The 225803-nt window shown below is 70.5% G+C and carries 203 protein-coding genes, 14 tRNA genes, 1 rRNA gene, 1 other RNA gene, 2 pseudogenes and 1 riboswitch (2 of these 222 only partly in view); of the genes and pseudogenes, 114 read left to right on the forward strand and 107 right to left on the reverse strand.

From position 1 onward, the window contains the following. Both ACQCO7_RS20180 and ACQCO7_RS20185 read right to left on the reverse strand, forming a co-directional pair. Window positions 1-248: ribosomal RNA gene (locus ACQCO7_RS20180) — 16S ribosomal RNA — on the reverse strand; it reaches 1279 nt to the left of the window's first position. A 642-nt stretch (window positions 249-890) separates the two neighbouring features. Continuing rightward, entirely contained in the window at window positions 891-1442 is a 552-nt protein-coding gene (locus ACQCO7_RS20185; RefSeq protein ID WP_010352027.1) for a MarR family winged helix-turn-helix transcriptional regulator, read from the reverse strand. Window positions 1443-1593: 151 nt separating this feature from the next. Between ACQCO7_RS20185 and ACQCO7_RS20190 the strand changes: the two genes are divergently transcribed. Further along, a complete protein-coding gene (locus ACQCO7_RS20190) occupies window positions 1594-2847 on the forward strand; it encodes an MFS transporter (RefSeq protein WP_464077246.1) in 1254 nt (417 codons plus the stop codon). A 54-nt stretch (window positions 2848-2901) separates the two neighbouring features. Here ACQCO7_RS20190 and ACQCO7_RS20195 read toward each other — a convergent pair whose 3' ends face one another. Together ACQCO7_RS20195 and ACQCO7_RS20200 are read right to left on the reverse strand one after the other, a co-directional pair. Then, the gene (locus ACQCO7_RS20195; RefSeq protein ID WP_464073180.1) at window positions 2902-4554 is read right to left on the reverse strand and encodes an ATP-binding SpoIIE family protein phosphatase; all 1653 of its coding nucleotides are present in this window, start codon (window positions 4552-4554) and stop codon (window positions 2902-2904) included. Window positions 4555-4760: 206 nt separating this feature from the next. Beyond that, window positions 4761-6167, reverse strand: coding sequence for an NAD(P)/FAD-dependent oxidoreductase (locus ACQCO7_RS20200; protein WP_464073181.1), 1407 nt, complete (start codon window positions 6165-6167; stop codon window positions 4761-4763). Between the two features lie 443 nt (window positions 6168-6610). On the opposite strand from ACQCO7_RS20200, the gene ACQCO7_RS20205 reads away from it, so the two are divergent. The 3 genes from ACQCO7_RS20205 to ACQCO7_RS20215 all read left to right on the forward strand — a co-directional run bounded on the left by ACQCO7_RS20205 (window position 6611) and on the right by ACQCO7_RS20215 (window position 10344). Then, window positions 6611-7342, forward strand: coding sequence for a TetR/AcrR family transcriptional regulator (locus ACQCO7_RS20205; protein ID WP_464073182.1), 732 nt, complete (start codon window positions 6611-6613; stop codon window positions 7340-7342). Window positions 7343-7624: 282 nt separating this feature from the next. Then, window positions 7625-9460, forward strand: a complete 1836-nt coding sequence (locus tag ACQCO7_RS20210) for a sigma-70 family RNA polymerase sigma factor (RefSeq protein ID WP_464073183.1) — start codon at window positions 7625-7627, stop codon at window positions 9458-9460. A 272-nt stretch (window positions 9461-9732) separates the two neighbouring features. Beyond that, window positions 9733-10344, forward strand: coding sequence for a hypothetical protein (locus tag ACQCO7_RS20215; protein ID WP_464073184.1), 612 nt, complete (start codon window positions 9733-9735; stop codon window positions 10342-10344). A 172-nt stretch (window positions 10345-10516) separates the two neighbouring features. On the opposite strand, the gene ACQCO7_RS20220 is transcribed toward ACQCO7_RS20215, so the two are convergent. Continuing rightward, a complete protein-coding gene (locus tag ACQCO7_RS20220; RefSeq protein WP_464073185.1) occupies window positions 10517-10954 on the reverse strand; it encodes a helix-turn-helix domain-containing protein in 438 nt (145 codons plus the stop codon). A gap of 41 nt (window positions 10955-10995) precedes the next feature. Here ACQCO7_RS20220 and ACQCO7_RS20225 point away from each other — a divergent pair, with 41 nt between their 5' ends. Beyond that, a complete protein-coding gene (locus ACQCO7_RS20225) occupies window positions 10996-11166 on the forward strand; it encodes a hypothetical protein (protein WP_464073186.1) in 171 nt (56 codons plus the stop codon). Window positions 11167-11397: 231 nt separating this feature from the next. After that, complete coding sequence (locus ACQCO7_RS20230) at window positions 11398-11616, forward strand: hypothetical protein (protein ID WP_464073187.1); 219 nt, start codon at window positions 11398-11400, stop codon at window positions 11614-11616. 59 nt (window positions 11617-11675) lie between these two features. Here ACQCO7_RS20230 and ACQCO7_RS20235 read toward each other — a convergent pair whose 3' ends face one another. Beyond that, on the reverse strand, window positions 11676-12119 hold the full coding sequence (locus ACQCO7_RS20235; protein WP_464073188.1) for a protein kilB: 444 nt from the start codon (window positions 12117-12119) through the stop codon (window positions 11676-11678). Window positions 12120-12238: 119 nt separating this feature from the next. Next, complete coding sequence (locus ACQCO7_RS20240; protein ID WP_464073189.1) at window positions 12239-14344, reverse strand: asparagine synthase-related protein; 2106 nt, start codon at window positions 14342-14344, stop codon at window positions 12239-12241. A 720-nt stretch (window positions 14345-15064) separates the two neighbouring features. On the opposite strand from ACQCO7_RS20240, the gene ACQCO7_RS20245 reads away from it, so the two are divergent. Together ACQCO7_RS20245 and lhgO are read left to right on the forward strand one after the other, a co-directional pair. Beyond that, window positions 15065-16483 (forward strand): hypothetical protein, encoded by a 1419-nt coding sequence (locus ACQCO7_RS20245; RefSeq protein WP_010352040.1) that lies wholly within the window; start codon window positions 15065-15067, stop codon window positions 16481-16483. A gap of 62 nt (window positions 16484-16545) precedes the next feature. Beyond that, window positions 16546-17766 (forward strand): L-2-hydroxyglutarate oxidase, encoded by a 1221-nt coding sequence (lhgO, locus tag ACQCO7_RS20250; protein WP_464077247.1) that lies wholly within the window; start codon window positions 16546-16548, stop codon window positions 17764-17766. A gap of 65 nt (window positions 17767-17831) precedes the next feature. Here lhgO and ACQCO7_RS20255 read toward each other — a convergent pair whose 3' ends face one another. Together ACQCO7_RS20255 and ACQCO7_RS20260 are read right to left on the reverse strand one after the other, a co-directional pair. Further along, window positions 17832-18041 carry a DUF397 domain-containing protein gene (locus ACQCO7_RS20255; protein WP_464073190.1) on the reverse strand — a complete coding sequence of 70 codons (210 nt, stop codon included), beginning with the start codon at window positions 18039-18041 and terminating at the stop codon, window positions 17832-17834. Continuing rightward, a complete protein-coding gene (locus tag ACQCO7_RS20260) occupies window positions 18038-18856 on the reverse strand; it encodes a helix-turn-helix domain-containing protein (protein ID WP_464073191.1) in 819 nt (272 codons plus the stop codon). The genes ACQCO7_RS20255 and ACQCO7_RS20260 overlap by 4 nt, the downstream gene beginning before the upstream one ends. 125 nt (window positions 18857-18981) lie before the next feature. On the opposite strand from ACQCO7_RS20260, the gene tgmA (ACQCO7_RS20265) reads away from it, so the two are divergent. From tgmA (ACQCO7_RS20265) to ACQCO7_RS20285, 5 genes are read left to right on the forward strand one after another with little or no spacing between them, the layout of a single operon-like run. Continuing rightward, window positions 18982-19248, forward strand: a complete 267-nt coding sequence (gene tgmA / locus ACQCO7_RS20265; protein WP_464073192.1) for a putative ATP-grasp-modified RiPP — start codon at window positions 18982-18984, stop codon at window positions 19246-19248. A 1-nt stretch (window position 19249) separates the two neighbouring features. Further along, entirely contained in the window at window positions 19250-20209 is a 960-nt protein-coding gene (gene tgmB, locus ACQCO7_RS20270; RefSeq protein WP_464073193.1) for an ATP-grasp ribosomal peptide maturase, read from the forward strand. After that, window positions 20206-21357: an ATP-grasp peptide maturase system methyltransferase gene (gene tgmC / locus ACQCO7_RS20275; RefSeq protein WP_464073194.1), complete on the forward strand. Its 1152-nt coding sequence runs from the start codon at window positions 20206-20208 to the stop codon at window positions 21355-21357. The genes tgmB (ACQCO7_RS20270) and tgmC (ACQCO7_RS20275) overlap by 4 nt, the downstream gene beginning before the upstream one ends. A 41-nt stretch (window positions 21358-21398) precedes the next feature. Next, entirely contained in the window at window positions 21399-22205 is an 807-nt protein-coding gene (gene trmB, locus ACQCO7_RS20280) for a tRNA (guanosine(46)-N7)-methyltransferase TrmB (protein ID WP_464073195.1), read from the forward strand. Window positions 22206-22253: 48 nt separating this feature from the next. After that, entirely contained in the window at window positions 22254-23576 is a 1323-nt protein-coding gene (locus ACQCO7_RS20285) for a PrsW family intramembrane metalloprotease (protein ID WP_464073196.1), read from the forward strand. Window positions 23577-23744: 168 nt separating this feature from the next. Here the strand turns inward: ACQCO7_RS20285 and ACQCO7_RS20290 are convergent, their stop codons facing one another. The 5 genes from ACQCO7_RS20290 to ACQCO7_RS20310 form a co-directional block, all read right to left on the reverse strand. Then, window positions 23745-24692, reverse strand: coding sequence for an aldo/keto reductase (locus tag ACQCO7_RS20290; RefSeq protein ID WP_464073197.1), 948 nt, complete (start codon window positions 24690-24692; stop codon window positions 23745-23747). Between the two features lie 111 nt (window positions 24693-24803). After that, entirely contained in the window at window positions 24804-25799 is a 996-nt protein-coding gene (locus ACQCO7_RS20295) for a M23 family metallopeptidase (protein ID WP_464073198.1), read from the reverse strand. Between the two features lie 9 nt (window positions 25800-25808). After that, a riboswitch (cyclic di-AMP (ydaO/yuaA leader) is annotated at window positions 25809-25966 on the reverse strand. Window positions 25967-26208: 242 nt separating this feature from the next. Beyond that, a tRNA-Met gene (locus ACQCO7_RS20300) sits at window positions 26209-26282 on the reverse strand. Between the two features lie 50 nt (window positions 26283-26332). Beyond that, window positions 26333-27547: an alginate lyase family protein gene (locus tag ACQCO7_RS20305; protein WP_464073199.1), complete on the reverse strand. Its 1215-nt coding sequence runs from the start codon at window positions 27545-27547 to the stop codon at window positions 26333-26335. A gap of 41 nt (window positions 27548-27588) precedes the next feature. Next, window positions 27589-28695 carry a dihydrofolate reductase family protein gene (locus tag ACQCO7_RS20310; RefSeq protein WP_464073200.1) on the reverse strand — a complete coding sequence of 369 codons (1107 nt, stop codon included), beginning with the start codon at window positions 28693-28695 and terminating at the stop codon, window positions 27589-27591. 106 nt (window positions 28696-28801) lie between these two features. Between ACQCO7_RS20310 and ACQCO7_RS20315 the strand changes: the two genes are divergently transcribed. Both ACQCO7_RS20315 and ACQCO7_RS20320 read left to right on the forward strand, forming a co-directional pair. Beyond that, entirely contained in the window at window positions 28802-29302 is a 501-nt protein-coding gene (locus tag ACQCO7_RS20315; RefSeq protein ID WP_464073201.1) for a MarR family winged helix-turn-helix transcriptional regulator, read from the forward strand. A gap of 130 nt (window positions 29303-29432) precedes the next feature. After that, window positions 29433-30062, forward strand: a complete 630-nt coding sequence (locus ACQCO7_RS20320; RefSeq protein WP_464073202.1) for a GTP cyclohydrolase II — start codon at window positions 29433-29435, stop codon at window positions 30060-30062. Between the two features lie 198 nt (window positions 30063-30260). On the opposite strand, the gene ACQCO7_RS20325 is transcribed toward ACQCO7_RS20320, so the two are convergent. The 3 genes from ACQCO7_RS20325 to ACQCO7_RS20335 all read right to left on the reverse strand — a co-directional run bounded on the left by ACQCO7_RS20325 (window position 30261) and on the right by ACQCO7_RS20335 (window position 32300). Continuing rightward, complete coding sequence (locus ACQCO7_RS20325) at window positions 30261-30413, reverse strand: hypothetical protein (RefSeq protein WP_464073203.1); 153 nt, start codon at window positions 30411-30413, stop codon at window positions 30261-30263. A 307-nt stretch (window positions 30414-30720) separates the two neighbouring features. After that, window positions 30721-30793, reverse strand: a tRNA-Lys gene (locus ACQCO7_RS20330). Between the two features lie 88 nt (window positions 30794-30881). Next, entirely contained in the window at window positions 30882-32300 is a 1419-nt protein-coding gene (locus ACQCO7_RS20335) for an amino acid permease (protein ID WP_464077248.1), read from the reverse strand. A 395-nt stretch (window positions 32301-32695) separates the two neighbouring features. On the opposite strand from ACQCO7_RS20335, the gene ACQCO7_RS20340 reads away from it, so the two are divergent. Then, entirely contained in the window at window positions 32696-35446 is a 2751-nt protein-coding gene (locus tag ACQCO7_RS20340; RefSeq protein ID WP_464073204.1) for a winged helix-turn-helix domain-containing protein, read from the forward strand. A gap of 6 nt (window positions 35447-35452) precedes the next feature. On the opposite strand, the gene ACQCO7_RS20345 is transcribed toward ACQCO7_RS20340, so the two are convergent. The 5 genes from ACQCO7_RS20345 to ACQCO7_RS20365 all read right to left on the reverse strand — a co-directional run bounded on the left by ACQCO7_RS20345 (window position 35453) and on the right by ACQCO7_RS20365 (window position 40035). Next, window positions 35453-35848, reverse strand: a complete 396-nt coding sequence (locus ACQCO7_RS20345) for a barstar family protein (RefSeq protein ID WP_464073205.1) — start codon at window positions 35846-35848, stop codon at window positions 35453-35455. Between the two features lie 77 nt (window positions 35849-35925). Then, the gene (locus ACQCO7_RS20350) at window positions 35926-36570 is read right to left on the reverse strand and encodes a hypothetical protein (RefSeq protein ID WP_464073206.1); all 645 of its coding nucleotides are present in this window, start codon (window positions 36568-36570) and stop codon (window positions 35926-35928) included. Between the two features lie 214 nt (window positions 36571-36784). After that, entirely contained in the window at window positions 36785-38929 is a 2145-nt protein-coding gene (locus ACQCO7_RS20355; protein WP_464073207.1) for a DEAD/DEAH box helicase, read from the reverse strand. 200 nt (window positions 38930-39129) lie between these two features. After that, window positions 39130-39612 carry a hypothetical protein gene (locus ACQCO7_RS20360; protein WP_464073208.1) on the reverse strand — a complete coding sequence of 161 codons (483 nt, stop codon included), beginning with the start codon at window positions 39610-39612 and terminating at the stop codon, window positions 39130-39132. 72 nt (window positions 39613-39684) lie between these two features. Continuing rightward, on the reverse strand, window positions 39685-40035 hold the full coding sequence (locus ACQCO7_RS20365) for a metallopeptidase family protein (protein WP_368039438.1): 351 nt from the start codon (window positions 40033-40035) through the stop codon (window positions 39685-39687). Between the two features lie 56 nt (window positions 40036-40091). On the opposite strand from ACQCO7_RS20365, the gene ACQCO7_RS20370 reads away from it, so the two are divergent. The 6 genes from ACQCO7_RS20370 (at window position 40092) to ACQCO7_RS20395 (ending at window position 46171) form a co-directional block, all read left to right on the forward strand. Next, on the forward strand, window positions 40092-41525 hold the full coding sequence (locus ACQCO7_RS20370) for a metallophosphoesterase family protein (protein WP_464073209.1): 1434 nt from the start codon (window positions 40092-40094) through the stop codon (window positions 41523-41525). An 80-nt stretch (window positions 41526-41605) separates the two neighbouring features. Then, window positions 41606-41678, forward strand: a tRNA-Glu gene (locus ACQCO7_RS20375). A gap of 35 nt (window positions 41679-41713) precedes the next feature. Further along, a tRNA-Asp gene (locus tag ACQCO7_RS20380) sits at window positions 41714-41788 on the forward strand. 27 nt (window positions 41789-41815) lie between these two features. Further along, window positions 41816-41889, forward strand: a tRNA-Phe gene (locus ACQCO7_RS20385). 110 nt (window positions 41890-41999) lie between these two features. Beyond that, on the forward strand, window positions 42000-45998 hold the full coding sequence (gene hrpA, locus ACQCO7_RS20390) for an ATP-dependent RNA helicase HrpA (RefSeq protein WP_464073210.1): 3999 nt from the start codon (window positions 42000-42002) through the stop codon (window positions 45996-45998). A 98-nt stretch (window positions 45999-46096) separates the two neighbouring features. Next, window positions 46097-46171: transfer RNA gene (locus ACQCO7_RS20395), tRNA-Asp, on the forward strand. A 749-nt stretch (window positions 46172-46920) separates the two neighbouring features. Here the strand turns inward: ACQCO7_RS20395 and bldC are convergent. Together bldC and ACQCO7_RS20405 are read right to left on the reverse strand one after the other, a co-directional pair. Continuing rightward, window positions 46921-47127: a developmental transcriptional regulator BldC gene (gene bldC, locus ACQCO7_RS20400; RefSeq protein ID WP_003949541.1), complete on the reverse strand. Its 207-nt coding sequence runs from the start codon at window positions 47125-47127 to the stop codon at window positions 46921-46923. A gap of 547 nt (window positions 47128-47674) precedes the next feature. After that, window positions 47675-48517, reverse strand: a complete 843-nt coding sequence (locus ACQCO7_RS20405) for a DUF8083 family protein (RefSeq protein WP_464073211.1) — start codon at window positions 48515-48517, stop codon at window positions 47675-47677. Between the two features lie 220 nt (window positions 48518-48737). Here ACQCO7_RS20405 and ACQCO7_RS20410 point away from each other — a divergent pair, with 220 nt between their 5' ends. Both ACQCO7_RS20410 and ACQCO7_RS20415 read left to right on the forward strand, forming a co-directional pair. Next, window positions 48738-49838: a Leu/Phe/Val dehydrogenase gene (locus ACQCO7_RS20410; RefSeq protein WP_464073212.1), complete on the forward strand. Its 1101-nt coding sequence runs from the start codon at window positions 48738-48740 to the stop codon at window positions 49836-49838. A gap of 293 nt (window positions 49839-50131) precedes the next feature. Continuing rightward, complete coding sequence (locus ACQCO7_RS20415; protein WP_050372848.1) at window positions 50132-50395, forward strand: DUF3073 domain-containing protein; 264 nt, start codon at window positions 50132-50134, stop codon at window positions 50393-50395. Window positions 50396-50555: 160 nt separating this feature from the next. Here ACQCO7_RS20415 and purM read toward each other — a convergent pair whose 3' ends face one another. From purM to ACQCO7_RS20440, 5 genes are all read right to left on the reverse strand, one after another. After that, a complete protein-coding gene (purM, locus tag ACQCO7_RS20420) occupies window positions 50556-51623 on the reverse strand; it encodes a phosphoribosylformylglycinamidine cyclo-ligase (RefSeq protein WP_464073213.1) in 1068 nt (355 codons plus the stop codon). 30 nt (window positions 51624-51653) lie between these two features. Then, complete coding sequence (gene purF, locus ACQCO7_RS20425) at window positions 51654-53183, reverse strand: amidophosphoribosyltransferase (RefSeq protein ID WP_464073214.1); 1530 nt, start codon at window positions 53181-53183, stop codon at window positions 51654-51656. A gap of 165 nt (window positions 53184-53348) precedes the next feature. Further along, on the reverse strand, window positions 53349-54134 hold the full coding sequence (locus ACQCO7_RS20430; protein ID WP_464073215.1) for a maleylpyruvate isomerase family mycothiol-dependent enzyme: 786 nt from the start codon (window positions 54132-54134) through the stop codon (window positions 53349-53351). Between the two features lie 179 nt (window positions 54135-54313). Continuing rightward, window positions 54314-54958: a hypothetical protein gene (locus tag ACQCO7_RS20435; protein WP_464073216.1), complete on the reverse strand. Its 645-nt coding sequence runs from the start codon at window positions 54956-54958 to the stop codon at window positions 54314-54316. Between the two features lie 3 nt (window positions 54959-54961). After that, a complete protein-coding gene (locus ACQCO7_RS20440) occupies window positions 54962-55864 on the reverse strand; it encodes a hypothetical protein (RefSeq protein ID WP_464073217.1) in 903 nt (300 codons plus the stop codon). Between the two features lie 492 nt (window positions 55865-56356). On the opposite strand from ACQCO7_RS20440, the gene ACQCO7_RS20445 reads away from it, so the two are divergent. Next, the gene (locus tag ACQCO7_RS20445; protein ID WP_464073218.1) at window positions 56357-56860 is read left to right on the forward strand and encodes a hypothetical protein; all 504 of its coding nucleotides are present in this window, start codon (window positions 56357-56359) and stop codon (window positions 56858-56860) included. A gap of 90 nt (window positions 56861-56950) precedes the next feature. On the opposite strand, the gene purL is transcribed toward ACQCO7_RS20445, so the two are convergent. From purL to purS, 3 genes are read right to left on the reverse strand one after another with little or no spacing between them, the layout of a single operon-like run. Further along, window positions 56951-59209, reverse strand: a complete 2259-nt coding sequence (gene purL, locus ACQCO7_RS20450; protein ID WP_464073219.1) for a phosphoribosylformylglycinamidine synthase subunit PurL — start codon at window positions 59207-59209, stop codon at window positions 56951-56953. After that, window positions 59206-59886 carry a phosphoribosylformylglycinamidine synthase subunit PurQ gene (gene purQ, locus ACQCO7_RS20455; RefSeq protein WP_464073220.1) on the reverse strand — a complete coding sequence of 227 codons (681 nt, stop codon included), beginning with the start codon at window positions 59884-59886 and terminating at the stop codon, window positions 59206-59208. The genes purL and purQ overlap by 4 nt, the downstream gene beginning before the upstream one ends. Then, complete coding sequence (purS, locus tag ACQCO7_RS20460; protein ID WP_010352102.1) at window positions 59883-60146, reverse strand: phosphoribosylformylglycinamidine synthase subunit PurS; 264 nt, start codon at window positions 60144-60146, stop codon at window positions 59883-59885. Before purS ends, purQ begins: the two co-directional genes overlap by 4 nt. 292 nt (window positions 60147-60438) lie before the next feature. On the opposite strand from purS, the gene ACQCO7_RS20465 reads away from it, so the two are divergent. The 8 genes from ACQCO7_RS20465 to ACQCO7_RS20500 all read left to right on the forward strand — a co-directional run bounded on the left by ACQCO7_RS20465 (window position 60439) and on the right by ACQCO7_RS20500 (window position 64903). After that, a complete protein-coding gene (locus ACQCO7_RS20465) occupies window positions 60439-60756 on the forward strand; it encodes a histone-like nucleoid-structuring protein Lsr2 (RefSeq protein ID WP_409118664.1) in 318 nt (105 codons plus the stop codon). A gap of 134 nt (window positions 60757-60890) precedes the next feature. Then, window positions 60891-60962: transfer RNA gene (locus ACQCO7_RS20470), tRNA-Gly, on the forward strand. Between the two features lie 80 nt (window positions 60963-61042). Next, window positions 61043-61115, forward strand: a tRNA-Gly gene (locus ACQCO7_RS20475). A 145-nt stretch (window positions 61116-61260) separates the two neighbouring features. Beyond that, complete coding sequence (locus tag ACQCO7_RS20480) at window positions 61261-62208, forward strand: ABC transporter ATP-binding protein (RefSeq protein ID WP_464073221.1); 948 nt, start codon at window positions 61261-61263, stop codon at window positions 62206-62208. Window positions 62209-62240: 32 nt separating this feature from the next. Next, window positions 62241-62984, forward strand: a complete 744-nt coding sequence (locus ACQCO7_RS20485) for an ABC transporter permease (RefSeq protein WP_464077249.1) — start codon at window positions 62241-62243, stop codon at window positions 62982-62984. Between the two features lie 13 nt (window positions 62985-62997). After that, window positions 62998-64200, forward strand: coding sequence for a sensor histidine kinase (locus ACQCO7_RS20490; protein ID WP_464073222.1), 1203 nt, complete (start codon window positions 62998-63000; stop codon window positions 64198-64200). Continuing rightward, window positions 64197-64805: a response regulator transcription factor gene (locus ACQCO7_RS20495; RefSeq protein WP_010352683.1), complete on the forward strand. Its 609-nt coding sequence runs from the start codon at window positions 64197-64199 to the stop codon at window positions 64803-64805. The genes ACQCO7_RS20490 and ACQCO7_RS20495 overlap by 4 nt, the downstream gene beginning before the upstream one ends. 25 nt (window positions 64806-64830) lie before the next feature. Next, window positions 64831-64903: transfer RNA gene (locus ACQCO7_RS20500), tRNA-Gly, on the forward strand. A gap of 192 nt (window positions 64904-65095) precedes the next feature. Here the strand turns inward: ACQCO7_RS20500 and ACQCO7_RS20505 are convergent. From ACQCO7_RS20505 to ffs, 6 genes are all read right to left on the reverse strand, one after another. Beyond that, window positions 65096-65998, reverse strand: a complete 903-nt coding sequence (locus ACQCO7_RS20505) for a phosphoribosylaminoimidazolesuccinocarboxamide synthase (protein ID WP_464073223.1) — start codon at window positions 65996-65998, stop codon at window positions 65096-65098. Between the two features lie 69 nt (window positions 65999-66067). Then, on the reverse strand, window positions 66068-67699 hold the full coding sequence (locus ACQCO7_RS20510) for a N,N-dimethylformamidase beta subunit family domain-containing protein (RefSeq protein WP_464073224.1): 1632 nt from the start codon (window positions 67697-67699) through the stop codon (window positions 66068-66070). 176 nt (window positions 67700-67875) lie between these two features. Then, entirely contained in the window at window positions 67876-69774 is a 1899-nt protein-coding gene (locus tag ACQCO7_RS20515) for a M48 family metalloprotease (RefSeq protein WP_464073225.1), read from the reverse strand. A 320-nt stretch (window positions 69775-70094) separates the two neighbouring features. Further along, window positions 70095-71348, reverse strand: coding sequence for a phosphoribosylamine--glycine ligase (purD, locus tag ACQCO7_RS20520; RefSeq protein ID WP_464073226.1), 1254 nt, complete (start codon window positions 71346-71348; stop codon window positions 70095-70097). 349 nt (window positions 71349-71697) lie between these two features. Beyond that, window positions 71698-73932: a DNA polymerase III subunit gamma and tau gene (locus tag ACQCO7_RS20525; protein WP_464073227.1), complete on the reverse strand. Its 2235-nt coding sequence runs from the start codon at window positions 73930-73932 to the stop codon at window positions 71698-71700. Window positions 73933-74033: 101 nt separating this feature from the next. Then, an RNA gene (gene ffs / locus ACQCO7_RS20530) (signal recognition particle sRNA small type) lies at window positions 74034-74130 on the reverse strand. A gap of 96 nt (window positions 74131-74226) precedes the next feature. Here ffs and ACQCO7_RS20535 point away from each other — a divergent pair. From ACQCO7_RS20535 to ACQCO7_RS20550, 4 genes are all read left to right on the forward strand, one after another. After that, window positions 74227-74314: transfer RNA gene (locus tag ACQCO7_RS20535), tRNA-Ser, on the forward strand. A gap of 123 nt (window positions 74315-74437) precedes the next feature. After that, a complete protein-coding gene (locus ACQCO7_RS20540) occupies window positions 74438-76864 on the forward strand; it encodes a helicase-associated domain-containing protein (protein WP_464073228.1) in 2427 nt (808 codons plus the stop codon). 51 nt (window positions 76865-76915) lie between these two features. After that, window positions 76916-77131: a type II toxin-antitoxin system VapB family antitoxin gene (locus tag ACQCO7_RS20545; RefSeq protein WP_464073229.1), complete on the forward strand. Its 216-nt coding sequence runs from the start codon at window positions 76916-76918 to the stop codon at window positions 77129-77131. Continuing rightward, a complete protein-coding gene (locus ACQCO7_RS20550; protein WP_464073230.1) occupies window positions 77128-77550 on the forward strand; it encodes a PIN domain-containing protein in 423 nt (140 codons plus the stop codon). The genes ACQCO7_RS20545 and ACQCO7_RS20550 overlap by 4 nt, the downstream gene beginning before the upstream one ends. Before the next feature lie 36 nt (window positions 77551-77586). Here ACQCO7_RS20550 and ACQCO7_RS20555 read toward each other — a convergent pair whose 3' ends face one another. After that, window positions 77587-78756, reverse strand: a complete 1170-nt coding sequence (locus tag ACQCO7_RS20555; protein WP_464073231.1) for a hypothetical protein — start codon at window positions 78754-78756, stop codon at window positions 77587-77589. A gap of 484 nt (window positions 78757-79240) precedes the next feature. Between ACQCO7_RS20555 and ACQCO7_RS20560 the strand changes: the two genes are divergently transcribed. The 3 genes from ACQCO7_RS20560 to ACQCO7_RS20570 all read left to right on the forward strand — a co-directional run bounded on the left by ACQCO7_RS20560 (window position 79241) and on the right by ACQCO7_RS20570 (window position 82322). Continuing rightward, window positions 79241-80719 (forward strand): MFS transporter, encoded by a 1479-nt coding sequence (locus ACQCO7_RS20560; protein ID WP_464073232.1) that lies wholly within the window; start codon window positions 79241-79243, stop codon window positions 80717-80719. Between the two features lie 110 nt (window positions 80720-80829). Further along, window positions 80830-81609: a GtrA domain-containing protein gene (locus ACQCO7_RS20565; RefSeq protein ID WP_464073233.1), complete on the forward strand. Its 780-nt coding sequence runs from the start codon at window positions 80830-80832 to the stop codon at window positions 81607-81609. Then, on the forward strand, window positions 81507-82322 hold the full coding sequence (locus ACQCO7_RS20570) for a phosphorothioated DNA-binding restriction endonuclease (RefSeq protein ID WP_464077250.1): 816 nt from the start codon (window positions 81507-81509) through the stop codon (window positions 82320-82322). The genes ACQCO7_RS20565 and ACQCO7_RS20570 overlap by 103 nt, the downstream gene beginning before the upstream one ends. A gap of 195 nt (window positions 82323-82517) precedes the next feature. Here the strand turns inward: ACQCO7_RS20570 and ACQCO7_RS20575 are convergent, their stop codons facing one another. From ACQCO7_RS20575 to ACQCO7_RS20590, 4 genes are all read right to left on the reverse strand, one after another. Beyond that, window positions 82518-84620 (reverse strand): copper resistance CopC/CopD family protein, encoded by a 2103-nt coding sequence (locus ACQCO7_RS20575; RefSeq protein ID WP_464073234.1) that lies wholly within the window; start codon window positions 84618-84620, stop codon window positions 82518-82520. A 98-nt stretch (window positions 84621-84718) separates the two neighbouring features. Then, a complete protein-coding gene (locus tag ACQCO7_RS20580) occupies window positions 84719-85186 on the reverse strand; it encodes a cupin domain-containing protein (protein WP_464073235.1) in 468 nt (155 codons plus the stop codon). Further along, window positions 85183-85758, reverse strand: a complete 576-nt coding sequence (locus ACQCO7_RS20585) for a GNAT family N-acetyltransferase (protein ID WP_464073236.1) — start codon at window positions 85756-85758, stop codon at window positions 85183-85185. Before ACQCO7_RS20585 ends, ACQCO7_RS20580 begins: the two co-directional genes overlap by 4 nt. After that, on the reverse strand, window positions 85745-87808 hold the full coding sequence (locus ACQCO7_RS20590; RefSeq protein WP_464073237.1) for a penicillin acylase family protein: 2064 nt from the start codon (window positions 87806-87808) through the stop codon (window positions 85745-85747). Before ACQCO7_RS20590 ends, ACQCO7_RS20585 begins: the two co-directional genes overlap by 14 nt. Window positions 87809-87878: 70 nt before the next feature. On the opposite strand from ACQCO7_RS20590, the gene ACQCO7_RS20595 reads away from it, so the two are divergent. The 3 genes from ACQCO7_RS20595 (at window position 87879) to ACQCO7_RS20605 (ending at window position 89616) form a co-directional block, all read left to right on the forward strand. Next, window positions 87879-88574, forward strand: a complete 696-nt coding sequence (locus tag ACQCO7_RS20595) for a siderophore-interacting protein (RefSeq protein ID WP_464073238.1) — start codon at window positions 87879-87881, stop codon at window positions 88572-88574. Window positions 88575-88598: 24 nt separating this feature from the next. Then, entirely contained in the window at window positions 88599-89177 is a 579-nt protein-coding gene (locus ACQCO7_RS20600) for an HhH-GPD-type base excision DNA repair protein (RefSeq protein WP_464073239.1), read from the forward strand. 235 nt (window positions 89178-89412) lie between these two features. Beyond that, window positions 89413-89616: a hypothetical protein gene (locus tag ACQCO7_RS20605; protein ID WP_464073240.1), complete on the forward strand. Its 204-nt coding sequence runs from the start codon at window positions 89413-89415 to the stop codon at window positions 89614-89616. Between the two features lie 221 nt (window positions 89617-89837). Here the strand turns inward: ACQCO7_RS20605 and ACQCO7_RS20610 are convergent, their stop codons facing one another. Beyond that, window positions 89838-91379 (reverse strand): helicase HerA-like domain-containing protein, encoded by a 1542-nt coding sequence (locus tag ACQCO7_RS20610; protein WP_464073241.1) that lies wholly within the window; start codon window positions 91377-91379, stop codon window positions 89838-89840. A 106-nt stretch (window positions 91380-91485) separates the two neighbouring features. Between ACQCO7_RS20610 and ACQCO7_RS20615 the strand changes: the two genes are divergently transcribed. Together ACQCO7_RS20615 and ACQCO7_RS20620 are read left to right on the forward strand one after the other, a co-directional pair. Beyond that, window positions 91486-91782 (forward strand): type II toxin-antitoxin system VapB family antitoxin, encoded by a 297-nt coding sequence (locus ACQCO7_RS20615; RefSeq protein WP_010352268.1) that lies wholly within the window; start codon window positions 91486-91488, stop codon window positions 91780-91782. 135 nt (window positions 91783-91917) lie between these two features. Further along, entirely contained in the window at window positions 91918-92535 is a 618-nt protein-coding gene (locus ACQCO7_RS20620) for a LytR C-terminal domain-containing protein (RefSeq protein ID WP_464077251.1), read from the forward strand. Window positions 92536-92619: 84 nt separating this feature from the next. Here ACQCO7_RS20620 and upp read toward each other — a convergent pair whose 3' ends face one another. Beyond that, the gene (gene upp / locus ACQCO7_RS20625; RefSeq protein ID WP_409118696.1) at window positions 92620-93255 is read right to left on the reverse strand and encodes a uracil phosphoribosyltransferase; all 636 of its coding nucleotides are present in this window, start codon (window positions 93253-93255) and stop codon (window positions 92620-92622) included. 360 nt (window positions 93256-93615) lie between these two features. Between upp and ACQCO7_RS20630 the strand changes: the two genes are divergently transcribed. The 7 genes from ACQCO7_RS20630 to ACQCO7_RS20660 all read left to right on the forward strand — a co-directional run bounded on the left by ACQCO7_RS20630 (window position 93616) and on the right by ACQCO7_RS20660 (window position 97548). After that, window positions 93616-94128, forward strand: a complete 513-nt coding sequence (locus tag ACQCO7_RS20630) for a tRNA adenosine deaminase-associated protein (protein ID WP_464073242.1) — start codon at window positions 93616-93618, stop codon at window positions 94126-94128. A gap of 35 nt (window positions 94129-94163) precedes the next feature. Then, complete coding sequence (gene tadA / locus ACQCO7_RS20635; RefSeq protein WP_464073243.1) at window positions 94164-94589, forward strand: tRNA adenosine(34) deaminase TadA; 426 nt, start codon at window positions 94164-94166, stop codon at window positions 94587-94589. Window positions 94590-94633: 44 nt separating this feature from the next. Continuing rightward, window positions 94634-94718 (forward strand) — tRNA-Ser (locus ACQCO7_RS20640). 160 nt (window positions 94719-94878) lie between these two features. Then, a complete protein-coding gene (locus tag ACQCO7_RS20645; protein ID WP_010352277.1) occupies window positions 94879-95055 on the forward strand; it encodes a hypothetical protein in 177 nt (58 codons plus the stop codon). A gap of 26 nt (window positions 95056-95081) precedes the next feature. After that, window positions 95082-95375, forward strand: a complete 294-nt coding sequence (locus ACQCO7_RS20650) for a Dabb family protein (protein ID WP_464073244.1) — start codon at window positions 95082-95084, stop codon at window positions 95373-95375. 127 nt (window positions 95376-95502) lie between these two features. Then, the gene (locus ACQCO7_RS20655; protein ID WP_464073245.1) at window positions 95503-96345 is read left to right on the forward strand and encodes an RNA polymerase sigma factor SigF; all 843 of its coding nucleotides are present in this window, start codon (window positions 95503-95505) and stop codon (window positions 96343-96345) included. Window positions 96346-96630: 285 nt separating this feature from the next. Continuing rightward, window positions 96631-97548 (forward strand): RNA polymerase sigma factor SigF, encoded by a 918-nt coding sequence (locus ACQCO7_RS20660; RefSeq protein WP_010352280.1) that lies wholly within the window; start codon window positions 96631-96633, stop codon window positions 97546-97548. 57 nt (window positions 97549-97605) lie between these two features. On the opposite strand, the gene ACQCO7_RS20665 is transcribed toward ACQCO7_RS20660, so the two are convergent. Both ACQCO7_RS20665 and ACQCO7_RS20670 read right to left on the reverse strand, forming a co-directional pair. Next, entirely contained in the window at window positions 97606-97857 is a 252-nt protein-coding gene (locus ACQCO7_RS20665; protein ID WP_464073246.1) for a hypothetical protein, read from the reverse strand. Further along, complete coding sequence (locus tag ACQCO7_RS20670; protein ID WP_464073247.1) at window positions 97854-98255, reverse strand: hypothetical protein; 402 nt, start codon at window positions 98253-98255, stop codon at window positions 97854-97856. Before ACQCO7_RS20670 ends, ACQCO7_RS20665 begins: the two co-directional genes overlap by 4 nt. Window positions 98256-98422: 167 nt before the next feature. Between ACQCO7_RS20670 and ACQCO7_RS20675 the strand changes: the two genes are divergently transcribed. The 3 genes from ACQCO7_RS20675 to ACQCO7_RS20685 are packed head-to-tail and all read left to right on the forward strand — an operon-like array spanning window position 98423 to window position 99902. Further along, the gene (locus ACQCO7_RS20675; RefSeq protein WP_464073248.1) at window positions 98423-99268 is read left to right on the forward strand and encodes a helix-turn-helix domain-containing protein; all 846 of its coding nucleotides are present in this window, start codon (window positions 98423-98425) and stop codon (window positions 99266-99268) included. Next, a complete protein-coding gene (locus ACQCO7_RS20680) occupies window positions 99250-99519 on the forward strand; it encodes a DUF397 domain-containing protein (protein WP_464073249.1) in 270 nt (89 codons plus the stop codon). The genes ACQCO7_RS20675 and ACQCO7_RS20680 overlap by 19 nt, the downstream gene beginning before the upstream one ends. Continuing rightward, window positions 99516-99902 (forward strand): barstar family protein, encoded by a 387-nt coding sequence (locus ACQCO7_RS20685; protein WP_464073250.1) that lies wholly within the window; start codon window positions 99516-99518, stop codon window positions 99900-99902. Before ACQCO7_RS20680 ends, ACQCO7_RS20685 begins: the two co-directional genes overlap by 4 nt. Window positions 99903-99904: 2 nt before the next feature. Here the strand turns inward: ACQCO7_RS20685 and ACQCO7_RS20690 are convergent, their stop codons facing one another. From ACQCO7_RS20690 to tgmA (ACQCO7_RS20705), 4 genes are all read right to left on the reverse strand, one after another. Further along, window positions 99905-100567, reverse strand: coding sequence for a class I SAM-dependent methyltransferase (locus ACQCO7_RS20690; RefSeq protein ID WP_464073251.1), 663 nt, complete (start codon window positions 100565-100567; stop codon window positions 99905-99907). Between the two features lie 81 nt (window positions 100568-100648). Beyond that, window positions 100649-101845, reverse strand: a complete 1197-nt coding sequence (gene tgmC / locus ACQCO7_RS20695) for an ATP-grasp peptide maturase system methyltransferase (protein WP_464073252.1) — start codon at window positions 101843-101845, stop codon at window positions 100649-100651. Continuing rightward, window positions 101845-102816 carry an ATP-grasp ribosomal peptide maturase gene (tgmB, locus tag ACQCO7_RS20700; RefSeq protein ID WP_464073253.1) on the reverse strand — a complete coding sequence of 324 codons (972 nt, stop codon included), beginning with the start codon at window positions 102814-102816 and terminating at the stop codon, window positions 101845-101847. Before tgmB (ACQCO7_RS20700) ends, tgmC (ACQCO7_RS20695) begins: the two co-directional genes overlap by 1 nt. 3 nt (window positions 102817-102819) lie before the next feature. After that, window positions 102820-103092, reverse strand: a complete 273-nt coding sequence (gene tgmA / locus ACQCO7_RS20705; RefSeq protein WP_464073254.1) for a putative ATP-grasp-modified RiPP — start codon at window positions 103090-103092, stop codon at window positions 102820-102822. Between the two features lie 437 nt (window positions 103093-103529). Here tgmA (ACQCO7_RS20705) and ACQCO7_RS20710 point away from each other — a divergent pair, with 437 nt between their 5' ends. Both ACQCO7_RS20710 and ACQCO7_RS20715 read left to right on the forward strand, forming a co-directional pair. Continuing rightward, complete coding sequence (locus ACQCO7_RS20710) at window positions 103530-104636, forward strand: Tat pathway signal protein (protein ID WP_464073255.1); 1107 nt, start codon at window positions 103530-103532, stop codon at window positions 104634-104636. Between the two features lie 121 nt (window positions 104637-104757). Next, window positions 104758-104943 (forward strand): DUF6087 family protein, encoded by a 186-nt coding sequence (locus tag ACQCO7_RS20715; RefSeq protein WP_464077252.1) that lies wholly within the window; start codon window positions 104758-104760, stop codon window positions 104941-104943. 307 nt (window positions 104944-105250) lie between these two features. On the opposite strand, the gene ACQCO7_RS20720 is transcribed toward ACQCO7_RS20715, so the two are convergent. Beyond that, window positions 105251-106036, reverse strand: coding sequence for an alpha/beta fold hydrolase (locus ACQCO7_RS20720; RefSeq protein ID WP_464073256.1), 786 nt, complete (start codon window positions 106034-106036; stop codon window positions 105251-105253). A 178-nt stretch (window positions 106037-106214) separates the two neighbouring features. Then, window positions 106215-106421 (reverse strand): hypothetical protein, encoded by a 207-nt coding sequence (locus tag ACQCO7_RS20725; RefSeq protein ID WP_409118718.1) that lies wholly within the window; start codon window positions 106419-106421, stop codon window positions 106215-106217. Between the two features lie 233 nt (window positions 106422-106654). On the opposite strand from ACQCO7_RS20725, the gene ACQCO7_RS20730 reads away from it, so the two are divergent. The 4 genes from ACQCO7_RS20730 to ACQCO7_RS20745 all read left to right on the forward strand — a co-directional run bounded on the left by ACQCO7_RS20730 (window position 106655) and on the right by ACQCO7_RS20745 (window position 111190). Beyond that, window positions 106655-107227, forward strand: a complete 573-nt coding sequence (locus tag ACQCO7_RS20730) for a MarR family winged helix-turn-helix transcriptional regulator (protein WP_464073257.1) — start codon at window positions 106655-106657, stop codon at window positions 107225-107227. A gap of 94 nt (window positions 107228-107321) precedes the next feature. Next, complete coding sequence (locus ACQCO7_RS20735; RefSeq protein WP_464077253.1) at window positions 107322-109793, forward strand: MFS transporter; 2472 nt, start codon at window positions 107322-107324, stop codon at window positions 109791-109793. Between the two features lie 83 nt (window positions 109794-109876). Next, complete coding sequence (locus ACQCO7_RS20740; RefSeq protein WP_464073258.1) at window positions 109877-110698, forward strand: YceI family protein; 822 nt, start codon at window positions 109877-109879, stop codon at window positions 110696-110698. 24 nt (window positions 110699-110722) lie between these two features. After that, window positions 110723-111190: a PPOX class F420-dependent oxidoreductase gene (locus tag ACQCO7_RS20745; protein ID WP_464073259.1), complete on the forward strand. Its 468-nt coding sequence runs from the start codon at window positions 110723-110725 to the stop codon at window positions 111188-111190. 631 nt (window positions 111191-111821) lie between these two features. Here ACQCO7_RS20745 and ACQCO7_RS20750 read toward each other — a convergent pair. From ACQCO7_RS20750 to ACQCO7_RS20760, 3 genes are all read right to left on the reverse strand, one after another. Further along, window positions 111822-113120 carry a UDP-glucose dehydrogenase family protein gene (locus ACQCO7_RS20750; RefSeq protein WP_464077254.1) on the reverse strand — a complete coding sequence of 433 codons (1299 nt, stop codon included), beginning with the start codon at window positions 113118-113120 and terminating at the stop codon, window positions 111822-111824. Window positions 113121-113183: 63 nt separating this feature from the next. Next, window positions 113184-113600: an NUDIX domain-containing protein gene (locus ACQCO7_RS20755; protein ID WP_464073260.1), complete on the reverse strand. Its 417-nt coding sequence runs from the start codon at window positions 113598-113600 to the stop codon at window positions 113184-113186. A gap of 28 nt (window positions 113601-113628) precedes the next feature. Further along, the gene (locus ACQCO7_RS20760) at window positions 113629-115395 is read right to left on the reverse strand and encodes an asparagine synthetase B family protein (RefSeq protein ID WP_464073261.1); all 1767 of its coding nucleotides are present in this window, start codon (window positions 115393-115395) and stop codon (window positions 113629-113631) included. Between the two features lie 163 nt (window positions 115396-115558). Between ACQCO7_RS20760 and ACQCO7_RS20765 the strand changes: the two genes are divergently transcribed. After that, window positions 115559-116950: a sporulation protein gene (locus ACQCO7_RS20765; protein ID WP_464073262.1), complete on the forward strand. Its 1392-nt coding sequence runs from the start codon at window positions 115559-115561 to the stop codon at window positions 116948-116950. Window positions 116951-116954: 4 nt separating this feature from the next. Here the strand turns inward: ACQCO7_RS20765 and ACQCO7_RS20770 are convergent, their stop codons facing one another. The 8 genes from ACQCO7_RS20770 to ACQCO7_RS20805 all read right to left on the reverse strand — a co-directional run bounded on the left by ACQCO7_RS20770 (window position 116955) and on the right by ACQCO7_RS20805 (window position 127926). Beyond that, entirely contained in the window at window positions 116955-117680 is a 726-nt protein-coding gene (locus tag ACQCO7_RS20770; protein ID WP_464073263.1) for a TetR/AcrR family transcriptional regulator, read from the reverse strand. A 120-nt stretch (window positions 117681-117800) separates the two neighbouring features. Beyond that, window positions 117801-118826 carry a serine hydrolase gene (locus ACQCO7_RS20775; protein WP_464073264.1) on the reverse strand — a complete coding sequence of 342 codons (1026 nt, stop codon included), beginning with the start codon at window positions 118824-118826 and terminating at the stop codon, window positions 117801-117803. Window positions 118827-119302: 476 nt separating this feature from the next. Further along, window positions 119303-120739, reverse strand: coding sequence for an MFS transporter (locus ACQCO7_RS20780; RefSeq protein WP_464077255.1), 1437 nt, complete (start codon window positions 120737-120739; stop codon window positions 119303-119305). Between the two features lie 99 nt (window positions 120740-120838). Continuing rightward, window positions 120839-123052 carry an ArnT family glycosyltransferase gene (locus ACQCO7_RS20785; RefSeq protein WP_464073265.1) on the reverse strand — a complete coding sequence of 738 codons (2214 nt, stop codon included), beginning with the start codon at window positions 123050-123052 and terminating at the stop codon, window positions 120839-120841. Continuing rightward, the gene (locus ACQCO7_RS20790; protein ID WP_464073266.1) at window positions 123049-124332 is read right to left on the reverse strand and encodes a bifunctional glycosyltransferase family 2/GtrA family protein; all 1284 of its coding nucleotides are present in this window, start codon (window positions 124330-124332) and stop codon (window positions 123049-123051) included. The genes ACQCO7_RS20785 and ACQCO7_RS20790 overlap by 4 nt, the downstream gene beginning before the upstream one ends. A gap of 14 nt (window positions 124333-124346) precedes the next feature. Continuing rightward, complete coding sequence (locus tag ACQCO7_RS20795) at window positions 124347-125921, reverse strand: ATP-binding protein (RefSeq protein WP_464073267.1); 1575 nt, start codon at window positions 125919-125921, stop codon at window positions 124347-124349. Next, entirely contained in the window at window positions 125918-126658 is a 741-nt protein-coding gene (locus ACQCO7_RS20800) for a response regulator transcription factor (RefSeq protein WP_010360248.1), read from the reverse strand. The genes ACQCO7_RS20795 and ACQCO7_RS20800 overlap by 4 nt, the downstream gene beginning before the upstream one ends. 389 nt (window positions 126659-127047) lie before the next feature. Further along, a complete protein-coding gene (locus ACQCO7_RS20805; protein ID WP_464073268.1) occupies window positions 127048-127926 on the reverse strand; it encodes a DUF2797 domain-containing protein in 879 nt (292 codons plus the stop codon). Between the two features lie 131 nt (window positions 127927-128057). On the opposite strand from ACQCO7_RS20805, the gene ACQCO7_RS20810 reads away from it, so the two are divergent. After that, entirely contained in the window at window positions 128058-128525 is a 468-nt protein-coding gene (locus tag ACQCO7_RS20810) for a hypothetical protein (protein WP_464073269.1), read from the forward strand. 151 nt (window positions 128526-128676) lie between these two features. After that, window positions 128677-129126, forward strand: a complete 450-nt coding sequence (locus ACQCO7_RS20815) for a hypothetical protein (RefSeq protein WP_464073270.1) — start codon at window positions 128677-128679, stop codon at window positions 129124-129126. 237 nt (window positions 129127-129363) lie between these two features. On the opposite strand, the pseudogene ACQCO7_RS20820 reads toward ACQCO7_RS20815, so the two are convergent. Beyond that, window positions 129364-129498: pseudogene (locus ACQCO7_RS20820) on the reverse strand (DNA mismatch repair protein MutT); the annotation flags it as partial. Between the two features lie 157 nt (window positions 129499-129655). On the opposite strand from ACQCO7_RS20820, the gene ACQCO7_RS20825 reads away from it, so the two are divergent. Next, on the forward strand, window positions 129656-130240 hold the full coding sequence (locus ACQCO7_RS20825; RefSeq protein WP_464073271.1) for a hypothetical protein: 585 nt from the start codon (window positions 129656-129658) through the stop codon (window positions 130238-130240). Between the two features lie 223 nt (window positions 130241-130463). Next, a complete protein-coding gene (locus tag ACQCO7_RS20830; RefSeq protein ID WP_464077256.1) occupies window positions 130464-131234 on the forward strand; it encodes a protein kinase domain-containing protein in 771 nt (256 codons plus the stop codon). Between the two features lie 41 nt (window positions 131235-131275). Here the strand turns inward: ACQCO7_RS20830 and ACQCO7_RS20835 are convergent. Together ACQCO7_RS20835 and ACQCO7_RS20840 are read right to left on the reverse strand one after the other, a co-directional pair. After that, window positions 131276-131348 (reverse strand) — tRNA-Arg (locus ACQCO7_RS20835). 167 nt (window positions 131349-131515) lie between these two features. After that, a tRNA-Ser gene (locus tag ACQCO7_RS20840) sits at window positions 131516-131606 on the reverse strand. A 377-nt stretch (window positions 131607-131983) separates the two neighbouring features. Between ACQCO7_RS20840 and ACQCO7_RS20845 the strand changes: the two genes are divergently transcribed. Continuing rightward, the gene (locus ACQCO7_RS20845; RefSeq protein ID WP_464073272.1) at window positions 131984-136720 is read left to right on the forward strand and encodes a PAS domain-containing protein; all 4737 of its coding nucleotides are present in this window, start codon (window positions 131984-131986) and stop codon (window positions 136718-136720) included. 40 nt (window positions 136721-136760) lie between these two features. On the opposite strand, the gene ACQCO7_RS20850 is transcribed toward ACQCO7_RS20845, so the two are convergent. Next, on the reverse strand, window positions 136761-137339 hold the full coding sequence (locus ACQCO7_RS20850; protein ID WP_464073273.1) for a TetR/AcrR family transcriptional regulator: 579 nt from the start codon (window positions 137337-137339) through the stop codon (window positions 136761-136763). Window positions 137340-137467: 128 nt separating this feature from the next. Here ACQCO7_RS20850 and ACQCO7_RS20855 point away from each other — a divergent pair, with 128 nt between their 5' ends. Further along, window positions 137468-138688 (forward strand): MFS transporter, encoded by a 1221-nt coding sequence (locus ACQCO7_RS20855; protein WP_464073274.1) that lies wholly within the window; start codon window positions 137468-137470, stop codon window positions 138686-138688. A gap of 166 nt (window positions 138689-138854) precedes the next feature. On the opposite strand, the gene ACQCO7_RS20860 is transcribed toward ACQCO7_RS20855, so the two are convergent. The 3 genes from ACQCO7_RS20860 to ACQCO7_RS20870 all read right to left on the reverse strand — a co-directional run bounded on the left by ACQCO7_RS20860 (window position 138855) and on the right by ACQCO7_RS20870 (window position 141488). Beyond that, window positions 138855-139265 (reverse strand): VOC family protein, encoded by a 411-nt coding sequence (locus tag ACQCO7_RS20860; protein WP_464073275.1) that lies wholly within the window; start codon window positions 139263-139265, stop codon window positions 138855-138857. A 37-nt stretch (window positions 139266-139302) separates the two neighbouring features. Then, the gene (locus ACQCO7_RS20865) at window positions 139303-140958 is read right to left on the reverse strand and encodes a long-chain fatty acid--CoA ligase (protein WP_464073276.1); all 1656 of its coding nucleotides are present in this window, start codon (window positions 140956-140958) and stop codon (window positions 139303-139305) included. Window positions 140959-141104: 146 nt separating this feature from the next. Then, window positions 141105-141488: a hypothetical protein gene (locus ACQCO7_RS20870; protein ID WP_464073277.1), complete on the reverse strand. Its 384-nt coding sequence runs from the start codon at window positions 141486-141488 to the stop codon at window positions 141105-141107. A 231-nt stretch (window positions 141489-141719) separates the two neighbouring features. Between ACQCO7_RS20870 and ACQCO7_RS20875 the strand changes: the two are divergent. Then, window positions 141720-141896 (forward strand): annotated as a pseudogene (locus tag ACQCO7_RS20875) (ASCH domain-containing protein); the annotation flags it as partial. Window positions 141897-141926: 30 nt separating this feature from the next. Here ACQCO7_RS20875 and ACQCO7_RS20880 read toward each other — a convergent pair. The 5 genes from ACQCO7_RS20880 to ACQCO7_RS20900 form a co-directional block, all read right to left on the reverse strand. Further along, window positions 141927-142487, reverse strand: coding sequence for a SigE family RNA polymerase sigma factor (locus tag ACQCO7_RS20880; protein ID WP_464073278.1), 561 nt, complete (start codon window positions 142485-142487; stop codon window positions 141927-141929). 147 nt (window positions 142488-142634) lie between these two features. Continuing rightward, window positions 142635-143786, reverse strand: a complete 1152-nt coding sequence (locus tag ACQCO7_RS20885) for a lipid-transfer protein (protein ID WP_464073279.1) — start codon at window positions 143784-143786, stop codon at window positions 142635-142637. Then, window positions 143783-144172 carry a MaoC family dehydratase gene (locus ACQCO7_RS20890; RefSeq protein ID WP_464073280.1) on the reverse strand — a complete coding sequence of 130 codons (390 nt, stop codon included), beginning with the start codon at window positions 144170-144172 and terminating at the stop codon, window positions 143783-143785. Before ACQCO7_RS20890 ends, ACQCO7_RS20885 begins: the two co-directional genes overlap by 4 nt. After that, window positions 144169-145074, reverse strand: coding sequence for a bifunctional MaoC family dehydratase N-terminal/OB-fold nucleic acid binding domain-containing protein (locus tag ACQCO7_RS20895; protein ID WP_464073281.1), 906 nt, complete (start codon window positions 145072-145074; stop codon window positions 144169-144171). Before ACQCO7_RS20895 ends, ACQCO7_RS20890 begins: the two co-directional genes overlap by 4 nt. A gap of 216 nt (window positions 145075-145290) precedes the next feature. After that, the gene (locus ACQCO7_RS20900; RefSeq protein ID WP_464073282.1) at window positions 145291-145605 is read right to left on the reverse strand and encodes a hypothetical protein; all 315 of its coding nucleotides are present in this window, start codon (window positions 145603-145605) and stop codon (window positions 145291-145293) included. Window positions 145606-145964: 359 nt separating this feature from the next. Between ACQCO7_RS20900 and ACQCO7_RS20905 the strand changes: the two genes are divergently transcribed. Both ACQCO7_RS20905 and ACQCO7_RS20910 read left to right on the forward strand, forming a co-directional pair. Beyond that, window positions 145965-147068, forward strand: coding sequence for a bifunctional DNA primase/polymerase (locus ACQCO7_RS20905; protein WP_464073283.1), 1104 nt, complete (start codon window positions 145965-145967; stop codon window positions 147066-147068). Window positions 147069-147235: 167 nt separating this feature from the next. Then, a complete protein-coding gene (locus ACQCO7_RS20910) occupies window positions 147236-147670 on the forward strand; it encodes a hypothetical protein (RefSeq protein ID WP_464073284.1) in 435 nt (144 codons plus the stop codon). A 50-nt stretch (window positions 147671-147720) separates the two neighbouring features. Here the strand turns inward: ACQCO7_RS20910 and ACQCO7_RS20915 are convergent. Continuing rightward, window positions 147721-147807 (reverse strand) — tRNA-Ser (locus ACQCO7_RS20915). Window positions 147808-148037: 230 nt separating this feature from the next. Between ACQCO7_RS20915 and ACQCO7_RS20920 the strand changes: the two genes are divergently transcribed. After that, the gene (locus ACQCO7_RS20920) at window positions 148038-148826 is read left to right on the forward strand and encodes a hypothetical protein (protein ID WP_464073285.1); all 789 of its coding nucleotides are present in this window, start codon (window positions 148038-148040) and stop codon (window positions 148824-148826) included. A gap of 413 nt (window positions 148827-149239) precedes the next feature. On the opposite strand, the gene ACQCO7_RS20925 is transcribed toward ACQCO7_RS20920, so the two are convergent. After that, the gene (locus ACQCO7_RS20925; RefSeq protein WP_464073286.1) at window positions 149240-150754 is read right to left on the reverse strand and encodes a S1C family serine protease; all 1515 of its coding nucleotides are present in this window, start codon (window positions 150752-150754) and stop codon (window positions 149240-149242) included. Window positions 150755-150990: 236 nt separating this feature from the next. On the opposite strand from ACQCO7_RS20925, the gene ACQCO7_RS20930 reads away from it, so the two are divergent. From ACQCO7_RS20930 to ACQCO7_RS20940, 3 genes are all read left to right on the forward strand, one after another. After that, window positions 150991-151830: a glycerophosphodiester phosphodiesterase gene (locus ACQCO7_RS20930; RefSeq protein WP_464073287.1), complete on the forward strand. Its 840-nt coding sequence runs from the start codon at window positions 150991-150993 to the stop codon at window positions 151828-151830. A gap of 61 nt (window positions 151831-151891) precedes the next feature. Then, entirely contained in the window at window positions 151892-152497 is a 606-nt protein-coding gene (locus ACQCO7_RS20935; RefSeq protein WP_063133262.1) for an ATP-binding protein, read from the forward strand. 41 nt (window positions 152498-152538) lie between these two features. Then, complete coding sequence (locus tag ACQCO7_RS20940; RefSeq protein ID WP_464073288.1) at window positions 152539-153504, forward strand: DUF5926 family protein; 966 nt, start codon at window positions 152539-152541, stop codon at window positions 153502-153504. 259 nt (window positions 153505-153763) lie between these two features. Here the strand turns inward: ACQCO7_RS20940 and ACQCO7_RS20945 are convergent, their stop codons facing one another. Both ACQCO7_RS20945 and ACQCO7_RS20950 read right to left on the reverse strand, forming a co-directional pair. Then, entirely contained in the window at window positions 153764-154303 is a 540-nt protein-coding gene (locus ACQCO7_RS20945; protein WP_464073289.1) for a hypothetical protein, read from the reverse strand. A 55-nt stretch (window positions 154304-154358) separates the two neighbouring features. Next, window positions 154359-155024 (reverse strand): bifunctional DNA primase/polymerase, encoded by a 666-nt coding sequence (locus ACQCO7_RS20950; RefSeq protein WP_464073290.1) that lies wholly within the window; start codon window positions 155022-155024, stop codon window positions 154359-154361. Window positions 155025-155614: 590 nt separating this feature from the next. Here ACQCO7_RS20950 and ACQCO7_RS20955 point away from each other — a divergent pair. Then, entirely contained in the window at window positions 155615-157438 is a 1824-nt protein-coding gene (locus ACQCO7_RS20955; protein ID WP_464073291.1) for a PP2C family protein-serine/threonine phosphatase, read from the forward strand. Between the two features lie 130 nt (window positions 157439-157568). Then, the gene (locus tag ACQCO7_RS20960; protein ID WP_464073292.1) at window positions 157569-159023 is read left to right on the forward strand and encodes an aminopeptidase P family protein; all 1455 of its coding nucleotides are present in this window, start codon (window positions 157569-157571) and stop codon (window positions 159021-159023) included. Between the two features lie 142 nt (window positions 159024-159165). Here ACQCO7_RS20960 and ACQCO7_RS20965 read toward each other — a convergent pair whose 3' ends face one another. After that, window positions 159166-159996: a triphosphoribosyl-dephospho-CoA synthase gene (locus tag ACQCO7_RS20965; RefSeq protein ID WP_464073293.1), complete on the reverse strand. Its 831-nt coding sequence runs from the start codon at window positions 159994-159996 to the stop codon at window positions 159166-159168. Window positions 159997-160122: 126 nt separating this feature from the next. After that, the gene (locus tag ACQCO7_RS20970; protein WP_464073294.1) at window positions 160123-160560 is read right to left on the reverse strand and encodes an ATP-binding protein; all 438 of its coding nucleotides are present in this window, start codon (window positions 160558-160560) and stop codon (window positions 160123-160125) included. 216 nt (window positions 160561-160776) lie between these two features. On the opposite strand from ACQCO7_RS20970, the gene ACQCO7_RS20975 reads away from it, so the two are divergent. The 9 genes from ACQCO7_RS20975 (at window position 160777) to ACQCO7_RS21015 (ending at window position 170568) form a co-directional block, all read left to right on the forward strand. Then, entirely contained in the window at window positions 160777-161550 is a 774-nt protein-coding gene (locus tag ACQCO7_RS20975) for a hypothetical protein (protein ID WP_464073295.1), read from the forward strand. Between the two features lie 94 nt (window positions 161551-161644). After that, window positions 161645-162376, forward strand: coding sequence for a YcnI family copper-binding membrane protein (locus ACQCO7_RS20980; RefSeq protein ID WP_464073296.1), 732 nt, complete (start codon window positions 161645-161647; stop codon window positions 162374-162376). A 77-nt stretch (window positions 162377-162453) separates the two neighbouring features. Continuing rightward, the gene (locus ACQCO7_RS20985) at window positions 162454-163113 is read left to right on the forward strand and encodes an SCO family protein (protein WP_338684383.1); all 660 of its coding nucleotides are present in this window, start codon (window positions 162454-162456) and stop codon (window positions 163111-163113) included. After that, window positions 163110-163547, forward strand: a complete 438-nt coding sequence (locus tag ACQCO7_RS20990) for a copper chaperone PCu(A)C (protein WP_338684385.1) — start codon at window positions 163110-163112, stop codon at window positions 163545-163547. The genes ACQCO7_RS20985 and ACQCO7_RS20990 overlap by 4 nt, the downstream gene beginning before the upstream one ends. Before the next feature lie 13 nt (window positions 163548-163560). Beyond that, window positions 163561-165504 (forward strand): copper resistance CopC/CopD family protein, encoded by a 1944-nt coding sequence (locus ACQCO7_RS20995; RefSeq protein ID WP_464073297.1) that lies wholly within the window; start codon window positions 163561-163563, stop codon window positions 165502-165504. Between the two features lie 3 nt (window positions 165505-165507). Continuing rightward, on the forward strand, window positions 165508-166779 hold the full coding sequence (efeB, locus tag ACQCO7_RS21000; protein WP_464073298.1) for an iron uptake transporter deferrochelatase/peroxidase subunit: 1272 nt from the start codon (window positions 165508-165510) through the stop codon (window positions 166777-166779). A gap of 68 nt (window positions 166780-166847) precedes the next feature. Beyond that, window positions 166848-167783, forward strand: a complete 936-nt coding sequence (gene pheA, locus ACQCO7_RS21005; protein ID WP_464073299.1) for a prephenate dehydratase — start codon at window positions 166848-166850, stop codon at window positions 167781-167783. A gap of 523 nt (window positions 167784-168306) precedes the next feature. Then, the gene (gene serS, locus ACQCO7_RS21010; RefSeq protein WP_464073300.1) at window positions 168307-169584 is read left to right on the forward strand and encodes a serine--tRNA ligase; all 1278 of its coding nucleotides are present in this window, start codon (window positions 168307-168309) and stop codon (window positions 169582-169584) included. 135 nt (window positions 169585-169719) lie between these two features. Beyond that, complete coding sequence (locus tag ACQCO7_RS21015; protein ID WP_464073301.1) at window positions 169720-170568, forward strand: HAD family hydrolase; 849 nt, start codon at window positions 169720-169722, stop codon at window positions 170566-170568. 303 nt (window positions 170569-170871) lie between these two features. Here the strand turns inward: ACQCO7_RS21015 and ACQCO7_RS21020 are convergent, their stop codons facing one another. The 5 genes from ACQCO7_RS21020 to ACQCO7_RS21040 all read right to left on the reverse strand — a co-directional run bounded on the left by ACQCO7_RS21020 (window position 170872) and on the right by ACQCO7_RS21040 (window position 174693). After that, on the reverse strand, window positions 170872-171090 hold the full coding sequence (locus tag ACQCO7_RS21020) for an SGM_3592 family protein (protein WP_464073302.1): 219 nt from the start codon (window positions 171088-171090) through the stop codon (window positions 170872-170874). 105 nt (window positions 171091-171195) lie between these two features. Then, window positions 171196-171915, reverse strand: coding sequence for an ABC transporter permease (locus tag ACQCO7_RS21025; protein WP_464073303.1), 720 nt, complete (start codon window positions 171913-171915; stop codon window positions 171196-171198). 9 nt (window positions 171916-171924) lie between these two features. Then, window positions 171925-172836 (reverse strand): ABC transporter ATP-binding protein, encoded by a 912-nt coding sequence (locus tag ACQCO7_RS21030; protein ID WP_464073304.1) that lies wholly within the window; start codon window positions 172834-172836, stop codon window positions 171925-171927. Beyond that, window positions 172833-173729, reverse strand: a complete 897-nt coding sequence (locus ACQCO7_RS21035) for an ABC transporter permease (RefSeq protein ID WP_464073305.1) — start codon at window positions 173727-173729, stop codon at window positions 172833-172835. The genes ACQCO7_RS21030 and ACQCO7_RS21035 overlap by 4 nt, the downstream gene beginning before the upstream one ends. Then, a complete protein-coding gene (locus ACQCO7_RS21040) occupies window positions 173719-174693 on the reverse strand; it encodes an ABC transporter ATP-binding protein (protein WP_464077257.1) in 975 nt (324 codons plus the stop codon). The genes ACQCO7_RS21035 and ACQCO7_RS21040 overlap by 11 nt, the downstream gene beginning before the upstream one ends. Window positions 174694-174941: 248 nt before the next feature. On the opposite strand from ACQCO7_RS21040, the gene ACQCO7_RS21045 reads away from it, so the two are divergent. The 7 genes from ACQCO7_RS21045 to ACQCO7_RS21075 all read left to right on the forward strand — a co-directional run bounded on the left by ACQCO7_RS21045 (window position 174942) and on the right by ACQCO7_RS21075 (window position 180728). Continuing rightward, window positions 174942-175784, forward strand: a complete 843-nt coding sequence (locus tag ACQCO7_RS21045) for a M24 family metallopeptidase (protein WP_464073306.1) — start codon at window positions 174942-174944, stop codon at window positions 175782-175784. Next, window positions 175781-177541: an SDR family oxidoreductase gene (locus ACQCO7_RS21050; protein ID WP_464073307.1), complete on the forward strand. Its 1761-nt coding sequence runs from the start codon at window positions 175781-175783 to the stop codon at window positions 177539-177541. Before ACQCO7_RS21045 ends, ACQCO7_RS21050 begins: the two co-directional genes overlap by 4 nt. A 173-nt stretch (window positions 177542-177714) precedes the next feature. Next, window positions 177715-178266 carry an RNA 2'-phosphotransferase gene (locus ACQCO7_RS21055; protein ID WP_464073308.1) on the forward strand — a complete coding sequence of 184 codons (552 nt, stop codon included), beginning with the start codon at window positions 177715-177717 and terminating at the stop codon, window positions 178264-178266. Between the two features lie 308 nt (window positions 178267-178574). Then, window positions 178575-179060 carry a DUF5994 family protein gene (locus ACQCO7_RS21060; RefSeq protein WP_464073309.1) on the forward strand — a complete coding sequence of 162 codons (486 nt, stop codon included), beginning with the start codon at window positions 178575-178577 and terminating at the stop codon, window positions 179058-179060. Between the two features lie 170 nt (window positions 179061-179230). After that, window positions 179231-179824: a DUF5994 family protein gene (locus tag ACQCO7_RS21065; protein WP_464073310.1), complete on the forward strand. Its 594-nt coding sequence runs from the start codon at window positions 179231-179233 to the stop codon at window positions 179822-179824. 5 nt (window positions 179825-179829) lie between these two features. Then, a complete protein-coding gene (locus ACQCO7_RS21070) occupies window positions 179830-180066 on the forward strand; it encodes a hypothetical protein (protein WP_464073311.1) in 237 nt (78 codons plus the stop codon). Beyond that, window positions 180063-180728, forward strand: coding sequence for a GNAT family N-acetyltransferase (locus ACQCO7_RS21075; RefSeq protein WP_464073312.1), 666 nt, complete (start codon window positions 180063-180065; stop codon window positions 180726-180728). The genes ACQCO7_RS21070 and ACQCO7_RS21075 overlap by 4 nt, the downstream gene beginning before the upstream one ends. A 22-nt stretch (window positions 180729-180750) precedes the next feature. Here ACQCO7_RS21075 and ACQCO7_RS21080 read toward each other — a convergent pair whose 3' ends face one another. Beyond that, a complete protein-coding gene (locus ACQCO7_RS21080; protein ID WP_464073313.1) occupies window positions 180751-181653 on the reverse strand; it encodes an LLM class flavin-dependent oxidoreductase in 903 nt (300 codons plus the stop codon). 132 nt (window positions 181654-181785) lie between these two features. Between ACQCO7_RS21080 and ACQCO7_RS21085 the strand changes: the two genes are divergently transcribed. Next, on the forward strand, window positions 181786-182655 hold the full coding sequence (locus tag ACQCO7_RS21085; protein WP_464073314.1) for a Cof-type HAD-IIB family hydrolase: 870 nt from the start codon (window positions 181786-181788) through the stop codon (window positions 182653-182655). Window positions 182656-182717: 62 nt separating this feature from the next. Here the strand turns inward: ACQCO7_RS21085 and ACQCO7_RS21090 are convergent, their stop codons facing one another. The 6 genes from ACQCO7_RS21090 to hisC form a co-directional block, all read right to left on the reverse strand. Further along, window positions 182718-183767 (reverse strand): M23 family metallopeptidase, encoded by a 1050-nt coding sequence (locus tag ACQCO7_RS21090; RefSeq protein ID WP_464073315.1) that lies wholly within the window; start codon window positions 183765-183767, stop codon window positions 182718-182720. 125 nt (window positions 183768-183892) lie between these two features. After that, window positions 183893-185308, reverse strand: a complete 1416-nt coding sequence (locus ACQCO7_RS21095; protein ID WP_464073316.1) for a GAF domain-containing sensor histidine kinase — start codon at window positions 185306-185308, stop codon at window positions 183893-183895. A gap of 108 nt (window positions 185309-185416) precedes the next feature. After that, window positions 185417-188986, reverse strand: coding sequence for a thiol reductant ABC exporter subunit CydD (cydD, locus tag ACQCO7_RS21100; protein ID WP_464073317.1), 3570 nt, complete (start codon window positions 188984-188986; stop codon window positions 185417-185419). Between the two features lie 92 nt (window positions 188987-189078). Then, entirely contained in the window at window positions 189079-190080 is a 1002-nt protein-coding gene (gene cydB / locus ACQCO7_RS21105) for a cytochrome d ubiquinol oxidase subunit II (RefSeq protein WP_409115725.1), read from the reverse strand. Between the two features lie 20 nt (window positions 190081-190100). Further along, entirely contained in the window at window positions 190101-191609 is a 1509-nt protein-coding gene (locus ACQCO7_RS21110) for a cytochrome ubiquinol oxidase subunit I (protein ID WP_464073318.1), read from the reverse strand. 206 nt (window positions 191610-191815) lie between these two features. Next, window positions 191816-192922, reverse strand: a complete 1107-nt coding sequence (gene hisC / locus ACQCO7_RS21115; RefSeq protein ID WP_464073319.1) for a histidinol-phosphate transaminase — start codon at window positions 192920-192922, stop codon at window positions 191816-191818. Between the two features lie 400 nt (window positions 192923-193322). Between hisC and ACQCO7_RS21120 the strand changes: the two genes are divergently transcribed. The 3 genes from ACQCO7_RS21120 (at window position 193323) to ACQCO7_RS21130 (ending at window position 196801) form a co-directional block, all read left to right on the forward strand. Next, window positions 193323-194435: a LacI family DNA-binding transcriptional regulator gene (locus ACQCO7_RS21120; RefSeq protein WP_464073320.1), complete on the forward strand. Its 1113-nt coding sequence runs from the start codon at window positions 193323-193325 to the stop codon at window positions 194433-194435. Window positions 194436-194665: 230 nt separating this feature from the next. After that, entirely contained in the window at window positions 194666-195766 is a 1101-nt protein-coding gene (locus ACQCO7_RS21125; protein ID WP_464073321.1) for a metallophosphoesterase, read from the forward strand. Window positions 195767-195922: 156 nt separating this feature from the next. Then, the gene (locus tag ACQCO7_RS21130) at window positions 195923-196801 is read left to right on the forward strand and encodes a hypothetical protein (RefSeq protein WP_464073322.1); all 879 of its coding nucleotides are present in this window, start codon (window positions 195923-195925) and stop codon (window positions 196799-196801) included. A gap of 91 nt (window positions 196802-196892) precedes the next feature. Here the strand turns inward: ACQCO7_RS21130 and thiC are convergent, their stop codons facing one another. Further along, window positions 196893-198698 carry a phosphomethylpyrimidine synthase ThiC gene (thiC, locus tag ACQCO7_RS21135; protein ID WP_464073323.1) on the reverse strand — a complete coding sequence of 602 codons (1806 nt, stop codon included), beginning with the start codon at window positions 198696-198698 and terminating at the stop codon, window positions 196893-196895. 655 nt (window positions 198699-199353) lie between these two features. Between thiC and ACQCO7_RS21140 the strand changes: the two genes are divergently transcribed. Then, a complete protein-coding gene (locus tag ACQCO7_RS21140; protein ID WP_464077258.1) occupies window positions 199354-200868 on the forward strand; it encodes a YibE/F family protein in 1515 nt (504 codons plus the stop codon). A gap of 128 nt (window positions 200869-200996) precedes the next feature. On the opposite strand, the gene ACQCO7_RS21145 is transcribed toward ACQCO7_RS21140, so the two are convergent. From ACQCO7_RS21145 to ACQCO7_RS21160, 4 genes are all read right to left on the reverse strand, one after another. After that, window positions 200997-201443: an SsgA family sporulation/cell division regulator gene (locus ACQCO7_RS21145; protein ID WP_029183914.1), complete on the reverse strand. Its 447-nt coding sequence runs from the start codon at window positions 201441-201443 to the stop codon at window positions 200997-200999. A gap of 97 nt (window positions 201444-201540) precedes the next feature. Next, window positions 201541-202389: an IclR family transcriptional regulator gene (locus ACQCO7_RS21150; protein ID WP_464073324.1), complete on the reverse strand. Its 849-nt coding sequence runs from the start codon at window positions 202387-202389 to the stop codon at window positions 201541-201543. A 152-nt stretch (window positions 202390-202541) separates the two neighbouring features. Further along, the gene (locus ACQCO7_RS21155; protein WP_338684435.1) at window positions 202542-202754 is read right to left on the reverse strand and encodes a DUF5326 family protein; all 213 of its coding nucleotides are present in this window, start codon (window positions 202752-202754) and stop codon (window positions 202542-202544) included. A 159-nt stretch (window positions 202755-202913) separates the two neighbouring features. Continuing rightward, window positions 202914-203231 carry a cupin domain-containing protein gene (locus ACQCO7_RS21160; protein WP_338684437.1) on the reverse strand — a complete coding sequence of 106 codons (318 nt, stop codon included), beginning with the start codon at window positions 203229-203231 and terminating at the stop codon, window positions 202914-202916. 60 nt (window positions 203232-203291) lie between these two features. Between ACQCO7_RS21160 and ACQCO7_RS21165 the strand changes: the two genes are divergently transcribed. From ACQCO7_RS21165 to ACQCO7_RS21185, 5 genes are all read left to right on the forward strand, one after another. Continuing rightward, complete coding sequence (locus tag ACQCO7_RS21165) at window positions 203292-203669, forward strand: phage holin family protein (protein WP_338684439.1); 378 nt, start codon at window positions 203292-203294, stop codon at window positions 203667-203669. Between the two features lie 6 nt (window positions 203670-203675). Continuing rightward, window positions 203676-204170, forward strand: a complete 495-nt coding sequence (locus ACQCO7_RS21170) for a low molecular weight protein-tyrosine-phosphatase (protein WP_464073325.1) — start codon at window positions 203676-203678, stop codon at window positions 204168-204170. After that, a complete protein-coding gene (locus ACQCO7_RS21175; RefSeq protein WP_338684443.1) occupies window positions 204167-205300 on the forward strand; it encodes a cystathionine gamma-lyase in 1134 nt (377 codons plus the stop codon). Before ACQCO7_RS21170 ends, ACQCO7_RS21175 begins: the two co-directional genes overlap by 4 nt. A gap of 223 nt (window positions 205301-205523) precedes the next feature. Next, window positions 205524-206486: a LysR family transcriptional regulator gene (locus ACQCO7_RS21180; RefSeq protein ID WP_464073326.1), complete on the forward strand. Its 963-nt coding sequence runs from the start codon at window positions 205524-205526 to the stop codon at window positions 206484-206486. A 73-nt stretch (window positions 206487-206559) separates the two neighbouring features. Next, window positions 206560-207042: an NUDIX domain-containing protein gene (locus tag ACQCO7_RS21185; RefSeq protein WP_464073327.1), complete on the forward strand. Its 483-nt coding sequence runs from the start codon at window positions 206560-206562 to the stop codon at window positions 207040-207042. A gap of 8 nt (window positions 207043-207050) precedes the next feature. Here the strand turns inward: ACQCO7_RS21185 and ACQCO7_RS21190 are convergent, their stop codons facing one another. Continuing rightward, window positions 207051-208604 carry a globin domain-containing protein gene (locus ACQCO7_RS21190; RefSeq protein ID WP_464077259.1) on the reverse strand — a complete coding sequence of 518 codons (1554 nt, stop codon included), beginning with the start codon at window positions 208602-208604 and terminating at the stop codon, window positions 207051-207053. Window positions 208605-210035: 1431 nt separating this feature from the next. Between ACQCO7_RS21190 and ACQCO7_RS21195 the strand changes: the two genes are divergently transcribed. Beyond that, a complete protein-coding gene (locus ACQCO7_RS21195) occupies window positions 210036-210902 on the forward strand; it encodes a GNAT family N-acetyltransferase (protein WP_464073328.1) in 867 nt (288 codons plus the stop codon). Between the two features lie 53 nt (window positions 210903-210955). Here ACQCO7_RS21195 and ACQCO7_RS21200 read toward each other — a convergent pair whose 3' ends face one another. After that, window positions 210956-212161 carry an MFS transporter gene (locus ACQCO7_RS21200; RefSeq protein ID WP_338684450.1) on the reverse strand — a complete coding sequence of 402 codons (1206 nt, stop codon included), beginning with the start codon at window positions 212159-212161 and terminating at the stop codon, window positions 210956-210958. Between the two features lie 144 nt (window positions 212162-212305). Between ACQCO7_RS21200 and ACQCO7_RS21205 the strand changes: the two genes are divergently transcribed. Next, window positions 212306-212770, forward strand: coding sequence for a MarR family winged helix-turn-helix transcriptional regulator (locus tag ACQCO7_RS21205; RefSeq protein WP_464073329.1), 465 nt, complete (start codon window positions 212306-212308; stop codon window positions 212768-212770). A 10-nt stretch (window positions 212771-212780) separates the two neighbouring features. After that, window positions 212781-213248 carry an N-acetyltransferase family protein gene (locus ACQCO7_RS21210; RefSeq protein WP_464073330.1) on the forward strand — a complete coding sequence of 156 codons (468 nt, stop codon included), beginning with the start codon at window positions 212781-212783 and terminating at the stop codon, window positions 213246-213248. A gap of 131 nt (window positions 213249-213379) precedes the next feature. On the opposite strand, the gene ACQCO7_RS21215 is transcribed toward ACQCO7_RS21210, so the two are convergent. After that, window positions 213380-214765: a serine hydrolase domain-containing protein gene (locus ACQCO7_RS21215; RefSeq protein WP_464073331.1), complete on the reverse strand. Its 1386-nt coding sequence runs from the start codon at window positions 214763-214765 to the stop codon at window positions 213380-213382. A gap of 111 nt (window positions 214766-214876) precedes the next feature. Between ACQCO7_RS21215 and ACQCO7_RS21220 the strand changes: the two genes are divergently transcribed. The 4 genes from ACQCO7_RS21220 (at window position 214877) to ACQCO7_RS21235 (ending at window position 217699) form a co-directional block, all read left to right on the forward strand. Next, window positions 214877-215791: an MBL fold metallo-hydrolase gene (locus tag ACQCO7_RS21220; RefSeq protein WP_338684457.1), complete on the forward strand. Its 915-nt coding sequence runs from the start codon at window positions 214877-214879 to the stop codon at window positions 215789-215791. Between the two features lie 92 nt (window positions 215792-215883). Next, window positions 215884-216447 (forward strand): dihydrofolate reductase family protein, encoded by a 564-nt coding sequence (locus tag ACQCO7_RS21225; protein ID WP_464073332.1) that lies wholly within the window; start codon window positions 215884-215886, stop codon window positions 216445-216447. Between the two features lie 207 nt (window positions 216448-216654). Next, window positions 216655-217545: a MerR family transcriptional regulator gene (locus ACQCO7_RS21230; protein ID WP_464073333.1), complete on the forward strand. Its 891-nt coding sequence runs from the start codon at window positions 216655-216657 to the stop codon at window positions 217543-217545. Next, window positions 217517-217699, forward strand: coding sequence for an integrase core domain-containing protein (locus ACQCO7_RS21235; RefSeq protein WP_464073334.1), 183 nt, complete (start codon window positions 217517-217519; stop codon window positions 217697-217699). Before ACQCO7_RS21230 ends, ACQCO7_RS21235 begins: the two co-directional genes overlap by 29 nt. A gap of 22 nt (window positions 217700-217721) precedes the next feature. On the opposite strand, the gene dnaB is transcribed toward ACQCO7_RS21235, so the two are convergent. Further along, window positions 217722-219212 carry a replicative DNA helicase gene (gene dnaB, locus ACQCO7_RS21240; RefSeq protein ID WP_010354091.1) on the reverse strand — a complete coding sequence of 497 codons (1491 nt, stop codon included), beginning with the start codon at window positions 219210-219212 and terminating at the stop codon, window positions 217722-217724. 459 nt (window positions 219213-219671) lie between these two features. Between dnaB and ACQCO7_RS21245 the strand changes: the two genes are divergently transcribed. Continuing rightward, window positions 219672-221009 carry an MATE family efflux transporter gene (locus tag ACQCO7_RS21245; protein WP_338684461.1) on the forward strand — a complete coding sequence of 446 codons (1338 nt, stop codon included), beginning with the start codon at window positions 219672-219674 and terminating at the stop codon, window positions 221007-221009. Window positions 221010-221159: 150 nt separating this feature from the next. Here the strand turns inward: ACQCO7_RS21245 and rplI are convergent, their stop codons facing one another. From rplI to rpsF, 4 genes are all read right to left on the reverse strand, one after another. After that, window positions 221160-221606: a 50S ribosomal protein L9 gene (gene rplI / locus ACQCO7_RS21250; RefSeq protein WP_010354089.1), complete on the reverse strand. Its 447-nt coding sequence runs from the start codon at window positions 221604-221606 to the stop codon at window positions 221160-221162. An 18-nt stretch (window positions 221607-221624) separates the two neighbouring features. Then, complete coding sequence (gene rpsR / locus ACQCO7_RS21255; protein WP_010354088.1) at window positions 221625-221861, reverse strand: 30S ribosomal protein S18; 237 nt, start codon at window positions 221859-221861, stop codon at window positions 221625-221627. Window positions 221862-221922: 61 nt separating this feature from the next. Next, window positions 221923-222531: a single-stranded DNA-binding protein gene (locus ACQCO7_RS21260; RefSeq protein ID WP_464073335.1), complete on the reverse strand. Its 609-nt coding sequence runs from the start codon at window positions 222529-222531 to the stop codon at window positions 221923-221925. 72 nt (window positions 222532-222603) lie between these two features. Then, complete coding sequence (gene rpsF, locus ACQCO7_RS21265; protein ID WP_010353482.1) at window positions 222604-222894, reverse strand: 30S ribosomal protein S6; 291 nt, start codon at window positions 222892-222894, stop codon at window positions 222604-222606. Between the two features lie 226 nt (window positions 222895-223120). On the opposite strand from rpsF, the gene ACQCO7_RS21270 reads away from it, so the two are divergent. The 3 genes from ACQCO7_RS21270 to ACQCO7_RS21280 all read left to right on the forward strand — a co-directional run. Then, window positions 223121-223438 carry a hypothetical protein gene (locus tag ACQCO7_RS21270; RefSeq protein WP_010353481.1) on the forward strand — a complete coding sequence of 106 codons (318 nt, stop codon included), beginning with the start codon at window positions 223121-223123 and terminating at the stop codon, window positions 223436-223438. 221 nt (window positions 223439-223659) lie between these two features. Further along, a complete protein-coding gene (locus tag ACQCO7_RS21275; RefSeq protein ID WP_338684467.1) occupies window positions 223660-224778 on the forward strand; it encodes a lipid II:glycine glycyltransferase FemX in 1119 nt (372 codons plus the stop codon). An 82-nt stretch (window positions 224779-224860) separates the two neighbouring features. Continuing rightward, window positions 224861-225803, forward strand: the 5' portion of a protein-coding gene (locus ACQCO7_RS21280; RefSeq protein WP_338684469.1) for an alanine racemase. It continues 89 nt past the right edge of the window; 943 of the gene's 1032 nt are visible here — the first part of the coding sequence; the start codon lies at window positions 224861-224863; its stop codon lies off the right edge, out of view.

The following is a 225803-nucleotide window of genomic DNA, read 5'->3' on the forward strand; positions in this document are numbered from 1 at the left end:
ACCAACAAGCTGATAGGCCGCGGGCTCATCCTTCACCGCCGGAGCTTTCGACCCCCGCCCATGCAGGCAGAAGTGATATCCGGTATTAGACCCCGTTTCCAGGGCTTGTCCCAGAGTGAAGGGCAGATTGCCCACGTGTTACTCACCCGTTCGCCACTAATCCACCCCGAAGGGCTTCATCGTTCGACTTGCATGTGTTAAGCACGCCGCCAGCGTTCGTCCTGAGCCAGGATCAAACTCTCCGTGAATGTTTACCCGTTATCGGGTGCACAACACAGAAGAGCGGAACGATCGGAGGAATGATCCGACCGTTCACAGCGTCCTCGCTGTGTTTGTTTCAAAGGAACCTCATCCTCGGCCATCGGCCGGGGACGGGGTATCAACTAATCTGGCGTTGATTTTTGGCACGCTGTTGAGTTCTCAAGGAACGGACGCTTCCTTCGTACTCACCCTCTCGGGCTTTCCTCCGGGCTTTTCCCTTCGGTCTTGCGTTTCCGACTCTATCAGATCCTTTTCCGATCCGATTTCCTCGGTGCTTTCCAGGTTCTCGCTCTCGCGTTTCCCTTTCCGGCGGTTCCGACTCTATCAGATCCTTTCGGCGTCTGATTCCCAGTCAGCGGGGGTTGTCTTCCCGGCTGTTGGGCCGTTCCGACGTCTCAAACCTTAGCGGATCCGCTCGATGATTCCCAATCGGGCTACCGAGTCCCGAATCGAATTGAATTCGAGCATGCGGACATGCTGAATTCGCTCCGTCAGGAGTGATCATGCTGATGGTGTGAGTGCCGCTCGCGCGGCGGGAGTGCTACCGGAGAACCGTTACGGCTCCGTGGCAACTCGAAGAACCTTACGGATCGCCCAGACCCCTGTCAAGGCGCTCCTGTCAAGATCTTTTAGTCAAGATCGCTGAGACGGCCCCCGGCATCCGGCTGAGCGTCCTCCACCCGGCGTAGCAGCCTGGTCAGGACCTCACCCAGCGTCGTGCGCTCCTTCGGGGAGAGGTCCTGGAGGAGGTCCTCCTCGAAGACGGAGGCGAGCCGCATGGCCTCCAGCCACATCTCGCGCCCCTCGGGAGTCAGCTCGACGATGACGCGGACCCGGTTGGACTCGTCGCGCGCCCGGGTCACGTACCCCTCGGTCACCATGCGGTCGATCCGGTGGGTCATCGCGGCCGGCGTGAGGCCGAGGCGTTTGGCGATGTCTCCGGGGCCGAGCCGGTAGGGGGCGCCGGCCAGGACGAGGGCCTTGAGGACTTCCCAGTCGGCGTTGGAGATGCCGAGTGCGGAGGTCTGGCGGCCGTAGGCGACGTTCATCCGGCGGTTCAGCCGGGACAGCGCCGAGACGATCTTCTCGACCTGGGGGTCGAGGTCGCGGAACTCGCGCTGGTAGGCGGCGATCTGCTCGTCGAGAGTCGGTTCGCCGGGGGTGTCGGGGTGGTCGCCCATGCCGGTCAGTATGGCATGGGGCTGTTGGCGTTCAAGTTCTTCGAGGTGTACCGTTTAACTCGAAATTTTATCTTCGAAGTCTTTGTTGCTAAGTGCTGTACCTAGCAACCATCTGAGAGAGGTGAACGTGACCAGGGAGAAGGGCGCGGCGATGCGCCGGATCCACGTGGGCAACGCACTCAGCGCGTTCGGGCTCGGCTTCACCGTCCCCTATCTGTACGTCTATGTGGCGCAGGTGCGGGGACTCGGCGCCATGACCGCGGGGCTCGTCCTCGCCGTCTTCGCCGTGGCCGCCCTGATCGTGCTGCCGTTCGCCGGGCGGGCCATCGTCCGGCGCGGCCCGCTGCCGGTGCTCCTCGTCGCCCTGGTCACCGCCGCGTTCGGCGCCCTCGCGCTGGGCCTCGCCGCGAGCGCCGTCGCCGTACTCGCCGCCGCTGCCCTGCTCGGGGCCGGGCAGGCCGTGATGTCTCCCGCGCTGGCGACGATGATCGTGGACTGCTCGACATCGGAGACGCGGTCGAGGGCGTTCGCGACGCAGTTCTTCCTTCAGAACCTCGGTCTCGGCGTCGGCGGTCTGATCGGCGGGCATCTCGTCGACACGTCGAAGGCGTCGTCGTTCGTGCTGCTGTTCTCGATCGAGGCGGCGATGTTCCTGCTGCTGGTCGTCCTGATGACGACGGTCCGCGTGCCGCACGCCCCCCAGGTCACCGGCGCGCCGCGCTCCGCGAAGGCCGGCTGGCGCGAGCTGCTGTCCAACCGTGCGATGGTCCAGCTCTCGGTGCTCGGTTTCGTCCTCTTCTTCGCCTGCTACGGCCAGTTCGAGTCAGGTCTGAGCGCGTACGGCGTCGAGGCGGCCGGTATCTCGCCGTCCACGCTCGGTACGGCGCTGGCGGCGAACACGGCGATGATCGTCGTCGCCCAATTCGCGATCCTGCGTTTCGTGGAACGCCGCCGCCGCTCCCGTGTCATCGCGGCCGTGGGTCTGATCTGGGCCGTCGCCTGGGCGGTGGCCGGTTTCGCGGGCCTGGGCCACGCGAGCCCCGAGGTCGCGACGGCCGCGTTCGTGTCGACGTACGCGCTGTTCGGGCTCGGTGAGTCGATGCTGGCCCCCACGGTCGCGCCCCTGGTCGCGGACCTCGCGCCCACCGGCATGGCCGGTCAGTACAACTCGGCGTTCGCTCTGGTCAAGCAGCTCGCGCTGGCCATCGGTCCGGCGGTCGGCGGGCCGATGGGCGCGTCGCTGCACGCCCCGTACGTCGTGACGTTCCTGCTGTTCTCGCTCGGCATCACGTGGCTCGCGCTGCGGCTGGGCCGTCAGCTGACCCCCGTCCAGGACCAGCCTCTGCTGGCCCGGAACCGGGTGGTCGCGCGCGGTGGGGCGCGGGTGGAGTCGGTCAGCGCCTGAACCGCCGTCTCGCAGGGGGTCGTCGTACCGCTACGACGGCCCCCTTTTCCGTGTCTACGGCAGCGCGAACTCGCACCACACCGCCTTGCCGCCTCCCGGTGTGCGCCGCGATCCCCAGCTCGTGGCGATCGTCGCGATGATCGCGATCCCCCGGCCCGACTCGTCGGCAGGGTCGGCCTGTCGACGCCGGGGCAGGTGGTCGTCCCCGTCCGTCACCTCGATGATCAGGCGGCGGTCGGTGCGGCGCAGGCGCAGGCGCATGGGTGGGGTGCCGTGCTGGAGGGAGTTGGCGACCAGCTCGCTGGCCGCCAGGACTCCGTGGTCGTGGAGGTCCGGGGGGAAGCGCCAGCTGGTGAGGACGCCCGAGGCGAACGCCCTCGCGCGCGGGGCCGCCTCGATGCCGCCCAGCAGTTCCAGCGCCGCGTTGCGGAAGAGTTCGCCCTCCGGGCCCGTACGGCTGGGGTGCTGGAGGACGAGGACAGCCACGTCGTCGTCGTGGTCGGCCGTCACGCCTGCCGAGCGGACCAGGCGGTCGCAGACGACCTGCGGGGTGCCCGTCGCTCCGGACAGGGCGCGTTCCAGGGCCTCGATGCCCTCGTCCAGGTCCGCGTCCCGGCGTTCGACGAGGCCGTCCGTGTAGAGGACGGCCGTGGAGCCGGGGCCCAGGGGGATCGTGGACGACGCGTGCATCAGGCCGCCCGTGCCGAGGGGCGGGCCGGTGGGTTCGGGGGCGCGTTGGACCGCGCCCGTCTCATCGCGGACCAGGATCGGGAGGTGGCCGGCGGAGGCGTACACGAGGCGGCCCTCGTTGGGGTCGTGGACGGCGTAGACGCAGGTGGCGATCTGGTTGGCGTCGATCTCGGAGGCGAGGCCGTCGAGGAGCTGGAGGATCTCGTGCGGGGGGAGGTCCATGCGCGCGTACGCGCGGACGGCCGTGCGGAGCTGGCCCATGACGGCCGCCGCGCGTACGCCCCGGCCCATCACGTCGCCGATGACCAGGGCGGTCCGGCCGCCGCCGAGGGTGATGACGTCGTACCAGTCGCCGCCGACGGCCGCTTCCGTGCCGCCGGGGTGGTAGACGGCGGCGATGCGCAGGTCGTCGGGTTGTTCGAGCTCCTGGGGGAGGAGGGAGCGCTGGAGGGTGACGGCGGTCTCGCGCTGGCGGCGTTCGCTCGCGCGCAGGCGCTCGGCGGCCTCGGCGTGGTCGGTGACGTCGACGGCGAAGATGAGGACGGCGTCCTTCTCGCCGCCGTCGTCCTCGGTGACGGGCGTGCAGGTGAACGTGTAGGAGCGGCCGTCGGGGGCCTTGCGGGACTTGAGGGTGCGCGGCCGGCCGCTGCGCAGGGCCTGGTCGAGGAGGGGGAGCAGGCCGAGTTCGGAGAGTTCGGGGAGGGTGTCGGCGGCGGGTTCGCCGGGCGGGCGGGGGCCGAAGGCGGCGGCGTAGGCGTCGTTGACGTAGGCGAGGCGGTGGTCGGGGCCGTGGACGAGGGCGACCAGGGCGGGGACCCGGTCGAGGACCTCACGGACGGGGAGCGCGTCGACGGCCTGGGCGGGCCGGGTGTCGTCCGGGTCGGTGAGGTGTTCGGCGCGGGCCGCGGGGACGGAGCCCTCGCCGCGCCGGTCGGGGGTGGCGTGCGGGTGCTCGGCCCGCGCGGCGGCGCGGCGCTGCGTTCCGGGGAGCCGGGCGCTCCAGCGCGTGAAGTTCACGAATCCTTGCCTCGTGTCGTGGTGGTCGGCCGGCTCCGGGGCGGCCGTGCGGCGGGGACACGCCGTGTGCTGCCTTGGTCGGGGGTGCTGAGGTCGGTAGGAGGGCGGTAAGAGGGTCGTCGGGTTGCAGTGTGGCAGTGCGGGCGTCGGGCCCGGTATTCGTTCGACGCCGGGGCGTTCGGCCGAGTTCCTGGATCGGGGGAGGACTACTCCTTCGGGTTGTCCTCGTCGCCCCGGGAACCGGGATTCCCGGGCGGGCCGGTCCTTTCATCGGAAGACTTTCCACCGGCGGCCAGTTCGAACTCCGCGCGCGGATGTTCGAGGGAACCCAGCGAGACGATCTCCCGCTTGAAGAGCCCGGAGAGCGTCCACTCGGCCAGCACGCGCGCCTTGCGGTTGAAGGTGGGGACGCGGCTGAGGTGGTAGGCGCGGTGCATGAACCACGCGGGGTACCCCTTGAGCTTGCGGCCGTACACCTGCGCGACGCCCTGGTGGAAGCCGAGGGAGGCGACCGAGCCGGCGTACGCGTGCGCGTACTGCTGGAGGGGCTCGCCGCGCAGGGAGCGTACGACGTTGTCGCCGAGGACCTTCGCCTGGCGCAGCGCGTGCTGGGCGTTGGGGGCGGTGTGGGTGCCGGGGGCGGCGGTGAGGTCGGGGACGGCGGCGGCGTCTCCGGCCGCCCACGCGTGCGCGGTGCCCTCGATGCCCAGCTCCGGGGTGCACCTGAGGCGGCCCCGGTCGGTGAGGGGGAGGTCGGTCGCGGCGAGCAGGGGGTGCGGTTTGACGCCGGCCGTCCAGACGATCGTCCGGGTGGGGAAGCGCGAGCCGTCGCTGAGGACGGCGATGCGCTGGACGCAGGACTCCAGGCGGGTGTTCAGGCGGAGGTCGATGTTGCGGCGGCGGAGTTCGCTGATCGTGTAGCGGCCGAGGTCGGGGCCGACCTCGGGGAGGATGCGGTCGGATGCCTCGACGAGGATCCACTTCATGTCGTCCGGGGTGACGTTGTGGTAGGAGCGGGAGGCGTAGCGGGCCATGTCCTCCAGCTCGCCGAGGGCCTCCACGCCCGCGTAGCCGCCGCCGACGAAGACGAACGTCAGGGCCGCGTCGCGGACCGCCGGGTCGCGGGTCGAGGACGCGATGTCCATCTGTTCGATGACGTGGTTGCGCAGGCCGATGGCCTCCTCGACGGTCTTGAAGCCGATCGCGTGCTCGGCGAGGCCGGGGATCGGCAGCGCGCGGGAGACGGAGCCGAGCGCGAGGACCAGTTCGTCGTACGCCAGCTGCCGGGGGCCGGTGCCCTCTTCCGCCGTGGCGAGGGTGGTCAGGGTCGCGGTGCGTACGCCGTGGTCTACGGCCGTGACCTCGCCGACGACGATCCGGCAGTGCGGCAGGACGCGGCGCAGCGGGACGACGACGTGCCGCGGGGAGATGGAGCCGGCCGCGGCCTCCGGGAGGAACGGCTGGTACGTCATGTACGGGTCGGGAGTGACGACCGTGATCTCGGCCGCCCCGCGCTTCAGTTCATGCCTCAACTTCCGCTGGAGTCGCAGTGCCGTGTACATCCCGACGTAGCCGCCGCCGACAACGAGAATGCGCGCACGTTCCTTCACCACCCCATGACGCACCCGGCACCGGAGTTTGTCCACAGTCCCGGCGCGCAGCGGGGCGGGCGCCCCGGTGTGGCCGGGGGCTGCCAGGCCACCCGCACGTACGCCAGGCGCGCAGGTCAGGCCAGGTACGCCGGGGCGTGCGGGGATGCGCGGCGGGGATGCGCACCCCGTGTACTCCGATCGGGCGGTCCCCCGAGCGGAACGTGCCCCTTCTGAATTGACCGTCCCTCAACTATGTTCGTGTGACGACGGGGTGTAGGGCTGCCTGTCCGGTGCGTGTCCGCCGTGGGGCGCGGGGCGCGCCGGCCGGAGAGCCCGAAGGGGGAAGTCTGCCGCCGGACCCGCGACACGCGGGGGTGGGCGCGCTGCTCCCTGTTCCACACGCTCCGGCATTCAATGGCGGAGAAAGTCTCCGGGGGGAGACGACATTTACCGGGGGATCATTGATGCACATTCAGGACTCGCAATGGTCTACGGCGTCCGCTCTCGCGGGCGGCGCCATGATGAGCGCGACGGGGAACGGCCGCGGGGACGCTTCGCGGACGACGCCGTTGCGTGTGGACGCACAGCGCAACCTCGAACACGTGCTGCGGGCAGCGCGCGAGGTGTTCGGGGAGCTGGGTTACGGGGCTCCCATGGAGGACGTCGCCCGGCGGGCCCGTGTGGGGGTGGGCACCGTCTACCGGCGCTTCCCCAGCAAGGACGTGCTGGTCCGGCGGATAGCCGAGGAGGAGACGGCCCGGCTGACCGAGCAGGCGCGTACCGCTCTCGGGCAGGAGGACGAGCCGTGGTCGGCGCTGTCCCGCTTCCTCCGTACGTCCGTCGCGTCCGGGGCCGGGCGGCTGCTGCCGCCTCAGGTGCTGCGGGTGGGGGTGGCCGAGGAGGAGGCACGTGTGCCTCAGCAGCGGTCCCAGCCGGGTGGCGGGGAGCTGCGGCTCGTTCCCGAGGCGGAGGTCGTGTCGCCACTGGATGATCCGGGCGTGGCCGCGCTGCTCGACGTGGTCGGGCAGTTGGTCGACCGGGCTCGGGCGGCCGGGGAGCTGCGGGCGGACGTGTCCGTGTCCGATGTGCTGCTCGTGATCGCCACGGCGGCGCCGTCCCTGCCGGACGCGGTGCAGCAGGCCGCGGCTTCGGCCCGGTTGCTGGACATCCTGCTGGAGGGGCTGCGGTCGCGGTAGACCGACACAGCTCCCCGCTCCTTCAAGGGGCGGGGAGCTGTGACCCGAAAAGGTGACGCCCCAGTTGTCGAACAAACGTCCGAGTTACAGCCGTCCGCTGTAACTACCGTGTTTCTTGCGGTAGTTGAGCATTCCCACGCCGGGTGAGTTCTAGTACAAGGGAACGGCAAGGGGGCACTTACGGGTGGAAGGGGGCGTTCGTGGGGGGCGTCGGGCGAAATGCGTGTGGCACTCTGAGCCGGTGTTCGGGACTGGACTGGTCGGCGGCGGGGGCTTTCCGCGATGAGTGTTGACGGGCGGGACGAGTCGCAGGGCGGCGACACCGGCGAGCTCGACGCGCCACAGGTTCCTCCGCAGCGCGACCGGCGGGACGACAGTCTGCTGCCGCCGCTCCGGGAGCTGCCTCCGGCCGACACCGAGCTGATCGCCTCCATGCGCGCCGGGGACGACTCGGCGTACGAGGAGCTCTACCGTCGGCACGCCGACGCCGTACGGCGCTATGCGCGCACCTGCTGCCGGGACGGGCACACCGCCGACGACCTCACCGCCGAGGTGTTCGCGCGGATGTTGCAGGCCGTGCGGGGCGGGTCGGGGCCCGAGTACGCCGTACGCGCCTATCTGCTGACGTCCGTGCGGCGGGTCGCGGCGCAGTGGATCCAGTCGGCGAAGCGGGAGCAACTCGTCGACGATTTCGCGGTGTTCGCGACTCAGGCGGCCGGGCGGGCCTCCGAGGTGGGCGACGACGACACACTTGAACTCGGCGCCGACGTACGGGCCATGCACGAGGCCGAGCAGTCCATGGCGATGCAGGCGTTCCGGTCGTTGCCCGAGCGGTGGCAGGCCGTTCTGTGGCACACCGAGGTCGAGGACGAGTCGCCCAGTGAGGTCGCGACGCTGTTCGGGCTGGACGCGAACGGGACGCGGGTGCTGGCCTCCCGGGCCCGGGAGGGGCTCAAGCAGGCGTATCTCCAGGCGCACGTGTCGGCGACGCTGACCTCCGACGAGGAGTGCAGTCAGTACGCCGATCAGCTCGGGACGTACGCCCGTAAGCGGTTGCGGACGCGGGCCGAGCGGGGGTTGCGCAAGCATCTGGAGGAGTGCGCGAAGTGCCGGCTGGCGGCGTTGCAGATCGAGGAAGTCGCCAGCGGGATTCCGGCGGTCGTGCCGGTCGCGGTCATCGGGTGGTTCGGGGCCGCGGGGTACGCGAAGGCGGCTGCGCTCATCGCGGGCGGGGTGGGGGCGGGGGCCGCCGGTGTCGGTGGCGCCGCCGCCGCTGCCAACGGGGGTTCCGCGTCGGGTGGCGCCGCCGCTTCCGAGGGGCTCGGGGCGCCGGTGAAGGCGGGGATCGCGGCGGGGGTGGTGGCGGTGGCTGCCGCTGCCGTCGCGCTCGCCCTGGTGGGGAACGACAGTCCGGCCAAGACGCCCGCGGCTCCGGCGCCGTCCTCCGCGCCGGTGGTCCGGGAGGAGGTGGCGCCGTCGCCTTCGCCGTCCAAGAAGCCACCGGTGGTGGTCGCACCGGTCGCGCCGGTCGCACCGGTCGTTTCGGTGAAGCCCTCCCCGAAGCCGTCTGCGAAGCCTTCGGTGAAACCGAGTCCGGTTCCCGTGGTGCCGCGCCCTCCGGCGCCGAGTCCGACACCGAGCGCCAAGCCTTCACCCACGCCCACTCCCACACCGACTCCTCCCCCGCCCGCCGTCTATCCCCTCAACGAACTCGCCTACAACGCCAACGGTGACGGCACCGGCCCCGAGATCCGCCTCTTCGAGAGCAGCTGGGTCTGGCAGCGGGACAACCTCTCCATCGCCGGTCAGCCGTACAGCGGGGTGACCGTGCGGGCGGGGTCCTCCGTCACCATCGACCTGAACCGGACCTGTACGTCGTACGACGCGCTGGTCGGCATCGACGACACGACGCTGCGGCTGGGGCAGGCGTACTTCGCCGTGTACGCGGACGGGGTCCGGCTGTGGCGGTCGGGGTTGGTCAAGGGCGGGGATCCGGCGGTGCCGGTGCATGTGGATCTGACCGGGCGGAAGACGGTTCGGCTGGTGGTGGAGCCGTATACGCGGTTCGACGAACTGGCGTTGGTGGACTGGGCGGAGTCCCGGTTCCGGTGCGGGTGATCCTGAATCCGCGGTGAGGGAAAGGGACTTGGCCTCGCCGTAGCCGGCCGCCTTGTCGTTTCCGGCCGAAGTCTGAGGTACTCCTGAGGTTTATGTGGTCCGCCGTACCCAACAATCACAGGCAGGCGGAGACGCCGTGGACATGCCACCCGGGGAGCGTCGTCGAGGCGCCGTGGTGGTGTGCGCCTGCCCTGCCGCCTGTGAGCAAGTGACCAGCTTCATCGAAACGGGGACCCATGAGATACACGTTGACGCGCACCGCACTTCCGCTCGTGACCGCTGCGACCGTGCTGTTGGCGGCGTCCGGCGCCGGCGCCGCCGAGTCGGGTGACGAGCCTGTACCGGCCGCCGGTACGAAGATCGTCCTGAACGACGGGACTGTCGTCGGTGTCGACGGCGAGACCGATTTCGCGTTCGCGGGTGACGAGCCGGAGCCGCACGACTTCCGGGGTCCCGTCTGCCCCGAGGTGAACCAGCCGCCGGAGTACACGGTGAAGGGGAAGCCGTACTTCCTGGCGGACAAGGACGAGCCGCAGTCGGCGTGGCTCCAGCCTCGGCAGTCGGTGTCGTGGATGCTGTCGGGCTCCCACACCTTCACGCTCGACTTCAGCGGTGGAGTCGAGGCGGATGCCAGGATCATCGTGGCGAAGGCCAAGGTGAAGTTCGACGTCAAGATCGGCAACTCGTGGACGTGGACGGGATCTCAGACGGTCTCCGACACGAACAGCACCAACAAGGCGTACCGAGCCGTTCTCGGGCAGGTGGGCTGGAGGCTCACTTCGGTGAAGACCTGGTACGCACCGCCCTGCACCAAGAAGACGAAGACCATCATCGTGAAGGCCCCGCGCAAGGGCGACATGTCGATCGGCCGGCAGAACTCGTAGCCCGGGCGGTGGTGTGACGGCACGCGGGGCGGCTGTGCCTCGTGACCGCCGTGGCACTCACCGGCGCCGGTGAACAGGCATCGGAGAGCCGGCACCTCCTCGCTGGAGGTGCCGGCTCTCCGGCGGCGGTATCTGGAGCGGGGGAGCGTTCAGAGGGTTCGGATGAACGCGGTCAGGTGGTGGGGGTGAAGAGGAGGGGGGTGCGGTCCGGGGTCTTGCTGTCGCGGACGGGGAGGGTGCCGGGGAGGACGACGAGGCTCTGATACGAACGGATGCGTTCGGCCGTCGTCTCGTAGTGGAGGAAGTCCGCGAAGGACCGCCGCGCCTCCAGCACCCGCTTGATCCACGCCGGTTCCCGCACCCGCTGCGCCAACGTCACCATCTCGTCGACCTGTGCCGCGTCCGTGACTCCGTAGCAGGTCAGCAGGTCGCGCAACTCGCCGAGAGAGATGCCCGGTCGAGCGTTCTCGATGCGGTTGATCTTCGTGCGGTGGCAGCCGATGCGTTCCGCCGCGTCGTCGAGGCTCTTTCCCGCCTTCTCCCGGTACTCGATCAGTGGAGCCGCACCCTGAGTCGAGTCACACGCCTCCCCAACAGGGCTCTGTGACACAGACCTTGACGTGCAGTCACTCGCTCCCCGGGAGATGAGCCATGTCCACCGAGACCGCACCCCCTCACACCACCAGCCACCAGCACCCCGGCCTTCGCCGCGAGCTGGTCACCAACGCCGTGAACGCCAAGACCCTCCCCGGCCGGGAGATCCTCGCCGAAGTCGTCCTCACCGAACGGGAGTTGCGGATCGAGGTCGCCGAACGCGAGTGAGGGGCAGCCGGAGTTGAGGTGCGCCGGGGCGTTGGACGAGGGCGGGCGGGGGCTCGTGCTGGTCGACGCGCTGGCGACCGAGTGGGGGACCGGGCCTCGGGACGGCGTCGGGAAAGTGGTCTGGGTGACGCTGAACTTGCCTGAAAAGGCACCGCGTTGAGCCCTTTTCCGCCACCGGGCCGAGGAGGACGAGACCCGCCTCCCGTCTGTGGGCCGAGGTACAAAGGCCGTATGACCGAGTGGGCGGACGTACTCGTACGGGCCCGGGGCGGGGCGTCTCCCCTGTGGGGCGTGCTGGACTTCGGGGAGTTGAAGTTCGATGACGGCTACGTGTTCAGCGTGCCCCTCGACGACGACCGGCTCGGGTTGCCGGCGGATCTTGTCGACGCGCTGCGGGCTTGGGGCTCGGAAGGTGCGGGGGATTTCGCGGCGGGGGGTTCGGGGCGATGACTTCGGTCAGTTGGCGGGGGGATCGGCGGATGCAGGGGACGGCGAGGTCGCGGGGAGCCTCACGCCGCCAGCGTCCTCCCCGCCGCCGCGACCAGGTCGTCCGTCGCCTTGATCGCCGTCTCCCTGCGCGCCGACAGCGTCTCCCGGTCCGGTACGTCGCGCAGGGCCACCGCCGCGAGTACTGCCGTACGGGCGGGCTGGGCCAGGGACGGTTCCAGGACGGATACGGAGACCAAGGGGGCCGTCAGTGCGGAACGCGTCGCGTGGGAGGCGGTTCTGGCGGACTGGCGTATCTCCTCCGACGCTCCCTGCAACCGCAGTTCCTCCCGGTGCCAGAGCGCTCTGCGGTGATCCCCCAACGCCGCGACCAACTCCCCCAACGCCACACGCAACGCCTCTTCCCTGCGCTCAGCCCTCGCCACCCGCTCCCCTCGCTGTTGCAGAAACCCGGCGAGCAGACCGCCGAGAAGAGTGCCGGCCACGGCTATGGCGCTGGACCACATGGGGGCTCCTGGGTGAACGTCCGTACAAGGGGCTCCAGTTTCACGCGGGCCGTTGACGAGGCCGGGTTCGGGAGGGGTGGGGAGCGGGGTGCGGGCGCGTCGTGGCTGGTCGTACCCCCTCACCCCCCCGAGGACAACGCCCCCCTCCGAGGCGCGATCCCCGCAGGCACCGCACGCGCCCGCGCCGGCGTCCCCGTCCAGCACGTCCCCCTCCGCGCCAGCAACCTCCGCAGCCACAGCTCCAGCGACACCAAGTCCGCGAGCCCCGCCAACGGCAACGGCTCCCCCGCAGCCGCCGCCCGGACCGCCTTCCGCACCACCCGCGCCTCCACGAGCCCCGCCTCCGCCAACAGCGGCGTCTCGAACAGCGTCAGGACGCTCCCCGTAGCCGCCCGCAGCCCCGCACGGGCAGTCGCCGTCGCGGAACCCGGCGTCGGGGTCCCCCACCCCGGCGGCAACTCCCCCACCCCGGAAGCCGTCAGCACCCGGCGCAGAATCGCCGCCCGAGCCCCCGGCTGAACCCGAAGCGTCTCCGGCAGCGCCTGGCACGCGCGCACCACCTGGTTGTCGAGGTAGGGAGCGTGCAGCCGCTGGGACCGGATCTCGGTCGCCTGCTCCAGCACCCGCAAGTCGGCCGCATGCCGCGCGAGAGCCGCACGCGCGCGATGGTCGCCGGGTCTCTGCCCGGGCCCGACGGCCCCCGCACGGGACGTCGACGACTGGAGGCGAACCGATACTTCAGCCAACGCCTCACCGGTGAGCCACCGAGCGGCGGGACCGGCAGGGGCCCAGGTGAGGGCGGCGAGGGACGCCCCCACGGCACCGGGCGTGTCCTCGAACCGCCGGGACAGCAACCGATCCGCCAACGACTCCAGCCCGGCGGCGTAAGGAGTCCGCGCCAGACGCCGAGCAGCCCCGTACACGCGCGCGGGGACGAGCACCGACCCGTCCGCCTTCGTCAACGCGGCCATGGGCCGGACCAGATGACGCCGCTTACGGTCCATCAGCAGATCGGCGAGGCGAGCGGGATGCGCGTCCAGCGCCTGCCGGGCCCCGTGCCCCGTGAAGTGGTCCGCGCTGCCCGCTGCGAGCCGCGCACGGTGCCGGGCGGCCAGGACGAGGGAGGGGCCGGGTTCGTCCGTCAGGGGGCCGTCCAGGGCCGCGTAGGGGAGCATCTCGGCGTCGCCGGTGACGACGACGTGGTGAAGACGGGGGTTGGCGGCGAGCTCACCGGCCCGCTCCAACTCCTCCTGCTGACGCCGGGAGGTGAGGTCGTTGAAGGTGACCGCGAGGAGCCGCTCCCCCGCGCCGGTCCCGTGACCGAGGACCGTCCCCGGCATCCCGGGCAGCCCCGCGGCGAGCAGGGCGAGCGTCCCCGAGGCCGGCCCGCCCGTGAGGTCCGCCCCGATCCCCGGCACCGGCATCCCGCGCGCGGCACGCCGCTCGGCGGGCCCCATGCCAGGAACGGGACCGGGATCCATGTCAGGCACATGCCGGGGCGCCGACAGGCGCGTACGCACGGCCTCGACGAGCGCGTCCCGCACCCCCTCGATCGCGCTGTCCGGATCGGTGGACGCGGCGGCGACGGCGAGCGACGCGACGGGTTCGTAGTTCGCGACCTCCCGCGCGCCCGCGCGAAGGACGAGCGCGTGCCCCGGAGGCACGCGTCGCACCCCGTCGTAGGGCGTCGAATCGAGGAGGGCGGCCGGTACGTCGGGCGCCGCGAGCAGCGCGGCGAGGTGCCCGAAGTCGAGGTTGGCCTCGACGAGGTCGGCGAGCGGGAGCGCGGCGGTCGCGTACGCCGTACCGCCCGCCCACGGCGTGTGGAAGACCGGGCGCGCGCCCGCGAGGTCGCCGCAGACGGTGATGCGGCGGTCGACCTGGACGACGGCGGTGTAGCTGCCGGGCCAGGCGGTGAGGTGCCGCAGGGCGCCCCCACGGGCCGTCAGCAGGCCGATGCGCAACTGCTCGTCGCTGGCCCCGCACAGGCCCAGGACGGCGATCCTGGTGCGCTCGTCGACACGGACGACGCGGATCTCGTCGGGCCGCCAGTCGCCGACGGCCCACAGGGGATCGGGGTCGCCCCACAGGAGCTGCGAGCCGACCGGCTGGACGACCTCGCCGTCCGCGCCGACGGCGCCGCCGCCCTCGTACCCGCCGTAGGGATCGCCGTAACCCGGCGCTGACCCCGCGGCGGTCATGCTCCAACCCACCAACCACCGCATCGACGCCTCCACAGGCTGTGGACAACCGGTGCACCGTACGAACCGATTCACCATGCTGCCACGAAGAACGCGCCCATGACGGAAGGCAGAACGCCTGACAGACACCGCAACGCGCCAACGCGCGCGTGCCGTTGCCGAGGCCGGGACCCCGGTACACCCCCGCGTGCGCCCCCGCGCCCGCGACGTGAATGCGCCCCCGATACGCTCCCCCCGAACGCCCCGTGCGCCCTCGATTCCCATGGTCGGGGCCTTGATCACCTGACGATCCGAGGGGCGTTTTTCAGCCAAATCCGTAGCGTGACGCGGCGGTTGCCGAAGCTTCCGGGAACGCCGCGCACACGCTCCGTACACGGCCCGCACGACCCTGTGCGAGCGCGCGATCCGGGAGACGGAGTTCGCCCCCCGGACCGTCCCGCCGCCCGCGGGGATGTAGGCGGCGGTGTCCCCCAGCCCACTGGATCCAGTACAGCGGGCCGACCCACGCATCGCCCATCGAAGCGCTCCCGCGATGGCCGGAGAAGAGCGCACGCACAGGCGCACGGCCACACAGCGGGAGCACATCGCGACGGACCGCTACGGAGCCCGCACTTCCGTACGGGCAACAATCCCGCCAACCGGAACAATGCCTCTTAACGCTTGGGATGCGGCGAACTACGCTGGGTTTACGAATGCCGCATGGTTATGCCAGCGCGGCAGCCGTCTGTGTCGAGGGGTGGCGCAATGTCCAGGGAGCAACGCGGGCCGAACGAAAAACTCGGCGCCGTTCTCGCCCTCGCGGGAATCAGCAACGCGGGGCTCGCGCGCCGCGTCAACGACTTAGGCGCGCAACGAGGGTTGACGCTGCGCTACGACAAGACGTCGGTCGCGCGCTGGGTGTCGAAGGGGATGGTCCCCCAGGGGGCCGCGCCGCACCTCATCGCCGCCGCGATCGGCCAGAAGCTCGGCCGGCCCGTCCCGCTGCACGAGATCGGCCTCGCCGACGCCGATCCCGCGCCCGAGGTGGGCCTCGCCTTCCCCCGGGACGTCGGCCAGGCCGTGCGCTCCGCGACCGAGCTGTACCGGCTCGACCTCGCGGGCAGGCGCGCGGGCTCCGGCGGCATCTGGCAGTCCCTCGCGGGCTCGTTCGCCGTCAGCGCGTACGCGACGCCCGCCTCCCGGTGGCTCATAACCCCGGCCGACAGCTCCGTGGCCCGCGAGGCGCCCCTCGCGGAGAGCGCGCCGGTGAAAGTCGGCCACAGCGACGTCCGCAAGCTCCGGGAGGCCGCCGAGGACGCGCGCCGCTGGGACTCCAAGTACGGCGGCGGCGACTGGCGTTCGTCCATGGTGCCCGAGTGCCTGCGCGTGGAGGCCGCGCCGCTGCTCCTGGGCGCGTACTCCGACGAGGTCGGCCGCGCGCTCTTCGGCGCCACCGCCGAACTCACCCGCCTCGCCGGGTGGATGGCCTTCGACACCGGCCAGCAGGAGGCCGCCCAGCGGTACTACATCCAGGCGCTGCGCCTCGCGCGCGCGGCGGCCGACGTCCCCCTCGGGGGCTACGTCCTCGCCTCGATGTCCCTCCAGGCCACCTACAGAGGCTTCGGCGACGAGGGCGTCGACCTCGCGCAGGCCGCCCTGGAGCGCAACCGCGGCCTCGCGACCGCGCGCACGATGAGCTTCTTCCGGCTCGTGGAGGCCCGCGCGCACGCCCGCGCGGGCGACGCACACGCCGCCGGTGCGGCGTTGAGGGCCGCCGAAGGGTGGCTGGAGCGCGCGCGCGAGGGCGACAGCGACCCCTCCTGGCTCGGCTTCTACTCCTACGACCGGTTCGCCGCCGACGCCGCCGAGTGCTACCGCGACCTCAAGGCGCCCCGCCAGGTCCGCCGGTTCACCGAACAGGCCCTCTCCCAGCCCACCGAGGAGTTCGTCCGCTCCCACGGCCTGCGCCTCGTCGTCTCCGCCGTCGCCGAGCTGGAGTCCGGCAACCTCGACGCGGCCTGCGAGCAGGGCGTGCGCGCGGTCGAGGTCGCCGGCCGCATCTCCTCCGTCCGCACCACCGAGTACGTCAAGGACCTGCTCCACCGCCTGGAGCCGTACGGCGACGAGCCGCGCGTCGTGGAACTCCGCGAGCGGGCCCGGCCGCTGCTGATGACACCGGCGTAGATCTCTTCCGGGATCACGTTTGAGGGCGTTGTCAGTGGCGCAGTGCACTATCGAGAGTGGAGGTGGTGCTCGTGTCCGGTGGGGTTCCGTACGACTGTGACGTGCTCGTCGTCGGGGGTGGCATCGTCGGCCTGGCCACCGCGTACGCCGTCAGCCGTGCCGCCCCCGGGACCAAGGTCACCGTCCTGGAGAAGGAGACCGGGCCCGCGCGCCACCAGACCGGGCACAACAGCGGCGTCATCCACAGCGGGATCTACTACCGGCCGGGCTCCCTGAAGGCCCAATACGCCGTCCAGGGCGGCGCCGAGATGGTCAAGTTCTGCGCCGAGTACGGGATCGCCCACGAGGTCACCGGCAAGCTGATCGTCGCGACCGACCGCGCCGAACTGCCCCGGCTGCACGCCCTGGTCCAGCGCGGGCGCGAGAACGGCATCTCCGTCCGCGAACTCGGCGGCTCCCAGATCCAGGAGTACGAGCCCGAGGTGCGCGGGCTCGCCGCGATCCATGTCGGCTCCACCGGCATCTGCGACTACGGGGGTGTCGCCCGCGCCCTCGCGGACGCCTCCGGCGCGGAGATCCGGTACGGGGCCGAGGTCGTCCGGGTGGACCGGCGCGCGCATCGGGGGGTCGCCGTCCTGACCTCGCGCGGCGACGTCGTCCGCGGGCGCGTGCTCGTCAACTGCGCCGGGCTGTACTGCGACACGCTGGCCCGCATGACGGGCGACGTGCCGTCGGTCCGCATCGTCCCGTTCCGGGGCGAGTACTACGAACTGACGCGTCCCTCCCTGGTCCGGGGCCTGGTCTACCCCGTCCCCGACCCGGCGTTCCCCTTCCTCGGCGTCCACTTGACCCGGGGCATCGACGGCGACGTCCACGTCGGCCCCAACGCCGTTCCCGCGCTCGCCCGCGAGGGGTACGGGTGGGGGGTGGTCCGGGGTTCCGAACTCGCCGGGACCCTGACCTGGCCCGGGACTTGGCGCCTGGGTCGACGCCATTGGCGCTACGGCGCGGGCGAGATCCGGCGCTCCCTGTCGAAGGCCGCCTTCGTCGACGCCGTACGCCGCATGCTGCCAGGCGTCGAGGAGTCCGACCTCGTGCGGGGCGGCGCGGGGGTGCGGGCGCAGGCCGTCCTGCGGGACGGGGGGCTGGTGGACGACTTCCTGATCCAGGAGGGGGCTCGGGCGGTACATGTCCTCAACGCGCCCTCACCTGCGGCTACGGCTTCACTGCCGATCGGGAGAGAGGTGGCGCGGAGGGCGTTGGGGGTGCTGGAGGGGGTGTGAGGGGGGAGGCGGGGCTGGCGTTCTGTGGGTGAGGATCGGCCCTGAAGGAGCTGAGGGAGGGCTTACTACACGCCGGTGTTGCCGGCCAAGGCGATGAGGCCGGTGAAGGCCGCGCGGGTCAGCGTGAGGTGGGGGCCGTCGGGGGACTTGCTGTCGCGGACCTTGAACTCGCCTGTCGTACGGGCGTGTTCGGGGGCCCACTCAAGGCACTCACCGCCGTTGTTGCCGCTGTACGAAGAGGCACGCCAACCACTCTGCGGGGCAGTGGAGTTCATGAGTAACAGTCCTTCAGAACGAAGTCGATCAGGGTGGCTGTCTCGTCCAGCGACGCGGCGATGGCCGTAATCAGATCATAGGCTTCGCGGGCCTGCCGGACATCGTCCGATTCCAGCAGGACGTACCCCTGCGGGTAGCCATCCACATGCACCGCGTCGGGTCCGTCGCTGAAGGACAACAGGCCGAACGGACTGGGGTAGCCGTGATACAGCCCCTTGTCGGGGATGATCTGCACCCGGTTACGCGGAACCTCCGCCAGAGCCCGCAGATGATCGAGCTGCCCTCGCATCACCGCCGAGTCGCCGACCCGGTTCCTCAACGCAGCCTCGCCGATGATCACCCACAGCCGCGCGGGCGTGTCCTCGCGGTGCAGGATCTTCTGGCGGCTCATCCGCGCCGCCACCAACTCCTCCAGGTTCTCCGGACGCCCGGTCCGCAACACCGCTCGCGCGTACTCCGGCGTCTGCGCCAGGCCGGGCACGAGCTGGGGATGGAACATCCGCACCCAGATCGCCTTCTCCTCCAGCGTGACGTACGGCAGGAACCAGTCGGGGTGCCCGAGATTGACGAGCCTCGCCCGCAGGCGGACGTACACCCCCGGCGTCCCCGCGACCCTGTCCACCGCCATCGCAAAGGACTCCGACGCCAGGACCTGCCCGCCCTCAATCTTGCAGACCTGCGCCGCCCCGTATTTCAGCTCCTTCGCGAACTCGGCCTGCGACATCCCCAACGCCTCGCGGAGCGCCTTGACTTCGTTGCCGAAGTATTCGGCCGCGTTGGCAGGCACACCGTCCCGACCGGGCACTTCGCTCATGCGTGCCATCAACTCCTCGGATTTCCAACGCTGTTGGAATGCCTCTAGATCTTCCGAGCGTACGCCACCCCGGTTCACTATGTGATCGATACGACACAGAGAGTCAAGACCCGCGAAGGAGCACCGTGCCTACCTCGACCCCCTGGGGCGTACGGCGATTGGCGCTGTATCCCGAAGTCAGCCAAGTCCCCTACATCCGAACCGAGTTGGACCCGGAGACGCAGACGACCCGCTACTTCGACGCGGACGGCACCCGTGTCGACATGGGCAACAAGCACGGCACCGGCACGACCACCGCCGGCCAGACCTCGACCTCGTCCGACGGCGGCGGCCCCAACCCGCCCCCGCCCTCGGACTCCGACCTCACCGAAGACTCCGACTCCGACGCCTGACATGACCGACGCGCCTGTTCTCGTCGTCACGGCGCTCGGCGATGTCACGGCCGACCTGGTGCTGGACGAGCTCTACGGCCGGGGCGTCCCGGCCATACGGCTCGACCCCGCAGCCGACTTCGCGCACACCGCCGGCATGAGCGCCCGTATCGAGCGAGGCTCCTTCACCGGCGAGATCACCACCTCGACCCGGCACCTCGACCTGTCGAACGTCCGCTCCGTCTACTGGCGTCGCCCCACCCCCTTCGGCCATACACAGGAGCCCCCCGAGCAGCAGTTCACGATCGAGCAGTCACGCCACGGCTACACCGGAGTCCTGTACGCACTTCCAGGAACCCTGTACGTCAACCACCCCGCGCGAAACCGCGACGCCGAGAACAAGGCGCTCCAACTCGCCACGGCCGCCCGCCTGGGCTTCGCGGTCCCCGACACCCTGATCACGAACGTCCCGCAGGACGCCGCAAGGTTCACGGCCGAACACGGGACCGTGATCTACAAGCCCGTACACCGGGTCCACCTCGCCTGCGAGGACGGCCGTAACCGAACCGTCTGGGTACGCCCCGTCCAGGCGGGCGAACTGGACGACTCGATCGCCCGATGCCCGCACCTCTTCCAGGCATGCGTCCCGAAGACCGCCGACGTCCGCCTGGCCATGGTCGGAGACAAGGCCTTCGCGAGCCGCATCGAGACCGCCGGTGATCACCTCGACTGGCGTCAGGACCAGAGCCTGATCACCTGCACGCCCCTGTCTGTCCCCCGCCCCGTCCGCGACGCCGCACGCGCCTTCCTTCACGCGTTCGGGCTCCACTTCGGCGCTTTCGACTTCGCCCTCGACGCCGAGGACAGATGGTGGTTCCTCGAATGCAACCCCAACGGGCAGTGGGCGTTCGTCGACGGCACCACCATCCACGCCATCACGAGCGCCATCGCCGACACCCTCCAGAAGGGCGCCCCCGCATGACCCACGAGACGTCCGCCGGACTACGTCACCGCCTCGTCGAACAACTCGTCTCCGACGGTGAACTGCACGACCCCGACGTACGCCGAGCAGCCGAAGCCGTCCCCCGTGAGGTGTTCCTCGGCAGCGCGGTCTACCAGCAGGGCAACTCCCCGAAGGGCACGGTCTGGACACCCGTCCGCCGAGCCGACACCCCGGACGGCGAGTGGCTGCGCCTCGCCTACCAGAACCAGACCTGGGTGACCCAGATCGACGGCGTACTCGCCGAGCACGCCCCCGGCCCCCTCACCGGAAGCCCGACCTCGTCCTCGACCCTCCCCGGCCTGGTCCTGCGGATGATCGAGCAGGCCGGCATCAGGCCCGGCAGACGCGTACTCGTGATCGGCACCGGAACCGGCCTCTCCACCGCCTACATCACCGAAATCACCGGCGCCGAGAACGTGACCTCGGTCGAGACGGACCCCGACGCCGCCGAGCGTGCCCGCAGGGCCCTCACCGCGACCGGCCACACCCCGACCCTCGTCACCGCCGACGGCCTGCGCGGCCATGCCCCCCGCGCCCCGTACGACGTCGTCATCGCGTTCTGCGCGATGCGGTACGTCCCGTACGAACTGCTCCGCCAGATCGCCCCCGGCGGCACCCTCCTCGTCACCCTCTCCGGTTGGAGCTTCGCGCACGGGCTCGTCCGGGTCACGGTCGACGAGGACGGCGGCGCGGAGGGCCGCTTCCTGCCCGGATACACCTCGTTCATGATCGCGCGCCCGCACGACCGCCCACCGCACGGCGTCTTCGACCTGCTGCCCGGCGACGAACGCCCGAGCCGTATCGACCCGGCCCTCCTCGACGACTGGACCGGCAGGTTCGTCGCCCAGCTCGCCGCGCCCTCAGCGGAACGCCTCGGTATGGGCGCCGGGCAAGTACTCCTCGACATCGCCACCGGCTCCCAGGCCAGAACCCGCGCCGACGGCGACGGCTGGACCGTGACCCAGCGCGGCCCCCTCCCCCTCTGGGACAGCGTCGAGGACGCGATCACCGCCTGGCAGGCCCACGGCTCACCCCACCTCGCCGCGTTCGGCATGACCATCACCCCGGACGGCCAGCGCGTCTGGCTCGGCGCACCGGACGGCCCGAGCTGGGCGCTGCCCGTCTGAGGCGCGTCCCCGCAGACACCCTCGCGTAAAATCGACGTACTGTGTACGAATCCCTGAACCCCAGCCCCGAGCCGGAGACCCCCGGCCCCGAAGCCTGCCATGCCCGCCCCAAAGGCGAACCCCGCTTCCCCGACGGCCCCAAGGCCGACCCCGCCGGATCACACTTCGAGCGGCGGATCCGGAGTTTCCAGCCGCGCCGCAGCCGGGTGACGACGGGGCAGGCGGACGCGTTGCAGCGGCTGTGGTCGCGGTGGGGGATCGACATCGACGGGCATGCCGTCGACCTGAGCGAGCTGTACGGGGACGAGCGTCCCGTCGTCCTGGAGATCGGGTTCGGGATGGGCGAGGCGACGGCGACGATGGCCGCCGCCGATCCTGGCACGAACGTGCTCGCCGTGGACGTACACACCCCCGGCCAGGGCAACCTCCTCAACCTCGCAGAGCGCAGCGGGCTGACCAACGTCCGGGTCGCCAACGGGGACGCGATCATCCTGCTGCGGGAGATGCTGAAGCCGGACGCGCTGGACGGGCTGCGCGTGTACTTCCCGGACCCGTGGCCGAAGAAGCGGCACCACAAACGGCGGCTGATCCAGGCGGAGTTCCTCGACCTGGCGGCGACGAGGCTGCGGCCCGGGGCGGTCGTGCACTGCGCGACGGACTGGGAGCCGTACGCAGAGCAGATGCTCGAAGTCCTGGACGCGCACCCGGAGTTCGAGAACACGCAGGCGGACGGCGGGTTCGCGCCTCGGCCGGCTTTCCGTCCGCTGACGCGCTTCGAGGGCCAGGGGATCGAGAAGGGCCACGTGGTACGGGACTTGCTGTTCCGCAGGGTCGGGCATCGCCGGTAGGGCAGACGCACCATCGCGGCGGAACCCAACCCTCGTTATGGTCATGACGTGTCGACCAGTGCCGCGTACCCGCCCGTCCCTCACCCTCCGATACCGCGCCCCCGCTGGTGGCGACGCCCCTCCGTGCGGTACGCCGCGCTGATCACCCTCCTCGCGGTCTCCGGCGTCGTCATCCTCGCGCTGGTCCGTGAACAGACCGGCACCCGGGGCCTGTTGGTGGGGCTCGGACTGGCCGTCTTTCCCGTGCCCCTCCTCGTCACCGCGTTCCGCTGGCTGGACCGCGTGGACCCCGCCCCCTGGCGGAACATGGTCTTCGCGTTCGCCTGGGGCGCCTGCGCGGCGACGCTGATCGCGATCGTGGCGAACACGTTCACGACGCAGTGGATAGCGAACACGACGGCGGACCCGGACGGCGCGGACACCCTCGGCGCCACCCTGATCGCGCCGATCGTCGAGGAGTCGGCCAAGGCCGCGGCCGTCCTGCTCGTCTTCCTGTTCCGCAGGCGGCAGTTCACCGGCCTCGTCGACGGCGTCGTCATCGCGGGAACCGCGGCGGCCGGGTTCGCGTTCACCGAGAACATCCTCTATCTGGGCTCGGCGTACGGCACGGACCGGATCGCCGGCGACGCCGTGTCCGTGACGGCGGCGACGTTCTTCGTACGGGTGATCATGTCCCCGTTCGCGCACCCCCTGTTCACGGTCTTCACCGGCATCGGCTTCGGCCTCTCCGCACTCACGGTCGGCGCCCGCCGGGTACGCCGGGTCCTGTTCCCCCTGACCGGCCTGGTCCTCGCGATGGGCATGCACTCCCTGTGGAACGGCTCCGCGCACTTCGGCGCGCTCGGCTTCTTCGTCGTGTACGGCGTGTTCATGGTCCCGGTGTTCGGCCTCCTGACCTGGCTGGTCATCTGGACCCGCCAACGCGAACTCCGCTACCTGCGCGAGGAACTCCCGCCGTACGTAGCGGCGGGCTGGCTCTCCCCGGCCGAACCCTTCGCCCTCGCCTCGATGAAGGCGCGACGGATCGCCCGCGACTACGCGACGCACTACCTGGGCAAGCCGGCGGCGAAAACCCTCGCGGAGTACGAATCGACGGCGCTGGCGCTGGCCCAACTCCGCCGCCGGGGCCGCCTGGGCCACGCCCCCACGGACTTCGTGGCCCGGGAACAACACCTGCTGACGACACTCTGGACGGCCCGCACGACAACTCGCCCGGCCTTGGAGTACGCGGCTCGCGCGACGGCTCCGGTGATGCCAGTGGCTCTGCCTTGGCAGCAGCAGCCTTGGCAGCCGCCGGTGACGTGGCAGCAGCCGACGGCGTATGGGGTGCCGGTGGGGCAGTATCCGCCGTATGGGGGCTACCGGGCTTAGGGGAAGGCCCCTGAGGGGCCCACCCACCTCTTTTCAGCCCGTCCGGCGCTTGAGGACGAGGCCCTTCGGGCCGAACGGGGTCCAGGGGCGGAGCCCCTGGCGGGGTCGAAGGGGTGGAACCCCTGGGGATGGGAAGGGTAGGGGCGGCGGGGACGAGGAAACCCACCCCTACGCCGAAGCCTCCGTGAGCCGCCCCACCTCCGCCTCCGTCAGCTCCAGCTCCGCCACCGCCAGCAGCGCCGGAAGCTGCTCCACCACCCGCGCGGAAGCGATCGGCGCCGCGACCGTCGGCTGAGCGGCGAGCCACGCCAGCGCGACCGTCGCGACCTCGGCCCCCCGAGCCTGCGCGACCTCGTCGAGAGCCGCGAGGACCTTCACTCCCCGCTCGGACTCCAGGTGCTTGCCGGCACCGCCGGCGGCACGCGCGCCCTCGACCACCGCACCCGGCCGGTACTTGCCCGTGAGGAAGCCGGACGCCAGCGCGAAGTAGGGGACGGCGGCAAGCCCCGCCTGGGAGACGACGTCCTGGAGGGAACCTTCGTACGTGTCGCGGGAGACGAGGTTGTAGTGCGGCTGGATCGCGACGTACCGGGCGAGGCCCTCGCGGTCGGAGAAGTCGAGGGACTCGCGCAGGCGGTCGGCGGAGATGTTGGACGCGGCGATGTGCCGGACCTTGCCCGCCTTCACGAGTTCGTCGAGCGCGCCGATGATCTCCTCGACCGGCGTGTCCGGCTGGTCGAAGTGCGTGTAGTAGAGGTCGATGTGGTCGGTGCCGAGGCGCTTCAGGGAGGCGTCCGCCGCCGCCTTGATGTTGTCCCCGGAGAGCCCCTTGAACTCGGGGTGCTGGCTGACCTTGGTCGCGATGACGACGTCGTCCCGGTTGCCGCGCGAGGCGACCCACCTGCCGATGATGGCCTCGGACTCGCCGCCGCTGTTGCCGTCGACCCACGCGGAGTAGGCGTCGGCGGTGTCGACGAAGTTGCCGCCGGCCGCGGCGTACGCGTCGAGGACGGCGAAGGAGGCCGCCTCGTCGGCGGTCCAGCCGAAGACGTTGCCGCCGAGGGAGAGGGGGAAGACTTCGAGGTCGGAGGAGCCGAGCGGGCGCAGAGTAGTCATGTTCTACGTCAACGGCGGTCCCGGACGGACACATTCCGCGACGACCGCAAAGTTCCGGTCAGAAAGAAGGCCGCCCCGAACACCGAGGCGGCCCGGATTCCTACGACGACCTCACGGGTTCAGCCCGTTGCCCCGCAGCCAGGCCATCGGGTCGATCCCGGTCGCGGCCCCATCGGGGTGCACCTCCAGGTGCAGGTGCGCCCCGGTCACGTTCCCGGTGGCCCCGACCCGCCCGATGACATCGCCCGTACCGACCTTCTGGCCGACACTGACGCTGATCGACGACTGGTGGGCGTACCAGATCTGCGTGCCGTCATCCAGGGTGAGGATGGTGCGGTAGCCGTAGGACCCGGCGTACCCGGCCTCCGTGATGGTCCCGCTGTGGACGGCCTTGATGAGCGTCCCGGAGGGAGCCGCGAAGTCGAGCCCGGTGTGGTAGCCGGACGACCACAGCGCCCCGGACTGCCCGAACCGCGACGTGAGGGTGTACGACGAGGTCGGCAGCGTGTACTGCTTGGCGAGCTCGGCGAGCCGCGCCTCCTCGGCCTTGCGCTTGACGGCGGCGTCGGCCTCTTCCTTGGCGTCCTCGACGTTGGCCTGCGCGGCCTTGGCGGCCTTGGAGGCGGCCTCGGCCTCGGCGCGCTGGGCGGCGACCTTGGCCTGCTGCTCGGCCTGCGTCTGCTGGGACTCGGCCTGCGCGATGATCCGGCTGCGCAGCGCCTCGGCGGCGTCGGAGGACTCCTGGCCGGCCTCGGCGACGATGTTGCTGATCGGCGCGGGGTCCTTGGCCTGGTCGCCGTCGTCGGAGACGAGGGAGCCGACGCCGGGTATGTCGGCGACGTTGATGGAGACGGGCGCGTTGCCCGTGTTGGCGCTGGCCATGCCGCCCGCGCTGACGGCGGCGATGACGCCGACGCCGAGGACCGTGGAGCTGCGGGCGAAGCCGCCGCCACCGGTGCGCTGCTTGGCGACGCGGTGCTTGCCCTTGACCGGCGCGAGGGAGTCGGCGGTGGGGTTCCACTCCTCCCAGGGGCCCTCGTCCTCGGCGCGGTAGCCGCCGAACCCGAAGGTCGGCTTGGGGGTTTCCTGGGCAGTCGGGTTCGCCACGCGGGCGCACTCCTTTCCTTCCGCCGCCTACCGGGTTAGCTGACGGGTTCGGAGCGGGAAGGTCTCCTACGCGCGTAAACCGGCCGCTCGTGAGCGGTGGCGTCCGCGTGATTCACCCCAAGGTGGTGGTTCCCCGGTTCCCTCGCGGGATTCGGCGCGTGCGCACGGAGCCGTCTCTTGTGACGGCTGGGACAACCGTGCTGCGTTATCGAACGTTAATCGACCCGGGGGCCCGTTTCCAAGCCGTTCCTCTTGATCGACAAACATTTCTGGCCCGGGATTATTGGGTCAACCACAGGGAAAAACGGGCGAGTTGGGGTGCCGATGAGAACATCGCGATACAGAGAGTGATCGATTCCGGACAGAAAAGAACCGGGACCCTGTTTCCAGGATCCCGGTTCTTTTTCAGTAGCGGGGACAGGATTTGAACCTGCGACCTCTGGGTTATGAGCCCAGCGAGCTACCGAGCTGCTCCACCCCGCGCCGTTGGCTTAACTATAGGCAGACACAGGGCGGATCACCAAACCGGTTCGCTAGACCCCCGGATTACCCGCGTGCGTCAGCGTCTCCCAGGCCACGAACAGGTCGTCCGTACCGGCGGGCCGGTGCCGCTCCACCAGCCGGTGCGCCGCCGGGACGGACTCGCCGAGGCGGCCCTCCAGGTGGTTGACCAGGACCTCCAGGTCGGGGCCCATGTTCCGGTCGACCTTCCCGCCGCACAGCCACGCCGGGGCCTTCTCGCCCTCCTGGTAGCGCGCGTGCAGCTCGGCCGCCGCCTTCAGCCGGTCCTTGGCCTCGCCGTACAGGTCGACGCCCTGGTGCCAGGCCGTCTCCGCGATGTGCGAGGCCGCCGCCAGCGAGTACCCGGCGTGCTTGAAGTTGCGGCACGTCTCCTGGGAGACGCCGTCCTTGAACATCGTCTGCCCGAACCAGTACTTCGTGAGCTTCGCCGGGTCGTCGAGGCCGGCCTTGGCGGGCGCGATCGGAACCCTGCCGTCCTTCTCCAGATAGAAGTACGCCGGGACCCGCGCCCGGAACCTGCTCAGCGCCCGGTCGAAGACCTTGTGGTCGTTCGTGAACACCCCGATGCCGATCGCCGCGTCCGTCATCGCGAGGTCCCAGTTCCCGTTGTAGTCCGGGACTTCTCTCGTGACGACGGGGAGGTACGCGTTCCTCAGCATGTCCTCGAACCTGGTCACCCGGGCGTCCGGCCACCCCGCCCCCGGCGTGTGCCGGACGATCTCCGCCGCCCGCGCCCACGTCGAACCCGCCCACGCGGTCTGCAACCCGGCGTCGTCCTCCGTGTGCCGCCGGATCTTCCCCGACCAGGCGTCCATGATCTCCCGCGCCTTCACGGCGTGCGCCCGCTTGCCGGTCACCCGGAACAGCAGGGCCTGCGTGTACGCGGCGATCGCGTCCTGCCGCTCCTCCACACATCCGTGCGCGGGGCGGTTCGGCTGGTCGCCGCCGGGGCAGTCGACGCTCTCGTACGGCTCCGGCCGGTACTTGTACGAGCCGTACTTGCTGTCCCGCATGTCCAGGTAGGCGCGCAGCCAGGGCTGTTTGCCGGCGTGCACGTTCTCGCGGGCGACGTCGAGCTGGACGTCGTTCACGAGGACCCCCGGGTGCGTGAAGGACGCGTCCGGGGGGAGGGCTCGGGCCATCTGGCGGGTGCTGTCGGTGGACGTGGAGCAGGCGGCTAGGGCTGCGCCCAGGAGGAGGGCGGTTACGGCTTTGGCTGACCTCATGTGGGCAGCGTCACCGCCCGCCCGCACCCCCGCCAGTCGTATCACCCCAACAGATGACCATTCGGTGCCTTTGCCGCCTTCTCGTACTCCGGCAGCAGGACCACGTCCACCCCCGCGTCCCGCAGCAGCCCGTTCCCGTCCGCGTCCCGCACGAAGGTGTCCGGCTCGACCCACGCCGTCACCACCCGCCGCACCCCCGCGTCCAGGATCAGCCTCGCGCACGGCGCCGGCCGCGAGGCCCTCCGGGCGCAGGGCTCCAGGCTGGAGTACACCGTCGCCCCCGCCAGCCTCGGATCCGCCGGGTCCAGCTTCGCGAGCGCCGCCTCCTCGGCGTGGACGACGGTGTCGGCGCCCTCTCTCGAAAACCCGCGCGCCATCTCCGTACCGTCCCGCGCGACGATCACCGCGCCGACGCTGAAGGCGGTCTCCGAGGGCGGGCAGAGTGCGGCGAGGTCGCAGGCGAGGGCCAGCCAGTGGTGGTCGGCCGGGGTCACACCCGGCCGGTACCGCATCAGGACGACGTCCTCGATCTGCCGCGTCTCGATCAGCCGGAGCCGGCTGCGCTCGTACTCGCCGGGCCCGAACAGCCGGGGCGCCTTCGGGTCCCCGACGAACAACGGGGCCACCACGAGCTGGAGTTCATCGGCCAGACCCGCCTGGATGAGCTGTGTGTGGACCGTGCCCCCGCCCTCGACCATGAGCCGCCGGACGCCGCGCTCGTAGAGGTCCGTGAGCAGCCGGTGCCAGTCCAGCTCCGGGCCCAGGGGTACGACGTCGGCGCCGATCCCGAGTCCTGCGATGCGCTGGGCGCCCAGGTCCGTCGTATAGACGGCCTTCTCCCCGCCGGTGTGCCAGAACCTGGCGTCGGGGTCGAGGTCCCCGGACGCCGTGACCGTCACCTTCAGGGGGTACTCGGCGCGGCCCTCGGCGACGCGGGCGGCGCGGCGGTCCTCGGAGTAGACGAGGAGGCGCGGGTTGTCGGCGCGGATCGTGCCGGCGCCGATCAGGATCGCGTCGACGGAGGCGCGGACCGCGTCGACGCGGTCGAAGTCGGCGGGGCCGGAGAGGAGGAGGCGGTCGGGGGCGGTGTCGTCGAGGTAGCCGTCGAGGGAGACGGCGGCGGAGAGGAGGACGTACGGGTAGGGCATCGGTGCGGTCTCCCCAGGCTCGTATGGCTGACGCTCGGTTCACGTGGCTGCGTGGTTCACGTGGCTGACGCTTGGTTCAAGTTTGAAACAAAACTACACTGGTCGTATGACGACCCGCTGGCTCAGTCCCGACGAGATGCGCGCCTGGCGCGCGTACGTCTCCGCGCTGTTCCTGGTGGAGGACGCGCTCGACCGGCAGCTCCAGCAGGACGCCGGGATGCCGCACCTCTACTACTCCATCCTCGCCAACCTCTCCGACGCTCCGGAACACCGCATGCGCATGACGGACCTCGCCGAGAGTACGAAGATCACGCGCAGCCGTCTGACGTATGCCGTGACTCGGCTGGAAAAGGACGGTCTGGTCCGGCGCGAGCAGTGCCGGTGGGACAAGCGGGGGAGCGTCGCGGCGCTCACCGAGGAGGGGCTGACGATCCTGGAGCGCACCGCGCCGGGCCATGTCGAGACGGTCCGCTCGGTGCTGTTCGACCAGCTCACGGAGGAACAGGTGGGCCAGCTGGAGGAGATCAGCCGGCGGATCGCGGAGGGGTTCGAGGGGGAGGAGGTGCCGTGGCGGCGGAGGTCGTCGGGGTGCGAAGGCGTCACGTGACGTACGTCAAAACCAGTTGCTTCAACTTTAAAACGAGGAGTAGGGTCGGGAACCGAGCATCTGCTTCAAATCTGAAGCAACTGAAGCGGGTGCCTTTCTGAGCCACCCGCCCCGGCCCCCGGAGACCCGCATGACCGACTTCCCCGCCGCCACGCCGCGCTCCCGCGTCCGGGTCCCGCTGCGCTTCGCCGACGGCTACGGCGTCGACGCCGAGATCGTCACCTTCGACGGCCTCACCGACGGCCAGGAGCACATCGCCCTCGTCCTCGGCGACCCCGGCTCCGGCACCCCCCTGGTCCGCCTCCACTCGGAGTGCCTCACCGGCGACGTCTTCGGCTCGGCCCGCTGCGACTGCGGCCCGCAGCTGCGCGAGGCGGTGGAACGCATAGCGGAGACGGGCGGCGTGCTCCTGTACCTCCGCCAGGAGGGCCGGGGCATCGGCCTCTACAACAAGCTCGACGCGTACGCCCTTCAGGACCAGGGCCTCGACACGTACGAGGCGAACAAGGCGCTGGGCCTTCCGGAGGACGGCCGCGACTACACGGCCGCCGCGCAGATGCTGGCCGCCCTCGGCATCACGTCCCTCGACCTCCTCTCCAACAACCCCGACAAGGCGGACCAGCTGCGGGGCCTGGGCATCGACGTCGCCCACCGCGTCCCCACCGGCGTCTTCACGACTCCGCACAACGTCCGTTACCTCCGCGCGAAGGTCCTCCAGACGAGCCATACGCTGCCGCTGGCGGAGCTGAACGCGGGCTGATCACGAGCTGCCATGACGGTCACGCCCCTCGCGCCCCCGACCGGATCAGCCGTAGCCGCGCCGCAGGGCCACCACTCGGGTCCGTGCCCCTCGCGGACGTGTCCGCCGGAACCCGACCTGATCTGAACGCCCTCGGGGTCGGCGGTGAGGCGGTTGCGCCGGGCGCGCGGTGCCATGTCGTGTCGTACGCGTCGGGGGTCAGCGCGAGGGATGGGCGCCGTCCTCGGGCAGGTCGAGCAGAACACCGGGCCCGAGCGCCCACGCCTCGACCGTACGGGTCCGCACCCCACCCCCGTGCGGCAGCACCAGCGCCGCCCGAACCGGCCCGGCCTCAGCGCCGGTCTCCCGCACGAGCACGCCCCCTTGACGTTCCTGCCTCGGAATCGGAAGCGGCCTTCATGGCTGGCGCGGCCATTCTCGCAGCGGGCGGGGACGCTCAGGCACGATCCGCGAACGCCGCCGCCCGCACCACGGGATAGGGGTCCCGTCGAAGCGGACCCTCGGCTCCCCGGCAGCGCGCCCGTACGGCAGCTCCCGTACCCGGTCGGCGACGGACGGCGCCGCGCATTCGCCGAAAGCCCCGTCCACACCGAAGTGGGACTTCCCGGACACGACGAAGCCCCCGGCTCGATGACTTCCCGAGCCGGGGGCTGACACGTAGGCCCTGTGGGACTCGAACCCACAACCAATGGATTAAAAGTCCACTGCTCTGCCAATTGAGCTAAGGGCCCTGGCCGATGTTGCTCCCCGAGCATAGCCGCCCGAGGGCGTGTCGCCGATCGGGTATGGGGGACACGGCCGCGTCGGGGAGCGGAATCGTCAGGGTTGGGTGGGTTCTTGGCGGGGTCGGTCGGGGTTCAGGAACCAGTGGCGGGCCGAGGTCAGCCACCAGGTCGCCGCGAAGCCGAGGACGGCGAGGACCGCGATCGGGGCGTAGTTGAAGGTCTCCCAGGTGACGGGGGAGACCTGGGGGAGCATGAAGAGGACGGTGATGAAGACGACCCAGGTCACCGAGACCGTGCCGACGAGCGAGGACCAGCGGCCCAGGTGCCAGGGCCCCCGCTCGAACTCCGCCCCCTTCCGCAGCCGCAGGAACGTCGGGATCACGTACGCGATGTACAGCCCGATGACGGCGATGGACGTCACGGCCGCGTACGCCGTCTCGTTGATCAGGTAGGGCAGGCCCAGGACCAGCGCGCCGCCCGCCGCGAGCCAGACGGCGGCGACAGGGGTCCGCGTACGGGGGCTCACCGTGTGCCAGACGCGGGAGAACGGGAGCGCGCCGTCCCGCGAGAAGGCGTAGATCATGCGGGAGTTGGCGGTCACGGACGCCATGCCGCAGAAGAGCTGCGCGCCGATGACGACCAGCAGCAACAGCTTGCCGCCCGTCGCGCCGAGGGCGTCGAGGAGGATCTGGGCGGGGGGTACGCCGGTCTCGGAGTTCAGCTGCGCGTCGTACGACTGGATGGCGAAGGTGAAGCCGAGCAGGAGCACGAACCCGGCGATCCAGGAGGTCCAGATCGAGCGGACGATGCCCTGCGGGCCGGCGGTGGACGCGTCGTGCGTCTCCTCCGTCATGTGCGCGGAGGCGTCGTACCCGGTGAACGTGTACTGCGCCATCAGCAGCCCGAGCGCGACGACGTACACCCCGCTCCCCCACCCCGTGTTGTTGACGAACTCCCCGAAGACGAAGGACGCGGACTGGTGGTGGTCCGGCGCGAAGGTGAGCGCGCCGACGATGACCGCGACGCCGAGGACGTGCCACCAGACGCTGACGCTGTTCAGCAGCGCGACGATGCGCACGCCGAAGGTGTTGAGGAGGCCGTGCAGCAGCAGGATCGCCGCGAAGAGCAGGATCGTGCGGCCGGGAGTCACCTCGAAGCCGAACTGGAGGTTGAGGTACGCGCCGAGGAACGACGCCGCGCCGAAGTCGACGCCCGCGGTCACCGCGATCTGGCCGAGGACGTTGAACCAGCCGGTGAACCAGGCCCAGGCGGCGGCCGTACGCGGGGGCGCGAGGCGGTGCGCCCAGAAGTACAGGCCCGCCGAGGTCGGGTACGCCGAGCAGATCTCGGCCATCGCGAGGCCGACGAACAGGGTCATGAGCCCTACCGCGACCCAGCCCCAGGTGATGACGGCGGGGCCGCCGGTCTTCATGCCGAACGCGTAGAGGGTGAGACAGCCCGACAGCACCGAGATGATCGTGAAGGAGACGGCGTAGTTGGAGAACGCGGACATGCGGCGGGCGAGGACCTGGGTGTAGCCGAGCTGGGCCAGGCGCTCCTCGTCCGAGGCCGGGGAGGAGGCCGGGGAGGGACTCGGGGAGAGGGCCTGGGAGAGGGCCGGAGAGGGGCCCGGGGGTGGGGTCGAGCGCCGTTCGGCGGGTATGGCGGCGTCTTCTGTCATGCCCCCAGCAATTCCCTTCGCAGGGGCGTGACATGCGTCACGGGTGGCCGAAAACAGCGGCGGTGAGGCCGTCCGGGCATTGATTCGCGCGGTTCCCGGAGCCCGCTCGGGCCGCCGATCAAAGGCGGACGGCTCACATGATGGGGCTGTGACACAGGCTCTGAGCCGGAGCGGACGATCGGCGAGAACCCCAGGAGATTCCCGAAGGTACGGGGAGAGGGAAGAACATGACCGAGGTGATCCCGGAGTGCGGGAATCTGCCCGCCGCCTTCACGAGTTTCGTGGGCAGACGGCAGGAGGCCGCCGAGGTCCGCCGGCTGCTGGACACGCGCCGGCTGCTGACGCTCACGGGAACGGGCGGCGTGGGCAAGACACGGCTGGCGCTGGAGGTGGCAGCCGCGTCCGCGCAGGCGTTCACGGACGGCGTGTGGCTGGTGAACCTCGCCCCCGTGTCCGACCCGTCGGCGGTGCCGGCAGCGGTGGCGGGCGCGCTGCGGGTGCCCGACCTCGGGGCACGGTCCTTCACTGACCAGCTCACGGGCTACCTGGCCGGCCGGCACGCGCTGCTGGTGCTGGACACCTGCGAGCACCTGGTGGACGCGTGCGCCGACCTGGTCGGCACCCTCCTGCCGGCCGCTCCGGAACTGCGCGTCCTCGCGACGAGCCGCCACACCCTCGGCGTCACGGGCGAACACGTCCACGCTCTCGCGCCGCTCGCGCAGGGCGAGGCGGTGGAGCTGCTGCGGGACCGGGCCGCCGCCGTCCGGTCGGGATACCCCGGCGACGAAGGCGACGAGGCCGGTGACGACGGGCTCGCGCGCCTGTGCGCCGGTCTGGACTGTCTGCCGCTGGCGATCGAGCTGGCCGCGTCCCGGCTGCGCACGCTGAGCGTCGGGCAGCTCACCGACCGGCTGGAGGACCGTTTCGCGCTCCTGACGGGCGGCAGCCGGACCGCACCGGCCCATCAGCGCACCCTGCGCGGAATGATCGACTGGAGCTACGAGCTGTGCACCCCGGCCGAGCGGCTGCTGTGGAACCGGCTGTCCGTCTTCGCCGGGGGGTTCAGCCTGGAGGCCGCCGAGGGCGTCTGCTCCGGGGACGGCATCGACGAGGCCGAGGTGCTGGACCTCCTGGACCGGCTCGTCACCCAGTCCGTCGTCCTCACCTGCGCGCTGGGCGGCCGACCGCGCTACCGGCTGCTCCGGACCATCCGGGAGTACGGCCGCGAGCGGCTCGCGGACTCCGGCGAGCCGGCCGGACTGCGCCGCCGGCACCGCGCCTTCTTCCTCGCCGTGGCCCAGCGCGTCGACCGGAACTGGTACGGCCCCGGCCAGGAGGAGAACCTGGCCCTGCTGCGCGCGGAGCACACCAACCTGCTGGCCGCCCTCGACCACGACGGCGAGCCCCGCACCCGTCTCGCGCTGGTCGCGGCCCTGCGCCGGCACTGGTGCGCGGGCGGGTTCCTCAGCGAGGGGCGCCGCCAGGTCGAGCGGGTGCTCGCCGCCGCGCCCGAGCCCTGCGCCGAGCGCGCCCGCGCGCTGCTGGTCGCCGTCTGGGTGGCGCAGACCCAGGGCGACCTGACGACGGCCGACCGCTGGCTGGACGAGGCCGACGCGCTGGGCCGGGGGCTGGGCGACGCGTGGGTGTGCGTACAGGCGGACGGCTTGCGCGGGGTGTCCGCGCACTACCGGGGGCAGCCCCGGGAGAGCATCCGCCGCCACGAGACGGCCCTGGCCGCCATGACCGCGCTGGGCGACGAGCGCGAGGCCGCCTCCTGGCGACTGGCGCTGGCCTGCGTCCAGGCGTACGCCGACGATCCCCGGGCGGCACACACCGGCGCACAGTTCATCGCCGCCGCCGAGGCGGGCGGGGAGCGGTGGGGCCGCGCCCAGGTGCTGATGGCCCTGGGCCACCACGCCTGGGCCCGCGGTGACCGTAAGGCCACCGAGAACCTGGTCACCTCCGCGCTGGAGACCATGCGCGGCCTCGCCGACCACACGATGGTCGCGCGGATGCTGGAACTGCTCGCCTGGGCCACCGCCGCCCGCGGCGCCCATGAGCGGGCCGCCCGGCTGCTCGGCCTGGCGGACGCCCTGTGGCGGGACGCCGGGAGTTCGGTCCACGCGTTCGGACCGAAGGTGGCCGAACAGCACGCGCGCTGCGGGCAAGCCGCGATCGAGGCACTGGGGGAGGCGGCGTACCGGAAGGCGTTCGCCGAGGGCGGCAGGCACCAGTGCCCCGTCCAGGCCGTCGACCATGCCCTCGCCGCCGATGCCGAGGCCGGGGTCCCCGCACCGGACGCGCCCCTGAGGCACAGGTCCGCCGCAGCCGACGTCCTGCTCGTGGACGACGACCCGGCGGCCAGGGAGAACGCCCGGCTCGCCCTGGAGGAACGCGGCCACCGGGTCCGTACCGCCGCGGACGGCGTGACCGGACTCATGCTGCTGCGCCGGCAGGCCCCGGACGTCGCCGTGCTCGCGGCCCGGCTGCCGGGTCTGGACGGGACGGGGCTGGCCCTGCGGATCCGCGAGGAGTCCGGGGTGCCCGTGCTGCTCCTGTCGGACGGCGACGACCCGGCGCACCTGGGGACGGGCGCCGACGACCACCTCGCCCGCCCGGTCGACGGGTCGGTCCTGGCCGCCCGCGTCGGTGCCCTGCTGCGCCGGTCCGGCGCCGAGCAGCCGTCCGGTACCCGGGTGGCGCGGTTCGGGGACCTGGTGTTCTGCCCCGTCTCGCTGGAGGTGCACCGGGAGGGGAAGGCCGTCCACCTGACCACCACCGAGCTGAAGCTGCTGCGGGAGTTCGCCGCCTCACCCGGCACCGTCCTCACCCGGGACCTGCTCCTGGAGCGGGTGTGGGACCTCGCCTGGTGCGGCGACAACCGGGTGGTGGACGTCAATGTGCAGCGGCTGCGCGCGAAGATCGGGCGGGACCGGATCGAGACGGTACGCGGGTTCGGCTACAAGCTGCGCCCGTGAGGAAGCTCAGTCCGCTGCCGGCAGGGTGAAGCCGGCCGCCGTCATGCGTCGGGCCAGCTGGGCCAGGTCGCAGGCGGAGTCGTCCAGGAGGAGCAGGCCGAAGGCGTTGTTCTCCAGGATCTCCAGGAAGACGCCGAGCTCCCTCGGGCCCTCGTCCTCCAGCAGCAGGGCCGCGTTGCGGAGCACGATCGTCACGGGTCCCGACTCGTCGGCCACGGTGCGCAGGCACTCCTCGAACGCGTTCCAGTCGTGGCCGAACCAGGCCGGGAAGCCGAGCACCGAGGCCCACTCGGCGAACAGGTCGATGTCGGTGCGGCAGCGGGTGCCGAGGATCTCCTCGGCCGACGCGGGGACCGTCTCCGACGCGGACAGGGGGCGGATGTGGTGCGCGGTGGTGTTCATGCCGTTCTTCCGGGCTCGGGGGGCGCAGGCGCGCCCGCCGGGGTCTGCCCGGCGGGCGCCTGAGGACTACCGGCGGCCTAGAACTTGCCGAGGTAGGTGAAGCTCTTGTAGTGGTCCCGCGTGAACCACACGTCACCGGTGTTGACCGCACGCACGAACCGGTCCTGGCCCGTCCGCTCGCCCTCCCCGTTGGGGTTGTGGTCGAAGTAGTGCGCGATGTACTCCTGGAACGTTCCCAGGTAGCCCCGCGACGACGAGCCCGCACCGCCATGGTTCATGAAGTCCCGGAGAGAGTCGCCGTTGTCGAAGTACCGGCCGCCCGTCTCGATCCACCGTTCGTGCCGGTTGGCGCGCTGGTCGACCCAGTTCTCGACCTGCCAGGAGGCGTCACGGTCGCCGATGCCGCGCCAGTTCGGCCAGCCGAAGCGCCGCCAGTAGTCCAGGGTGACGGCCTGCATCTTTCCCTGCGTCAGCGTTCCGGGGTGCTGTTCGTCGCCCGTGACCGGCGCCTTGCCCTTGTCGCCCCCGCCGCAGGGGGACGCCCCGTTGTTGGGCGGGCACTGGGGGGCGTCGGCGGCGTGCGCGGTGGCGGACAGGCCGAGCCCGCCGACGGTGACGCTGAGCAGCATGGCCGGGATCACGGCCTTGCGGGCGTGGGTACGCAGCCGGGACGACAGGGAGCGCTTCGCGCTCGGGATCTCCAATGCCTCGGTCGAGGACATGGTGGCTCCTTGGGGGGTGAGGGGTTTCCTGGCCGGAGCGGATGTCCTCCGGCCGAACCCAAGGAGACCTGCCGTACGTCTCGGTGGTCCGGCAACCACGTCACAGGTGACCGGACGGATGCTGACGTACGGCTGTTACAAAGCGCCGTCACGGGGGTCCGGAACGGCAGAAGGCCCCCTGCCGAAGCAGAGGGCCCTCCAGGTTCACTCGGACTCAGCCGTTGCGCTTCCAGCGCGGCTTGTCGTCGCGGCGGAAGGACGACGACGGGCCCGTGCCCGAACCCCGGTGGTCGTCGCGGCGGAAGGACGGACGGTCGTGGCCGCCGGCGCGGAAGCCCGGACGGTCGTCGCGGCGGTCACGGTTGAACGGACGGTCGCTGCCACGGTGACCGGAACGGTCGTCGCGACGGAAGCCACCGCGGTCGTTGCTGTCGCGGCGCTCGAAGCCCGGACGGTCACTGTTGTTGTCGCGCCGCTCGAAGCCCGGACGGTCGTTGTCACGACGCTCGAAGCCACGGCCACCACGGTCACCACCGCGGTCGTCGCGGCGGTCACGGTTGAAGGGGCGGTCGTCGCGGCGGAACCCGCCACGGTCGTTGTTGTTGTCCCGGCGCTCGAAGCCCGGACGGTCGTTGTCCCGGCGCTCGAAGCCACGGCCACCACGGTCACCACCGCGGTCGTCGCGGCGGTCACGGCCGGCCGGACGGTCGTCACGGTCCCGGCGGAACCCGCCACGGTCGTTGTCCCGGCGCTCGAAGCCGCGCCCACCCCGGTCGTCACGGCGGTCGTCGCGACGCTCACGGTCCCGGCGCTCGGCCGCGACCTCGGCGGCGGCGGCCTCCTCGACAGCCGCCTGAACCTCGGCGACGGCCTGCTCCTGCGCCTCGGCGACAGCGGCCTCCGGGTCCTCGCCACGCTCACGCGCGACGCGGGCCACCAGCCGGTCGGCCTCGTCACGCAGCTCGGCGGCACGCTTCTGCGCCCGCTCCAGCTGCTTGGCGAGCTGCGCGACCTCACGCTCGGCCTGCTGGGCCGCGTTGCCGGCGGACTCGGACTGCACCTCGGTCATCGACCGGGCGCCCGTGATCTCCGCGACCTCCGGCTCGAACGCCGACCCGCCCTGGATGATGTGCCGCCCGGCGTCGACGCCGGCGTCCTCCATGAGGCGGAAGATCTGCCGGCGCTGGTGCGGCAGGGACAGCGATACGACGGTCCCGGTGCGACCGGCGCGAGCGGTACGGCCGGCGCGGTGCAGGTAGTCCTTGTGGTCCCCGGCCGGGTCCACGTTCAGGACGAGGTCGATGCCGTCGACGTGGATGCCGCGCGCGGCGACGTCGGTGGCGACGAGGACGTTGACGTACCCGTCCTTGAAGTCGGCCAGGGTCCGCGTACGGGCGCCCTGGGTCATGCCGCCGTGCAGCGCGTCGGCCTTCACGCCGGACTCGCGCAGCTGCTCCGCGACGCGGTCCGCGCCGAGCTGGGTGCGGACGAAGATGATCGTGCGGCCCTTGCGGGAGGCGATCGCGGCGGTGACCGGCGCCTTGTCCTTGGGCTTCACGATGAGGATGTGGTGCGACATGGTCGTGACGTTGCCCTGGGCGCTGTCGACCTCGTGCGTGACGGGGTTGCTCAGGTAGCGCTTGACCAGCGTGGAGATCTCGTTCTCCATCGTGGCGGAGAACAGCATCCGCTGGCCGCCCGCCGGGACCTGGTCGAGCAGCTCGGTGACCTCGGGCAGGAAGCCCAGGTCGGACATCTGGTCGGCCTCGTCGAGGACGGCGACCTCGACGTCCTCCAGGGAGCAGGCGCCGCGGTTGATGATGTCGCGCAGCCGGCCCGGGGTGGCGACGAGGACGTCGACGCCGCGCTCCAGGGCGTAGATCTGGTTGCCCATCGACGTACCGCCGCAGACGACCTTCATCTTCAGGCCGAGGACGTCGCCGTACGGCTGGAGCGCGTCCGCGACCTGCATCGCCAGCTCGCGGGTCGGGGTGAGGATGACGGCGCGCGGGCGCTTCTTCTCGGTCCGGCCGCCGGCCAGCCGCGTGAGGGTCGGCAGACCGAAGGAGAGGGTCTTGCCGGAGCCGGTGCGGCCCCGGCCCAGGATGTCCTTGCCGGCCAGCGCGTCCGGGATGGTCGCGGCCTGGATCGGGAAGGGGGTGGTGACACCGTTCTGCGCGAGCTTGCGCACCAGGCCCTCGGCGAGCCCGAGGTCCGCGAAGGTGGCCTCGGGGGCCTCGTCGGTGAGCTCGGTCTCGACCTCTTCGACCTCGACCTCTTCGACGGCCTCGACGGTCTCTACGACCTCGATCGTCTCTTCGGACTCGACGACGACCTGATCAGAACTGGAAATGGACATGCGTATGCGAAACCTTCCGGAGTCTCGTCGGCACGCGCCCGTCAACTCCGTGATTTCTGCAATACGACCGCCTCTATGCGGTCCGCCACGGCTGGGGAGAGTACGCGCCACACGGCGCGCTCTGCGTTGGCGCCGGGCAAATGGGATCAAACGATCTACCACCATACGCACCTCACCCCCCACTAGGCAAATCCCGCAGGTCAGCCCCCGGGCGCGGGCTCCTGCGCGGACGGCGACGGCTCCACCGGAGACGGCTCCGGCGAGGACGACGGCTGCTGCGGGGACGGCGTCGGCGGCTCGGGCGAGGGCTGCGGCGGCTCGGGTACGGCCGACCGGGTCGGCGACGGCCTGCCGGGACCCGGCTTCCCCGGCTTCGGCCCGGGCGCGGTGGGCGAGGCGCTCGCGGAGAGCGACGCGGACGGGGTCGCCGAGGGGGCCCCGGTGCCGGCACCGTCACCGTCGAGCGCGCCCTTGCCGTCGCCCTGGTGCGGCGAGCCGTTCACGTACCGGCCCGACCCCGCCTTCCCGCCGTCCGGCGCGTCGCCCCCCGGCCGGCCCGCCGACGGCGACGGCTTCGCGGCGCCCGCGCCGTCACCGTCGTCCCCCACGCTCATGCAGCCGGAGGCGGCGGCGACGGCCAGCACCGAGGCGGCCAGCCGGACGGAAAGGGAACAGGAGCGCACGGGAGCCTCCGGGTGAGGAGTGGGAAGTCACCCCTCCCAACTCCCGCCGCACTCAAGAAGACACGCGACCCGTCACCCGTACCCCAGCGCGTGCAGCCGCTCGTCGTCGATGCCGAAGTGGTGCGCGATCTCGTGGACGACCGTCACCTCCGTCTCCGCGACGACCTCCTCCCGCGTCCCGCACATCCGCAGCGTCGGCCCCCGGTAGACCGTGATCCGGTCGGGCAGCACACCGGCGTACCACTCCCCCCGGTCGGTCAGCGGCGTCCCCTCGTACAACCCGAGCAACTCCGGATCGTCCGCGGGTGGTTCGTCCTCGACGAACACCGCCACGTTGTCCATGAGCCGCGTCAGCTCCGGGGGGATCCGGTCGAGCGCCTCGGCGACCAGCTCCTCGAACTCCTCGCGCGTCATCTCCAGCACACACCCATTGTCCGGCACGGCACATATCCGCACACGCCCCCGGGCATACGGCACCAATGGTCCGTCTCCAGGAGTCCCTGATCCGCTGGCGCGGCGCCCTCGCCCTGGCCACCGTGGTCGTCGCGGGCGCCTGGCTGGGCCTGCTGACCGTCGGCGACGTCCGTACGTCGGTCGGCCCGATGGATACGACGATGACGCTGCGGCCGTCCCTCACCGGCGGCACGAAGATCAACGTCTCCCCGCTCGGCGCGCTCTCCTTCGCCACCCACACCGCGCCCGTCCGCCTCGACGTCAACGTCGACCAGCTCGACCCCGTCCGCTCCCAGGCCCTCGTCGACCACCCCGAACGCCTCTCCGGACTCCAGGAGGAGGTGGCCCGCGACGCCTCCCACGGCGCGCTCGACCTCGCCGTACGCTCCTGCGCGGCGGTCGTGACAGGGGCGACGGCGCTGGGGCTCGCGGTGTACCGGCGTCCGCGCAAGGCCCTGCTGGCGGGGGGCCTCGCGCTGTCGCTGCTGGCCGCCTCCGGCGTCACCGCGTACGCCACCTGGAAGCCGGAGTCCGTGCTGGAGCCCCGCTACTCCGGGCTCCTGTCCTCCGCCCCCTCCCTCATCGGCAACGCCCGCGGCATCGTCACCGACTTCGACGTCTACCAGCAGGAACTCGCCCGGCTCGTGACGAACGTGACCAAGCTGTACGACGTCACCTCGACGCTTCCGGTGTACCAGCCCGACCCCACGACCGTCCGCGTCCTGCACGTCTCCGACATCCACCTCAACCCGGCGAGCTGGAAGATCATCGCGTCGCTCGTCGAGCAGTACGACGTGAACGTCATCGTCGACTCCGGCGACACGATGGACCACGGGTCGGCCGCCGAGAACCCCTTCCTGGACCCCGTCCCCGATCTGGGCGCGCCGTACGTCTGGGTGCGCGGCAACCACGACTCCCTCGTCACCCAGCGGTACCTGGCCGGGCTGCGCAACGTCCATGTCCTCGACGAGGGGCGAGCGGTCACCCTCGCGGGGCTGCGGTTCGCGGGGATCGGCGACCCCCAGTTCACGCCGGACCGGTCGGCGGCCCGGGAGAAGGGCGTCCAGGAGGCCGCCGGGCGGCAGCTCGCGGGCGCGCTGCGGCTGGGGCCGCCGGCCGACGTCGCGGTCGTCCACGAGCCGTCCGCCGCGCGCGAGGTCGACGGGACCGTTCCCCTGGTCCTGTCGGGGCACCTCCATCACCGGGAGACCGAGGTCATGAAGAAGGGAACCCGGCTGCGCGTCGAGGGGTCCACCGGGGGCAGTGGGCTACGCGCCGTCGAAGGCGGACACCCCGACCCCATCGAGGCGTCGATCCTCTACTTCGACCGCGACAGCCGACGGCTCCAGGCGTGGGACGAGATCGGGCTGGGCGGCTTGGGGGAGACAACAGCCCAGGTCAGCCGCCATCTCGCCCAGGAGAACAAGCCGCAGCCGCGCCCCTCTCCCTCCCCCTCGTAATCCGTTTTGGCGATCCCTCCGGCCATCCCCTATGCTTCAGACGTCCCCGACGCGCTGAGAAGCGCCCAGGCGGGCCGATAGCCCTCATCGTCTAGCGGCCTAGGACGCCGCCCTTTCAAGGCGGTAGCACGGGTTCGAATCCCGTTGGGGGCACGCAACACCTGTGCGACACTGTTCGCACAACGCAAGGTCCTGTGGAGCAGTTTGGAGTGCTCGCCACCCTGTCAAGGTGGAGGCCGCGGGTTCAAATCCCGTCAGGACCGCTGGAGTTCCACTCGTTGGATCTCCTCGGCTGGGTAGCTCAGTTGGTACGAGCGACCGCCTGAAAAGCGGTAGGTCGCCGGTTCGACCCCGGCCCCAGCCACAACACAGGCCCTGATCCTCGGATCGGGGTCTTGTTGTTTCTCCGCTCAGCGGTGCGCCGGGCAAAAGCGTTCGCCAGTATTTTCCCGGGGATGAGATCCTGGGGAGCGTATGTCTACGCAGCCTGCCCCCGCCCTCGGGAACCTCGCTTCCCGCCTCGTCGAGTTGTCGTTGCGCGACGCGCAGCGGCTCGGGCGACGGATGGAGGGTGCGCGGAAGATCCGGAAACCGGAGGCGCGTGCCGCCGTCCTCGCCGAGATCGGGGAGGAGGTGGAGCGGTGTGCCGAGCGGATGAGCGTCAGGGCCGGCCGCGTACCTGCCGTCTCCTATCCCGAGCAGCTCCCCGTCAGCCAGAAGAAGGACGACATCGCGGCGGCCATCCGCGACCACCAGGTCGTCATCGTCGCGGGGGAGACGGGGTCGGGGAAGACCACCCAGATCCCCAAGATCTGCCTTGAGCTGGGGCGCGGCGTACGCGGCATGATCGGGCACACCCAGCCCCGCCGGATCGCCGCGCGGACCGTCGCGGAGCGGGTCGCCGAGGAGCTGCGTACGCCTCTCGGCGAGGCCGTCGGCTGGAAGGTACGGTTCACCGACCAGGTCGACCCGGACGCGACGTTCGTGAAGCTGATGACGGACGGCATCCTGCTCGCGGAGATCCAGACGGACCGCGAGCTGCGCGCGTACGACACGATCATCATCGACGAGGCGCACGAGCGGTCCCTGAACATCGACTTCCTGCTCGGGTACCTCGCGCAGCTCCTGCCGAGACGCCCCGACCTGAAGGTCGTCATCACGTCCGCGACGATCGACCCGGAGCGCTTCTCCCGCCACTTCGGCGACGCCCCGATCGTCGAGGTGAGCGGCCGGACGTACCCGGTGGAGGTCCGCTACCGGCCCCTCCTCGAAGAGGACGCCGAGGACTCCGACCGCGACCAGATCACGGCGATCTGCGACGCGGTGGAGGAACTCCAGGGCGAAGGCTCCGGCGACATCCTCGTCTTCCTCTCCGGCGAACGGGAGATCCGGGACACGGCGGACGCGCTGGAGAAGAAGAAATACCGCTTCACCGAGGTACTCCCGCTCTACGCCCGCCTCTCGCACGCCGAGCAGCACCGCGTCTTCCAGCCCCACACCGGCCGCAGGATCGTTCTGGCGACGAACGTCGCGGAGACCTCGCTGACGGTCCCCGGCATCAAGTACGTCATCGACCCGGGCTTCGCGAGGATCAGTCGCTACAGCCACCGTACGAAGGTGCAGCGGCTGCCGATCGAGCCGGTCAGCCAGGCGAGCGCGAACCAGCGCAAGGGCCGCTGCGGCCGTACCAGCGACGGCATCTGCATCCGCCTGTACAGCGAGGACGACTTCGTCACCCGCCCGGAGTTCACGGACGCGGAGATCCTGCGGACGAACCTCGCCTCGGTGATCCTCCAGATGACGGCGGCCGGTCTCGGCGACATCGAGAAGTTCCCGTTCATCGACCCGCCGGACCACCGCAACATCCGCGACGGCGTCCAACTCCTGCAAGAACTCAACGCGTTGGACCCGACGCAGAAGGACCCGCGGGGCCGGCTCACGCAGGTCGGCCGCAAACTCGCGCAGCTCCCCGTCGACCCCCGGCTCGCCCGCATGGTCCTGGAGGCCGACAAGAACGGCTGTGCCCGCGAGGTCATGGTGATAGCCGCCGCGCTGTCCATCCAGGACCCGCGCGAGCGCCCGTCGGACAAACAGGCGCAGGCGGACCAGCAGCACGCCCGCTTCAAGGACGAGACCAGCGACTTCCTCGCGTTCCTGAACCTGTGGCGGTACGTACGGGAACAGCAGCGCGAGCGGGGTTCCAGCTCGTTCCGCCGGATGTGCAAGCAGGAGTACCTGAACTTCCTGCGCATCCGCGAGTGGCAGGACATCTACACCCAACTCCGCACGGTGGCCAAGCAGATGGGCATCCATCTGAACGAGGAGGACGCCGACGCGGACCGCATCCACGTCTCGCTCCTCGCCGGTCTCCTCTCCCACGTCGGGATGAAGGACGTGAAGGAGAACAAGGAGCAGTCCCCGAGGAAGGACGGCGGGCGCAACGAGTATCTCGGCGCCCGCAACGCCAAGTTCGCGATCTTCCCGGGTTCGGCCCTCTTCAGGAAGCCGCCGCAGTTCGTGATGTCGGCGGAGCTGGTGGAGACGTCCCGGCTGTGGGCCCGCGTCAACGCGCGCATCCAGCCCGAGTGGGTCGAGCCGCTCGCCGAGCACCTGCTGAAGCGGACGTACTCCGAACCGCACTGGGAGAAGGACCAGGCGGCGGTGATGGCGTACGAGAAGGTCACGCTGTACGGCGTACCGATCGTCGCGCAGCGGAAGGTCAACTACGGCCGGGTGGACGCGGAGGTCAGCCGCGAGCTGTTCATCCGCAACGCGCTGGTCGAGGGGGACTGGCGTACGCACCACAAGTTCTTCGCGGACAACCGGAAACTCCTCAGCGAGGTCGAGGAGTTGGAGCATCGCGCCCGGCGGCGGGACATCGTCGTCGACGACGACACGCTGTTCGACTTCTACGACCAGCGGGTGCCCGAACACGTCGTGTCCGGCGCGCACTTCGACTCCTGGTGGAAGCACAAGCGGCACGAGCAGCCCGAGTTCCTGGACTTCGAGCGGGAGATGCTCATCCGGGAGTCCGCGGAGGCGGTCACCAAGGCGGACTATCCCGACAGTTGGCGTCAGGGGCAGCTCAAGTTCCGTGTGACGTACCAGTTCGAGCCGGGGGCGGACGCGGACGGGGTGACCGTGCACGTCCCGCTCCAGGTGCTGAACCAGGTCACGGACGACGGGTTCGACTGGCAGATCCCGGGTCTGCGCGAGGAGTTGGTGACGGAGCTGATCCGCTCCCTGCCGAAGCCGATCCGGCGGAATTACGTGCCGGCGCCGAACTTCGCAAAGCGCTTCCTGGACAGTGCGTCGTCCCCGGAGGGGCGCAATCAGACACAGCCTCTTCAGGAGCCTCTTACGACCGCCATGGCGCGGGAGTTGAAGCGCATGGTCGGCGTCCCCTTCGACGCGGACGACTTCGACTGGGCCCGCGTCCCCGAGCACCTGCGCATCACGTTCCGGATCGTGGACGAGCGGCGGCGGAAGCTCGCCGAGGACAAGGACCTTGAGGCGCTGCGCCTCCAGCTCAAGCCGAAGGCACGGCAGGAGCTGTCCAAGGTCGCCGCGGCCACCGCCGAACGCGAGGGCGGGGAGTCCCTCGAACGCAAGGGGCTCACCGACTGGACGATCGGCTCCCTCAGCCGGGTCTTCGAGACGCGGCGCGCGGGGCAGCCCGTCAAGGCGTACCCGGCGCTGGTCGACGACGGGGACACCGTCTCCGTACGGCTCTTCGACACGGAGGCCGAGCAGCAGGCGGCGATGTGGAAGGGGACGCGGCGGCTGATCCTGCGCAACATTCCGGTCAACCCCGCAAAGTTCGCTTCCGAGAAGCTGACCAACGCGCAGAAGCTCGCGCTGTCGGCGAATCCGCACGGGTCGATCCAGGCGTTGTTCGACGACTGCGCGATGGCCGCCGCCGACAAGCTGATCGGGGACTTCGGGGGGCCGGCCTGGGACGAGTCGTCGTACCGGAAGCTGTACGACAAGGTGCGGGCGGAGATCGTCGACACGACCGTGCGGACGGTGGGGGCGGTGCAGCAGGTCCTCGCCGCCTGGCAGGCCGCCGAGCGGCGCCTCAAGGGCGTACGCAGTCCGGCGCTGCTCGCGAACCTCGCGGACGTGCGGGCGCAGCTCGACGCGCTCGTGCGGCCCGGGTTCGTCACGCAGGCCGGGATCCGGCGGCTGTCCGACCTGATGCGGTACCTGGTCGCGGTGGACCGCCGGCTCCAGCAGATGCCGACCAACGTCCAGCGGGACACCACCCGGATGGAGAAGGTCCACGAGATGCGGGACGAGTACGCCTGGCTCCTGGAGCAGCTCCCCAAGGGGCGCCCCGTGCCCACCTCGGTCCTGGACATCCGTTGGATGATCGAGGAACTCCGGGTGAGCTACTTCGCGCACGCGCTGGGCACGGCGTACGCCATCTCCGACAAGCGGATCGTGAAGGCGATCGACGCGGAAGTCCCGTGACCGGGCGCTGACGGAGGGTGAGTTCGACCTGGCCACTCACCCTCCTGTACAGTCCTTCTCGCAGCCAGGGAAACCCAAGCCCCAGCCGCACAACGCAAGGTCCTGTGGAGCAGTTTGGAGTGCTCGCCACCCTGTCAAGGTGGAGGCCGCGGGTTCAAATCCCGTCAGGACCGCATAGCCAAGAGGCCCATCATCCATCGAGGATGGCGGGCCTTCTTCGTACCCGCTCGCCACCCTGTCAAGGTGGAGGCCGCGCCCGCGGCGGAGCCGCAATCAGACACAGCAAATCCCGTCAGGACCGCACAGCCAAGAGGCCCGTCATCCATCGAGGATGGCGGGCCTTCTCCGTACCCGCTCGCCGCCCCGTCAAGGGTGGCCGGGCCTTCTTCGTTCCCCAGGCTCAGAGCGCGGCCCTGTGCTCCCCGTAGCCCGCCCCTGTGGCTTCTCGGTGGAAGTTCTGCCTGTCCGTCAAGATCGTGGCCGTACAGGGCCGTTGAGGGGTTCCGTGGTGCACCCGGTGGGAAGTCGAGGTGGGTCGGGGGGTGTGGGGGGGTAGGTATGGAGGGGAGGGGAAGTTCCCTAGGGGAAGCGGGGGTTGGGGGCAAGGGGGTGGGGGTGTGATGGGTGTCACCGGGATTGTTTCCCGGAGTGGGGTTCTTACCCGTCTCCTACAAGGGGTCAATTTAATATGTGCAATTGCACCGGCCCGAAAGGGCGTGCGAGGCGCACAAAAAAAGATCGCGCTGGACTCGGCGGAGCCCAGCGCGATCGACGACACACCCGTGAGGGTCAGGGGCCTGTTGGGGCAGGGCCCGCGCCGTGTGGAGCTGTGGTGCGGCAATGCAACAAAGCGGTCATGCGGTGAAACGGTTGGACATCACGGCTGATGGGGGGACCGCCGTGATGCCCGCTCAGTCGGCGGTCAGGCTTCGCTACGCTGCTGCGGAATGCCCGCAAGCAGCGCGCGAACCTCAGCCTCGCGATAGCGACGGTGCCCGCCGAGCGTACGGATGGACGTGAGCTTCCCGGCCTTCGCCCACCGCGTGACCGTCTTGGGGTCGACGCGGAACATGGTGGCGACCTCAGCCGGGGTCAGCAGCGGCTCAGCATCAGGGGTGCGAGCGGTCATGAGCGGCCTCCTCGGGAGAACCGAACCTTCTCGGTTCTTTCCTCTAAATTCTGCACCTTGACCCACGTTGCCCGAAATGGGCGGACGAGGGTCGAGTCGGTTATAGGACGAACGGCTTGTCCTCGGCACTACAACTACACCATCTGTCCAGCCGCGTCGGCCAAACCGATGGAATTGCCCTCCCAGGTAGTCATCAGCCGCGGAAGCCGATGGACCATGCCATAGCGGACAGTCACACCACTGTGACGATCAGTCACGGCGGTGATCAGGAGTCACAAGACCCCCCAAAGCAGGTAATGCTGAGCCAGAACCTCCCCCGGGCTCCTTGTCCTATTTTGGCACGAGGAGCGGCAAGGGACGCAAGGGCCAGTTACGTGCGATCTGTCACGCTTGACACAAAAGCCCGGATCGGGACCAACGTCCCGTCAGTTTCCGAACCTCAGGACGAAGTACGGCAGACCGTACGCTGTTCGACAACGTTCGAGCCGTGACCTACGTCACTTTTGATGACGGATCAGTTACTTGCAACGTCCCGTTAACCGACCGGTCAGTTCGCGGACCTCAGGTCCCGCACCGCACGCCACCGCTCGACGAGCCGCACATACGCCGCCCCGGCGGCCTCCCCGTCCCCGCGCCGCAGCGCCTCGATCCCCTCGGCGACGTCCGCCGCGGAGTGGTCGACCTCCAGGTCCCCGGCGGCCAGGACGTGCACGAGCCCGCCGTAGTCGACCTCGACGAGCGAGCGGGGGTGGAACTCCTCCAGCCAGCTCCCGACGTCCACCAGTCCATCGATCAGCGGCCCCTCGTCGATCGCGTCCCTGAGCGCCCGCAGCCCCCGCGCGACCCGGCGCCTGGCCTGCACCATCGGGGTCCGGTAGCGCAGGGTCGGCGGCTCGTCGGCGGTGCCCTTGTCGTAGCGCCGCTCCTCGTCGGAGACCAGCAGGAACCAGTTCAGCGGCACCTGCCAGGTCGCCGTACGGATCCAGGGCCGCGCGTCCGGGTTGCGCTCGCGCCAGCGGTCGTGGTCCTGGGCCGCCTGGCGCCGGACGACCTCGGGGACCGCCGCGTCGAGGACCGGCCCGGGGAGGTGCTCGTCGAGTGCGGCGAGGGCCTCCCAGCCGCGCAGCCGGGTCCGCCAGGGGCACACGCACAGCACGCCGTCCGCCTCGATGACGAACGCGTCGGTGCTCTCGTGCACCGGCACCGCGACCGGCGGGGTGGGCAGCAGGTCGGCGAGCGAGCGGCGCAGTTCGTCCTGGTACGAGGGCTTGTGCGGGCGCCGGGCGTAGCGCGCCCAGTGCTCGCGCTCCGGCTCGGGGAAGGCGGCCAGGGGCTCGTACACGCGCAGATACACCGCGTACGGAACGGTCACCGAGGACACCTTGGGCACGCCTGCTCCCTCCCCAGCCGGCCGATCGGAAAACCTCCCGGAACCGGTCACGAATGAACCCGAAAGCCGTGCAAATCGTCGCACGTGCGTACTCCGCGCGGAGGTGATCCCCCGCACAGCGCATCCGGTGGCCGGAAAAGCTCTACGCTCGTGCCGACAGGCCCCGCCACCTGTACGGGGCCGAGCCCCAACCGCCGCTAGTTACTTGGGAGTCACTACCGTGGCTGACGTATCCGGCGCCGCTGCTGATGTACTGCACACCCTGTTCCACTCCGATCAGGGTGGTCATGAGCAAGTCGTGCTCTGCCAGGACCGCAAGACCGGCCTCAAGGCCGTCATCGCACTGCACTCCACCGCGCTGGGCCCCGGGCTCGGCGGGACCCGGTTCTATCCGTACGCCTCCGAGGAGGCCGCCGTCGCCGACGCGCTGAACCTCGCGCGCGGGATGTCGTACAAGAACGCCATGGCCGGCCTCGACCACGGCGGCGGGAAGGCCGTGATCATCGGCGACCCGCAGCGCGACAAGACCGAGGAACTCCTGCTCGCCTACGGCCGGTTCGTGGCCTCGCTCGGCGGGCGGTACGTGACGGCGTGCGATGTCGGTACGTACGTCGCGGACATGGACGTCGTCGCGCGCGAGTGCCGCTGGACGACCGGGCGTTCACCCGAGAACGGCGGCGCCGGGGACTCCTCGATCCTCACCGCGTTCGGGGTGTACCAGGGGATGCGCGCCTCCGCCGAGCACCTGTGGGGCGACCCCTCCCTCGCCGGCCGCCGCGTCGGCATCGCCGGGGTCGGCAAGGTCGGCCACCACCTCGTCGGCCACCTCCTGGAGGAGGGCGCCGAGGTCGTGATCACGGACGTCCGCGCGGACGCCGTCCGGCAGGTCCTCGACCGGCACCCGTCGGTGCGGGCCGTCGAGGACACCGAGGCGCTGATCCGCGTCGAGGGGCTCGACGTGTACGCGCCCTGCGCGCTGGGCGGTGCGCTGGACGACGACTCCGTGCCGGCGCTGACCGCGCGGGTCGTCTGCGGCGCCGCCAACAACCAGCTCGCCCACCCCGGCGTCGAGAAGGACCTCGCGGACCGGGGGATCCTCTACGCGCCCGACTACGTCGTGAACGCGGGCGGGGTCATCCAGGTCGCCGACGAGCTGCACGGGTTCGACTTCGAGCGGTGCAGGGCGAAGGCGGCCGGCATCTACGACACGACGCTCGCCATATTTGCTCGCGCGAAGTCGGACGGGATTCCGCCGGCCGCCGCGGCCGACCGGATCGCCGAGCAGCGGATGCATGAGGGAGCCCTCGCACGGGGATGGTGAACCCCCTGTAGAGCTTGGTCGCGGTACCGCCGGGAGGAAAGTTGGAGAGAACTCTCACTCTTCCCGGCGGGTCGGCCGTCGAGAAGTGGTTAAAATCGCCACTGACCAGCCACGACGGCATGTCGTACCGAGGTCGGGCGCACGCGCTCGCCACGGGCGACGTACCGTATGGGTTCGGGCTCAGGTACCGTGGGAGCCCTACGGACGGCCTCTCCACGGAGAGTCCGTTCTGGATCATGAACGCGTGTCAAGACTCTGGGGCCGTCGAGCCCCATCGTTGAGGGGGTCGAGCCATGGGGCGCGGCCGGGCCAAGGCCAAGCAAGCGAAGGTCGCCCGCCAGCTGAAGTACAACAGCGGCGGGACGGATCTCTCACGCCTGGCCGAAGAGCTGGGCGCATCGCCATCAAGTATTCCGCCGAACGCTGAGCCGTTCGAGGACGACGACGATGATGATGGGCAGGATGACCCGTACGCACAGTACGCGGAGCTGTACGGGGACGATGACGACGACGATGAGTCGCCGCCGTCCCAACACCAACATCGCCGCGGCGCGTAAGCCTCCGGCGGTTTGGCCGCACCCGACCCGGTCCGGGGATCATCGGACCGGGTTTTGTGCTGCCGTTTGGGGGCCGGACTTCGGGTGCGGGTTCGCTGTGGCTGGTCGCGCCCACGCGGCGGAGCCGCATATCGATACAGCCCCGCGCCCCTAGGTGCGTTCAGCTGGCGTAGTTGCCGACCAACGTCGCTCCAGTCCCGTGGTCGGCTCGTGCCTCGATTTCGCCTGCCACCCATGCCTCCACTCCCCTGTCCTCCAGGGTTGTCAGGGCCACGTCTGCGAACTCCTCGGGGACGATGGCGATCATGCCTACGCCCATGTTCAGGGTCTTCTCCAGCTCCAGGCGTTCGACCTTGCCCGTCCTGCCGACCAGGTCGAAGATCGGGGCCGGGGTCCACGTTGAGCGGTCCACCACCGCGTGGAGGGTGTCCGGGATCACGCGGGCCAGGTTGGCCGCCAGGCCGCCGCCCGTGATGTGGGAGTAGGCGTGGACGTCCGTGGTGCGGGTGAGGGCCAGGCAGTCCAGGGAGTAGATCTTGGTGGGCTCCAGGAGTTCCTCGCCCAGCGTGCGGCCGAGTTCTTCCACCCTTGTCTCCAGCGCGAGGTTCGCCTGGTCCAGGAGGACGTGGCGGACCAGGGAGTAGCCGTTGGAGTGGAGGCCGGAGGCGGCCATCGCGATGACCGTGTCGCCCTCGCGGATGCGCTCCGCGCCGAGCAGGCGGTCGGCCTCCACGACGCCGGTGCCCGCGCCGGCGACGTCGAAGTCGTCCGGGCCCAGGAGCCCGGGGTGTTCGGCCGTCTCGCCGCCGACCAGGGCGCAGCCGGCCAGGACGCAGCCCTCCGCGATGCCCTTGACGATCGCGGCGACACGCTCGGGGTGGACCTTGCCGACGCAGATGTAGTCGGTCATGAAGAGGGGCTCGGCGCCGCAGACCACGATGTCGTCCATGACCATCGCGACCAGGTCGTGGCCGATCGTGTCGTACACGCCGAGGCGGCGGGCGATGTCGACCTTGGTGCCGACGCCGTCCGTGGCGGAGGCGAGGAGGGGACGGTCGTACCCCTTGAGGGCGGAGGCGTCGAAGAGGCCGGCGAAGCCGCCGAGGCCGCCGAGGACCTCGGGGCGCTGCGTCTTCTTCACCCACTCCTTCATGAGTTCGACGGCGCGGTCGCCCGCCTCGATGTCGACGCCGGCGGAGGCGTAGCTGGCACCGGTGCTCTCAGACATGGTGTGACTTTCGTTTCGTCCTGCGGAGGCTTACGGGCGACGGATCGCGTCGACGGCGGCCGGAGCCGCCGTGCCTGCCGCCAGCTCGGTCTCCAGGAGCTGCTTGCCGAGCAGTTCGGGGTCCGGGAGCTCCATCGGGTACTCGCCGTCGAAGCAGGCGCGGCAGAGGTTCGGCTTGGCGATGGTGGTCGCCTCGATCATGCCGTCGATGGAGATGTAGGCCAGGGAGTCGGCGCCGAGCGACGTACCGATCTCGTCGACCGTCATGCCGTTGGCGATGAGCTCGGCGCGGGTCGCGAAGTCGATGCCGAAGAAGCAGGGCCACTTGACCGGCGGGGAGGAGATCCGGATGTGGACCTCGGCGGCGCCGGCCTCGCGGAGCATGCGGACCAGGGCGCGCTGGGTGTTGCCGCGGACGATCGAGTCGTCCACGACGACCAGGCGCTTGCCCTTGATGACGTCCTTCAGCGGGTTCAGCTTGAGCCGGATGCCGAGCTGGCGGATGGTCTGCGAGGGCTGGATGAAGGTCCGGCCGACGTACGCGTTCTTGACGAGGCCGTTGCCGAAGGGGATGCCGGACGCCTCCGCGTACCCGATCGCGGCGGGGGTGCCGGACTCCGGAGTCGCTATGACGAGATCGGCCTCGACGGGGGCCTCCTTCGCCAGTTTCCGGCCCATCTCGACGCGGGACGCGTAGACGTTCCGGCCGGCGATCTCGGTGTCGGGACGCGCGAGGTAGACGTACTCGAAGACGCAGCCCTTGGGCTTCGCATCCGCGAATCGAGAGGTGCGCAGGCCGTTCTCGTCGATGGCGATGAACTCGCCGGGCTCGATCTCGCGGACGAAGCTCGCGCCGCAGATGTCGAGCGCGGCGGACTCCGAGGCGACGACCCAGCCGCGCTCCAGGCGGCCGAGGACCAGCGGGCGGATGCCCTGCGGGTCGCGGGCCGCGTAGAGGGTGTGCTGGTCCATGAACGTCAGCGAGAAGGCGCCGCGGACCTTCGGGAGCACCGCGTGCGCGGCCTCCTCGATGGTCAGGGGGGTGCCGTCCTCGTCGCGCTGGGCGGCCAGCAGGGCCGTCAGCAGGTCCGTGTCGTTCGTCGCCGCGACGCGGGGCGTACGGCCGCCCTCCTGCTTGGGCAGGTCCGCGACCATCTCCGCGAGCTGCGCGGTGTTGACGAGGTTGCCGTTGTGGCCGAGCGCGATCGAGCCGTGCGCGGTGGCGCGGAACGTCGGCTGGGCGTTCTCCCAGGTGGAAGCGCCTGTCGTCGAGTAGCGGGCGTGACCGACCGCGATATGGCCCTGGAGCGAGCCCAGGGACGTCTCGTCGAAGACCTGGGAAACGAGCCCCATGTCCTTGAAGACGAGGATCTGGGAGCCGTTGCTGACCGCGATTCCCGCGGATTCCTGGCCTCGATGCTGGAGGGCGTAGAGCCCGAAGTAAGTGAGCTTGGCGACCTCTTCGCCGGGAGCCCAGACCCCGAAGACGCCGCAGGCGTCCTGAGGACCCTTCTCACCGGGGAGCAGATCATGACTGAGTCGACCGTCACCACGTGGCACGGCTCCGAGTGTAGGCGAGGCCGAGCACTGGTCCGAATTGGGGATACCGGTCAGTAGCCGGTTACTTCCGCGTTTCCGCAGGTCAGCGCGGTTCGGCCGGATTCAGGGGGTCCGGTTTGCCGTACTGGTGAGTGAGGTGTCGCACATCATTCGGGACTTTGTGGCTTACGACATCACGGGGAGGTAGGGGGTGAGGTCGGCGCGGTCGCCGCTGGCGGTGAGGGTGGCCTGATCCAGGGCGTCTTCCCAGGTCAGGCGGCCTGTCGCGAGTCTGATCCAGGTCAGCGGGTCCGTCTCCACGACGTTCGGTGGGGTGCCCCTGGTGTGCCTCGGGCCCTGGATCGCCTGGACCACCGCGAACGGGGGAACCCTGACCTCCGTCGAACCGCCGGGGGCCTTTTCCGCGAGCGCGTCCGCGAGGAGGCGGGTGGCTGTGGCCAGCGCCTGCCTGTCGTACGGGGTGTCCTGGCTCCCAAGGGCCTGGTTCAGGTCGTCCGTGTGGACGATCAGCTCGACGGCACGGGTGACCAGGTACTCGGCGAGCGGCATCGCGCCGGCGTTCGTCTGTACGAGGCGGGTGCCGGGGTGGGTGTCCAGCTGCTCGGCGAGGGTCGTGGCCGTCGCCGCGAGGTCGGTCGGCCGCTGGGCCAGCTGGCGCGTGAACTCGTCGATCGCCGCCGCGTTCCCTGCCGTCGCGAACGGCCAGTCCAGGAGGGTGGCGTCCTGCTTACGGGGTTCCGGCAGCTCCAGCGCGCGGCCGACGGCGGTGACCGCCATGCCGATGTGCGCGAGCAGCTCCCGTACGGTCCAGTCACCCAGCCGTGTGGGGCGCGCGAGGTCGGTTTCCGTGAGGGTGCGTGCGGTGGTGTCCAGGTTCGACAGTTGGGCTAGGACTGCGGTGCGGGTTTTGGCGGGGGTGTAGGTGCGGGGGCGGGTTTTGGCGGGGGGCATGGGCGGGAGCTTATTCGGCGGGGGAGGCTTGGGGGCTCCCTTTTTGGGCGAGGGGGTGGGGTGGCGATGGGGGGGCGGGGGCGGTGGGCGCGGAGGCGGCGACGGGGTTCGGGGTGACGGCGAGGGGCGAGGTGGAGGCGGGGTTCAGGGGGAGGCGGGATTTGGGGTGGTGGTGGGCGTCACCAGTCCGTGAAGTCCAGGAGGCGGGTGCAGTGGGGGTCGTTCGTGGGGGTTCGTCTGAGGGGGTCGTCCAGGAGGGGGTGGAGGGCTGAGAGGAGGGCGGTTGTCGCGCCGGTGGGGCGTATGTCCGCTGCGGTTACCTCTGTGCCGTCCTCCTTTCTGTCCACGTACAGGCGGAGGCGGTCGGGGGAGGCGAGGAGGAAGCCTCGGAGGCGGGGGTTGGGGCGGGGCGTGTGGGTGGAGGGGTGCGTGAGGGCGTACAGGGCCACGTACGCTCCGTCGTCGCGGGCGGGGGGTGCGGGGGTGAGGTTCCAGGGGTCCACCTGGGTCAGGGGCATGCCCAGGGTCTCGCCGGTGCTGGGAGGGACTGCGGCTCCGGGGGTGTGCAGCGACCTGAGCGCGTCCCAGGCTCTCCAGGGGGTCAGCCCTTCCAGGCCCTCCGCGTCGGTGAGCGGCATCTCCCAGACGGCCAGGTGTTTCGGGGCGTACGCGTGCCGGGGGCCCGTGACGATGCGGATCGCGTCCGTGGGGGTGGGGAGTACGCCTCGGATGTGGTGGCCGTCTGGGAGGGGGGTGTGGAAGTGGGTGACCAGGACTCGGGTGATGCCGGACTGGGATTCGGCGGCGTGCTCGTGCGGGCGCACGGGTCAGCCGGATGTGCCCTCGGCGAAGACCTCGTCCGCCTTGGTCGCGGTGATGGCCCGGTCGAGCCAGCGGTCCAGGACAGCCATGTCGGTACAGGACTCGATGCGCTCGCGGTCAGCCTCGGAAAGGGGAACACCACGGCCGTCCAGCAGACGCAGGATGCTCCTCGCCTGCCCCTGTGCCCGGCCCTCCTCCCGGCCCTCCTCCCGGCCTTCTTCCCGGCCCTCCTCCCGGATTCCCTCCGACAGGGGGGAGACGAAGAATGAGGTGTCGATGGCCACTAGTTCCCTCCAGAATTCGGCGTACGGTCCCTTGCCCAGGCCCTGGGCGGTGAGTTCGACGAAGTGGTCCGCCGCTTCCTCGTCGCGTTCCTGTAGGTCCCGCAAGGCGGATGAGAGTGCTTTCAGTATGGCCCGGATCTCCGGGTCACGGTGGTGCAGAATCGCGGACAGGACGGTCATCGGGATGTCCCGCGCCGCCTGCTCGCGGGTCGTGAAGACCGGGATGCTGTCCGGGCCCAGGACGATGGGGCGCAGGGTGAGCGAACTCCACCCCTTGAGGCCGATGTCGAAAGGGCCCGTGGCCCACTCCGCGGTGGTGCGGTCCTCGCAGACGACCACCAGGACCGGCGGGATCCGGTACTTGGAGTAGAGGTAGCTGAGGTAGTAGGCCCAGCTCGCCGGTTTGTCGGCGTCCGGCCTGCGCTGCGCCTCGACCGCGAGGAGGTAGCTCTCGCTGTCGGCGGTCTCGATGCGCAGCAGACTGTCCACCCGCCGCTCCAGCGGATGGCTCTCGGTGAGGTCGGTCGGCATCTCCTCGCTGGTGACGACATCGGCGAACGGGATGCCGTTCGCCCTGGCGGCACGGACGAACACGCCGGGGTCCTGCTGGATGATCCGGTGCATTGCTTCATGCGGTGAACTGACCACGGCGTCCTTCATCGGTTACTCACTGTGAACGCCGTGATCGTAGGGCCGCTCTACCGCGCACCGTCCGCCAACCGGGTGATGATCACCCGTTCGAGTGAGGCTCAGGCGTGCTGAAAGGTCACTTCCGGGTTCGCCGGGGTGGGGCCGTCGAGGAGGGGTTGGGGGACGGTGCGTAGGTGGAGGTCGAAGAAGGCGGTCAGGTAGGTGCGGGTGATGTCGCCGGGCGGGGTGGTACAGCGACACCATCAGCTCCCGCGCGCCCGTCTCCGGCACCCACGGGTCCTGGCGGGTGGGGTCGACCAGGTGGGGGGTGTCGCGGCCGATCGCGTACGGGCCTGTGGGGGAAGGGAGTTGGAGCCGGACGGACGGGGGTGTGGGGGTGGGGTCTGCCGGGGGCCTTGGTTCAGAGCAGCTCAGCGGCAATTGGCTCCGCCGGTCGGACAATGGGCCGGGAGAGGGGGCGAGTTGATGGGTGCAGAGGTCTGGGGGGAGTGTCTGCGGCTGGGGCGGTTCCTTCTGCCTCTGGTGGATGTGGAGAGGTGGCGGACGGAGAGTCGGTGGGAGGACTTCCGGGCGAAGGGGATCGGCGTGGAGTGGGGGGAGTTCGTGTTCGGGGTGTTCGCCGGGATGGTTTTCCACGCGGTGCTGCGGGACGCCGTCGCGGAGGGGGCGCCCTGTTCCGTCGAGACCCTCGACGCGGTGTCCCTGCGGACCGTCTCCGACGCGGTGAACGACCGTCCCGACTGGATGTTCCTCGCGGGCGTGCCGACCGCCTTCACGGACGAGTCCGAGGAGAAGGCGGTCCTCACGATCCGGCTGTGCATCCACTCCGGCGCCGGGCCGGCACTCCAACTCTTCGCCCTGGCCCAGTACTTGCCGCGCGCGCTGCACACGATCACAACACGTACGTCGGCCCCCGACCCGACCTGTGCGGACCTGCGCCGGTGGGCCGACGCCGGTCTCAGCGGGTGAGACCGGTCACGAAGGTCGTCCAGGTGGTTGGGGGGGACGACGAGGTCCCGCCCGGAAACCGGACGGGACCTCAGCGTCGTACCGGGACAGCTACGCCAGCAGCGCCGGGATCGTAGCCTCGTGCGCCTCACGCAGCTCAGTCAGCGGAAGCGTGAACTCGCCCTGGAGTTCCACCGATTCGCCGTCGACGACGCCGATACGCGTCACCGGCAGGCCCCTCGCCCCGCACATGTCGTTGAAGCGCAGCTCCTCGGAGCGGGGGACAGAGACCACAGCGCGGCCCGCCGACTCCGAGAACAGGAAGGTGAACGCGTCCAGCCCGTCGGGGACGACCAGGCGCGCGCCGATGCCGCCCAACAGGGCCGATTCCACGACCGCTTGGATGAGGCCGCCGTCCGACAGGTCGTGCGCGGCGTCGATCATGCCGTCACGGGAAGCCGAGATCAGGATCTCGCCCAGCAGCCGCTCACGCTCCAGGTCGACCTTGGGCGGCAGCCCGCCCAGGTGGTCGTGGACGACCTGGCTCCACGCCGAGCCGCTGAACTCCTCACGCGTGTCGCCGAGGAGGTAGAGGAGCTGGCCCTCTTCCTGGAAGGCGACCGGCGTGCGGCGGGCCACGTCGTCGATGACGCCCAACACCGCGACGACCGGCGTCGGATGGATCGCCGCCTCGCCCGTCTGGTTGTACAGGGAGACGTTGCCACCGGTGACCGGCGTCCCCAACTGCTGGCAGGCGTCGGCGAGTCCGCGCACGGCCTCGGCGAACTGCCACATGACAGCGGGGTCTTCGGGCGAACCGAAGTTGAGGCAGTCCGACACGGCGAGCGGCTTCGCACCGGTCGTCGCGACGTTCCGGTACGCCTCCGCCAGCGCCAACTGCGCACCGGCGTAAGGGTCCAGCTTCGCGAAACGCCCGTTGCCGTCCGTCGCGATGGCCACCCCGAGGCCGGTCGCCTCGTCGATGCGGATCATCCCGGAGTCCTCGGGCTGGGCGAGCACCGTGTTGCCCTGCACGAAGTGGTCGTACTGGGAGGTGATCCAGCTCTTGGACGCCTGGTTGGGAGAGGAGACCAGGCGAAGGACCTGCTCCCTCAACTCCGCGCCACCAGAAGGCCGTTCGAGCTTCTCCGCGCCGTCCGCCTGGAGCGCGTCCTGCCAGGAGGGGCGGGCGTAGGGACGCTCGTACACCGGACCGTCGTGCGCGACCGTGCGCGGGTCGACGTCCACGATCTTGCCGCCGTGCCAGAAGATTTCGAGGCGGTCGCCGTCGGTGACCTCACCGATGACGGTGGCGATGACGTCCCACTTCTCGCAGATCGCGAGGAACCGGTCGACCTTCGCGGGCTCCACGACCGCGCACATGCGTTCCTGCGACTCGCTCATGAGGATTTCCTCGGGCGAGAGCGTGGAGTCGCGCAGCGGGACGTCGTCCAGGGTGACGCGCATGCCGCCGGAGCCGTTGGACGCCAACTCGCTGGTGGCGCAGGAGAGTCCGGCCGCGCCCAGGTCCTGGATGCCGACGACCAGCTTCTCGGCGAAGGCTTCGAGCGTGCACTCGATGAGGAGCTTCTCCTGGAAGGGGTCACCGACCTGGACGGCCGGGCGCTTCGAGGGCTTCGCGTCGTCGAACGTCTCGGAGGCGAGGATCGACGCCCCGCCGATGCCGTCGCCGCCGGTGCGGGCCCCGTACAGGATGACCTTGTTGCCCGCGCCGGACGCCTTCGCGAGGTGGATGTCCTCGTGCCGCATGACGCCGATGGCACCGGCGTTGACCAGCGGGTTCCCCTGGTAGCAGGCGTCGAAGACGACCTCGCCGCCGATGTTCGGGAGACCGAGGCAGTTGCCGTACCCGCCGATGCCCGCGACGACACCCGGCAGGACCCGCTTCGTGTCGGGGTGGTCGGCCGCGCCGAAGCGCAGCGGGTCGACGACCGCGACCGGCCGCGCGCCCATCGCGATGATGTCGCGGACGATGCCGCCGACACCGGTGGCCGCGCCCTGGTAGGGCTCCACGTACGACGGGTGGTTGTGGGACTCGACCTTGAAGGTGACCGCGTACCCCTGGCCGACGTCGACGACGCCGGCGTTCTCGCCGATGCCCACGAGCAGCGCGTCGGACTGGGGGGCCTTCTCGCCGAACTGGCGGAGGTGGACCTTGGAGGACTTGTACGAGCAGTGCTCGGACCACATGACGGAGTACATGGCGAGTTCGGCGCCGGTCGGGCGGCGGCCGAGGATCTCGACGACGCGCTCGTACTCGTCCTTCTTCAGGCCGAGTTCGGCCCAGGGCAGCTCGACGTCGGGGGTCGCGGTCGCATGCTCGACCGTGTCCAGAGGCGTGCGGCTCATGCGTTGACCAGCTTCTTGAGGATCGAGGTGAAGAAGGGGAGGCCGTCGGTGCGGCCGGTGCCGACGAGGGGCTCGACCGCGTGTTCGGGGTGCGGCATGAGGCCCACGACGTTGCCGGCCTCGTTCGTGACACCCGCGATGTCGCGCAGCGAGCCGTTCGGGTTCAGGTCCAGGTAGCGGAACACGACCCGGCCCTCGGCCTCCAGCTGGTCGAGCGTGTACTCGTCCGCGACGTACCGGCCGTCCATGTTCTTCAGCGGGATGTGGATCTCCTGGCCCTGCGTGTAGTCGCCGGTCCAGGACGTTTCCGCGTTCTCCACCCGGAGTTTCTGGTCCCGGCAGATGAAGTGCAGGTGGTTGTTGCCGAGCATCGCGCCGGGCAGGAGGTGCGCCTCGGTGAGGATCTGGAAGCCGTTGCAGATGCCGAGGACCGGCATACCGGCCTTCGCCTGCTCGATGACCGTCTCCATCACCGGGGAGAAACGGGAGATCGCGCCGGCGCGAAGATAGTCGCCGTAGGAGAAACCACCGGGAAGGACGACCGCGTCGACCTGGTGAAGGTCCTTGTCCTTGTGCCAGAGAGCGACCGGTTCGGCACCGGCGAGACGGATCGCGCGCTGGGTGTCACGGTCGTCGAGACTGCCGGGGAAAGTGACGACGCCAATACGAGCGGTCACTTGGCCGCCTCCGCGACTTCTTCGACCTTGACCGTGAAGTCCTCGATCACGGTGTTGGCGAGGAAGGATTCCGCGAGATCGTGGATCCGCGCGAGCGCGGCCTCGTCCACGGGTCCGTCAACTTCCAGTTCGAATCGCTTTCCCTGACGGACATCCGCGATCCCGTCGAAACCCAGCCGCGGCAGTGCGCGCTGCACCGCCTGGCCCTGGGGGTCGAGGATCTCCGGCTTGAGCATGACGTCGACTACGACGCGTGCCACGGGCACTCCCGGTGGTGTGGTGCTTGGGTTCCTGCGGCTGTTCCGGCAGGTGGCTTCAGACTACCCGTACGAAATTTCTACGCGGGTAGAGTTGTAGGAAGCTACGTGAGCGCGATCACGATCCGGTATCGGACAGGGGCGTTCGGGAAAAGTTACGGGAAAGATCTCTGATCGACCCCCGGCAGGTATTGCGCACCTGACACGCGGGGAGATTTAGTCGGCTTCACTTTTTATTACTTGGCGCTGTACCGTACAAAAAAATTGGCATTTTCAGCCGAAGGGACCGATATTCGTGGCGCAGAAGGTCGTGGTCACTCTCTTTGACGACATCGACGGCTCGGAAGCGGCGGAAACGATCGCGTTCGGGCTCGACGGCAGGTCGTACGAGATCGACCTGAATGAAGCCAATGCCGAGAAACTGCGTACCGCGCTCGCGCCGTACGTGGAGGCCGGCCGCAAGCGGTCGCGTTCCGGCAAGGCGTACAAGCAGACGGAGGTCGCCCCCGACCCGTCCGCCGTCCGGGCCTGGGCCCTGGCGAACAAGTTCGACGTACCGGCCCGCGGCCGGATCCCCAAGAAGGTGTACGAGGCGTTCACCGAGGCGCAGTAGCCCGGCCGTCGGCTGCCGCCGGGCCCCCTCAGGAGGGCCTGGGGGCAGCCGACTTGCGTTACCCCCCTGCTGATCGGCTAATGTCTGGAGCACGCCGCCGGGCACGGGAGAAAAACCCAGGCCAGGCAGGTTGTGCGGGTGTAGTTCAGTAGCAGAACATCCCCCTTCCAGGGGGAAGGCGCAGTGTGCAATTCCTGTCACCCGCTCTGCAACGCCGTACCGGCCACACTTGTGGATCAGGTAAGGTGGTGCTTGCGCCGATCGGTGGGAGCCGGTCGGATGCTTTGCGGACGTAGCTCAGTTGGTAGAGCGCAACCTTGCCAAGGTTGAGGTCGCGAGTTCGAGCCTCGTCGTCCGCTCAGGGTTAAAGGCCCGGTTCTTCGGAACCGGGCCTTTTTCGTGTGCTGTTCAGGCGCGTGCGGTGTTCAGGCATCTGACATTTGTCATGCCGTCCGGTGACATCGCGCACTGCTCCCCCCTCTCTCCGCGCGGGACGCTGAATGCATGAACGCCAAGGGGACGAAAGAACACGTGATCGAGGCCGAGGGCCTCCGGCGTGTGTACGGGGGCGGGTTCGAGGCGGTCCGTGGAGTGACCTTCCACGTCGACCGGGGCGAGGTCTTCGCGCTGCTCGGCACCAACGGGGCGGGCAAGACCTCCACCGTCGAGCTGCTGGAGGGGCTCGCGCAGCCGAGCGGGGGGCGGGTGCGCGTGCTCGGGCACGATCCGTACGCCGAGCGGGCCGCCGTCCGGCCCCGGACCGGGGTCATGCTCCAAGAGGGCGGATTTCCCTCGGAGTTGACCGTCGTCGAGACCGCGAAGATGTGGGCCGGGTGTGTCAGCGGGGCCCGACCCATCAGCGAGGCACTGGAGTTGGTGGGGCTCGGTGCCAAACACCGGGTACGGGTCAAGCAGTTGTCCGGTGGTGAGCGGCGGCGGCTCGATCTCGCGCTCGCGCTGCTCGGCCGTCCGGAGGTGCTGTTCCTCGACGAGCCGACGACCGGGCTCGACGCCGAAGGGCGGCGCGACACCTGGGAGTTGGTGCGGGCGCTGCGGGACTCCGGGACGACCGTGCTGCTCACGACGCACTACCTGGAGGAGGCCGAGGGTCTCGCCGACCGGCTCGCGATCATGCACGCCGGGAGCATCGCCGTGTCGGGCACGCCGGCCGAGGTGACCGCCTCGCAGCCGTCCCGGATCTCCTTCGAGCTGCCGTCCGGCTGGTTCGTCGGGGATCTGCCGCCGCTCGCGGAACTCGGGGTGAGTGGGCATGCCGTCGAGGGGAGCGTCGTACGGCTGCGGACGCACGACCTCCAGCGCACGGCGACCGGGGTGCTGGTGTGGGCGCGGGACGCCGGGGTCGAGCTGGGGCGGCTGGACGTGCGGTCGGCCTCGTTGGAGGAGGCGTTCCTCGGGATCGCCTCGGAGCGGAAGGAAGAGGTGGCGGTGTGAGCGGGGTCGCGACCACGACGCCGGGCGGGCGGATGAAGGCGCTCGCGCAGGCCGAGTTCACCTTGCTGGGGCGCAGCAAGAGCACGATCGTGACGGCCGTGCTGGTGCCGCTGATGCTGCCGTTCAGCCTCAAGGCGTTCACCGACGACGAGATGCTGAAGGAGAGCGGCCTCGACATCGGGCAGGTGCTGCTGCCGGCCGGGATCGGGTTCGCGCTGCTCTTCGGGGTGTACTCGGTGCTGGCCGGGACCTTCACGGTGCGGCGCGAGGAGCTGGTGCTGAAGCGGCTGCGCACGGGCGAGCTGCGGGACGGGGAGATCCTCGTCGGGTCCGCGCTGCCGATGGTCGCGACGGGGGTGGTGCAGAGCCTCGTCCTCGTCGCGGGGTGCACGGTCCTGCTCGACATGGACGCCCCCACCGCGCCCCTGCTCGCCGTACTGGGGCTGGTGCTCGGGATCGCGGTGTGCGCGGCGCTCGCCGCGGTGACCTCCGGGGTGACGAGGACCGCCGAGAGCGCGCAGGTCACGCCGATGCCGTTCCTGTTCCTCTCGATGATCTGCTCCGGGGTCGCCGTACCGCTGGAGGTCTTCCCCGAACGCGCCGCGTCCGTGATGGAGCTGCTGCCGCTGTCGCCCGCGATCACGCTGATCCGGGGTGCCTGGACCGGGGACATGTCCGGCGCCGAGGTGCTCCAGGCGGCGGCCGTCGGGGTGGCCTGGACCGTCGCCGCCGTGTTTGCTGTGCAGCGGTGGTTCAAGTGGGAACCCCGGCGCTGAGGAACGGGACGTCATGCGGGGCTGGTGGGGGCGGAAGAGCACGCCGGAGAAGTTCGACACGTACACGCGGTGGTCGTTCGGGTCGTTCGGGGTGATCGAGGTGTCCGCGATCGTGCCGACGCTCGGGTCGCTGGGGGCGGGGTCCGGCGGGCTGGTGGGAGCACTGGTCCTGCTGCATGCGGCGGGCGTCATGGTGGTCGTCTCGTGGGCCATGGACTGGCACCGGGGGATACGCGACCAGCCTGTACGCCTGCTGTACGCGTTCGGCACGCTCACCGTCCTCATCTGTCTCACGGCGCTCGCGCTCGACCAGTACGGCCCGGGCGGCGAGCAGGTCGGCAACACGGCCGGTGTGATCTACGGCGTCGTCATGGTCTTCGGCCCCGGCGTCATCTGCTTCGGCCTGCGGGAACGACGGCAGATGTACGCGGTCGTCGGCGGCTTCAGCGTCGGTTCGGCGCTGGTGATGCCGGCCTTCGGCGCTCCCTGGAGCACCGCGCTGGTCGTCTCCGTGGCCGTGTTCCTGTCTTCGTCCCTCTGCGCCGTCATCGGCGTCTTCTCCATCTGGATCACCAAGGCCGTGTACGAACTCGACGACGCCCGCGAGGCACAGGCCCAGCTCGCCGTCGCCGAGGAGCGGCTCCGGTTCGGGCGGGACCTGCACGACGTCATGGGCCGCAACCTCGCCGTCATCGCCCTCAAGAGCGAACTCGCCGTGCAGCTCGCCCGGCGGGGGCGGGCGGAGGCCGTGGAGCAGATGGTCGAGGTGCAGCGGATCGCGCAGGAATCTCAGCGGGAGGTGCGGGAAGTCGTGCGGGGGTATCGCGAGGTCGACCTCGCGGTCGAACTCCTCGGTGCGCGGGGGGTGTTGAGTGCCGCCGGGATCTCGTGCGAGGTGCGCGGGGAGGTCGGGAAGCTGGCCGGGGAGGTGCAGTCCGTGCTGGGGTGGGTCGTGCGGGAGGCCACCACCAACGTGCTGCGGCACGGGGACGCCCAGCGGTGTTCCGTACGGCTCGTCGCGAGCGGTGAGCGGGTCGTGCTGACCGTCGAGAACGACGGGGCCTCCGGGGGCGTCGGCGAAGGCGGGTCCGGGCTCGCCGGGCTGCGGGAGCGGCTCGCGTCCGTCGAGGGGACGCTGGAGGCAGGGCTTGTGAGAAGTGGAGTGTTCCGCGTGGTGGCTACCGTGCCGGTTTCTGTGAATGAGGTCACGTCATGACGGTGCGGGTGCTGCTCGCGGACGACGAGCATCTGATCCGGGGGGCGCTCGCCGCGCTGCTCTCCCTTGAGGACGATCTCGTCATCGTCGCGGAGGCCGCGAGTGGGCCGGAGGCGTTCGCCATGGCTCGGGCCCATGAGCCCGACGTCGCCGTGCTCGATCTTCAGATGCCGGGGGCGGACGGTGTGAAGGTCGCCACATCTCTCCGTACGGAGCTGCCGTCGTGCCGGGTGCTGATCGTGACGAGTCACGGGCGGCCGGGGCATCTGAAGCGGGCGCTCGCCGCCGGGGTGCGGGGGTTCGTGCCCAAGACCGTCAGTGCTCAGCGGCTTGCCGAGATCATTCGGACCGTGCATGCGGGAAATCGGTACGTGGACCCGGAGTTGGCGGCCGATGCGATCTCCTCCGGGGATTCGCCGCTCACCTCTCGGGAGGCCGAAGTGTTGGAGCTTGCGGCCGATGGGGCGCCTGTTGCCGAGATCGCTGAGCGGGCGTCGCTGTCCCAGGGGACCGTGCGGAACTATCTGTCGTCCGCCGTGTCCAAGTTGGGGGTGGAGAATCGGCATGCTGCTGTGCGGATCGCTCGGGAGCGGGGGTGGGTATAGTTGGGGGGCGCGCTTCGGTGTGTGTGCGGACGTAGCTCAGTTGGTAGAGCGCAACCTTGCCAAGGTTGAGGTCGCGAGTTCGAGCCTCGTCGTCCGCTTCAGTTGAAAGCCCCGGCCCGGGATTGGGTCGGGGTTTTCTTGCGTTGAGTTTCGGGTGCGGCCCGGTGGGGGCTGGTCGCGCAGTTCCCCGCGCCCCTAAAAGACGTGCACTCGCCCGGCGCAGAAAAGCTCCCCCGGCATGGAAAAGCTCCCCCGGGGTTCCTTCCGTCCGGGGGAGCTTCTCCTGCGCGTTATGACCAGGTCTGGCCCGTCAGCCTCTCGTACGCCTCTACGTACTTCGCCCTCGTTGCCTCGATGATCTCGGGCGGGAGCGGGGGTGGGGGCTGGGTGCCGTTCTTGTTCCAGGATGACGCCGGGGACGTCAGCCAGTCCCTTACGAATTGTTTGTCGTACGGGTGTTGGGGGCGGCCTGGGTGCCAGTCGGCGGCCGGCCAGAAGCGGGAGGAGTCGGGGGTGAGGACCTCGTCCGCGATGAGCAGGGTGCCGTTCTTGTCGTGGCCGAACTCGAACTTCGTGTCCGCCAGGATGATGCCTCGGTCTCGGGCGATGTCGCGGGCCCGGCTGTAGACCGCCAGCGTCGCCTGGCGGAGCTGGGCCGCTGTTTCCGCGCCCACCTCTCGGGCGACCTCCTCGTACGAGACGTTCTCGTCGTGGTCGCCCACGGCCGCCTTCGTCGCCGGGGTGAAGATCGGGGCCGGGAGTTCGCTGCCGTCCACCAGGCCCTCGGGGAGAGCCAGGCCGCAGACCGTGCGGGTCGCGTTGTACTCGACCAGGCCGGAGCCCGTGAGGTAGCCGCGGGCCACGCACTCGACGGGGAGCATCGTGAGGGACTTGCAGATCAGGGTGCGGCCCTGCCAGTCCGCGGGGGCGCCCTCGGGGACGTCCGTGCTGATCACGTGGTTGGGGACCAGGTCGGCGAGCTGGTCGAACCACCACAGCGAGAGCCGCGTGAGGACGCGGCCCTTGTCGGGGATCTCGCTGGGCAGGACCCAGTCGTACGCCGAGAGGCGGTCGCTGGCGACCATCACGAGGTCGCCCGCCTCGTTCTGGTACAGCTCACGCACCTTTCCGGTGTGCAGGTGGACCAGGCCCGGCACCTCGACGGGTTCGGGCTTTACTACGAATCCGGGCACGGTTCCTCCCCGTGGATCTGTACAGGTGCGTCGATTCTCCCGTATACGGTCCCCGGCCCGGTCGGCGGGTCAGTCCCGCTTGCAGATCCGGTCCAGGAGGTTCGCCGTCGCCCGCTGGATACGGGCGTCCACGTGGCCGGGGCGGTCCAGCGCCGGGGACCAGGCGAAGGTGCCCGACGCGAAGACCAGGGCGCCGGAGGGGGCGCGGTACAGGGACGTCTCCTGGTGGCGCCGGATGCCGCCGGTCTCGTACGGGGAGTGCGCCAGCAGGACCCGCTCCTCGTGCTCCGGGAGCGCCGTACGCGGGAAGTAGCGGTCCGCCTCGCCCGCGACCAGGTGTTCGATCTCGTCGCCCTCGTGCGCGCCCGTCGCCTCCCACAGCCAGTGGTGGGCGTTGCGGACGATCATCGGGCGGGGGGTGGGGACGCGGCCCGCGTACTGGATGCCGAGGAGCTGTTGTTCCGGGCGGTCGATCTCCCGCCACAGGAGGGACTTGCCGGGGCCCTTTCTCTTCCTGCACGTCAGGAGGCGGGCGGGGGCGCCCGAGGGGGACGGGCCCAGTTCGACCTGCCAGTACATGGTGTTCGCCGAGAGGAAGACGAGGGAGGTGCCGGCGTCCCTCGCGAATTCCGTCGTACGGCGCATGTTCGCGGACCAGTACTCGTCGTGGCCCGGGAAGATCAGGCCCCGGTAGCGGGTGGGGTCCACTCTTCCCGCGTGCAGGTCCCTCGCGTCGGCGTACGCCAGGTCGTAGCCGTAGCGTTCCGCCCAGCGGATGACGTCGTACGCGTGGCCGACGTGCAGGGGTAAGCCGGCGCCCGCGTACGGGCGGTCGAACGAGACCGTCGTCGCGGCGTCCGCCTCGCCGAGTAGGCGGCCCTTGTCGTCCCACGCGTGGTAGAGGCTCGCGCCTGTGCTGCCGTCCTCCGGGTAGAGGTTGTACGCCTGCCAGGTGATGTCCGGGAGCAGGAGCAGCAGGTCTGCGGGGCGGTTGTCCCTCACGGTGAAGGGGATGTGGGAGCGGTAGCCGTCCAGCGTCGTGAGGACCGCTACGTACGCTCCCACGTTCCAGTGGGTCGGGATCTGTAGGCGCCAGCTGAGCCACCAGTGGTGGCAGGAGACCGTGCGGTCCGCCGTCAGGGGTGGGGGCTGGACGATGCCCGAGAGGCGGGGGCTCGTCGTGATCTTTGCCGCGCCCTCGCCGTTGTAGTGGCCGATTCTGTAGACGTCCACCGTGAAGTGCTGGGGTGGGTCGACCGTGATGTGGAAGTCGAGGGCCTCGCCGGGGGTCACCGCGCTGGGGGAGGTGAAGCCCTTGATCTGGCGGTGTACGTCGTCCGCCGAGCGGGGGGCGCCGGTGGGGAACGTCTTGTCTCTCGGTGGGGGGACTCGGGGGGTGTGCGGGTCCGCGTACCAGGGGATGATGCGGCCGTCTTCGAAGTAGGTCTCGCTGCCTCGCAGCCAGGGGAGGGGGCCCAGGGCGAAGGGGTCGGAGACGGCGTGGGCGAGGGCGCCGGATTGCCAGCGGGGGGTTGGGGTGCCGGGTGGGGGGGGTTCCGGGAGTTCGTCTGGTGCGGGTTCGTTGCTGTTTGCGCCCCGCGGCGGAGCCGCAGATTGATGCAGCCCCGCGCCCCTGAGGAGGTGCGTGGGCGGTTGCGGTGGTTCTTCGGGTGTTCGGCCCGTTTCCGACTCCCTGGCCATCGTTGCTCCCCTCCCGCTTGCCCCCGTTGTCGTGCGTGCGCTTGGCCTATGTCGCTGGACCTTGCCTCCAGGGGCGATCAGTACCAGCACATCACATAAAGCGCTTGGGTAGTCACTATTCGTTGCTAATTGGTTTGAAGAGGAATCCACAGCTCCGGAACAGGTGGGGCTGCGGTTCAGACCAGGCGGAGGGGTTTTTCCGGGCGTATGCCCAGCTCTACCAGCCAGACGCGGAGGGGGTCGGGGTCGCCGTCCTCCACCAGGCTCAGGACCCGGGGGGTCAGGTCGGGGGCTCGTTCGCCCGCGATCAGGAGGACCGGGCCGTCCAGCCAGTCCAGGCCCGGTGTCGCGCCCGCCGTGTCCATCGCCGCGCAGCAGACCATCGCGGTGACGTGGTCCGCGAGCAACTCCCGCTCCGTGCGCGGTGGTTGGAGGGGGAAGAGGGGGAGCGCCGCGTCGTCCCAGAGGGCCGTGTCGGGGCCGGGGGTGGCGTCGGGGGCGGGGCGGGGGGCGGCGGCTTCGTCGCGGGCCAGCTCCGCGCTGAGGCGGGCGGCGAGGGCGGAGGTACGGGGGGAGAGGGCCGGGGGGTCCTCGGGGTAGAGGTCGGCTTCGTCGAGGTAGGGGAGGTCGTCGTCGGGGTGGGGGGCGGGGGCGTCCGGGTCGGACTCCAGCTCCCTCTCCGGCCCCGGCTCCCTCTCCCGCTCCGGCACCGGCTCCAGCTCCGGCACCGGTCCCGGTCCCGGCACAGCGGTACGGGAGGACTGGTCGAGGTCGGTTTCCTGTGCACCGGCGCCCCGCTCACCACCCCCCGACTCGCCCTCCGTCAGATGCTCCAGCACCCGCGCCAGCGTCGGCGCCTGCGCCCCCGGCGTCCGCCGTACCCCCATCGCGTCCAGCGTCCGGTGCAACCGGGCCGCGTCCGTGCGCCACTTCCGGTCCACCACCTCGTCCGGGTAGTCCTGCCAGCTCACCGGGGACCAGTCGGGGCCCGCCTCCGTGGGGCCGCCGTGGAAGAGGCGGGCGGCGAGGAGGGAGGTGGCCTCGTCGATCGTGCCGGGTTCTTCGAGAAGGTCGCAGGCGGGGCGTTCACCGAGGCGGGAGGTGAAGCCTTCGGCCAGGCGGTCCCGGCGGGACAACTCCGTCAGGGCGGCCACCACGCCCGCGTCCAGGCGGGACGGCCAGCGGCCCATGCGCCACGCGGGGAGCGCGACCCGCGTCAGCAGGCGGTCCCAGCCCGCGTACGCGAGGCCGACCTGTTCCTGCGCGACGATCCGCAGCCCGTAGTCGACGGCCTGCGCGCGCTCGGCGGCGGCTGCGGCGACACCCCGCTCCATCTCCGCCGCGTGCACCCGGCAGCCGCGCAGCAGGAGCCGTACGACGTACCCGACGCCCGCGAACAGCAGGCGCGGGGAGCGGCCGGCGGTGACCGCGACCGCCGCGTCCAGCCCGCGCACGAAGCGGCGGGCGGCGGCTATGTCGGGGTGCGCGGAGGGTCCCGTACCGGCGACGACCGGCGCGAGGACCGCGCGGAGTTCGCCGACGCGCATCCACCACAGGAAGGGGGAGCCGATGACGAGGACCGGTGCCACGGCCGTACGCCGGTGGGAGGCGCCGGGGTCCGCGACCTCGTCTCGCCGGACGGGCTGGGGTGTGCCGTGCGCGCGGTGCGTGCGGTCCTCCAGCCAGCTGTCGCAGTCCGGTGTCAGGGCTATCGCGGAGGGCGCGGGGACGTCGAGCCGGTCGGCGAGGTCGCGGACCAGGCGGTAGAGGTCGGGCGCGGCGGACTCGGGGATCGGGACCGTCGGGCTGAGCGCCGGGCGCGCGCGGGCGACGAGGAGCGCGATCCCGGCGGCGGCCAGGAGGACGACGACGGCGACGACGGCGACGAGCCGGCGGGCCAGGTCCCAGCCGGGGCCGACCAGATGCCCCGTACCTCCCCCGGCCAGCAGGATCACCGCCGCCGCGGCCGGCAGCAGGGCCACGCCCAGCGCGCGCCCGCGCATCCGCAGGACCGCGAGGGCCCGGGCACGCGCGGCCCGCACACCCGCCTCCACACCGACCGAACCGCCGCTCATGCCCGCATCACTCCCCCTCCCGGCTCGCTCGCTTCCGCCTGCCTCTGCTCACTCCCCCACTGTGGCACCCACCACTGACATCGCAATGCCGGTGGGCCAAGTGCCGGAACCTCGGCAGGCGCCTGAACACATGGCCCGCACCCTAGTTGGGGCGGGCACCCCCGTCAGCCGGATGGCCCGACGGTCACTCGATGGAATGGCTTTGGGGAGAGGTGGCTGACGTGATCACGAGATCGGCTGACGGATTCCCGGGGGGCGCGGACAGCGAAAAGGCCCCGTATCCACAGACGGATACGGGGCCCTTCGGGTTCAGTCGGTGCTCAGGACTGTGCCGCCGCCCGCGCCGCGATGTCCGTGCGGTGCTGGGAGCCGTCCAGGGTGATGCGGGCGATGGCCCGGTACGCGCGGTCGCGGGCGCCGGTGAGGGTGGCGCCGGTGGCGGTGACGGAGAGGACCCGGCCGCCGGCGCTGAGGATGTCGGCGCCTTCACGCCGGGTGCCCGCGTGCAGGACGTACGCGTGCGGGGCGTCCTCGGCGGTGACCTCTTCGAGGCCGGTGATCGGGTCGCCCGTGCGGGGGGTGCCGGGGTAGTTGTGGGAGGCGATCACCACCGTGACCGCCGCGTCCTCGCTCCAGCGCAGGGCGGGCAGGTCGGCGAGGGTGCCGTTCGCGGCGGCGAGCAGGACGCCGGCCAGCGGGGTCTTCAGGCGGGCCAGCACGACCTGGGTCTCCGGGTCGCCGAAACGGGCGTTGAACTCGATGACCCGTACGCCCCTGCTGGTGATCGCGAGGCCCGCGTACAGGAGGCCCGAGAAGGGGGTGCCGCGGCGGCGCAGTTCGTCCACCGTCGGCTGGAGCACCGTCTCCAGGACCTCGTCCACCAGCTTCGGGTCCGCCCACGGCAGCGGTGAGTACGCGCCCATGCCGCCCGTGTTCGGGCCCTCGTCGCCGTCCAGGGCGCGCTTGAAGTCCTGCGCGGGCTGGAGGGGGACGACCGTCTCGCCGTCCGTGATCGCGAAGAGGGAGACCTCCGGGCCGTCCAGGAACTCCTCGATCACGACGCGGTCGCAGGCCGCCGCGTGCTCCTTCGCCTCGTCCAGGTCGCTCGTGACGACGACGCCCTTGCCCGCCGCGAGGCCGTCGTCCTTCACGACGTACGGGGCGCCGAACGCGTCCAGCGCCTCGGCGGCCTCCTCCGGGGTCGTGCACACGTAGGAGCGGGCCGTCGGGACGTCCGCGCCCGCCATGATCTCCTTCGCGAACGCCTTCGAGCCCTCCAGTTGGGCCGCCTCCTTCGAGGGGCCGAACACGGGGATGCCGGCCGCGCGTACGGCGTCGGCGACGCCGGCGACGAGGGGGGCCTCGGGGCCTACGACGACCAAGTGCGCGTCCAGCTTCTTCGCCAGCGCCGTCACCGCCTCGCCGTCCAGGGCGTCGACCTGGTGCAGCTCGGCCACCTCCGCGATGCCGGCGTTGCCGGGGGCGCAGGCCAGGTGTGTGACGGCGGGGTCGAGGGACAGGGAGCGGCACAGGGCGTGTTCGCGGGCGCCGGTGCCGATGACTAGGACGTTCACGGGGTCAGCGTAACCGCTGAACGCCGGGGGCCGATGGGGCTGTGCGTTCCTCCAACGCCGCCCGGCGTCCGGGTGACCGTCCCCTGGGGGCTGCGCCCCCAGACCCCGCTCCGGCCCTGAACGGGCCTTGTCCTCAATCGCCGGACGGGCTGGATGATGCGGACCGGCGTGGGAGGGTGCGGAGGGGGTGGAGGTGCGGGGGAGTTGAGGGTGCGGAGGAGTTGGAGGTGCGGAGGAGTTGAGGGTGCGAGGGAGTTGAGGGAGCGGGGGAATTGAGGGTGCGAGGGAGTTGAAGGAGCGGAGGGAGCTGGGGGAGCTGAGGGAGCTCCCCCGCTGCCGAGTTGTCCCCCTACTCGTTCGTGAACTCCTCCACCACCGTCGCTCCCAGTTCCCGCACGATCAGTTCGTGGCCCGACAGGGCCGACTCGTTCAGGTCCGGGTCGTCGTCCTCCGGGACGTCGTCCTCGGGGGCGACGACGTCGTGGACCGGGGGTGGGGGCGTGGGCGCCGAGGGTTGGGGGGTGGGGGGTGTCTGTTGTGCCGGGGGCGGTGGGGGCTGGTGGCTCTGCTGCGGGGGCGGGGGCTGGTACGTCGGGGCGGGCTGCGGCGCGTAACCCTGCGGGGGGGCGCCGGCGCCTGCGCTCGCGTCGACCACCGCGTCGATCTTCCACTGCGCGTTGAACTGTTCCGCCAGCGCCTGCTTCAGCGCCTCCTCGCTGCCGCTGCTCGTGAACTTGTCGCGCGCGCCCGCGTTGACGAAGCCGAGTTGCAGGGTCGTGCCGTCGAAGCCCGTGACCTGGGCGTTCTGGCTGAGGAGGATCCAGGCGAAGCGGCGGCGGTTCTTGACGGCTTCGAGGATGTTGGGCCAGAGCATGCGGGGGTCGAGGCCGCCGGTAGGGGGGGTGTAGCCGGGGCCCTGGGCGCCAGGGTGTGCCGCTGCCGGGGTGTGCGCGGGGGCCGGTGCCTGTGTGGGGCGGGCTGCGCTGCCGGGGTTCGCGGCCGTGGGCCAGCCACCGGGTTTGCGGCCCGCGCCGGGGGGTGCGGGGGTGGGCCAGGCGCCGGGGGCGGCTTGCTCGGGGGGTGCGGTGGTGGGGGGTTCGGCGGGAGGGGTGTACGCGGCGGGGGGCTGGGCCTGGGCGGGTGCGGCGTACCCGGCCGGGGCCTGGGCGGGAGCGGCGTGGGCGGCCGGAGGCTGGGGCTGCGTGGCGGGGGCCTGGGCGGGAGGGGCGTACGCGGCCGGGGGCTGGGGTTGCGTGGGAGCGGCGTACGCGGGCGGCGTCTGTTGCGGCGTACCCGTTGGTGCTCCTCCCCGTACCGCCGCCCTCGCCGCCGCCGCGCCGCCGCCCTGGGCGGCCGGCATGTGGGCGTCGGACGTCGGCTCGTAGCCGGTCGGCATTCCGGCGGGCGGCGCGCCCGTCACGAAGCTTGTGCCGCGTTCGATGCGGTCCAGGCGGGCCAGCAGGGAGCGCTCGTCGCTGTACGCGGCGGGCAGGAGTACGCGCGCGCAGATCAGTTCCAGCTGGAGGCGCGGGGACGTCGCGCCGCGCATCTCCGTCAAGCCCTCGTTGACCAGGTCGGCCGCGCGGCTGAGCTCGGCCGCGCCGAAGACGCCGGCCTGCGCCTGCATGCGTTCGACGACGTCGGCGGGGGCGTCGATGAGGCCCTTCTCCGCCGCGTCCGGCACGGCCGCGAGGATGACGAGGTCGCGCAGGCGCTCCAGGAGGTCGGCGACGAAGCGGCGCGGGTCGTTGCCGCCCTCGATGACGTGGTCGACGACCTCGAAGGCCGCCGCGCCATCGCCCGTGGCGAAGGACTCGACGACCGAGTCGAGCAGCGAGCCGTCCGTGTACCCCAGGAGGGACGTCGCCATGCCGTACGTCACTCCCTCGGCCGTCGCGCCCGCGAGGAGCTGGTCCATGACGGACATCGAGTCACGTACGGAGCCCGCGCCCGCGCGCACGACGAGCGGCAGGACGCCGTCCTCGACCGGGATGTCCTCCTTTTGGCACACCTGCCCGAGGTAGTCGCGCAGCGTGCTCGGCGGGACGAGGCGGAAGGGGTAGTGGTGCGTGCGCGAGCGGATCGTGCCGATGACCTTCTCGGGCTCCGTCGTCGCGAAGATGAACTTGAGGTGCTCCGGGGGCTCCTCGACGACCTTCAGCAGCGCGTTGAACCCCGCCGACGTGACCATGTGGGCCTCGTCGATGATGTAGATCTTGTAGCGGCTGCGCGCGGGGCCGAAGAACGCCTTCTCGCGCAGGTCACGGGCGTCGTCCACGCCTCCGTGCGACGCCGCGTCGATCTCGATGACGTCGATCGAGCCCGGGCCGTTGCGCGCGAGGTCCTTGCACGACTCGCACTCCCCGCACGGCGTGGGCGTGGGCCCCTGCTCGCAGTTGAGGCACCGCGCCAGGATCCGCGCGCTCGTCGTCTTCCCGCAGCCGCGGGGACCACTGAACAGGTACGCGTGATTGACCCGGTTGTTGCGCAGCGCCTGCTGCAACGGGTCTGTCACATGCTCCTGCCCGATGACCTCGGCGAACGACTCCGGGCGATAACGGCGGTACAGCGCGAGAGACGACACGCCTACGAGGTTATAGGCGCCCACTGACAAACCGGGCCGCGTGGTGGGGACGACCGCTCGCGGAGGGGGCCGTACGCCGGCCGGAACGGGCCGTACGCCAACGCGAAGACCCCCCACGCACCCGCCAGAGCCGACCTACCCTTGCTGCCTTCCGGCCCTGGGGGAGTTCAGTCAGATAGCGCCGCGTGAGGGGCTGACCCCAGCCTACCCGATCCCCCACCCCCTCCTTCCCCCCTCTCCCCCTCCCCCGAACGGGTTCGCAACCACCCTCCGACGTCATGTAATGTTCCGACCGGAGGATTCGCCTAGTGGCCTAGGGCGCACGCTTGGAAAGCGTGTTGGGGGCAACCCCTCACGAGTTCGAATCTCGTATCCTCCGCCAGTGCCTCACCGGGCACGATGTCGAAGGGCCCTACCGTTCGCGGTGGGGCCCTTCGACGTGTGTGGTCGCAGTTTTAGTCGCATTTACGTGCTCCCATTCCGGAACTGCGCCATCCTTGGCCTTATGAAGTCCCGATCGACGCTTGCGACTTGGCTGAGCGAACTCGACGGTTCCCGCCTGGCACGCGTACTCGCCATGCGGAAGGACGCGGCCTCCTCTCCGGAACCGCGCTCGGTGGGGGAACTGGCGGACCGTCTCCAGCGTCCGGGGTCCGTGGCGCTCGTCCTGCCGCACCTCACGCTGCCGTGCTTGCAGGCCGCCGAGGCGCTGGCCGCCCTGGGGGACCGAGCGACCCGGGACAGCCTCGCGGAGTTGCTCGACGCGACGTCCCCCGCGGCGGCGCGCGCGCTGGACGCGACCCTGGAGGCGCTGTCGGACCGGGCGCTCGTGTGGCGCGACGGCAGCGGAGCACTCCGTATGCCTACGCCCCTGCGGCAGGCGTGGAGCACGCCCCTGGGACTTGACGCTCCGCTGGAAGAGCTGCTGGCCGGCACCACCTCGGAGGAACTGCGCGGCATGTTGGCGGTCCTGGGTGTCAAGCCACCCGGCACCAAGCAGCAGCGGCTCGCGGCGCTGGTGGAGCACCACAGTGACGCGGAACGGGTCGCCGCGTTGGTGGCGGGGGCACCTGCGGCCACACGGAAGTTGCTTGAGCAGAGCGCCGGGTCCACGCCGCGTCAGTCGCTGTTCGTCGTGTTCGGGGCTCCTGGCAGCGACCTCCGACCAGGCGCCCGATGGGCACTCGACCGCGGGCTTCTGTTCGAGGACCGTCACCGGTACGGGCCCGTCCGGATGCCGGTCGAGGTGGCCTTGGCCCTCCGGGGCCCCGATTGGCACGCTCCGTTCGAACCTCTGCCGCCCATCACACAGTTGGTGCCCATCACCTCCTCGGAGGTGGAACGGGAGGCCGCGGTGGCCGCCACCACGTTCGCGGCCCATGCCGCCTCCGTCCTTTCGGCATGTGCGACCACCCCACCGACCCGGCTGAAGTCGGGCGGGATCGGCGCGCGTGAACTGGCCCGGCTCGGCAAGGCCGCCCAGGCGGACGACGCCGTCCTACGCATCACTCTGGAGACCGCGTACGCCACCGGACTGCTGGCCCCCGACGGCGATCGCGTAGCTCCCACCGAGGCGTACGACGTCTGGGCCGAGCAGGAGCCCGCAGATCGATTCACCGTGCTGCTCCGGGCGTGGCGGGATCTGGCGCTCACCCCCACGCGGGCGCGCGACGAGGACGACAAGGCGCTTCCCGCGCTCGCCGGTGCGCCTGGCTGCGACGGCTGTCTGCAGGCCCGCCACGGGCTGCTCACCGCGGCGGCGGGGCTCCCGGCAGGACAGGGTGTGAAGGTCGCTTCGGAGCTGGGGCCGCTCGTGGCCTGGCACCGTCCGCTCGCCGACGACGCCTCGCCCCGGGACACGGCACCGTTCAGCACCGTGATCCGCGAAGGCGAACTGCTGGGCGTGCTGGCACGGGGTGCGCTGTCCCCGCTCGGTGCGCACCTGGCGGCTCACGCCGACGAAGATCTCGACAGCACGGCCCGGCGGCTGCTGCCCCCCGCGACCACGACCGCCCGGATCGGCGCCGACCTCACCGCCGTCGTCACCGGCACCCCGTCCGCGCGACTCGCGGCGCTGCTGGATTCGATGGCCGACCGGGAGACCAGTGGCACGGCATCGGTGTGGCGCTTCAGTGCCGGCAGTATCCGCCGGGCACTGGACGCCGGACGCACTCCGGACGACATCACAGCCGACCTGGTCGCCGGCTCCACCACGGCCCTGCCGCAGCCGCTGACCTATCTCATCGCCGACACCGCACGCGGTCACGGACGGGTGCGCATCGCCCCCGCGGCCTGTGTGATCCACGGCGACGAACCCGCGCTCCTGGCCGAACTCGCCGCCCACCGCGCACTGTCCAAGCTCGCCCTGCGGCAGCTCGCCCCGACGGTCCTGGTCAGCGGCAGCCCACCCGCGACGACTCTCGCCGCGCTCCGTGCCGCGGGCTACGCCCCGGTCGCCGAGACCGCCAGGGGAACGGTACGCATCGAAAAGCGCCTGCCGCAGAGGGCCGCCGCCGTCCCGCCCCCGCGAAGGAACGCCGGGCGGGGCGGGCCCCGGACCACCGCGACCCGTACCTCGGACATGCCCGGCGACGCCGAGCTGGACGTCCTGGCCGACCGGCTGCTCAAGGCCCCGCCCACCGCACCGGAGCCCGACCCGTTCGGCAGTGGGGTGCCGTTCACGACGGACACCGAGGAGATCGTCGCCGGATACGCGAAGCACCTGTCGTACAGCGACGTCCGCCAGGTCGCCCATGCCATCGACACCGGTGCGGCCATCACGGTGGAGTACATCGCCACGTCGGGCAACCGGACCGTACGCACCCTCAGCGACCTGGAACTCGACCCGCCCTACCTCGACGCCTGGTGTCACCTGCGCGAAGCGGAACGCGTCTTCACTCTCTCCCGCATCCATGGCGTGATGCCCGCGTAGGACTCGGCGGCGAGATATACATAGCCACACATTTGATATCAGGAGGCGCACATGAGTCGGACGGTTGTCGACCTGGACGACGACCTGGTCGCGGACGTGGCGAAAGCCCTCGGGACGAACACCAAGAAGGAGACCGTCAACACCGCTCTTCGCGAGGTGCTGGAGAGCCGGCGTCGCGCCCTGGCTCTCGCCCGGCTGCGGGCCGCGGCGGGGGACGGCGCATTCGATCTGGAGCTGTTCGAGGACAAGGGGAACTACCGCCGGTGAACGCGGCCCAGTGCCTGATCGACACCAGCGCGCTCGCCCGGTTCATGCGCGAGGACGCGGAGCAGTACGGCTGGGACCAGGCGGCAGCCGCCGGGCCCATCGCCACCTGCCCGATCACCGAGCTCGAGTTCTTCCACAGCGCCCGATCGGCCACCGACCGGGCGCGCGGCATCGAGGACACGCGCCTGATCTTCGGCTGGGTTCCCGTCGACGACCGCGCCTACGACCGCGCCTGGCAGGTCCAGGAAGCTCTCACCAAACAGGGAAAGCATCACCGTGCGGGTGCGGTGGATCTCGTCGTCGCCGCGACGGCCGAGCCGCAAGGGCTCACCCTCCTTCACCGCGACCACGACTTCGCCTGCATCGCGGCAGTGACCGGCCAGGCTCTCCAGTGGTACGGCCCGGAGAGCGGCAAATAAGCGCACACCCCCTGGGGCCTTCTGGCGCGGCACCGGTCACCACCCTCCCGGCGTCCCCCGTACTGACCCCGCTCCGGGAAACGTTCCGTCCGCCGTGTCCGGTGCCGGTTTTCCTCGTCCGCGCCGCCGGTCCCGTACCGGCCGGAACAGTACGTACGCCGTCGACACCACCACGAACCCCAGCCGCAGCAGGCCCCGGGTCGGGTCGTCCATGGTCGTCAGGACCGGTACGTAGAGGGTGAGGAGGCCGATCCAGGTCCACCAGGGGATCAGGCGGCGTTGGCCAATGGTGTCCCAGAGGAGGGTGCCGAGGAGGACCGATGCCGTGTAGTACGTGTAGACGCTCGGGTCGAGGGCTATGCGGGCGTTCGCGCCGAGGAGGACGACGGCGGGCCAGCGGCCTCGGGCCACGGCGAGGCAGCCGAGGGTGAGGCCGAGGGCCGCTTGGGCGGGGCGGCCCCACGGGGGTGTGTCGGGGGCTCCTACGCCCAGCCAGCGCAAAGGGGACGCGGGCTGGACGGGGATCGTGAACTGCGCCGCCGCGTACGAGTGGGGCGCGCCGATGAAGAAGGGGAGCCAGGCCGCCGCGACCAGGGCCGCGCACCAGAGGAACGCGCGGAGCCAGTCGCGGCGCGGGAGGGCCAGGAGGAGGGGGAGGAAGGCCAGCGCCGTGGGTTTGGAGTCGAGGGCGAGGGCGAGGAACGCGCCGGTCATCGCCGCGTTGCCGCGTGTGAGGGAGCGTACGGCGAGGGTCGTGAAGAAGAGGGCGAGTACGTCGTCGAGGTGCCCGAACCGGACCGAGACCTCGATCCACATCGGGATGAACGCGAGCCCGGCGACGAGGACGCGCTGGCGCAGGCGCTGGTGGTTGGTGCCGGTGCCGAGGAGGTGCCAGGCGGCGCTGCGGCCGACGAGGACGAGGATCGCGAGGCCGAGCAGCGACATGAGCGCGGCGGCGAGGAACTGTCCCGTCCGTTCGGGGAACGGGTCGAAGAGGCCCGCGACGAGGAAGCTGACCGGGCCCATCTGGAGCTCGGGGTGGTGGGCGTAGAGGTTGAGGCCGCCGCCCGCGCCGCCGTAGATCAGTTCGCCGCCGGTGCGCAGGTAGTGCCAGGAGAACCCGCCGTGCGGTTCGACGACGGCGAACCACAGGAGTGTCCAGGCGGCGAGCAGCACGAGGTGCGTCCGCTGACCGATGACCGGCACGTGTCGTCTCTTCCTTCTCGGCCCTCTCGACCCGCGTCGTACCCGTACGACAGGGGTCCCCTCCTAGAGATGGCCGAAAAGGGGTACGGGTTCACGGCTGGACGGTGCGGGTGTTCACAGCGGGACTCCCTCTCAGGTATTAACCGGGTACCTCCACAGCCGTACGGGATCTTGAAAGTGCAAGTAGTCTGACTGGCGGCTAATACCTACGGCGTCGTCCCGTACCCCGTAGGTCCTAGTACCCCGGAGCTACGCCCAGCGGAGCGCGGCTCCGGAGCGTGTCGTGTCCCGTGGGGACGGGGAGCGGCGCGAGTGCCGGACCCGGCGGCGGAAACACCCCCCTTTCCGTGCCGGGTCCGGCGGTTCCGTACGCGAAGAATTAGCTTGCGTGACTCAAGCAACCCTGTTTATGCTTGCGTAAGTCAAGCAATCTCTTGTTGCCGGACGCCCTCTCCCCCCCTTCCCCGCCCCCGGAGGCCCCGCCATGTCCACCGCACTCCCCCGACCCGCCTCCGCGGGAACCGCCCCGCCGCAGCCGAACGCCGTGGTGGCGGTGCTGGCGCTGGCCGGAATCGTCGTCTCACTGATGCAGACCCTGGTCATCCCGATCGTCCCGGAGCTGCCGAAGTTGCTGGACGCGCCCGCGTCCGACACGGCGTGGGCGGTCACCGCGACGCTGCTGGCCGCCGCCGTCGCGACGCCGGTCGTCGGACGGCTCGGGGACATGTTCGGCAAACGCCGGATGCTGCTCGTCAGCATCGTCCTGCTGGTCGGCGGCTCGGTGGTCTGCGCGCTCGCCGACTCCCTCGTACCGATGATCATCGGGCGCGGCCTCCAAGGGCTGTCCGCCGCCGTCGTACCGCTCGGGATCAGCATCCTGCGGGACACCGTTCCGGGCGAGAAGCTCGCGGGGTCGACCGCCGTCATGAGCGCCTCGCTCGGTGTCGGTGGGGCGCTCGGGCTGCCGATCGCCGCGTTCATCGCGGAGAACTGGGACTGGCACATCCTGTTCTGGACGTCCGCCGCGCTGGGGGTCGTCTCGTTCCTGCTGGTCATGGCGGTCGTACCGGAGTCGAAGAACCGCGCCGGGGGCCGGTTCGACCTCGTCGGCTCGCTGGGTCTGTCCGCCGGGCTCGTCTCGCTGCTGCTCGCCGTGTCGAAGGGCGCCGACTGGGGCTGGACCTCCGGTACGACGCTGACGCTGGGCGCCGTCGCCGTCGTCGTCCTGCTCGCCTGGGGCCGGTGGGAGCTGCGGGCCGCGCAGCCGCTCGTCGACCTGCGGACCACCGCGAAGACGCAGGTCCTGTTCACCAACCTCGCCTCGATCGCGCTCGGTTTCTCGATGTTCGCGATGTCCCTGGTCCTGCCGCAGCTGCTCCAACTGCCCGAGCAGACCGGGTACGGGCTCGGCGAGTCGATGATGACCGTCGGTCTGGTGCTCGCGCCGCAGGGCTTCGTGATGATGGTGATGTCCGCGCTGTCCGCGAAGGTCACGAAGGCCAAGGGGCCCAAGGTCACGCTGATGATCGGCGCGCTGATCGTGTCCGGCGGGTACGCGCTCAACATCGCGCTGATGTCCGAGGTCTGGCACCTGGTCCTCGTCTCCTGCGTCATCGGCGCCGGTGTCGGCTTCACGTACGGCGCGCTGCCCGCGCTGATCATGGGCGCGGTCGACCCGTCCCAGACGGGGGCGGCGAACAGCCTCAACACGTTGATGCGGTCGCTGGGGACGTCGTTCGCCAGCGCCATCGCGGGGGTCGTCCTCGCGCAGATGACGACGGACTTCGGGGGGCGGGCGCTGCCGTCCGAGGGCGGGTTCAAGGTGGTCATGGCGATCGGGGCGGGGGCGGCGCTCGTCGCCTTCCTGCTCGCGACGTTCATCCCGAAGGGGCGGGGTGCGGGCGGGGTGCGGCCTGCTGGGGAGGGGGCGGCGGAGGCGGCTGCTGCGGGGGCTGCGGCGTAGCGCCGGCGCGAGGGGCCGGGGCCGGGTGGGCTTCGGTACGTCCTTCGCTCTCGCCCTTCGCCCTTCGCCCTTCGCCCTTCGCCCTTCGTACGAGCCTGAGGAGCGCAGTCGTGGAACGGAACCCCGCACCCGTCACCGGCCCCGTCGCCTCCTTCCTCCGCTTCGTGCTCTGCGGGGGTGGCATCGGGGTGTTGTCCAGCCTCGCTGTGCCGCTGGTCGCGATGTCGATGCCGTGGGTGGTCGCCAACGCGGTCGTCACCGTCGTGTCGACGGTGCTGTGCACCGAGCTGCACGCGCGGTTCACGTTCGGTACGGGGCGGGGGGCGGGGGGTCGGGAGCACTGGCGGTCGGCGGGGTCGGCGGCTGTGGCGTACGCCGTGACCAGCGGGGCGGTGGTGGGGCTGCATGCGGTGACGGTGGCGCCGGGGGTGGTGGCGGAACAGGCCGTGTACCTCAGCGCCTCCGGCTTCGCCGGGATCGGGCGGTTTCTGGTGCTGCGGTGGTTCGTCTTCGCGGGGCGTGGGGGGCGGCGGGAGCGGTCGGGGTTGCCGGTGCTGTCGGGGGTGGCGGGTGGGGGTGGGCTGCCGGGTGGGGGTGGCCTTGCTCGGCCTCGGCCCCGCGCGGTCTCAGGCCCGCCCTGTCACAGCCTCGCCCTGTCACAGCCTCGCCCTGTCACAACCCCACCTCGTCACAGCCTCGCCCCGCCACAACCCCGCCCTGTCATAGCCTCGCCCTCATGGACTGGCTCGAACGGGTGGCGGATCTTCGGCAGTGGACGCGGCACGGGGTGCGGGCGCCGCATAAACCGCTCCTCCTGCTGTACGCGCTGGGCCGGTTCCAGCAGGATGCCGGGGAAGGTCTCAAGTACACGGCGGTGGAAGGGGAGTTGAAGCAGCTCCTCGCCGAGTACGGTCCCACCAGGCCGACTTCGCCCTCGTACCCCTTCCATCACCTCACCAGCGACGGTCTGTGGGAGGTCCGCACCGATCTCGGGGACGGCAGTCCCGGCAGCGGAGTACGGCAGCTGAGGGAATCCGGCGCGACCGGCCGGCTGGCCCCCGAACTCCGCTCCGACCTACGCCGCCAGCCCGAACTCCTCTGGAAACTGGCCCGGTTGGTCCTGGAGCAGCACTTCCCACCCTCCCTGCACGCGGAGTTGTGCGAGGCGGTGGGCCTGGACCTGGACCCGTTGTACGCGTACTCCCTCATGAAACGCCAGCAACGAGACCCCCGCATAAGGAAGTTGGTCCTCAGGGCCTACGACCACCAATGCGCCTTCTGCGGCTACGACGGCCTCCTCGCCTCCCGCCCTGTGGGCCTGGAGGCGGCTCACGTCCGCTGGTGGTCGTACGCGGGCCCCGACACGTTGGACAACGCCCTGTGCGTCTGCGCCCTGCACCACAAGCTGTTCGACAAGGGCGTCCTGGGCATCTCCCCCACCCACCACATCCTGGTCTCGCCCCTCTACACCGGCACAACTCCCGCTTCCCGCACCCAGGTCACCGCCCTGGCCGACCAGCCCCTCCGGCTCCCCGACGCCCACCCCATCGCCCCGCCCCACCGCGAGTGGCACATCAAGCAGGTGTTCCGAACGGCGGCTTGAAAGGCTCGCGCCGAACCGGTACGTCAAGAAGCCCGAACCGTACGACGGGGTCGCCCCGGAAATCGCCGCGCGGCGGGGACACGGGCCCTGCCGGACCGAGCCGCACGGCAACCCAACCGTCCCCACCCCACGAACCCTGCGTCAGGCGGCGGCAGCCGGAGTGGAGGTCGTTCCCCGGCTGCCGCCGTCCTTCCCTCACCTCTCGATCCGGACCTTCTCCTCCACGCTCACCTGGTCGATGTCCGACACGCGTACGGTCACCCGCATCGTCCAGTCACCCGCGATCGGGAGGCTGAGGGCGTCGGCGGCCCAGTAGCCGCCCCGGTTGACGAGCTTCGCTTCGAGGGGGCCGATGTCCTGGCTGGGCAGGCTGAAGGAGACGCGGAGTTCGGGGACCGTGGCGAAGCCGCCGTCGGCCGCGTAGACGACCGCTTCGAGGGAGTTGGGGCCCACGCGGCCGGGGTCGAGGGTGATCTGGACGGTGCCCTGGGCCTTGACGCCGGGGGAGGTGATGCCGAAGGGGACGCGGGTCACCGAGGTCGTGAGGACGCCGATCTCCTGGCTGGACGACGTCGCCGCTTCCGCTTCCGCGCGGCCGGGCAGGGTGCCCGTGAGGACGGTCGTGATGACCAGGACGATCACCGAGACGACGACCTCCAGGAGGACCGAGCGCCGCAGCGCACGGCGTTGCGCGTCCTCCGCCGGGGTCAACTCCTCCGTGTCGAGGCGGGACTTGAGCGAGAGCGGCGACTGCGGCGGCCTCGGACCCTGCGACGCCCCACCGGACTCCGAGCCGGACGCCTCGCTCGGCGCCCCGACCGCCCCCGACGCCTCGCCCGGCTCCAACGTCCTGACCGGCCCTGACGCCTCACGCGCCCCCAGCGTCCCGACCGACGCCGACACCTCGCCCGACCCCGATATCCCGTCCGCCCCCAGTGCCCCCTCCGCCGTACCCGCCCCGGCGACCTCCGTATCCGCCTCGATCAGACCGACCCCACCCCCGGAACCCCCGGACCCCACCGTCTCCACCACCCGCTCCCGCACCGCGGAACTCACCGCACTGCTCAACGCGCTTCCCCTCGTCTCACTGACGCTCTCGGCCGACTTCAACCGCCTCACGACCCCGCGTGACCACGCCCCGACCGCCAGCAGCACCAGAACGGCCGCCAGCTTCGCGAGCAGGATGCGTCCGTAGGAGGACTCGGTGAGCGCGGTGAGCGAGCCGAGACCTCGCCAGGACTGGTAGACACCCGTGACCACGAGGACGACCACACAGGTCGCGGCGGTACGGGAGAAGGCAATGATCACCCGCGCGGGCACCGGAACAGAACTCCGGTTCAGCACGGAGAACAGGGAGGTGAGACCCCCCAACCATACGGCCATGGACAGGAGATGAAGCACCGTGGAGGTCATCGCGAGCGGCACCTGGATGCCCGCGGAGGCGTGCTCGGCGGCGGCCCAGGTCAGCGCGAGGCCGAGGATGGTGACGGCGCCGGCGAAGAGCGTCGCCCGCTTGGACCACCACTTCTGCCACATGAGCAGCGCGAGGACGCCGAGGAGCAGCAGCCGGGCCAGCAGCGCGAGCCCGGGACGGGAGGTCGCGGTCCGGGACAGCGAGGACGGGTCGAGGATCTCGGCGATCCCGGCCCCGGTCTCGTAGGGACCGCGCAGGAAGAAGAGGAGGACGGTCGCCCCGGCGAGCGTCCAGCCCCCCACCCGCAGCGGACGGCGCAGCGCGCGCGTGTCCGGCGGCCGGCAGACGGCGATGAAGACGGCCGTCCCGATGAGCAGCGCGGCGGCGACGTACGCGACGTAACGGGTCAGCGTGTAGAGGCTGTTGGTGGTCGGGTTCTCCACCGGGCCCGCCGAGAGCGGCGCCAGCGTCGGGGACGGCTTGCCTATGGAGAACGTGAAGGCGCCGGAGACGGGGTGGCTGTCGGCGGAGACGACACGCCAGGCGACGGTGAACGTCCCCGTGCCCGCGTCGTCCGGCATCGTGACGCGTACGGCGTCCGAACGGCCGGGCACATGGCTCGCCTTGCCGGTCTTCACCCGCTTGTTCTCGGGGCTGAGGACGCGGATCGAGTCGTCCAGGAGCCCCACCGACTCGGTGAATCTGAGGGTGACCTCGCCGGGGACGGTCTGGACGACGCTCCCGTCGGCCGGGTCGGTGCCGGCCAGCGCCGCGTGCGCCGACGCCGTACCGGCTCCGCCGAACAGGAGCAGGACCAGCATCGTGCCGAGCAGCACCGCCCCGCGCCGCGCCGCGGCCCGCCGTTTCTCACCCACGTCGTTCACTCCGCCTCCGTACCGGCCGCCCCTTGGGTCCATACCTCCCTTTACGTACGGCCCCGGCCCCGGCCGTGCTCACCTCTTGCCCCACCGGCAATCCCCCCTTACCTCCTGCACAACCCCGCAATACGCTCCGCTTGAGATGGGTAACGCTCCGTGAGCGGCCCGAGTTCCCCGTGCTCGTACTCCTCATAGGTGAATCCCGGCGCCATCGTGCACCCGAAGAACGTCCACCCGCCGGCCGGCCGCGCGCCCATCCACGTGCGCGCGGGCACAGTGAGCTGGACGGCCTGCCCGCCGAGGAGGTCGGGCCCCAGCACCGCCGTACGCGCCGAGCCGTCCTCGGCGAGGAGCAGCATCTCCAGGGGCGCGCCGAGGTAGTGGTGCCAGGTCTCGTCGTGGGGGAGGCGGTGGAGGGCCGAGTAGTCGTCGGCCTTCAGGAGTACGACGATGGCGGTGCCGGAGGGGCGGCCGTCCGGTGTCGGCGGGCCGGTCCAGGTGCGGTGGAAGAGGCCGCCCTCGCGGGGGATCGGTTGCAGGGAGTAGTGGGAGATCAGCTCGTCCGGAGTCACCCGGGGAACGCTACCTCCCGGGTGAGGAACGCCAGTTGGGCCTTCTTCGCGGGCATGTGGACGTCCGGGAGGTCGACTTCGGGGAGCGTGACGACCGGGCCCGGGGTGAAGCCCTGGCGGAGGAAGCGGGCGACGGCCTTCTCGTTGCGCAGGTCGGGGTCGACGACGACCCGGCGGTGGCCGAGAGTGCGGAAGACGTACGCCGCGTACGTCCCCAACAGGGCCGCCGACCAGCCCGGTCGGCGTTCGCCGGGTGCCAGCAGGACGTGTACGCCCGCGTCCCCCGGCTCGACGTCGTAGCACTCGCCGACCCGGTCCGCCGCCGGGTCGTACAGCTGGAGGAGCGCCACCGGGGCGCCGTCCAGCTCGGCGAGGAAGGCGTGGTGGGTGGTCAGGGTCGCCATGTGGGCGTAGATCTCGGTGACTTGGGGTTCGGTGAGGCCGTTCATGCCCCAGAACCCGGCGCGTTGAGCGGTGACCCAGGGGTGGATCGTGCGGGCGTCCGCCTCGGGGTCGAGGGGGCGGATCCGGACGGTGCCGAAGCCGGGGACGGGCTGTTCATGGACGTACATCGTGCTCCTTGTGCAAGCGGTTCCAGTCGGTTTCCACGGGGGCCAGATCTCCCTTGAGCCACAAGGGAAGTTGGGCGCCGTGCGGGACGATCCACCGGCTGCGGCGCCGGTCGGCGAGGTCCCACACGTACCGCGCCACCGGCCCCCGCACTGCGCGGTCCGTGACGCCGGGGATCGCGGTGGTGCACAGCACGCAGTCGTGGTCGCCGGAGAGCGGGGGCGGGTCGTACGTGTCGTCCGGCAGCGCGCGCCAGGGGGTGAGGCGGTGAGTGTCGCCCCACTGCGCGGGTGGGCGCCTGGCCACGGTCTCCAGGGCTTCCCGTACGGCGGTGTCGCGGTCGATTCCGTACAACTCCTCGGCGCGCAGCAGGTGTTCGAGGGCGAAGCCGATCCGGGGGGTGAGGGCGAGCCAGGGGAGGAGGACGTCGGGGTAGGCGGGCGGGGTCGTGAGGGCGGCGAAGGCGGGGTGGGCGGCGAGGGTGCGGACGACCTCGCCGCGGAGGGCGGCGTACGACGCGGCGTCCGTGCTGGTCGCGTCCATGCGGCGGTTCCAGCGCAGCAGGCGGTTCCTCAGGGTCTCCGCTTCCGGGGTGAGGTCCTTCAGTGCCGCCGCTCTGTCCAACAGGGGTTCCGCCGAGGCGAGTTGGGTGTCCATGTGGATCGTGCCGATCTCCTCGGGCGTCCACTTCTCGCGTTCCTGGAGGAGGTTCCTGATGCGGTCCGCTCGGTGCGCGGGGGCGAACTCGACGCCCAACTCCCCTGCCGGGCCCCGCTGGTTGGCCATCACCGCGATGCCGTCGGTCAGTTCGGCGCGGGGCGTCCCGTGCCAGCCCGTCCACTCGTGGCCCGGTTCCCAGGCCGGGACCAGGCGGACGCGGTTCGCCTGCGCGCGGATCGGGACCCGGCCCGCGACCCTGTGCAGGGTGCCTCCGGCGGTGTCGGCGGCCTGGACGACGTTCACGGGTTCGCGCCAGGTGTCGAGGGCGGCGTCCACGTCGTCCACGTCGCGGGCCCTCAGCAGTTTGAGGAGCGTCTCGAATCCCAACTCCCCCGTCACGCGCGGCGGACAGCGCAGGCTCAGCGCCAACGGGGTCGCGTCGTCCAGCCCTTCGGGGCCACCGGCGATCACCGGGCCCCGGGGGGTCTCCAACACCTCGATCTCCACGGGGGGTTCGCCCGCGACCTCGATCAGTTCCGTGTGCCGGTGGACCCGGCGCCACACCCCGTCCGGGTCCAGCGCCTCCACGCCGGCGCCGGTCCGCCGCAGCCGTTCCTTGTACAGGTCCTGGTAATCGGCCATCGCGTTCGTGATCGCCCAGGCGACGGTCCCCGTGTGCCCGAAGTGCGCGATCCCTGGAACGCCGGGCACCGCGAGCCCGACCACGTCGAACTCGTCGCAGGCGAGCCGGACTTGCTGGTAGATGCCGGGTTCCTCGATGAAGCGGTGCGGATCACCGGCGATCAGCGCACCGCCGCTGACCGTCCGACTCCCGTCCAGCAGCCAGCCGTTGCTCCCCGAGGTGGCCGGGCCGTCGGTGGCGAACAGGGGGACGGCGTCGGGGCCGAGATGGCGTATCGCCTCCTCGCGCCAGAGCTTGGCGGGGAAACCGGCGAAGAGGATGTGGACGGAGAGCCAGATGGCCAGGGGGGTCCAGGGTGACCAGAGGCCGGGGGCGAGGCCGACGCGTTCGAACTCGGGGGCGGGGTAATGAGGTTGAGCAGAGGGTGAAACAACTTCCCCAACCCCCAACCCCTCATTGACCCCCTCCACATACGCCCGCACCCACCCCGCCGTCTCCGGGTCCCTCTTCTCCAGTCCCTCGAAGCATCTTCGGGCCGTGTCCGTCAGCCTCGCGCGCCGCGCGAACTTGTCCCACGACAGCGCCTCCGCGCCCAGGAACGCCGCCGAGGTGCCCTCCGCCCGGTGGCGTTCCACCTCCAGTTGCCAGGCGCGGTCTCGGGCCGTGACCAGGCCCTGTGCGTGGGCCAGCGCTGCTGTCGTGGCCTCGCGGAGGTGGGGGACGCCGAAAGCGTCGCGGTACGTGGTCATTCTGTGCCGCCCCTTGATTTTAGGTTAGCCTTGCCTAAGTTGAGCAGCGTACGGGAGAGGTGGAGGCGGTATGGCGCAGGGGCGGGGCTGGGAAGGTGCGGTTCTGAAGCTCATGCGGGCCAGGGACTTCACCCTCACGGTGACGGCGAACGAGCAGGTCAGCGCGGAGTACCGGCGGATCGGGGTCACGGACGGCGGGCTGCTCGCCGCGAACCCCGTGCATCCGACCATGTGGGTGCGGCTGTGGTTCCAGAACGCCGGGCGGCCCCATCAGCGGGCGTACACGCTGGTCGATCCCGACCCGGAGAGCGGTACGTTCGCGTTGGAGTTCGCGCTGCATGAGGGCGCCGCCAGCGACTGGGCTCGCGGGGTCGAGGTCGGGGGCACGATCGAGGCGACCGTCCAGGGGACCGGGTTCGAGAGTCCCGTACCCGCGCCCACCCACATCCTCGCGATCGGCGATCCCGCGTCGCTGCCCGCGATCAACTCCCTGCTGGACTCGATGAGTTCCGTGCCGGCCACGGTGTGGTTCGAGGGCGGGGAAGGCGAGTTGCCGGTCCGGCACGGGGTGCGGCGGGTGCCGCGTGGGGAGTTGGTCGAGCGGGTTCGGCGGGAGTTGCCGGAGGTGCTGGCCGGGGCGGAGGCGCCGTACGTGTGGATCGCGTGCGACACCCGTACGACTCGGACGCTCTCCGCGTACGTCCGTAAGGAACTCGGCGTCTCCAAAGAGCGCGTCCATGCGCTCGGGTACTGGCGCGCGGGGTGACCTCTTCGGCGGGATCATCTGGGTATGGACGTCACTCTGCATCTTGCGCAGGATTCCGAGGCCGATGAACTGCTCGGGCGGTCGGCTCTGGCGGCGCTGGTGGGGATGCTGCTGGATCAGCAAGTGCCGATGGAGTGGGCCTTCAAGGGGCCTCGGACCATCGCGGATCGGCTGGGGGTCGATGATCTCGATGCGCGGGAGATCGCCGGGATGGATCCTGAGCGGTTCGCTGCGCTGCTTTCCGAGAAGCCTGCGGTGCATCGGTATCCCGGGTCCATGGCCAAGCGGGTTCAGCAGCTGTGTCAGTTCCTTGTCGAGCACTATGACGGGGACGCGGAGGGGGTGTGGGCCGGAGTGGGGAGTGGGGGTGAGTTGTTGAAGCGGCTGGAGGGGTTGCCGGGGTTCGGGAAGCAGAAGGCTCAGATTTTTCTGGCGTTGTTGGGTAAGCAGGTGGGGGTTCGGCCGAAGGGGTGGCGGGAGGCTGCGGGGAGTTATGGGGAGGCCAAGGTTTTCAGGTCTGTCGCGGATATTACTGACGAGGACTCTTTGGCCAGAGTTCGGGCATATAAGCAGGAAAAGAAGCGGGCTGCCAAAGAGGGTTGAGTTCACAGTGCGGACCGTATGTGGCTGGTCGCGCAGTTCCCCGCGCCCCTAAATGCCCTTTGCGCTCCCCCGAATGGGTTGAATCCGTGTTCCTTACGACTCGACCCCCGCGCGCCTTGGGCATCCCCCTTGTGTGAGTGGTGCACGGCTTCTTTCTCGATCGCGGCTCTGGCTGCGGGCGTTGGTCGTGGTGCTCGCGCTCCTGGTGCCCGGGGAAGCCTGCACGGTTCCCTGTGTGGCCATGGCTGTCGAAAGTGTCGAGTACGAAGTTGTCGACAGCGGACTCAGACCGTCGGCGGCGCGTGTCGTGACGGTGTTGCGGCCGGCGGCGGTTCAGAAAGTGGCCGTCGAATCGTTTGACAAGGCGCCGGGATTTTTCATCGACACCCCGGCGACTTTCGGTATTTCCTCCGTGCGTTGTGTCGTTCTGCGGTGCTGATGAGAGCGGTGTGAAGAACCCCCCTCATCCCTCACTCAGAGCTAGGAAACACAGCCATGCCCACAGATCCTTATGCGGTCCTGCGTGCACTGTTGCGCGCGGAAGCTCGGCGTACGGCGCCCACGGAGAAGCGGACGGAAAACGAGCAGCAGCCCCAGTCCCAGGCTGAGCAGAGCCGCTAGCTGAAAAGGTGGCGGACCGAAAGGAACCGGTCCGCCACCTCACCGCCTTCTCCTCGCCGTACCGAAGAGGGACCGCGTGATTTCCCGGCCCAGTTGCGTACCGATCGACCGCGCCAGGGATTTGAACATGCCGCTGCCTACGACCTGTTCCACCATCGACGACTGGCGCTCCTCCCGCTCACGAGGAACCTCCGTCTTCTCCGCCGGACGCCGCTGGAGTTTCTCGTAAGCCGATTCTCTGTCCACAGCCTGTGCATAACGTTCGTGGAGCGGGGACGCCGTCACCGCCTGGTCCAGGACGCCCGCGTCGATCGGCCCCATCAGCGACTCCGGCGCCCGAAGTCGCGTCGCCGCAACGGGCGTCGGCGCACCCTTCTCGCTCAGGACGGTCACGACCGCCTCCCCCGTTCCCAGCGACGTCAGAAGTTCCTCAAGGTCGTACGCGGAATTCGGGAACGTCTTGACGGTCGCTTTCAGCGCTTTCTGGTCGTCCGGGGTGAATGCGCGCAATGCGTGCTGGACGCGGTTGCCGAGCTGGGCGAGAACGTCGGCGGGAACGTCCTTCGGCGTCTGCGTGACGAAGAAAACGCCGACCCCTTTTGAGCGGATGAGGCGGACGGTCTGGGTGATGGAGTCGAGGAACGCCTTCGAGGCGCCGTTGAAGAGGAGGTGCGCCTCGTCGAAGAAGAAGACGAGTCTGGGTTTCTCCGCGTCACCGATCTCCGGGAGGTCGTGGAAGAGGTCGGCCAGCAGCCACATCAGGAATGTGGAGAAGAGTTGCGGTTTGTCCTGGATCGCCGGGAGTTCCAGGACCGACACGATTCCCCGGCCGTCGGGGGACAGCCGTAGGAAATCGGCCGTGTCGAATTCGGGTTCGCCGAAGAAGTCGGACATGCCCTGCGCCTCGAAGGCGGTCAGGGAACGCAGGATCACTCCCGCCGTCGCCGTAGAAAGGCCGCCGATCGTTGTCAGTTCCGCCTTGCCCTCGTCGGACGTGAGGAAGGCGACCACCGCGCGGAGGTCCTTGAGGTCGAGGAGTTCGAGGCCCTTCGTGTCGGCGTAGTGGAAGATCAGGCCGAGGGACTGCTCCTGGGTCGGGTTGAGCTGGAGGACCTTGGAGAGCAGGACCGGGCCGAAGCTGGTGATGGTGGCGCGTACGGGGATGCCGTGGCCGATGCCGCCGAGGGCGTAGAAGTCGGCGGGGAAACCGGCGGGGCTCCAGCTCTGGCCCACTTCGGCCGCCCTGGCCCGCACTTTCTCGCCCGCCTCGCCGGGTGCCGAGATGCCCGACAGGTCGCCCTTCACGTCCGCGAGGAAGACCGGGACCCCCTGCGCCGAGAGCTGTTCCGCGATCAACTGGAGCGTCTTCGTCTTGCCGGTGCCCGTCGCGCCCGCAACCAGGCCGTGGCGGTTGAGGACGGGCAGCGGGATACGTACGGGGGCCTCGGGGTGGGGCGTGTTCTCCCAGAGGAGGGCGCCGAGGTCGAGCGCGGGGCCCGTGAAGGCGTACCCGGCCGCGATCTCCGTGACCTCGGCCGGGGTCGGCCCGTTCGCGCCCGTCGGCTGCGGCTGCGTACTCATCGCCTGTCCCTCGTTCCCGGTTTGCCTCGGTACATGACGTTATTTGCAGCGTCGCACTCCGTCGCCGTGGCTGCGCCCGGAAGGTCTGGGCCGGTAGGCTTTCCGTGTGATCTTCAAGCGCATCGGAAACGGCCGGCCGTACCCCGACCACGGCCGGGAGAGCACCCGGCAGTGGGCGGACGTCGCACCGCGCCCGGTCCGCCTCGATCAGCTCGTGACCACGAAGCAGCAGCTCGATCTGGAGACCCTGCTCGCGGAGGACTCGACGTTCTACGGCGACCTCTTCGCGCACGTCGTGAAGTGGCAGGGCGATCTGTATCTGGAGGACGGGCTGCACCGGGCGGTGCGGGCCGCGCTTCAGCAGCGGCAGGTGCTGCATGCGCGGGTGCTCGAACTGGAGTGACGTCCACCCGTGGGTGGCCTCGTTGCCCCTTTCGGGTGCAATCCATGCGACCGGGCGGTGTCGGATGATCGTTTATTCGTCATGGGCGCGCTGGAGCACTACGCTGCGCCCATGAGCATGCTGACTCCCCCCGGCATGGGCGGCAAGTACCGCATCACAGGCGACAAGTACCCGCGCATGCGGCGATCTCGGCGGCGAGGTCGGCTCGTTGTGGGCGTCGTCGCGTGCGGAGCCGTGCTCGGGGTTGCGGGGTGGGGGACCATGCAGCTCGTGGATGTCTTCACCGGTGGTGGTGGGACGGCGTCCGCGGCGTCCCGGTCCGGCGACTGTGCGCCCAAGAAGGCGGTTCCCACTACGGCCGCTGTGGTGCTTCCCAAGCCTGCGCAGATCACTGTGAACGTCTTCAACGCGACCACCCGTAGTGGGCTCGCCAAGACCACCGCTGATGAGTTGAAGAAGCGGGGGTTCAAGGTGGGGCAGGTCGGGAACGCGCCTGCGCAGTTCGACAAGAAGGTTGCGGGGACCGGGGTGTTGGTGGGATTGCCTGCCGCGTCCGGGACTTCGCTGTCCGTACTCGGGGTTCAACTGCCGGGTGCTCAGCGGCGGATGGACGCGGCCCGGAAGGACGCGTCCGTCGACCTCGTCATCGGGAACGGGTTCAAGACGCTGGCTGCGCCGGGCGATGCGACCAAGGCTCTCGCTGTGTTGAGCGCGCCTAAGGCCGCCAACGAGGGTGCCAAGAAGGGTTGTTGAGCGGGTGCGGGTGCGTTGTGGCTTGTCGCGCAGTTCCCCGCGCCCCTAAAGAACCACAACGCCCCCTGCCCTGAGAAGGAACCGCTACTCCGCCGCGCCGTACAGGCGATCCCCCGCGTCTCCCAACCCCGGCACGATGTACCCCTGTTCGTTCAAGTGGTCGTCCACCGCTGCCGTCACCACCGTCACCGGTGCGCCCGCCAGTTCGCGTTCCATGACCTCGACGCCCTCGGGGGCCGCGAGCAGGACGACCGCCGTCACGTCGTCCGCGCCCCGGCGGATCAGTTCGCGGATCGCCGCGACCAGGGTGCCGCCCGTGGCCAGCATCGGGTCCAGGACGTACACCTGGCGGCCCGAGAGGTCCTCGGGCATCCGGGTGGCGTACGTGGACGCCTCCAGGGTCTCCTCGTTGCGGATCATGCCGAGGAAGCCGACCTCCGCCGTGGGCAGGAGGCGGACCATGCCGTCGAGCATGCCGAGGCCCGCGCGGAGGATCGGTACGACGAGGGGGCGGGGGTAGGACAGCTTCACGCCGGTCGTCTCGGTGACCGGGGTGACGATGTCGACCTGTTCCGTACGGACGTCCCGGGTCGCCTCGTAGGCGAGGAGGGTGACCAGTTCGTCGGCGAGGCGGCGGAAGGTCGCCGAGTCCGTGCGCTGGTCGCGGAGCGTGGTGAGCTTGTGAGCGACCAGAGGGTGGTCGACGACGTGGAGACGCATACGTCCAGATTAACCGGGCACGCATCCGGGTCGCTCTGGCGTCGGACCCCCTTCGTACCCCCCTTCGCATGCCTGAGGTAAAGATCACCGCCGTCTCTCCGTCCTCAAGCCCCGCCCGTGCTCTGCCAGATGGCAAAGCCGCGTACGATCCGCTGTTGGCGGAAGCGAGTGCGCTGGTGGGGTCGTGGGGATCCGCGATCAAAATGCCGGACACAGGGTGCCGAAGACGTCCCCTGGAGCCCTTGTTTCTGCCACGATTTCGAGTGGGTGGGGCTCGGGGCCGACGCCTCTGGACCACCTGAAGACCTCCGCCGGGGGGACCCCCAACCGGCACACCTTTGACCAGCTGGGAGAGTCACGGTGTACTTCGCCGCACTGCTCGCGCGCACCGAAGACGGGTGGGAAGCGAGCGACACAGAGCTCGACGACGTGGAAACCCTGTCGGATCTGGCCGACCTGGCCCGCGAGTCGTCCGTGGACGACGACACGGTCCTGGTCCTGATCGAGCAGGAGGACGCCTGGTTCAGCGTCGTCCGCGTGGACGGCGAGGACGATCCCCGCGTCTACGTCTCGGACGCCGCGGTGGCCGCCCGCAGTTCGTACGGCGAGGTCCTGCTCGCCGACCTGCTCGCCAAGGATTCCGCCGACGACCTGGACGCGCTGGACCTGGACGGCACCGAGGACGGCGAACAGGACGAGGGCTCCGACGAGGAGCCGGCCGGCGAGGCCGTCCCGCACGGCCCGGTCGGCGACCCGCGTCTCCTCGACGACCTCGGCATCTCGGAGAAGCGGCTCCAGTCCTTCGACCGCGACGCGCTCGGCGAGATCGCGGACGCGCTCGGCGCGACGGAGATGCTGGAAGCCGTCCGCTGACCCCCGACCCCGTACGCGACCCCTGGCACCCCGCGATGCGGCTCGCCCTCGCCGAGGCGGAGCGAGCCGGTCCGGACGTCCCCGTCGGGGCGGTCGTCCTCGGTCCGGACGGTACGACGGTGCTGGCCGCCGCGCACAACGAGCGTGAGGCGACCGGCGATCCGACCGCGCACGCGGAGGTGCTGGCGCTGCGCCGGGCGGCGTCGGCGCTGGGTGCGTGGCGGCTCGTCGACTGCACGCTCGTCGTGACCCTCGAACCGTGCGTGATGTGTGCCGGCGCGCTGGTGCAGTCCCGTGTCGACCGGGTGGTCTACGGCGCGCGGGACGACAAGGCGGGTGCCGCCGGTTCGGTCTGGGACGTCGTACGGGACCGGCGTCTCAACCATCGTCCCGAGGTGATCGGCGAGGTCCTCGCGGGGGCCTGCGCGGCCCTCCTGACCAGCTTCTTCCGTGACCGCTGATACCGATTTCCGACCAGCCGACCCGGTGCGGTAAGGTCTCTCTCGGTAGCGTGTCCGAGCGGCCGAAGGAGCTCGCCTCGAAAGCGAGTGTGGCGCAAGTCACCGAGGGTTCAAATCCCTCCGCTACCGCTCGTGAATGAAGGGCCTCGCCGATACGGCGGGGCCCTTCGAGTGTGTTGAGAACTTGGTCAAATCCCGTGCCCTGTACGGTCAATACGATGAAATGCTTGGCGCGAAAGCTACACTCGCGCCCGGTAGCCAGGGGGATCCAAGTCGCAGGGGAGGCGCGGTGGCGGTGCAGGCCAAGAAGATCGCCGTCTACGTGCTCGTCGTGTTCGTGCTGTACGTGATCATCACGGACCCGGCCAGGGCGGCGGACTACGTCCAGCTAGGGTTCGAGGGCATATCCAACGCGGCGAAGGCCATCGGGGACTTCTTCACGTGGCTCGCCGACGGGGCCAAGTAGCCGCTCTGCCTTCATGGGAGCGTCCGATGATCCGCCACCTGGTCCTGTTCAAGCTCAACGACGGTGTCACGCGCGAGGACGAGCGCGTGGTGGCCGGGGAGGCCGCGTTCCGGGCGCTGCCGGGGCAGATCGAGGACGTCGAGTTCTGGGAGCTCGGCTGGAACCTCTCGGACCGGCCGATCGCGTACGACTTCGCGATCAACTCGTCGTTCGCGGACGCTCAGGCGTTGAAGCGGTACGCCGAGCACCCCGCGCACCAGGCCGGGGTGGCGCTGTGGCGTGAGTTCGCGACGTGGGTCGTGGCGGACTACGAATTCTGAGATTTCGGGGTTTAGGAGCTAACTCTCCCCTTCCATCCCTCAACACGGCGTTATGCGGTGCTTGCACACAGTGGTGATGTCTTGTGATGCTATGACCGCTTTTGACGGATGAACGGCGGATGAAGAGGTGGCGTTGCCCGTGTCGGCCAGTACTGCGCCACCCCAACCGGATGAGGAAACGGTTCCGGAGCTCTCCGAGAGACAGCGCCGGGGCGCGGACACCCGGGCCCTGACGACCGTCCTCTTCGGCCAGCTCAAGGAGTTGCCGCCGGGTACGCCGGAGCACCGCCGGGTGCGTACGGCGCTCATCGAGGCGAACCTCCCGCTCGTGCGCTACGCCGCCGCGCGCTTTCGCTCCCGCAACGAACCGATGGAGGACGTCGTCCAGGTCGGGACGATCGGTCTGATCAACGCGATCGACCGCTTCGACCCCGACCGGGGCGTCCAGTTCCCGACGTTCGCGATGCCGACGGTCGTCGGCGAGATCAAGCGGTACTTCCGCGACAACGTGCGCACCGTCCACGTACCCCGCCGCCTCCACGAGCTGTGGGTGCAGGTCAACGGCGCGACGGAGGATCTGACCACCGCGTACGGCCGTACCCCCACGACCGCCGAGATCGCCGAGCGGCTGCGGATCGGGGAGGACGAGGTGCTGTCCTGCATCGAGGCCGGCCGCTCGTACCACGCGACCTCCCTGGAGGCCGCGCAGGAGGGCGACGGGCTGCCGGGGCTGCTGGACCGGATCGGGTACGAGGATCCCGCGCTGGACGGCGTCGAGCACCGCGACCTCGTACGGCACCTGCTCGTGCAGCTGCCGGAGCGGGAGCAGCGGATTCTGCTGCTGCGTTACTACAGCAATCTGACCCAGTCGCAGATCAGCGCCGAACTGGGGGTCTCGCAGATGCACGTGTCCCGGCTGCTCGCCCGGTCCTTCCAGCGGCTGCGGTCCGCGAACCGGATCGAGGCGTAGATCCTCCCGGTTGCGGGAATCGTAAGCAGGATCGATACGTCACCGTCGCGAGCGAATCGTCCCTCCGGCCCTTTTGGGGCCGATTCGGGCTGAGACCTCGTCATACACCGTCTGTGCAGGGGTGTTTCGTCAGTCACATGTCGACATGTCACTACAGCGTGTTGCCGACATGTGACATTCTGCCGGAAGCGCGTTTGCCGAGGCTTCGGCTCCGGTATTCAGGTGAAGGCCGACGTTCCACCCGGAGCGCCAGCCCCGACCGTCCCGCGACCCAAAGGGGGTGGCATGTCCGCAGACCAGGGCAGCTCGAAGGTGCTCACGCTCGAGAAGAGCGCGTCCGCGCCCGCCGTGCCCGCCGAGCCGGACCCGCTCGACGACGTCACGGCCGACGTCCCGGCACTCACCGCCGGACCGGCTCCGGCGCTTCCCGCCCCCACGGAGGCGATCGACACCCGGACCCTGTCCCGCTCCCTGTTCCTGCGGCTCGCCGCGCTCGACGAGGACAGCCCCGAGCGTCCGTACGTCCGTGACACGCTGATCGAACTCAACCTCCCGCTCGTCCGGTACGCGGCTGCTCGCTTCCGGTCCCGCAACGAGCCGATGGAGGACATCGTCCAGGTCGGCACGATCGGGCTCATCAAGGCGATCGACCGGTTCGACTGTGAGCGCGGGGTCGAGTTCCCGACCTTCGCGATGCCTACCGTCGTCGGCGAGATCAAGCGGTTCTTCCGGGACACGTCCTGGTCCGTGCGGGTGCCTCGGCGCCTTCAGGAGCTGCGACTTGCTCTGACCAAGGCCAGCGACGAGCTGTCCCAGCGGCTCGATCGGTCCCCCACCGTGCCTGAACTCGCCGCGGTTCTGGGGGTGTCGGAGGAGGACGTCGTCGACGGGCTCGCCGTCGGCAACGCGTACACGGCTTCGTCTCTCGACTCGCCCGCTCCCGAAGACGACGGTGGCGAAGGGTCGTTGGCGGATCGGCTGGGGTACGAGGACACGGCGCTTGAGGGCGTCGAGTACCGGGAGTCCCTGAAGCCGCTGCTCGCGAAGCTGCCGCCCCGTGAGCGCCGGATCATCATGCTGCGGTTCTTCGCGAACATGACTCAGTCGCAGATCGGGGAAGAGGTCGGGATCTCGCAGATGCACGTCTCGCGGTTGCTCACGCGGACGTTGGCTCAGCTGCGGGACGGTCTCATCTCCGACTGACGTTCTTTTGCAGGGCAGTTGGCCGCCGAGGGGTTCTTCGGCGGCCTTGCTGTTTTTCTAGGCCCTGGTGATCGTCGCGGCCACGACGAGGCTGATGACGCTGGTGGCCGTGAGGAGGATCGTCCACAGGGTCGGGGCGAACTTGGGGGTGGGGAGCGGGGGTTGGGGGGTGCGGGGTGGGGGTGCGATGCGGGGTGGGGGTGTTGCGTAGGTCGGGGGGACCTGGGTGATCTGGCTGGGGTGGGGGGAGTTGGGGCGGCGAGGGGTGAGGGCGTGGGGGTTGGTGTGGGGGTTGGTGTGGGGTGTCACTCGGCGAGGGCCTTCGGGTGCGCCTGCGTGTGGTGGCGGCGCAGGAGGACGTTCGCGTCCGTGGCCGCGCTGTAGTCCTTGGCCTTGTGCGCCGTCCTGCGGAGGGTGGCGAGTTCGTCGCAGGTGGCGCAGTTGGGGTACGGGCGCGGGGGTGCGCTCAGGTCGATCGCCGGCTCCAACGGGGGGTTCTTCGCGGGGTCGTTGCGGGTGAGGTGGTTGGCCGCCTTCACTCCGGCGCCGATGCGTTCGCTGTCGGTGGGGGGCCGGAGGGTCTCGGGGTCGGCCTGCCACTCGGTGCCGCCGCCGACGGGGCGGAGCATGGCGTACTTGCCGAGGAGGGCCTGGTATTCGCCGACCTTGTCGAGGGCGGGGTCGTAGAGGAGGGTTCCGGGTTCCATGGGTTTCTGTCCTTTCGCCCAAGTTCTGTACGGAATGCGGCAGTTGTAATACTCTGCGTATTCCTGGGTAGTACGAGGATGGCCCATGGACGGTGGTCGTACAGGTCGAATCGGGTCTGGTGCACCGCTTGTTGGCTTCGTGCACCGGCTAGGACGGAGGGGACAGGATGTCGCGGAGGCTGCCGATCACCGGGATGAGCCAAGAGCCGAGGGAACGGTTCCGGCAGGTGATCAAGGAGTACCGGGAGCAGCAGAGGTTGAGCTTCAGGGAGTTGTCTAAGAGGTTGGGATGGGATCAGTCGCTGCTCAGCAGGTTGGAAAGCGGGGCGACGATCGGGAGTCCGCAACTCGCCATGGGGCTGGACACGTTCTACGGGACGACGCCGCTCATCTTGACGTTGTGGGAGTTGGCGGCTGCGGATGCCGCCCAGTTCCGGCCGCAGTACCAGCAGTACATGAAGTACGAGGCGATGGCGCTCGCGCTGTGGCACTACGGCGTGAGCAGGCCCCCAGGGTTGCTCCAGACAGCCGGGTACGCACGTGAAGCACTTGCGGCGGGTGGCTTGTTCGACGGGGAGGAACTGGAGCAACAGATTGATGCCCGTACCGGTCGGCAGGCGATCTTGGAGGGGGAGGGAGCGCCGACGTTCCGCACGATCCTCTGGGAAGCGGTGTTGCGGAACTCCCTGCGTGATCCGGCCGCGTGGCGCGAGCAGTTGGAGTACTTGGTGGAGGCATCGGCGCGTCCCAACATCACCATCCAGGTACTGCCGTTCGGCGCAGGGCTGCACCCCCTCGACGGCAACTCCATGATGTTCCTCAAGCTCCCGGACAACAGGACCGTCGCCTACACGGAAAACGACGTACGGGGCGATCTGTTCGAGGAAACGCACGTGGTCGGCCCTCTGAACCGTGCCTATGATTCCGTACGTGACTTGGCGTACAACCCAGCCGAGTCACGCCGGTTCATCATGCGGATGCTGGAGGAAGTGCCATGCGAGCGATCGACCTGAGCAACATCACGTGGCACAGGAGCAGCTACAGCAACTCGTCCGGCGGCGAGTGCCTCGAAGTCTCCGCCGACCTACTGAACATGGCCGACTGGCACAAGAGCAGCTACAGCAACTCCGACGGCGGCCAGTGCCTCGAATTCGCCCCCAACCTCCCCTCCCTCGTCCCCGTCCGCGACAGCAAAGACCCCTCCCTCGGCGCCCTCCTCTTCACCGCCGCCTCCTGGAACACCTTCGTCGACTCGGTCAAGTGACCCGGACCTACGTCCTCGACGGCACCCGGATCCACACCCTCGACGACTTCTGGCTCACCCTCGGCTCCGCCGTCAACGGACCCGGCGGCTACTTCGGCCGCAACCTCGACGCCCTCGTCGACTGCCTGCGCGGCGGCTTCGGCACCCCCGACGACGGCGACTACGTCATCGAGTGGCACCACCACGACGTATCCCGCGAACACCTCGGACACCCAGAAACGGCCCGCCAGTTGGAGCTCCGCCTCGCCCACTGCCACCCCACGAACCGCCCCTCAGTCCTCGCGGACCTCACGGCGGCCAGAGAGGGCCGGGGCGACACCGTGTACGACTGGCTCCTGACCATCTTCGAGGACCACGCACCCGGCGTACTGCGGCTGCGGTGAGGTCAGGACGGCCGGGCGGTGACGATCAACGTCCCCAAGGCCCCCTCCTCCCGGTTCGGCCACACCCGCGCCCTCACGCCAGTGAACCCGTGCCGCTTCAGGATGTCCGTCCACTGCTCCGCGCTGTACTGCCAACGGCACACGGTCAGTTGGCCCTCCCTGCCCTCCAGCCACCTCCCGCCCATCCGCTGCGCGCCGTACTGACCCGCGACGGGCTCCCGGTGCGAGAACGCGAACGTGCCGCCGGGAGCGAGGCGTTGCCGTACGAGGGGGAACAGCTCATCGGGGTCGACGAACCACACCGCACCCCACGTCGAGTAGATCGCGTCGAACTGCCGTGTCCCGTCGGCGAGATACGCGCACGCCTCCGCCTCCACGAACGTCAACTCCGCGATGTGGGACCAGAAACGCCGAGCCCGGTCGATCTGGACGCCGGAGAAGTCCACGGCGGTGACCTCGGTACCGTGGCCGGCCAGGTACGCGGCGTTCTCCCCCTCGGCCGGACCCAAGTCCAGCGCTGTGGCCGGGGAGTTGAGGAGTTCCGCGCCGGGGCCGCCGTCGTCCGCTCCTGTCCAGTCGAAGCGCTGCGCCGCAGGGGGTTCCTGGAGAGCGGGACGGTACTTGTCCCAGTACTCGGGCGGGGTGGTGGGTGCTGCGCCGGACATGGGTTCCTCCGGGAGTCATGTGGCTTGGTGGAGCGAACGCGGACCGCCTCAGTGGAGAGCATGACCAAAGACCACCCCTGTTCAGAGGCGTGGCAGGCGCAGGCCAGGCATCTGCGAGTGCCTCAAGTGCTGCCCACCGCCGTAGACATGCAGGGTGAACGTCTCCGGGCCCGGTCGGCCCGCCTCGTCATACGCGGACAGCACGGTCTCGATCCGCTCCCATAGCCGTACGGGTCCGCTCTCACGCACTTCCCAGTGGCCGTCAGTTGGTGTGAGGGTGGCAGCGGAGCCGGTCACGACGTCGACCAGGTGCACCACATCGCCGACTTCTGTCATCTGCGCGTCCGGTACGGCGCATTGGGCGAGGAACCGGGGATGGAACGCTTCCACCGTGCCGGCAGTGATCCGGTCCGGACTGTGCCGGGCAGGACGGCTGCTCTTCGGGAGTCCTGCGGCCCAGTGAGCGGGATTACCGAAGGCCGGTGCCGCGTGGGTACGGGCGGACATGAACGACACTGTGCCGGGAAGGAGTTGTCCTTCCGCAGTACCGTCGTCGTGCACGGTGAGCAGGACACGCGCATAGCCGTAGAGCCAGCCGGACAGGGTCAGCAGGACCTTTCCCCCGGGCCGGACCTGAGCGAGAAGAGCGGGTGGCACGGCGCGGAAGGAGCAGGCGGCGACGATCCGGTCGAAGGGCGCCTCGGGCCAGTAGCCGTACAAACCGTCGACCACAGCGAGGGTGGGCGTATAGCCGCAGGCATCCAGCGCGTCTGCGGCCCGCTCCAACCGACGGGGATCGACTTCGATGGAGGTGACGGCGGCCGATCCGAGGCGCTCGCAGGCCAGTGCGGTGGAATAACCGGTGCCGGTGCCGATCTCCAGAACCGTATGGCCGTCGTGGAATTCGGCGTCCGCCCACATCCGCACGACCAGTGACGGCAAGGTGGACGAAGATGTGAGAGCACCACCACGCCTGACCTGCGGGGATTTCCAGTCCGGTTCAGCGCCGTCAAGCTGAGTGATCAGCGTGGTGTCGGAATAGGCACTGGTGAGCCAACGGCCGTGGTCCGACTCGGCGGTAACGGGTTCCCACACCGTCAGGCCCTGGCTGTCAGTGTCGTCGGCGGGCAGATAGAAGCCGGGGACGAACCGGTGCCGGGGTACTGTCCGGACGGCTTCCCGCCAGCCGGGATCGTTCAGGACTCCCTTGTCGGTGAGAGCCTGGGTCAGGGTTCGGCGTAGGTGGGCGGCGTCGGTCTCCAGGTCGGCGGACGTCATCAGGTCCCGCCTCCTTCCATGCTCAGGATGTCGGCGAAAGCGGCGGCGATCTGGTCGGCATCAGGCAGCCAGCCCCACTGGCCGTTGGGGTTGCATTCGATGAACACCCAGTCCTGCGTGACCGTTCCGTCACCGGTCAGGGCGAAGTCGAAGCACCCGAAGACCAGACCGAACTCCCGTAGATAGCTCAGAGTGGCCTCGGCGATCGGAACGGGCACCGCGATGGGGTTGTGGTCGAGAGCGTCCCAGTCGCCGCTTCTCCAGTCCAGATCGCCGGTGGGCGTGGTGATCCGCTGAGCGAAGATCCGGTTACCGACCACGGTCATCCGTACGTCGGCGACCTTGGGGATCTCGGCCTGGAACATATGAGCGGTGACCTCGATCGAGTCGTCGAACGTGTCAGGGTCGACCCTCTGTGCCCAGATCACTCCGGCACACCCGTCATCGGAGGGTGGCAGGCCGCGGAAGGACTTGTAGATGACAGGTGCGTGCTCGGCGGCGAACTTCCGCGCCGCGTCCGCGTCGTTGGTGACCAGGGTGGGTGGGATCTGGAGGCCGAGTCGGGCGGCGGTCTGCAACTGGGCGGGTTTGAAGTCGGCGCGGGAGGTGGCGGCGGGGTGGTTGACGTACAAGGCACCAGGCAGGTGGGTCAGCAGTCCACCCAGGCCGTAGCGGGCCTCGGCGGTGGCGAAGTCGCGGACTTGCGGGGGCAGATGCTGGAACGGCCACGGGCTGGGGCGACGGTAGTAGACCGCCGCCACCTGCCCGAGATCCAGCTCTCGGCTGGTGGTGCGCAGCCGACCGCTCCAGCGCGTCTTCGCGCCACCGATCGTCGCACCGAAGCGCAACGCGGGGCCGATGTCAGCCGGGTCGGCCCGAACCACGTGCACGTCGCGGGCCGCTACGGACTCCACCACCCAGTCGGCGGTGACGTCCTCCAGTGCGGTGACGACCAGAACGGTGAGCTTCATGGATCAGTCCGACGTGTAGTCGACGTTGTTGTCGTCGTTGGTCTGCGGCTGCTGAGGCCCACTGCCGTCGCCGCCGCCTCCGGACTTGGTCGTGGTGCCGCTGCTCTTGTTGGTGCCGTGCTTGGCCATCTCCACGATCTGGCCGACGGTGTCGGTGTAGACGGCGGTCTGGGTGGCCGCGTTCATCTCGACGGTCGCGTACGCCGCCGGGCCGACCGGCAGCCGGTCGGTGACCAGCCTCATCGCCCACGGAGTGGGGAGTACAGGTGTCGCCACGCGTGTTCCTTTCCCTTGCGTCTCGTACCGCTGCACACTGCCTCGTACGGATAGCCGGACGGCTACCGCTCCAGCAGAATCCCCCTCCGGCCGTATCCCCGGCCAGTACCGTAGAGGTCGCGAATCGTGGCGAAATTGCCACGTTCCGTGACCGAAGATTCGGGGAGGGCTTGACGACGATGACCGGCAGAACAGGCAACCCGCACCTGACCTTATGGATCGCGGCCACCGGCCTGTCCCACAGTGAGATCGCTCGTCGGATCGCTATGGAAGCGATCCATCGAGGTCACCGACAGATCGCACCCGACGCCACCCGTATCCGTCGCTGGATCGATGGTGAACGTCCCCGCCCACCCGTACCCGCGCTGCTCGCGACGGTAGTCTCCAGCGCACTCGGCCAATCACTCACCCCGGGTGATCTCGGCCTGACGGCCACCATGCCCAGGCTGGACAACATCCAGCTCCCGATGCTGACCGAGGCAGCTGCCCAGACCCTGGCCGGATGGACCCAGATGGATCTCTTCCTTGATCGCCGCGACACCCTCAAGCTCGCCCTCGGCACGCCGCTGATCCTCGCGGCCGAGCGGATGCTGGGCGGTACCGCCCGCAGGCTGGACCACGTCGCCAAGGGCTTCGACACAGACACGACCCTTGCGCTGGAGGAGGTCATCGCGTTCTTCGCGAAGGCCGACGCTTCCAAAGGCGGCGGCCTGTACCGGTCCGCGATCGTCGCCCAGCTCGCCGAAGTCGCCCGCCGCATCACCAACGGTGTCCCGGCCAAGCTGAAGGCCCGGGTCTTCACGGCGACCGCCGATCTGGCAGCCCTGGCCGGGTGGGTCAGCCACGACTGCGGCCGGTACGCCACCGCTCAGCGGTACTGGTCCTACGGCATCTACGCGGCCTCGGAAGCCGGGCAACCTGATCGTGGGGTGGAGATCATCACCCGCATGTCCCACCAGATGATCTACCTCGGGCATCTACAAGACGCTCTCGGTCTGCTCGGCGTCGCCGCCCCGAAGGCCGGCATCCCCTCCACCAAGGCGCTGGTCGCCTCTCAGACCGGCCGGGTCCACGCCGCCCTCGGCGACGAACGAAGTGCCGAGCGATATCTCGGTCAGGCGGACGAACTCGTCGCGGACGGCCTGGGTGACGTCCCCGGCTGGATGGACTACTTCGACGCCGCTGAGCACGCCGGCGCCCGCGCGGTCTCCGCCCGCGACCTGAACGGCATCGGCGACCGCCGCCGCGCCAGCGTCCACTTCACCGATGCTCTCGCCCTGCGTAGGCCCGGCTTCGAGCGGGTGAAAGTCATGGACCGCGTGGGCCTGGCTGCCGCGCTGTTCGACGAGGGGGAGCCGGAGCGGGCCGCCGCAGCTGCTCAGCAAGCCCTTGATGAGGCAACCCGGGTGGACTCCGCGCTCGTCGCCTCCCGGCTCAACACACTCCTGGACGCCTCCCGTCCCTACAGGACGGCCGTAGCGGACGAGGTCCGCACGCGCGCCGCCGATCTCGCGGCAGCACGTCCGACAGCGGTCGCTGCCTGAGACCATCGGTTCCATGGGCAAGCACTCCCGGCCCGGACCGCCGAACCAGCAGTCCCGCGCCACACCACGCGTCGACCCCACCGACCCACTCGCTCCGTACAGCAAGCGGCGCATTCCACCTATGGACGTCTGGCGACGCCACCGTCCGCTGCACGGTGGCGGGACCCACCTCCGCCCTGCCGAACCCCGGGTACTGGAGCAGTGGAGCGGGTTCTCGTACGAACCCGTGGGCACCGCCGCGAATCTCACGGAGGCTCGGCGGTGGGCGGCTGAACAAGCACCCGGCGACGAACCACCAGCGAACTGACCGTACGCGATCGAGTTCCGGTCACCCCGTGGAATCAAGGCGCGGGCGACCACAGCGGCGAGGCAGACGGACGAGCAGGCGCGCGTGCTACCGGCGCCACAGGCGAGGCCCAGGATCTGACGGTGCACTCGTCGATCAGCGCGGCAGCCGGGCTCTGGTTACGAGGCGCACAACGCCCTCGCCGAGCACGGCTTCATCTGTCCCGACGGCCGCGACTGGCGCTTCCGCGCCGACTTCGTGTTCAACGGCAACGGTGCCGCGCAGGGGCAGGCTTTGCAGGGCAAGCCGTCGTGACCGGTCCAGAGTCCTAGGCCACGAGGAACTCCCCCAGCACCGCGCCGACTTCGCCCGGCGCGTCCATCGCGATGAGGTGTGCCGCGTTTGTGAACTCGACGAGTTCCGCGCCGGGGATCTCGGATGCGTACCTGCGCGCGATGTCCTGGAAGTCGGGGACGTCCAGCTTGCCGAGGGCGACGAGGGTGGGGACGGATATGCCGGCGAGGTCGCCGTTGCCGGGGCCCTGGGAGTGGTCGCCCACGGCTTCCTGGTTCGCCAACAACGTACGCATGGGGCCCCGGAGTTGCTCCGCCAGCCCCTCGCCGACCTCACCCCAACTCCGTGCGGGGCCCTTCAGCCACATGTCCAAGTTGATCCGTACGGCCTCGTCCAGGTCACCCGCCTCCAGCGCCGCCGTCTCCGCCGCGTCGTACGCGATCATCTCCGCCGACCAGTCGTACCCCGGCCAGGGCGCCGTCAGCATCGCCAGCGCCTGTACGCGGGCCGGGTGCGTGAGGGTGAAGTCGAGAGCCACCCGGCCTCCCCAGGACGCGCCTACGAGGCGTACACGGCCGTGTCCTAGGTGGTCCAACAGACTTGCCAGGTCGTCCACTTCACGGAACGCGCCGGTCGGCGGCGCGGACTCGCCGAACCCGCGCAGGTCGTAGCGCACCACCTCGTACCGCTCCGCGAGCGCGGGCACGACGCCGTCCCACATCCGGTGGTCGGCGACGCCGGCGTGCACAAGCACGACCGGCGGGCCGTCGCCGGTCACGTCGTAGGCGAGGTGTCCGAGGTCGTCGTGGAGTCGCTGCATGCACGGATGATCTCAGGGCCGGTCGAGGGCCTCGATCGCGCGGAGGATGAGGCTGACGGGCCGGGCGGGCGGCGTTCACCGCAGCGGCGTACCCCCCACACGACCAGGCCCGCGCTCTCCCGTTCGGGTTTCGGGAAGCGCGGGCCTGAGGTCGAGGGCGGGGTGGTCCCCCGTGGGGTTACTTGAAAGCCAGCCACGCCACCGCCGCCACGACCACGACGGCCGCCACGACGACGGCGATCAGGCCGACGCGAGGGCCGGAGGACGTGCTGGGGGTGGCTGCCGGGGACGACGCCTGGGGGGCGCCCTCGTCGACGAACGCGCGGAACATCTGGGTGCTGCCGGCGGGGTCGTAATTGCCCTGCGGGTTCTGGTTGTTAGCCATGCGTCGAGAGGTTAGCGAAGAGGGGGGTGGGGGCCCAAGCGGGGGTTCCCGCAGCAGCGCCGAAGCTGGTCGTCACAGCGTCGGGCGGGGGTCCGTCCACCCACCCCACCTGCACATTTACTCTCGCAATACTTGCCTTTGCCAAGTTTTTGTCGCCCCGATCCCCTTTTTGTTTGCCTGTAGCAACCAACGACTCCTAAGGTTGCTCCAGGCAACGAAAGAGGGAGGCAGGGATGGCTGAGCAGGCGCAGTTCTCCGAGCTGGCGCGTCAGCTCACCGCTTTCGGGGCCGTGAAGCGGGAGCTGGAGCGGATTCTGCCGCCGGACTGCCCCGCGGGGTCGACCGCCGTGCTGGGCTTGCTCGGGCGGTACGGCGAGATGCGGATGACGCACCTCGCGGAACTGCTCTCGGTCGACATGTCCGTCAGCAGCCGGCACGTCGCCCACCTCGTGGACCGGGGCTGGATCGAGCGCGCCGCCGACCCCGCCGACAAGCGGTCCCGCATCCTGCGGCTCACCCCGGCCGGCCGCGACAAGCTCGCGGAGCTGTCGCGGCGGAGCGTGGAGCTGCTCGCCGAGCGGCTGGACGGCTGGTCCGCGAAGGACGTCGACCAGTTGACGCGGCTGCTGACGCGGCTGCGCGCGGAGTTCGACTGCCGACCGGGGCGCCCGGGCGCCGTACGGCCGTCGCACGCCGGCAGCGCCGACCCCGGCGTACCCCGCCCGGGCGACCCGCACCCCCGCCCCCAGCCGCCCCCGCCCCCTCCCGTACGCCGGCGATCCACCCGTACACCCGCGATCACATAAGACAAGGAACTTCATGGCTACCACCACACCGCCCGGTGTGCGGGCTCACGGCAAGCACGGGGGCGGAACCCCGGCACCCCACGCACACGCACCCATGTCCCACCGGCAGATCATGGAAGCCCTCTCCGGGCTGCTGCTCGGGATGTTCGCGGCGATTCTGTCGTCGACCATCGTGACCAACGCGCTGCCGAAGATCATCAAGGATCTCGGGGGCGGGCAGTCCGCGTACACGTGGGTCGTCACCGCCGCGCTGCTCGCCATGACCGCCTCGACTCCCCTGTGGGGCAAGCTCGCTGACCTCGTCAGCAAGAAGGCGCTCGTTCAAATAGCCCTGGTCATCTACATCGTTGGGTCCGTCATCGCCGGACTCTCCCAGAACTCCGGGATGTTGATCGGCGCCCGGGTCATCCAGGGGCTCGGCGCCGGTGGGCTCACCGCGCTCGCCCAGATCATCATGGCCGCGATGATCTCGCCGCGTGAGCGCGGCCGGTACTCCGGTTACCTCGGCGCGACGTTCGCCGTGGCGACCGTCGGTGGCCCGCTGATCGGCGGGGTCATCACGGACACGAGCTGGCTCGGCTGGCGCTGGTGCCTGTACGTCGGCGTGCCGTTCGCGCTGATCGCGCTCGCGGTGATCCAGAAGACGCTGCACCTGCCGGAGACCAAGCGTCAGGTCAAGGTCGACTGGACGGGCGCGTTCTTCATCACCGCCGCCGTCAGCCTGCTGCTCATCTGGGTGACGTTCGCGAACGACAAGTACGACTGGCTGTCGTGGCAGACGTACACGATGGTCGGCGGTTCGCTGGTGCTCGCGGCGGTCTTCATCCTCGTCGAGACGAAGGCCAGCGAGCCGATCATCCCGCTGCACCTGTTCAAGAACCGGACCATCACGCTCGCGTCGATCGCCTCGCTGTTCGTCGGTATCGCGATGTTCTCCGGGACCGTCTTCTTCAGCCAGTACTTCCAGCTCGCGCGCGACAAGTCCCCGACGATGTCCGGGGTGATGACGATCCCGATGATCGCGGGCCTGTTCGTCGCGTCGACCGTCTCCGGGCAGGTCATCACCAAGACCGGCAAGTGGAAGGCGTGGCTGGTCTCGGGCGGCGCGCTGCTGACGGCGGGCCTCGGGCTCATCGGCACGATGCGGTACGACACCGACTACTGGAAGATCGGCCTCTTCATGGCCGTCATGGGCCTCGGCGTCGGCATGATGATGCAGAACCTGGTCCTCTCCACGCAGAACCAGGTCGCCCCGCACGAACTCGGCGCCGCCAGCTCGACGGTGACCTTCTTCCGCTCCCTCGGCGGAGCCGTCGGCGTCGCGGCGCTCGGCTCGGTCATGTCGACGCGGATCACGCACTACGCGAAGGACACGATCACGTCCCTCGACCCGCAGTCGCAGACGGCGGCGGCGAAGGCGACGGGAACCGGCGCGCTGCCGGACATGAACTCCCTTCCGGGACCGGTGCGTTCGTGGCTGGAGAGTGCGTACGGACACGGCATCGCGGACATCTTCCTGTACGTCGCTCCCATCGCGTTCCTCGCGTTCTTCGTGACGCTGTTCATCAAGGAGGTTCCGTTGCGGACGACGGGGGCCATCGCGCAGGCGGCTGGTGTGGGCGAGGCTCCGGTGGCCCCAAGTGCGGCTGCCGAGGCGCCTGTTGAAGTTCCCGTGCCTTCCTGGGCGGAGGCCGAGGTCGACGAGACGGCGAAGGTTCCGGCGCTCGTCGGAGCAACTGCCGTACAGACACAGGCCGTTACCTCCACCATCACCAACTCCGCGAGCACAGGCGGTGGTTCGGAAACCGGCACCGCCATCCACGGCTACGTACGCGGCGCCGAGAACGCTCCCGTCCCCACCGCCGCCGTCACGCTCATCTCCCTCGCCGGTCGCCAACTCGGCCGCGCGGTCGCCCAGTCGGACGGTTCCTACGGCGTCGACGCGCCCGGTTCCGGCTCGTACGTCCTCATCGCCTCCGCCGACGGGTTCCAGCCGCAGGCGTCCACGATCGTCGTCAACGGCGAGCCGGTCGCGTACGACATCCTGCTCAGCGGCACCAGCGGGCTCGCCGGTGTCGTACGGGCCGCCGAGGGCGGGGACGGCGTCAAGGACGCGATGGTCGTCGTCACCGACGTACGCGGGGATCTCCTCGCCACCGGGACGACCGGGGAGCACGGGGAGTTCTCCTTCGGGGAGTTGGTGCCGGGTGCGGTGACCGTCGCGGTCAACGCGAGCGGGTTCCGGCCGCGCGCGCTGCCCGTCGAGATCGGGATCACCGGCGTCACCCGCGCCGAGGTCGTCCTCGACGCCGGCGCGTACCTCCAGGGCGTCGTCCGCGCGCCCCACGGTCCCCTCTCCGACGCGCGCGTCACGCTCGTCGACGCCGCCGGGAACGTCGTCGGGACCTCCACCACCGGCTCCGACGGTGCGTACGCCTTCTCCGACCTCGACAGCGGTGAGTACACCGTCATCGCCACCGGGTATCCGCCGGTCGCCGCCGGGCTGACCGTCGCCGGGCACGGGGTCGACGGGCACGACATCGAACTCGGCCACCCGGGCGAGTGAACCGGCAGTGAGCAGGGGCCCGTGGTGGGGTAGCCATTCCCCGCCGCGGGCCCTTTTCGGCAGACTTTCAGAGGAGTTGTGGCATGGCGTTGAGTGCGAGGATCCGGACGAAGGACGGGTGGGCCGTGTCCCATGCCGTCGTGACGGTGACCGATATGAGCGGTACGCAGGTGGTGCGGGCCGAGGCCGACGACGACGGGGTGGTGCGGGACTCGACGCCGCTCGCGCCGGGGGCGTACACCGTCATCATCACCGCCGTGGGGTACGCGCCTGCGGCTTCCACGGCGTTGGTGACTGCCAGTGGGCGCGCCGACGTCGGGAACGTCGTGCTTGCTCGGCAGGGGGGTGCCGAGTTGCCGCCGCCCGGGGTCTGGACCGTCGATCCCGCGCACTCCGCGGTGAGCGCCGTCGCTCAGCATCTCGGGATCTCCAGTGTGCGGGGGCGGTTCACGGAGTTCAGCGCCTCTGTCGAGGTCGCGCCTGATGATGTGACCAAGTCCCGGGTGGAGGCGGTGATTCGGGCCTCGTCCATCGATACGGGGAACGCGATGCGGGACGAGCATCTGAAGTCCGGTGACTTCCTCGACGTCGAGACGTATCCCGAAATCACCTATCGGTCCACGGGGTTGAGTGTTGCCGGGGCCGATCGGTGGACCGTTCACGGGGAGTTGAGCATGCGAGGGGTTGTGCGCGATGTTGATCTCGATCTCTCCTACCTCGGGACCGGGGGCGATCCTTGGGGTGGGACCCGGGCCGCGTTTCGGGCTACCGCCGAGTTGCGGCGGGAGGACTTCGCGATGAACTACAACCAGGTCGTCGCTGCCGGGATCGCCGCGATCGGGACGACCCTGCGGGTCGAGCTCGATGTGCAGGCCGTTCAGGGGGAGTCACTGCCTGCCGGGTGAGGCTGGTGCTTCTAGGGTGAGGGCATGGCTATCGCTACGAACACGCGCGTGTCCCTCGAAGAGCTCCTCGAATTCGTACGGCCCCGGCATCGGGCGTTGTTGATCACTCGGCGGGGGGACGGGGGGCCGCAGGCTTCTCCGTTGGCCTGTGGGGTGGATGACTCGGGGCGGATCGTGATGTCCACGTACCCTGAGCGGGCCAAGACGCGGAACGCGAAGCGGGATGAGCGGGTCAGTGTCGTGGTGCTGAGTGATGAGTGGAACGGGGAGTGGGTGCAGATCGATGGGGTTGCCGAGGTGATCGACTCTCCGGAGTCTGTGGAGCCGTTGGTGGAGTACTTCCGGAACATCTCTGGGGAGCACCCCGATTGGGATGAGTATCGGGAGGCGATGGTTCGGCAGGGGAAGTCGATTATTCGGGTTACGCCGGAGAAGTGGGGGCCGGTGGCGACGGGTGGATTCCCGGCACGGTTGGGAACGCCGGGCGCCTAAAGGGGTGGGGGGTTCTGGGAGTGCGCGAGTTCCGGTCGTGTGTGGTTGCTCGCGCAGTTCCCCGCGCCCCTAAAAGACAAAACCTTCGCGTCCCCGGCGGCTGGAAAGCCCCCTACACCGGCCTCCCCGTCACGTCCGCAAACGCTTCCGGGCCGAACGGTGCTCCCTTGTACATGTACGGGTACTCCAGCCCCGCCGCCGCGTACACCAGCGCCCTTCGGCGTTCCCGTTGGAGTGCTGCCTCCTCCGAGTTCGCCCATGCCTCCGCCTCTGCCCGGCGGCGGAGGATCTCGGCCGCCTCTGCCTTCGAGGGGCTCGTCCAGGGGCGTGACCAGGGGCTTTCGGGGATTACGGGCTCGGGGGCCGAGGGTGCACAGCACTTGCGGCGGGTGCCTGTGGCGGGCAGGAGGAGGGTGATCAGGGTGCAGAGGTACGCCAAGAAGGCGTGCGCGATAGAGTGGCGCATGGCGACAGAGTCCTTAGTCAGTGATGTCGTCAGGCCCCTTCAGCGGAGTGTTAGCGCACTCCGAGCCCTGAGGGGGCCACTTTTTTTGTGACTGAGGAGCACCGTAGCACTGAGATCAGCCTGTTGGAGCAAATCTCAGCTAACTCGGCAACTTTTTCTGTGAGTTCACAGAGTCCTGACGACCCAACCGGCCTCGCGCCAGATATCGGCGTCGAGGGTGCCGCGCCCGTCGACGACCTTCGGCGTCGTGGTGCTTACGGCGAACCCGTGCGGGTCGATAGCGGTGAACTGCGGCCATTCGGTGAGGTGAAGCAGCAGGTCCGTATTCTCGACCGCGGCGATCGGGTCGGTGGCGTAGACGAGTTCGGGGTGTGTCTTGCGGGCGTTGTCGAGTGCCTGGGGATCGGTGACGGTGACGATGACACCGAGGTCGTGCAGGGACTGGGCGACGGCGAGGGCGGGTGAGTCTCGGATGTCGTCGGTCCCGGGCTTGAAGGCAGCACCCCAGACGGTGATCCGCTTGCCGCGCAGGTCGGGGCCGAGTTCCTCGCGGGTGATGTCGATGACGCGCTCGCGGCGCCGGGCGTTGACGGCGGCTGCCTCGCGGAGCATTCCGACGGAGTGGCCGGCGTCGAGTTCTTCGGCTCGGGTGATGAAGCCGCGCAGGTCCTTGGGGATGCAGCCGCCGCCGAAGCCGAGACCGGGGCGCATACCGTGGTGGCCGATGCGGTGGTCGTGGCCGAGGATGTCGGCGAGTGCGGTGACGTCGGCGCCGGTCTTCTCGCAGATCTCGGCCATGGCGTTGACGTAGGAGATCTTCGCGGCGAGGTAGGAGTTGGCGGCGCCCTTGGCGAGTTCGGCGGTGGCCCAGTCGGTGACGATCGTCGGGACGCCCGTGTCGACGATCTTTCCGAAAGCCTGCCGCAGCAGCGTCTCCGCCCGGCTGCCCGGGGTTTCGAAGCCGAGGACGAGGCGGTCCGGGCGGAGGGTGTCCTCGATAGCGTGCGACTCGCGCAGGAACTCCGGGTTCCAGGCCAACTCGACATGTTCTCCGGCGAGTTCACGCAGCAAGGCGGCGATGCGAGGTGCTGTTCCGACGGGGACCGTGGACTTGACGGCGATCACTGCCGGGTTGCTGAGATGAACGGCCAACTTCCCTACAGCGTCCGTGAGGTGGCTCAGGTCGTAGGCGTCACCGCCGGACTGCTGCGGGGTGCCGACGCCGATGAAGTGCAGATCGGCGAAGGCGCCTGCCTCCCGGTAGGAAGTGGTGAAGCGCAGTCGGCCGCTCTCGGTGTGCCTGGCGAGGAGGTCGTCCAGACCGCGTTCGTAGAACGGGGCCCTGCCGGTGCTCAGGGTGTGGACCTTGTCGGTGTCCGAGTCCATGCCCAGGACCTCGTGGCCGAGTTCGGCCATGCAGGCGGCGTGGGTGGCGCCGAGGTAGCCGCAGCCGATGACGGTCATCTTCACGGTGAGGGTGTCCCTTCGGGTGGGTCCGCCGACGGCTGTCCCACCCGAAGGGGGTGCTCAGGAACGTCGTACGGCCAGGTGGCGGTCGATTCCGGCGCGGATGAACGGCGGGATCGTGAGGACGTCGAGGTGTTCGGGTGCGAAGAACTGGAGCTTGACGCCTTCGGCGAGGGGCAGTTCGGACGGGTCGCCGTCCCAGGATGCGGCGAAGAAGGTGATGAGTTGGCCGGAGCCTTTGACGTCCTGGATCTCGAAGAGTTCGAGGGGGTCCGCGACGGTCAGTCCAGCTTCTTCGTCCAGTTCGCGGACGATCGTCCCGGCCGGGGTCTCGCCCGCGTCGGTGCCTCCGCCGAGCAGGCTCCAGTGGGCGGGCCAGGCGATGCCCGGGAGGTCGTCCCGCAGATGCAGGAGAAGTTCGCCGTGGCGGTTGACGATGATCGCGACGGCTCCACGAGCGGTGGTGTCGGAGTGCATCCCGACACGCTAGTGGGGGAGCTGGGGATCACGCGGCAGCCTCGGCCGTCCGGTCACGGAGCCAGAACGCCGCCAACAGGGCCTGCATACGGGTGCGGTCGAACCGGCTGCCACGGGTCAGGCCGCCTTCGAGGAGGGGGCGGAAGGCCGTGGGAGCCGCGGTCAGGGCCGTGCTGATCCGTGCGTCTGCCCATTCCGAGAGCTCGCCGTCGAGCCAGGCGGGAACCGGAGAGGCGAAGCCGAGCTTGTCCCGGCCGGCCCAGACCTCGCGGGGCAGGTCGAGGGCCTTGGCGGCGTCCCGCAGAATCCGCTTTCCCTGGGCCGGATCGACGATCTTGTGCTTGACAGGGAGCCTGTACGACAGTTCCACCAACTCCCGTGCCAGATAAGGCGATCGGCGTTCGAGGGCGTGGGCGGAGGCGAGCTTGTCGCTGGTCATCACCAGCGGGCGCCAGGCCGTGGCGAGGTCGGCCAGAGTCAGACCGCGTGCCAGGTCACCGCCCGCTCGGGTCATCGCGTCGGCGACCAGGTCCTCGATACGGCCGTCCTGGTCCGGTCCTCGCAGGATCAGCCGCGTGGCGGCCTCGGCCGGGTTCATCGGCTCCCCGGCGGCATGGGTCAGCTTGGCGGCCAGCGGCCGGTACGCACCCAACCCCGACGTGAGGACGGCGTCGGCACCGAAGAGGACCAGGGCGTGCCGGACATACCCCATGAGGAATTCGTCCGGCCCCAGCCCTCCGATGACGACCCTCAGCCCCAGATCGGCGACCTTCCGGTACGCCATGTACTCGGAGAACGTGGCGGCGTTGCCCATCGGATAGTCCAACGCCCTCGTGATGTACAGCAGTTCACGAGCGAAGTCGAACGCGCTCGGTTCGACGACCACCAGTTCGGCGCCGATGTCACGTGCGATCACGGCTGCCGCCTGCGACTCGTCCAGACGGTCCTGGCCGGGGTAGCGGACTGTGACGCAGACCGGTGGCCGCATCAGATAGGCCAGCACCGACGAGTCCAGCCCGCCGGACAGCAGTAAGGCGAAGTCGCGGGCCGGAACCCTGAGCGGGACCTGCTCGGCCAGGACGGTGGAGAAGCGGGCCAGGGCCTCGCCGTAGGTTCCGGTGAACGGGGTCCGGTCCGTCAGGTCCCACCAGGTCGACTGGTCGATCGAGCCGGTGGTGACGTCGTAGGTCAACAGGGTGGCGGGGGACAGCAGTTGAATGCCCTGGAACGGCGTGTCGACTCCGGTCGGCGTCTCGATCGCGACGACCTCCGGCCGTAGGACCAGCGGGGCCGGGCCGTAGCCGGTCAGGGTGGTCACCTCGGAAGCGAACGCGAGCCGTCCTCCGTCCAGTCGCCAGTAGAGCGGCTTCTCGCCGAGCCGGTCGCGGGCCAGGAACAGCTTCGCGGCGCGCGGGTCGTAGACGGCGAGGGCGAACATGCCGTCCAGGCCGTCCAGACAGGACGGGCCGAGCCTGACCCAGGACCTCAGCAGGAAGTGGGCGTCCGACTCCTTCTCGCCGATCTCGACACCCCAAGCCCTGGCCTGTTGCCTCCAGTTGTAGATCTCCCCGTTGAAGGCCAGCAGCACCCCGGACTCACGGTCGAGGTAGGGACCGGGCTCGGCGTGCGGGTCGACGATCAGCAAGGTGTTCATCGCCAGCACCGCCCGCCTGTCCCGGGCAGCGGCGTGCAGAGTGCCGTCCGGGCCTCGGTAGTGCTGCGCACTGCTCATCGCCGCGACGACCTTCTCGTGCCGTACGGCGTCGCCTCCGGCCAGTCCTGCGATTCCGCACATCTGGTTCACCCCCGGGCATGAAGCGGTCTGGGCTCCTCATCACACCCGTCGGCCACCGGTGACGGGCAGGGCTCGCAAGGGGGCTCACAACTCGCGGACGCGGTTCACCACAGCACGCGAGGCAATACCCTCAGTGACCTACGACTCTTCGAGGGGGCAGGTCGTGGCATCGACCGCACGCCGGACCCGGCCGCCCAACGCGGCCCTCGCCGGTCTTATCGAGGCCGGCGGGGCAAGCCACAAGTCCCTGGCCCTGCGGGTCAACCAGCTCGCGCAGGCCGCCGGGCTGGCCACGGACTACTCACACACCTCCGTCGCCAACTGGTGCCGACGCGGGATGACCCCGAAATGGCCGGTGCCGAAACTGATCGCGGCGGCGCTGGCCGAACGGCTCGGCCGTCCGGTGGCGCTCTCCGAGATCGGCATGGCCTCGGCGCAGACACCGGACGCCGATGTGGGGTTGGATTTCCCGCGGGACCGTGCCGAGGCGGTCCATGTGGCCACCTCGTTCTGGAGTTCCGTGAACCGCCGTGACTTCCTGACCGGATCAGGCTTCGCCGTGTCCGCTTTCACCACACCCGTGACCCGCTGGCTCGTCACACCGGCCGACGACAGCGCCGACCATTCCGGCGGCAGGCGCGTGGGCCGCGTCGACCTGGAGGAACTGAGGGAGGCTGCCGACGAGGCGCGCCGCTGGGACTCGCGGTACGGCGGCGGAAACTGGCGGGCGAACTCGGTGACCGTCTGCCTTCAGGAGCGGGCCGCTCCACTACTGCGCGGCACCTTCCCCGACGAAGTGGGCCGTGAACTGTTCTCCGTGACGGCCGAGTTGTCGAGGCTCGCCGGGTGGACGGCGTTCGACGTCGGCCAACACGACGTCGCTCAGCGGCACTTCATCCAGGCCCTGCGCCTCGCCCGGGCGGGCGGGGACGTCCAACTCGGCTGCTACGTACTGACCACGATGGCCATGCAGGCCATGATGCGGGGCTTCGCATCAGAAGCCGTCGACATGGCCCAGGGTGCCTTCGAGCGGGCCAAGGGGCAGGCCGCTCCCCGAGTGCTGGCCTTCACCAAACTCATCGAAGCCCGGGCCCACGCACGCGACCGGAACGCCCGGTCCGCCTCACGGGCCCTGTCCGTCTCCGAGTCCCTCCTGAGCCAGACCGAGGCCACCGACGGTCAGGAGCCCGCCTGGATCGACTTCTACCACCACGCCCGCCTCTCCGCCGACGCCGCCGAGATCTTCCGCGACCTGAAGAACCCCAAGGCGGCCCTCGCCTGGCACCAACAGGCCGCCGCCATGCCCTCCGGTGTGTTCACCCGCTCCGTCGGTATGCGCCTCGCGATCGTCGGCACCGCCCACCTCCAGGCCCGCAACCTCGACCACGGCCTGGAACTGGGCAACCGGTCCGTCGACATCCTCACCCGTGTGCAATCCACCCGGGCCAAGGACTACGTTCGTGAGTTCAACGCCGCTCTCGCCCCGTGGCGGCGCGAGCCCACCGTCCGCGAGTTCGTCCGGCGGACCCGCGCCGAACTCGGCGTGGCTGTCTGAAACTTCAGCGGCGGTCCGTCATCGCCTGGATGCCCGCCAGCAGCAGGTCCAGCGCGAAGGTGAAGTCTCTGTTGTGCATCTCGACGATCGTCGCCGTGCCCCTCGCCTCCACCAAGTCCTTTGTCTCCTCCGCAATTTCGGCCATGTCCGTGCTCGCGTTGAAGAGGGCCAGGGACTCGCGGTAGTAGGCGTCGGGGGAGAGGCCCGACTCGGCGGTCTGGGCGAGGAAGTGGGCCTCCATCGTGCCGAAGCCGTAGACGAACTGGAAGACGGCGGCGATGACGCCGGTGATGTCTTCGAGGGGCAAGTTCGTTCTGCGGACGGCTTGTTGGATGGCTCGGGCGAAGGTGAGAGCGCGGGGGCCGATGTTGAGGTAGCGGCCGGCCAAGGGAGAGGACCAGGGGTGGCGGACCAGCAACGTGCGGTACCAGGTGGCTAGTTGGCGGAGGTCCGTTTGCCAGTCGTCGGACGCCGGGGGGAGGGGGACTTCGCCGTAGACCTCGTCGAGGGCGAGTTCGAGGAGTTCGTCCTTCGTCTCGACGTACCAGTAGACCGACATCGCGGTGACGTTCAGCTCCGCGGCCAGGCGGCGCATGGAGAACTTGTCGAGGCCCTCGGCGTCGAGGAGGCGGACGGTGGCGACGGTGATGCGGGGGCGGTCGAGCCCGGTGGGCTGGTTCGACTTCCGGCGGCGCTCCTTGTCGGCGAGCCACACGCTTTGCCTGGTCACAGGCCCACCTCCCGATTTGCGCCCATTGCAACACCCTAAAGGGGCGCGGGGCTGTCCTGGGAGGTGGGCATGCGGGCGGGGCTCAACTTCCACAGGCGGCGGTGGCGTTGAGGGCCTGCCTCACTTGGGCTGGGCGGGCTGAAGCTTGAGCTGCTCGATCAGGCTCTGGCGGGAGGGCTGGAGGCCCTGGGAAGGCGACTCCTGCGGGTACAGGCCGTGGTGGACCGCGCGGGCTACTCCTTCGATGGTGTTTATGCCGTAGGTCCACCCCTCTTGCGCCGGACGGCCTTCAGGGACCCTGTTGTTCTCGGTGAGGACGACAAGCCCGTAGTCGTAGTCGTCACCGGTGAACGCGGCCATGCTGTTCACCTTCCAGTCGAGCCTGTCGTAGGGGTCCACATCAGGATTGTTGGAGCGCTGAAGCCAACCGTTCTTGACGTGGACGACAGCGTTCTCGGGAGCTCCGGCCGGAGTTCCCCATCGCTGATCGGACTGGACCTGATTCATGAGGTTCAGTGCGTAGGCGCGCGCGTCCTGGGTGAGCACCGGCGCTTCCGTGTCACCGTTGTCCGTGAACACCTTCAGGAGTTGGAGCTGATCCGCCGCGGTGACCTGGCTGAGACCCCAGAAGCCCTCCTTGTCGAGGACGGTGTTCTTCATCCCCACCCGGTCGAGGAATTCCTGAATCCTGACCGGGTTCGGCGCGGACGGATTTGTGAGGTCCGAAAGCTTCCGCCAGAGAGTAGTGGCCGAGGCATTGTCCGAGGCGGTGATCATTTTCCTGGCGAGGGTGTCGTCGTCGCCGGCCAGAGGGCCCTTGTTCTGGAACAGCAGCGCACCCAGGATGGCCGTCTTGATCACGCTTGCCGCGTCTTGTTGCCTGTTCTCGTCATACGTGCAGGAGACACCGTGTTTGCGGTCGTAGAGCGCAACCGACGCCACGCTTTCGCGGCCCCGAAGGGCCTCGTCTATGCCCTTCTCCATATTCTTGGCCAGGAGGTCCCCGGCCGGCCCGTATTTATCCGAGACACATGAGGCCCCGGCCGCCCGACCGTCAGTCGTATCCGCAGATGCGGCCATTGGCAGCGCGGCCACGAGGGCTATCACTCCGGCCCCCGCCGCTATATACCTGTACACAGTCGACATTTCGCCCTTTTCCGCAGAACGCTTCAAGCTGTTCACCTTCGCGAATTACGGTGCCGCACAATAGCACAGGACCTAGAAGGGGAATAGAGAGTTAAATGCCGCTTTTCCAATTCAAGGGCGCTTAATACCTTTTGAGCCGCTGGGCGGCGGGCTCGCGACTGCCGAGCCTCAACAGGAATCAGTAGGGCATCACCGCATCGGCGCGACTCGGGAGCCGTGCGCCAACGGGTGGCCGACGCGCGGCTTACCGGAACGCGTCGAGCAAGGTTGCTCAGGCTTACACCACGAGGCGGGACGCCATCGGCGGCCACGGCCTTCCACCGCCTCGCCACGCTGTCCTGTCCCGCCGACTGACTGGCAACCCTGCCCGCCACGACCCGAAGGACCTTGGAGAACCCGGCCGATGCGCCGGGACTCCGTCACGGCCGAACACCGAAATCGCCTCGGCCACTCGACACTTGACCCTCAGCGACACCTCATCGCCCCGACCGGACGGCGGGGCTGGGTGTCTTGTCGCCAGCCGCTCGCCGCAGGAGCGCGCCAGCCACCACACCCCCCGCCACCACAGCCGCCGCCCCCACCAACTGCCCATCTCGCAGCCCCCGTTCAAGGCTCGTCGACGACGTCAGCACCGCCCCCAGCACCGCGACCCCCAACCCCGTCCCGAACTCCGCCAACATCCCGTTGATCCCGGCCCCAACCCCCGCCTTGGCCGGCGGGATGGAACTCATGATCGCGTGAGCCATCGCCGGACTCGCCGTCGCCGTACCCACCCCGATCAGCACCAGCCCCAGCAGCGTCCCGGCGTACCCCCGCTCCCCCGACACCCCGATGGACACGAGCCCGCACCCCATGACGACCATGCCGACAAGGATCGCCACCGGCCCCCCGAGCTTCACCGTGATCTTCGCCGCGAGCCCCGTGAAGTTGAGCAGGATGACGGCGACGGCAAGCGGAACCGTACGAAGCCCTGCCTCCAACGGCCCGTAGCCGAGGACGAGTTGAAGGTGCTGGGTGAGGAGGAACAGCGCCCCGCCCATCCCGAACGTGACCAGGACCGCCCCGGCGACCGCCCCCGTGAACCGGCGGTTGCGGAAGAAGGACATGTCGAGCATGGGGTAGGGAATCCGGCTCTCCCACCACGCGAAGACCCCGAGCACGGCAACGGCGACCACCCCGCTCCCCAACACCCGCGCCGACAACCAACCGTGTCCCGGCCCGGAGATGATCGTAAAGACGAGGGACGACATCCCGACCGTCGAGAGCACCGCGCCGAGAAGGTCAGGTCGGTCCCCCTCGGGGTTCTTCGACTCGGGGACGAGAACCACCACCGCCACCAACGCCACTGCGGCGACAGGCAAGTTGATGAGGAAGATCGCGCCCCACCAGAAGTGACCGAGCATGAACCCGCCGATCAGGGGCCCCATCGCGAATCCGAGGGAGTTCACCGCCGCCCAGATCCCGATCGCCTTGGGCTGCTCGTCGGGCGGGAAGATCTGCATGGCGACGGCGAGTGTCGTGGTGACGAGGAGGGCACCACCCACGCCCATCCCGGCGCGAGCGGCGATGAGTTGGGCCGTGGACGAGGCGAGGGTCGCGGCGAGGGAACCGGCGCCGAAGAGTACGAGGCCGGTCGCCAGCATCTTCTTGCGGCCGTACCGGTCCGCCGAGCTGCCCGCCGTGAGCAACAGGCCCGCCTGGACGAGCGAGTACGCGTTGATCATCCACTGGATGTCCGAGGTGCTCGCGCCCAACTCCTCCTTGAGGGAAGGGATCGCGACGTTCAGGACGGTGTTGTCGAGCAGGACGGTGAGCTGCGCGAGGGCGATCACGCCGAGGATGAGCCAGCGCTGGGGGTGACCCGGCGCGGCGGTGGGCTGCGGCTGTGTCAGGTCGGTGGCCATGTTGTACAGCGTAGAAGATCACTGTACGGCGTACAAGACAGAGGCGAGAAGAGGGCGGCGACCCCTGGAGGTCACCGCCCGCCCTCAGCGAACCGTCAGTGGCGTGGCCTAGCTCGCCTTCTGCGTGAGGTCGTAGAACGTGGCCGAACCCACCGTCACCTTCTTGAAGTTGGCCTCGACCCAGGTGGTGATCTGGGACGACGTACCGGTGGCGGAGCCGCCCATCATGCCGCCGCCTCCGCCCCCGCTTCCACTGGAGATGAAGTAGTGGATCTTGCCGTCCTCGACGTACTTCTTGAACTGGGCCAGCGTCGGGGACGGGTCGGTGCCGTTGAAGCCGCCGATCGCCATCACCGGGTCACCGGTCGCGAGCTGGTAACTCGCCGCGTTCTGCGCGCCGATGGCCGCCGCGGCCCACGTGTACTTGTCGCTGTCGGTGCTGAGGAGCTTCTTGGCCTCGGAGGTGACGCTCGCGCCGTTCAGCAGGCCACCGGCACCGCCGCCCATGCCGCCGCGCATACCGCCTTCGCCGGTGGTGGAGCCGCCGCCGGGGAAGCCCTGCCCTTGACCCTGCTGGGACTGGCCGCCCTGGGAACTCCCGTTGCCACCTTGGGAGTTGCCGCCCTGGGAGTTGCCGCCCGCGCCGCCACCGAAGCCGTTGCCGCCCGGGAAGCCGCCGGTGCCATTGCCCTGCTGGCCCTGACCGCCCTGCGCGTTACCGCCCTGCTGGTTCTGACCAGGCATGCCACCAGGCATCCCACCCCCCATGCCACCCCGCATACCGCCACCGAACCCGCCCCGGCCACCCATCATCGACGCCCCCGCAGGCCCCGCCGTCACGATCGACCCGGTGTGCCCCTCCTGAAGCGTGCTGATCGTGTAGGCCGTAGGCCCGCCCAGCGCAGCCACCAAGCTCACCGAGGCCGCAGCCAGCGCGAGTTGACGGTTGATGCGCCCGGCGAAAATCAGACCCAGCGCCCCGACCAACCCCCCGACCAGCACCAGCCACTTCAGCCAAGGCAGGTAATCCGGCGTCCGGTTGAGCAGCACGTACCCCCAGGCCGCCGCCGAGACAACAGCCGCCGCCAGCGTGATCGACGCCCAGACCTCAGCCCGCTTCTCCCACAGCACCCCGGCCCCCATCCCGACGACCGCCGCGATGTACGGCGCGAGCGCCACCGTGTAGTACTGATGGAAGATCCCCGCCATGTAGCTGAACACCACGGCGGTCATCACCAGCGACCCGCCCCACACGAGGAACGAACTCCGCGTCACGGACGTCCTCTTGAGCTTCCGCGTGGCGACCAGCCCAGCCACCAGCAGGATCAGCGCGGCAGGCAGCAGCCACGAGATCTGCCCGCCGATCTCGGAGTTGAACATCCGGTCCCAGCCGGTCTCACCCCACTGCCCGGTGCCACCGCCCCCGCCGCCCCCACCGACGGACCCGGTCTCCTCACCGTTGAGACGGCCAAGTCCGTTGTAGCCAAAGGTGAGTTCGAGGAAGGAGTTGTTCTGCGACCCCCCGATGTACGGCCGCGAGGAGGCGGGCCACAGCTCGACGACCGCGACCCACCAACCGCCGGAGACGACCAACGCCCCGGTGGCGGCGACGAGTTGACCCAGCCGCTTCTTGACGGAAACCGGCGCGCAGACCCCGTACACAGCGGCCAGCGCGGGCAGGATCAGGAACGCCTGGAGGGTCTTCGCGAGGAACGCGAACCCGATCGCCGCGCCCGCCCACAGCAGCCACTTGGTCCGGCCGTCCTCCAGCGCACGGACGACGAGGTAGCAGGCCACCGCCATGAGCAGCGCGAGCATCGCGTCCGGGTTGTTGAAGCGGAACATCAGCGCGGCGACCGGGGTCAACGCCATGGTGGCCCCGGCGATCAGACCGGCGCCCGGCGAGAACCGGCGCCGTACCGCCGCGTACACCACCGCGACCGTACCGACCCCCATCAGCACCTCGGGGACCAGGATCGCCCAGGAGCTGAGCCCGAAGATCCGTACCGAGAGGGCCATCGGCCACAGCGAGGCCGGGGGCTTGTCGACGGTGATGGCGTTGGCCGCGTCGAGGGAGCCGAAGAAGAAGGCTTTCCAGGACTGGGAGCCCGCCTGAACTGCCGCCGAATAGAAGGAGTTCGCGTACCCGGAGGAGTTCAGGTTGTAGAGGTAGAGGAGGAAGGTCGCGACGAGGAGGCCGAAGAAGGCGGGGCGCACCCAGGCCGCGTCGTCGGGACGGCCGCGCCAAATCCGCCTGAAACGCGGGGGGTTGTCCGCGAAGCCGGCGGGAGCGACCCGCGTACGTTCCTGAAGGATCGTCATCGCTGGTTCTCCCTCGGCCAGTAGGCGTCCTCGGCGGGCTCCCGCTTGTCCGGGAAGACCCACGCGCGGAACAGCAGGAACCGCAGCACGGTCGCCGCGAGGTTGGCGGCGATCAGCACCCCGAGTTCCGTAGCGTGCGCGGGACTTGACGTCGCCGCGTTCAGCGCGGCCAGCGAGCCGCTGGTCAGCGCGAGGCCGATGCCGAAGACGACGAGGCCCTGCGCCTGGTGCTTCACCGCGCTACCGGAACCCCGTACCCCGAAGGTCAGCCGGCGGTTCGCCGCCGTGTTCGCGACCGCCGACACCAGCAGCGCGAGCGCGTTCGCGACCTGCGAGCCGCTGAACGTACGGAAACCGCTGTACAGCAGCAGATAGAAGAGCGTCGACAGACCGCCGACCACACAGAAGCCGACGAGCTGCCGGGCCAGTCCCTTGGGTACGTCCATGATCTCGCGGTCGCGGGGATCGTCGCCGAACGGCCTGGTCAGCCGGTCCAGGGGAAGCGAACCGGTGGCCAGGGCCTTCCCAACGCGCCATACCCCTCTCAGGTCATCGGTCGCCGTCTTGACGATGTGCACCGTGGAGTCGGGGTCGTCGACCCAGTCGACCGGGACCTCGTGGATCCGAAGGCCCGCCCGCTCCGCGAGGACCAGCATCTCAGTGTCGAAGAACCATCCGGTGTCTTCGACGAGCGGCAGCAGCACCTGAGCCACATCGCGCCGGATCGCCTTGAACCCGCACTGCGCGTCCGAGAACCGCGCCTGGAGCGAGCCGCGCAGGATCATGTTGTACGAGCGGCTGATGAACTCCCGCTTGGCGCCCCGCACTACACGGGAACTGCGGGCGAGCCGGGAGCCGATCGCCAGGTCGGAGTGGCCCGAGATCAGCGGGGCCACCAGCGGGAGCAGGGCGTTGAGGTCGGTGGACAGGTCGACGTCCATATAGGCGAGCACCGGCGCGTCCGAGGCCGACCAGACGGTCCGCAGCGCCCTGCCGCGGCCCTTCTGCTCCAGCCGGAAGGACCTGACGCCCGGGAGTGTCGCCTCCAGGTTCTTCGCCACCACCGGCGTGGTGTCGATCGACGCGTTGTCCGCGATCGTGATCCGGAAGGGATAGGGGAAGGTCCTGGCGAGGTGGTCGTGCAGGCGCTCGACGCAGGGGCCGAGGTCCTTCTCCTCGTTGTACACGGGGATCACGACGTCCAGGACAGGCGTTCCGGCAGCGCCGGCCGGGAGGTGCTCCCGCGCCGGCAGCGTGCCCGGAGAAGAGTCGGTTCGCATACGGACGACTTTCGTCAGGCGCCCTGTTGTACCCATGTGCTGGCACTGTGCTGACCCTGTGAGTCGAGTTGCCAGTTCGTTTCGGGGGACAACTGCGGGGCGAGCGCGGGCAGATGCACCGTGAACACGGTCTGTCCGGGGACGCTGTCGACGGTCACCGCACCGCCGTGCGCGGTCGCCACGGCCTGGACGATCGCCAGCCCGAGGCCCGTACTGCCGGTGTTGCGCGAACGCGCCGAGTCTCCTCGCGCGAACCGTTCGAAGACGTGCGGGAGCAGGTTCTCGGGGATGCCCTGGCCGTTGTCGTGGACGTCCACGCAGAGCCAGGGGCCGCGCCGCTGGACCCGCGCCGTCACCGTCGTACCGGGTGGGGTGTGCGTGCGCGCGTTCGCGAGCAGGTTGACCAGGACCTGTTGGAGGCGGGCGGCATCCGCTGAGACGAGTGCCGGTTCGTCCGGCAGCTCCAGCCGCCATACGTGGTCCCGGCCCGCCGCGCGCGCGTCGCTCACCGTGTCGATGACCAGCGGTACGAGGTCGGTCTGCTCGAACTGGAGGGGGCGGCCGGCGTCCAGGCGGGCCAGCAGGAGGAGGTCCTCCACCAGGAACGTCATCCGGCCCGCCTCGGACTCGATCCGGCCGAGGGCGTGGCGGGTGTCCGGGCCGACCTCTTCCCTTCCGCGTCTTGTCAGCTCCGCGTAGCCGCGGATCGAGGCGAGGGGGGTGCGGAGTTCGTGGCTCGCGTCGGCCACGAACTGCCGTACGCGCATCTCGCTCTGCTGTCTCGCGTGCAGGGCGCCGTGGATGTGGTCCAGCATGCGGTTGAGCGCGGCGCCTACCTGGCCGACCTCCGTGTGGGGGTCCGTCTCCGACTCCGGGACCCGTTCGCTGAGGTTCACTTCGCCTGTGTGCAACGGGAGTTCGGAGACCCGGGTGGCGGTGGCGGCCACCTTGCGCAGGGGGCGGGTGGCCACGCCCACGAGGACGTAGCCCGCTATGCCGGCCGCGATCAACCCGGCGGCTGTGACGCTGAGTTCGGCGAGGACGAGGGTGCTGATCGTGTTGTCGGCGTCCTTGGTGGGGATCGCCACGTAGAAGTCGCCGTTGACGCCCGTCGTGTACTTGACGCGGTAGCTGCCCAGGCCAGGGATGTCGACGGTGTGCTCGTGGCGGTCCTGCGCCGTGGCGTTGACCGCCTTCAGCTGCGTCTCGGTGAGCGTCTTGGAGCCCATGTCGTAATTGCTGGACTTCCGGCCGACCGTACCCGCCGTGACCGAGCCGTTCTCGACCCGCGCGATCAGGGTGGAGCCGCCGGGCTGGGGACCCCGGGTGACGAACTCCGTCAGGTCGATGGACCTGGACTGCTGCGGGCCGCTCGTGCCGGGGGGTCCGCCGCCGAGGTTGCCCGACGCCCGCACCGAGACCTCCATCAACTGGCGGTCCAGCTGGTCGTACAGGTGCTGGCGCAGCGCCAGCGTCGTCACCGTACCGATCACCGCGCACACCACGGCGATCAGCGTGACCGATGCGACGACGAGCCTGGCCCGCAGGGTGCGCCTCCGTTGTGGACGCGGTCGTCGTCGCCCGCTCATGACTGGGCGGGCTTGATCAGGTAACCGGCGCCGCGCCGGGTGTGGATCATCGGCTCGCGGCCCGCGTCGATCTTCCGGCGCAGGTACGAGATGTACAGCTCGACCACGTTCGCCTGGCCGCCGAAGTCGTACGACCACACGCGGTCGAGGATCTGCGCCTTGCTGAGCACCCGGCGGGGGTTGCGCATCAGGAACCTGAGCAGCTCGAACTCGGTCGCGGTGAGGTGGATGTTGTCGCCGTCCCGCGAGACCTCGTGGCTGTCCTCGTCGAGGGTCAGATCACCGACGACGAGTACGGAGTCCGAGCGGCGGTCGGCCGCGCCCGAACGCCGGATCAGGCCGCGCAGCCGCGCCACGACCTCCTCCAGGCTGAACGGCTTGGTGACGTAGTCGTCGCCGCCCGCCGTGAGGCCCGCGATGCGGTCCTCGACCGCGTCCTTGGCGGTGAGGAACAGCACGGGCACGTCCGGCAGGTCCCTCCGCAGCCGCCCCAGCACGGCGAGCCCGTCCATGTCCGGCAACATCATGTCGAGCACGACGGCGTCCGGCCGGAACTCCCGCGCGGTCTGTATCGCGCCGGTCCCGTCCCCGGCGCTCCGGATCTGCCAGCCCTCATAACGCAGCGCCATGGACAACAACTCGGTGATCGACAACTCGTCGTCCACCACAAGCACTCGGACGGGGCTCCCGTCCGGCCTCAGCAGTTCGGTACGCCCCTGGGGCGAGGTCGTGGTCATGCTGAACACGATGTCGAGGGGCTCTGAGAGGGGGCTTTCACTTCTCTGTGAATTGGCTGAGAAATGGATAGGGGGGTCTCAGGGGGTGGGATGGGGGTGGGGGGTTGGGGGGAGCTTTACGGGGGGCGTAGGGGGTGAGGGAGTGGACTGGGGTTGGGGGTGGCTCGCTCGGGGGGGCATGGGGGGTGCTCGGTGCGGGGGTGCGGGGGGGCATCCGTGCGGGGGGTGCCGGGCGCTCCGTCCGGGAGGTGCCGGGCGCTCGGTACGGGGAGTGCCGGGGGGCGTCCGCATGGAGAGTTCGGGGCGCTTGGTACGGGGGGGCTCCGCACAGGGGGTGCGGTCGGGGTGCTCGCTGCGACCTCGCCCAGGCGCCCCCATCCCGACCCACCTCAGAACAACCCCGCCTGCTCCTCCACCGGCTCCTTCGGGAACGGGCGTACCGGGAACTCGCCCGCCCCCACGCCGGCCGACGTCAGGTCCCAGCCGGTCATCAGCCTCGTATCCAGGACGACGATCCCCCGCGCGGACGTACCGATGTGCAGGTCGGGACCGGCCGCCGCCACCAACTCCCCGGCGATGGCGCCGCCGGCGACCAGCTCGGTGACCTCCCCGGTCGCGGGAGGCGCGGTGCGGAGGCCGAACGGCTCGGTGTGGTCGACGGGTTGGAAGGGTTGGGGTACGAGAGTCTCGGGCCAGCCGGGGAGTCGGAGCGCGCGCCCGTGCAGTACGCCCAGTTCATCGAACCCCGCGTCGACAGAACGCGCCGCGTCACCTCGTACCGCCCGCTTCTGCCCGTACGACACCCGGTCCCCCACTTTCAGCGCGACCCGCAACACCTCCTCGGCCCGCCGCGCGGCCATCAGCGGCCCTTCCCCGAGCCACGTGAAACACACGGCCCCCTGCTCCAGCAGCCGATCCGACCCCCGCTCGACAGCCGTGATCCCCACCTTGAGCAACCCGCCCCCGAACCAGGCGAGATACACCCGGTACGCCCGGGGATCATCGGCCTTCCCGTCCGCGGCAACGGACCCCACCCGGTCCAGCCGCCCACACTCCTCGCACCGCCCCCCGGTACTCCGCGCCCCCACGGTCCGCCGCCCCGCACACGCATTCCCCCGAGCCCCGAGACACCCCCGCGTCCCCTCAACCACCCCGAACCCAACCGCCTTCCCCCACCCCAACGCACTCCCGGCACCCCCTTCCCACCGCAACACGGGCCCACTACCCGCGCTCCACCTCAACCCCGCGCACTTCCACGTCTGCCCCATTCACCCGAGCGTAGATCCCGCCACCGACAACGACCCCCAATCACAAAAGCATCACTTCTCTCACGAACTCTCCACGCACCCTCATCTCGGGCACTACGGTCACCCCACCTGAACCGCCCAGGGGGGACAAGATGACCAGCCAGTACGCCACACCCACGCCACCCGCACCCCGCCCGCCGGACACGCGCCCCCTCCGCAGACGCAAGCGCGTATGGCTGGGCGGCGCGGGCCTGTTCCTCGCCGGTGCGCTGATAGCGGCCCCGGCGAACGACAACAAACAGCCGGTCGAGGCGAAGGTGGCGGTCACCGCGACGGTGACGACGACCCCGGCGCCGGGCCCCACGGTCACCGAGACGGCCACTCCCGAACCGGCCCCCACAGTCACGGTCACCGAAACGACGACCGCCGACGCCAAGCCCGCCGACCTCACCTCCCAGGACGACCCCGGCACCTGCTCGATCGTCTCCAACTCCGGCAACTGCTACTCGGCGGGCCAGTTCTGCCGCAAGTCTGACCACGGCGAGACGACGACGAACGCGAGCGGCAGACGGATCACGTGCGCGTACAGCTCGAACGCGTGGCGGTGGACGTACGCCTGATCAGCACCGGTTCGGCGTCTGACGCAATGAGTCCACGGAGTTGTTGGCCCTGCGTCTCCTCTTCACAGAAAGGCATTGATCGGCCTCTCGGTGTGAGCGACGATCGCCGTCCGTGGGATCTGCCCATGCACCACTCCGGAGGAGACTTTTCATGCGGACGAAGAACCGAGTGCTCACGCTGCTGGCAGCCAGCGCGCTCTTTGCGGGCAGTTGTCTCACCCTCGGGGCGACCAACGCGGCGGCGGCCGACTGGACCTTCAAGAAGGCCGGTTCCGAGACCGACGGGAGCTTTCACATCGTCGCCTACAACCCGAGCGGCGAAGTCGCGGGAGTCATGGACTGGATCGCCAATCCGCTGCCGGGCGGCATCCCCGGCGACGGGTTCCGCGTGTTCGACGACCTTGAGGACTCATGGGGCATGGAGGCCACGATGACCGCCCCGGTGGCGGGCCTCAAGGCCACCACGCGCGGGCAGGCGGCTCCCTACAAAAGCCCCTGGACCAGAAGGGATCTGAGAGAGGGCACCCCGGTCTCCATCCGGCTCTGCGCGGTCAGGGGCACCTCCTCACACTGCGGCGGCGTGTACAGCGGCCACGCGTGACCACTCGCCGATCACGGGCGACAGCTTTCAGGGGGCACCGCCGGGGTAAGCCCCGGAGGGGCCTCTTGGCCGGAGCGGAAGACCCACGACAGGCGGCAGATCTACACGAACAAGTGGGCGAACCTGCGTCTGATCGACGTCCAGCAGCGGATCACTCGCCGGACTCCTGTACCTGCTCATGGACGAAGCGACCCGCTGACCGACGGCAGCACCGTTGCCGCCTTGCCCACGCAGAGGTCAACCGAGACAAGGCCGCTCGCGGTGCTCCAGGAAGTGGTGGAGCCGAAGTCGTTGGGTGTGGTGCATCGGCAGGCGGTCGATCTCTTCCGGTGGGACGAACCTCAGCTCCGTGGACTCGCCCGAGATCCCGAGCGGTGAAGCAGACGTTGGACGAGAGAAGTCGCGTGTGCTTACGGTTCCGAGGGGGGAGCTAACAGCGTTCTCGCCGCCGCGATCCACCCGGGCACGTACTCACCCATTCGCCGCCGCGCGTGCATGCTGGCGTCTACCGGCAGAAAGGGGGGCGTCGGTGGAAGCAACCACGACCCTCAGCGTGGCACGTGCGCGCATGGGATCGGGCCTGGTGGTGACGCTGCTTCTGCTGCCCTTCGGCAGCTATGGACTGGCCAGGACGGGGATGGTCCCCGAAGGTACAACGATCGTGCTCGGCCTGCTGTCCGCGATCGTCGGCTTCGCACTCCTTCCCGCACTGTGCGAGGAGCGAGCCCCGTTCCGGCACTCGTCGTCGCGTCTGACTGCGCATACCCTGACCGGCGAACGGTCCGTCGACCTCAACCGGATCAGCACCGTCCGGCTGCTGACGGCCTTCTCGTACGGCAACTCGTACCGCACCCTGGTGGTACGTGACACCCATGGTGTGCGCCTGGGCATCACGACCGCGAGAGGCCGCAGGAAGCTGCGCCGAGCCATCGAGAAGGCGGAGTCGAACGCCACGCGAGGTGTCCCCGGGCCCCGGGTGAGCCGTGCGGCCAAGGCACATCTGGGTCTCGCCCCGAGACGAGGGCTCGTCGTCCACACGGTTCTCGCTTTTCTGTTTCTGACGGTATCCATGAGCCTGTACGTGGCTGTTGTCCTTCGGCTCGGCGGGCTGTGAGCCTTTCCCCGCAATGGCTGAATCGACGACCTGTGGACCATCGACGGCACGAACCTCGTGAACTGCGGACGGCCGTACGGTCAACACCGGCGAGCGTGGACGGCCTCACTTCACAGTCGCCCGCGCCCGTCCGGAAACCCCGGGAGGAGAAGACACGTTGCCCGGACCACTCCCCGATCTGCCGACCGTCGTGCTCGACGCGCTCACCCCCACGAGCTGGCGCATGGTCGCCGACCGCCGGGGCTCCACGGTCTGGGAGGTCCACAGCCCCCGGGGCCACTACGCCGTGAAACTCGGCCACCCCATCGAAGCCACCCCCGACTGGCCCGCCCAGCCCTGGACCGCCCTCGCCCCCGCCCGTGAGGGCGCCGTACTCCAGAGTCTCGGCCGCGACGACGTCACATACGGCGACTGGGAACACGGAACGTGGAGCATCCAGCCCTGGCGGGCGGGACCGGACCTGTACGCGCTGTGGGAACCCCGCCGCCGACGCGACTCACCCGGCGAACCCCACATCAGCGTCACACCGGGCTGCATCGAAGCCCTGGCCGACCTCCACGCCAAAGGCTGGGCCCACGGCGACGTACAACCCGCCCACTTCATCACCGGCCCCGACCGCGTCCACCTCATCGACCTCGCCCTCGCCCACGGCGGCAACATCCCCGAGCCGTACGACTTCCCCTACCGAGGCTGCCTCGTCCACTACGAAGCCCCGGAAATCTCCCGCAGCATCCTCACCACCGGCCAAGCCGAACCCACCCCGGAAGCCGACGTCTACGCCCTCGGCGCCTCCCTGCTGATCTCCGCCACCGGCCGACGAGCCGTCGAGTACCCCGACGACGCCCCACGCCCCGTACAGAGAGAAGCCGTAGCGAACGGCAACCGCCGCCCCGTGAAGGCACCTGGCAAACTCGGCGACCTGATCGACGCCATGCTCAGCCACGATCCGAGTGACCGGCCCACCCTTCAGGAGGCCGGCAAAGCCCTGAACTAAAAGCGAAGGGCCCCGGATTGCTCTGGGGCCCTTCGATCATGTGCACTCGGCAGGATTCGAACCTGCAACCTTCTGATCCGTAGTCAGATGCTCTATCCGTTAAGCTACGAGTGCTTGTTTTGTTGTTTCTCGTGTCTTCCGTTCCTGGCCTTCCGGCCGCTCGCGGCGACAGGAAGAACATTACATGACCGGCGCCGTCATGTGAAATCCGATAGGCGTACCCCTTGTGAGCTGGGGAAACGACGAAACCCCGGTCGCGAGGACCGGGGCTTCGGGTGCTGCGGAGGCGGAGGGATTTGAACCCTCGATGGGCTTTAAGGCCCAAACCGCATTAGCAGTGCGGCGCCATAGACCGGACTAGGCGACGCCTCCAGCACAACCGCCCGCGTGGGTGCGAGTGGTGCGTGCAGATGATGACACAGGTGAGTGCTGTGTCACCAATCGGTGTCCACCGTACTAGGAGGCCGGGGGCCGGGGCAAAGGGGTTGCCGACGGGGTGCGCGGGCGGCGTCCCGACGCTCACCCACGACAACGCCGAGCACCTCACCCCCGTACACACCCCCGTAAAGCTCCCGCACACCCCGTTCGTACCAACGTTCGCAAGGGCACCCCCGCCATGCGAGGTGCCTCTCATCCCGCGCCGTAGGAAAGGCACCTGCCCTTAGACTCCCTCGCGTGACACCCCGCGGAGCCGTTGGCAAGATGGCCCGAGCGGTAGGCAAGGTGCGGTGACAGGGAGGAAGCGTCTCGTGAGCAGCAGGCCATCCCGAGGCGCTGCTCGCCTCGCGGCGATACTGGACGCCCTGCCGGACGCGTTGGTGCTGGTCAACGCGAACGGGACGGTCGTGAACGCGAACACGATCGCGCTGGAGGCGTTCGAGACGCCGGGGACCGCGCTCGTGGGGCGGGGGCTGCTGGATCTGCTGCCGGAGTTCGACTCCAAGCTCATCCCGGGGTCGATGCGCAGGCCCGACCACATGGACCCGAGGGGCCGCACCAAGCCCGCGAGGATGATCGCCCGCCGCACCGACGGCGTCGAGTTCCCGGTCGAGGTCACCAGCGCGAACCTGGAGAACGGCCAGCAGGCGTACGACGGATACGGCTACTCCCCGGACGAACTGCTGATGCTGGTCGTACGCGACCTGTCCGGCACCGTCGACACGGAAGCGGAGCTGGCCCGCTCGCAGCGGCAGACGGAGATGATCCTGCGGGCCGCGTCGGAAGGCGTCGTGGGGACGGACACGGACGGCCGGATCGTCCTGGTGAACCCGGCGGCGGCGCAGATACTGGGCTACCGCGCGAGCGACCTCGGCGGCAAGGAGCTGCACACCCTCGTCCTGCACTCGCGCCCGGACGGCTCCCCGTTCCCGTACGACGAGTCCCCGCTCGCGGACACCCTGCGCTCGGGCCGCAAGCACCGCGTCCGCGGCCAGGTGCTGTTCGCGAAGAACGGCGACAAGGTCTCGGTGGACCTGACGACGGCGCCGGTACGGGACGGGGACCAGCTGGTCGGCGCGGTGATGACGTTCACCGACCGGCGGCCGTACGACGTGCTCGCCAAGGAGAAGGAGAAGGTCGAGGCGGAGCACGCGCAGGAGCTGGAGCGGCTCGCGGAGGAGCACGCGTCCGACCTGACCGCGCTGCGCCAGCGGCACGTCGCGGAGATCGAGGAGCTGACCGAGCAGCACGCGGAGGACATCGCGGCGGGTGAGGACCGGTACGCCGCGCTCGGCGAGCGCGAGAAGGACCGGTACGAGGCTCTCGCGGGCCGGCACGACCAGTTGCTGACCCTCCTCGGCCGCTCCCTGCGCGGCCCCCTCGACGAGCTGCGCCGCGAACTCGCGACCCTCGCCGCCGACGACGCCGGGCAGCTGTGGCCCGAGGCGAACCAGGTCCTGCACCACCTCTCCGCCGGGTACTCCCGCATCACGACCCTCATCGACAACGTCCTCGGCTACCAGCTCCTCGACACGGGGGAGGCGCAGGTCAGCCGTACGAAGGTGATGCTGGACGCGGTCGTCGCGGCGGGGGTCGACGGCGCGGTCGAGCTGATCGGTCCCGGTCGCGTGCAGTTCGCCGTCCACGCGCCGCCGATCGAGGCCGAGGTCGACGCGCGTCTCCTCGCGACGGCGCTCGCGCACCTCGTCGCGGACGTCGCCGGCGTCGACGCGACCGGCAACGCGCCCGTCTCCGCCGGTGGGTACATGGACAACACGGTCGTGGTGGCCGCCGCCCAGCGCGGGGAGGTCGTACGGATCGAGGTCCGGGGGCCGTACGGCGGTGGGGACCCCGTGCACGAGCCGATCGTGCGGGGGATCGTGCGCGCGCACGGCGGGGTGCTCCAGACCGTCGAGGTGCCGGGGATGAGCGGGAGCGCGTACGTCCTTGAGGTGCCGCTCGGGGGTGGGGCCGGGGTCGTGCCCGCCGCGGTCGCGCCGGTGGAGGCGCCGGTCGTGGACGAGGCCGGGCAGCGGCGGGCCCGGCGCAGTTCCGTGGACGCGTTCCTTGAGGGGGACGACGGTGAGGGTGCCGTTCCTCCCACCGGGCGGCGGCGTCGGGGTCGGCCCGCGGCCGAGGAGGACGAGGTCGCCGTCGAGGCGGGCGGCGAGGGGTCGGGGCGGCGGCGGGGGCGTCCTGCCGCCGCGGGCGACGAGGTCGCCGAGGGCGCGGTCGTGACCGCCGCCGAGCATGCGGCGGGGACGGCTGCGGTGGGGGCGGGTCTCGGGGCGGCGGTTCCTCCGCAGGGGATGCCGGTGCCGCCCGGCGGGATGCCGGTTGCGTCTAACGAGCAGAACGCGTTGGCGTTGCCTTCGGGGACGCCTTCGGGGGCCGGTGAGGCGCAGGGGGAGCCGACCGGGCGTCGGCGGCGGGCGTTGGCTGCGGCGGGGGAGAGGGCGGTTGCGCAGGAGGGGGGGGCGCGGGCGGTGTTCGCGCTGCCTCCGGCTGAGGCGGATCGGGGGGTTGGGGGGGTGCCTGGGCAGGGTGGTGCGGCGCAGGGGGCTGCGGCGATGCAGGGGGTTCCGGCGCAAGGGGTTGTTGCGCCGGAGGTTCCTGGACAGGGGGTGCCGGGGCAGGGGCTTGTGGCGCAGAGTGGTGCGGCGCAGGGGGCTGCGGCGATGCAGGGCGTCCCGGCGCAAGGGGTTCCGGGGCAGGGGGTCCCGCCTCAGGGAGTCCCGCCTCAGGGGGTCCCGGCTCAAGGTGCCGCGCCGGTGCAAGGGGGTACGGCTCAGGGGGCCCCGCCGATGCAGGGGGTGCCGGCGCAAGGGGTTCCCGCTCAAGGTGCCGTGGCGATGCAGGGGGTGCCGGCACAGGGGGTTACGGCTCAAGGTGCTGTGGCGGCGCAGGGGGTGCCGGTTCAGGGGGCCGTTCCCCCGCAGGGCGTTCCCGCGCAGGTGCCGCAGGGGGTCGTGCCGCCCCAGGGTGTTCCGGTACCTCCGCAGGGCCAGCCCGTCATGCCCGGGCAACCCCAACTTCCCGCGCAGGGCCAGCCTGTTGTGCCGGGCCAGCCTCAACTTGCGGCGCAGGGCCAGCCCGTCGCGCCTGGTCAGCCCCAACTCACGGTGCAGGGCCAGCCCGTAACACCCGACCAGCCTCAACTCCCCATGCAGGCTCAGCCCGTCATGCCCGGCCAGCCCCAACTTCTCGCGCAGGCTCAGCCCGTCGCCCCCGGTCAGCCCCAACTCCCCGTACAGGCCCAGCCCATCGCGCCTGGTCAGCCCCAACTCCCCGCGCAAGCCCAGCCCGTCGCCCCCGGCCAGGTCCCCGTTCCGCCCCAGGTCGCCCCCGAAGGCGCCGAGCACGCCGGGCGGCACGACGCCGTCCCCCACGACCAGGCCGATGACCACACCCCGCCCCAGCCGCACCCGGCGAACGCGCCGACGGGGCGCCGGCGTCGGGCCGTGGCCGTGCCTCCGGGCGCGGATGCCGACGAGGGCCAGGGCATGAGCGCGGAGGTCGCGGCACAGCAGGCGCAGATTCCGGGACAGGTCCAGGTCACCGGACAGGCCCAGCCCCAGCTCCCCGGACAGGCCCCCGCCCAGAACCCGGCGTCCCTCCCCGCGCAGGCCGCGCAGAGCCCCGTACCCGCTGCCGCCCCGCCCGGAACCGGCGTACCCGGCACGGGTGTGACCGACTCGGGCGCGCCTGGAACTCCCGTACCCGGAGCCCCTGTTCCCGGCGCCGGCGCACCCGCAACTCCCGTACCCGGCGCCCCCGTTCCCGGCGCGGGCGCGCCCGGTGCAGGTACCCCCCAACCCCACCCCGCCCCCGGCCAGACCGGCCACATCCCCCTCCCCCCGCAGCCCGGGCACACCGGCCACATCCCCATGCCGCTGCCCGCCGAAGCGCCCCCCGCGCAACCTCTCCCCGCCGAGGCCATGGATCCCAACTCCACGCAGGGGCGGGCGATCAGTGTGCGGACGCTCGGGCAGGGGGTGCCGTTCACTCGGCAGGCGGCTCAGGTGCAGCAGCCGCAGGCGCAGGCGCAGGGCACCGCCGGGGGGCGGCGGCGGAAGCTCGGCACTCCGCCGGGGCCCGAGGCCCGGCCTCATCCGGCCGCCGAGCAGCCCGTGCCCTCGCCCTCGCTGCCGCACGCCTCGCTCGCGGGGCAGACGCGGCTCGCGCCCGGGACCGAGGGGGCCGGGCGGTCGTACGCCATAGGGGCGCCCGACTCCAACGCCGCTGAAGGGCCTGAGCCGTTGGACGGGCCGGGCGGCGCCGTGGAGGTCGCCGACACGCCCCGGCCGCAGCCGATGGACGACGAACTGCCCCCCGAGCCGCTCGACAACCCGCGTCGGCTGCTCGTCTGGCCCGCGCCGGACGTCATCACGCAACAGGCCCTGAGCGACCGCGGGTACCGGCCGGTCATCGTCAACTCCCGCGAGGAGGTGGACGCGCAGATCGCCGCGTTCCCGGCGGCGCTGTTCGTGGACCCGCTGACCGGGCCGATCACCCGTACGGCGTTGCAGTCGCTGCGTACGGCGGCGGTCGCGGCGGAGGTTCCGGTGCTGGTGACGGCCGGGTTGGGGCAGGCGACGCGGGAGGCGGCGTACGGTGCCGACCCCGCCGTCCTGCTGAAGGCGCTCGCGCCGCGCGACAGCGAGCAGCATCCGCCGCGCGTCCTGCTCATCGAGGAACACGCCGAGATCGCGCTGGCGTTGACGTCGACGCTGGAGCGGCGGGGGATGCAGGTCGCCCGTGCGGCGAGCGACGCGGACGCGGTGATGCTGGCGGGGCAGTTCCGGCCGAACCTGGTGGTGATGGACCTCATGCAGGTCGACCGTCGGCAGGCGGGGATTCTCGACTGGCTGCGCGCGAACGGGCAGTTGACCCGGACGCCGCTCGTCGTCTACACGGCAGCTGTGGAGCAGCCCGATCTGCCTCGACTCGCCTCGGGAGAAACGGTGTTGTTCCTCGCGGAGCGTTCGACGAGCGGTGAGGTGCAGTCGCGGATCGTGGATCTGCTGGCCAGGATCGGGACCAACTAGGTTCTGCGCGGGGGGAGTTGGGGAACCCGGACGACGTACGTCACTTCGCGACCAGCCTCCGTGCCGCCTCCTTGATCGACGACCTCAGGCGGTCCCGGTCCGTCTCCTCGCCGCCCGTCAGGATGCGGCTCATCTGGGGGACGACCGTCATCCAGTTGGCCAGGGAGATGATCAGGAAGAGCAGGTCGGCCGGGGGGATCGCGTCGGTGATCACGCCGCGCTCCTGGCCGTCCCGCATCGCGTCGACCTTGTGGGCGTAGTGCTCGCGGCGGGCCTTCTCGTCGGGGAGTTCGGCCGTGCCGTACTCGATGCCCTCCCAGTACAGGAGGCGCAGGAGGTCGGGGTTGGCCGCGTGGTAGTCCATGAGGCGGTCGAGCCAGCCCTCGATGTCGTCCGGGTCGACGGGGACGGCGGCGGCGAGGTCGACCATCCTGCGGCTGAGGACCTGCGTGAACAGCTCCGCCTTGTTGCCGTAATAGACGTAGATGAGCTGCTTGTTGGCCTTCGCCTCGGCCGCGATGCGGTCGATGCGGGCGCCCGCGATGCCGTACCGGGCGAACTCGGCGACGGCGGCGGTGAAGATGCGCGCCTTGGTGGCCTCGGGGTCTCTGACTGCCATGGGATCAGGGTAGTGGGTAACACCCCTTAACCAACTGGTTGGTTGACAGGGAATGGGGGGTGCTTCCAGACTGTTGAGCTGTCGTCGCCAACCAACTGGTTGGTTGTGGTTCGAAGGAGCCGAACGTCATGCGGTCACCGTCCCTCTCCGTGTCCTCCACTCCCGCGCCGGTGAAGTCGCCCGCTCAGGCCCTCCTGTTGCCGCTCATCGCGCTCTGCACGGCCGTCACCGCCGCGAACATCTACCTCGCCGCGCCGCTGCTGCCGCTCATGGCGAAGGACTTCGGGACGACCGCCTCCTCCATCGCCTGGATCGCGTCTGTCGCCCAACTCGGTTACGCCGCGGGGCTGTTGGTGTTCGCGCCGCTCGGGGACCGGGTCAACCGGCGGCGGATCGTGGGGGTGTTGTCGGTCGTGACGGCGCTCGCGCTGGCCGGGGGAGCGGTGTCGGGGGGCGCCGGGGTGCTGGCGGTCGCCGTGTTCCTCGCGTCGGCGGCGACCGTCGTACCGCAGCTGCTGGTGCCGTTCGTCGCCGAGCGCGCGCCCGCCGAGCGCCGGGCGCGGCATGTGGCCGCCGTCATCGCCGGGCTGTTCACGGGGATCGTCGCGGCGCGGGTGCTCGGCGGGATCGTGGGGCAGGCGTTCGGGTGGCGGTGGGTGTTCGTGGGGGCGGCCGTACTGACGGCCGGGCTGGGGCTGGTGACGGCCTCGCTGCTGCCCCGGGAACCCCGGGTGCGCGACGGGTCCCCCCTCTTCGCCGGGCACCTCGGCATACCGGCGCTGCTGCGCGGCTCCCCCGACCTGTGGCGCGCGTGCGTACGGCAGGCCGGGATGTACGGCGCCTGGTCGGCGCTGTGGACGTCGCTGGCCCTGCTGCTGACGGGCTCCGGCTACGGCCTGTCCACCGCGACGGCCGGCCTCTTCGGGCTGTTCGGCCTGACGGCCAGCGCGGTGGCGCCGCTCGCCGGGGGGCTGGTGGACCGCTTCGGCGCCGGGCACGTGGTGCGGGGCGCGTACGCGCTGGCCGCGCTGTCGGTGCCGCTGTTCTGGTGGGGCGGGCACGCGCTTGCGGCGGTCTTCGCGGCGGCGGTGCTGATCCACGCGGCGCTGGTGGCGTCCCACGTGGCGAACCAGACGCTGGCCCTGACGACGACGTCGTCGCCGAGTGTGGCGAACAGTGCGTACGTGGTGGCGGGGTTCGCGGGTGGGGCTACGGCTTCGGCGCTGGCGGGGGTGGCGTACGGGGGGTTCGGGTGGGGCGGGGTGGTTTTGGTGGCGGGGGTTTGGCTGGGGTTGGGGTGGGGGGTTACGGCGGTACGGCGACCGGGGCGGGGGGCGGCGTCGGTATGACGGTGAACCCCCTGCCGTAGCTGCGGGCAGTCGTGCCGCTAGGGGCGGCACGGGTGGGCTGGGGGTCCCCCCTGCTCGAAGAGCTTGGGGGAGGCACCCCGCCAGCGCGGGTGAGCGCCAACGCCCCCACCTCAGCCACCCCCCACCCGCACCGAACCACGGTCCACTAGCCGCGCTGAGGCCAGACCGGACCCTCGTCCGTCCAGACCACGCCCCTGTTACGGCAGAGGCAGAACGGGTGGCCGACAGGGTCCGTGTAGACGCGGAACCCGTAGCCCTCGGCATCCGTGTGGTCCCGCTGAAGGCTCGCCCCGAGGTCCAGCACCCGGCGCTCCTCCGCCTCGATGTCGTCCACCTCGAAGTCGAGATGGAACTGCTTGGGATGCTCGGTGCTGGGCCACTGCGGGGCGCGGTAGTCCTCCACCGGAGTAAAGGCCAGTTCGATCCCACCGAACTGGATCCCGGCCCAGTGCTCGGTGCTGCTCTCCTTGACGGGAGCGCCCGTCACCTCGGAGTAGAAGGCGGCCAGCTTCATCGCGTCCGGACAGTCGATGATGAAGTCGGTTAGTCGTAGCATTCTGCGATTTTGCCACGTCAGAGCCCCCGCGCGCCTGTCAGATCTCCGTGACCTCCAGCTCTCCCTCCGCGTACTGCCGCCGCAGCACCTTCTTGTCGAACTTGCCCACGCTGGTCTTCGGCACCGTCTCGATCACCGTCCACCGCTCGGGCAACTGCCACTTGGCGATACCCCCCTCGTCCGCGAGGAAGGCCCGCAGCTCGGCGAAGCCGACGGCCGTCCCCTCCTTCAACACGACGGTGGCGAGGGGCCGTTCACCCCACTTCGCGTCGGGGACGGCGACCACCGCGGCCTCGGCGACAGCGGGGTGCGCCATCAGCGCGTTCTCCAGATCCACGGACGAGATCCACTCGCCCCCGGACTTGATGACGTCCTTCGCCCGGTCGGTGAGCGTGAGGAACCCGTCGGGAGAGATGGTCCCGACGTCCCCGGTCTTGAGCCACCCGTCCGCGCTGAACTTCTCCTCGGGCCGCAGGAGTTCGGCGTCGGGCCCGTTGTAGTAGGCCCCGGCGATCCAGGGCCCGCGAACCTCCAGCTCCCCCGCGGACACCCCGTCCCACGGAATCCGCTCACCCCCGGGCCCGGTGAGCCGGGCCTCGACGCCGGCCGGGAAACGGCCCTGCGTGACCCGGTACGCGAACTCCTCGTCCGTACCGATGACATGGGCGGGCGGCCGGGCGATCGTCCCGAGCGGGGACGTCTCGGTCATGCCCCACGCGTGACAGACCCGCATGCCGAGTTCGTCGAACGCGGTCATGAGGGCGGGCGGGCACGCGGACCCCCCGATGGTGACCTGCTGAAGGCTGGAGACCTCGCGCGGCCGTGCGGTGAGTTCGGCGAGCAGCCCCTGCCAGATCGTCGGCACGGCGGCGGCGTGCGTCGGCTTCTCGGACTCGATCATCTCGGCGAGCGGCCCGGGCTGGAGGAACCGGTCGGGCATCAGCATGTTGACGCCGGTCATGAAGGTCGCGTGGGGCAACCCCCAGGCGTTCACGTGGAACTGGGGCACGACGACCAGCGAGAGGTCCTCGTCCGTGAGCCCCATCGACTGCGCCATGTTGACCTGCATGGAGTGCAGGTAGATGGACCGGTGACTGTAGACAACTCCCTTGGGATCACCGGTCGTTCCGGACGTGTAGCACATCGCCGCGGCACTGCGCTCGTCCAACTCGGGCCAGTCGTACGAGGTCTGCCGCCCGGCGATCAACTCCTCGTAGTCATGCACCCGTACGGACGCGTCCGCGAGCCCGGAGCGGTCCCCGGGCCCCGAAATCACCACGTGCTCAACGGTCTTGAGGTGCGGCAGCAGCGGAACGAGCAGCGGCAGCAGCGACCCGTTGGCGATGACGACCTTGTCCTGAGCGTGGTTGGCGACCCACACCAACTGCTCAGGAGGAAGCCGGAGGTTGAGGGTGTGCAGCACGGCGCCCATGGAGGGGACGGCGAAGTACGCCTCGACGTGCTCGGCGTTGTTCCACATGAGCGTGGCTATCCGCTCGTCCCCGCTCACCCCCAGTTCATCGCGCAGCGCATGCGCCAACTGGGCTGCCCTGTGCGCCACTTCCGCGTAGCTCCGCCGCCGCGGCTCCGCCTCACCCGTCCAGGTCGTCACCTGCGAGGACCCATGGATCGCGGCCCCGTGGGTCAGGATCCTCGAAATCAGCAGCGGTACGTCCTGCATCGTGCTCTGCACGGCGTCCTCCCGGGCGACATTGCCTGCGACGGAACTGGTTGGGGCTGATTCTGCGCACATACCGTTCGGTATGTCACTAGGAAGGGCGGGATGGATCGGCTCACATTAAAGCGGAGGTCAAATGCCCAGGTGAGCCCGGCACCGAATCACCCCTCGGCGCTCCCTCCGGGACTCTCCACCATCACATTGGCAAACGCTTCCGGCCCGAACGGGGCGCCCTCGAAGGTGTACGGATACTCCAGCCCCGCAGCCGCGTACGCCGCCGCCCGCCGCCGCTCCCGCTGAAGCTCGACCTCAGCGGCCTCGGCCCACGCCCGCGCCTCGGCCTGCCACCGGAAAATCACGGCGGCTTCTTCTTTGGACGGCGAGGTCCAGGGGCGTGACCAGGGGCTCTCGGGGATGACGGGCTCGGGGGCCGGGGCTACGGGGGCTTTCACACAGCACTTGCGGCGGCTGCCCGAGGCGGGCAGGAGAAGGGCGATCAGGGTGCAGAGGTACGCCAAAAAGGCGTGCGCGATAGAGTGGCGCATGGCGACAGCTTTCTTAGATTTGGGTGTCGTCAGGCCCCATCAGCAGAGTGTTGCTAGCACTCTGAGTCCTGGTGGGGCCACTTTTTGTTGTGGCTGAGGAGCACGCTAGCACTGAGATCGCCGAGTTGAAGCAAATCCCAGCGAACTCGGCAACTTTTTCTGTGAGTTGGTTGTGGTGACACGTCAGCCACGCAACGCACCGCCCGGCCACACCACGGTGAGCCGCATACGGTCGCCCGGGTCACCGAGTACGCCGGCTTCGGGGCGTTGCTCGACGGGGAGGGAACGGCCGGTGTGGATCCCACGGCCACCCGGGAGGAGCAGCTTGCCGCGATGAGGGCCGTCTATCCGCCGGAGAAGGAGGCGCTGGGTGTGCTCGCGACCGGGATCGCGCTGGTCACGCCGTGAAGCGTCGGCGCCTCAAGGACGCGCCGCTCCTCAGTCGCGGGCCAGCTCCAGTTCCGGGTCCTCGCGGAGTTTGCCCAGGGCCCGCGACACCGCCGACTTCACCGTGCCGATCGAGACGCCGAGGACCTCCGCCGTCTGGGCCTCGCTGAGGTCCTCGTAGTACCTGAGGACCACCATCGCGCGCTGGCGCGCGGGGAGCTTCAGGATCGCTCGCCACATCGCGTCGTGGAGGGCCTGCTGCTCGGCCGGGTCGGCGGAGCCGAGCGCGGGCTCCGGCTCGGGCAGTTCGTCGCACGTGAACTCGTCGACCTTGCGCTTGCGCCACTGGGACGTACGCGTGTTGAGGAGGGCGCGGCGGACGTAGCCGTCGAGCGCCCGGTGGTCCTCGATGCGGTCCCAGGCGACGTAGGTTTTCGCCAGGGCGGTCTGGAGGAGATCCTCCGCGTCGCACGGGTTCGCGGTCAGCGAGCGGGCGGTGCGCAGGAGCACCGGCTGCCGGTCCCGGACGTAGGACGCGAACGACGGGTACCCCGGGCGGACGGTGGTCCGCGCCCCGCGGTTCGCAGCGCTGGTGCAGACGGGTGTGGTCATGTCTCCACGCTAGGAGGGAGACCTCGTGGTCCGGATCGCCCGCAGGTCCCGAAGAAGAATCCCCCTCAGGTTGTAGGGGTGGTGCTGGCCCCACCTCCTGAAGGTGGAGCGACAATACCCAGGTACTACGGGATGACCCCTGGGGAATCATCTGTCCGCCGTAAGGACCAGACCCGACGTAGGCACCCCGGTACCCGCCGTGACGAGCGCGGTCCGGGCGCCGGGCACCTGGTTGACGGCCGTCCCGCGCAGCTGCCGTACGGCCTCGGCGATACCGTTCATACCGTGGAGGTACGCCTCCCCGAGCTGCCCCCCGTGCGTGTTCAGGGGAAGCCGCTCCTCGGCGACGTAGTCCCCTCCCTCTCCAGGACCACAGAACCCGAACTCCTCCAGCTGCATGAGGACGAACGGCGTGAAGTGGTCGTAGAGGATGCCTACGTCGATGTCGGCGGCCGTCAGCCCGGAGGCGCGCCAGAGTTTCCGCGCGACCACCCCCATCTCGGGGAGTCCCGCCAGGTCACCCCGGTAGAAGCCGGTCATCGCCTCCTGCCCCTTCGCCGCGCCCTGCGCCGCCGCCGCGACGAGTACGGGGGGCCGCGCCAGGTCCCGCGCGCGCTCCGGGGTCGTCACGATCAGCGCCTGGCCGCCGTCCGTCTCCTGGCAGCAGTCGAGGAGGCGCAGGGGTTCGACGATCCAGCGCGACGCCGCGTGGTCCTCCAGGGTGATGGGACGACCGTAGAAGTACGCGGCGGGGTTGGTGGCGGCGTGCCTGCGGTCGACGACCGCCACGTGGCCGTACGCCTCTGGAGTCAGGCCGTACGTGTGCAGGTACCTCTGGGCCGTCATCGCCACCCACGACGCGGGGGTGAGGAGGCCGAAGGGGAGGGTCCAGCCGAGGGCGACGCCTTCCGCGGACGGCTCACGCCGGGTCACCCCCGAGCCGAACCTGCGGCCCGAGCGTTCGTTGAAGGCGCGGTAGCAGACGACGACCTCCGCGACTCCCGTCGCCACCGCCATCGCCGCTTGCAGGACCGTCGCGCACGCCGCGCCACCGCCGTAGTGGACGCGCGCGAAGAACCCCAACTCGCCTATCCCGCACGCCTGCGCGAGGGTGATCTCGGGGTTCGTGTCCATCGTGAACGTCACCATGCCGTCGACGTCCGCCGGTTGGAGACCGGCGTCGGCTATCGCGGCGCGTACGGCCTCTGCGGCCAGGCGGAGTTCGCTGCGGCCCGAGTCCTTGGTGAACTCGGTGGCACCGATGCCGACGATGGCCGCGCGTCCGGCGAGGGTGCTCATACCGCGTCCCCCTCGGTGAGTACCACCGTCGCCGTCACGTGCCGTCCCCGGCTGTTCTCGCCGGTGACCCGGACCGTCACCTCGTCGCCCTCGACCCGTTCGATCCGCCCCGTCAACCGCATGGTGTCTCCGGGGTAGTTGGGGGCTCCCAACCTGATGGCGACCTTGCGCAACCGGGAGTTGGGCCCGAAGTGGTCCGTGATGTACCTGCCCACAAGGCCGTTGGTCGTGAGGATGTTCATGAAGATGTCCGGGGAGCCCTTGGCGCGGGCGGCTTCGGGGTCGTGGTGGACGTCCTGGTAGTCGCGGGACGCGATGGCACCGGCGACGATCAGCGTGCGGGTGATCTCGATGACGAGCGGCGGGATTCGGTCGCCTTCCCTCATGCCGAGCCCTCCCCCGCGCGGAACACCGGAAGCGTCAACTCCTCGTCGTACGCCCGGAATTCGAGCGTCACCGGCATCCCGATGCGGACCTTGTCGTACGGCACGCCGATCACGTTGCTCACCAGCCTCGGCCCTTCCGCGAGTTCGACGAGGGCCACCGCGTACGGGGGGTCGAAGGCCGGGAACGGGGGGTGGTGCATGACGACGTACGAGTAGACCGTCCCCTCGCCGGACGCCTCCCGCGTGTCCCAGTCCGGGGAGCCGCATTCCGTGCAGCCGGGGAGCCAGGGGAAGCGGAGGGTCGTGCAGGCGGTGCAGCGCTGGAGGAGGAGGCGGTGGTGCCGGATGCCGTCCCAGAAAGGGGAGTTGTCGCGGTTGATGACCGGGCGGGGGCGGCGGGGGGTGTCCTGGGCGGCCTTCACCGGCGCGTACTTGAGGATGCGGAAGCGGTGCGTTCCGATCAACTCGCCGGTCTCCACGCGGAGATCGGTACGGGTGGTGACGAAGTGGCCGACGCCGAGCTTCGTGGACTTGCGCGCCGACACCGACTCGATCACCGAGTCGAACGTGACCCGTTCGCCGACGCGCAGGGGACGGACGTACTCCTGCTCCGAGTCGGTCGCGACGACCGCCGTGCAGCCGAACTCGTCGAGCAGCGCGAGGAGTTGCTCGTACGCGTCCGTGCGGGACGGGTGTCCGGGGAGGCCGCCCATCGTCCAGACCTGGAGCATCGTGGGCGGGGCGATCGGGTCGGGGCCGGTGTACGCGGGGTTCGTGTCGCCGAGGGCCTCGCACCAGTGGCGGATCATGGGGGCGTTCACGGGGTCCTTGGCGAGTCCGGCGACGGTCGCGGGCAGGCCCTCGTACGCCTTGAGCTGTTGCTCGTAGGAATCGTCCGGCATGGCTCGCTCCCCCCGGCTGGAAGATTTCTGACTGTCCGTCAGATCATCTGAACTGTCAAGGACAGCCCGCCGGTTGAAGCGCTCTGGAGTGCGCGCAGACGCCTGCGCGGCGAAGCCCGAGAGCCTCGCCGCGCAGGCGTCTACCACCCCGGTGAACACACCCCACGCTCGGTCGGAGGGCCGGTGCCGGTGCGCCGGCCCTCCCGGTTCAGCGGGTCACCACCACAGCGGGGCGAAGGTGACCTGCACGTTGTGGTTGCCCTGGTTGATGGCCGTGAACGCGGAGCCGTTCACCTGGGCCGTGTTGCTCTGGTTGGTCGCGCCGGAGCCCACGGCGTTCTGCTGCGTGGTGGACGAGTTGCCGTTGTTGTTACCGGCCACGCCGCTGCCGATGATGCTGGCGACGCCCGCGTTCGATCCGTCGTCCGCGAAGCCGCCGTTGTCCGCCGCCGCGACGCCGGTGAAGAGAGCGGCGGCGAGCGGGAGGGCGGAGACGGCGGCGACGATGCGGGCGGTACGGATGCTTGCCATGTTGTTCCTCCAGAGAACCCGGCCTGAGGCCGGGATTGCATGAACTACGGCTGTTACCGGGGCAGTTGGCCGACCGTCCCGGTGGTGGTGACGACGTCGCGAGATCAGAGTTGCCCACCGGACCCCCGGACAACCACCCCCTAAGGCCCGATTAGCACGCAAGCGTGATGACCAGTCGATAAACCCCTTTCACTACCGTTCTTCGCGAGCCGTCGCTTCCCGGGCGCGTCGTGGGGGCCGTATCCCGTACGCCCCATGAGGTGAAGCGTTCCGGCAGTCCGGTCGGCGGCGGGCTCCCGTACCGCCGTCCAGGTCTGCGCCCCCTCCCGCTTTTCGAACGGGTGTGCGAAACTGGGGGCATGGCCACCACCGACCGGCAGGCCACCACGCTGGCCCTCGCCCACGCGCTCTCGGCCGCCGAACGCGGCCTGGCCGTCATCCCCCTGTCCCGCACCAAGCTCCCGGCGCTGCGCTCCCCCCACCGCCTCGATCCCCCCGGCACCCCGCCCTGCCACGGCGAATGCGGGCGCCCCGGGCACGGGGTGTACGACGCGACGACCGATCCGGCGCGGATCCGCGCGCTCTTCGCGATGGCTCCCTGGGCGACCGGGTACGGCATCGCCTGCGGGCTGCCGCCGCATCGGCTCATCGGGGTCGACCTCGATACGAAGGGGGACACCGATTCCAGCGCCGCGCTGCGGGAGTTGGGCCTGCGTCACCTCTTCACCATCCCGCCGACGGTCGTCGTCATCACGCCGTCCGGAGGCCGCCACCTCTGGCTCACCGGGCCGCCGGACGTCGTCGTCCCCAACTCGGCGGGGCGGCTCGCGCCGGGGATCGATATCCGGGGGGCGGGGGGTTATCTGGTCGGGCCGGGGTCCCGTACGGAGCGGGGGGTGTACGGGGTGGCTCCGGGGACGGGGCATCTGGCACCGGCGGCGTGCCCTCGGGCGCTTCTGCGGCTGCTGGTTGCGCCGGGGCGGGTGGGGGGTTCGCACGCCAGCGCCGGGGGTGGGGGTGGCGCCGGGGCGGGGTCCGGGGGCGGGTCCGGTTCGGGGTCTGGCTCCGGGTCGGGCTCCAACGCCGAGTCCGGGTACGGGACGGGCTCCGGGGGCGGGTGTAGGTCCAGGGCGGGGTCGGGCTCCGGAGCCGGGCCAGGGGTCGGGGCGGGCTCCGGAGCCGGGTCTGGCTCCAACACCGGGTCCGGGTCGGGCTCCAACGCCGGGGCGGAGTCCCAACACGGCCAGGGGCTGGTCCAGTTCGTCCTCTCCGCTCACGAAGGCCAACGCAACACCCGCCTGTTCTGGGCGGCTTGCCGCGCGTACGAGAACGGGCTTGCCCTGTCGGGGGAGTTGCTCGAAGCGGCGCTCCGAACGGGGCTGACGGAGCGGGAGGCGCGGTCAACTCTGGCGTCGGCGGCTCGACTTACGGGGTGGCGAGGGGAGGGAGGCGTACGGGGGTGAGGTCGCCGGGGACGTACAGCGGTGCGGAAGCCCCATACCAAGATCCGCGCCCCACCCCCCGAACTACCCCCGAAACGGCGCGAATCGGAGCGCCCGGTAGCGAAAAGGAGCGCTTTCGTAGGTAAAAGTGGGAACTCCGGCCCACGACACGCCTAAGGTTTCCGACCATGTCCCTGACCCGAGTCGTTCTCCTGTCCGGCCGTGCGGTCGAACTCTCCGACATCCGGCTCTCCTCCACGTACGGCGGCCTGCTGGAGGGCTACCCCTGCGCCCGCGTGAACGACATGAAGATCAACGGCCTGCTGCGGGGCGCGGAACGAGACACCCCCCGTACGCCGGTCCACCTGGTGGAACCCCCGCGCGAATACCCCACCGACAACCCCAAGGGCCCCTTCGGCCCCATGGAGGTCCTCCCCCCGGTGGCCTGCGTGGCCTCCTTCCACTCCACCCCGGTCTCCCCCGCCCTCGACCCCGTCCTCCACCGCTCCACCCTCACGGTCGTCTGGTTCCAGCAGACCCCCCAGGTCCCGACGGGCACGGACGCGGACAAGCGCCTACGCGCCCTGGAGTGGGAGGACCTGGCCCACGACAACGAACTCTGACCCAACCCGGAAGGGGCGCCCCTCTCCCGAGGAGCACCCCTTCTCACCTGCGGTGGGTGTGGGATTTGAACCCACGGTGACATCGCTGCCACGACGGTTTTCAAGACCGTTCCCTTAGGCCGCTCGGGCAACCCACCTCGCTCCGGTTCCACCTGGGACGGAGCGGGTACAGCGTACCCGGCGGCGGGGGGCCGCGGCGTGCGTGGTGGGTGGGGTGGAGAACCTCACAAGGTCGTCGCCGACTCGCCACCCCGGCAGGGGGTCGAGTGGTTATCGTGACCTCGCTGGCCGACGGGAGGGGCGTACGGGTATGGGGTCGGGTGTGGTCTTGGCCGCTGGGCTCAGTGAGTTTCAGCAGAATCTCGTCGTGGCCGTCGTGGGGACCGTCGTCGGGGTGCTCGGGACCGTGGCCATCGAGCGGGTGAAGATGCGGCGGGAGCCGGTGAAGCGGCTGTCGTGGGAGGCCGAGGTGCACAACGCGATGGTCTCCACGGACGATTCGATCCGGCAGCGGCTGCGGCTCAGCTACAACGGGGTCTCCATCGAAGGGCTCAGTTCCATCGAGTTCCGGGTCGAGAACACCGGCAACCGGGTCGTGAAGGACGAGCAGTTGAGGTTCCGGCTGCCGACGGGGGCTCAGGTCATCGAGGCCACGGCCACGTCCGCGCCTGAGCGGGAGATGGGCGTGGTCCGGCGGCCCGAGCGGGAGCAGGACGCCGGTGAAGTGGTGTTCAGCGTCGCCCAGTTGGAGCGGGGGCAGACCCTGGCGCTACGGCTGTCCGTGTCCGCGCCCGACGTGTCCGGCTGGAAGGTGCTCGCGCACAACGACGAGGGGGACGTCGAGTTCCACGAGCGGTCGGCGGCGCGCAGGAAGCAGGACCGGGAACACGTACCCACCTTCTTCACGCTGGCGTTCCTGCTGGTGGCCGTCCCGCCGCTGGTCTCGCTGCTCGGGGACGCCGGCAGGCTCGCCGCCGTGGTCGTCGGCGGCGCGCTGCTGGTCGCCGTCACACCCCACATCGCGCCGACCGGCCGTACCCTGCGGGACTTCCTCACGCAGAAACCCGAGCCGTCCGCACGGGTCCACATCGGGAGCGTGGCGGAATCCACCTTCTCGGTCGGCGATCGTTCCTCCGCGCAGACCACCCACACCTAAGACTTGTCCGGGCGCAGCCACCTGAGAGCCGTGTACCCGATCAGGCATGTGAGGCCCGCGGCGTATACCCAGAACATCGATGACGACGGGTCGAGTTCGTCCCAGGAGAGGGCAACAGCCAAGGCGGTGAAGGCCGTTTGTCGCGTTGCGCTCGCGGTGGGCCAAGCGGCGCGTACGGCGAGGACCGTCGGCGCGTTGGAGGGCGTAGACGTCGGCCGGGCCGAATGCCTCCTCCGGGGAGCTGCCGTCCAGATGCCGCCTCCACGTGCGCGCGGGCCTCGGCGCGCGGCATGGCTTGGCGGGTACGGGGGAGAGCTTCGAGGTGGGTCAGCCAGTAAGCGTCGCCGGCCTCACCCCCAACGGGTAAGGGGCGCCCTCCACGGAGAGCGCCCCTTACCCGCACAGCAGAACCGTCAGCTGTCGCCCGTTCGCGATGCCAGTGTCAGTTCGGCGGTCTGGGTCTTGCCGCCGCGTTCGTAGGTGATCGTCACCTGGTCACCCGGCTTGTGCGTCCAGATCTCGCCGATCAGGGTCGGGCCGGAGTCGATGACCGTGTCGTCGAGCTTGGTGATGACGTCGCCCGCCTTGAGGCCGGCCTTCGCGGCGGGGCCGCCCGCCTCCACCGAACCCTGGTCGCTGATCTTCGCGCCGCCGGTGCCCTCCTCCAGCGACACGGACGCGCCGATCTTCGCGTACACCGGCTTGCCGGTCTTGATCAGCTGCTGGGCGACGTACTTCGCCTGGTTGATCGGGATGGCGAAGCCGAGGCCGATCGAGCCGGCCTGACCGGTGCCGAGGCCGCCGGAACTGCTCGACTGGATCGCGGAGTTGATGCCGATGACGTTGCCCTGCGCGTCCAGGAGGGGGCCGCCGGAGTTGCCGGGGTTGATCGAGGCGTCCGTCTGGAGCGCGCTCATGTACGAGCTGCTGCTGCCGCTGCCGTCCGAGGAGGCGACGGGACGGTTCTTCGCGCTGATGATGCCGGTCGTGACCGTGTTGGACAGCCCGAAGGGGGCGCCGATCGCGATCGTCGAGTCGCCGACGGCGACCTTGTCGGAGTCGCCGAGGGTGAGCGGCTTCAGGTCCGAGGGCGCGTTCTTGAGCTTGATGACGGCCACGTCGTACCCCTGCGCGTGGCCGACGACCTCCGCGTCGTACCTCTTGCCGTTCGGGAACGTCGCCGTCACCTTGCCGCCGTCGACCGCCTCGGCGACGACGTGGTTGTTGGTGACGATGTGCCCCTGCGTGTCGAAGACGAACCCGGTGCCGGTGCCGCCGTCGCCGCTGCTGGACTCGGCCTGGATGGTGACGGTGCTGGGGAGCGCGCGCTGGGCGACCCCCGCGACCGTGCCGGCGTCGCGCTTGACCGAGCCGCCGCTGTCGGAGGCGGAGACGGTCGTCGAGCCGCTGTCGTCGTTGTCCTTGGCCATCGTGTAGCCGATCGCGCCACCGAGGCCACCGGCGACGAGGGCCGCCGCGAGGACCGCCGCGACGAGCCCGCCGCGCCCCTTGCGCCGGGGCGCGGGCTCCTGCCCGTACGCCGCGCCCCACGCACCGCCGGCTCCCGCGCCGCCGTCCGCGTACGACGGGACGGGCGGGGCCGGGGGAGGCCACGAGGCGTCGACGGCGGTCGGCGCGGGGGCGGTGCCGTAGTTGTCGTACGGGGCCGCGCTCGGGGGCTGGGGCGTCCGGGGGGCGCTCTGCGTGTGCGCGTACGGGTCCTGGGCGGGCTGCTGCTGGGGGGCCGGCGGGGGCCAGTCACCCTCGGCACCCGCGCCCGCAGGCGGTTCCGGTGCCGTCTTCGGCAGCTGCGCGGTCGGCGCCGCGTCCCGCACGCCCGCGTCCGCGGACGTCGTCGGAGAGTCCACCGGCACGGGAGGTGCGGACGGGGCCGGGGGTACCGCGGTGCCCTCGTTCTCGGTGCTCACAGCGTCTTCTCCTCGGTCCACGGCTGTCTGTCGAGTGTGCGTTGCCTCTACGCTTCAAGCTTTTCCCACAGGCCGTCAGAGCACCATAAGCGGTGCCTGTGGGTCGGCGAGGCTTCCTTATGTGGGATATCGGATGATACGACGGACATACCGGGCACTCACGCAGAACATCTCAGACGGTTCTCAGACGCACGTCCCGGATCTCGCACACCCCGCGCCGATGGGACCATGGCGCGGTGACCCACGCACGGCAGCACCACATCCAGGTAGTCGCCCACCGAGGCGCCTCCGAGGAGGCCCCCGAGCACACCCTCGCCGCGTACCGCAAGGCCGTCGAGGACGGCGCGGACGCGCTCGAGTGCGACGTACGGCTGACCGCGGACGGGCACCTCGTCTGTGTGCACGACCGGCGCGTCAACCGGACGTCCAACGGGCGCGGGGCGGTGTCCGCGCTGGAGCTGGCCGAGCTGAACACGCTCGACTTCGGCTCCTGGAAGACGAAACGGGCCGCCCGCGCGCGCGTGGGGGACGAGGAGGAGCCCGACTGGGAGTTCCGCCCCGAGGACCGTGAGCACACGTCCGTGCTGACGCTGGAGCGGCTTCTCGAACTCGTCGCGGACGCGGGGCGGCCGGTGGAGCTGGCGATCGAGACGAAGCACCCGACGCGTTGGGCCGGACAGGTGGAGGAGCGGCTCCTCGCGCTGCTGAAGCGGTTCGGGCTGGACGCTCCGGCCGATCCGGCCGAGTCCGCCGTACGGATCATGAGCTTCTCGGCGCGGTCGCTGCACCGCGTGCGCGCGGCGTCGCCGACGCTGCCGACCGTGTACCTGATGCAGTTCGTCTCGCCCCGGCTGCGGGACGGGCGGCTGCCGGTGGGGGTGGGGATCGCGGGGCCGTCGATGCGGATCGTGCGCAGTCATCCCGCGTACGTGGAGCGGCTGAAGCGGGCGGGGCACCAGGTGCACGTGTGGACGGTCAACGAGGAGGAGGACGTCGACCTGTGCGTGGGGCTGGGGGTCGACGCGATCATCACGAACCGGCCGGGGGCCGTGCTGCGGCATCTCGGCGCCCGGTAGACCCGCTGTGACCGTCACGGGGTGTGCACCGGCGCGTTCGGTGCGTGTACCGGTGTGAAGAATGCGTCAGCGGACGGACATCCACCGGTTTCCGGTACAGGCCAAGGGGGCATCCACTCGGTGGCGTGGGGCGAAGGAGGTCTCGGGGGTGGCGTTGGTGGTGGCACAAGAGGTGCCCACGTCGTCGAGCATGGCCGTGTCGCATGGCCCTGCGGGCGTGGGCGCGGCGAGACACCGTATGCGGGACCAGCTGCGCGGCGGCGGGGTCTCCGAGGCGGTCATCGACGACGCCGTACTGATCCTGTCGGAACTGCTCAGCAACGCGTGCAAGCACGGACGGCCGCTGGGTGACGCGCTCGCGGGCGACGGCGACGTCCGCGCGGCCTGGCGCGTCGACGCGCGGGGGCGGCTGGTCGTCGAGGTCACGGACGGCGGCGGCCCGACCCGCCCCTCCCCGGCCCACCCCTCCGTCACCGCGCACGGCGGCCGGGGGCTGAACATCATCTCCGCGCTCGCGCACGACTGGGGGGTGCGCGACGACATCCACGGCGAGGTCACGGTCTGGGTGGTCGTCCACAACGACGTCCACGACCCGGACGCGCGCACGGACTTCGCCGACGGGGTGACGCCGTCGTTGACAGGGCTGGACTTCGACGATCTCGACTAGGCTCCCGGCGTACCAGACCAGCCGTACCCGGGAGACAGTCGATGGCCAAGAAGCGACCCCAGACCAAGGCCCAGGGGCCTCAGGCGACCGACGGAGAGATTCCGGTCGTGGGGGCGCGGGAGCCGTGTCCCTGCAACAGCGGCCGTCGGTACAAGGCGTGTCACGGCCGGGCGGCGGCGCAGGCGGTCACCGAGCTGGTGCACCGGCCGTTCGAGGGGCTCGCGGGGGAGTGCGACTGGGTCGCGCTCAGGGAGCTGGTGCCCGCCGCCACCGCCGAGCTGACGCTCAAGGGCGGGCTGCCGGACGGAGTGCCCTCCGTGACGCTCGCCACCGTGCTGCCGATGGCGTGGCCGGCGCTGCGCCGTGACGACGGGTCCGTGCTGCTGGGCCTCCAGAACGACACCGCGTCCGGGGACGTCAGCCGGGACCTCGCCGACAACCTCCTGCGCGCACTGGAGGCCGAGCCGGGTACGCCCGTACAGGGTCGCCGTACGCCCGCCGACGGTCCCCGGCTCCAGGATCTGCTGGATCCCGAAGGCGGGTTCGAGCCAGTTGTCCGGACCGGCTTCGACTTCTGGGTGCCGGACACGGAGCACGCGACGGCGGACGTGACGGCGTCCCTGGAGCGCGCGAACGAGGCCGTGATCCCGACGGTCAAGCTGTCGGGCGTGGACGCCGCGTACTGGTGCGAGACGCCGGACAAGAACCACCTGCGGTGGGTCATGCCGTACGCGGAGGAACGTCTTCTGGACGCTCTCGCGCGCCTGCACGCGGCCGGCGCCGCCGGTCTCGGCGAGGGCACGCGTCTGGTCGGTTCCTTCCGGGCGCACGGCCTGACCGTGCCGGTCTGGGACCTGCCGAGCGAGGTCCGCGCGGAGGACGTCGAGAAGCCCGCCGCCGCGTTCGCGGAGCGCCTCGCGACGGCCCTGGCCACGGACGCCCCGCTGACCCCGGACGAGCGCCGCGCGCGCGGGGGCCTGACGAACCGCCAGGTCACCCTGAGCTGACGCGGGACTCGGCCGAGCGGGTGACTCCGCTCACAACTCCCGTACCCCGTAAGGCCGGTCGGCGCCGGAAACCGCCGCTCAGCGGTTGTCCGGAAAGCCTCCGGAACCCGAAAGAAAACGCGGGATCGAATTTGCTTGGAGCCGATCTCTTGTTACGGTTCGAGTAGCCCGGTTGCTGGTGCATCCCCCGTCGCCAGCAACCGGGTCTTTTCATGCCCTCCCGGAGAACCCGCGCCGCTTCACAGTCCGGCGCGGTGCGTCAACTCCCCGCGTCCGGTGCGGAGTTGCTCCCGGAGCGCAGCAGGAGCGGCCCGTCGCCCCCGTGCGCGAACTCCGACACGGCGCTGTAGCCGTCGAGCTCCCCCCGCGTCCGCTCACGCGGCGTCTCACAGCTCGTGGGCTCGTCCCCGGCGCCGGCGGCGCACCGCAGCCCGACCGTCCGCCCGTCGGGCCCCAGGAGGCTCAGGACGGCCTCCAGGGCGCGTCCGGTGCCGTTGCGGTAGTAGGTACGCGCCCAGGTGTCCGCGCCCTGCGTCAGGACGCACGTCTGCGCCTCCACGCCGTCCGGCGAGGCGAGTTCGGGACCGCAGCGCGCGGCGGTGGCGATCCCGAGGCCGAGCAGCCGGGCGGGCTCCTTCGGGGCGGCCGGCTTGGGATCGTCGTGAGCGGGGACGACCGTCCGTACGGCGTCGTCGAGCACGTTCCCCTCCTCACCCACCGGGCCCGCCGACGCGAGGGTCAGGGGGAGCACGACGGCGCACAGGGCCGTGGCACCGAGGGCGAGGAGGCGAAGGTTCATAGGCGGAAGATAACGAGCACGCGTGCGCGTACGGCCCGTTCCGCGCCGGGCGGCCCTACAACTCGGGGGCGCTCACACCCGTACGAGTGAGGACGTCGACGACCGTGTCGACCACGGCCTCCACGTCGGGCACCCAGGGCGTGGCCGAGCCGGGCAGCGGTGCGCGCTCCCAGCGGATGTCCCCCTGGCCCGAGAGGGAGGGCGGGAGGGCGAGGTAGCCACCCTCGCCGTGGAAGCGGAGCGAGCCCGGGACGTAGTCCTTGGCGTACAGGAGTTCGCCGAGCTGTTCCATGGAGTACGGCTTGACGAGGATCGCCCAGCGCGCGGGGGCGGCGACGACGGGGCCGAGGCGCATGCCCTTCGCGTCGAGTTCCACGAGGGCCTGGGCCGCCGCGCGCGCGGGGAGGCTGATCGCGCAGGGCGCGCCCGCGCCGGTCGCCAGGATGATCGGCGCGGCGGGGCGGTTCGTCCACCACCAGCGGACCATCCGGCCGTCGGTGGTCGCCGCGAGGAGGCCGGGGTCGAAGGGGTGCGCACCGGGCATCGTGCAGCCCGGGTCGGGGCAGGTGCACCGGGACCGGCTCTCGGGGTCGGCCGGCGCGCCGGGGAGCACCGGCCACTGCCACTGCGTCGCGCAGGTCAGTGCTGCTTCGATCAACTCAGGCATCCCGTCGCCGCGTTGGGACAGAAGCCTGCGTCGCCTTCCGAGGATCTCGCGCATGAGCGCTCGTTCCTTTCCGTTGCACCGCTGGCAACACCGTGGGCCACATCACACCATGTGTCGATCACTTCACTGTGCGTACCTGTTGGCGCATCACACCCCTGCACCGGGCAAGAGGAACCCCTGAACTGCGTCGCGCAAAAGCCTGGGCATGGCGGGGGGTGGCGAAGTCTGGCGTTTTGCCGTCCCGCGTATTTCTCTCCGCCTCCGCCACGGAGGATGGGGCTCGGTCGTCGATGGCTATGACGCCCGGGTCGGGTCACCAGGTTCCGGGCGGCTGGCACCACCCCTGAATCCCTACCGAGTACGTACCCATCACGACCGGTGTGACGCTCTGTGGAACAAGGCCAGTCGACCTCAATCGCCTGGAACCCGAGGCGGTTTTAAGCCAACTTTGCATTTCTGTCCAAGACTCACTCTCCGTTCATGAGCACCTCCCGGACACCGGGAATCCCGATAGGACAATGCTGGACATCCCATCACGAGTGCGTGTAGATGTGGTGACACTGCCGGCGGTGCAGAATGAGCAGAATGACATGGGGGTTTGCGATGCTTTTGAGCAAAACGCACCGGTTCGAGAGCCGGACGCCATGAACGCCCCTCACCCTCCGAAAGTGGCCGGAATCGATTCCACGGTTCCCGCACCCGCCCACACTGCCGCGCCCGTGTCCGCGGGCCCGCCCGCCGCGGCCGTCCCGCTGCCCTCCACGGCCCCCACCTGCACACCGGCACCCGGCACCGCCCTCCAGGACCGGCTCGCCGGCTGGGTCTCGGACCTCACGACGCTCCACGAACTCACGGAACGTGTCTCCCGTACGGACACACTCCCCGAGGCCCTCGACGAGCTCCTGCGCGCGGGCGCGGCCCTCGTCGGCGCGGCGCGCGGCCTGGTCGCCCTCGAACCCTCCGACGGCCCCGCCACGACCACCGCGCTCGGCCTCGACCGCGCGGCCCTCGGCAGCCTGGAGACGGTCCCCCGCGCGTCCCTCCCCCACGGACGGCTCCTCGACGGCCGCACGGAACGGGAGCTGATCATCACCGACCTGTTCGCGGAGGAGGGGCTGGACCCACGGCATCGCGAGGTTGCGGGGCGGTTGGGGTACGCGGCGGTGTACGGGGTGCGGCTGGAGCGGGATGCGGGGGGCGGGGTCGCCGGGGGCGGGCCGGGGGTCGGGTTCGGGCGGCTGACGGGGAGAGGGGGGCCGGCGGGGACGGGAGGCGGTGTCTCCGGGGGGCTTGGTGCGGGCGGCGAGCTTGGCGGGGCCGGGGGGCTCGGTGCGGGCGGGGGGCTCAGCGGGGCCGGGGGGCTGGACGGGGCCGTCATCTCCGGCGTTCCCGGCAACTCCCAGGGCTCCGGTGTCTCCGGCGTCTCCGGCGGGCGAGGCGTGCCCGGCGGCATCGGCATCTCCGGCTCCCCCGGTGTTTCCGGCGCTTCCCGCGACTCCGGCGGTCCTGGCAACTCCCGTGTCCCCAGCAGCTCCGGCATCCCCAGCAGCTCCGGCGTCCCCGGAGGGGTCCGTGTCCCCGGTGTTCGCAGTGCCGGCGACACTCCCGACCCCGTGGCGCGGCCCGGCTTCTGTGGTGCCGTTGTCTGGCTGTACGACGAACCCGGTGCTCCCGACGAGCGGCGGCGGCATCTCGTCGAGTTGTACCTGCGGTTCGCGGCGGCGCATGTCGGGCGGTTGCTGGAGGTCGAGAGCACGCGCGCGTGTATGGCGACGATCGCCGAGGAACTGCTGCCGTCGCGGTTGCCCCGCGTGGCCGGGGTGCAGCTCGCCGTGCGGCACCGGCGCGGGGCGCGGGGCGGCGGGGACTGGTACGACGCGCTGCCGTTGCCGGACGCCGCGCTCGGGCTGTCCGTCGGGTCCGTCACCGGCGCCGGGCCCAGCGCCGTCGCCGCGATGGGGCGGCTGCGGGCCTCCCTGCGCGCGTACGCCGTGATGGAGGGCGAGGACCCCGTCGCCGTCCTGTCCGACCTCGAACTCCTCCTGCGGCTCACCGAACCCGCCCGCTCGGCCACCGCGCTGTTCGCCTACTGCGAGCCGGCCCTGCGGAAGATCACCCTCGCCGGGGCCGGACACTGCCCGCCGCTGCTCGTCGGGGACCGGCGTACGGAGTTCGTCGAGACGTCCGTCTCCGCGCCGCTCGGCATGCTGTCCTGCTGGGAGGCGCCGAGCGTCGAGCTGGAGGCGGAACCGGGAGAGACGGTTCTGCTCTACACGGACGGGCTGCTCAGGCGTACCGGCGATCCCGTGGACCGCGCGTTCACGCGCCTGCACGCGGCTGCCGCCGGGGTGCCGAAGGCGTTGCGGGGCGACCCCGGGGCCGTCGCGGACCATGTGCTGCGGGCGATGGTGCCGGACGGGGAGGGCGGCGCGGAGGACGTCGTGCTGCTGGCGGCACGGTTCGAGTAGGACCGGTAGCTCTGTGGGGGGACGGAGGAAGATAGCTCTATAGAGGGGTTTGCCGGATTCCGCACATCCGTACGATGGGGGCAGTCCCGATGTCGTGGGACGGTCCCGTGCCGTATGGAGGAGGAAGACCGTGGCAGACGAGCTCACCCCGGAAGGCGAGACCGAGGAGCCGATCAAGCAGCGCAAGAACGCGCTGTATCCCGGGGTCTCGGACGAACTCGCCGAGAACATGAAGTCCGGGTGGGCCGACACGGAACTGCGGGACCTCACCGCGATTCCGCAGGCCACGGAGACGGCTGCCCGGCGGGCCGCGCTGTCCGCGCGGTTCCCCGGTGAGCGGATCGTCGTCCCCGCCGGGAACCTCAAGGTGCGGTCCAACGACACGGACTACCCGTTCCGGGCGTCCGTGGAGTACGCGTACCTCACCGGCAACCAGACCGAGGACGGCGTCCTCGTCCTGGAGCCCGTCGCCGCCGGCGGACACGCCGCCACCCTCTACCTCCTCCCCCGCTCCGACCGCGAGAACGGCGAGTTCTGGCTCTCCGGGCAGGGCGAGCTGTGGGTCGGGCGCCGGCACTCCCTCTCCGAGGCCGAGCAGGTGTACGGCGTTCCCGTCTCCGACGTCCGCAAGCTCGCGGACGCGCTCCGCGAGGCGACCGGGCCCGTCCGCGTCGTCCGTGGCTACGACGCCGGCATCGAGGCCGCCCTCCACGACAAGGTCACCGCCGAGCGGGACGAGGAGCTGCGGGTCTTCCTCTCCGAGGCGCGGCTCGTCAAGGACGCGTTCGAGGTCGGGGAGTTGCAGAAGGCCGTCGACTCGACCGCGCGCGGGTTCGAGGACGTCGTGCGGGTCCTCGACAAGGCCGAGGCGACGTCCGAGCGGTACATCGAGGGGACGTTCTTCCTGCGGGCCCGGGTCGAGGGGAACGACGTCGGGTACGGGACGATCGCGGCTGCCGGGGCGCACGCCTGCACGTTGCACTGGGTGCGGAACGACGGGCCGGTGCGCGCCGGTGACCTGCTGCTGCTCGATGCCGGGGTCGAGACCCACACGTACTACACCGCCGACGTGACGCGGACCCTTCCCGTCAACGGGCGGTTCAGTGATGTGCAGCGGCGGGTGTACGACGCCGTGTACGACGCCCAGGAGGCCGGGATCGCCGCCGTGCGGCCCGGTGCGAAGTACCGGGACTTCCATGACGCCGCCCAGCGGGTGCTGGCCGAGCGGCTTGTCGAGTGGGGGCTTGTCGAGGGGCCTGTGGAGCGGGTGCTGGAGCTCGGTCTTCAGCGCCGGTGGACCTTGCACGGGACCGGGCACATGCTCGGGATGGACGTTCACGACTGTGCCGCCGCCCGGGTGGAGTCGTATGTGGACGGGACGCTGGAGGCGGGGATGGTGCTGACCGTCGAGCCCGGGTTGTACTTCCAGGCCGACGATCTGACGGTGCCTGAGGAGTACCGGGGGATCGGGGTGCGGATCGAGGACGACATCCTGGTGACGGAGGAGGGGAACCGGAACATGTCCGATGGGCTTCCTCGGCAGGGGGACGAGGTGGAGTCCTGGATGGCTTCGCTCAAGGGCTGAGGTTGCGGGGATGGCCGGGTTCCAGAGGGGTGTCCGGCCATCGTTGCGGAGTGCGGGTTGTCTGTGGCTGGTCGCGCCCACGCGGCGGAGCCGCAAATCGACACAGCCCCGCGCCCCTAAAAGACGTGGTGTCCCCCGGGGGTCAAGCGATCGGTAGGCCGTGGGCTGGGAGTGCGTCCACGAACAGGGCCCCTGCCAGTAGGCCCGCGCTTCCCCGGGGGCTCCAAGCCCTCGCGTTCAGGTCCTCGTCGAACTCCTCCAGCGCCGCCCTGCCCTCCCCCGTCGCCGTGCCGCCCGCCTCCAGCACTCCCCTGGCCCCCGCCTGGACGCGCCTCAGGCCCAACGGGCCCGCCGTGTGCAGGAGTTCCGTGTCCTGGAGGGTCGATATCACCGTCAGGAGGGCGTTCAGGCGGGCCTCCTCCTCGGATGCGCCCGCTGTGCGGGACGTCGACAGGGCCGTCAGTGCTCTGCGGACGTGGGGGAAGCCCGCTCGGGCTTCCCCTCTCGCGCCCGCCGCGCCGTACGTCGCCGAGACCGAGGAGCCCCGGGAAGGGCGGCGGGGGGCCGTGCGGTCGGGGTGGGCGGCGATGCGTCTGGCCGCCGTGGTGACGTCCGCGCCCCGGGCCAGGGGGTCCAGGGCAGCCGCCGCGACCAGCAGCCCCAGGGTCCACAGCGCACCCCGGTGTCCGCCGCCCGCGAGGCCCACGGCGTGTTCCGTACAGCGTCCTATCGAACCCAGCTCCGCCCGCAGCCCCGGCGTCGCCTCACCCGTCCGTCTCGCCGCCGCGGCCATCGCCGCGAGCCCCGGTGTCAACGCCCGCGCCGACCACCGCAGACCCACGTGATCCCGCCGGGTGACCCGCGCCGCCATGTCCCGCGGGTCCGGCAACCCCGGCTTCGGTGCCAACGCGAGCTGTCCGGTCAACGCGTCCACAGCGGCTCGCGCGAGCGCGTCGTCGGCGGGGCTCTTCATCGTCGTACCTCCTGGGAGGCGCCCTCGCGGGTTCCCGTCATGCCCAGGAAGGTAGGGACCGTGGCCGTCAGTTCCCTGGGGATGCGCTGAGAGGGAGCTGTGAGCGCCGCGGGAACCAGACCCGCGTCACACCGCGACCAGCGGAGCGTTCTCGCGCCACTTGAGGATCTTGTCGAAGCTGACGACCGCGCCGCCGAGGCCGGGTTTGTTGCCGATGTGGACGTGGTCGGCGAGCTGCTGGATGAGGTACAGGCCCCGGCCCGCCTCCGAGTCGGCGGCGGAGACTCTCGGCGTTCTCCCGGCGTGCGCGAACCCGGGCCCCGAGTCGGTGACCTCGATACGGCACTTCTCGCCGTCGAGGTACGCGGTGACGCGGAACGCCTCGGACGTGGTCCCCCCGCCGTGCTCGACGGCGTTCGCACATGCCTCGCTCAACGCGACGGAGAGGTCGTAGCAGACGTCGGGATCGACACCGGCCGTCTCCATCGTGCCGAGCAGCAGACGCCGTGCGAGGGGCACGCTCGCGGCGTCGCGCCGCAGATGCAGTGACCACCAGATGCTCATGTTCCAGCCTCCTGGTCGCGGCTCTGGTCGCGGCTCGACATACCGATACCTATTGCCCCCGGAGGGCCGATGTAAGCGCGATTTCCGCGTGATCCCGCCCATGTGGCGGATGCGCGCGGGGCCGGAACGGGTGTATGCGCACCTCAGAAAGCTCCCCGCGTCTCCCTGGGACCTGCCGTCCGCCGCCGATTCGCCCAGTGCGATGATGAGCCCGCCATGACTGTCCCCCTCCGGCTGATCCGGGCCGCGGTGTTCGCCGCGGTCTGCGTCGTGCTGGCCGCCGTCGGACACGCGCTCGCGTCGTGCGCGACGATCCCGGTGTGGACGCTGGGAGCGGGGTTCCTGGTGATGTGCGCGCTCGTCGCCCCGCTGTGCGGGCGGGAACGCTCGCTCCCGGGGATCGTGGCGCTGCTCGCGGCCGGACAGACCGCGCTGCACGTGGTGTTCGGCCTCGGCCAGCACACGTCCGGCGGCGCGTCGATGGCGTCCATGCCGGGCATGGCACCCACCGCCGACGCCCACCTCGTCGCGCAGGCCGCGCGCCTGCTGTGCGGGACGACGGTCGCCGCGATCAGCCCGGACCACGCGTACCGCATCCTCACCGAGGCACGCGTGTACGACGCCGCCGCGCACCCCGCTCCGGCGAGCACCGGCACGCCCGAGCTGCTGCCGTCCCTGCCGATGCTGCTCGGCCACGTCCTCGCGGCCGTCGCCGCCGGCTGGCTCCTGCGGCGCGGGGACAGCGCGCTGCTGCGGCTGATCGACCTGTCCGTGCGCGGCGTCGCCGAGGGGGCGCTCGTACGGTCCCTGCGCGGGGCGCTCGCGCTGGTGCGCGCGCTGCTCGCGGGGCTGCCCGGCGTACCCGGCAAGGGCCCGCGCACCCCCCGCGCGGACCAGGTGACGCCGCCCCGGCCACGGTGTACGGAGCTTCAGCACACGGTCGTACGGCGGGGTCCGCCGACGCGCTCCCGCCTCGCCCTCGCCGCCTGACACGACGGACCGCCTCCCAGGGGAGCGGCCGGCGTCGTGCGGCATACGCACGCGCGCGTGCGCCCTCACCCGACCTCACTCACCGTGGAGTGCCATGAACCCCCGTCGTCTCCTCGCCGCTTCCGCCGTCGCCGGGACCGCCGTCCTCGCGCTGTCCTCCCCCGCCTTCGCGCACGTCTCCGTCGTCGCGGAGGGCACCGCCGCCAAGGGCGGGTACGCGGTCGTCGACTTCCGTGTCCCGAACGAGCGCGACAACGCGTCGACGGTGAAGCTGGAGGTCACCTTCCCGGCCGACCACCCGCTCGCGTCCGTGATGCCGCAGCCGGTCGAGGGCTGGAGCGTCGTCGTCACCAAGGGCAAGCTCGCCAAGCCGCTGAGCGTGCACGGCAAGCAGATCACCGAGGCCGTCACGAAGGTCACCTGGACCGCGTCCGGCAAGGGCATCGAGCCCGGCTTCATCCAGCAGTTCCCGCTGTCGGTGGGCGCGCTGCCCGAGGACACCGACTCGCTGGTCTTCAAGGCGCTCCAGACGTACTCCAACAAGGAGGTCGTGCGCTGGATCGAGGTCCAGGCGGACGGCGCCGAGGAGCCCGAGCACCCGGCCCCGACCCTGGCGCTGGCCGCCGCGTCCGCCGACGGGCACCACGGCGGCGCCACCGAGGCCGCCGCCGCGAACACGACGACCACCGCGGCGTCGTCCGCCGACACCGACAGCACCGACACGACGGCCCGCGTCCTCGGTGTCGTGGGCATCGTCGTCGGGATCGCCGGAGTGGCGTACGGCGTGCTCGCGGGACGTCGGCGTACCGCCTCGCCCGAAGCCTGAGCCTGATCCGCGTGGGCGCGCGCCGGTTCTCGCCGGTGCGCGTCCCGTCTCCTTCCGAACATCTGGGACATTTCTCCATGCGCAAGAAGACGTACGCCACGGCAGCCCTGCTCGCCGCCGCCGTGCTCACCCTCTCCGCCTGCGGGAGCGGTGACGACAACTCCTCGTCCGTCGCCTCGGTCGTCGACGAGGGCGGCAACACCAGCGAGCAGGCCGCGATCGTGCTGGACCAGCCCTTCGCCAAGCCGAACCTCGTACTGACCGACGCCACCGGCAAGAAGTACGACCTGCGGGCCGCGACCAAGGGGCGGCCGACGCTGCTGTACTTCGGGTACACGCACTGCCCCGACGTGTGCCCGCTGACCATGAACAACATCGCCGTCGCCAAGTCGAAGCTGCCGAAGGCCGAGCAGGACGAGCTGCGGGTCGTGTTCGTGACGACCGACCCCGAGCGGGACACCCCGGCCGCGCTCGCCTCCTGGCTCAAGGGCATCGACCCGCAGGTCGTGGGGCTGACCGGCGACTTCACGACGATCCAGGCCGCCGCCCGGACCGTCGGCATCACCATCGAGCCGCCGCACAAGGACAAGAACGGCAAGATGGTCTCGACGCACGGCACGCAGGTGGTCGCGTTCTCGCCGAAGACCGACGGGGGCTACGTCCTCTACACGGAGTCGGCGACCGTCGACGACTACATCAAGGACCTGCCGAAGCTGATGCAGGGAGCCAAGCCGTGAGGCTCGCCGCCGTAGGGGTCGGGGCGGTGCTGCTGCTCGCCGGGTGCGGGTCCTCCGACGCCGGCGGTCCCGCCCTGTCCGTCGGCGCCGCCTACATCCCGCAGCCCGTGTCCGACATGGCCGCCGGGTTCCTGACCATCAGCAACAAGGGCGGTACGAAGGACGAGTTGACGTCCGTGACCAGCCCCGCCGGGCCCGTCACCCTGCACGAGACCAGCGGCGGGTCGATGTCCGAGGTCAGCGCCCTCGATGTGCCCGCGCACGGTCAACTCGTGTTCAAGAGCGGCGGTAACCATCTGATGTTCGAGAAGCTGGGGCGACTGCCGAAGCAGGGCGAGAAAGTGACCGTGACCCTGCACTTCGCCGAATCGAAGGCCATGGAGGTCGAGATTCCGGTGGAGTCGGCGACGTACGTCCCGAAGACCGGGAACTGAGGGAGGGAAACACATGCCGTCGGCCACCACCTCGCGCGTGCGCACCTGGGTGCTGCTGTTCCTGGCCGTCACCGGAGCGCTCCTCGCCGGTGCCGCGCCCGCGTCCGCGCACGCCGCGCTCACCGGCAGCGATCCCACGCAGGGGTCGGTGGTCGCGCAGGCCCCCACACAGGTGACGCTCACGTTCTCCGAGAAGATCGCCACCGACCGCGACTCCGTGCGCGTCCTGGACCCCAAGGGGAACCGGGTCGACGCGGGCGCCGCGAACAACACGGGCGGGACGTCGTACGCCGTGCCGCTGCGCAGCGGGCTGCCGGACGGGACGTACACGGTCACGTACCAGATCGTCTCCGAGGACAGCCATCCCGTCGCCGGGGCGTACACGTTCTCCATCGGGGCCGCCTCCGAGACCAGCGTCTCGGCGTCCGTGCGGGAAGCCGGGGGCGGGGTCGTGGGGGCGCTCTACGACACCGGGCGGTATCTGTCGTACGCCGGGTTCATCGTCCTCGTCGGCGGGGCCGCGTTCGTGCTCGCCTGCTGGTCGCGGGGGAGTTCCGTACGGGCCGTGCAGCGGCTCGTCGTCGGGGGGTGGCTGACGCTCACCGCCTCCACGCTGTTCCTGCTGCTCGTGCGCGGGTCGTACACCGGGTCCGGGAAGGTCGGGGACATCTTCGACCTGTCGCTGCTGGGGGATGTGCTTCAGACGAAGGCGGGGGCCGCGCTCGTCTCCCGGCTGCTGCTGCTTGCCGCTGCCGCGCTGTTCATCGCCGTGCTGTTCGGGGCGTATGACAAGCGGGACGACGAGGAGAAGCGGGATCTGCGGTTCGGGCTGGCGGTGGGGGGGACGGTCGTCGCCGCCGGGTTGGCCGCGAGCTGGGCGTTGGCCGAGCACGCGTCGACCGGGTTGCAGGCGGGCATCGCCATGCCGGTCGACATCGTGCATCTGCTGGCGGTGGCGGTGTGGCTGGGCGGGCTCGTGACGCTGCTGGTCGCCTTGTACCGGGCGCCTGCGGATCAGCCGGTCGAGGCTTCTGCCGTGCGGCGGTTCTCGCAGATCGCGTTCGGGAGTGTGCTGGCGCTCATCGGCACCGGCATCTACCAGTCCTGGCGGCAGCTCGGGTCGTGGTCGGCGTTCACGGAGACGTCGTACGGGCAGCTGCTGCTGGTGAAGATCGGGCTGGTGGTGGTGCTGGTGGGGATCGCCTCGGTGTCGCGGCGGTGGACCGGGAGGCTGGTGGGCCAGGTCTCGGCGGGTTCTGAAGAAGCGACCACCACCGAGGTCGAGGACAGCGACGAGGCCGAGGCGCCGGCTTCCGGCAAGGTCAAGGAGCCCGTCGCCGCGCGCAAGGGTGCCGACGGCGCGACGGGTGACTCCAAGCGCGCCGCCCAACTCGCCCGGCAGCAGGCCGCCGTCGACAACACCCGGCAGAAGAAGCTGCGGGACGGCGACGCGAACCGGTTCGGGCTGCGGCGTTCCGTGCTCGCCGAGGCCGGTGTCGCCGTCGTCCTGCTCGCCGTGACCACGGTCCTCACGTCCACCGAGCCCGGACGTACCGAACTGGACGCCAAGGCCGCGAACTCCGTGTCGTCCGGTGCCGTCTCGGACGGGACCGGGGGCGCGCTGACGCTCGACATGAGCTTCGACACCGGCGGAGCCAAGGGCAAGGGCGTCGTCAGCGTCGACATGGACCCCGCCGGGACCGGGGCCAACGAGCTGCACGTCTACCTCACCGACGCGAACGGGCAGCCCATCGACGTCCCCGAGCTGAAGGTCTCCTTCACGCTCGAATCCCAGAAGATCGGGCCCCTGCCCGTCACCCCCGACCACATCACCACCGGTCACTGGGCGGCGAACGGAGTACAGATCCCGGTGGCCGGCGAGTGGAAGATCGCCGTCACCGTCCGGACCTCCGACATCGACCAGACGACCGTCTCCAAGAACGCGCAGATCGGCTGAACCGTGACCCTTTCGGAGCCCCGTACGACCCCGGAAACGCCTACGCAGGAAGGACTTTCACGCCGGGCGCTGCTCGGTACGGCCGGTGCGACCGGGCTGGTGCTCGGCGCGGCGGCCGGTGCGGGTGTCGCGTACGCCACCGCGCCGGGTGAGGCGACGCCGTTGACGTCCGTGGGGGCGGAGGCGGTCGCGTTTCACGTGAAACATCAGCCCGGGATTCTTCAGGGGCTCCAGGCCCGTGGGCATGTCGTGGCGTTCGACCTGGCGGCGGGGGCGGGGCGGGCGCAGGCCGTCGCGTTGATGCGGCGGTGGTCGCGGACGGCCGAGCGGCTGATGGCGGGGGAGGCCGCGGGGCAGGAGGACACCGGGATCGCCATGGATGCCGGGCCCTCCTCGCTGACCATCACCTTCGGTTTCGGGCACAGCTTCTTCGCGAGGACCGGGCTGGAGAAGCAGCGGCCCGTGGGGCTCGACCCGTTGCCGAGTTTCTCCTCGGACCGGCTCGACAAGGCCCGGAGCGACGGGGATCTGTGGGTGCAGATCGGGGCCAACGACGCCCTCGTCGCCTTTCACGCCCTGCGCGCGATCCAGAAGGACGTGGGGAGCGCCGCGAAGGTGCGCTGGCAGATGAACGGGTTCAACCGGTCGCCGGGGGCCACCTCCCACCCCATGACCGCGCGGAATCTCATGGGGCAGATGGACGGGACGCGCAATCCGAAGCCGTCCGAGCCGGACTTCGACCAGCGGATCTTCGTACCGGCGTCCGGCTCGTCGTCGGAGAACCCCGCGTGGATGGCGAACGGGTCCTACGCCGTCGTCCGCCGCATCCGGATGCTCCTCGACGACTGGGAGAAGCTGACCGTCGCGGCGCAGGAGCAGGTCGTCGGGCGGCGGAAGGCGGACGGCGCGGCGCTGTCCGGGGGGTCGGAGACGACCGCGATGGATCTGGAGAAGGTGGACGCGAAGGGGGATCTGGTGGTGCCGATCAACGCGCACGCGCGGATCTCCCGGCCGGATCAGAACGGAGGTGCGGCGATGCTGCGGCGGCCGTTCTCGTTCCACGACGGGATCGACGCGGACGGGACGCCTGACGCCGGGCTGCTCTTCATCTGCTGGCAGGCCGATCCGCTGCGGGGGTTCGTGACGGTGCAGCGGAAGCTGGACCGGGGGGACGCGCTGTCGAAGTACATCCGGCACGAGTCGAGCGGGCTGTACGCGGTGCCGGGCGGGGCTGAGAAGGGCGGGTACGTGGGGCAGGCGCTGCTCGAAGGGTGAGGTCACGCAGGTTCACTCGACCGTGAGATGCGTGGGCCGCGTTTCGCAAGGGCCATTAGGGTGAGGCCATGCCTGCCAGCTATGCGTATCTCGGTCCCGAGGGCACCTTCACGGAGGTCGCTCTGCGGACGTTGCCCGAAACGGCTACCCGGCAACTGGTTCCGTACGTGTCCGTGCAGTCCGCGCTGGACGCGGTGCGGGGCGGCGAGGCCGAGGCCGCGTTCGTGCCGATCGAGAACTCCGTCGAGGGCGGGATCACGACCACCCTCGACGAGCTGGTCGCGGGCACCCCGCTGATGATCTACCGCGAGGTGCTGCTGTCGATCACCTTCGCGCTGCTGGTGCGGCCGGGGACGAAGCTCTCCGAGATCAAGACGGTCTCCGCGCACCCGGCGGCCCAGCCGCAGGTGCGGAACTGGCTGAAGAAGCACCTCCCCGACGCGCTCTGGGAGTCCGCCGCCTCGAACGCGGACGCGGCGCGCCTGGTCCAGGAGGGCCGGTACGACGCCGCCTTCGCCGGCGAGTTCGCCGCCGCGCGGTACGGCCTTGAGGCCCTGGAGACCGGCATCCACGACGCGGAGAACGCGCAGACCCGGTTCGTGCTGGTCGGGCGTCCGGCCCGGCCCGCCGCGCCGACCGGCGCCGACAAGACCTCCGTCGTGCTGTGGCAGAGCGACGACCACCCCGGCGGGCTGCGCGATCTGCTGGGCGAGTTCGCGACGCGGGGGATCAACCTCATGCTGCTCCAGTCCCGGCCGACCGGGGCGGGGATCGGCAACTACTGCTTCTGCGTCGACGCCGAGGGGCACATCAACGACCGGCGGGTGGCGGAGGCGCTGATGGGGCTGAAGCGGATCTGCCGCGAGGTGCGGTTCCTGGGCTCGTACCCGCGCGCGGACGTCGTCGACGCGGGGGATGTGGCGGTGCCGTTCCCCGGGACGTCGGACGCGGAGTTCGTGGCGGCGTCGGAGTGGGTGGCGCGGTGCCAGGACGGGCGTTTCTAGTAGTACAGGCGTACCGCTAGTTATCCACAGGAGTTATCCACAGGTGGGCTTCTCGACCTGGGGATAAGTCGACTGCTCGATGGTACTCAGTCGACAAATCGGCACCCTGACCCTCAGGTTGTCCACCGGTGGGTGGGTCACCCTTCGTCCACTTGTTTCCTGCGCGCAATCCTTTGGAGCGACGCGTTTCCACTCGAAAGTGGATACGAGGCGCGTTTAGGACAGAATTTCCGGGTACGGGGCAACGTGCGGGAAAGATCGTTCCCGATGTCCACAGATCTTTCGCACACCCTGTGGATAACTTTTCCCGGGGTGTGGATCACTGTGGACAACCGGCCCCCAAGTCCCTTCTTCCGCAAGGCAGTCGAGTCAACTTGGAGCCCCTGGGGTGATCAGTCTCGGGGAAGGGGGCGGATTCCCTTGACACATTCCGCAATTCCCTCATAACGGGTCGTAACCGGCTTTTCGGGACGGGGCAATAGTCGGTCGTGGGCCGTCGGTGCACACCGGTAGCCTTGGGCCTGTGATTGACCTTCGCCTGCTCCGTGAGGACCCCGACCGTGTGCGCGCGTCGCAGCGTGCCCGTGGAGAGGATGTCGCGCTCGTCGACTCCCTCCTGTCCGCCGACGAGCGGCGCAGGTCGTCCGGCGTCCGCTTCGACGAACTCCGTGCCGAGCAGAAGCAGCTCGGCAAGCTGATCCCCAAGGCCGCCGGGGACGAGAAGGCGGAGCTGCTCAAGAAGGCTTCGCAGCTGGCGTCCGACGTCAAGGCCGCCGACGCCGAGCGCGACGCGGCGGACACCGAGACCCATGAGCTGCTGCTCCGGCTCGGCAACCTCGTCCATCCCGACGTACCCGTCGGCGGCGAGGAGGACTTCGTCACGCTGGAGACGCACGGGGAGATCCGTGACTTCTCCGCCGAGGGGTTCGAGCCGAAGGACCATCTGGAGCTGGGGCAGCTGCTCGGCGCGATCGACGTCGAGCGGGGGGCCAAGGTCTCCGGCTCGCGCTTCTACTTCCTCACCGGGGTCGGCGCGCTGCTGGAGCTGGCGCTCGTCAACGCGGCGATCTCGCAGGCCACGGCCGCCGGGTTCACGCCGATGCTGACGCCGGCGCTGGTGCGTCCGCAGTCGATGGCCGGGACCGGGTTCCTCGGGCAGGCCGCGCAGGACGTCTACCACCTCGACAAGGACGACCTGTACCTCGTGGGGACGTCCGAGGTCGCGCTCGCCGCGTATCACATGGACGAGATCCTCGACGCGGAGCGGCTTCCGCTGCGGTACGCCGGGTTCTCGCCCTGCTTCCGGCGCGAGGCCGGGTCGCACGGCAAGGACACGAAGGGGATCTTCCGGGTCCACCAGTTCGACAAGGTCGAGATGTTCTCGTACGTCGCGCCCGAGGACTCCGAGGCGGAGCACCGGCGGCTGCTGGAGTGGGAGAAGCAGTGGCTCACGTCGCTGGAGCTGCCGTTCCGGGTGATCGATGTCGCGACCGGTGACCTCGGGTCGTCCGCCGCGCGGAAGTTCGACTGCGAGGCGTGGATTCCCACGCAGGGGAAGTACCGCGAGCTGACGTCCACGTCAGACTGCACCGAGTTCCAGTCGCGGCGGTTGTCCATCCGGTACCGGGAGGGCAAGACGGTGCGTCCGCTGGCGACTCTGAACGGGACGCTGTGTGCTGTGCCGCGCACGATCGTCGCGATCCTGGAGAACCATCAGCAGGCGGACGGGTCGGTTCGGGTGCCGGAGGTGCTGCGGCCGTTCCTGGGCGGGCGTGAGGTTCTGGAGCCGACGGTTTCTTGAGCTGGGCGGGGTTCTATAGGGGGCGTCCCTTTCCGGGGGCGTCCCCTGTTATGTGCGTGGCGGGGGGTCTCTGGTGGGGGGTCTCTGGTGGGGGTCGATCCGAGTGAGGGTGACTTGAGTGGACGTGAGGGTGCCGTGAATGAGGCTGCCGGTGGCGGTGCGGGCGGTGGCGGTGCGGGCGGTTTTCCGTACAAGCTGATCGCGACCGACCTTGATGGGACGCTGCTGCGGGCCGACGAGTCCGTGTCCCCCCGTACACGCGCCGCTCTCGCCGCGGCGACCTCCGCCGGGGCGACCCACATCGTCGTCACCGGGCGTGCCGTCCCCTGGACCCGGCACATTCTCGACTCCCTCGGCTACACCGGGCTCGCCGTCTGCGGGCAGGGGGCTCAGGTGTACGACGCCGGCGCGCATCGCCTGCTGACGTCCGTGACGTTGGACCGGCAGCTCGCGGGGGTCGCTCTCGCGAAGATCGAGGCGGAGGTGGGGCCGCTGTACCTCGCGGCCAGCCGGGACGGGCTGGACGGGGAGGTGCTGGTCGGGCCGGGGTACGCGAGCGTGGGGAACCTGCCGGCGACTCCGCTCACTGATGTGGCCGAGCTGTGGGCCGCTCCGCTGAACAAGATCTACGTCCAGCATCCGACGCTGGGGAACGACGAGTTGGCGGAGGCGTCCCGCCAGGCTGCCGGTGGCTTCGTCACGGTCGCGATGGCGGGGCCGGGGATAGTGGAACTGCTGCCGCTCGGCCTCTCCAAGGCCACGGGGCTCTCCCTCGCGGCGCGACGCCTCGGGCTCAAGTCGGCCCACACGATCGCCTTCGGCGATATGCCGAACGACCTGCCGATGTTCGCGTGGTCCTCCCGGGGGGTGGCCATGGCCAACGCGCACGAGGAGCTGAAGGCGGTGGCGGACGAGGTGACCGCGTCCAACGAGGAGGATGGGATCGCGGTGGTGTTGGAGCGGTTGCTGGAGGGCGGGGTCTGAGGGGTGCCGGGTGCGGGTCCCCACACAGCTCACGCGGGTGGGCGGCCCACGCGAGAGTGATCTCGCGTGCTCGAAGTGGCCGCCCCGGGCGTCCTCGCACACGGGCCCGGACGGAGTGAGCGACTACTCCGGAGCCCGCGGCGGACTGCCCTGATGGAAGCGAGACGTCCTGTCGTGCATGGACGTGCGCCTCGCTTCTCTCCCCGTACGTGACACCGCCCGAAAACCGGCGATGCGGACACAACTACTGTGCCTGCTCAGCCAGTTGACCGCCACTGATTAACGCCGGGCCGAAGAGAACCCCTACTTCCGCCGCCACCTCTTGCGCCGGGCCTTGCTGAAGAACCATCCTGCGGGCGGCTCGTCGGACCGCCAGGGCTGCGGCTCCGGCGCCTCGCGGCTCCACTTCGCGGACAGCATCCGCGCCCGGGCGGACGGCTCACTCGCCTCCGCGCCCCGCACGAAGTCCTCGTCGAGAACGAGTTCGTCCCAGACCTCGTCCCGCGGTCGTTCCTCCGCCATCCTTCCCTCCTGTCCCCGTCCCCTTTACGCCAGTGTGCCCGGACGGAGGTGAAACCTCCGTCAAGGCCGACCGGCACCTCACAGGCCCCTCATAGATCGACCGGCTCACTCCTCCCCGGCGAGCGTGAGGCTGCGCAGCTTCTGGCCCGCGTACCAGGTCGCGAGCCCGGTGACGGCGACGAGGAAGACCACCGCGGTGGTGAGCCCGACGTCGGAGGTGACGAGGTCGCCGCCGGTCACCTCGTGCGCGACGGCGAGGGACCACTGCTGGACGCTGAGCGTGCGCGCCCCCGGCACGAGGGACCCGAACAGCGCCTCCCAGACGAGCGCGTAGACGAGCCCGAAGACGACGGCATGCCGGGAGACGGTCCCGAGCAGCAGGAACACGGCCGCGTAGGCGATGGACGCGACGAGCGCGGCGACGGTGTATGCGACGGCGATCTGCTGGCCGTTGCCGTTGAGGATGAGCCCGGCGACGAAGGTCGGCAGCGCCGAGAACACCATGGTCACGGCGATGGCGACGATGAGCTTCGTCGAGATGATCGTCGGCCGCTTGATCGGCTTGGACAGCAGGTACACCACGGACCCGTCGTCGATCTCGGGCCCGATCGCGCCGGTCCCGGCGATGACGCCGATGATCGGCACCATCGTGGCGAGCGCGAGCCCGCCGAGCAGGTCGACGGCGGTCTGGTCGTCGGCGCCCGCGAGGGCCCGCACGATGACGGCGATCACGATGAGCAGCATCGGCAGCGCGCCGAGGATGAGCGCCCGGCGCCGGCCGAGCAGGGCCCGATAGGTGAGCCGGGCGACAGTGGGGTCGTACATCAGGGCCTCCTACGCCGCGACCAGATACGAGAACACGGACTCAAGGGACTCGTCGGACGGCGAGACGGCGAGGAGCCGGATGCCGTGGTCCCGGGCCACCCGCGGCAGCAGGGCGGTGAAGCGGCCGAAGTCGACGGCCTGGATGAGCAGCGCGCCTTCCGCCGTGTCGACCTCGATACCGGCGGTCGACGGGTCGGCGATGAGCGCCGCGGCGAGCGCGCGGTCGTCGCTGGAGCGCACGACGTAGCGGTGCGGCCGGTCGGTCATGAGGCGGCGGATACGGCGGAAGTCGCCGCTCGCCGCGTGCCGCCCGGCGACGATGACCTCGATGTGCCGGGCGAGCTGCTCGACCTCCTCCAGGATGTGCGAGGAGAACAGGACCGTACGGCCCTCGTCGCCCATGCGGCGCAGCAGGTTCATGAGCTGCATGCGCTGGCGGGGGTCCATGCCGTTGAAGGGCTCGTCGAGCAGGAACAGCGCGGGGTCGTGGACGAGGGCGCTGGCCATCTTGACGCGCTGGCGCATGCCCTTGGAGTAGGTCTGGATCCGGCGGTCCTGCGCGTACTCCATCTCGACGGTGGCCAGCGCCTTCTGGGCGGCCTTGGCGCCGAGGCCGTGGAGTTCGGCGTTGGCGACGACGAACTCGCGGCCGGTGAGGAAGTCGTACATCGCCTCGCGCTCGGGGACGATGCCGATGTGCTTGTAGACCTCCTCGTTGCGCCAGACGGGGACGCCGTCGAGGGTGACCGTGCCGGTGGAGGGGGCGAGGAAGCCGCCCATCATGTTGATGAGGGTGGACTTGCCGGCGCCGTTGGGGCCGAGGAGTCCGGTGACGCCGGGGCCGATGGTCATGGTGATGTCGTTGACGGCGACCACGTTGCCGAACCAGCGGGAGACGTGGTCGAGGGAGAGCGTGGTCACAGGCCCACCTTCCGGTAGCGGCGGATCAGCAGGCCGTAGCAGGCGGCGATCAGTCCGAGGGTGACGAGGACGTAGACCGCGCCTTCGCCGGTCGACGGGCCCACCCCGCCGGGGAAGGCTGAGCCGGCGCCGAGGAACGCGGTCTGGATGCCGTCGATCAGCGTGATCGGCGAGAAGAGGCCGATCCAGGGGATCGAACCGCCGCTGGACTGCTCGTGCGCGATGGCCTGGAGGGTGGAGACGGCGCCGTAGGAGATGGTCAGGACGGCGATGACGGCGGCGATGCCGAAGCCGCGCCGGGGGGTGACCGCGGCGATGACCAGGCCGAGGCCGGCGAAGAGGAGGGAGAGCAGTGCCACGGAGACGAGTCCCTGTGCGAAGCCTTCGGTCTGGTCGGCGAAGTCGAGTTTGGCGAGCAGCGCGCCCACGTACAGGACGAGCAGCGGGGCGGCGGTCAGCGCGAACAGCGCCGAGGCCAGCGCGGCGAACTTCGCGAGGACGTAGTCGGCGGTCTCGATGGGCCGCGAGAAGTACAGCGGGACCGTCTTGAAGCGCAGGTCGCGGGAGACCGACTGGGGCGCCTGGGAGGCGACGTACAGGCTGATGACGGCCTGCATGACGATCGCGTACCGCGTGTAGTCCAGGGGGAGTTCCTTGGCCTTCGTGGCGACCGCGACGGCGACCATGATGGCGGCCGGCACGAGCATCACGACGAACAGGAGCATCGGCAGGACCTTGGACTTCACCGAGCGGCCGAGGCCGTAGGCGCCGCGCAGGGACTGCGCGTACAGCGAGCGGCGGGCGTAGGCGCGGCCGAGGCGGGGGCCGTCGTAGCCCCGGTAGCCGATGTCGTGGATGCGGGAGGTCTCTCCCGCGGTGTGGTCAACCGCCATGGCCGACGGCCTCCTTGCTCTGCGCGCTCTGCTCGTCGGCGGTGGTGAAGACCTCGGAGATGTGGTGTCTGCGCTGTTCCATGCGGACCAGGCCGAGGCCGAGGTCGGCTACGAGGTCGCGCACCAGGTCGTACGTCTCCTCGCCCTGCGCGGTCAGCAGCAGGAGGTGGCCGGCGCCGGGGAGGCCCGCGCCGCCGTCCTGGACGTCCGCCCCGCGCGTGAGGAGCGCCTCGCGCAGCGCGCGGGTGCCGTCCGGGTGGTCGTCGGTGTCGGTGACCTCGACGGCGAGGGTGGTGGTGGTCTGGGTGAAGTCGGTGGTGGAGCTGGAGCGCAGGAGCTTGCCGCCGTCGACGACGACGACGTGGTCGCAGGTGCGCTCCAGTTCGCCCAGGAGGTGGGAGGTGACCAGGACCGAGATGCCGAAGTCGGTGTGGATACGGCGGATCAGGCCGAGCATCTCGTCGCGCCCGACGGGGTCGAGGCCGTTGGTCGGCTCGTCGAGGAAGACCAGCCGGGGGTCGTGGACGAGCGCCTGCGCGAGCTTGACGCGCTGCTTCATGCCGGTCGAGTAGCCGCCGATGGGGCGGTAGCGCTCCTCGTACAGCCCGACGTGCCGCAGCGTGTCCGCCGTGCGCTCGCGCGCCGCCGTGGGCGGGAGGCCGGACATGCGGGCCATGTGGACGACGAACTCGGTCGCCGAGACGTCCGGCGGGAGGCAGTCGTGCTCCGGCATGTAGCCCACGCGCTCGCGGATGGCGGCGCCCTTGGTCGCGACGTCGAGTCCGAGCACTTCGGCTCGGCCCTCGCTCGCGGGGGACAGACCCAGGAGGATCTTGATCAGGGTGGACTTGCCGGCGCCGTTGGCACCGACCAGTCCGGTCACACCGGCTCCGATGTCCACGGACAGCCGGTCGAGAGCGGTCACCCTCGGGAACCGCTTGCTCAGGCTTTCGGTCGCGATCACAGTCACAGTTCGAAGGTAGTGACCCGACACACACTCGGTCGTCACTCCGGAGAGCCGTCTTCACCCCGTACCTGAGATGTAGGGGACGGCTAAGGGATGCCCTACCTGAGAGGTACGGGCGGGCCCAGATGTCCGGGCCAGGTATTACCGGCCGGCGTGACCCCACCCTATTGACGGTTTCTCTAACAAGTGCCAGATTCGGCGTGGTCAAGTTACGGACGCGTATCGCAACCGCACGGCGAGGTGCCATGACAACGGCAGTGACCCCCGATTCCCGCGCCGACCTGCGGGGATTCCGCCAGGTCCAGCGGCTCGCCTACGCGTGCGCGCAGGACGTCGCGGCCCGGCTGACACCGGGCGTCACCGAACGCGAGGCCGCGCACATGCAGCGCCGGTGGATGCGCGAGCGCGGCGTGAAGGACTGGTTCCACCTCCCCTTCGCCTGGTTCGGCGACCGCACCGCGTTCACGAACTTCCGCATCCCCCTCCAGTTCTTCCCGACCAACCGCCGCCTGGAGCCCGGGATGCCGTTCATCCTGGACCTCGCGCCCGTGTACGAGGGCTACACCGCCGACATCGGCTACTCGGGGTCGCTCGGCGCCAACCCCGTACAGGAACGCCTGATGGCCGACCTGGAGGCGCACCGCGAGCTGATCCTCGGGGAGGTCCGCGAGCGCAGGCCGCTGCGCGAGATCTACCAGGACGTGGACCGCCTCATGGCTCTCCAGGGTTACGCCAACCGGCATCGCGCCTACCCCTTCGGTGTGATCGCCCACAAGGTCGACCGGGTGACCCAACGGCGTTTCTCCCCGCACCTGTTCGGATTCGGCGTCCAGTCCCTCAAGGGACTCGCCTCGGACGCCCTGCACGGACACCGCGACGGATGGTCGCCGCTGTGGTCGCCGTACCGTTTCTCCGACCACCCCCCGCAGCCGGGGCTATGGGCGGTCGAACCGCATCTCGGATTCCGGGGCACCGGCGCGAAGTTCGAGGAGATCCTGGTCGTCACGGACTCCAAGGACCAAGCGGAGAGCGCTTTTTGGCTGGACGACGACCTGCCGCACGTGCGGCAGTGGGCGGAGGGGAAGTGACGATGCTCGACGGGGCGCGCGAACGCCGGATCACCACCGGCGGGATCGAGCTGTGCGTGGCGGAACTCGGCGAGCTGGGGAACCCCGTCGTCGTCCTCGTGCACGGCTACCCGGACACGAAGGAGGTGTGGGCGCCGGTCGCGGCACGCCTGGCACAGCGGTTTCATGTGGTGCTGTACGACGTGCGCGGACACGGGAGTTCGAGCGCGCCGAAGCCGCTGCGGGGCGGGTTCACGCTGGAGAAGCTGACGGACGACTTCCTCGCGGTGATCGACGCGGTCAGCCCGGGGCGTCCGGTGCACCTCGTGGGGCACGACTGGGGGTCCGTGCAGTCCTGGGAGTTCGTGACCGTAGCGCGCACGGAGGGCCGTATCGCGTCCTTCACGTCGATGTCGGGACCGTCCCTCGACCACTTCGGCCACTGGATCAACCGCCGTCTGCACAGGCCGACTCCGCGCCAGGCCGCCCAACTCCTCGGCCAGGGCGCCAAGTCGTGGTACGTGTACGCGCTGCACACCCCCGTCCTGCCCGAACTGGCCTGGCGCGGGCCGCTCGGCAAGCGCTGGCCGGCCCTGCTGCGCCGTACGGAGAAGCTCGACGACCTCTCGTACCCGACCGCGTCCCTGCCCTCGGACGCCGCCCACGGCGCCTGGCTGTACCGGGACAACGTCCGCGCCCGGCTGAGCCGCCCGCGCGCGGACGCCTACGCGCACGCGCCCGTGCAGCTCATCACGCCGCTCGACGACGCGTTCCTGTCGCCGAGGCTGTACGACGAGTTGGAGACGTGGGCGCCGCGCCTGACCCGGCGCACGATCCCCGCCAAGCACTGGCTGCCGCGTACTCGGTCCGACCAAGTAGCCTCCTGGGTCGCCGAGTTCGTGACGTCCGTCGAGGCCGGGCAGGCGCGTTCGGCGACCCCGTCCGGCGTGCACGCGGAGCGGTTCGCGGGCCAACTCGTGCTGGTCACCGGCGCGGGCAGCGGCATCGGGCGGGCCACCGCGTTCGCCTTCGCGGAGGCGGGCGCGCGCGTGATAGCCGTCGACCGCGACGCCGAAAGCGCCACGCGTACGGCCGAGTTGGCGCGGCTCGTGGGCGCGCGGGAGGCGTGGGCGGAGGCCGTGGACGTCTCCGACGAGAAGGCGATGGAGGAACTCGCCGACAAGGTACGGCAGTCGTACGGTGTGGTCGACGTGCTGGTCAACAACGCCGGCATCGGCATGTCGGGCTCGTTCTTCGACACGAGCACCGAGGACTGGCGGCGCGTCCTGGACGTCAACCTGTGGGGCGTCATCCATGGTTGCCGCCTTTTCGGGCGGGACATGGTCGAGCGCGGGCAGGGCGGGCACATCGTGAACATCGCGTCGGCCGCCGCGTACCAGCCCTCGCGCGTGCTGTCCGCGTACGGCACGTCCAAGGCGGCCGTCCTCATGCTGAGCGAGTCCCTGCGCGCGGAGTTGGCGGGCAAGGGGATCGGCGTGAGCGCGATCTGTCCCGGGCTGATCAACACGGGCATCACCTCGACCGCGACGTTCGTGGGCGTCGACACGCAGGAGCAGGAGCGGCGGCGGGAGAGGTCGTCGCGGATGTACGGGCGGCGCAACTACCCGCCGGAGAAGGTCGCCGACGCGGTCGTGCGCGCGGTCGTCCGCAACGACGCCGTCGTACCGGTGACGCCGGAGGCGAAGGGGTCGCGGCTGCTGTCGCGGCTGTCGCCAAGGGTGTTGAGGGCGTTCGCTCGCTACGAGCCCCGGCCGTAAGGGAGTTGGCCAAGTAGCTTGCGTGCGGCTTGAGTTGCCCAAATGCCGCATTCTTTCGGTCGGTTATCCACAGAATCCCCAATTGCCCTGTGGATAACTACGGTTGGTTGTGGATCAAACCTGGGGACGAAAATTGGGTGCGTGATCCACATCTCTCTCCGCACACTGAGGGGATGACCGCCGACCATCGCACCGTGAAGGTGTCCAAGTACCTCTCGAAGCACCTGCGCCACCAGCCCGAGCGGATCGGTCTGCGCCTCGACGAGGCGGGCTGGACGGAGATCGAGGCCCTCCTCGCGGCCACCGCCGCCCACGGCTTCCCCATCACCCGCGAGGAGCTGGACCACGTCGTCGCGACGAACGACAAGAAGCGCTTCGCGATCGAGGGCACGCGGATACGGGCGAGCCAGGGGCACAGCGTCTCGGTGGACCTCGCGCTTCCGGCGACCGTGCCACCCGCGTATCTGTTCCACGGCACTCATCCGCGCGCCCTCTCGTCGATCCGCGCCGAGGGTCTGCGGCCCATGAACCGGCACGACGTCCACCTCTCCCCGGACCGCGAGACGGCCACCCGCGTGGGTGCGCGGCGGGGGCGGCCGGTCGTCCTCACCGTCGATTCCGGGGCCATGCACCGGGACGGGCACGTGTTCCAGGTCAGCGCGAACGGGGTGTGGCTGACGAAGGCGGTACCGGCGCGGTACATCCGGTTCACGGACGCCCGCTGAACCGTTCCGCCGCCATGAGCGCTCGCGGTCACCGGCGGGCCTTCACCCCATGGCCCGGGGCCACCGGGCGCCGTCCGACTCGGCCGGTCCCCCGGACAGGCTCCCGGACTTCAGCGCCAGGCGGCTCAGGGGATCAAGGCGCCGGAATCCGCAGGTCATCGGCGCGACTCGGGGCCGCGTATGGCGCTGACGGCAGGTCAGCCGCTGCGCGACTCGGGAGCCGTACGCCATCGGACGGCCGGAGAGTACCGTGGAACGGGGAAGCCGACCGGTTTCCCCGCATCCTGCCAGGCAGGGAGGCGAGCACGATGTCCGACTCCGGCTCCCCGCAGGTGACCGGACCGCTCCCGGACGCCCTCCACCGAGCCGTACGGCCGGGGACGGCCGTCGTACGGCTGGAGACGACACACGACCGGGAGGGAGTCCTCGACGGGGCGTGGTGGCCGCGCAGCCGCGACATCGCCGCCGAGCTGCCCGGCCTGATCACCGCACTGACCGAGTACCTCGGGCCCGTCACCCGGGTCGGCCTGGACACCGACGCCTGGGAAGGGCTGCCGACGCGGATCACCGTCGACGACCGCGTCGTCCGCATCGACCCCTCTCCGGTCGGTGACGACACCGTTCTCGTCACCCGGGGTGAGCGGGACCTCTTCTCCCTCCTCGTGATCCCGCCGCACGCCACACCCGACGCCGCACGCACCGCCATGGCCGAGGCCGTCCGCGCCGGCAGCGGCAAGCAGGCCGGACAGATCCTCATCGACACCGGCACCGGGCGGGCGGTCCCGGGGACCTGAACGGCGCGATCTGGCCGCGATCCGCCGTCTGCCGTACGCCCGTTCGGGTGGTCCGGGGAGTAGGGTTGACATACCGAGGACACTTCGCGCACCGGCTTCCACGCCCGTGTCGTTCCCGGCGATCGAATATGCCGGGCCGGTCGCAGCCGGTCCGGGGCAGGGTCCCCGTCATGATCACGACCCGCTCCTCCTCACCGACACTCGCAGCCGACGACCGGCCCCCCGCGCCGCTCCGGCTCACGCTGGCGCCGGCCGGCTCCGCGCCCGCTCTGCTGGACGGCGCCTGGTGGCCCCGCTCCCGCGACCTGACGGCGGAGCTCCCCTCCCTGACGGACGTACTCGACCCGCTCTGGGGGCGGATCACCCGGGTCACGGTCAACCCCACCCTCTGGCCCGTCGTCCCGCACAAGGTGCCCGTCGCCGGGCACGTGGTGAAGGTCGGCTGGTTCCTCGCCGAGCAGGACCCGCACGAACTGCTGCTGCTCTCCTACCGGACGGGCCGCTGGGACCTGCTGGTGATCCCCCCGGAGACCGAACCCTCCTCGGCCGCCTGGCTGATGGCCGCCGCCGGCGACCCGTCGCGCACGTCGACCGCGAGCCGGCTGATGGAGCAGGCCGCGGGCCTGCGGACGATGTACGAGACCGACCGGGCCGTGGAAGCGGTCTGGAGTTCCGAAGGCGGACACGAGGCCCGTGACCCCGCCGGGCGCCCACGGATTCCGACCGTGGCCGCCGGACTGCCGCGACAGCCGACAGGGAGCTGAGAACCATGGAGACGTTCGTGACCGTGGCCGTGATCGTGGGGGTGCTCGTCCTCGCGGTGCTCCTCATCCGCCTGCTCGACGCGCAGCACGGCGACCGGATCTCCGCCTTCCACTACGGCCGCTCCGGGCTGCCCGTCCCCGGGCCCGCCTCGCCGGTGTCCCGGAAGGGGGCAGCCGGCCGACGCCGGCTCCACCTCCGTCGCCGTCCCCACCAGGGCGTCCCGACGGGCGGTGCGCGATGACCGAACCGGCCCAGGGGGAAGACCTCACCCGGACCCCCGCCCACGCGTTACGCCTGCGCCGGCTGAACCGGTGGCAGGCGGAGACCCTGCGGGAAGAGCTGGCGGACCTGTACGTGGAGTCCACGCGCGCGCGAGCGGGCGAGGCGTACGAGGGCCGGGAGGAGTTCGCGCGACGGCTCGCCGGGTCCGTACGGCGGCTCGGGTTCTCGCTGCTGGTCGCGGAGGACACGGGCCTCGTCGGCTGCGCCTACGGCTTCCCCGTACCGCGCCAGGGGTCGTGGTGGAAGGGGTTCGACGGAACCCTCCCCCGCAACGTCGAACAGCTCACCGCGTCCGGACACGTCTTCGCCATCACCGAGATCATGGTGCACCCGCACAGCGACGGCCACGGCGTCGCCCGCAGGCTCCAGGAACAGCTGCTCGCCTACCACCACGCCTCGCTCGGGGCGACGCTGATCGCGCAGACCGACACCCCGACCCGCGACGCCTTCCTGTCCTGGGGATGGCAGGACATCGGAGGGATCAGCCGGCCGTCCGACCCCATGGCCATCCGGCCGACGGACCCCGTGCCGCTGCGGGCCATGGTCCTTCCCACCGGCCCGGACGCCGCCACCCGCCAGGACGGCCTCGCCCACGAGAACCGCACCCAGCAGCCGGACTGAGGGCGACGGCCCTGTGCGCCGCTCAGCCCAACTGCGCGGGCGCCTCCATCGCGATCTGCTCGAAGACCTTCTCGTCCGCCGCGAAGACCGAGTCCGCGATCGGCCAGTGGATCACGATCTCGGTGAAACCGAGCTCCCGGTGGCGCCCGGCGAAGTCGACGAAGGCGTCGAGGGACTCCAGCGGACGGCCGCGGTCCGGGGTGAAGCCGGTGAGCAGGATCTTGTCCAGCCCGTCCAGATCCCGGCCGAGCGCCGCGCAGGCGTCCCCGAGCCGGTCGACCTGGCCGCGCAGGGCCCGCAGGGACTGCTCCGGCGTCCCTTCCTCGTACAGCTTCGGGTCGCCGGTCGTCACCCACGCCTGCCCGTGGCTCGCGGCGAGCCGCAGGCCGCGCGGGCCGGTGGCGGCCACCGCGAAGGGCAGCCGGGGCCGCTGGACACAGCCGGGGATGTTGCGGGCCTCGTGCGCCGAGTAGAAGTCGCCCTCGTAGGACACCGAGTCCTCCCGGAGCAGACGGTCCAGCAGCGGGACGAACTCGGCGAGCCGGTCGGCACGCTCGCGCGGGGTCCACGGCTCCTGACCGAGCGCGGTCGCGTCGAAGCCGGTACCACCCGCGCCGATCCCGAGGGTGACCCGGCCGCCGGAGATGTCGTCGAGAGAGACCAACTCCTTGGCGAAGGGCACGGGGTGCCGGAAGTTCGGCGAGGTCACCAGCGTGCCGAGCCGCATCCGCTCGGTCGCCGCCGCAGCCGCCGTCAGCGTCGGCACCGCCCCGAACCACGGGCCGTCCCGGAACGAGCGCCAGGAGAGGTGGTCGTAGGTGTACGCGGTATGGAACCCGAGCTGCTCCGCGCGCTGCCACGCGGCCCGGCCCCCCTCATGCCAGCGGCGGTGCGGGAGGATCACGGTGCTCAGGCGCGTGCTCATGTCTCCCAGCCTACGTCGCCCCTCTGACAAGCCCCGGAACGCGCGGTACGGCCCACCCCCTCCCGCGTCACGTACGTCTCATCTGCGCGCACGCCCCCGCACCCGTGCGCCCCCGTACGGGAGAATGCCCCCGTGACCTCAGCAACCCGGCAGCCCGAGACCCCCGCCGCCCTACAGCGCCCCCGTCTGATCGCCACCGACCTCGACGGAACGCTGCTGCGGGACGACGGGAAGGTGTCGCCCCGGACCGTGGCCGCGTTGGCGGCGGCCGAGGACGCGGGGATCGAGGTGTTCTTCGTGACCGGCAGGCCCGCGCGGTGGATGGACGCGGTCAGTGATCACGTGCACGGACACGGGCTCGCGATCTGCGGGAACGGCGCGGCAGTGGTCGACCTGCACGGCGGCCCCGGCGCCCACCGCTTCGTGAAGGTCCGCGAACTGGCCCGCGCGAACGCCCTGGACGCCGTCCGGCTGCTGAGGGAGGCCGCGCCGGGCACGATGTACGCGGTGGAGCAGACGTACGGGTTCCACCAGGAGCCCGAGTACCCCAAGATGCACATGGAGATACCGGACTCCCTCGCCCCGGCGGAGGAGCTGCTCGCGCCGGACGGCCCCGGCGCCCGGGAACCGGTCCTGAAGATCCTCGCCTTCCACCGCACCCTGGACCCGGACGCGTTCCTCACGCTGGCCCGCGAGGCGATCGGGGAGCGCGCCGAGGTCACCCGTTCCAGCCCCAGCGCCCTCCTGGAGATCGCGGGTCCCGGCGTCTCCAAGGCCAGCACCCTCGCCCTGTGCTGCGCGGAACGCGGCATCGCCCCCGAGGAGGTCGTCGCGTTCGGGGACATGCCGAACGACATCGAGATGCTCACCTGGGCGGGCCGGTCGTACGCCATGGGCAACGCCCACCCGGACGTCATCGCGGCGGCGTCGGGACGGACGGTCGCGAACAACGAGGACGGGGTGGCGGTCGTGATCGAGAAGCTGGTGGCGGAGCGGGGGTAAGGGGCGTTCGCCGTGGCGGGCGGTCCTTACAGGGGTGAACCCCCTGCGTGTTCCTACCCCCCTCACCCCAGCGGCACCCCCCGATCCGCCAGCCACGGCACCGGGTTCACCGCCGAGCCCATCTCCGGTGTCACCCGCACCTCGAAGTGCAGGTGGGGCCCCGTCGAGTTGCCGGTCGTGCCGGTCTGCCCGATCCACTGGCCGGCGGAGACCCGTTCACCGGGGTCGACGGCGACCGAGGAGAGGTGGGCGTACTGGGTGTAGTAGCCGCCGGGATGGCTGATGACGAGCTGGACGCCGAAGCCGTCGCCGCAGGCCACGCGGACGACCCGGCCGGCGCCCACCGCGCGGACGGGCGTACCGATCGGGACGGCGAAGTCCTGCCCGGTGTGGCGGTGGGCCCAGCGCGCGCCGCCGCTGCCGAAGGGGGCGGAGAGGCGGTAGGACTCGACAGGGGCGACCCACCCGCTGGAAGACGGCGTCTGCGGGAGCCGGATCGCGCCGGGACAGGAGCCCGCCGCGACGGACGCCGCCGCCTGCCCCTGAAGCCGCCACCGCGCCTCCTCCAGCTTGCGTTCGATGTCCTGCTTGAGCCCGGCGAGTTCGACGGTCCGCCGCTGAAGCACCTGCCACGCGGACGCCGCCCGCGCCGCGTCCCCCGCGAGCCGCTCCTCGACGACCCGGCGCTTGCCGAGCGCGCTCCCGACGGCCAGGTTCGCCTGCGCGAGCACGTGCTGACCGCGCATCAACCGGTCGGGGTCGCCGTCCAGCACGACCCGGACCACCATCGGCAGCCCGCCCCCGTCCCGGTACTGGGCCCGCGCGATCCGCCCGAGGTCCGCGCGCAGCCTGCCGAGTTCGCGCAGCTCCTCGGCGCGCAGCTCCTCGTACCGCTGGGCCTTGGCGCGCTGCGTCTCCGCCTCGCGGCGGCCGGCGTCGTACTCCTGGGACGCGGCGGCGGCCTCCTCGTACAGCTTCGCGACCTGGGCGCCGAGCCCGTCGCCGAAGCCGTTCTCGCCGTCGGCGCCGGCGGGGGTGGGGCGGGACGCGAGGACCGCCGCCGCGCACAGCAGGACCGGGACGAGCAGGGGGCGGCGGCGAGGTGAGCGCATGTCAGCGATCGTGTCCCAGGGGGCGGGTGGTGTGCCTGTTGACGTCATACGACCGGGGGACAGCGCGTCCGGATGGCCCAACGCCGGGTGACACACCGTCACGCCCGGTTGACCCCGGCCGGGTTTCAGTACGGCGCCTCCCACACCACCGTCGTCCCGCCGCCGGGTCCCGGACCGTGGCTGCTGTCGCCGCCGAGGGACTCCGCGCGGCGGACGAGGTTCAGCAGCCCGCTGCGGCGCCCCCCGTCGGTGATGCCGACACCGTCGTCCGCGACGGTCAGCCGTACGCCGGGACGGCCGCCGGGGAGCGTCGCCGTGGCGTCCACCACCACGTCGATACGCGTGGCCCGCGCATGCCGGAACGCGTTGGACAGCGCCTCCCGCAGAGCCGCGATGAGGTTCTTGCCGGTCGCCTCGCCGACGAGCGTGTCGACGTCGCCCACGAACCGGCAGTCGGGCCGGAAGCCGAGCGGTACGGCGGCCATGGCGACCTCGCGCAGGACGCGCGTGCGCAGGTGGGTCGGCGTCTCGTCGGGGCCCTGGCGCAGGGCGAAGATCGCCGTACGGATCTCCTGGATGGTGACGTCGAGTTCGTCGACGGCCCGCCCGACCCCCTCGCGCACCTCGGGCGCTGCGGCCTCCCGCTGCGCGCTCTCCAGCGTCAGCCCCGTCGCGAACAGCCGCTGGACGACGAGGTCGTGCAGGTCACGGGCGATCCGGTCGCGCTCCTCGAACACCACGAGCCGCTCCCGGTCGCGCTGCGCCTCGGCCGCGATCAGCGCGAGCGCGGCCTGTTCGGCGAACCGGCGGGCGAGGTCGCGCTCTGCGTCGGTGAACGTCCGCCACCCCCGCGCGCGCGGCAGGCAGAGCGTGCCCAGGAAACGGTCGTCGCCACGCAGCGGGAGCAGCAGGACAGGGCCGTACTCGGCGGCGTGCGAGGTGACCGAGCGGGGGTCGGTGGCCGCGTCCTCGACGTACACCTCCTCACCGTTCAGCAGCGCCCTGACCAGCGCGCTGTCCCCCGGGACGACCTCGCCGAGCATCCCCGACGGGGGGTCCGAGGCGACGGCGGCGATCTCCAGGCCGCCCTCCTCGGCGGGCAGCAGGACGATCCCGGCGACGGTCTCGGCGAGGGTGCGGGCCCACTCGGCGACCACCTGGAGCGCGTCGTCGGGGTCGTCGCCGGCCAGCAGCGCGGTGGTGACGGCCACGGAGCCGTCGATCCAGCGCTCCCGCTGCCGCGCCGCCTCGTACAGCCGCGCGTTGCCGATCGCGATCCCCGCTTCCCCGGCGAGGGCGCGCGCGAGGTCGAGATCGGCACCGTCGAAGGGCTGCCCGTCCCGGCGCCCGGCGAGACAGAGGCTGCCGTACGACTCGCCGTGCGCGCGGATCGGTACGGCGAGCGCCCAGCCGGAGCCGTCGCCGTCCACTTCGACGGCCGCGTCCTGGACGCCGAGGAGGGTCACGGCCGTCGCGGGGATGCGCTCCAGCTCGCCGCCGACGGACCGCAGGGCTTCGAGGAGACGGGGGTCGACTGCCATGAGGTCAGGGTAATTTGCCCTATTTACGAATCGCGGCGCGACGCCCGCGCACCGCCCTCATGGCCCTGTTTCACGTGAAACACGGCTGGTTTCACGTGAAACATCGCCTCACCCGGCCGCCACCAACAGCTCCGTCGCCTCCTCCCGCTCCACCATCCCCCGCAACGGCCCCTCCACAGCGGCCAGTTCCGCGTAGGAACCCCGCTGCACCACCCGCCCCTCGTCCAGCACGACCACCTCGTCCACCGCGTCGAGTCCCGCCAGCCGGTGTGTGATCAGCAGCGTGGTCCGCCCCTCGGTGGCCGCCAGCAGATCCGCCGTGAGCGCGTCGGCGGTCGGCAGGTCGAGGTGTTCGGCGGGCTCGTCCAGGACCAGCACAGGGAAGTCCGCGAGGAGCGCGCGGGCCAGCGCGAGGCGCTGACGCTGGCCGCCCGACAGCTTCGCCCCGTGCTCGCCGACGAGCGTGTCCAGGCCGTCGGGCAGCGCATCGGCCCACTCCAGGAGCCGCGCCCGCCGCAGCGCGTCCCGCAACTCCCCCTCGTCCGCGCCCTTCCGCGCGAGCAGCAGGTTCTCACGGACGGTGGAGTCGAAGAGGTGCGCGTCCTGGGCGCAGAGCCCGACCAGGGCGCGTACGTCGTCCCCGTCGAGCGCGTACGCGTCGACGCCGCCCAGCGTGTACGTCCCCGACTCCGCGTCCAGGAACCGCAGCAGCGCCTGCGCGAGGGTCGTCTTCCCGGAGCCGGAGGGACCGACGACGGCGATCCGGCGGCCCTCGGTGAGCGTCAGGTCGACCCCGGCGAGGGCGGCGCGCCCCTGTCCGTCGTACCGCGCGGTGAGCCCCTTCACGGCCAGCGGGAACGGCGTGGCCGGCGCCTGCCGGGGCCGCTCCGGTTCGCGTACGGGCGCGGGGGAGTCCAGCACCTCGTACACCCGCTCCGCGCTGCGGCGCACCCGCTGCCGGTACTGCACGGCGAGCGGCAGCCCGAGGACCGCTTCGAAGGCGGCCAGCGGCGTGAGCACGACGACGGCCATCGACACACCGTCCAGCCGCCCGGAGACGACCCCCTGGGCCCCCACCAGCGCCGCCGCCGCGACGGCCAGCCCGGACACCAGCGCGGTCAGCCCGTCCCCGAGCGCGGTCGCCGCCGCCCCGCGCGAGGCGATCCGCGTGAGCACCCCGTCGGCCTCCCGCACCTCGTCCGTACGGCGGTGCAGGGCGCCGGAGACCGTGAGTTCGGCGGTGCCGGTGAGCAGGTCGGCGACCCGGGTGGCCAGCACCCCGCGCGCGGGCGCGAGCCGGCGTTCGGCGCGCCGGGAGACGGCGCCGGTGACCAGCGGCACGCCCACCCCGGCGAGGAGCAGTCCGGCGGCGAGGACCGCGCCCGCCTCGGGGAGCAGCCACGCGGTGAAGGCGACCGACCCGGCCGCCACGACGACGGCGGACCCGACCGGCAGCAGCCAGCGCAACCAGTAGTCCTGGAGGGCGTCCACGTCGGCGACGAGCCGCGACAGCAGGTCCCCGCGCCGCGCCCCGCGCAGTCCGGCGGGCGCGAGCCGCTCCAGGCGCCGGTAGACGGCCACCCGAGTGTCGGCGAGCATCCGCAGCACGACGTCGTGCGAGACGAGCCGCTCCGCGTACCGGAACACGGCCCGCCCGATCCCGAACGCCCGCGTCCCCGTGACGGCCACCATCAGGTACAGCACCGGCGGCTGCTGCGAGGCCCGCGAGATGAGCCACCCGGACGTCGCCATGAGCCCGACGGCGCTGCCGAGCGCGAGGCTCCCGAGGAGCGCCGCGAGCAGCAGCCGCCCCCGGCGCGGCCCGGCCATGGCCCGCACCCGGGCGAGCACGCCTGCGCGCACGGTCCCGCGCACAGCCTCGCCGGGCATCCTCCCGACGGCCCCCTCGGCATCCCCGGCCGCCTTGAGATCCCGAGCCCCCTCGGACTCCCCCACCACGAAGAAGTCCGCCTGCGTGACGCCGCGCTCCTCGAAGAAGTCCCCCCGCACGTCCGCCACCGGCGCCCGCTCCGCAACACCGTCGCCCCGAGCCTCCGCGAGCCGCACCACCCGGTCGGCCACCCCGAGCAGCGCGGGCCGGTGCACCACGAGCAGCACCGTCCGCCCCTCCGCGAGCCGCCGGACCGCCGCGACGACCTCCGCCTCGGTCGCCCCGTCCAGCGCGGCCGTCGGCTCGTCGAGCAGCAGCACCGGCCGGTCGGCGAGGAACGCGCGCGCCAGGGCGAGCCGCTGCCGCTGCCCGGCGGAGAGCCCGGCGCCGTCCTCGCCGAGCACGGTGTCGAGGCCGGCGGGCAGCGCGTCCACGAACTCCAGGGCGCCCGCGTCGGCGAGGGCCCGGCGGACGGCCGTGTCGTCGGCGTCGGGACGGGCGAGGCGGACGTTCTCCGCGATCGTCGCGGCGTACAGGTGGGGCCGCTGGGGGACCCAGGCGATCCGGGAGCGCCACTCCTCCAGGTCGAGCCCGGTGAGGTCGGCGCCGCCGATCCGGACCTGGCCCTCGGTGGGGCGGGTGAAGCCGAGCAGGACGTTCAGGAGCGTCGACTTGCCGGCGCCGCTGGGGCCGACGAGGGCGACCGTCTCACCGGGTGCGACGGTGAACGAGGCGTTCTCGACGGCGGCTACGGACCGGCCGGGGTAGCGGACGGTCACGCCGTCGACGGTGATCGCGCCCTGCGGGACGGCGGCCGTGCCGGACACCGGGACCGGCTCCTCCAGCACCGCGAAGATCTCCTCGGCGGCGGCGAGGCCCTCGGCCGCAGCGTGGTACTGCGTACCGACCTGCCGCAGCGGGAGGTACGCCTCCGGCGCCAGGATCAGGATGACCAGGCCGATGTAGAGGTCCATCTCGCCGTGCACGAGCCGCATCCCGACCGTCACCGCGACCAGCGCGACCGAGATCGTGGACAGCAGCTCCAGCGCGAAGGACGAGAGGAAGGCGATCCGCAGCGTCTTCAGGGTCGCCTGGCGGTACTCGCCGGTGATCTTCCGGATCGACTCGGCCTGCGCCTTGGCCCGCCCGAACACCTTCAGCGTCGGCAGCCCCGCGACCACGTCCAGGAAGTGCCCCGACAGCCGCGACAGCAGCCGCCACTGACGGTCCATCCGGGACTGCGTGACCCACCCGATCAGCATCATGAAGACCGGGATCAGCGGCAGCGTCCCGACGATGATCGCCGCCGACACCCAGTCCTCGGTCACGATCCGCGCGAGCACCGCGACGGGGACGACGACGGCGAGCCCCAACTGGGGGAGGTAGCGCGAGAAGTAGTCGTCCAGGGCGTCCACGCCCCGGGTCGCGAGGGCGATCAGCGAACCGGTCCGCTGCCCGCCGAGCCACCCCGGGCCCAGCGCACCCGCCCGCTCCAGCAGCCGTCCCCGCAGCTCCGACTTCACGGCGGCGCTCGCGCGGTGGGCGGCGAGTTCGGTGAGCCAGGCGACCAGCGCGCGACCGGCCGCGACGGTCACCAGCAGAAGCAGGGGGGTGCGGAGGTCGCTGACCGAGTGGCCGTGCTGGAAGGCGCCGACGACGATCTCGGCGATGAGCATGGCCTGGGCGATGACGAGGAGGGCGCCGACGACACCCAGTCCGACGACCGCCGCCATGAACAGCCGGGTGGCACGCGCGTACCGAAGCAGACGCGGATCGATTGGTTTCACGTGAAACACACCCTCTTCACGGGGACTTCTGGAGGGCATGTTTCACGTGAAACAACACGGACGTTTCACGTGAAACATGCCCGGCGACTGACTCAGTGCGCTTCAGCGATGTGCTGCGTACCGATCCGCTTGCGGAACACCCAGTACGTCCACCCCTGGTAGAGCATCACCACCGGCGTCGCGATCACCGCGCACCACGTCATGATCTTCAGCGTGTACGGGCTCGACGAGGCGTTCGTGACCGTGAGGCTCCACTCCGGGTTCAGCGACGACGGCATGACGTTCGGGAAGAGCGTCAGGAAGAGCATCGCCACGGCGGCCACGATCGTGACCCCGGAGAGCGCGAACGACCAGCCCTCGCGCCCGGCCTGGTTCGCGACGAGCGCCGCGACCAGGGCCGCGACGGCCACGACCAGGGCGACCAGGCTCTTGCCGTCCCCGCTGTCGGCCTGCGTCCAGACCAGGAAGGCCAGGGCGAGGACGGCGGTGACGAGACCGACCTTGAGGGCCAGCGCCCGCGCCCGCTCCCGGATGTCACCGACCGTCTTCAGCGCCGTGAACACCGTGCCGTGGAAGGTGAACAGGCTCAGCGTGACGAGCCCGCCGAGGACCGCGTACGGGTTGAGCAGCTCCCAGAAGCCGCCCACGTACTCGAAGTTCCGGTCGATCTTCACGCCGTGGACGATGTTGCCGAACGCGACGCCCCACAGGAACGCGGGGATCAGGGAGCACCAGAAGATCGCCTGCTCCCAGTTGCGCTGCCAGTTCTCCTCGGGCCGCTTCGCGCGGTACTCGAAGGCGACGCCCCGGACGATGAGGCAGAGCAGGATGAGCAGCAGCGGCAGGTAGAAGCCGGAGAAGAGGGTGGCGTACCACTCGGGGAAGGCGGCGAAGGTCGCGCCGCCCGCGCTGAGCAGCCAGACCTCGTTGCCGTCCCAGACCGGGCCGATGGTGTTGATGAGGACGCGCTTCTCGGCCCGGTCGCGGGCGAGGAGCTTGGTGAGGACGCCGACCCCGAAGTCGAAGCCCTCCAGGAAGAAGTAGCCGGTCCACAGGACGGCGATCAGGACGAACCAGACGTCGTGCAGTTCCATGACGGTGCAGCTCCCTCGGCCTAGTACGAGAAGGCCATCGGCTTGTCGGCGTCACGCGCCTCGCCGCCGATCTTCGTGGGCGGGTTGAGGTCGGCCTCGGTCAGCTCCGGCGGGCCTGCCTTCACGTACTTCGCGAGGAGCTTGACCTCGACGACCGCGAGGATCGCGTACAGCGTGGTGAAGGCGATCATCGAGGTGAGGACCTCGGCCTGGGAGACACCGGGGGAGACCGCGTCGCGGGTCTGGAAGATGCCGTAGACGACCCAGGGCTGTCGGCCCATCTCGGTGAAGATCCAGCCCCAGGAGTTGGCGATCAGCGGGAAGGCCAGGGTCCAGATCGCCAGGCGCCAGTACCAGGTGGTGAGTTGAGGACCGAGCGCCTTCTTGCGGAAGAGCACCAGGTTCGGCACCTCGTCCTCACCGGTCCTCAGGTGCTCGGGGAGCATGAACTTCTTGCGGGTCAGCCACAGTCCGAACATGCCGACCGCGAGGGACGTCATGCCGAAGCCGATCATCCAGCGGAAGCCCCAGTAGGCGACCGGGATGTTGGGGCGGTAGTCGCCGGGGCCGAACTTCTCCTGCTCGGCCTTGTTGACGTCGTTGATGCCGGGGACGTGCGAGGTGAAGTCGTCGTTCGCGAGGAACGACAGCAGGCCCGGGATCTCTATGGCCACCGTGTTGTGGCCCTTCTCGACGTCCCCGTAGGCGAAGACGGAGAACGGCGCGGGCGCCTCGCCGTCCCACAGGGCCTCGGCGGCGGCCATCTTCATCGGCTGCTGCTTGAACATGACCTTGCCGAGGGTGTCGCCGCTGATCGCGGTGAGCAGACCGGCGATCACGACGGTGATGAGGCCGAGCCGCAGCGTCGTCCTCATCTCGACGATGTGCCGCCTGCGGACCAGGTGGAAGGCGGAGATGCCGACCATGAACGCGCCGCCGGTCAGGAACGCGGCCGTCAGGGTGTGGAATGCCTGCGCGAGCGCGGTGTTCTGGGTCAGGACGAGCCAGAAGTCGGTGAGTTCGGCGCGGCCCTTGGCCTCGTTGATCCGGTAGCCGACCGGGTGCTGCATCCAGGAGTTCGCGGCGAGGATGAAGTAGGCCGACAGGATCGTGCCGATCGAGACCATCCACATACAGGCGACGTGGATCTTCTTCGGGAGCTTGTCCCAGCCGAAGATCCACAGGCCGATGAAGGTGGACTCGAAGAAGAAGGCGATCAGGGCCTCGAAGGCGAGGGGGGCACCGAAGACGTCGCCGACGAAGCGCGAGTAGTCGGACCAGTTCATGCCGAACTGGAACTCCTGCACGATGCCGGTGACGACGCCCATCGCGATGTTGATCAGGAAGAGCTTGCCCCAGAACTTCGTCGCCCTGAGGTACTTCTCCTTGCCGGTCCGCACCCATGCGGTCTCCAGCCCGGCGGTGAGCGCCGCGAGCGAGATCGTCAGGGGGACGAAGAGGAAGTGGTAGACGGTCGTGATGCCGAACTGCCAGCGCGCCAGTGTCTCCGGCGCCAGGGCCATTTCCACGTCGTCAGTCTCCTTACGTGCCGTGGTACTGCGGCAGTTTGCCCCTTATGTCACACACAACAGTGGAGCAACTGGGACACGCTTGTGAACGCGTTCACATTCACAAGCAATTATGGCGCATACCCGTTCGAGACTTGACGGGAGGGGGGGCCTGTTTGGTCACAGGCCCCCCGAGACGCACCCCTCACACACCCCCGGAAGGGCTCTCAGCCCTCCTGGACGAGCCCCTCTTTGATGAACCCCTCTTTGATGAACCCCTCCGTCACCTTCAGGAAGATGTCGTTCGCCTCGGTCTCCCCGATCGTCACCCGCGCCCCCTCCGGGAACGGCCGCACCACGACCCCGGCCCGCTCGCACGCGGCGGCGAACGCGGGCGTCCGCTCCCCCAGCCCCAGCCAGACGAAGTTGGCCTGCGTATCGGGGACGGTCCACCCCTGGGTGCGCAGCGCGTCCACCACCCGCGTGCGCTCGGAGACCAGGCACCCGACCCGGCCCAGGAGTTCGTCCTCCGCGCGCAGGGACGCGACGGCGGCGTCCTGCGCGAGCTGCGTGACCCCGAAGGGCACCGCCGTCTTGCGCAGCGCGGCGGCGACGGGCTCGTGGGCGATCGCGAAGCCGACACGCAGCCCCGCGAGGCCGTACGCCTTGGAGAACGTGCGCAGGACACAGACGTTGGGACGGCCGCGGTACAGCTCGACGCCGTCGGGGACGTCCGCGTCGCGCACGAACTCGCGGTACGCCTCGTCCAGGACGACCAGGACGTCCCCCGGCACCCGGTCCAGGAACCGCTCCAACTCGGCCCGCCGCACGGCCGTACCCGTCGGGTTGTTGGGGTTGCAGACGAAGATCAGGCGGGTGCGGTCGGTGATCGCCTCGTACATCGCGTCGAGGTCGTGGACGTCGCCCGGGGTCAGCGGGACCTTGACCGAGGTCGCGCCGCTGATCTGCGTGATGATCGGGTACGCCTCGAAGGAGCGCCAGGCGTAGACGACCTCGTCGCCGGGGCCCGAGGTCGCCTGGAGGAGCTGCTGGGCGACGCCGACGGAGCCGGTGCCGGTGGCGAGGTGGGAGACGGGGACGCCGAAGCGGTCGGCCAGTTCGGCCGTCAGCGCCGTACACGCCATGTCCGGGTAGCGGTTGAACGACGAGGCGGCGGCCGTGACGGTCTCCAGGACGCCGGGCAGCGGCGGGTACGGGTTCTCGTTGGAGGACAGCTTGTAGGCCACCGGTCCGCCCTCGGCGGCCGGCCTGCCCGGCTTGTAGGTGGGGATCCCCTCCAGCTCGACCCGCAGCTTGGGGTTCGTCTCGCTCACCACAGTCCTCCTCGCGACCGGCGCCGGTACTCAATTCTCCTCACCTTATGAGGATTCGGCACGTGCACGTCAGCGGCCGTGCGGACCTCGTTCGTCACACCCGCATCAGGGGCAACACCGTACGAAGGCCGACGAAACAGAGGGCGTGTCGCACATATATCTACGCGCCGGTGGCACGCGCCGTGGCGCGCGTCCCTCGTACAGGTGAGTTGAGACCTCTTCGAGACATCGGTGCCTCGCCAGGCTCATCAGCGCCGATGCCACAAATAGTGCCGCTCGAACGACCAACTGCCTTTGTTTCTCAAGTACTTGGTGACTTTGACCTTGCAGAAACGTGCCTGTCGATGTGTGCATATGCGTCCGCCCTACCCCACCCGATGAGCCCTACTATCGGCACGCCATGACAGCAGCAGGGAAGCACCAGGTGAGCCGCGCGGAAACCTCACGCCGAGGCAGCCGGCCGGGCCGAGCGGGTATCAGGGACGTGGCCGCCGCCGCCGGAGTGTCCATCACGACCGTTTCCGACGCCCTGAACGGCAAGGGCAGGCTCCCTGATGCCACCCGACGCCACGTCCGCGAGGTCGCCGACCGGCTGGGCTACCGCCCGTCGGCCGCGGCCCGCACGCTCCGTACCGGGAAGTCCGGCCTGATCGGACTGACCGTCACCACGTACGGGGATGAACCTTTCACCTTCACCGAATTCGCGTACTTCGCGGAGATGGCCAGAGCCGCCACCTCCGCCGCGCTCGCCCGCGGCTACGCGCTCGTCATCCTCCCGGCGACCTCGCGCCACGACGTGTGGTCGAACGTCGCCCTGGACGGCACGGTCGTCATCGACCCCGGCGACCAGGACCCGGTGGTCAGCGAGCTCGTCCGGCAGGGTTTACCCGTCGTCTCCGACGGCCGCCCCTCCGGTCCGCTGCCGGTCACCGCGTGGGTCGACAACGACCACGAGGCCGCCGTACTGGACATCCTCGACCACCTCGCCGACGCCGGCGCGCGCCGGATCGGGCTGCTCACGGGGACCACCACCGACACGTACACGCACCTGTCGACCACCGCGTACCTGCACTGGTGCGAGCGCGTCGGACAGGACCCGGTGTACGAGGCGTACCCGGCGCACGACCCCTGCGCGGGAGCCGTCGCCGCCGACCGGCTGCTCGCCCGGCCCGACCGGCCGGACGCCGTGTACGGCCTCTTCGACCCCAACGGCACGGACCTCCTCGCCGCCGCCCGCCGCTACGGCCTGCGCGTCCCCGAGGACCTGCTCCTCGTGTGCTGTAGCGAGTCCACGGTGTACGCGAGCACCGAACCCCCCATCACCACGCTCTCGCTGAAGCCGCGCCGGATCGGCACCGCGGTCGTCCAGCTCCTCATCGACGCGATCGAGGGCGTCGACTCGGACGGCCCGGTCGAGCAGGTGATACCGACGGAACTGATCATCCGCACCTCCTCGCAACGCCGTCCGCCGCGTACGACGGTGAGCCCGCCGCGCACGCCCGAGGGGAAGTAGCCGGCCGCCCGCGGGGCCGTCGTGCGGTGGGTGCGGGACACCGGTACGACGGCCAAGCACGGGTCAATCGGGGCGAATGCCACGCACCGGCGCGCGCCCGAACCGATTCACCACCCCTGGGTCATCACATGGCCCGATCCGCATTCCTATGATGGGCCCACGACACCGCGGGCCGCTGCGACCAGGCAGTCCGAAGCGGTGCAGCTGCGGCGCGATGGTGGAGGGGTCTGATGACTCAGGGGGCCGGTCAGGGACCCGAAGCGGAACGGACGGCGACGTTGCGCGACTTCCGGGTGCCCGCGTACGTCCATGAGACCGGCCCGTACGACCCCGCCGGGCATCCCGGCGACGCCGTACCGGCCGACGAGCAGGCGTATCCCGAGGGGTACACGCCGACCCAGCGCGACCTCCCGGTCATCAACCGGGGCGACACGCTGCGGATGCCGACGGTGGAGCCCGTGGTGGCCGCGGACGGGCCCGGACCCCTGTTCGTCGTCGGCGACGTGCACGGCTATCTCGACGAACTGCACGCCGCGCTGCGGGAGAAGGGCCTCATCGACGAGGCCGCGCAGTGGTGCGCGGGCAACGCGCGGCTCTGGTTCCTCGGCGACTTCACCGACCGCGGGCCCGACGGCATCGGCGTGATCGACCTGGTCATGCGGCTGTCGGCGGAGGCGGCGGCGGCGGGCGGCTACTGCAAGGCCCTGATGGGCAACCACGAACTCCTCCTCCTGGGCGCCAAGCGGTTCGGCGACACCCCCGTCAACTCCGGGGCCGGCACCGCCACCTTCCAGGCGGCCTGGCTGCTCAACGGCGGCCAGAAGTCCGACATGGACCGCCTCCAGGACCACCACCTCCAGTGGATGGCACGCCTCGACGCGATCGAGGAGGTCGACGGCCATCTGCTCGTCCACTCCGACACGACCGCCTATCTCGACTACGGCGACTCGATCGAGGCCGTCAACGACAGCATCCGCGAGGCGCTCACCCGCAACGACGCGGACGAGGTGTGGGATCTCTTCCGCAAGTTCACCAAGCGCTTCTCCTTCCGCGACGAGGGCGGCGCCGACGCCGTCCGCGCCCTCCTCGATACGTACGGGGGCACCCTCATCGTTCACGGGCACAGCCCGATTCCCTATCTGCTGGGCGAAGTCGGCTCCGAGGACCCCGACGACGACACCGGCCCGAACGTCAAGGGACCGCACGTCTACGCGGAGGGACTCGCCATCGCGATGGACGGCGGAGTGACCATGGCCGGAAAGCTGCTGGTCCAACAGCTGCCCATGGATAATCGGACGTCCACCGGGCAGGCGACCGGCATGGAGGACTGATCGCCGGCGGCACGGGCGCGGGTCCAATTTCCGCAAACCCCCTGTCACCTTGAGCCGTCGCCGCTCTACCATCGGCTTATCCGTAGCAGGCTCCCCTCCGTTTCTGCCCGACGGCTCGTTGGCATGCGAGCCCCAAGCCCTACGGAGCATCGGGGGATGCACATGAACAGCGTTCCGCAGCACCTGCACAGTGAGGACCGCCAGGAGTACGAGCGGATCCTCGACGAGGCGCTGCGCTCCGCCCCACACCACCCGGAACTGGCCGGTGTCGGCCGGCGCCTCAACCCGGTACAGCTGCGCACCATGGCGCTGGGTGCCACCGCGTTCATCACGGCCGCGGCGGCGACCGAGTACCAGCACTACGTGAAGGTCCGTGAGGAGCTGCGCCACCCGGCGCCGTCCTCTTCGTCTTCCTCGTCCTCTTCGGCCTCTTCGGCCCGCGAGTCCGGGGACGCGGCGAGCGGGGGCACGGGGATCGCGGCCGGCCTGGGGGAGGCCGCCGTCGAGCCCGCCGGGGCGGGGGCCGTCGCCGTCGCCGCCGTCCTCACGCCGGTCCTCGCCGGGACCGCCGCGGTGATCTTCCTGCTCGTCGGCTACCTCCTCAAGGCGCTCGACCCGGCCCCTGCGTTCGCCGACGCGCTGGTCACGGCGGGCTGGGTGTTCGGGGTGGTCACGGCGCTGGCGATCCTGGTCGCCACCGTCGGGCTGCTGCTCACCGCGCTGCGCAACCGGCCCGCGCTGGAGGCGGGGCCGTACAACGAACAGGCTCAGGAGGTCGAGCGGGCCCGGGATGCCTGGCGGATCGCCCTGCTGGAGCGCGGCTTCCTGCCGTACTTCCGCGAGGCGCTCACCGAACAGGGCCCGGCGGCGACGGTCCCGCGCACGCCTCCGCCGAGCCGCCTGCCGAATCTCGGCTACGACCGTCCCGGGTTCACCAGCCCCGACGACGGCCCCGACCCCGGCCACCGCCCGAGCTTCTCCAGCCCGGACTACACGAGCCCGGACTTCGGCGGCCCGGACAACCAGCCCGACTAGGGCGTGTTGCGAAAATCCCGTCGTCCACCCCCGATGACTCCCGGCCCGCGTCCCCGTACAGGGGGCGCGGGCCAGGCGGTTCACGGCGTCCTCAGTCCGCGATCGGCAGATACACCCGGTTCCCCGCCGCCGCGAACTCCTTCGACTTCTGGGCCATGCCCTCCTCGATATCGGTGTCGGCGGGGCTGGTGCCGTGTTCGCGGCGGATGTCCTGGGAGATCTTCATCGAGCAGAATTTCGGCCCGCACATCGAGCAGAAGTGCGCGGTCTTGGCCGGCTCCGCCGGGAGTGTCTCGTCGTGGAAGGCGCGGGCCGTGTCGGGGTCGAGGGCCAGGTTGAACTGGTCCTCCCAGCGGAACTCGAAGCGCGCGTCGGACAGCGCGTCGTCCCAGTCCTGCGCGCCGGGGTGCCCCTTGGCGAGATCGGCGGCGTGCGCGGCGATCTTGTAGGTGATGACGCCGGTCTTGACGTCGTCGCGGTTGGGCAGGCCGAGGTGCTCCTTGGGCGTGACGTAGCAGAGCATCGCCGTCCCCCACCAGGCGATCATCGCCGCGCCGATCCCGGACGTGATGTGGTCGTACGCGGGCGCGACGTCCGTGGTCAGCGGGCCGAGCGTGTAGAACGGCGCCTCGTCGCAGATCTCCTGCTGGAGGTCGATGTTCTCCTTGATCTTGTGCATCGGGACGTGCCCCGGGCCCTCGATCATCGTCTGTACGTCGTGACTGCGGGCGATCCTGTTGAGTTCGCCCAGCGTGCGCAGCTCCGCGAACTGCGCCTCGTCGTTGGCGTCCGCGATCGAGCCGGGCCGCAGGCCGTCGCCCAGCGAGTACGTGACGTCGTACGCGGCGAGGATCTCGCAGAGTTCCCCGAAGTTCTCGTACAGGAACGACTCCTTGTGGTGCGCGAGGCACCAGGCCGCCATGATCGAGCCGCCGCGCGAGACGATGCCGGTCTTGCGGTTCGCGGTGAGCGGGACGAACGGCAGCCGTACGCCCGCGTGGACCGTCATGTAGTCCACGCCCTGCTCGGCCTGTTCGATCACCGTGTCCTTGTAGATCTCCCAGGTCAGCTCCTCGGCGCGGCCGTCGACCTTCTCCAGCGCCTGATAGAGCGGCACCGTGCCGATGGGGACGGGGGAGTTGCGCAGCACCCACTCCCGGGTGGTGTGGATGTTGCGGCCGGTCGAGAGGTCCATGACCGTGTCGGCGCCCCAGCGGGTCGCCCAGGTCATCTTCTCGACCTCCTCCTCGATGGAGGACGTCACCGCCGAGTTCCCGATGTTCGCGTTGACCTTCACCAGGAACCGCTTGCCGATGATCATCGGCTCGATCTCCGGGTGGTTGACGTTGGCCGGCAGGACGGCCCGCCCCGCCGCGATCTCCTCGCGGACGACCTCGGGCGCGACGTTCTCCCTGATGGCCACGTACTCCATCTCCGGCGTGACCTCGCCCCGGCGCGCGTACGCCAGTTGCGTGACCGGCCGTCCGTCCCGGCTGCGGCGCGGCAGGCGCGGGCGGCCCGGGAAGACCGCGTCCAGATTCCGCAGGCCGCCGCGCGGCGAGGTGTGCTTGAGCCCGTCGTCCTCGGGGCGGACCGGACGGCCCGCGTACTCCTCGGTGTCGCCCCGGGCGACGATCCAGTTCTCCCGCAGGGGGGACAGGCCCCGGCGGACGTCCGTCTGCTCGGACGGGTCGGTGTACGGGCCCGAGGTGTCGTACAGGGTGACCGACTGCCCGTTGGTGAGGTGCACTTGACGGACCGGCACCCGCAGATCGGGGCGCGAGCCCTCGACGTACGCCTTGTGCCAGCCGATGGACTTCCCGGCCTCGTTGTCAGCCGCGTCCGTGCTGGCCGCGTTCTGCGTGGAGGCAGGCGTGCGTGCGTCCTTGATGGTCATGAGACCTACTCCCTACGCCGGCATTACCCGGTAACAGGTTCAGCGGTCGACGCAGCGGCTTCCGTCTGCCGATGTTTCATGTGAAACATCACTCGAACCCGGTGACGTTTCACGTGAAACACCGCGAAGACGAAGGTCAGCGCCCTCTCAGCCCGGTGCTCCGAGCTCCCGCGTGTGCAAAGGTGCCTCCACGCTAGCGGTATTTGTGGCGCGGTGAACAGTGGGCCTCTGCCGTTCTTGCGATGATCGGTCGGTGACCACGACACCCCGCTCCCCGTTCCCCCCGCCTCCCGAACGGCCCCGCCGCCCCGGCACCGCGCGCGATACGGGTGCGGGGGACGGGTACGGGGGTGAGGACACGTACGGCGGTGAGGGACCGGGTCCTGTCGCCGGGCCGGGTGACGCGGCTCCTGGACGCGGGCCCGCGCCGGGTAACCGCCCCGGCACCCGGCTGGGTTCACTCCAGCGGCGGGGGCCGCTGCTGAGGCCGGGTGCGGAGGGGCAGGGGTACGGGGTCGGGCCGACGCCGCGTCCTGAGGACACGGGGGCTACGCGGCAGGTGCGGGGACCGGGGTACGACAGCGGTGCTGTGCCGCGCGTTCCCGGGCCGGACAGTGGTCCCGTACCGCGCGTGTCACCGTACGACAGCGGCCCTGTGCCCCAGGTGTCCCCGTACGACAGCGGGCCCGTCCCCCAGGTCTCCGCTCACGACAGCGGGCCTGTCCCCCGCGTCCCCGATCACCAAGCGCACAGCGGCGGTTCCGGGCACGGTGAGCATCACCACGAGCCCGGTGACGCGCACGGCGGCGGGCACGGTGACTCGCACAGCGGGGGGCACGGTGGAGGGCATGGCGGCGGCCACTCGCACAGTCACAGCCATGGCCCCGCCGCCCCCGTCTCCCGGCACCTCCGCAAGGTCATCGGCGCGATCCTGATCCCCTTCGCGGCGGCCGTGGTCGTGGGGCTCGCGGTGCTGTGGCCCGGTGGCGCGCCGCCGCACGAGCGGACCGGGGTCGGGTTCGACCGGCAGACGCAGCAGGCGACGGTCACGAGGATCGAGAAGCTGAGCTGCGCGTCCGTCAACGCGTCGGGGGTGCCGCCGACCGGTGACACCTCGACGGCCGAGGGGTCCTCGGCGGTGCAGCAGGCGGGCGGGACCTGCAAGCGGGCGACGATCCGGGTGGACACGGGCAGCGACAAGGGCCGTACGTTCACGGAGATCGTCCAGCCCGACCAGTCGCGGCAGCTGAAGCAGGGTCAGAAGGTCGTCGTCGCGTACGAGCCGTCCGCGCCGAAGGACCTCCAGTACTCCGTCGCGGACATCAACCGGCGGTTCCCGATGGCGCTGCTCGCCGGGATCTTCGCGATCGCGGTCGTGGTCGTCGGACGGCTGCGCGGCGTCATGGCGCTGGTCGCGCTGGCGATCAGCTTCATGATCCTGAACTTCTTCATCCTGCCGGCGATCCTCCAGGGTTCGAACCCGCTGGTCGTGGCGGTGGTGGGGGCCAGCGCGATCATGCTGATCGCTCTCTACCTGTGCCACGGCCTCTCGGCGCGGACCTCCGTCGCCGTGCTCGGCACGCTGATCTCACTGATCCTGATCGGCATCCTCGGCTCGCTCTTCATCGGCTGGGCCGCGCTCACGGGCAACACGGACGACAACACCGGCCTCATCCACGGCCTGTACCCGTCGATCGACATGAGCGGCCTGCTCCTCGCCGGCATCATCATCGGCTCGCTGGGTGTCCTGGACGACGTGACGGTCACGCAGACGTCGGCGGTGTGGGAGCTGCACGAGGCGAACCCCACGATGGGCTGGCGCGGCCTCTACCGAGCGGGCATCCGCATCGGCCGCGACCACATCGCCTCGGTCGTCAACACCCTCGTCCTCGCGTACGCGGGCGCCGCCCTCCCCCTGCTGCTCCTCTTCTCCATCGCCAACAGCAGCGTCGGCGCGGTGGCCAACAGCGAGTTGGTCGCCGAGGAGATCGTCCGCACCCTGGTCGGCTCGATCGGCCTGGTCGCGTCGGTGCCGGTCACGACGGCCCTGGCGGCGCTGGTCGTCTCGGCGGACCGTCCGGACGGGAAGTCCGCACCGGCCCCGGCGACGCCGTCGGCCGTGGCTCCCGTCCCGGCAAAGGGAGGGCGGGGCCGCCGCCGTAAACACTGACCGCTCGGTGGGGGGCGGGGCCTACAGCCTCAGGGCCTACAGCCTCGGGGCCTTCAGCCCCAGCAGAACCGTTCCTGCAACTCCCCGGAACCGCTGAAGCGTTTCCCCACCCCCACGGCGCGCCCCCCTCACCCCGCGCTCTGCTCCTCCGCCAGGATCCGCCCCAACGCCTCGTCGAGATGCGCGTCGAAGTCCGCGAAAGATCCCTCCTGGCCCAGCGGCACCACCCGGTCCGTGCGGTCGAGGAAGGCGATGAGGGGGGCCGCCGAGGAGCGGAAGACGGCCTGGTCGGCGCCCACCTGGAGGCGGATGAGGACCTCGCCGAGGGATTCGGGGTCCGTGGGGGCGACCCGGACATCACCCTCGCCGCACGGGCGGCCCACGCCGTCGATGAGGAGTTCGCGGCCGAACGTCCAGGTCACCGGCGCGTCCCCGGGCAGATGGAAGGTGAGCCGGACGGCGTACGGGTCGTCCGGCTCGTACTCCAGCCCCACCGGGATCCGGAACGAGAGCTCCTCGGAGACGAGGAAATTCATCATGACCTCTGCCTGAACTGTCTGAACGGACTCACGCATCGCCTTACCCCGTCTGTGCCGTCGAGTGGCCGGGAATGTACCTATGACTGCAACGCATCTTGCTGAAAGTACACACGGGGTCACAAGCAGTGATTTTTCAGATGCTGATAGAGAGCGCGAGCGCACCCACCGCACACCCGACCTCGCGCTCCAGCGCCCGCACGGCGGGAAGCAGCCGCTCGGCCTGCCGCACGGGCAGGGACAGCGCGACGGTGGCGGCGATCGCCCCCACGGTGATCGGCAGGGCGGCGCAGACCGTCCCCAGCAGATACTCCTGACGCTCGGTCACCGCCTCGGTGCGCCGCGCCCCGGAGAGCCTGCGCAGCAGACTGTGGCTGTCGCGGACGGTGTACGGCGTGAGGGCGCTCGCGGGATACCGGTCGAGGTGATCGCGCCGAGCCCCGTCGTCGAGCTGGGACAGCAGGCACTGCCCGATGGCGTGCGCGTGCCCGGTCTCCCGGAAGTCGGCCCACTGCTCGACGGCGGGCGACTCCGGTGTGTCGGCGACGTACAGCGTCTCGATCTCGCCGTCGCGGTACACGGCGTAGTAGACGGGCGCCCCGACGGCGTCCCGCCACTGCGCGAGCGTCTCGACGAGTGTGCTGCGACGTTTCTGCGCGGCGCCTGCGGAGGCCAGCCGCTCGGCCGCCTCGCCGAGGAAGAACAGCCCCTTGTCGCGCCGTAGATAGCCCTCGTGGACGAGGGTGCGCAGCAGGTGGTAGGCGGTGGGGAGGGCGAGGCCGGTCTCCCGGGCGAGCTGTTTCGCGGGGGCGCCGTACACGTGTCCCGCGACGCTCTCCAGGAGGCGCATCGCGCGCTGGACCGAGCCGATGAGGGTGGCCGTGGAGTGCGGCTGTTCGGGGACGGCCGCCGGAGCGGCCCGTGGTCCCGGCGGGCGGGCGGGGGGTGCGCCCGGTTCCGCGGGGGAGGTGTCAGCCGTCGCCAAGGGGCACTCCCGGAGCGCGAGGGGTGGTCCGTGCGGGCTCGTCCCCGCGTCGGATTCCGGACTCTAACGGCCCGTACGGCCGCGCCGCCGCGCTGCGCGGGAAACTTCCCCCGCCCGAGGGAACCGGCGTTCCCTGTTACCGGTCTCCCGCGTCACCAGTCGCCGCGGGAGGAGGAGCCGGCGGTGAACTTCCGTACGACGTAGACCAGTCCGCCGGCCAGCGCGACGAAGATCAGCACCTTGAACAGCAGCCAGACCACGAAGCCGATGATGCTGGCTATCAGCCCGCCGAACACGACGAGGGCGATGACCGGCACCGCCACCCACTTCACCCACCACGGCAGTCCCGAGAGGATCTCTCGCATCGTCCTTGTCCCCATCTGTGCGCCGGCCGGCGGCCTTTCGGCCACCGGCCCTTCTTCGGATGTCCTGCTTCGATGCTAGGTCCCGGCGGGGGCCGGGCGGGGGGTTCGCACCCCTTGTCCTCCCCTGACCCTTCCCCTAGGGGAAGGCGGGGTTCCGGCTCACCGTTCCGGAGGAGAGAACACGACCAGCACCCTCAGGTCCTCGCTGATGTGGTGGAACTTGTGGGCGACCCCGGCGGGCACGTAGACGACGCTGCCGCGCGCCACCTCGGTCGTCTCCATGTCGACGGTGATCGACGCGCGCCCGCTGACCACGAAGTAGACCTCGTCCTGGTTGTGCGGGTTCTGTGGATCGTGGGCGCCCGCGTCGAGCGCGTACAGGCCGACCGACATGTTCCGCTCGCGCAGGAACTGCAGGTAGGCGCCGTCGTTGGCGGCTCGTTCCGCCTCCAGTTCGTCCAGCCGGAATGCCTTCATCGCCCTCGTCCCGCTCGTGGCCCGTGCAGGCCGTCGATCTTCTCTGGAACGATCAGACACATGAAGATTTTCGTAGTCAAGACGATCGCCAACGCGGGCGCCCTGGCGGTCGCCGTCTGGCTGCTGGACAAGATCACCCTGACCGGTGACAGCACGGGCAAGAAGATCGGCACCCTGCTGATCGTCGCGCTGCTGTTCGGGCTCGTGAACTTCCTGGTCAAGCCGGTCGTGAAGGTGCTCACCTTCCCCCTGTTCATCCTCACGCTCGGTCTGATCACGCTGGTCGTCAACGCGCTGATGCTGATGCTGACGTCGTGGCTGGCCGACAAGCTCGACCTCAGCTTCCACGTGGAGGGCTTCTGGACGGCCGTGATCGGTGGTCTGATCATCTCCGTCGTCTCGTGGGCGCTGAACCTCGCGCTGCCCGACGGCGACTGATCACCGATGACCTATCGCGTCTGTTTCGTCTGCACCGGCAACATCTGCCGTTCTCCGATGGCCGAATCGGTGTTCCGCGCGCGCGTGGCGGACGCCGGTCTGTCGGGGCGCGTCGAGGTCGACAGCGCCGGTACGGACGCGTGGCACGAGGGCGAGGAGGCCGACCCGCGCACGGTCGCGGTCCTGCGGGAGCACGGGTACGGCACGGCGCACACGGCCCGTCGGTTCGAGCGCGCCTGGTTCGCGGACCGCGACCTGGTGATCGCCCTCGACACCGGCCATCTCCAGGCCCTGCGCCGCCTCGCCCCGACCCCCGGGGACGCCGCCAAGGTCCAGCTCCTGCGCTCGTACGACCCCGCCGCGACCGAGTCCGCCCTCGACGTCCCCGACCCCTACTACGGGGGCCGTGCGGGCTTCGCGGCGTGCCTTGAGATGGTGGAGGCGGCGAGCGACGGTCTGCTCGCCGCCGTACGGCAGGACCTGGAGGGGCGGACGACATGAGCGACACAGGGATGGGCGAGGGCACGCGCGCGGTGCGTGCCGGGCTGCCCGAGCCCGTCAAGTACGAGCCCGCGCTGCCCGGCCCGGTGTTCGCCGCCCACTACCACCTCCCCGGCGAGCCGGCCGGCCCGTACACCTACGGCCGGGACGAGAACCCCACCTGGACGCTCCTGGAGCGCGCCGTGGCCGAGCTGGAGGCGCCGGGGGAGGACGGCGTCGAGACCCTCGCGTTCGCCTCCGGGATGGCGGCGATCTCGGCCGTCCTCTTCTCCCAGCTCCGCTCCGGCGACACGGTCGTCCTCCCGGACGACGGCTACCAGGCGCTGCCTCTGGTGCGCGCGCAGCTGGAGGCGTACGGCATCGAGGTGCGCACCGCGCCGACCGGCGGGGACGCGCAGCTCGCGGTGCTGGACGGCGCCCGGTTGCTGTGGATCGAGACGCCGTCCAACCCGGAGCTGGACGTGTGCGACGTCCGGCGGCTCGCCGAGGCGGCGCACGCGCGCGGCGCCCTGGTCGCCGTCGACAACACCCTTGCCACGCCCCTCGGCCAGCGCCCGCTGGACCTCGGCGCCGACTTCTCCGTCGCGAGCGGCACGAAGCAGCTCAGCGGGCACGGTGACGTGCTCCTCGGGTACGTCACGGGCCGCGCGGGGGAGGCCATGGCGGCCGTACGGCGCTGGCGCAAGATCGTCGGCGCGATCCCGGGGCCGATGGAGGCGTGGCTCGGGCACCGCTCGCTCGCGACGCTCTCCCTGCGGGTGGACCGGCAGAGCGCGACCGCGCTGGCCGTGGCGCGGGCGCTGAAGGACCGGCCCGAGGTGGTCGCGCTGCGCTATCCGGGCCTGCCCGAGGACCCCTCGCACGAGGTCGCCGCCCGGCAGATGCGCCGCTACGGCTGCGTCGTGTCGTTCACCCTCGCCTCCCGCGCGCACGCGGAACGCTTCCTGGAGTCCCTGCGGCTCGTGGACGACGCGACGAGCTTCGGCGGGGTGCGCTCCACCGCCGAACGCCGGGGCCGCTGGGGCGGCGACGCGGTCCCGGAGGGCTTCGTACGGCTCTCCGTCGGCACCGAGGACACCGAGGACCTGGTCGCGGACGTGCTGCGGGCGCTGGCGGAGTCGGCGGGCTGACGCGTCCGGCCGGGCCCTGTACGGCGCTGGCCCGCGCTGCGGGCGGTCCGAGCCTCCCCCCTCGTGGTTCGGACCGCCCTTCGGTTCCGTGCGTCAAGAACCGCGCCAACCAGGCTAGTTGACTCAATGTCAATGTCCAATCACAGTAGCGGCAGGGACCTATCGGCATATTTATCGTTGGCCCCTCGTCGGGGCCGGGCGAGGTGCCGGAAGGGGGCGGGCCGTGGATCTGGCCTTGCTGCGCACCTTCGTGACCGTGCACCGGGCCGGCTCCTTCACTCGTGCCGCCGCGCTGCTCGGCCTCTCCCAGCCCGCCGTCACCTCGCAGATCCGCACCCTGGAACGGCAGGTCGGCCGCCCGCTGTTCCTGCGCCGGGCCCGGGGCGTCACCCCGACGACGATCGGCGACGAACTCGCCCACAAGGCCGCCCCACACCTCGACGCGCTCGTGGAGATCGCCGAGACCGGCCTCGACGCGGCCTCCTCGCTACGCACCCTGCACCTCGCCGGACCGCCCGAGTTCACCGCCGGACAGGCCCTGCCCGCGCTCACGGAACTCACCGGCGAGGACGGCCGGCGCCTCGCCCTGCGCGCCTCCTTCGGCACCGCGGAGGAGGTCCTGGAGGGCCTCGCCGCGGGCCGTCACGACCTGGCGATCAGCACGGCGCGCCCACGGGGGCCGCTGCTGACGGCGACGCCGCTGTGCGACGAGGAGCATGTACTGGTCGCCGCGCCGGGGTGGGCGGAGCGGATCGGTGTGGGGGCGGGGCGGATGGACGGCGGGCGGATCTACGGCGGGCGGATGGACACCGGTGCCGGGCAGCCTCGTCGTGCGAGTGCCGGCGTCCTGGAGAACCTCCCCGTCGTCGAGGTCCACGAGTCGTTGCCCCTCGTCGCCCGGTACTGGGCCTCCGTCTTCGACTCCCTCCCCGCCGCCTCCGGCACGGTGATCGTCCCCGACCTCCGCGCGGTCCTCGCGTGCGCGGTCGCGGGGGCGGGGCTCGCTGTGCTGCCCCGGTATCTCTGCGCGGCGGCTCTGGAGCGGGGGGACGTCGTGGCGCTGCACGAACCGGCGGTGCCGCCGCTGCGGACGTACTTCCTCGTGGTCCGGACGGGGACGCTGGCGATGCCGCACATAGCCCGGGCGCATGAACGGTTGCTGCGGGCGGCAGCGGCGTGGCGATGATGTTTCACGTGAAACCGAGCCCGACCCCGGGGTGCGATGTTTCACGTGGAACCAAGCGGGCCACATTCCTCCCATGACCGTCCGACCCGTGGTCAAACGCACCGCACGCGCCGTTCTGCTGGACGGTGACGACCTGATCCTGATCAAGCGCACCAAACCCGGCCTCGATCCCTACTGGGTCACCCCCGGCGGGGGTGTCGAGCCCGAGGACGAGACCGTCGTGGACGCCCTGCACCGCGAGGTGCACGAGGAACTCGGCGCCAAGATCGCCGATGTGGTCCCCTGTTTCGTCGACACCGTCGAGCACATCGGCGAGGACGGCGGCGCGACCGGCGTGAAAGTGCAGCACTTCTTCGTCTGCCACCTGGAGTCCATGGACCCCGGTCTGCGCCATGGCCCCGAGGTCGACGAGCCGATCGGCGACTACGAGATCGTCCGGGTGCCCTTCACCCGCGTCGGGATCGCCTCCGTCCACCTCGTCCCGCTGTCGCTGCGGCACTATCTGGACGGCAACATCGAGGGCGTGCGCGCGATGCACGCCCCCGATCTCGGCTGACGGAACCTCTACCCGGCGGCGACCAGTTCCGCGACGGAGTCGTGCCGTATCCGCTCCTTCGGGACGCCCGCGCCGCGCAGTGCGTCCACGCCGCTGCGGATCATGCCGACCGGGCCCGAGAGGTACGCGTCGTACTCGTCCCAGGGGCCGAACGTGCGGATCGCGTCCGGGAGTTGGAGCAGGCCGTGCTTGTCGACCACCGGGCGGACCTCCAGCCAGGAGTGGGACTGCTGGAGCCTCAGCATCGTGTCGATGTCGTAGAGGTCATGGTCGGTGCGGGCGCCGTAGAAGACCTCCATCCGGCGCCGGGTGCCGTGTTCGGCGACGTCCTCGACCAGGGCCTTGATCGGGGCGATGCCGGTACCGCCGCCGAGGCAGAGCAGGCCGCTGTCACGGGTGTGGTCGACCGTCATCGTCCCGGCGGGCGGGCCCAGCCGGATCACGTCGCCGGGCTGGGCGCGGTGCACGAGCGCGTTGGAGACCCAGCCGGCGGGGACGGCCTTCACGTGGAACGAGAGCAGGCCGTCTGAGCGGGGGGCCGAGGCGAAGGAGTAGTGCCGCCAGATCCTCGGCCACCAGGGGGTCTCCAGGCTCGCGTACTGCCCGGCGAGGAACGGGTACGGCTGGTTGGGCCGGACCGTGATGACCGCGATGTCCTGCGTCCGCAGCTCGTGCGAGACGACCTCCGCCTGCCACCAGGGCGGGGCGCGCAGCTCGTCGACGGCCGCCGCGTCGATCATCACCTGGGAGATCGTCGTGTACGTCCGCACCCATGCCGCCTCCGTCTCCGGGTTCCACACGGACCCGGCGTACTTGGCGAGCGCCCCGATCAGGCACTCCCCGACCGCCGGGTAGTGCTCGGGGCGCGTGCCGTACTTGCGGTGTCCCCGGCCGAGGTTCTGGAGGTACTCCACGAGCACCGGCGTGTTGTCGACGTGCTCGGCGGCCGTCAGCAGCGCCTTGAGCAGCCGGTCACGCTGGGCGTCCATCGCGGGCGGGAACAGCGGACGCAGGTCGGGGTGCCGGACGAAGAGCAGCGCGTAGAAGTACGAGGTCACCTTGTCGGAGACCTCCCCGATGGCGGCCATGGTCCGCCGCACGAGCACGGCGTCCGGCGACCCCTCGGGAGCGGGTTCCGAACCCCCCGGACTCCCGGTCCCGAACGCCCGGAACGGCTCCGGAGCGGCTTCGGGGGACTCGTCCTGAAGGACGTCCGGGACGGAGGCCCGGGGAAAGTCGACGGCAGGCCGAAAGGCATCCGGCACGAACGAGCCCGAGGTCTCGGGGCCGGGTTCGGGTGCATCCGGGGTGTACGCCCGGAGGCCCTCACCCTCGGCCTGCGGCGCCTTGGGGGGCAACGGATGGGCAGCCTCGGAGCGGGGTGCCTCGTAAGAGAACGGCTGGGGGGTCTCCGGAGCGGAGTCGGGCTCGGGGTGAGGCAGTTCCTGGACGAACGGCCGGCCAGCCTCGGGGGCGGAGCCGGACTCGGGGCGGGTTCCCTCAGAGGGGAAGGGCCGGGCGGCTTCGGAGCCGGACTCAGGACGGGCCGCCTCACGCGGCAACGGCCGGGGGGCTTCGGGGCCCGAGTCAGGCCCGGGCCGGGTTGCTCCGTGGGGGAACGGCTGGACGGAGCCGGACTCAGGGCGGGCGGCCTCGTGGAGGAACGGCTGAGCGGCCTCGGGGGCCGGCTCGGCTTCGGGGCGCGGGGGTTCCTGGACGAACGGCCGGAAGAACTCCGGGTCGGGGTCGGAGTCGGGCTCGGCCTCGATCCGGGGCGCTTCTTCGGCGAACTGCCGGAAGGACCCGGGCTCGGGGTGCGGTGTCGCCAGCGGGTTCTCGGCCCAGTGCTGTTCCTCGGCCCTGTGCTGTTCCTCGGGCGGCGTTGTCACGCGGGCGGCTTCGGCGGGCGGTGGTTCGCTCGGCGCCGTGCGCTGGGCCGGTACCTGGAGGGACTCCGGGACGGCGAACGTGTCGGTGGAGGGTCGGGACGTGGACACCAGCGGGGGTACCGCTGTCGCGGGCGCCGGTATGAGCTTGGGGAGGACGGTGGTCCCGGGGTCGGACGGTGCCGGGGCGGGCGGCGCGGTTATTCGGGCGCCGAAGTCGGGCCGGGCCGTGTCAGGCCGGGCCATGTCGGGGTGGTGGCCGTCAGGACGGACCGCGTCCTGCGGCAGACCGCCACCGGGAACCGCTGCTCCAGAACCCGCCGCACCGGCAGTCGCCGTCCCCCGCCCCACCGGGCGGAGGCCCGCCAAGCGTCTGCCCTCCGTGGCCTGCGGTTCGGTGCCCCGCTGGCCCGCGCCTCGTTGCTCGGGGCCCTGCGGCTCGGTGCCGGAACCCGATGCCGGCTGCTTGCGCGGCTTGAACCAGCCGTCTCCGCCGCCGGACGTGCCGTTGTCGGCCGACGTGGTGGCCGGAGCGTCCATGGTGTGCCTCGCCTCGAACATCTTTCGGTCGGTCTGCACTCCCTACCTCGGGAAGTGCCTGCTCCCCCTGCGAACGGCTGTGCCCACCTGTTCGGTTCCGCAGCCGCTTCGCCCACAGGGCAGCATCCCACCCCCACCCGGATGCCCTGGCCGTATCACCGCGAATGCGGGTCCTCGATCTCTCCGTCCCGTTACGCTGCGTCGCCTCGTCTCAGTCGCAATCGGAGTCGACCATACCGGCCGCAGTTGACCACACAAGCCCCGCCTTCCCCTCACCGGGGTCTTACCCAGGGGCGATTCACCGTTTCACTCAACTACCGGGCGCGGCACACCAATTCGTAGACATCCCCCAGATCCCTCCCTCCGCCTGCAACGCGATTCCGCCGACCTGCGGCCCTTCACCTACCGATGTTTCACGTGAAACGTCCTCTTCGTTTGCTGGTTTCACGTGAAACATGAAGTCTCCCCCCTGATCGCCGGGCATGTTCCCCCGGCATGGCCAAAACCGCGTATGTCTCCGGGGAAACAGGTGGACGCCGGACCCACCGGTCGGACAGCCTGACCTGCGTGTCGACTCCTTCCCCCACAGCTCTCCCCATCCGCCGCCTGACGCGCAGCGACCTTCTCGTCTGCGCGGACTTGTCCGAGGACCGGGGGTGGCCACGCGAGGAGCACAAGTGGGGCCTCCTCCTCACCGCCGGGAAGGGCTACGGCATCGACGACCCCACCGGCGGCCTGATCGCCGCGTGTGTCGTGACCGAGTACGGCCCTCAGGAGCACCCCGAACTCGCGGCGATCGGCATGGTGCTGGTCGCCGAACGGCATGCCCGTCGGGGCGTCGGCCGCAGGCTGATGCGGCATGTGGTCGCGGAGCACGGCCCCACCCCGCTGACCCTGCACGCGACACCGAACGGCCGCCCGCTGTACGAGGAGCTGGGCTTCAAGGCGACCGGCCGGGCCGAGATGCTGGTCGGCCGTTTCACCCCGGCGGGGCCGGCCCCCTCGGTGGCCACCAGGGCGGCAACGGCCGAGGACCTCCCGGAGATCCTGCGGCTGGACGAGGAGGTGTTCGGCGCCGACCGGACCCGCATGATCGCCCGCCTGCCCGCGTTCGCCGACCAGTTGAGGGTCGCGGTGACGGACGGCCGGATCGCGGGGTACGCGGCCGTCTGGCCCAACATGGACACCCACGTCGTGGGCCCGCTCGTCGCCCGCGACACGGAGACCGCCAAGTCCCTCGTCGCCTCCCTCGCGGCCCACACGGACCGCCCGCTGCGCACGGACATCGACGTACGGCACGAGGAGTTGCTGGGCTGGCTGAAGGAGCAGGGCCTGGCGGGGGTCTTCTTCAACTCCGTGATGACGTACGGCATCCCGGGCCTTCCGGGCGACTGGACCAGGCGGTTCGCTCCGCTGACGGTGGCGGCTGGCTGATACGTCGATGCCGGTCCCCCTGTTGCTCGGGGGGGGGACCGGCACCGGTGCGTTCAGTGGTGGACGGCGGTCTCCTGACGCCCCGCCGCCCCGGCGACCACCGCACTCGGGACGGTGTCCCGGCGTTCCAGCACGGCCGAGAGAACCGCGAGCAGGAGCGCGGACCCGGCGAGGGCGGCGCCGACCCAGTTCGGTGAGGTGTAGCCGTGGCCCGCGTCGATGACGAGGCCGCCGAGCCAGGCAGCGAGCGCGTTGCCGAGGTTGAAGGCGCCGATGTTGACGGCCGAGGCGAGCGTCGGGGCGCCGTGGGCCTGGTCCAGGACACGCTTCTGGAGCGGCGGCACGGTCGCGAAGCCCAGGGCGCCGATCAGGGCGATCGTGACGGCCGCGAGCGCCTTGTGGTGGGCGGTGAGGGTAAAGAGGGCGAGGACGACCGCCAGGGCGCCCAGCGAGACGTACAGCATCGGCATGAGCGCGCGGTCGGCGTACCGGCCGCCGACGAGGTTGCCCGCGACCATGCCGAGGCCGAAGAGGACCAGGAGCCAGGTGACGGAGCCGTCGGCGAAGCCGGTGACGTGGGTGGCCATCGGCGCGACGTAGGTGATGGCCGCGAAGACGCCGCCGAAGCCGAGGACGGTCATCGCCATGGCCAGCAGGACCTGGGTGTTCCGGAAGACGGCGAGTTCATGGCGCAGCCGCACCCCCTGCGGCTTGGGCAGGTCGGGGACGAGCCGGGCGACCCCGGCGAGGCCGACCACGCCCAGGACGGCGACGAGGGCGAAGGTGGCACGCCAGCTGACGTGCTGGCCGACGAGCGTGCCGAGCGGGACGCCGACGACGTTGGCGACGGTCAGGCCGGTGAACATCATCGCGATGGCGCCGGCCTTCTTGTCCGGGGCGACCAGGTCGGCCGCGACGACCGCGCCGATGCCGAAGAAGGCGCCGTGCGCGAGGGAGGCGACGACGCGGCCCACGAGCATCACGGAGAAGACGGGGGCGACGGCGGAGAGCACGTTGCCCACGATGAACAGCCCCATCAGCAGCATCAGCATCCGCTTGCGCGGGATCTTCGTGCCGAGCGCGGTCATCAGCGGGGCGCCGATCATCACGCCGAGGGCGTAGCCGGTCACGAGGTAGCCCGCGGTGGGGATGGAGACCCCGTAGTCGGCGGCGACCTCGGGGAGCAGTCCCATGATCACGAACTCGGTCGTGCCGATGCCGAAGGCCCCGATCGCGAGAGCCAGGAGCGCGAGAGGCATGAAGGGTGACACCTTCCCGATTGATTGCAGGAGCGCTTTACCTTCACTGACATTAGTTGCAGACGCGGGCTATACGCAAGCGCCGACTATCGCGGGGCTGGCCTATCCTGGTTCCCAGCCGCTCCCGGACGGAGGAGGACGCCCATGCCCGCGACGGATCCCGCACTCACCGACCTCGCCCAGGGCTGGTGCGCCCTCTCGCTGCTGCACGGCAGGATCGAGAGCCACATCGAACGCGCCCTCCAGGCCGGTCACGACCTGAGCGTGCGCGAGTACTCCCTGCTGAACGTGCTCAGCCGCCAGCACGACGGCGACGGCGGCCATCTCCAGATGAAGCAGGTCGCCGACGCGGTCGTCCTCAGCCAGAGCGCCACGACCCGCCTGGTCACCCGCCTTGAGGACCGCGGCCTCCTGGAGCGCTACCTCTGCCCCACCGACCGCCGGGGCATCTACACGAACGTCACCGAGGCGGGCCAGAAGTTGCTGGACGAGGCCCGGCCGACCAACGACCGGGCGCTGCGCGAGGCGCTCGACGCGGCGGCACTGGACCCGAAGCTGGCCCCGTTCGTCCAGGTCGTGGAAACCCTCCGGGCACCGGCCTGCGCCTAGGCTTCGGGCCATGGGAGATCTTGAGACGGCCGACCTGACCATCCGCAGCGCCGAGGCCGACGACCTGTCCGCGATCGTCGCCCTCCTCGCGGACGACCCGCTGGGCGCGCAACGGGAGTCGCTGGACGACCTCACGCCGTATCTCGCGGCCTTCGAGCGGCTGACCAAGGATCCGAACCAGCGCCTCGTAGTCGCCGTCCGCAAGAGCGAGGTCGTCGGGACGCTCCAGCTCACGATCGTCCCGGGGCTCTCCCGGAAGGGCAGCACACGGTCGATCATCGAGGCCGTACGCATCCGGGCCGACGAGCGGGGCGGCGGGCTGGGGACGCGGTTCATCGAGTGGGCGGTGGCGGAGTCGCGGCGGGAGGGGTGCCAGTTGGTGCAGCTGACGTCCGACGCCACTCGGGTCGATGCGCACCGGTTCTACGAGCGGCTGGGGTTCGAGGCGTCGCACGTGGGGTTCAAGCTGGCGCTGTGAGGTGAGCGGCGTGAGGGATGTTTCACGTGAAACAGAGAGCGCGCGTGGGCCGAGCCCGAGGGGCATGTTTCACGTGAAACATGCCCCCACTGCTCCCCTCCCCCGACCTCGATCCTGCCCCCGACCCCGCTTCAGCCGATCCCCCTCCACCCCTCCGGGTCCACCCCGCCCGGCACCGCCGCATCGTCCTCGTACGGCTGGCGCGTGAACACGAACGAGCCGAGGTCCAGGTGGCTCAGGGTGCCGTCGGGGCGGCGTACGGGGGTCAGGCGTTCGCCGGCGTAGTAGCCCTCCAGGCCGGTCCAGGTGCCGTCGGCGGCGGGCTCGAAGCGGGACTGGCGGCCGGCGCGGCCCAGCGGGGCCAGGGACAGAAGGCCGTCGGCGGTCCAGCGCAGGGCGAAGGAGTGGGTGCCCCAGTACCACGGGCCGACCAGCTCCAGGGTGCCCGGATCGACGGCTGTGAGCGGCTTCCAGGGCTCGGGGATGCGGGGTTCGGCCTCCGCGACGATCCGGACGAGATCGGCGCCCAGAGAGGCCAGCAGGGGCCCCGAGGTGCAGTTGGTGAGGGCGACCGCGGCGACGTCGTCGGCCACGGCGATCGTGAGCGTGGCGAGGTAGCCCGGCAGGGAGCCGGAGTGCCCCACGAGGACGCGGCCGTCCTGGTGCTGGACCTGGAGCCCGAGCCCGTACCCGGCGCCCGCGGCGAGGTCAGCGGCCTCGGACGGCGCGGCGGGGGCCCGCATCTCCCGTACCGTCTCGGCGCTGAGCACCCTGTCGTCGCCGTCGGTCAGGAACACGGCGAACCTCGCCAGGTCCCGTGCCGTCGACCAGAGCTGTCCCGCCGGGGCCATCCGGCCGAGGTCCTCCACGGCCTCGGGGAGCATCGCGTCGGCCCAGGGGTGCACCGCCCAGCCGCCCGCGTACGGCATCTCGGGGCGAGCGCCCGTCCGGTCGAGGCCCAGAGGTTCGAGCACTTCACGCCGGAGAACCTCCTCCCACGGGGCTCCGCGCAACTCCTCGACCAGGGCACCGAGGAGGGTGTAGCCGGGGTTGGAGTAGTGGAAGCGCCGCCCGGCCGGGTGCGGGGAGGGCCGTTCACCCAGCACGTCGGCGAGTTCGGGCCGCAGCGTCCCCGGCGTTCGCTCCCACCAGGGACTCGGCGACTCCGCCGCCAGCCCGCCGGTGTGCGCGAGCAGTTCGGCGATCGTCACCTCCCCCACCCCGGTTCCGGCGAGGTGCTTCTCCAGCGGATCCCCGAGGTCGATCAGCCCCTCGTCCCGCAGCCGCAGCACGAGGACGGCCGTGAACGTCTTGGTGATCGACCCGATCCGGTACTGCACGTTCCCGTCCGGCCCATGCCCCTCGACCGACGTCCGGGACCCCTCCCACACGACCCGCCCGCCCCGCACCACGGCGGCGACGAGCGACGGCGTCCGCCCCTCGGCCTGGGCGACGGCGATCCGGTGCAGCAGCGCGCGGCGCGTACCGGGGAGCAGTTCTTCCTGAGGTGTCGTCATGCGCCCAGTCCACCCGCCCGCCGAGGCCGCGTCGAATCCATTTCCCCGCCGGCCGTCACAGACCGGGAGGGTGTCCGGTCATAGGTGGGTCGACACACAGAGGAGAACAAGATGAGCCCCACAGACACCGCACGCCCCGCCGCACCGGCGTACGACGAATTAGTGCCGTCGCGCTACGCGCTGAAGGTCGGCGACATCGACGTCCTGATGATCAGCGACGGCGTGCTGCCGATCTCCCCCGGGACGCTCGCCACCAACGCCGCCGCGGCCGACCTGTCGGCCTGGCTCAGCGACATGTTCCTGTCCCCCGAGGTGATCGACTGGCCGCTGAACGTGGCCGTGGTGCGCAGCGGCGGCCGGACGATCCTCGTCGACTCCGGGCTCGGCACGGAGTTCCCGGGGTTCCCGCGCGCCGGCCAGCTGGCGACGCGGCTGGACGCCGCCGGCATCGACCCCGCGTCCGTGACCGACGTCGTCCTCACCCACCTGCACATGGACCACATCGGCGGACTCCTCGTCGAGGGCCTGCGCGGCCGGCTCCGTACGGACCTGCGGGTCCATCTCGCGGCTGCCGAGGCCGAGTTCTGGACGGCGCCGGACTTCTCCCGCACGGTCATGCCGGCGCCGGTTCCGGACGTACTGCGGACGACCGCGTCACGGTTCCTGGACGTGTACCGGGGCCAGTTGCGGCCGTTCGAGAAGGAGTACGAGGTGGCTCCGGGCGTCCTGATCAGTCGTACCGGCGGTCACACTCCCGGCCACAGCGTCGTGCGCCTGGAGTCCGGCGGCGAGCGGCTGACGTTCGCCGGTGACGCCGTGTTCCAGTGCGGGTTCGACAAACCGGACTGGCACAACGGCTTCGACCACGACCCCGAGCTGTCGGCCCGCGTCCGGACCGAGCTCCTGACCGAGCTGTCCGCGACCGGCGGGCAACTGGTCGCCTCCCACCTGCCGTTCCCGTCCGTCTGCCGCGTGGCGACCGCCGGGACCGCCTTCCGTTTCGTCCCGGCCGTCTGGAACTACTGACCCCGGTCTCAAGCGGTGCGGGGACTCGTCGATGAGTTTCCCGCACCGCGCCGGTCCGTACGCGTGAGACCGACTCACGGAAGGCTTGCGCCATGCGGAAACTGATCTACGGCATGAACGTGTCCCTGGACGGCTACATCGCCGCGCCCGGCGACGACATCGGCTGGAGCGTGCCGAGCGACGAGCTGTTCCAGTTCTGGACCGAGCAGCTGCGGGAGACCGAGCTGTCGCTGTACGGGCGCAAGCTGTGGCAGACGATGAGCCCCCACTGGCCGACCGCCGACCAGCACCCGGACGCCACTGAGGCGGAGATCGTGTACGCGCGCCGCTGGCGGGACATGGCGAAGGTGGTGTTCTCCTCGACGCTCGACAAGGTCGACTGGAACACCCGCCTGGTCACCGGCGACGCGGTCGCCGAGATCACCCGGCTCAAGGCCGAGGACGGCGGCCCGATGGAGATCGGCGGCGCGACGCTCGCGGCGGCGGCCATGCGGGCCGGCCTGATCGACGAGTACGTCCTGGCCACCGCCCCGGTCCTGGTGGGCGGCGGCACCCCGTTCTTCACCGCGCTGGACACCTGGGTGAACCTGGCCCTGGTGGAGACGCGGACACTCCCCGGCGGCGTGATCCTGACCAGGTACGCGACGAGGCGCTGAATAGATGCGGGTTCCGCGATGGAGTGTCGAATGGCGGAGCGTTGAGCTGGCGCTTCCTTCGAGTCCGCATCAGTTGTCGTCGACGTCTGTCCGCGCCCGGCGGCAGCCAGGGCCTGGGTCCGGTGGCACCTGGATGGAGTTGTTGCACATGCCGTAGCGGCATGTGGTGGGGTCGGGGGCACCACGGCACGAAAGGCTCTGTCTGCGATGTACCCCTCCCTCACACCTCCCCGGCAGGTCAAGATCGGTGATGCCGCCGCGTTCGCCGGGATCACCCCGCGCGCCATCCGCCACTACCACGAGATCGGTCTGCTGCCGGAGCCCGAGCGCGGCGGGGACGGCCGCCGCCGCTACGGCTATGACGACATGATCCGCCTGCTGTGGATCCGCAAGATGGCTGATGCCGGTATCAGTCTGGACGACATGCGGGCCGCCTTCGGCGAAGCCCGGGACGGAGCTGGAGACGAAGCCCTGGACCAAGCGCCGGATATCGAGTCGGTCCTGAGCAGGCTGGAGGAAACCCTGGCGGCGCAGGAGGCCGCCGTCAAACGTCGGCGCGCGGCTGTCCAGCGCCTGCAAGCGGTGGGCAGCCCGCTGGGGCTGCTCTCCGAACTGGTCACGGACCGGCTCAGCCACCTGCCCCCGGGCGCGTTGCGCCCCTCCGATCTGGACGCCCTGCTGGTCACAGAACGGATCTTCGGGCCGCTGGGCGCCGCCATCCAGGCCAGCACGTTCATCGTGCTGGCCACCCACCCCGGCCTGCGGGCCGAGGAGGACCGTCTTGAGGCGGCCGAGGCCGCCCTCGACGACGGCGTCGAACCCGACGACCCGCGCGTCGAAGAGCTCGCCGTACAGCGATGCGCTCACCAGATGGCCCTGAATCAGGCCATCGAGGCAGCTGATCTCGACGCGGCCGAGGAGAAGATCTTCGAGACCTACGACGCCGACCCGAAAGGGGAGGAGGGCACAGAGATGAGTGCCGCAGCAGCAATCACCAAGATGCCCTACGACTTCTCTCCTGCCCGGACGCGCTGCGTGGAACTCGCCGGACGACTCTTCGGCGAGGCCCTTGCCGACGCCCACTCCGCGGACAGCTGATCGCCTGTGTCTGGCAACCGGTCGCGTTCATCCCTGGAAGACGCTCTCCCAGGTCGAGTTGGCCACCGCCGAGTGGGTCGACCGGTACAACCACCGAAGACTCCACGGCCAGACAGACCACGTCCCGCCCGTCGAATACGAAGCCAACTACTGAAGCGGCCCCCCACAAGAGCCCATCAGGTCTGCGCCATGTCCACGAAGCGGGAGTAGTGGCCCTGGAACGCGACCGTGATCGTGGCGGTCGGGCCGTTTCGGTGCTTGCCGACGATGATGTCGGCCTCGCCCGCGCGGGGGGACTCCTTCTCGTAGGCGTCCTCGCGGTGGAGGAGGATGACCATGTCGGCGTCCTGCTCGATGGAGCCGGACTCGCGCAGGTCGGAGACCATCGGCTTCTTGTCGGTGCGCTGTTCGGGGCCACGGTTCAGCTGTGAGAGCGCGATGACCGGGACTTCCAGCTCCTTGGCGAGGAGCTTGAGGTTCCGGGACATGTCGGAGACCTCCTGCTGACGGCTCTCGGAACGCCCCTTGCCGCCGGACTGCATGAGCTGGAGGTAGTCGATGATGACGAGCTTGATGTCGTTGCGCTGCTTGAGGCGCCGGCACTTCGCGCGGATCTCCATCATCGAGAGGTTCGGCGAGTCGTCGATGTAGAGGGGCGCGGCGGAGACCTCGGGCATGCGGCGGGCGAGCCGCGTCCAGTCGTCGTCGGTCATCGTGCCGGAGCGCATGTGGTGCAGGGCGACCCGCGCCTCGGCGGACAGCAGGCGCATCGCGATCTCGTTGCGGCCCATTTCGAGGGAGAAGATGACGCTGGCGAGGTTGTTCTTGATCGACGCCGCGCGCGCGAAGTCCAGCGCGAGCGTCGACTTGCCCATGGCGGGACGGGCCGCGATGACGATCATCTGACCGGGGTGCAGGCCGTTGGTGAGGGAGTCGAGGTCGGTGAACCCGGTCGGCACCCCGGTCATCTCCCCGCTGCGTGACCCGATCGCCTCGATCTCGTCGAGCGCGCCCTCCATGATGTCGCCGAGCGGGAGGTAGTCCTCGCTGGTGCGCTGCTCGGTGACCGCGTAGATCTCGGCCTGGGCGCGGTTGACGATCTCGTCGACGTCGTCGTCTCCCGCGTACCCCATCTGCGTGATCCGCGTCCCCGCCTCGACCAGCCGGCGCAGCACCGCGCGCTCGTGCACGATCTCGGCGTAGTACTCGGCGTTCGCCGCGGTCGGGACGGTCTGGACGAGGGTGTGCAGGTACGACGCCCCGCCCACCTTGTTGATCTCGCCGCGCTTGGTCAGCTCGGCGGCGATCGTGATGGGGTCGGCGGGCTCGCCCTTGGCGTAGATGTCGAGGATCGCCGTGTAGATCGTCTCGTGGGCCGGTTTGTAGAAGTCGTGGCCCTTGAGGATCTCGACGACGTCGGCGATGGCGTCCTTGGACAGGAGCATGCCGCCGAGGACGGACTGTTCGGCGTCGAGGTCCTGCGGCGGGACCCGCTCGAAGGCCACCGCGCCGTCCCACTCGCCGTCCTCCCGGCCCCGGTCGTGCTGGTCGTCGCGACCCCGGCCCCGGCCGCCCCCGCCGCCCTCGCCCCGGCGGCGCGTCGGGGGAAGACGATCGCTGGGGCCGCTGTCCGCCCACGGGTCGTCCAAGGGCTCGGAAACACTCACCGAGCGACCTCCTCCCGTCCGCCGAGCGGACCTCGCCGTGTCTTCATTTCTACGGCACGGCACTGACAAATAAGAGGCCCGACTCCGGTTGTCGCGCGTCGGTTTTGCGGGGGTTTCCCCGGCCGACGGTCGGAGCGGGCGCCGGACCACGGTAGGCCCCTCAGCACCGTCAGCCAATCTGGTTATCCACAGGCCATGTGGATGACGGCCCCGATGCTGTGGACAACTCCCCGAAACCTGTGCACGAGTCGGTGGACAGTGCTGTGAACAAGCCCTCGACTTTTTCTGCGCACCCCCTTTGACCTGCGACTTCCCCATCCACCGGCTGTGCAGAAGAAAAACTTCCCCACTCGGCCCAAGATGACCTCGAACAGCGCACGAAAGGACACGGAGCGAGACGATCAGTAAGGACTCAATACGGCTTGCGACGCTTACCTGTGGACGATTAGATTGGTGTTCATGACATCGGCCCCCACGACCACCAAGGCCACCAGACGCCACCACGACCGCGAGATCGTCGCGCTGGCCGTCCCGGCCTTCGGCGCCCTCGTCGCCGAACCCCTCTTCGTCCTCGCCGACAGCGCGATCGTGGGCCACCTCGGCACGGCGCAGCTCGCCGGACTCGGTGTCGCCTCCGCCCTGCTGACGACGGCCGTCAGCATCTTCGTCTTCCTCGCCTACGCCACGACGGCCGCCGTCGCGCGCCGCGCGGGCGCCGGTGACCTGCCCGCCGCGATCCGCCAGGGCGTGGACGGCATCTGGCTCGCGCTGCTCCTCGGCGCGGCCGTGATCATCGCCGTACTCCCCTCCGCCCGGGCCCTCGTCGACCTCTTCGGCGCCTCGGCGACGGCCGCGCCGTACGCGACGACCTATCTGCGCATCTCCGCGCTCGGCATCCCGGCCATGCTGATCGTCCTCGCCGCGACCGGCGTCCTGCGCGGCCTCCAGGACACCAGGACCCCGCTGTACGTCGCCATCGCCGGCTTCGTCGCCAACGCGGGCCTCAACGCCGGGCTCGTGTACGGCGCGGGCCTCGGCATCGCCGGGTCCGCCTGGGGGACGGTCATCGCGCAGTGGGGCATGGCCGCGGCCTACCTCGTGGTCGTCGTCCGGGGAGCCCGGCGCCACGGCGCCTCCCTCCGTCCGGACGCCGCCGGCATCAGGGCCTCCGCGCAGGCGGGGGCGCCCCTGCTGGTCCGTACGCTCTCGCTGCGGGCCATGCTGATGATCGCGACCGCGGTCGCCGCGCGTCTCGGGGACGCGGACATCGCCGCCCACCAGATCGTGCTGTCCCTGTGGAGCCTGCTCGCCTTCGCGCTGGACGCCATCGCTATCGCCGGCCAGGCGATCATCGGCCGCTATCTGGGGGCCGGCGACGCGGAGGGCGCCCGGCATGCCTGCCGACGGATGGTGGAGTGGGGGATCGCGGTAGGGGTGGCCCTCGGCATCGTCGTCATCCTCACGCGCCCCCTGTTCCTCCCCCTGTTCACGAGCGACTCCGTCGTGAAGGACGCCGCGCTCCCCGCCCTCGTCCTGGTAGCGCTCTCCCAGCCGGTCAGCGGCATCGTCTTCGTCCTGGACGGCGTCCTGATGGGAGCGGGCGACGGCCCCTACCTGGCGGGCGCGATGCTGGTGACCCTCGCGATCTTCGCCCCGATCGCCCTCCTGATCCCGACACTGGGCGGCGGCCTCACGGCCGTATGGGGAGCGATGACGCTGATGATGACGATCCGGATGCTGACGCTGTGGGCACGTACCCGTTCGGGCCGCTGGATCGTGACGGGCGCTACAAGATAGTCAGGGGCGCGGGGAACTGCGCAAAACCACCCCCCACCCGCACCCGCTGTTTCACGTGAAACATCCCCGCGAGAAGGCGCGACGCACGGGAAAGGGACCGCACCTCAAGAGGTACGGTCCCTTTCCTGTCGGCTCAAGCCGAGCGCAGCGTCAGGCTGCGACGACCTCGATGTTGACCTTCGCGGCCACCTCGGGGTGCAGACGCACAGCCGCCTCGTGGGCGCCCAGCGTCTTGATGGGCGAGCCCAGCTCGACACGGCGCTTGTCGACCTTCGGGCCACCGGCAGCCGCGATCGCGGACGCGACGTCGGCCTGGGTGACGGAACCGAAGAGACGGCCGGCGTCGCCGGAGCGAACGGCCAGACGGACCTTCACACCTTCGAGCTGGGCCTTGATGCTGTTGGCCTGCTCGATGGTCTGGATCTCGTGGATCTTGCGAGCACGACGGATCTGCTCGACGTCCTTCTCGCCACCCTTGGTCCAGCGGATCGCGAAGTTCCGCGGGATCAGGTAGTTACGGGCGTAGCCGTCCTTGACGTCGACGACGTCGCCCGCGGCGCCGAGGCCGGAGACCTCGTGGGTGAGGATGATCTTCATGTTTCGGTCACCCTTCCTTTATCGCGCCTGGGCGGTGTACGGCAGCAGCGCCATCTCACGGCTGTTCTTGACGGCCGTGGCGACGTCACGCTGGTGCTGCGTGCAGTTGCCGGTCACGCGACGGGCACGGATCTTGCCGCGGTCGGAAATGAACTTCCGCAGCATGTTCGTGTCCTTGTAGTCCACGTACTGGACCTTGTCCTTGCAGAACGCGCAGACCTTCTTCTTAGGCTTGCGCACAGGCGGCTTCGCCATGGTGCTTTCTCTCCTGTGTGATCAAGAAGTGTGAGTACGCCCCACCCCTCGGCCCTGGGGCCTAGAAGGGGGGCTCGTCCGAGTAGCCGCCGCCGCTCTGGCCGCCGCCGGAGTTTCCACCCCAGCCGCCGCCACCGCCGCCGCCCTGCTGGCCACCGGCGGGTGCGCCGGTCGCCCACGGGTCGGCCTCGGGCGCACCACCGCCGCCCTGCTGGCCGCCGCCGGAGCCACCGCCCCAGCCGCCGCCGGCCTGGCCGCCGCCGTAACCGCCCTGGCCGCCACGGGCACCGCCGCCACCGCCACCGCCACTGGTCTTGGTGACCTTGGCCGTGGCGCTGCGCAGGCTGGGGCCGACTTCTTCGACGTCCAGCTCGTAGACCGTGCGCTTGACGCCCTCACGGTCCTCGTAGGACCGCTGCTTCAACCGGCCCTGCACCATGACGCGCATGCCTCGCTGGAGCGACTCCGCGACGTTCTCCGCCGCCTGGCGCCAGACCGAGCAGGTCAGGAAGAGGCTCTCGCCGTCCTTCCACTCGTTGGTCTGGCGGTCGAAGGTGCGGGGAGTGGACGCGACACGGAACTTCGCGACCGCCGCACCGGAGGGGGTGAAGCGCAGCTCGGGGTCATCGACAAGGTTGCCGACGACCGTGATGACGGTCTCGCCTGCCATGGGGGAACCTCTCGGCGGGTTTGCTCTGGCTGCTTGCTGCTACTCGGATCCCGGAACCGGGTGAGCCGGAGCTCAGTGGGTCTCGGGGCGGAGGACCTTGGTCCGGAGGACCGACTCGTTCAGGTTCATCTGGCGGTCGAGCTCCTTGACGATCGCGGGCTCTGCCTGCAGATCGATGACCGAGTAGATGCCCTCGGGCTTCTTCTTGATCTCGTACGAGAGACGACGACGGCCCCAGGTGTCGACCTTCTCGACCTTGCCGTTGCCCTCACGGACGACGGAAAGGAAGTTCTCGATCAGGGGGGCGACAGCGCGCTCCTCCAGATCGGGGTCGAGGATGACCATCACCTCGTAGTGACGCATGTGGAACCCACCTCCTTCGGACTCAGCGGCCACGGTCGATCCGTGGCAGGAGGGTTGTGATGCGTAGCAGCGGTGTCGCCGGTCGAGCCAGGACAGACACCGATGCAGACGGTACAGACTACCCGCACCCCCGCTTGCGGTTGAAATCCGGCCGTCCGGACCCTCAATCTGTACACATCGGGTGTGTACGGCGCTACGATGCGCCGCCTTCCGCAGGAGGTGCCCCATGGCACAGGCATTGCGACCCAACACCGCCGGCTCCCTCTTCGCCACCGACGGCCGAGCCCACCCCCTCCAGGACACGCTGCTCGCGGTGACCCTGGTCCTCGGGGTGACGGCCTTCGTCACGGCGATGTTCCACAACCTGCATCTGCTCAGCTCCTGGACCGGTCTGGCGGGGATCCTCACCGGCGCCTACGGGCAGTGGGTCTCCGAGACCACCCGTGAGCGGTTCGGCCTGATCCTGGGCCTCGGCGCCAGCGCCGTCGGCTTCTTCCTCGGCATGGCCCACGGCGGCCTCTTCGGAGGCGTCATCGGGGGCTGACCGCGGCCACCCGGCCGCACCCCCCGGACCACCGGCGCCGCCGCCCCGCGCGAGCAACGCGTAGGGCGGCTACGCCACCTGACGGATCGCGTCGGCCGTACCCGGGCCCGAACGCAGGTTCCGTACGCCCAGTCGAGGCGCTCGCGGGGCGCAGTAGGCTTCGGCGCTAGAGCCGGAGCCCCTGTACCCATGGGGACACCCCAGCCCGAGGAGCGCCCCGAATGAGCCTGACCCTGAGGACGATCAGCCGCGAGCAGCATCTGGCGTACATCCAGAGCCTGCCGTCGGCGAGCCACATGCAGGTACCCGCATGGGCCGACGTCAAGGCGGAATGGCGTTCGGAGAGCCTCGGCTGGTTCGACAAGGCCGGCCAGCTGGTCGGCGCGGGCCTGGTCCTCTACCGGCAGCTCCCGAAGATCAAGCGCTACCTGGCCTACCTGCCCGAGGGCCCGGTGATCAACTGGTACGCGCCGAACCTGAACGAGTGGCTGGAGCCGATGCTCGCGCATCTGAAGCACCAGGGCGCGTTCTCCGTGAAGATGGGCCCGCCGGTGATCATCCGCCGCTGGGAGGCCACCTCCATCAAGGCCGGGATCCAGAGCCCGGACGTGAAGCGGCTGCGGGACATCGAGGCCGACTTCATCGAACCGCGCGCCTTCGAGGTGGCCGACAAGCTGCGCCGGATGGGCTGGCAGCAGGGCGAGGACGGCGGCGCGGGCTTCGGCGACGTCCAGCCCCGGTACGTCTACCAGGTGCCGCTGGCGAACCGGTCCCTGGAGGACGTCCACAAGAACTTCAACCAGCTGTGGCGCCGCAACATCAAGAAGGCCGAGAAGGCCGGCGTCGAGGTCGTCCAGGCCGGCTACCACGACCTGGAGGAGTGGCAGCGGCTGTACGAGATCACGGCCGTGCGCGACCACTTCCGGCCGCGTCCGCTGTCGTACTTCCAGCGCATGTGGTCGGCCCTCAACTCCGAGGACCCCAACCGGATGCGGCTGTACTTCGCCCGCCACAACGGGGTGAACCTCTCGGCGGCGACGATGCTGATCGTCGGCGGCCACGTCTGGTACTCGTACGGCGCCTCGGACAACATCGGCCGCGAGTTCCGGCCGTCGAACGCGATGCAGTGGCGGATGCTGCGGGACGCGTACGCGCTCGGCGCGACCGTGTACGACCTGCGCGGCATCTCGGACTCGCTGGACGAGACGGACCACCTCTTCGGCCTGATCCAGTTCAAGGTCGGTACGGGCGGCCAGGCGGCCGAGTACCTCGGCGAGTGGGACTTCCCGCTCAACAAGCTGCTCCACAAGGCCCTCGACATCTACATGTCGCGCCGCTGACGTCACGTTCAGTGCTTCGATAGCCCTGACACACCGCACCTTCTGACACACCACAGCCCCGAGAAAGGTCCCAGGTCCGGCCATGGCGCTCACCCTCTACGTCGACACCGCGCGCTGGCGGGCGCACCACAAGCACGTGCAGGACCAGTTCCCGGGCCTCGTACCGGTCTGCAAGGGCAACGGCTACGGCTTCGGGCACGAGCGCCTCGCGGAGGAGGCGACCCGGCTGGGCTCGGACGTCCTGGCCGTCGGGACGACGTACGAGGCCGCGCGGATCAAGGACTTCTTCGGCGGCGACCTGCTGGTGCTGACGCCCTACCGGCGCGGCGAGGAGCCCGTCCCGCTGCCGGACCGGGTGATCCGCTCGGTCTCGTCGATCGACGGCGTGTACGGCCTGGTGGGCGCCCGGGTGGTCATCGAGGTGATGTCCTCGATGAAGCGGCACGGCATCAGCGAGCAGGACCTGCCGCAGCTGCACGCCGCGATCGAGAACGTCCGCCTGGAGGGCTTCGCGATCCACCTGCCGCTGGACCGCACGGACGGCTCGGACGCCGTCGAGGAGGTCATCGGCTGGATGGACCGGCTGCGCGCGGCCCGGCTGCCGCTGCACACGATGTTCGTCAGCCATCTGAAGGCCGAGGACCTGGGACGGCTCCAGCAGCAGTTCCCGCAGACCCGCTTCCGGGCCCGGATCGGTACGCGGCTGTGGCTGGGGGACCACGACGCCACGGAGTACCACGGCTCGGTCCTGGACGTCACGCGCGTCGCGAAGGGCGATCGGTTCGGCTACCGCCAGCAGAAGGCGGCCTCGGACGGCTTCCTGGTCGTCGTGGCGGGCGGTACGTCGCACGGGGTGGGCCTGGAGGCGCCGAAGGCGCTGCACGGCGTCATGCCGCGCGCCAAGGGCGTCGCCCGTGCGGGCCTGGCCACGGTGAACCGCAACCTCTCGCCGTTCGTCTGGGCCGGCAAGCAGCGCTGGTTCGCGGAGCCGCCGCACATGCAGGTGTCGATCCTGTTCGTCCCCT

The organism is Streptomyces saintjeani (genome assembly GCF_055409605.1).

What these genes read in the sequence shown, in the direction of transcription:
- ACQCO7_RS20995 (WP_464073297.1), top strand. Translation starts at nt 163,561, where the DNA reads ATGCCGTCGGCCACCACCTCGCGCGTGCGCACCTGGGTGCTGCTGTTC.
- ACQCO7_RS20675 (WP_464073248.1), top strand. Translation starts at nt 98,423, where the DNA reads ATGTCGCGGAGGCTGCCGATCACCGGGATGAGCCAAGAGCCGAGGGAA.
- ACQCO7_RS21245 (WP_338684461.1), top strand. Translation starts at nt 219,672, where the DNA reads ATGACATCGGCCCCCACGACCACCAAGGCCACCAGACGCCACCACGAC.
- tgmC (WP_464073194.1), top strand. Translation starts at nt 20,206, where the DNA reads ATGACCCACGAGACGTCCGCCGGACTACGTCACCGCCTCGTCGAACAA.
- purL (WP_464073219.1), bottom strand. Translation starts at nt 59,209, where the DNA reads ATGAGCCGCACGCCTCTGGACACGGTCGAGCATGCGACCGCGACCCCC.
- ACQCO7_RS20660 (WP_010352280.1), top strand. Translation starts at nt 96,631, where the DNA reads ATGTCCGCAGACCAGGGCAGCTCGAAGGTGCTCACGCTCGAGAAGAGC.
- ACQCO7_RS20720 (WP_464073256.1), bottom strand. Translation starts at nt 106,036, where the DNA reads ATGCAGCGACTCCACGACGACCTCGGACACCTCGCCTACGACGTGACC.
- ACQCO7_RS21175 (WP_338684443.1), top strand. Translation starts at nt 204,167, where the DNA reads ATGAGCGACACAGGGATGGGCGAGGGCACGCGCGCGGTGCGTGCCGGG.
- ACQCO7_RS20510 (WP_464073224.1), bottom strand. Translation starts at nt 67,699, where the DNA reads ATGGCCAGGGAGTCGGAAACGGGCCGAACACCCGAAGAACCACCGCAA.
- ACQCO7_RS21260 (WP_464073335.1), bottom strand. Translation starts at nt 222,531, where the DNA reads ATGGCAGGCGAGACCGTCATCACGGTCGTCGGCAACCTTGTCGATGAC.
- ACQCO7_RS20320 (WP_464073202.1), top strand. Translation starts at nt 29,433, where the DNA reads ATGACCGACTTCCCCGCCGCCACGCCGCGCTCCCGCGTCCGGGTCCCG.
- ACQCO7_RS21165 (WP_338684439.1), top strand. Translation starts at nt 203,292, where the DNA reads ATGAAGATTTTCGTAGTCAAGACGATCGCCAACGCGGGCGCCCTGGCG.
- ACQCO7_RS20515 (WP_464073225.1), bottom strand. Translation starts at nt 69,774, where the DNA reads ATGAGCGGCGGTTCGGTCGGTGTGGAGGCGGGTGTGCGGGCCGCGCGT.
- ACQCO7_RS21270 (WP_010353481.1), top strand. Translation starts at nt 223,121, where the DNA reads ATGGCACAGGCATTGCGACCCAACACCGCCGGCTCCCTCTTCGCCACC.
- rpsF (WP_010353482.1), bottom strand. Translation starts at nt 222,894, where the DNA reads ATGCGTCACTACGAGGTGATGGTCATCCTCGACCCCGATCTGGAGGAG.
- ACQCO7_RS21220 (WP_338684457.1), top strand. Translation starts at nt 214,877, where the DNA reads ATGAGCCCCACAGACACCGCACGCCCCGCCGCACCGGCGTACGACGAA.
- ACQCO7_RS20315 (WP_464073201.1), top strand. Translation starts at nt 28,802, where the DNA reads ATGACGACCCGCTGGCTCAGTCCCGACGAGATGCGCGCCTGGCGCGCG.
- ACQCO7_RS21045 (WP_464073306.1), top strand. Translation starts at nt 174,942, where the DNA reads ATGACAACGGCAGTGACCCCCGATTCCCGCGCCGACCTGCGGGGATTC.
- ACQCO7_RS20690 (WP_464073251.1), bottom strand. Translation starts at nt 100,567, where the DNA reads ATGTCCGGCGCAGCACCCACCACCCCGCCCGAGTACTGGGACAAGTAC.
- ACQCO7_RS20980 (WP_464073296.1), top strand. Translation starts at nt 161,645, where the DNA reads ATGAACCCCCGTCGTCTCCTCGCCGCTTCCGCCGTCGCCGGGACCGCC.
- ACQCO7_RS20830 (WP_464077256.1), top strand. Translation starts at nt 130,464, where the DNA reads ATGGTCGCCGACCGCCGGGGCTCCACGGTCTGGGAGGTCCACAGCCCC.
- ACQCO7_RS21090 (WP_464073315.1), bottom strand. Translation starts at nt 183,767, where the DNA reads ATGCGCTCACCTCGCCGCCGCCCCCTGCTCGTCCCGGTCCTGCTGTGC.
- ACQCO7_RS20725 (WP_409118718.1), bottom strand. Translation starts at nt 106,421, where the DNA reads ATGGCTAACAACCAGAACCCGCAGGGCAATTACGACCCCGCCGGCAGC.
- ACQCO7_RS20185 (WP_010352027.1), bottom strand. Translation starts at nt 1,442, where the DNA reads ATGGGCGACCACCCCGACACCCCCGGCGAACCGACTCTCGACGAGCAG.
- purM (WP_464073213.1), bottom strand. Translation starts at nt 51,623, where the DNA reads ATGTCTGAGAGCACCGGTGCCAGCTACGCCTCCGCCGGCGTCGACATC.
- ACQCO7_RS20975 (WP_464073295.1), top strand. Translation starts at nt 160,777, where the DNA reads ATGACTGTCCCCCTCCGGCTGATCCGGGCCGCGGTGTTCGCCGCGGTC.
- ACQCO7_RS20495 (WP_010352683.1), top strand. Translation starts at nt 64,197, where the DNA reads ATGACGGTGCGGGTGCTGCTCGCGGACGACGAGCATCTGATCCGGGGG.
- ACQCO7_RS20205 (WP_464073182.1), top strand. Translation starts at nt 6,611, where the DNA reads ATGCACATTCAGGACTCGCAATGGTCTACGGCGTCCGCTCTCGCGGGC.
- ACQCO7_RS20940 (WP_464073288.1), top strand. Translation starts at nt 152,539, where the DNA reads ATGGCCAAGAAGCGACCCCAGACCAAGGCCCAGGGGCCTCAGGCGACC.
- ACQCO7_RS20805 (WP_464073268.1), bottom strand. Translation starts at nt 127,926, where the DNA reads ATGGGGCAGACGTGGAAGTGCGCGGGGTTGAGGTGGAGCGCGGGTAGT.
- ACQCO7_RS20970 (WP_464073294.1), bottom strand. Translation starts at nt 160,560, where the DNA reads ATGAGCATCTGGTGGTCACTGCATCTGCGGCGCGACGCCGCGAGCGTG.
- ACQCO7_RS20750 (WP_464077254.1), bottom strand. Translation starts at nt 113,120, where the DNA reads ATGACCGTCATCGGCTGCGGCTACCTCGGCGCCACCCACGCCGCCTGC.
- pheA (WP_464073299.1), top strand. Translation starts at nt 166,848, where the DNA reads ATGCCTGCCAGCTATGCGTATCTCGGTCCCGAGGGCACCTTCACGGAG.
- ACQCO7_RS20870 (WP_464073277.1), bottom strand. Translation starts at nt 141,488, where the DNA reads ATGCGCCACTCTATCGCGCACGCCTTTTTGGCGTACCTCTGCACCCTG.
- ACQCO7_RS20895 (WP_464073281.1), bottom strand. Translation starts at nt 145,074, where the DNA reads ATGCCGGACGATTCCTACGAGCAACAGCTCAAGGCGTACGAGGGCCTG.
- thiC (WP_464073323.1), bottom strand. Translation starts at nt 198,698, where the DNA reads ATGACCATCAAGGACGCACGCACGCCTGCCTCCACGCAGAACGCGGCC.
- ACQCO7_RS21125 (WP_464073321.1), top strand. Translation starts at nt 194,666, where the DNA reads ATGACTCAGGGGGCCGGTCAGGGACCCGAAGCGGAACGGACGGCGACG.
- ACQCO7_RS20815 (WP_464073270.1), top strand. Translation starts at nt 128,677, where the DNA reads ATGCGGACGAAGAACCGAGTGCTCACGCTGCTGGCAGCCAGCGCGCTC.
- ACQCO7_RS21230 (WP_464073333.1), top strand. Translation starts at nt 216,655, where the DNA reads ATGTACCCCTCCCTCACACCTCCCCGGCAGGTCAAGATCGGTGATGCC.
- ACQCO7_RS20560 (WP_464073232.1), top strand. Translation starts at nt 79,241, where the DNA reads ATGTCCACCGCACTCCCCCGACCCGCCTCCGCGGGAACCGCCCCGCCG.
- ACQCO7_RS21095 (WP_464073316.1), bottom strand. Translation starts at nt 185,308, where the DNA reads ATGGCAGTCGACCCCCGTCTCCTCGAAGCCCTGCGGTCCGTCGGCGGC.
- ACQCO7_RS20260 (WP_464073191.1), bottom strand. Translation starts at nt 18,856, where the DNA reads ATGAGCGAAGTGCCCGGTCGGGACGGTGTGCCTGCCAACGCGGCCGAA.
- ACQCO7_RS20255 (WP_464073190.1), bottom strand. Translation starts at nt 18,041, where the DNA reads ATGAACTCCACTGCCCCGCAGAGTGGTTGGCGTGCCTCTTCGTACAGC.
- ACQCO7_RS20290 (WP_464073197.1), bottom strand. Translation starts at nt 24,692, where the DNA reads ATGACTACTCTGCGCCCGCTCGGCTCCTCCGACCTCGAAGTCTTCCCC.
- ACQCO7_RS21120 (WP_464073320.1), top strand. Translation starts at nt 193,323, where the DNA reads ATGACAGCAGCAGGGAAGCACCAGGTGAGCCGCGCGGAAACCTCACGC.
- rpsR (WP_010354088.1), bottom strand. Translation starts at nt 221,861, where the DNA reads ATGGCGAAGCCGCCTGTGCGCAAGCCTAAGAAGAAGGTCTGCGCGTTC.
- ACQCO7_RS20610 (WP_464073241.1), bottom strand. Translation starts at nt 91,379, where the DNA reads ATGAGTACGCAGCCGCAGCCGACGGGCGCGAACGGGCCGACCCCGGCC.
- ACQCO7_RS20595 (WP_464073238.1), top strand. Translation starts at nt 87,879, where the DNA reads ATGGCGCAGGGGCGGGGCTGGGAAGGTGCGGTTCTGAAGCTCATGCGG.
- cydB (WP_409115725.1), bottom strand. Translation starts at nt 190,080, where the DNA reads ATGGAACTGCACGACGTCTGGTTCGTCCTGATCGCCGTCCTGTGGACC.
- ACQCO7_RS20355 (WP_464073207.1), bottom strand. Translation starts at nt 38,929, where the DNA reads ATGTCCATTTCCAGTTCTGATCAGGTCGTCGTCGAGTCCGAAGAGACG.
- ACQCO7_RS20775 (WP_464073264.1), bottom strand. Translation starts at nt 118,826, where the DNA reads ATGTCGACTGTGTACAGGTATATAGCGGCGGGGGCCGGAGTGATAGCC.
- ACQCO7_RS20710 (WP_464073255.1), top strand. Translation starts at nt 103,530, where the DNA reads ATGCCCAGGCTGGACAACATCCAGCTCCCGATGCTGACCGAGGCAGCT.
- ACQCO7_RS20480 (WP_464073221.1), top strand. Translation starts at nt 61,261, where the DNA reads ATGAACGCCAAGGGGACGAAAGAACACGTGATCGAGGCCGAGGGCCTC.
- ACQCO7_RS20730 (WP_464073257.1), top strand. Translation starts at nt 106,655, where the DNA reads ATGGCTGAGCAGGCGCAGTTCTCCGAGCTGGCGCGTCAGCTCACCGCT.
- tgmB (WP_464073253.1), bottom strand. Translation starts at nt 102,816, where the DNA reads ATGAAGCTCACCGTTCTGGTCGTCACCGCACTGGAGGACGTCACCGCC.
- ACQCO7_RS20600 (WP_464073239.1), top strand. Translation starts at nt 88,599, where the DNA reads ATGGACGTCACTCTGCATCTTGCGCAGGATTCCGAGGCCGATGAACTG.
- ACQCO7_RS21225 (WP_464073332.1), top strand. Translation starts at nt 215,884, where the DNA reads ATGCGGAAACTGATCTACGGCATGAACGTGTCCCTGGACGGCTACATC.
- ACQCO7_RS20430 (WP_464073215.1), bottom strand. Translation starts at nt 54,134, where the DNA reads ATGCCCCCCGCCAAAACCCGCCCCCGCACCTACACCCCCGCCAAAACC.
- ACQCO7_RS20305 (WP_464073199.1), bottom strand. Translation starts at nt 27,547, where the DNA reads ATGAGGTCAGCCAAAGCCGTAACCGCCCTCCTCCTGGGCGCAGCCCTA.
- ACQCO7_RS20350 (WP_464073206.1), bottom strand. Translation starts at nt 36,570, where the DNA reads ATGTCCTCGACCGAGGCATTGGAGATCCCGAGCGCGAAGCGCTCCCTG.
- ACQCO7_RS20905 (WP_464073283.1), top strand. Translation starts at nt 145,965, where the DNA reads ATGGCCACCACCGACCGGCAGGCCACCACGCTGGCCCTCGCCCACGCG.
- ACQCO7_RS21170 (WP_464073325.1), top strand. Translation starts at nt 203,676, where the DNA reads ATGACCTATCGCGTCTGTTTCGTCTGCACCGGCAACATCTGCCGTTCT.
- ACQCO7_RS20880 (WP_464073278.1), bottom strand. Translation starts at nt 142,487, where the DNA reads ATGACCACACCCGTCTGCACCAGCGCTGCGAACCGCGGGGCGCGGACC.
- ACQCO7_RS20945 (WP_464073289.1), bottom strand. Translation starts at nt 154,303, where the DNA reads ATGAACCTTCGCCTCCTCGCCCTCGGTGCCACGGCCCTGTGCGCCGTC.
- ACQCO7_RS21065 (WP_464073310.1), top strand. Translation starts at nt 179,231, where the DNA reads ATGATCACGACCCGCTCCTCCTCACCGACACTCGCAGCCGACGACCGG.
- ACQCO7_RS20955 (WP_464073291.1), top strand. Translation starts at nt 155,615, where the DNA reads ATGAACGCCCCTCACCCTCCGAAAGTGGCCGGAATCGATTCCACGGTT.
- ACQCO7_RS20760 (WP_464073261.1), bottom strand. Translation starts at nt 115,395, where the DNA reads ATGTGCGGAATCGCAGGACTGGCCGGAGGCGACGCCGTACGGCACGAG.
- ACQCO7_RS20340 (WP_464073204.1), top strand. Translation starts at nt 32,696, where the DNA reads ATGACCGAGGTGATCCCGGAGTGCGGGAATCTGCCCGCCGCCTTCACG.
- ACQCO7_RS21155 (WP_338684435.1), bottom strand. Translation starts at nt 202,754, where the DNA reads ATGCGAGAGATCCTCTCGGGACTGCCGTGGTGGGTGAAGTGGGTGGCG.
- ACQCO7_RS21185 (WP_464073327.1), top strand. Translation starts at nt 206,560, where the DNA reads ATGACCGTCCGACCCGTGGTCAAACGCACCGCACGCGCCGTTCTGCTG.
- ACQCO7_RS20790 (WP_464073266.1), bottom strand. Translation starts at nt 124,332, where the DNA reads ATGCGAACCGACTCTTCTCCGGGCACGCTGCCGGCGCGGGAGCACCTC.
- ACQCO7_RS20745 (WP_464073259.1), top strand. Translation starts at nt 110,723, where the DNA reads ATGGCTATCGCTACGAACACGCGCGTGTCCCTCGAAGAGCTCCTCGAA.
- ACQCO7_RS21200 (WP_338684450.1), bottom strand. Translation starts at nt 212,161, where the DNA reads ATGCCTCTCGCGCTCCTGGCTCTCGCGATCGGGGCCTTCGGCATCGGC.
- ACQCO7_RS20680 (WP_464073249.1), top strand. Translation starts at nt 99,250, where the DNA reads ATGCGAGCGATCGACCTGAGCAACATCACGTGGCACAGGAGCAGCTAC.
- ACQCO7_RS20670 (WP_464073247.1), bottom strand. Translation starts at nt 98,255, where the DNA reads ATGGAACCCGGAACCCTCCTCTACGACCCCGCCCTCGACAAGGTCGGC.
- ACQCO7_RS20800 (WP_010360248.1), bottom strand. Translation starts at nt 126,658, where the DNA reads ATGACCACGACCTCGCCCCAGGGGCGTACCGAACTGCTGAGGCCGGAC.
- ACQCO7_RS20890 (WP_464073280.1), bottom strand. Translation starts at nt 144,172, where the DNA reads ATGAGGGAAGGCGACCGAATCCCGCCGCTCGTCATCGAGATCACCCGC.
- ACQCO7_RS21060 (WP_464073309.1), top strand. Translation starts at nt 178,575, where the DNA reads ATGTCCGACTCCGGCTCCCCGCAGGTGACCGGACCGCTCCCGGACGCC.
- ACQCO7_RS21035 (WP_464073305.1), bottom strand. Translation starts at nt 173,729, where the DNA reads ATGGCGGTTGACCACACCGCGGGAGAGACCTCCCGCATCCACGACATC.
- ACQCO7_RS20795 (WP_464073267.1), bottom strand. Translation starts at nt 125,921, where the DNA reads ATGAGCGGGCGACGACGACCGCGTCCACAACGGAGGCGCACCCTGCGG.
- ACQCO7_RS20585 (WP_464073236.1), bottom strand. Translation starts at nt 85,758, where the DNA reads ATGTACGTCCATGAACAGCCCGTCCCCGGCTTCGGCACCGTCCGGATC.
- ACQCO7_RS20210 (WP_464073183.1), top strand. Translation starts at nt 7,625, where the DNA reads ATGAGTGTTGACGGGCGGGACGAGTCGCAGGGCGGCGACACCGGCGAG.
- ACQCO7_RS20590 (WP_464073237.1), bottom strand. Translation starts at nt 87,808, where the DNA reads ATGACCACGTACCGCGACGCTTTCGGCGTCCCCCACCTCCGCGAGGCC.
- ACQCO7_RS20335 (WP_464077248.1), bottom strand. Translation starts at nt 32,300, where the DNA reads ATGTCCGCGTTCTCCAACTACGCCGTCTCCTTCACGATCATCTCGGTG.
- ACQCO7_RS20245 (WP_010352040.1), top strand. Translation starts at nt 15,065, where the DNA reads ATGTCCAGGGAGCAACGCGGGCCGAACGAAAAACTCGGCGCCGTTCTC.
- ACQCO7_RS20490 (WP_464073222.1), top strand. Translation starts at nt 62,998, where the DNA reads ATGCGGGGCTGGTGGGGGCGGAAGAGCACGCCGGAGAAGTTCGACACG.
- ACQCO7_RS21070 (WP_464073311.1), top strand. Translation starts at nt 179,830, where the DNA reads ATGGAGACGTTCGTGACCGTGGCCGTGATCGTGGGGGTGCTCGTCCTC.
- ACQCO7_RS20485 (WP_464077249.1), top strand. Translation starts at nt 62,241, where the DNA reads ATGAAGGCGCTCGCGCAGGCCGAGTTCACCTTGCTGGGGCGCAGCAAG.
- bldC (WP_003949541.1), bottom strand. Translation starts at nt 47,127, where the DNA reads ATGACCGCTCGCACCCCTGATGCTGAGCCGCTGCTGACCCCGGCTGAG.
- ACQCO7_RS20440 (WP_464073217.1), bottom strand. Translation starts at nt 55,864, where the DNA reads ATGCACCGGATCATCCAGCAGGACCCCGGCGTGTTCGTCCGTGCCGCC.
- ACQCO7_RS21160 (WP_338684437.1), bottom strand. Translation starts at nt 203,231, where the DNA reads ATGAAGGCATTCCGGCTGGACGAACTGGAGGCGGAACGAGCCGCCAAC.
- ACQCO7_RS20785 (WP_464073265.1), bottom strand. Translation starts at nt 123,052, where the DNA reads ATGACGATCCTTCAGGAACGTACGCGGGTCGCTCCCGCCGGCTTCGCG.
- tgmB (WP_464073193.1), top strand. Translation starts at nt 19,250, where the DNA reads ATGACCGACGCGCCTGTTCTCGTCGTCACGGCGCTCGGCGATGTCACG.
- ACQCO7_RS20885 (WP_464073279.1), bottom strand. Translation starts at nt 143,786, where the DNA reads ATGAGCACCCTCGCCGGACGCGCGGCCATCGTCGGCATCGGTGCCACC.
- ACQCO7_RS20240 (WP_464073189.1), bottom strand. Translation starts at nt 14,344, where the DNA reads ATGCGGTGGTTGGTGGGTTGGAGCATGACCGCCGCGGGGTCAGCGCCG.
- upp (WP_409118696.1), bottom strand. Translation starts at nt 93,255, where the DNA reads ATGCGTCTCCACGTCGTCGACCACCCTCTGGTCGCTCACAAGCTCACC.
- ACQCO7_RS21145 (WP_029183914.1), bottom strand. Translation starts at nt 201,443, where the DNA reads ATGCGTGAGTCCGTTCAGACAGTTCAGGCAGAGGTCATGATGAATTTC.
- ACQCO7_RS20935 (WP_063133262.1), top strand. Translation starts at nt 151,892, where the DNA reads ATGCGTCAGCGGACGGACATCCACCGGTTTCCGGTACAGGCCAAGGGG.
- ACQCO7_RS20740 (WP_464073258.1), top strand. Translation starts at nt 109,877, where the DNA reads ATGGCGTTGAGTGCGAGGATCCGGACGAAGGACGGGTGGGCCGTGTCC.
- ACQCO7_RS20225 (WP_464073186.1), top strand. Translation starts at nt 10,996, where the DNA reads ATGTCCACCGAGACCGCACCCCCTCACACCACCAGCCACCAGCACCCC.
- ACQCO7_RS20965 (WP_464073293.1), bottom strand. Translation starts at nt 159,996, where the DNA reads ATGAAGAGCCCCGCCGACGACGCGCTCGCGCGAGCCGCTGTGGACGCG.
- ACQCO7_RS21210 (WP_464073330.1), top strand. Translation starts at nt 212,781, where the DNA reads ATGGGAGATCTTGAGACGGCCGACCTGACCATCCGCAGCGCCGAGGCC.
- ACQCO7_RS20230 (WP_464073187.1), top strand. Translation starts at nt 11,398, where the DNA reads ATGACCGAGTGGGCGGACGTACTCGTACGGGCCCGGGGCGGGGCGTCT.
- ACQCO7_RS20310 (WP_464073200.1), bottom strand. Translation starts at nt 28,695, where the DNA reads ATGCCCTACCCGTACGTCCTCCTCTCCGCCGCCGTCTCCCTCGACGGC.
- ACQCO7_RS20620 (WP_464077251.1), top strand. Translation starts at nt 91,918, where the DNA reads ATGGGCGGCAAGTACCGCATCACAGGCGACAAGTACCCGCGCATGCGG.
- ACQCO7_RS20190 (WP_464077246.1), top strand. Translation starts at nt 1,594, where the DNA reads ATGCGCCGGATCCACGTGGGCAACGCACTCAGCGCGTTCGGGCTCGGC.
- ACQCO7_RS21275 (WP_338684467.1), top strand. Translation starts at nt 223,660, where the DNA reads ATGAGCCTGACCCTGAGGACGATCAGCCGCGAGCAGCATCTGGCGTAC.
- ACQCO7_RS20950 (WP_464073290.1), bottom strand. Translation starts at nt 155,024, where the DNA reads ATGCGCGAGATCCTCGGAAGGCGACGCAGGCTTCTGTCCCAACGCGGC.
- ACQCO7_RS20900 (WP_464073282.1), bottom strand. Translation starts at nt 145,605, where the DNA reads ATGGCAAGCATCCGTACCGCCCGCATCGTCGCCGCCGTCTCCGCCCTC.
- ACQCO7_RS20345 (WP_464073205.1), bottom strand. Translation starts at nt 35,848, where the DNA reads ATGAACACCACCGCGCACCACATCCGCCCCCTGTCCGCGTCGGAGACG.
- ACQCO7_RS20540 (WP_464073228.1), top strand. Translation starts at nt 74,438, where the DNA reads ATGAAGTCCCGATCGACGCTTGCGACTTGGCTGAGCGAACTCGACGGT.
- ACQCO7_RS20855 (WP_464073274.1), top strand. Translation starts at nt 137,468, where the DNA reads ATGCGGTCACCGTCCCTCTCCGTGTCCTCCACTCCCGCGCCGGTGAAG.
- ACQCO7_RS20545 (WP_464073229.1), top strand. Translation starts at nt 76,916, where the DNA reads ATGAGTCGGACGGTTGTCGACCTGGACGACGACCTGGTCGCGGACGTG.
- ACQCO7_RS20650 (WP_464073244.1), top strand. Translation starts at nt 95,082, where the DNA reads ATGATCCGCCACCTGGTCCTGTTCAAGCTCAACGACGGTGTCACGCGC.
- ACQCO7_RS20910 (WP_464073284.1), top strand. Translation starts at nt 147,236, where the DNA reads ATGTCCCTGACCCGAGTCGTTCTCCTGTCCGGCCGTGCGGTCGAACTC.
- ACQCO7_RS20810 (WP_464073269.1), top strand. Translation starts at nt 128,058, where the DNA reads ATGACCAGCCAGTACGCCACACCCACGCCACCCGCACCCCGCCCGCCG.
- ACQCO7_RS20415 (WP_050372848.1), top strand. Translation starts at nt 50,132, where the DNA reads ATGGGGCGCGGCCGGGCCAAGGCCAAGCAAGCGAAGGTCGCCCGCCAG.
- ACQCO7_RS21055 (WP_464073308.1), top strand. Translation starts at nt 177,715, where the DNA reads ATGACCGCCGACCATCGCACCGTGAAGGTGTCCAAGTACCTCTCGAAG.
- hrpA (WP_464073210.1), top strand. Translation starts at nt 42,000, where the DNA reads ATGTCTACGCAGCCTGCCCCCGCCCTCGGGAACCTCGCTTCCCGCCTC.
- ACQCO7_RS20985 (WP_338684383.1), top strand. Translation starts at nt 162,454, where the DNA reads ATGCGCAAGAAGACGTACGCCACGGCAGCCCTGCTCGCCGCCGCCGTG.
- ACQCO7_RS21205 (WP_464073329.1), top strand. Translation starts at nt 212,306, where the DNA reads ATGCCCGCGACGGATCCCGCACTCACCGACCTCGCCCAGGGCTGGTGC.
- ACQCO7_RS21075 (WP_464073312.1), top strand. Translation starts at nt 180,063, where the DNA reads ATGACCGAACCGGCCCAGGGGGAAGACCTCACCCGGACCCCCGCCCAC.
- ACQCO7_RS20755 (WP_464073260.1), bottom strand. Translation starts at nt 113,600, where the DNA reads ATGCACTCCGACACCACCGCTCGTGGAGCCGTCGCGATCATCGTCAAC.
- ACQCO7_RS21130 (WP_464073322.1), top strand. Translation starts at nt 195,923, where the DNA reads ATGCACATGAACAGCGTTCCGCAGCACCTGCACAGTGAGGACCGCCAG.
- tadA (WP_464073243.1), top strand. Translation starts at nt 94,164, where the DNA reads ATGCGGCTCGCCCTCGCCGAGGCGGAGCGAGCCGGTCCGGACGTCCCC.
- ACQCO7_RS21025 (WP_464073303.1), bottom strand. Translation starts at nt 171,915, where the DNA reads ATGTACGACCCCACTGTCGCCCGGCTCACCTATCGGGCCCTGCTCGGC.
- ACQCO7_RS20850 (WP_464073273.1), bottom strand. Translation starts at nt 137,339, where the DNA reads ATGGCAGTCAGAGACCCCGAGGCCACCAAGGCGCGCATCTTCACCGCC.
- ACQCO7_RS20370 (WP_464073209.1), top strand. Translation starts at nt 40,092, where the DNA reads ATGGTCCGTCTCCAGGAGTCCCTGATCCGCTGGCGCGGCGCCCTCGCC.
- ACQCO7_RS20735 (WP_464077253.1), top strand. Translation starts at nt 107,322, where the DNA reads ATGTCCCACCGGCAGATCATGGAAGCCCTCTCCGGGCTGCTGCTCGGG.
- ACQCO7_RS20445 (WP_464073218.1), top strand. Translation starts at nt 56,357, where the DNA reads ATGGGTGCAGAGGTCTGGGGGGAGTGTCTGCGGCTGGGGCGGTTCCTT.
- ACQCO7_RS20715 (WP_464077252.1), top strand. Translation starts at nt 104,758, where the DNA reads ATGGACGTCTGGCGACGCCACCGTCCGCTGCACGGTGGCGGGACCCAC.
- ACQCO7_RS20235 (WP_464073188.1), bottom strand. Translation starts at nt 12,119, where the DNA reads ATGTGGTCCAGCGCCATAGCCGTGGCCGGCACTCTTCTCGGCGGTCTG.
- ACQCO7_RS21215 (WP_464073331.1), bottom strand. Translation starts at nt 214,765, where the DNA reads ATGACGACACCTCAGGAAGAACTGCTCCCCGGTACGCGCCGCGCGCTG.
- rplI (WP_010354089.1), bottom strand. Translation starts at nt 221,606, where the DNA reads ATGAAGATCATCCTCACCCACGAGGTCTCCGGCCTCGGCGCCGCGGGC.
- ACQCO7_RS20860 (WP_464073275.1), bottom strand. Translation starts at nt 139,265, where the DNA reads ATGCTACGACTAACCGACTTCATCATCGACTGTCCGGACGCGATGAAG.
- tgmC (WP_464073252.1), bottom strand. Translation starts at nt 101,845, where the DNA reads ATGACGTCCGCCGACCTGGAGACCGACGCCGCCCACCTACGCCGAACC.
- ACQCO7_RS21080 (WP_464073313.1), bottom strand. Translation starts at nt 181,653, where the DNA reads ATGAGCACGCGCCTGAGCACCGTGATCCTCCCGCACCGCCGCTGGCAT.
- ACQCO7_RS21020 (WP_464073302.1), bottom strand. Translation starts at nt 171,090, where the DNA reads ATGGCGGAGGAACGACCGCGGGACGAGGTCTGGGACGAACTCGTTCTC.